The organism is Metabacillus sp. YM-086, assembly GCF_048059995.1.
In the GTDB taxonomy this organism is placed as follows: Bacteria; Bacillota; Bacilli; order Bacillales; family Bacillaceae; genus Metabacillus; species Metabacillus litoralis_B.
This window is the reverse complement of sequence record NZ_JBLUOI010000002.1, coordinates 1-173,954: the sequence shown is the minus strand read 5'-3', so window position 1 is coordinate 173,954 and position 173,954 is coordinate 1. Positions and strand designations below refer to the sequence as shown.

Sequence of the window (173,954 nt, the reverse complement as noted above, 5' to 3'; positions counted from 1 at the left end):
AGAATGACATTGCAATTAAAACAAATGTTAACGGAAATGCACTAACAATAATCGCTGTTTGCATTGCATTTAAACCACCAGATAGCATTAGAACAATCGCTGATGCGGATAGGAAAAATCCCCAAACAATCTTTACAATATTCGGTGGATTAAGGCTTCCATGTGCAGTCTGCATACCTAATACAAATGTTGCCGAGTCTGCAGATGTAATAAAAAACGTGGTAATCAACATTAATGTTACAACAATTAACAAACCTGTTAATGGTAACTGCTGATACACAAAGAAAATCACTGTTTCCAAGCTTTGACCACTCACATTTAATCCTTTAAAGAATTCAAAATAAATACCAGTTCCACCGAATACCGCAAACCAAAACGCACAAACAAGTGTTGGAATCACTAATACAGCAACCATAAATTCACGAACGGTTCTCCCTTTAGAAACACGTGCAATAAACGTTCCTACAAAAGGAGCCCATGCAATCCACCATGCCCAATAAAAAATTGTCCAGCCCTGGATCCAAGAAGCACTTTCTTCATTAAACGGTGCAAGTCTTAAACCCATGCTAGGTAAGTTTTGAATATAGCTCCCAAGTGTTGTAGTAAAAAGATCTAACACAAATCTTGTTGGGGCAAGAATCAAAAATACAATTAAAAGGATAACAGCTAGTGCCATATTTGCATTACTTAAATATTTAATCCCCTTTTGTATTCCCGTACTTGCAGATAAGATAAACAATACTGTAACAATTGATATGATGATTAACTGAACCGTAAAATTATTTGGAATTCCAGCAATATAACTCAATCCGCTGTTAATTTGTGCAGCCCCTAATCCTAAAGAAGCAGCTACCCCAAATATTGTAGCAAAAACAGCTACTACATCTATAATGATTCCTATTACACCGGTTGCTCTCCTGCCAAGTAAAGGAGTTAATGTTACACTCATCAACCCCGGCTCTTTTTTTCTAAATTTATAATAAGCTAACACTAATGCAATAACTGCATAGATTGCCCAAGCATGAAATCCCCAATGTAAATACGTGTATCGCAGCGCTACTTTTGCTGCCTCACCAGTTCCCCCTTCACCAATTGGAGGATTAGCAAAGTGAGATACAGGCTCAGACACTCCAAAAAACAAAAGTCCAATTCCCATACCAGCACTGAATAGCATAGCAAACCAAGTTGATCGTTTAAATTCCGGTTTATCATCATCAGCGCCTAGTTTAATTTTCCCATACTTGCTAAAAATCAGGAATATGGCAAAGATTAAAAAGAAGGTTGCCGATAACTGATAAAACCAACCAAAGCTACTAAGAAAAAAAGCTTTAGTTGTATCCATTACAGCTCCAAGATGGGCAGGAGCAATCACTCCCCATCCAACGAATATTGAAGCGATGACGATTGAAATCCAAAAAACTTTTGACACCTTTTCCATAAATCGTTCTCCTTTTCGGTTAAAATCATGCTAATTGTGTAAGTTAACATGCTGACTTTTTAGCAGGATGAAATATTCACGATAAAGACATGTTTTACCGTAACATGAATGCACCTATTCAGTAGCATTCTCTAAAGAATGAGAATTACCATAAAAACAGTTACTTTTTCAGAAATGCTCATTGCCACATTTTTAACAATCTAATTTTTTTTAACTACCTGCACTTCTACAAATTTACTCTTTAACACTATAGAACTTATGTTCAGCGTGAATCTCATGTGTAATTGTTAACATTCCATATGAATAGGAACTTTGTCTCCTTTTGTCAGTAGCAGAACCCGGATTAAATAAGAGAATACCATTTACTACCTTATTAAGAGGAATATGAGAGTGACCAAATAAAATACAATCAACGTTGTGATCTTTAAAAGCTGCTATAGCACGTTTCTCTGTTGTTTGAGACTTCCCATGCCCATGTACTATTCCTATTTTCTTACCATTGAGTGTCACTATTTTATTCTCAGGCAAAACTTCCATTAAGTCTTGGCTATCGACATTTCCGAAAACACCGTCAAGTGTTCCAAGCTTTGAAAGTTCTTCATACACCTCAATTGTTTGCCAATCTCCCACATGTATAATACGATCCACTTCCTTACACACTGTTTTAATAATAGATGGAAGTTTTTTTGCACGTTTAGGTATATGTGTGTCTCCAAGGACCAAGATTTTCAAAGGACCACTCCTAATTTGGATTATCATCAAGAAAAGGCTATAATATTAATGCTCTAAAAGTTTGACTAGGTACATATTTTCACACCATTAAATGAGATTATTCAAGAATAGGAAGAGGTAAGAGATAAATGAAAATCATTGAATCAACAATTGAACAATTAGATGACCCATTCGGCATTCTTTCTGGAGATCGTTACGAGATTTTCCTTACATTAGATGTAGATGAGGAGGATGAGTTGTTTAGTGAACACGGAATTAAATTAAAATTAATTTTTGCTGTTGACCAAGATCAATACAATATTGCACAATATGATTTCATTGAGATGACAACAGAAAAATTTTTGGATTTCGGTCTTGAAGAAGAGGAAGAAAAAGAAATTGCCGCACATTGTATAGAGCTTGTTTCAACCCTATAAAAAAAGGACGACTGCATTAAGTCGTCCTTTTCCTCTATACCGCTTCTTTGTCTCGAAAAATCTTCTTCTTTATAAAAGAAAATTTGTGTATAGGCTCTTTCTGTACAATTAAAATGAGTTGTAAAAGCAGTAAAAATAATACGGACTTTTTATAAACTAAATAACGAGGAGACCAATCCGTGGCAAATTTAGCTTTATACCTACGCAAGCCCTTAAAATTATAAAATTTGCATCCATTCAAAAAGGCAAATCGGGCTATTTTCTCTTGAAAAGGTGAGTTATTGTCTAAAAAGAGAAGATGCGAAAGGGTGGTCCCACCATATTTTTTCATAACAGATAAAATGAAAGAACTATTAAAAACATTTTCACTTATTCGTTGTTGGTTAGAATATAAATAAATGACTGCAATACTAATGAAGAAAAATAGTAAAAATAGAATAGCGCTCATCAATTACTCTAATCCCCCTTTTCTCTCTATACAAGATAACACATCTCACACCGTGAGAAAATATATTTAAAATATCAGTTTATTCTAGCATAGTTTTCTTATATTCGGAGAACGTAAAAATATACTTATTGTGAAAGTTCTATCATCATAAGATGACTGTTAATACAGCGTCTTCAATCAATTCAAAATGGTTTTCTTGGATTTAAGTAAAACTTTCATGAAGAGGATTTTATTAAATAAAGTGGAGTTGATAATATGAATGTTAATCGCGCAAAAGAAATCTCAAGTATGGGTGAAATGGTGAATGTTGAATTTGAAGGAGAATCCATTTACATACAATCTGTGAACGAAGAGCAAGAAACAGCACGCATTTTTCCGATAAACAACCCTCAAGCAGAAAAAAACGTACCAGTTGATCGTTTAACTGAACGATAAGTTATGACTGCAAAAAAGTCTAGGAAATAAAAACAAGGCGAGAACCTTTATAAAAAGACTTTACTCTTTGTATAAGTTTCCCCTAACAAAATGGACTAACAAGTGATTGTTAGTCCGTTAATAACTCAAAACCTTCTCAATTATTAGTATTGAAGTAAACAAATACATCGTTACCTTCTACAACTTCTATAAATCCGAAACCTTTTTCTGATTTAAGCAATTTTACACTACAAATTGTTTTCAAAAGTAGTACCTCCAAAGATTTTTTAATACAGGGCTACTCGTACCGGAATAAATAAAATTCACATATTATAGAGAATATCAATGGTTGATATATAGATATTCTTTATAATATGTGAATAAAGCAGCTCTATATTTCGTTAGTTATATAAAAAATAGTCTATATTTATTTATAAAAATTGCTGAATTTTCAAAACAACGAAAGCCCTACCTCTCCTTCGTCCTTACGGCTCCTAGTCCGCGCCAGTGTGAATTGATTAACATCTACTCTTTATGATTTGATCACTCACACAACACTAAAATATTAAAGGTTTTTCAAGCACTAAATTCTATAATAACCTTTTTTCCTATAACTGTCAAATCATCAGTAATATTAATGTGCTTTCTTATTCATCCATTGAACAATTAATAACATAACCGAGGATATAAGGATCATCGACAAAACCCATAACCATGCAAGGTCCATTTTTCCACTATCTATCGCTACATAAATGGCAGTTGAAACTGTTTGTGTCTTCCCTGGTATATTTCCCGCAAACATCAGAGTTGCCCCAAATTCACCTAACGCTCTAGTGAAACTTAAAACGAAACCAGTAAAAATATATTTTATTGTTAACGGAAGGGAGACTAGAAAAAAAACTCCTCCTTCATCAGCTCCGTCTACACGTGCAGCATTTTCAATATCGGTGTCAACATGTTCAAATCCAGCTTTTGTGACTTGATACATAAGGGGAAAAGCCACAACCGCAGCAGCAACAACCCCCGCCCACCAAGTGAAAATAATGGTTTCATTAAAAATATTTTCAATCACTTGACCTATAGGGCTGTTCATCCCAAATATAATGATCAAGAAAAAGCCAATTACAGAAGGCGGCAAAACCAGTGGTAAAATCAATACTGTTTCAACTAACATTTTCCCTTTAAATGAAGATTTTGCCATAAACCTGCCTATTAATGTACCCATTAAAAGGACAAAAACACTGGCAATTAAAGCAATTCTCACTGATAGAAAAATTGGATCCCAAAATTCATATGTCATTATTTATTCCCCATTTAATCCACATCTTGTTATAGTGATTCTTGAACTGATGTTGTCATCCACCACTAACAGGTGGAATAAATGCAACAGTATCACCTGTCTGTACAAGATCTTCTTCAAGTGCATATTCTTCATTTACGGCAACCATAACATTTTCTAGTGAACCTACTTCATACGTTTGACTAACAAAATCTCTTAATTCTTTAACCGTTAGTGAGTTTTTTTCAATTACAAGATTGTCCTTTCCAATCTTTTCTTGTAAGTGAGCAAATAAAAGTACTTTAATCATGTTTTTCCTCCAATGGCTTTCCACTTGGATATGGTGTTTTTTCTAATTGATCACCAATCCAAGCTTCTCCGTTTTCCCATATTTCTTTTTTCCAGATAGGGACAATTTGTTTAATTCGCTCTATTGCATATTCATTTGCTTCATACGCATCTTTTCGATGAGGTGTTGAAACCGCAATAACAACAGCAATATCAGAAATCTCTAATTTTCCAATCCTGTGTGTAATCGCTACTTTTGAATTCTCCCATTTTTCATTTATTTCTTTACCTATTTGAGCAAGCATTTTCACTGCCATTTTTTCATAAGCTTGATATTCTAATGACAATGTTCGTTTACCGTATGTAAATTCCCTCACCGTTCCAATAAACGTTGTTACAGCACCCGCTTCCCTGCGTATTACCTTTTTTGTCATTTCTTCTACTGAAATTGGATTTGTTACAATTTCAAACATTGGAATTGTCAATATATTCACCTGCTTTAGTATTTATTAACCAGTTTATACACTCTTTCATGTTAGAATAAACCCTGAATTTTTCGCTGTAAATTTTCGGTAAAGAAAAACTAGCTAGAATACAACAAACATTTTCAAGCTTGTCTAACAGCTCAATATCTTCTTCTCCTCGTAGTAGAACAACTTTCGGATATCGTTCAAATTTAAAACCTTCAACTAAAATCAAGTCTAGTTCAAACACATTATATAAAGTAATCATTTGTTTGAGAGTTAAAGTTAACTTGTCTGAAGACAAAATAAACGATCCATTGCCTTCAACAAGTGTAACATAAGCTCCTGCTTGACGATGCTTTCCTGTATCTTTTTGTTGATCATGATGAAGGGATGTTCCCCCATGTCCATGATGCTTAATTGTGCCTACTTTTAAATGCGCTTCTGCACAAGCTTTAATATATCCCGTTACAAATGTTGTTTTTCCACTATTTTGAAACCCGACTACTTGAAGGATTCTGCCCAAGGTTGTTCACTTCCTGTTTGATCTTCAATTAAAAGGACATCAATTGTATCTCCAGCTTTATATCCTCTTGTTCCTCCTGGTAATACAATAAAAGCATTTGCTTCAGCAAGTGATGTAACGACATTCGATTTATCTAATCCAACTGGTGTTGCTAGTACCTGCCCATTTTCCATCGAGATAAACCCTCTAACAAAGCGAGTGAAAGGATTTGGCTTTGGAAAATCCTTTCCTAAGGTTGCAGTAACCTTTTGAAGATGGGGATGTTTTGAATTTAAAAAGATTCTAACAATAGGACGTACAAATAACTCAAAACCAACGTAACAAGCAGACGGGTTGCCCGAAAGTCCAAACAATAATTTTCCATTTAACTCAGCTACTGTTGTTACACTTCCTGGTCTCATCGATACTTTATTGAAAAGAACATTTGCACCTAAACGTTTATAAATTTCCGGCAAATAATCATAGTCACCAACGGAAACTCCACCTGTTGTGATTAAGAAATCTACCTTTTCTAAAGCACTTGCGATCGCATCATAGCATTTTTCAAGATCATCAACAAGTTTCCCTAGATAAACAGGTGCAGCCCCGCTTCGTCTAGCTTGAGCTTCAATCATATATGAATTACTATTTCTTATTTTACCAGGAACAAGCGGCTCCCCAACATTTAATAACTCGCTACCAGTAGCAATGATTCCAATTTTGGGCTTTTTTACGACAGAAACCTTTTCATAACCGAATGTTGCTAGCAATGCTATAACACCAGGGGTTATATATGTACCTTTTTTTACTAATACGCTACCTTCTGGTGTATCTTCCCCTTTAAATGACACATTATCTCCCTTTTTAAAAGGTCGTTTAATCGACATAAATGACTTATTCTCTTGTTGGTACATTTTCGTTAATTCCAACATAACAACTGCATCACTACCTACCGGCATCTGTGCACCAGTCATAATACGAATTGCCTGCATTCTTCCGAGTGTATAATCACTAACACTTCCTGCACCAATCTCATCAATTACTTCAAATTCAATAGGATGATCACTTTGAGCATGTATAGTATCGATAGATCTTATTGCGAAACCATCATACGGAGAACGATCAAACGGTGGAACAGGATGATCTGCAATAAGATCCTCTGCCAAAAAACGTCCATAGCTTTCTTGCAGTGTTACCTTTTCACCATTACCAACTATAGAATAACTCATGACTTTATTAATTGCTTCTTTTACAGCCAAAGGCTTTCTTTTTTCTATCATCATTTCCACTCCGATAAATAAAATATTATAATTAATCAGATTCTGCTATTTTATCATTATTTAGTATTTCAACATAATCATTTGGTGAGTTTATGTTACTAAATATTTTAGAATCTACCTTCAATTGATGTTCTGATACATAATAAACAGGTACCTTTTCAAACAATGACATCATTTTTAACTCATTGTTCAATAGCTGGTTCTCCACAACAGATTGTATTGAATAGTGATAGATTCCTATTAAAGGATGAAGTTTACCATTCATTTTAGGAATAATTATTTTTGCACCTTCACTTCTATATGTAAGGAGTGTTGATACAACTTTATCTGTTATTAAAGGAATATCACATGAAAGAAACACAAACCATTCGGCTTTTTCATCTTTCATTGCCGTATAAATTCCAGCAAGCGGTCCTTTCCCTTGTACGATTGGATCATCGTTCAAAACTTTTATATTCGTTTGTTTTTTAAATTTTTCAATTAAACTAGGGTGACTAATAATTGTTTGGCTTTCTGTTGAGCTTTCGAGTGCTTGTATGGAATACTCCCAAAACTCCTTACCTTTGTATGTAGCAAATGCTTTTGGACTTCCGAATCTACGTGATTGACCTCCAGCGAGCAAAACACCATGTGTTTCATTCAACTTTTACCACCTCTTTATAAACATCTTTCCTAATGAACAAACCAAAAAAGTCAGCTACCTTAATGGTAACCGACTAGGTTAAAATAATCTAATATCTTACTCTGCGGATGATTCTAATTCACCTAAAACGCGATTCACCCGTTTTTCAAGCATTTTCATTCCGCTGCCACCGGCTTGAAAATGTCGAAGCTTTCCTTCCCTGTCGAAAACATAATAGGCAGGGACATATTGATTTTCTAAAGCATCTGTTAGTTTATGCTCACTATCAACAAAAATTGACTGTGTGATATCATGCTCTGCTGCAACTTTTATTATTTCATCAATATTTAAATCATCCTCAGAACGAGGCATATGAACAGCTAAAACATTTAATTTGTTAGAATATTGATCGCGGAATTCATTCACTGCAGGCATTGCTTCTTTACACAAGTGACAGCTAATTGACCAAAAGTGGATCAGAGTCGGCTTATCACCAACTAAATCCTCTCTTGATACTTGACCATTAAGCCACTCAGTTGCACCGTTTAACTCAGGCATCGGTTCACGTAATTTCATTTGGTAACCCCCAAACACATTGGTAATTGAAAGAAGAAATGATTATTATACCTGAGGTCATAGAGTTGATTGACCTGGTTTCCAGTTTGCCGGGCAAAGTCCACCTGTTTGAAGAGCTTGTAATACACGTAGTGTTTCATCAACATCACGGCCAATATTATTATGGTTAACAACAGCATATTGTATTTCACCTTCTGGATTAATAATAAACAACCCACGAAGTGCAATACCTTCTTCTTCAATTAACACACCATAATCGCGAGAAACAGAATGGTTCGTATCAGCTGCCAATGGATAGTTTAAATCTCCCAAACCATTGTCTTTACGATCAGTCTTAATCCATGCAAGATGGGTATGAATTGTATCTGTTGAGACACCAATTACTTCTGCATCTAAATCTTCAAACTCTTCATATCGATCAGAAAGGGACGTTATTTCTGTAGGACAGACAAAGGTAAAGTCCATTGGATAAAAGAAAAGCACAGTCCATTTGTCATTTTTCATATTTTCCTCTAAACTAACTTTTCCAAATTCTTTGTCATCCATTACTGCATCCATTTCAAATCGAGGTGCTTGTTTACCCACCATACGTTCAGCCATATCTCATACCTCCTAATAAAAGAATGTTTTCCATACTTTTTATAAAAAATTATAATGAGTTAATTCACACTGACAATTCGCTAATTTTTAGTTACAAGTTTTTTTACCATTATCATTATGGTCACCATTTAAGTATTTCATGCAAAAGCATTTTGATTGATCACTAAAAATCCATATCATTTTAGACACAATAAGCTAAATTCCTTCATTTTTTACACAGAATATGTTTAACATAGTAGAAGTAGGGTATAAATAACTTGTTCTTTCTTTCAAAAATTAGAGCGTAATAACAGGTTGCGTGCAGTATTGAAAGGACCTCTATTTCGAGAAAGGATGTTGTACAATGGATTGGTTTGAGGAAATTGATTGGTCATCACTAATGACTGAAGCAGGAATTATCATTTTAAAACTTATAGGAATTATTATTGCTTTTTTAATCATAAAAGCAATCGGAAACAAAATTATCCGAAGAATGTTTCAACGTTTACAAGAACGTGACAATATTTCATCAGGTCGAGCTTTAACTCTCCAAAGTCTTTCACTAAATGTGTTTTCATATGTGTTAGTTTTTATTTTTGTTGTCATGATTTTTGAGGTATTTAATTATAATGCTTCTGCACTAATTGCTGGTGCAGGTGTTGTTGGGCTAGCAATTGGTTTTGGAGCGCAAGGGTTAGTTAGTGATGTCGTAACCGGCTTCTTTCTGTTATTAGAAAAGCAAATTGATGTAGAAGATTATGTTACTGTAGCTGGGTTTGACGGTGTCGTTGAACAAGTAGGGTTACGCACAACTCAAATTAGAGGATTCGATGGGACTCTTCATTATGTTCCAAACCGTGAAATCACAAATGTAAGTAACCATTCTCGTGGAAATATGAGAGCATTAGTAGATATTGGAATCTCTTATGATGATAATATTGATAAAGCAATTACTGTTTTACAAGATGTATGTGACAAATTTGCGGCTGAGGATAACACTGTTGTAGAGGGACCAAACGTACTCGGTGTTCAAGCATTAGGTGCATCTGACGTTGTCATTCGTGTGCTTGCAAAGACTGAAAACATGCAGCAATGGGCTGTTGAACGTAAATTACGTAAAGCGATGAAAGAGGCTCTTGATGCAAATGGAATCGAAATTCCCTTTCCACATCAAGTATATGTTGAGAAAAAGAGTCAGTAATATTTAAAGTAAAGAAGGGTACCCAAATTTTTTAGGTACCCTTTTTATGTTCTTTCATTATTAACCAATCTTAAACCGGGCAAGTGATACAGATGAAAAACTAATCTAATCACTTGCCACATAGTTTTTACTAACGGTTGATTTTGCTTTCAACTTGCTGACAGATTTCATCAGCAGACATACCGCTTGCCTGAATAACAGATCCAGCTGTCACTACATTACTAATTCCCATTACGTTAGAATCCTGTCCTGTAATGACACAGCAGTCACAACCTTTTGCATCATTTTCATTTTTTAATTGGACAACGTCATAGCCTTTTTCTTGTAAAGCAGAAGTTACATCAGATAGTGATTGTTCTACACCGATTTTTGCCATAATTTATCCACCTCCTACATGTATTGTGTACATGGTTGGATAAAATATACTTTAATTCTTTCTCGTTTTTTAACTCAATTTAATTTTACATACTATATAAACAACCTTGTCTATTTTGTGATTTAAAAAACCCAATCATTATGATTGGGTTGCTTTGAACGAAATATATTTACTCATAACATTTACAGCAACCTCAATTGCTGCTTCATCTGGTTGAAGTTTTGCATGATGTAATCCGTATGATGAATTAACCCCTAGCCAAAACATGAATCCGGAAACTTGATCGACCATATAACCAAAATCTTCACCAGTCATTGCTTCTGAACACTCATTTACATGGTAAGACGTATTTTCAGATATATAATCCATAAATTCTGTTGTTAAAGCTTCATCATTAAAGACTTGATGATACATAGAGCCATAATCAATTTTGGCTTGACATGAATATCCAATTTCAATTCCTTTTACGATTTCTTCAATTCTTTCCTTTACCCTATCCATTGATTCAACTGAAAGCGTACGAATGGTTCCTTCTAATCTAGCGTTTTCAGCTATAATGTTCTGGACTGTTCCACCAGTTATCTTTCCAATTGTAATAACTGCGCTATCTAATGGATCAACATTGCGTGCAACGATTGATTGCAGCTGAGTAACAAGCGAGCAAGCCGCAACAACCATATCATTTGTTGTATGAGGATATGCTGCATGGCCACCTTTTCCTTTGAGATCTATGAACAATTCGGAGGTATTGGCAAAAAGCAAACCAGGTTTTGTCGCAATTGTACCTACTGGAAGCTCGGGAGAAATATGAAGTGCAGTAATAATGTCCGGTCTCCATTCTTGGGCTATTTCACTATTTAACATTGGTTCCGCTCCACCTGGACCTTCTTCTGCTGGCTGAAATAAAAACAAAACATGATCAGAAATAGGATTTTCAATAAAATGCATAAGAATTCCGATCGCAATTGTCATATGGAAATCATGTCCACATGCATGCATATAACCAGGATGTTCAGATTGGAAATCATAATCGGTTTCCTCAGTTATTGGCAAGCCATCAATATCCGCTCGGTAGCCAATTGTTTTCTTTGGGTTGGTTCCTTTTACTAACGCAAAAATTCCTGTTTTCCAAGTTCTTACTTCCAAACGGTCTTGTGGCAGCTTATTTAATAAATCTAGTAAATATTGCTGTGTTTTGAATTCCTGGAAACCAATCTCAGGGATACGATGAAGATCCCTACGAATTTGAATGAGATGTTCTTTCCCCAATACGACCATTCCTCTCTATACTTAAGGCGTGGATCATGATCCACGCCTTTTGTTCTTATAGCTGTCTTAATTCTTGCATTATTTCAGTTTTTGATTTTGTACTATCGTCAATATCCTTGATTTTACGAGCTGGAGCACCGTAAACAACTGTATAAGGCTCAACATCCTTCGTTACGATTGAACCTGCACCAACAACGGCACCTTTACCAACTGTTACACCTTCAAGTACAACAACATTAGCACCGATCATAACATCGTCTTCAATTACAACTGGTTTTGCAGAAGGTGGCTCAATAACACCAGCTAATACAGATCCAGCACCGATATGACAGTTTTTACCTACAGTCGCACGGCCACCAAGTGTAGCATTCATATCAATCATTGTACCTTCACCAATAACAGAACCAATATTGATTGAAGCCCCCATCATAATAACAGCATTATCACCAATTTCAACTTGATCACGGATGATTGCGCCAGGCTCAATACGTGCTTTAATACCTTTAAGGTCCAGTAAAGGAATTGCAGAATTACGTCGATCGTTTTCTACAACAAAATCCTCAATATTATTTTTGTTATTTTCTAACGCTTCTTGAATTTCTGCCCACTCTCCGAAAACGACACCAGTGTTTCCAGTAATAAATGTTTTTGCAGAATCACCAAAGCTTACACCTTCCAGATTTCCTTTTACGTAAACTTTTACAGGTGTTGATTTTGTACTGTTTTGTATAAATGAGATAATCTCATTTGCATCCATCATTTTCATATGTATATCCTCCTTGTACATTTCAGTCATTCTTTACTGTATCAAAGGATTCATCGGTTGACAAGCTATCTGCTAAATTTGTCATGCAGTCGGTTATGTTTTATGTTTTATGTTTTAAATTAAAGTTTAAGTATTTTTATACTCTTCCACTACTTCTAAAAACGCTTTAACTTGCTTTAATTCAAATGACGATTCAAAACCTAATAACCATGTATCTCTTTCAATAGGCTTACCATCTTCATCTAGAAGTGGAATTCTATAAACATCTTGCTGCTCTTCTTTAAGGGTAACAGATGGAAGAATCGCGTAACCGATTCCATTTAGAGCCATTTGTTTACAAGTTTCAATCTGATCAACAACAATTGTTCTTTTAGGTGAAGTATGAAATTGTCTGTGCCACCAATCTTGAATTTCTTGATAATAAGACGAATCACTTTTAAATTGTATAAAAGGTCTTTCTGTATGTAGAACATCTTCTATATTGTTAATTTCTGTGTCTACTAAATACAAAGTATCTGTTAATAAATGCCTCTTAATACCTTTCCAATCTGGATTTCCTCGAATAATACCTAAATGCACGTGATCTTCATACATACTTCTTAAAATCTCGCTGCTCCATCCAGTAATAAGAGATATTTTTGCATGTGGATATTTTCTTACATATGTTTTTAAAACACCTGGCAACCAATGCTGACCTATTATAGAGGCTACAGCAAGCTTCAAGGTGCCATGAACTTCTCCTTCCAATTCTAATATTTGTTCCTTTACTTTCTCCTCTTTCAAAACGACTTCACGTGCATATTGTATGACTTTCTCACCCGCTGGAGTTAGTGTTAACCCTTTTTGGGAACGAACAAAAATTTGTATTCCCCACGATTTTTCAATTGTTTGCAATCTCTGTGATAAAGCTGGCTGTGAAACAAATAGACGTTCAGCAGCTTTTCTCATATTCATTTCCTCTGATAAAACAACAAGCATCCGGAGCTCTGATGTTTGCATATAGCACCTACTTTATAAGTTTTTCTTATAATATGTATCAAAGAATATCTAATTTTATTATATTGATTTTAATTGTATGATAAGGATGAATAAAGGGTTTGTAAAGTAATAATTTCACCAGAAAAGGGGAATTGTTTTATGACATTGAGAATAACAGGACTTGATCATATTCAAATATGTGTTCCTACTGATCAAGAAGAAACCGCTCGTGGATTCTATCTTAACATATTAAACTTTGAGGAAATCGAAAAGCCAAAGAGTCTAAAGAATAACGGCGGTTTTTGGTGCTGTGCAGGGGTCGCTTTTCTTCATATAGGTGTAGAGGAGTTTGTTACAATAACAAGCAAGCGTCATCCAGCATTTATTGTTGAAGATATTAATGAAACAAGAAAGCACTTGGAACGCTATCAGGTCCCAATTAAAGAAGATACACCTATTCCCGGGATTGTTAGATTTTCATGCTTTGATCCGTTTAACAACAGAATTGAATTATTACAAAGAATAGATGACTAAAAGACTGATGCTCACACATCAGCCTTTTGCTTTTTAGGTAATAACAATATGAACAAAAAGCTTAAAACAGCAAACCCAAATACTACCCAATAAACATCATTTAAAGCAATTTCAAGTCCTTCCTGTAAAAGAGATCTTGCCTGTACTGTTAGTTCGTTTCTTTGCTGATCATCGAGCAACATAGTAGTCGAGTCAAGGTTCATTTCACCCTCGACACCTTTGCTTGAATAAAAAGCAAGTAGCTGACTATTCAAAATTCCTCCTAAAAGAGCAGCACCTACTGTACTACCGACATTTCTCATAAACATATTAGTAGCAGTTGCAACGCCTCTTGTATTCCAAGGAACGGTGCTTTGAATGGAGACTATAAAAGCCGTAGTAGTTAACCCCATCCCAATCCCTATCAGAAAAGATCCAAAAGCAGCTAATAATGGACTATCACTTCCTGAGAGTATCGTAAACACAATACTTCCTAAAATAAGAGAAACTCCTCCCAAGATGGAGGTAGTACGGAAGCCAATTGACAATATGGCCTTGCCTGAAATTGTCGCAGCTATTGGCCAGCCTATGGACATTGTTGTCAATGTTAACCCAGCAATGATTGGTTTTTCCTCCATAACACCTTGAACAAAAGTAGGCAAAAACGTCGACAATCCGATTAATATTATTCCAGTTGTTAAAGAAGTTAAGTTTGCTATTAAAATTGAACGCTCACGCCAAAGCTCAAATGGCATCATAGGATCATCTACTTTACGCTCATAAAAAACAAAAATCACCAAACTTAGGAGCGAGAGTAAAGCCAGGCTGACAATAGGCCCGGATAGCCAGTCCCAGCGCACCCCTCCTTCTACAAGAATAAACATAAATGTAGTTACAAATAACGTTAAAAGAAAGGCACCGACATAATCAATTTTTGGCTTACTCTTTTCAATTTCCTCATGTAGGAATAAATATAATCCAATGATCGCTAATATTCCTAATGGAACGTTAAGCCAGAAGACAAATCTCCAGCTTACAAATTCAACTAATAAACCACCAATTGCCGGCCCCATAATAGCCGAAATCCCCCACACACTTGATAAATAACCTTGTATTTTCGCCCGTTCTTCTTTTGTATAAATGTCTCCTATTATAGTTGATGCAATCGGCATTACTGCACCTGCCCCAAATCCTTGAACAAAACGGGCAAATATAAGCCATTCCATTGATGATGCTAATCCACAAAGGATAGAACCAATCAAGAAAATAACAATCCCAACTGTCAATACTGGTTTTCGCCCAAAAATATCGGATAATTTTCCATATAGTAAGACTGTAACAGCATTCATTAATAGATATGACGAAAACACCCAGCTATATAAAGAAAAGTCCTCAAGTTCTGCAACAATTGCCGGCATAGCTGTTGCAACAATTGTTGCTTCAATTGCCGCCATAAACATAGCTAACATAACAGTAGCCAATACATATGGTCTTTTGGTTATTTTAGAGTTTTGGCTATATGCTAAAAATTCTTTTCCTTCTCCCATTACTTGATCCGCCTTTTATGTAATATGAAAACGGTGTAAATTTTTACACCGCTTAAGAATTTCTATTTATTATGTTGATTATTATTTAATAAATGAATATGTTTCTTTAATTGCTTTAAGATTGCCCTTCTTGTAAAAATCCCTTCGAATATCTTCTCATCATTTTGCACACAAATAAAAGGATTGTTTACAACAAGATCCAGTCCTTTTTCTAAAGGGTCATTTAAAAAGAGTCTTGGTATTTCTGTATTCATTACTTCTTCTACTTTCATGTTTTCTAATTTTTCAAATTCTATCCTCTCTAGACCAAATATATTGTCCATTATTAAATTCATCCCGATAAGACCGTGAAGCTTAAAAGTTGGATCCAAAACAGGAATGGCTGTATATCCTGTCTTCGTTAAAACAAGTAAAGCATGTTCTAAATTATTCCCAATTTGAACATGTGCTACCTTATCTCCAGGAATCATTAAATCTCTAATGGTTAAACCCATTAACTCATTGGCATCAATACTAAACATAGCTGTTCTTCCTCTCTAAAAAACTTTTCTATATTAAAAAGGAGGTCATGAATAATCCTAATCTATCATATCATAAAAAGCTATTGTATATGTTTCATTTGATCTTTTCTAACACTCATGTTTATACATTACACTCTTTCAACATGTAATGTAGATCATGCTAAACCTTAGAAGAAATAAAAAAATGATACTCATTAATGAGTATCCACTTTTAATCTTACTTTTTTAAGTAGAGAATAACTATTTTATTCTTAATCTGTCATATAACAATTTAAGTTGATGATAATTTCCTTCATCCACCTGTTTTAAACCTGATTCAATATCATTTATTTCACTGCTAATTAATTCAATAGCGTAATCTTGTCTTAATAGTGTTTCTACTAAAAGCTTTTGCTCATCATACGATAATCTATCAATTGTTTCCATTCGAAGAATCCCCCCATGAAATTGATTCCTTTCCCTAAGCATAATCAATTCAAAAGTAGGGAGTCAAACGCAAGTTTCGACAACATCCTAAATTTATATTATTTAGTATATCGATTTGCATAGCTAAATGCTGTGTAAGAATCTGGTTTTATTTTCGCTTCAATTCCCATCGCTTCTATGCGACCTGTCATTTCCTGAATTAACTCCTTTGTTAATCCTTTTCTTCCTATATCAAGATGAATTTCAAAAACTAAATCTGCTCCTTCATCTGAAAAAGGAATTAATACATCTGTTAACTGTTCTAAATATTGAGAAGTAAAGTAGTAAGCAATTTCTTGACTAAGTGCAGTTTCCATCGAGATTTTTTCTCGAATACTCGAAATTGGCCTGTTCACACTATGATACTTTAAACATCCCCATGCACCTTTACCGACACGATGTACATGTATGGCTGTTATAAACTTAGTCTCTGTTTGATGAACATGTGAGTCTGAACCAATTGACAATACATAAAGTGAACGTGGATCCTTTAACATAAAGCCTTTTATACGCTCAATTACAGTTTGGAAGGACATATTCTTCTCAGAGACATTATAAAAGGTGAAAGATTCGTTCATGTCACATCTCCTTGTCAATGATTTCATTTTTCAAAAGAGTTTTTCCCTTCTACCTCACTATATGTATTAAACAAGGAATATTATGAGTATTTCTCATTAATTCTAACTAACTCATAGCAAACGTATAATTAACGCAGAAAAAAAAGTAGCCATACCTTAAGGCATGGCTACTTTCCTTTACTAGTCTCAATGTTTTTAATGGTTGCATGACAATGAGCGCACGTAAAGATAACATTTTGATTAGATTGAGCTGTTAATGATTCTGATAGTGGTCCTTGTCCATGACATGACGGACAAATAACAAAAGGCTCTTTTCTCATTTTGCCTCCTTACTCCATTAGTTACTGGAGGAGATCAAAAATTTCCATCGCAATCATATCAATATTGTCGAACTGGTAAGATTGAGGTTTTTCACCCTTTTGATAAACCTCAAGTTCAAACGTGCTGTTTTTATCAAAATATTTTACACTACAGCGTTTTTCACCTTCTACTTCGAAAAAACGTTGAACTGGTTCTCCAGCCCCCGCATTTTCTTGTAAATTTTGAAGTCTTGTAATAATACCTAAAAGTTGTGACACTAGAATATCCCCCTTCCGGAAGAGTTAACGTATAACTAATTCCTCATATTTTATTGTTTTACTCTACCATACATTCTATCCACTAAACAACGATTCAATAATCAGTATCTTTACTTTGTGCCATATCAATTTTACACTATGTATATAAGGATTTCCAAGGAAATTGTCATAGTATTGACAAACGTTGATTTATTAATATCAACAACACAACTGAAGCAACAAAAACTGCCTTGATATTAATTGCTAGGAAATCACTTTCACCCTCGTCAGTCAAAAAATTCGTGTTTAAAACAAGGGGGAAATTAATTTTGGCACTCACAAAAAAGATTAATGATCGAATAACAATCATCGACACAATGGATTTAGGAATGCAAGGTAGAACAAGTTGCTATGTTCTACAGGATGAAAAACAGGTAGTCCTTTTTGAACCGTCAGCAAGCCCTTCAGTACCTCATATCCTAGAAGGACTAAACGAGCTAAACATTCCGTTTGAATCAATAGCCTATATTATTGTAACACATATTCACCTAGACCATGCCGGTGGAGCAGGATTACTTTTAGAAAAGTGTCCCAATGCAAAGCTTATTGTCCATCCAAAAGGTGCTAGGCATATGATTGATCCCTCAAGATTAATTGCTGGTGCAAAAGCAGTCTACGGTGAAAGCTTTGATCGTTTGTTCCATCCAGTACTTCCCATTGCTGAAGATCGAATCATAATTAAGAAACATCTTGATACTCTTGAATTAAGTAATCACTGCACTCTAACCTTTTATGATTCTCCAGGTCATGCAAATCATCATTTTAGTATTCATGATTCGGTAAGCAATGGAATATTTACTGGGGATACGATAGGGGTTTTTTATGGAGTTCTACCTGAAAACAATAAGGAATTTTATCTACCTTCTACATCGCCTAATCAATTTGACCCAGAAGCAATGCTTCGTTCTGCAAAAATGATTGAAAATTTAAATGTGAGTTCAATTTATTTTAGTCATTATGGAGTCAGTAAAAATCCAAACAGGGTAATTAATGAATTGAGGAAGTGGTTACCTCGATTTTTACAAACAGCTCAACAAACTCTTACTAACAATAGCTTTGAAACCATTCAACAAGCAAGTAAACAGGTAAATATTGAATTAGGTAACCTTGTTTCACAAGTGTTAGCTGAACAAAAAGCTACACTTTCTAATGATGTTCATGATATGGTATTACTTGATTTATCAGTTTGTGCTCAAGGCCTTGTTGATTACTTTTATAAACTTGAACAAAAAAGAAAAAATGTCAGGGGGATATGAGTGAAAAAAGTTACAGTTTATACTCAACCAAGTTGTCCACCATGTCAGGTGGTAAAGAAGTTTTTAGATCATCATCAGATTTCCTATATTGAAAAAGATGTTTCAATAGACTTAGATGCAAGAACCACACTTATCAATGAATTACAATCTACTTCCACACCAACTGTAACAGTTGATGATGCAGTAGTAACAGGTTTTGATTTGCAAAAGCTTGAAAAGTTATTGGAGATTGAAAACTGAAGAATCAAGAAAGAAAAAAAGCTTGGTGACCAGCCAAGCTTTTTCCGTCTATTAAAAGGGGTTTGGGGAAAATCGAGAGTTTAATGACTAATCAAGTTCCTACAAGCACATTCTAAGGTGATGAAACAGGGTTTCACCTCCGTAAAAAATGTTTTATGTAGTTCTAGATTGTTTTATTCTCTTTCTTAATTACAATGATAATGATTATCAGTTTCATTGTCAACGTTTTTTTTTACTCATTTTCTATAAAAAAACAGCGGAAACTCTGTCCGCTGTTTTTACCATGATATTGTAAATGCCAAATAAAAAATATATGCAAGTGAGAGAACAGCTGCAATCAAATAAGTTAAAAACACTGGGTTGCGAGTATAAGGATGATCTTGAACTCTTTCATTAATTTGTGTGTCATATTTCGCTTTTCTTTCACTTACAAGCTTTCCTACCTTAAATGTATAAATTAAGCTTGTAGCCAATATAAGCAATGCTATCACACCGAGTACCATTGTTAAGTAGGTCATCTTGCTGTCACCCCTTCTATAAATAGGATGACTCATTAACTGCAAATTATTCTTTCAGTACTTCAATGAATACAAACCAGTTAAAAGCGAAAATTTATAATAAACCATCCGCCTCATATAAATACTCGTAGGATAAATCAATAAAAAGATACAGATTTTGATCTAATGGATAAGAAAAAGTTCTAATCAGCTCACCAGTCTCTATGTCACTATAAACATCACTTAAAAATCCCTTTTGATCAAATCTCATTCTTATAATATTTGCTAAAAAGTATGGTCTCCAACTCCAATTTTTTAAATAATACTGAGGTTGGATTTCCCAATTAGCTTTTTTAAATATATTAACGGATTGCTGAAATCCATCTTCATCACAAATGTATATACGAAAACAACAATCGTCTAACTCCTTTGAAAGTTGTTCAAGTAATTGCTTATAATCAGTATATTGCTTACCAATTTTATTAAGCATTTGCTGGACTCTTAAGTTAAACTTCTCAGTAAAATTATATAATCCTTCAAGTTTTTTCTTCTCAGAGCTTATATAACGCTGAAATTCTAATCTTAGTCTTTCTTTACAATCGTCCCTTTCAATAAAATTACGAGTTGGATTGCTTAAAAAGTATCCCTGATAATATCTCCCACCATTTTTCCATGCATATTGAAGTTGAAAATTAACTTCAATATCCTCGTATAAAAGAGTTGCCCCAATTTTCCTTGCTAACAAAGAAATTGAATAAAGAACATCATAATAAGATTGAAGTGGTGAAGTTAATCGAAGTGGCTGTAAATCTATTTTCAATATATCAGGTGTTAAAAGGCCTATTCGATCTAAATTGCTACCTGCCTTCCCAATATTATCAATAGCAACTTTAATACCATAAGTTCTGTAATATAGTAAAAGATGATACAGTTGTTCAATATCTCCTAGAAAATTATGCTCTGTAATTTCCAGTACAATTTGATCTAAATGTAATCCTTTTTCTTGTTTTTCTATTAAAGTTTGCAAAAAATTTTCACCATGATCAAGCATAAGCAAATTTGCATCACGATTAATGAAAAGCATCAATTCTTGATTATTAAGCTCTAAAAATTCATCTACAGCTATATGTAGTAAATGATCATCGACTTCAATTCGGTATTCATCAGGAATGCTTTCATCATGAAAAAATGAGCCTAGGCTATCTACTTGATCATTGATTTTTATTCTTCCTAAAACCTCATAGCCGATAACTGTTTGTTCATCTGCACTGAAAATTGCTTGATAATATGGAAAAACTTTATCCAAATTCGTTAAAACGTCTAACGGATCCATTGCAATCCCCTCACCTATATCTATCTAGAAAGTAATCATATTATAGCACATTCAAAGAAAAGATTAGACAAAATTGCACCTAAAGGAATTTTTTTACAAAATGATTAAGACTTTCAAATATATTATGAAGGAACAATAAAGCTGCCAAAACACCTACATTATTAAAAGGAATTGATAGCCATTTTTTATCAAATAATCAAACTTCAAATAAGGTTTGATTATCACATTTTAAAATGGTCGTTGATTTAACCACTGACCGCCATCCATTGTGATGCATTCACCGTTTATATAAGATGCTTCATTTGATAATAAGAATGCTGAGAGCGCTGCAATTTCTTCCGGAGTTCCTAATCGACCTAGAGGCACACTATTTAAAGTACGTTTAGCAGCTTCCTCTGATTCCCATAAACGATCGGCTCCACCTGTTCTTTCAATTGGACCAGGCGCGATAGCATTGACTCTAATCCCATATTTACTGCCCCATTCAACAGCAAGTGTTCGTGTCATTGAAAGCACTCCAGCCTTTGCAGCAGCAGAATGAATAACACCTGCCCCGGCTCCCCATGCATATGTAGCCACCATATTTAAAATTGATCCCTTTACTTTTTTCTCAATCCAATACTTTCCGATTGCGGAGGAACAATAAAATGTCCCGTTTAACACAATGTCTATTACGGCCTTCCAACCATTTATAGAAAGATTTTCAGCAGGGCAGATAAAATTTCCTGCAGCATTATTAACAAAACCATCAATTTTTCCAAATTTAGAATCAACGTGCTGAATCATCTCTGATATTTTTTCAGGATCTCTTATATCAAGCTGTATGGGAAGGACCTGTCCATCATATGTTTGAATCTCATTTTTTGCTTCATTCAGCTTTTCTAGCGTTCGCCCAATTATAACAACCTTAGCACCATCTCCAGCAAATCGTTTTGCCATAGCCTTTCCCATCCCACTTGAGCCACCTGTAATAATGATAACATTATCCTTCATAATCATTTTCCCCCTTGTATAATGAATGACTATTCATTCATATCTTAACATAATTACATTTCTGTTTCTATTCAAATAGTATGAAATGGTTCTTTAAATTGAAGCATGATATACTTGTATGGAAGAATTTTTTCAGGTACGGACGAAAAAAAATAAAATCACTTAATATATATGAATAAACACGGAGAAATGGTTGGTAGAAACATGACAAAATTATATTCAAGAAGATCTTTTTTAAAAGGTCTTCTTTCCTTTTCTTTTGCAAGCTTATTAACAGCAGCGGGTGGCTATACATATGCCAGGTATATTGAACCTACTTTTTTAGATAAAAACATTCTTTCCCTGTCACACCCAAACATCCCAAGAGCGTTTGATGGTTTTAAAATTGTACAATTTAGCGATACACACTTAAGTGAATTTTTCACATTAGAACGATTAGAAACAATTGTAAAGGAAATAAATTCTCTTTCTCCTGATCTATTGCTTTTCACTGGTGACTTAATGGACGAACCAAATCAATATGAGAAAATAAATAAGATTGTTCCTGTTCTTGAAAAGTTAGAGGCACCATTTGGAAAATACGCTGTTTACGGGAATCATGACCATGGTGGTTACGGTACTGATATTTATCGAAATGTTATAACGATGTCTGGGTTTACATTATTACAAAATGAGGTTGCAAATGTAAAAATGGTTGATGGAAGTAAAATAGCCATTGCAGGAATTGATGACCTTATGCTTGGGAATCCCAGCTACGAAGGGACATTAGGAAATTTAAATAAAGATATGTTTAATATTCTATTAGCTCATGAACCAGATGCTGCACTTGAATCAAAAAAGTATCCTGTTCACCTACAGCTTTCAGGTCATAGTCACGGCGGACAAATTCAACTGCCCTTTATCGGACCGCTAATTACACCACCTTATGCTACTGAATATATTGAGGGTTTATATGATGTGGAAAAGATGAAGCTATATGTTAATAGGGGATTAGGTACAACCAGACTTCCGTTTAGGTTTTTATCTGTGCCAGAATTAACTCAGTTTACACTCCACTCATTAAAATAGGCTAAAGGATCTAATCCTTTAGCCTATTGGTGATTTCATCGGGTGGGATCGGTTTGCTAAAGTAAAAACCTTGTCCCTTTTGACAGTTTAACGTCTTTAAAAATTTCAGCTGCTCCAACGTTTCAATTCCTTCTGCCACAACAAAGAGTCCCAAATTTTCGGCGATAGAAAGGATTGTTTTGACAATTGCCTCATCTTTTTGATCGGTTAACACTTCTCGAATAAATGATTGGTCAATTTTTAAGGAGTCAATAGGAAATTGTTTTAAATACATTAAAGAAGAATATCCTGTGCCAAAATCATCAATTGAGATAGCCACTCCAATTTCTTTTAACTTTCTCATAATGTGCAATGCTTCATCTACATTTTGTAAGGCACCTTCTGTAATCTCAAATTCAATTTGATTAGGATTTATATCATACTCACTAAATAAGTTCTTTATTTTTTCTACTAAATAAGGTTGTTCAAATTGCTTAGCTGACAGATTTATAGCTAGTACAACTTCACCTAAACCTTCTTTTTTCCATTGCATAAGCTGTTTGCAGGCTTCCTCTATTACCCATTCGCCTATAGAAATAATCAGTCCTGAATCCTCTGCAATGGGCACAAATTTAGCAGGCGAAACATTTCCTAAATGTGAATTTTCCCATCTTAATAATGCTTCATAGCTCACGATCTCATCTGTATGCAAATCAACTTGTGGTTGATAGTGCAATTTTAATTCATTATTTCCAATAGCCCTTCTTAGAGCAGTTTCCATAGATAACAACTCATTGGTGTTTTTATCCATACCCTTATGATAAAGTTGGTATTGCGCCCTGCTTCTTTGCTTTACAACATATAGTGCTTTATCCGCATTCATGATTAATGAGTCTTCATCATGACAATCATCAGGATATATACTTATACCTATGCTAGCTGACACATAGTATAAGTTGTCACTGATAGAAAAAGGGTGTTTAAATATATCCATAATTTGCGAGGCAACCTTACTTGCCACTTCTACATTGGATGATGGCAAAACAATGATGAATTCATCTCCTCCATGACGGTATACGTTAAATTCAGGAGAGTTTATACTTAATAGCCTTTTCCCAACCTCTATTAAGATTTGATCACCATTATTATGTCCAAGAGTATCATTTAACATTTTAAAGCGGTCTAAATCCATAAACATTAAAGCCAAAGATGTTTGGTTTTGTTTAGACATCTTCATAACTTTAGGTAAGTCTTTTTTTAACGCACTTCGATTATACAATCCAGTAAGAGAATCATGATATGCTAGGTGCTCAATTAGCTCTGCATGCTTTGCCTTCTCTGTGATATCCCTTAATATAAAAAAGATCCCACTAACTGTTTCATTTATCATAATAGGCACTGTTTTATAATGAACATTTAATCTGTTTTGCTTTTGAATAAGGACCGCTTCCCCTTCAAAAGATTCTCCATTAATAGATCGTTGAAATGCATGCTGTATTTCTGGATGATAGCTGTATTCAAATAGCGAGAAAACGCTCACATTAATAAGTTCATCATCTACCTTAAGTATTCTTTTAGCCGAATGATTTAACGAACAGATTACTCCATCATTATCAACTGATAAAACTGAATCCATATTGAAGTCAACAAGTGATTTATACATTTGTTGACTTTCTATTAACAAGGTCTTTTCATGAACCCTTTCTGATATATCTCTAGTAACACCAATTATATAAATAACATCGCCATCATCATTTTTTATTGGTGTTAAAATTGTTTCACCATATGCAAAATGGTTTTCATCAATTTTTACTCTATCTTGAAATGTGGTTGCCATTTTATGATTTTTCACAAATGTATATTTCTCATTTAATTCATCCGCAATCTTTGCAGGCTGGAGGTCGTAAAAGGTCTTCCCCGCATAATTATTGTTAAGCTTTGCTCTTATTTTTCCCATCTCATTCACAAATAAGTAAGTAAATGCACCATCATTTTCAACCTTCATAATAAATATCAAATCATTGATATGCTTTAAAATTATTTGAAAAATAAACGACTCAATTACTGATAACTTTTTGTCATTATTGAAGTCTTTTTTTAAGTTTAAAAAATCGGTCATTCCCATCATCCTGTACATGTCTATTTATAGTGTTTAACAATTAACTATGGTTACTATTTAATTTTGTTTGATGCTTAGGATCTTAAATTTAATAGTACCATAATGTCATCATTTAACAACTGCTGCCTAATGAGTTGATAAAAAATTACCTATTAGTATTCCAAGAATACTTCCAACAATGGTTATAAGAAGATACAAAATAAAATGCAAATATTTTTTCTCTTGAACTAACTGTATAGCTTCTATACTAAAAGTAGAATAAGTCGTAAATCCTCCGCAAAAACCTGTGGCTAGAAATAATAGTATGTTTCCGGGTGTGATATTGATAAACAAACCTAATAAGAAAGCTCCCAAAAGGTTTATTAACATGATTGAAATAGGCATTGAAGATTTGAAAGCAGTATATATGTATTCACCTATTAAATATCGTGCTGCCGCGCCAAAAGCACCGCCAATTGCTACAGCTATCATGACTGCGTCTCCTTTTTCACTATAGTACTTGCAATTTTCATTCCTATTAGTACTAGTAAGAAACTTATGATTAGAGTACTTGTAAGGTAGAAAATAGCATGATGTATCGGCATAGTCGTTAATTCCCAACTAAAAGTTGACATCGTTGTTAATCCTCCACAAAATCCTGTACCAAGAAGTAACTTCGATTTCTTATTTTCTCCCCTATTTATAAAGAAGACCGTGAAAAAACCTAATATAAAGCTACCTGTTATGTTAACTGTAAATGTGGAGAATGGTCCATAAGAGTGAACGAAAGAAAACATATATCTGAATATAGAACCTATTGCTCCTCCGATTCCAACAACTAAGCTATTATGAAATTTTTCTTTCATTATAAGTATCCTTTCCATCTAATCTTTCTAAAAAGAGCAACTTTCTCTTATTATCTCAAAAGAAAGGTCTTTCTTTTTGAATGTTATTTATTCTTCATCTTCTAGCACACGATAAGCCTGACCAAAAAGTAATAATTGGCTATCAATCATTGGCTCATCATCCACCTCACGAGTAACATAATGATATACTCCATCTTTGTCCTGCTCTCTTGCCTTTACATTATCAGCTAAATTCGACATTAGGACTTGATTTAAGCGTTTCTTAATTCGGCCATCAAAGATAGGAAATAAAATTTCAACTCGCTTTTCCATATTTCTTGTCATCATATCAGCGGATGATAGGAATGTTTTTTCTTCTCCATTATGGTGAAAGAAATAGATTCTGCTATGCTCTAAAAATCTACCAACAATGCTACGTACCCTTATATTTTCACTTACTCCTTTTATTCCCGGACGTAAACAGCATGTTCCTCTAATAATTAAGTCAATTTTCACTCCAGCGTTTGAAGCTTCATAGAGCTTTGTAATGATGACTTTATCTGTTAAAGAGTTCATTTTTGCAATAATCCGTCCATTTGAAAATCTCTTATGGAAATTAATTTCATCATCTATAAGTTGAATAAAGTCCTTTCGAATGTCAAAAGGTGCTACAGATAAATGGTGAAACTCAGGCTTTTCTGTATAACCACTTAAATAGTTAAAGAAATTAGTAGCATCAATTCCAAATTTCCTTTTCGATGTAAGCAAGCCCATATCTGTATATATTTTTGCTGTTTGATCATTGTAATTACCTGTTCCAAGATGGACAAATCGCTCAATTCGGTTATTTTTTCTTCTAACAACGAGAGTTATTTTACTATGAGTTTTTAAGTAAGTCATCCCATAAATAACGTGACATCCAGCTTTTTCAAGCTCCTTCGCCCATTGGACATTATTTTCCTCATCAAATCGAGCTTTTAACTCAACGAGAACTGTTACTTGCTTCCCATTCTCAGCAGCACGCATAAGCGCCTCAATAATAGGGGAATCACCACTAACCCGATATAAAGTTTGTTTAATAGCAAGCACATCTGGATCATCTGCTGCATCAGAAATAAATTCTACAACAGGCTCAAACGATTCATAAGGATGATGCAAGAAAACATCCTGTTCTGAAACTTTTTCAAAAATATCTTCATCTGAGCCGATATCACGTGGTGGCTGGGGAATAAGTGTTTCAAACAAAAGATCCTCCCTAACTTTAGAGATTTCTTTTGCAAAACCAAATAAGTATGTTAGATCTAGAGGACCATCGATTTCATATACATCTTTTTCATGAATTTCGAGTTCTTCTGTAAGATAACGTAAAATATTACGATCAAATCCTTGTTTTTGGATTTCTAGCCTAACAGCTGCACCCCATTTTCGTTTTTTTAGCTCTTTTTCAATTTCTTTTAATAAATCACGAGCACCTTCTTCATGAATAGTCATATCTGCATTTCTTGTGATCCGGAAAACAGATACAGATACCACCTTATATCCTTTAAAAAGTTTATGGATAAACCTGCTAATAATATCTTCAAGCAGCACAAATTGAGTTGTTCCTGAAGAAGAAAGTTTAACAAAGCGATCTAAAACAGAAGGAACTTGAACAATAGCTGTTTTATATCGATTTTCTTCATATTCATCGTTATCTTCGATGACAATAGCAAGATTTAAGCTTTTATTTAAAAGCATTGGAAACGGCCGATATGCATCAACGGCCATTGGAGTAAGGACAGGGAAAATTTGTTCGTCAAAATATTCCTCAAGAATTTGTAGCTGCTCAGAAGCTACTTCTTCCATCTTTAATAACTGAATCGCTTCTATATCAAGATTTGGGATCAGAAGGTGATTATAAGCTTCATATTGCATTTCAACAAGGCGGTGAGTTCTAATCCCAATTTGGTTAAGTTGTTGTTTTGGGGTCATCCCGGCCTTATTTTCCGGCTTATTAAAACCTGCTTTTACTTGGTCTTTTAATCCCGCTACACGAACCATGAAAAACTCATCTAAATTTGAACTAAATATTGCTAAAAATTTTAACCTTTCTAGTAAAGGGTTACGCTCATCTAGTGCTTCTTCCAAAACTCGTTCGTTAAAAGCAAGCCAGCTTAGTTCTCTGTTGTTATAATATAGCGGACTCTGTAGATCTATAGCGTTTTTATTTAATGTATTCATTTTAAGCCACCCTTTTTCGACAAATATCTATTGTTTACATGATAGCACTATGGTACTAGTCTAATTGTAAAATTTTTGTAAATTTTCATTAATTTTATGTAAATAATAGCTAGCTTATGAATAAATTTAGACAATACCCTTTTTAGATTATCAAGACTTTCCTAACAAGTAGTTCTTACCAACTTAACAGTACAAAAAACAATCATTCGACATTTACTATCAACAGTGATTTATCTTTTTATTCTTCAATAAAATTAATAGATATTGACCTTTTCAATACTTTTTCCAAATGTTTCTTTTGCTTTTCAACTTGATATTGCTCTGGCTTCCAATCTCTGTTACATATAACATTGAAAACCAACTTCCCCTGCTCAAGTTTCAAATCAAGGGTTCTAATAATATTTCTTTTCGTCGCATTTAAGCTATATGCAAATTTTAATATAGCTCCTAACATTCTATACTTTGCTAACTCATCTTTTGTGAACCAATCACTATATGAAGAAACATATCTTTTAAAATTTGTTTTACTTGTATAAGAGGCAATCAATGCGATAATAATACGATCTCGATGAAGCAACCCGTCAATTGTTCTATTAGCTAGGAGGTAGAAAGTATGTTGACTGCTTGATTCCGAGTCAATATATGAGCCAAGGTCATAAACAAATGCCCCTCTTTTAAGTAATAGCTCATCTTCTTTATTAAATGAAGCTAATTCAGCTTTATGAAGAAGAGTAGTTATCATTAATGCATTTGTTGTTACATGAAAAACATGGTTTAAGTTAATGCTGTAATCTGTTGCCAATTCATAGAAACTCTCTTCAATCACATTAGGGAAAATACTTATTCCAAATTCCTTTGTAAGTTCCTCAAAGAAAACACCATCTCGCAAACCTTTTTTACTTAATGCAAACTTATTTGTGTTTACGATCTCAACTAAACAATGAAACACCTCAACAGCAGGAATGATAATATCTGCTCGGTCCTTAGAAAGCCCTTCGACTCGTTGTAACTCTGAAAACGTTAATGACTGTAGATACTGATTGATTTCATTAATGTCCTCATTATTCATCAAATATTGATGAACACCTGCAATTGGGTATCCGATACGTTCTTGGTGTATTTGAACCATATTTCTCGCGCTTCCTCCAATACCGATAATTGGAAGCTTTCTATTTTTTACCCAATCAAGTGTTTGAAACTGTTTATATATATACGCTCTTAATTCTTTTAGTTCATCCGTATTCGGAACGTCACCTTTTATAAATTGTTTTTTCAAAGATAGCGCTCCAAACGGAAAACTGTGATAACTTATTAATTTTCGATTGGCAAAGTACGTAAGTTCTGTACTTCCCCCACCAATATCAATTGTAATACCATGATCAAAAGGTGTTGTATTAACTACAGCTAAATAACCAAAATAGGCTTCTTCATACTCTGATAAGATTCTAATCACAAAGTCAGTCTCAGCTTTTACTTTTTCAAGAACTGCTTGCTGATTTTTGGCTTGGCGAATTGTAGCGGTGGCCACACACTTTACCTCATCTAATTTATGATGATTTGTTACCTCCTTGAAACTAAGAAGCGTGTTAATCAAAATTGACATTCCTTCGTCCATTAACACTCCCTCATCAGATAAATAGTTTCTAAGACGTGCCACTACCTTTACATTTTCAATTTCTTTTAATCTTCCGCTTTTCTCCCGTAAGTAAATAACAAGTCGCATTGTATTTGATCCGATATCAACTATTGCATATTTTTCTTGATTCAATTTCAACACCCTTACATATATAAATTACATACAACTGTGCGAATAAGTTTTAAACATTTATTTTTGATATCTTACAGTAAACGTCATCTTATAGGAATAAATTAATGTACATTATACCATATCCATACATAAGTTATATTGATTTCTTTTTTCACAAAAATCTCTGTATAACAGTGTCTATTATAAATGGAGGTATGAACATGATTCATATTGTTAAACAAGGAGAAAGCCTTGCCCTGATAGCTGCTAATTACCGAACTACTATAAATAAGCTATTAGCAGCAAACTCAATTCAAAATCCTAATATTATCTATATTGGACAAAAAATAACAATTCCAGGATTACCTAATCCTGATACCATTCCTTATTCGATACAAATATCTATATCCAAAAAACGTTTAACCCTAAACAGAAACGGACAAGTTATGAAAGAATACCCTATTGCCGTAGGAAAAATGGTTAGTTCAACACCTGTAGGAGATTTTGTCATTGTAAATCGGGAACCAAACCCTGGTGGACCTTTTGGGGCAATGTGGCTTTCCTTGTCTAAAATCCACTATGGTATACATGGAACAAACAACCCATCTTCTATTGGTAAAGCCGTTTCACAAGGATGTATTAGAATGTATAACAGCGATGTTTTAGAACTGGCTTCACTAGTTCCTAATGGTACTAGTGTCATGATTAGACCTTAAGATTTTATTAAGATTTTGTAATTTACGTATCCAAACGTTATTTGTTACCTTATAATGACAATTGTAGATACGGACGAAGGATATAAGGAGCGAACAAATGAAAATTTTTCGTAATCGTAACTTTGTTAAATTATTCTATGCTGCCCTTTTTTCGCAAATGGGTACAACAATAGGAAATATGGCTTTTGCCTTTTATTTACTGGATCATTTTAGTCATCAGCCTTCTTATGCAACAATAGCAGAGCTGATGTACTCATTACCTACCATTCTCGTTTTTTTCATCGTTGGAGTTGTCGCAGACAGATTTGATCGTAAGAAAGTAGCTGAAAATTGTGACTGGATACGGGCAGCTTTAACCGTTATCTTATTTGGTTCACTGTTTACTAACTCTATCCCTCTTATCTTTCTGGTACTTTTCTTAAGAAGTGCTGTAACAAAATTCTTTTTCCCTGCTGAAAATAGTCTTGTTCAAGGGATTTTAAACAAAGATCAATATGCACAAGCAGCTGGACTAAATCAAATGCTTTTTAGTATTTTTATGGTATTTGGAGTCGGCATAGGTGCTGCAATGTATAAAACAATCGGGATACACGGTGCAGTTGCTGTTGACTTTGTAAGCTTTATTATCTCTGGCTTACTTATTAGGTCATGTCAGATACCATCTTCTGCAAGACTCCCTAACGGAAGGTTAAAATGGAAAGATGTTAGTATTAAATCTTCATTTGTCGACTTTAAAGATGGAATACTCTATATTATTAAAAATCGACTGTTAGCTTCTTTAATCTTTGGTTTTTTTGTTTTTGGCTTTTTTAATGGAGCATTTGCTATTTTACCTATGTTTACAATGAAATATGAACTCTCACCTACAAACTATGAATGGTATGCATCCCTTTTCGCCATTTCTTTAGGTTTAGGGTTATTAACAGGAAGTGGTCTTGGAACATTAATTGCCTCGAAGTTTAAGCCACATCAATTAATGATCTTTCCAATCTTTCTAACAAGTTTGCTCGTTTTCTTTTTAGGTTTTACAGATAAAATATCGACCTTTCTTATAATCGTGTTTATTATTGGGACATGCTTAGGACCAATTAATATAGCAATTGGCGGCTGGATGCCTAAAATTGTTCATCCTAAACTTATGGGCCGTGTTAGTGGCTGGATTGACCCACTAATGATGTTTGCACAATCTATGACATTAGGTCTTATCGCTCTTTTATTTCCGAAAATCATTGAGGAAATTGATTTTCTTTATTACGGAATTGCAGCTATAATTTTACTAGTTTCCCTCTTCTATGCCTTCACATTACCAAAATTAAGTGAGGCATTTGAGAGAAAACAAAGAAAATTAAATCATAATGCTCGTAAAGCTACCAACATCTCCTCAATATAGAAGGATGACTTCACGATGAGTCATCCTTGTCTTTTATTCCCCTTAATATTTTTTATTTTTATCCGATATATATGGAGACACTTTTTCTTTACCATTTATGTTAGGTTGTGAGCAAAATGCGACAGACAATTTTTAAACACTTTTTACTGATACTCCTTAGAAACTATCTATTTGGGTCCTTACTTGCAGTTTTTGGAGTTGGGGCACTTTTCATGTTTACAACAATAGATGTTCAACTAAATGAAACCATTTTATTGGGTAAAATAATGTGCCTTTCACTTTTATGTATGCTTTCACTTGAAAGTATTGTATTTTCACTTATGATCAAGCCAATAAAAAGAACATTCTTGAATGATCAGCCATCACATGAAGACTTAAGATTATCTTATAAACAAGCACATCGATTACCTATTCTTAGTGTTTATAGAATTTTCGGTCCACATTTATTTGGATTTTCTATACCTGCCATGGCAATGAGCTACATTTATATTAACAATGAAATGCTTCCTTTTCCTCTGTATTATGTTGGAATTGCTTTCGGTGCCTCTGTTCTTATAGCAGGGATGCATGCTATTATTGAATTCTTCTTAGCCACGAAGGCCATACAGCCAATACTCGTTTACATTAGAGATCAAAGTCAAAATTTATATAACATGGACTTTTCACATCAATCACATATATACATTTCAATTCAAAAGAAAGTATTGTACAGTGCCATTTTTATAGGTGTTTTTCCTTTGTTATTGTTTAGCTTAGCCACTCATTTTCGATTTACCGAAGCCTCTATCCCATTATTGACAGAATACTGGAGTTGGGCTGTTATCGTTTTAGTTGTTTCGATATTATTTGCTTTTTATGGTGCTTATTTATTATTTCATAATATAGCAGAACCTATCCAAACGCTTGAAAATGCGATGCAACAAATTCAGCAAGGCAACCTTGTTTATCAAAAAGATGTGTATTCTGATGAATTTTCCAAATTAATATCCGGCTATAATCAAATGGTTAGCGGTCTTAAACGAAGAGATCAAATTAACAAACAATTATTAGACAGTCTTTTTACAACACTAGCTTTGGCACTAGATGCACGTGATCCATATACTGCTGGTCATTCAGTACGGGTAGCAAAATATTCAGTATTAATTGGTGAGCAAGCTCAGCTAAATAAGGAAACACTAGATTTATTAAGAAAATCTGCTTTATTACATGATATTGGAAAAATAGGAATTAGAGATGATATCTTATTGAAAGATGGTCGTTTAACGGATGAAGAATTTAATGAGATAAAAACCCATCCTGTTATCGGAGCAACCATTCTCTCCCAAGTTCAGCCTAAAGAGGAGATGGATGCACTTATACCAGGTGTAAAATATCACCATGAACGATATGACGGATTAGGTTATCCGGAAGGTCTTCTAGGGAAAGAGATTCCTCTCTTCGGTAGAATTATGGCCGTTGCCGATGCTTTTGATGCTATGACATCTGATCGTCCATATCGTAAAGGGATGCCTATTCAAAAAGCCCTAGCAATTATAGAAGAAGGAAAAGGGTCTCAATGGGATCCAAAATATGCTCAACTTTTCATAAACTATATGAGACAAAATGAACACTTAGTTAGCGATCAGCTTAAGAAAAGCGTATAACTTTTTTAGAAAATGTATCATAGAAGCATTCGTTTTGACTTATGCTGACTTATGCTTCTATTTACAGACTTTAATGAATTTTTGCAATTAAATACCCTTTTCTAGTTGCATTTTACTACTGACCAAGTATAATTTATATAAGATAGATACAAACTGAAAGTGTAACAAGAAAAGGAGAGAACCAATGGACGATCATAAGCGGCTCGATCCAAGATTAAACCCAACAATTGAAAACCTCGCACGTGCTATTTACGTAGTTAACCGTCATGCAAAAACTGCACCAAACCCAAAATATCTTTATGCTTTAAAAAAGAAAGCATTACTTAAGCTTGTTCAAGAAGGAAAAGCAACTAAAAAAGGACTTCACTTTTCAAATAATCCAAAATTCAGCCAACAGCAATCTGATGTTTTAGTTTTAGCTGGGGAGTATTACTTTCATATGCCTCCTACAAAAGACGACTTCGATCAACTTCCACATTTAGGTTCATTAAATTCAACTTATCGTAACCCAAAAACACACATGTCCTTAACAAAGGCCAAGATTCTCTTACAAAATTATGTTGGAATGAAGGAAGAGAAAAAACCTAACACACACAATTATCGTACGAACAAAGCACGTACATATGAAAAGCCGGTTTTCAAAAGATTAGGCGAGAGCTACAGATAAATACAAAAAAGCCACATAAATGTAAGTGGCTTTTTCTTTTGCCTTTCAGTATGTATTCATCACTGACTAATGCAAATCAGGTAAATTACATTTCTTCTTGAGTAAATAGCCTTTCAACATTACTTCTAAGAATATGAAAAAAATAAGGAACTTCCGTTTCATTTACATTTTTAAATAATGCTTCTGTTAAGCCCTTATAATACCAAGCTTGTTTTTCATACCCTCTATTAAAAAAATCCCAGACTTTGTCTCCATATTGTTGGTAGTAGTTCAGTAAATCCTGACTATTATCTAGTTTATCCGCTGCTATTAATGCTTTAATTTCAAACGATGATTCTTTTGCTTTTAGAATCGTAGCTTGTTTTCTTTGCTCCCATTCCAAATCTTTGTTTTCTGTATTATGTAAAACAAGCTGTAAGATCTCCTCACCAAATATCTCTCTAATATCTTCTTGGGATACGTCTGTATCCTCAATAACATCATGCAAATATCCTGCTGCAACGACGCTATCAGGAAAACCGGATTGTTTAAGTATAGCTGCCACATTTTCTACATGTGTAAAATATGGTTTTCCACTTATTTTTCTTTTTTGTCCATTATGTTCCTTCTTAGCAAGATCTCTTGCTTTTAGGATAATCTCCATTTCTTCACCTTACCCAAAAATAACTAAATGATTGCTTTATTATAAACCAGAGTGATCTCGATCAATTCGTCCCCAATGCACATTTTTTCTTCTAACGAGCAAAAAGACTGCATGTTATGCAGTCTTTCGTATATTAAAGTACATACTGATCGATATTTTGTACAAGAGTGCTAATTTCAGGTTTACTAATTTGCTCACTTGCCCCTACCATCTGTCCCTTATGGCGAAGGTCATTTGTAATTAAGGAAGAAAAAATAATGACTGGTAAAATACTTAATGATGGATCATCCTTTATTCTTCTTGTTAAATGGTGTCCATCCATTTGGGGCATTTCAATATCAGTAATAATTAATTGCACCTCGTCTTCGATTGCTTTGCCTGCCTCTACAATCGACTTTAAATAGGAGAGTGCATCTTTTCCATTTTCAAAAAATTCGATATATTGAAATCCAGCTTCATTAAGTGTTTCCTGTAGTAATTTACGTAATAACGGTGAATCTTCTGCAATAACTAATTTTTTTTCAGATCTTTCTCTTGTCCCGAGCTTTTTTACACTTTCAACATTAATCCCTGACTCTGGATTGATATCAACAACAATTTTTTCAAAGTCTAACAGAAGAATCATCTCTCCGTTAATTTTTACTACTCCTGTAATTTGACTTTCCAAGCCTTGATACATTCCAGATGGCTTTTCAATTTTATCCCATGAAATTCGGTGAATTTGTGTAACTGCATGTACATGAAAAACAACTTTTGTTTGATTAAATTCTGTCACTATAAATTTTTCATCTTTTACTGCTTCATCTTGTCCAAAACCTAACGCTCTAGAAACGCTTACGACAGGCAAAATTTCGCCTCTGATATCTATTATTCCTTCCACATTTGGATGTGAATGTGGTATTTGCGTTACTTGTACTGGCTGAATAATCTCTTTTACTTTAATAACATTAATACCAAATTTATTTTTACCTACACTAAACTCTACAATTTCAAGTTCATTTGTTCCACTCTCAAGTAAAATCCCTTTTTGTTGATCCATTTTCTTCTTCCTTCCATCTAAATACATTTGTACTTATTATATCGGCAAATATTTTAAAAACTTAAAGGATTTTATTGGAGTTTATAAGAAATACCAAGTCTTAGCAGTTGTTTTAGTATTTAAATTGAACATCTTAATTCAGTCTATAAGCAAAAGCTTGGATTTCATTCCAAGCTTTTATATTAATATAAATAATTTAATACTCTTTCATCTGCCAGATTAGTGTCTATCTGGCATTTCGTTGCACCCCTACCATATTGCCATACCCAAACATTTGCCTTACAATTTGGAGTTGCCGGATTAAATCTAGGGGCTTTTCTTTCTGATGTTACTCCAGGTTCAGGTTCCGTACTCCATAAAATCGCTTCTAGGGCAATCTCTTTATTTTGCTGAACAGCCTGACAATAAGCTTGAGTAAAATCTCCTTCTACCGGATCATGATAAAATCCCGATCGATATCCGGTCGGTAATAGTGTTTCGACCCATCCTCTTATCCAAGCTGAATCAACATTAAAGAAATTCTCAACATTTGCAAACAGAACGGTTCCTTTAGGTAAATCTAGCCTTCTAGCATGATAAACAGCATTTCTTACAGCAATTTGTGCTTCATCATAGCCGACGGCTTCTCTAATAACATTATAAATAGGTAATACTTTTATTCCCTTGCTTCTGATTAATGTAATTTCCTGTTTAGTTAAACCGTTTGAAACGTTAGGAATATCTGTTAAGTATCTCCCCCAAAACTTAGGTGAACCAAAACGTTTTTTTACACAATCTAATAACTCTTGATTAACTGTATTTGCTGAATCAACACCCCAAACTTTTCGTGCCAGAGACACCACACCCTTTCTCTACGCTCTACACATGTATATGAAAGATCAGGGTTGTCTCAAACATATAATTAATAAATCCCCCTCTTTTCACTCCATTTCCATTCATTCAACCTCACTTCTAAACTTGTTTTATTTAAAAATTATGAAACGAAATAGCCTTATTGAGTTCATAATTGGTCTATTTTCTAAGTTGTTTACATGTTTATATAAAATCTATGACATGATAGTAATGTACTTTGTAAATATAAAGAAATAAAAATGAAATGCAATTTTGTGACACTCTTGTTATAATCCTGTTGTGAATCGTTTTATCGGTTTCAACGGGTTGGGTTGAGGGGCACAATTAAGGAAGGTCTACATTGGATAAGTTTTTTCGATTAACTGAAAATAAAACGTCTATAAAACAGGAAATACTTGCTGGATCCGTTTCTTTTTTCACTATAGTCTATATTGTCGTTGTTAATGCTTCTATCTTAGCAGATGCCGGGATACCTTTAGAAGCAGGGATAATAGCAACAGTTCTAACATCTGTCGCGGGTTGTTTCATTATGGGGTTATTCGGAAATACGCCTATAATTCTTGTGCCAGGCATGGGAGTAAACGCACTTTTTACTTACACTATTGTGTTGGGGATGGGGCTAACTTGGCAAGAAGGTTTGGCCGTTGTCTTTGTTTCCGGTATTCTTTTTACTATTATTGCCTTTACAAAGCTTTCAACAATAATCTCGGAGTCAATTCCACTTTCTTTAAAAGAAGCCATAACAGTTGGAATTGGGTTTTTCTTAACGTTTATAGGTCTACAAAAAGGCGGCATTGTTGTTTTAAGTAAAGAAACATACGTAGCTTTAGGTGATTTTAGTGAACCCACTGTCTTTTTGACTCTCATCACTTTAATCGCAACTGTTATATTATTTTCCAAACAAATACCTGGTAACTTTCTAATTAGTATTTTATTTGGGACAATTCTTTCAGCATGCTTTGGTCAGCTCAACTATGATTTTACTTTTAAATCAGTTGATGCATTTGTTATGTATAAAGAGGTTTTTTTTGCTATGTCTTTTGCAAATATGATTGATATAGCTTTCTGGACAGCAACATTTTCTTTAACAATGGTTATCGTATTTGAAAACATTGGCTTAGTATTTGGTCAGGTACATATGATTGATCGTCCACAGCGATATAATCGATCTTTACAAGCTAACGCATTATCAACAATTACCTCTGGGATTTTTGGCTCAAGCCCAACGGTAAGTACTGTTGAGACAGCAGCTGGAATTACCGCTGGTGGAAGAACTGGTTTAACATCACTTACAACAGGAGTTTTGTTTTTAACTTCACTTTTATTTTTACCATTTGTAAGAATAATTCCCGATAGCGCGATAGCTCCTATACTAATATTAATTGGAAGTTTAATGATACAAAATATCCAGCATATTGATTTAAATGACTTTAGTGAGAGCTTCCCAGCATTCCTGATTATTGCATTAATACCATTTACCTATAGTATTGTAGATGGTATGGCATTCGGCTTTATTATGTATCCGATCTTAAAGATTGTACTTAAAAGACAAACAGATGTTAAACCACCTCTTTATATTATTGCATTGTTATTTTTGTTAAACTTTATCTTTCATTCACTTCATTAGGACAGACGGATATGTCTGTCTTTTTTATTTTTTGATCCGTACTCATTTCGAATAAATTGCACGCTGATTTAACAAAATAAGCATGAGTTATGATAAAAGTCGCGAGGTGGATTATGAAATATCTTGTTATATTTATGACTGTTCTACTTTGTACAGCTTGTAATACGAATAACCAAGATGAAGCAATGAATGGATCAGAAGTAGAGCAGGAACAAGGCTTACTTCAAACAGGAAACGATGAAATAAAGAGAAATGATGACCTACTAGTTGAATCAAGAGAAGAAGTAAATTTAGATGAAAACGATGATCCGCTACATCCTACTGAAGCTGAGAAATTAGTTAAGAAGAAGATAGGTTCGGAACATAATGAAAACACAATTGTTCAATATGATCACTTAGAGAATGGCCATTATATAATCCATGTATATTCACTTGATGGTGAAAAAGAAAATAGTGAAGCATGGTACATGGTAGACTTAACAACCCAAAAGGTCGAAAAATTACAACGATAATAAAAAGAAGCTGACATAGAGTTGTCAGCTTCAGGTTGTAGACGAAAGGGGGTTTGGAATGGTCATATTTCAAACCCCTTTTGTCTTTGGGTATAGACTGTTTTTATGCTTTTTATGCTTTAACTGTACCCTCCAATGTCCATCCTTCTTTGTTGGTCGTGGAATACTTCAGGACCACTCCAACCCCATGCGCTATATAAGTCCATTTTATATTATGTTTTATTACTGCTGCACATAAAATTTAAAGTTTCTGTTGATTGAAGTGTGGAAGGCGCGCAGACTCCTGCGGGAGCAGCTGGACAGGTGAGACCCCGCAGGAGCTAGCGACGAGGAGGCTCACCGCCAGCCCCGCGGAAAGCGAAGCGCCTGGAACGGAAATCAACAGCCAGCTTTCCACCTCAAACCAAAATAAAAAGACTCTAGGCAAGCCCGATTTTTATCGAGTTTGTCTACAGTCTGAAGATGACAAAGAGTTGTTAGCTTTTTATTTATGAAAAGTAACAGCTAGACTAATTGAAAAGTAACTGTAACAGCAGTTCCTTTTCCTAATTCACTACTATATTCTATCGTTCCTCCAATTTGTCGAATTAGCCGATTTGTGATCATACTTCCTAAACCTGTACCTTTTGTTTTGGTTGTGTAAAAAGGTAAACCAATATGCTTTAATTCTTCTTTTGTCATCCCTTTTCCATTATCTTCAATGGTAATAACAGCCCTTCCTTCATTTCGATCTATATCAGTTCGAATAACGATCACTCCATATTCTTCAATGGACTCAATCGCATTTTTTATAATATTTAGTAAAGATTGTTTTATATGCTGTATATCCCCATTTACAAAGCAACTTTCTTTAAAAGGAGTAAACTCAATGGATACGTTTGAGAAGGTGCCTAAAGGACGTAATAATTCTATAGAATCACTTAGGATTGCATTTAGTTCTACCTTCGTTAATTCAAAAGACTCTGGTTTCGCTAACTTCAAATAATTAGTAATGATATTATTTGTGCGATCCAATTCCTCCAGTATAAGAGGAGCAAACTTTTTTAATTTTTGGTCAAAAGTATCTTGTTGAATTAACTGGATAAAACCTCTTACAGTAGTGATAGGATTACGTATTTCATGAGCAATTGATGCTGCCATTTGACCTGTTGTTGTAAGCTTATCCATATAAACCATTTCATCAAATTGTTTATTGGACTTCATTAAGGTTTCAATGATAAAGATCGTAGCCATATATGTACCATAAAAGGCTAAAAAATAAATATAGTAAAACTTCGCATCTAAGAAATCGATATTAATATAAATCACGATTATATAAAATAAAAAATAAATTATTGAAATATATGAAGCACTTACAAAACGATTTGTTGCATTCAAATACTGTTTTCTAAACAATAAAGAAATAACAAAAGCACCTATAGAAACAATAATTCCAATATGTAAAAAAGATCCTCCGATAATAAATCGGGCAATTGATACAATCGTAACAATAATACTCCCAGGAATCCACCCAGCATATAAGGTTACAACCATAATAGCAATCATACGCAAATCAAAATTTGTTTCTCCTAACGTCTCTATAGGATAAGCCATACATAACAATGCACCAAATGCACCTAAAAAACCATATATTGATTTATATTTTAAGGTTAGTTTAACGTTTTTTTGAAATGGTAAGAACAAATTAGCATTAAATGTTAATGAAAATAAAATGGTAATATTCACAATAAGTGGTTTTATAAGTGATAACAAAATGATCCTCCAATGATGATATTCAATAATTCTTATAATAAGTATAGGATATCAATGTTTTAGGAAAAAAAGCAATATAGATATTTATACCTATTTACTTCACTTGAATAAGAGAAATCATTTATATTATTTTTCAAAATTGAAAAATTTACATTTATTTAACAAAAATTTTCTGTTTTTATAGTAAAATAGTAGGTAATACATCAGCCTGTTCATCAAATAGGAGTCGTGAATAAATGGTAACCATAGGAGATATTATCGAAAACGTACCAGTTGTTTCAATTAAAACCAAGAGTTCTGAGGTAAATCAGATTTTTGAAGATTTACCCGATCTTGAAGGAATCGTCGTTGCCAGTGAAAATCAACCAGTTGGACTTGTCATGAAAGCACAATTTTACCAGAAAATTTCTACCAAATACGGTTTTGATCTTTTTATGGGGAGATCAATTGACCTAGTCATGGACACAGCTCCACTTATGGTCGAACATACTGAATCGATTGCTGTCGTTAGTTCAAAAGCAATGGGACGAAGCCAAAAAAACCTGTATGATTATGTAGTTGTAACGAAAGATCAAATGCTAAAGGGGATAGTCAGCATTAAAAACCTGCTCATTAAACTAGCAGAAGTACAAGTAAATCAAGCAATGTATACTAACCCCTTATCAGGATTACCTGGAAATGTTCTTATTGAAGAAAAGATGAATGAATTTCTGAAAAATAAACAAAAAGAATTTTCATTTCTTTATGTTGACCTTGATCATTTCAAGGAATACAACGACACATATGGATTTAAAAAGGGTGATTTGTTAATAAAAGAAGTAGCCAACCTATTAAGCAAAAACATTCTATTAATTGATGATAGAGATGCCTTTGTTGGACACATTGGTGGAGATGATTTTGTAGCAATTCTTCCTCATTACCATTATGAAGAGATTTGCCAGCTTATTATCCAAGAATATGAAATTCGCATTAAACAATATTATGACCCTCATGACTGGAACAATAAGTATGTTTACACAAAAGACCGTAACGGTAAGTTCAACAAAATACCATTAGTAGCTCTCTCTATAGCTACTATTACAAATCAAAATCATATTTACCATTCAATTGATGAGATTAGTAAAATTGCTGCAGAAGTAAAGAAACTCTGTAAGTTACAAGAAGATAGCTGTTATGTTAGCTATGATTTAAATGCTAAAAGAGATTGTTGTACACCGCAACAATAATAAGTAAAGATAATGGAGAAGAAATTTCTTTTTCATTATCTTTTTTTATTCCACCGTGCTTTATCAGAAAAAATAACCTGCCTCACTTATCAATAAAAAAACAAATCCGGGACACTCACCTATCTAGTTTTATTGCATATTGTAATACGAAGGTTCATGAAAGGAGAGAAAAATATGTATCCATATCGTCAGTTTTCAATTCAAGTGCCCGGATTCCCGCCTTATGGGCCACCGGTTGGTAATGGTTTTGATCAATATCCTTTTGGTCCACAAAATGATTTTGATCAACAAGCTCCATTTGGACCACCTGGCTACGGTCAAGGTGGGTTTGGAGGTGGGTTTGATCAAGCAGGTCCTCCCCCTGGTCCACCACCAAGTGAAATTCCACCACTTCAATCACAAGGTCAAGCAAGTGTATTTGCTGTAGATCCAGGTGGAATTCGTGGTTGTTTATATCGATACACATTTATTCGTTTAAACAATGGACGTGGCTTCTGGTTTTATCCAACATTTGTAGGGCGCAACTCTATCGCGGGATATCGTTGGCGCAGACGTCAATATCGTTGGGTTTATTTTGGTATTGATTTAGATCGTATTCAATCATTTAGTTGTCGTTAACACTTAAAGGAACCGTTGTTACGGTTCCTTTTGTGCTACCTTTCTATGTCCGCTCTCTCTCTAAGAAAATAAATATAATCTGTAGATATTGTTTTATTTCCTAATTGTCTTAACATAGCTGAAATATTTCCTCTATGATAGGTACCATGGTTTACTACATGTTGAATAATCTCATAACATATATTTTCATATTCTATTCCATCTGAGCTTTTATATGTAACTAATCGATCCAAAACATCATGGCCTAGTTGTTCATATTCATTTAATAACGCTACATAATTTGCAAATAGTTGTTCAATTGTATTATTTTCATTTACACTAATTGCTCTATTTTTTATTCTTGTTAGCCATAGTTCATCTACCTCTAACATGTGTAATAATGTATCAAATAATGAGGGGAACACACTTTTTATTTCTTGTTTATGTATCTCTTTGGGTAAGGTTCGGATATGCCCTACCACCTTTAGAGTTGCCCACTTGTGATAAGCAATACTTAAACTGTGATTATTCATTAATTAAACCTCCTCTTTTCAGAAACACCTTTCTTCTATCATACCTCCATTAAGGTAGAAATTGCTAAAATAAAATGATATGATTCGTTAAAAATAAAAGAGTATTGTTAGATTATTTTAGGAGGCACATACATGACAAAGAGAAATGTACGTACAAAATCAGGTCTTCAAACAGCAAAACCTTTAACAGACCCTGAGTTCTCAAAAGAACTTACTTCTACAAATAAAAAGGCAGAAAAAACACGCCCTCGTAATCAATAAGAACTAATTAAAAAGACCTATCATATTCCTTATGAAGAATTACTTAGGATGATAGTCATTATCACTCAAATAAAAATGAGGTTCCCTTTTAGACTTTTTCTCAAGTCATGAAGGAACCTCATTTTTATACTAAAGCTTCTTTTTCGAGCTTCTCAAGAAAGGAATTTCTACGTTTTGCCTGTGAAATGATTGCTTGGATTTCATTTTTATAAAAAGTCATATGTGCGACAGTAAGGGCAAAAAGCATTTCTGATTCTAATTTCGTAATGATTTTTTGTTCTTCTTCGGTTAATAATGAGTTCATATCATTCATCATTTACCACCTCTTCTAGTAAATAAGTACTAATTGTATCTTACTATATAGTTCGTAGAGTACAAGAGATATTTGTCCGTTGTTACAATTTTGTTCCTTTATGGAATCGAAACCATCCCATTTTATAGAAAAACCATACCATCCCAAGACCAATTAAGCCCATAAGTCCAAGAACAATAAAATAGCTATATTTCCCCGTCAATTCAGGCATATATTGAAAATTCATACCGTAAACTCCTGCAATAAACGTTAAAGGCAGAAAAATTGAAGACATAACGGTTAACGTCATCATCACTCGGTTCATGCGGTCAGAACTTATTGATAAATAGCTATCACGTATATCAGAAGATAATTCTCTGTTTGCATCAATCATTTCAACTAGCTTTAACAAGTGATCATAAATGTCTTGAAAATAAATATGCTTTTCCTTTAATGAATTCAACCGTGATGAGGAGATGATTCGATAGAGTAGGTCTCTCATCGGGACTATGGTTCTTCTTAATTTATTTAACTCTGACCTAATATCAAATACTTGTTCCATGAGTTCACTTATTGTTTGGTCACTAGTATTATCTTCTACCTGATTGATTGAATCTTCTAATTTGTAAACAGGAGGAAAATATTCATCAACAATCTTGTCCACGATTTGATACAAGATTTGCATTGGGCTTTTTTGAAGGCTCATTTCTTTTTTTACACGTTGCCATATGTTTGTTATATCCCTAACAGGGTTTTTATGAAAAGTAACGATAAAGCGATTCGAAACAAAAAGATCAATCTCATCCGCTTCTAATGTACGTTGATTAATGGAATGAATGACAACAAAAAAATAATGGTCATAAAAATCCATCTTAGGTCTTTGAACAAACTCTAAGCAGTCTTCAATAGCTAGTGGGTGGAAATGAAAAAAAGATGATAGCTTTTTCACTTCATCATCGGTTGGCTCCTGAAAGTCAACCCAATACCACTCTATGTTTCCTTTTTTTAGTTCACTTAGAGGTAGGTCATAGATAATCTCTTCCTCTGTTGTTATTGCTAAAGTTCTAATCAATTTCTTCACTACCCTCTTTTTACATTCTCTATTACTATTCCCGTTCTGTAGATTGACTAAACGAGTTAGAAAAGGATGACTTGTATAAGAAAAATGGTAAAATAACTGTTATGAAACTTTTTAGTTCATTTATTCTTGCATTCATTAATTTACTAACCTTCTACACAATTTAATATGATTAGTAATTTTGATGCTTAAAAAAGATTTATAGGAGGTTTTTTAGTATGGAGCATTTGGTTAACTCAAAAGTTAAGGAAATTGAATTATCAGGCATTAGAAAGTTCTTTAACATGGTTGCTGACTATGAGAATGTTATCTCTTTAACAATTGGTCAACCCGACTTTACCACACCTAGCCATGTAAAAGATGCAGGTGTAACTGCTATTCAGCATGACTTTACAACGTATACGCACAATGCTGGTTTTTTTGAGCTTCGTGAAGCAGCATGCCAATTTGTTTCAAAAAAATACGGCCTTACCTACTCCCCTGACAATGAAGTGATTGTTACAGTTGGGGCTAGTCAAGCAATTGATTGTACTTTCCGGACTTTATTAGAAGAAGGTAGCGAAGTCATATTGCCAAGTCCTGTATATCCTGGATATGAACCACTAATTAAATTGGCTGGTGGTGTACCAGTATATGTTGATACAACTGAAAATGATTTTAAATTAACAGCTGAATTGCTCGCTTCTTACATAACAGAAAAAACAAGATGTATTGTTCTTCCATATCCATCAAACCCTACAGGTGCAACACTTAGTAGTGATGAACTTGAGAAAATTGCAAACCTATTAAGAGGGAAAAATATTTTTGTTTTATCGGATGAAATCTATAGTGAGTTAGTTTACAACGGGACACACAACTCAATTGCTTCTTATCTTAGAGAGCAGACAATTGTTATTAATGGCCTGTCAAAATCTCACAGCATGACAGGCTGGAGAATTGGTTTGTTATTTGCACCACATTCTGTAGCAAAACACTTATTAAAAGTTCACCAATATAATGTATCGTGTGCAACATCGATTTCTCAAAAAGCAGCATATGAAGCATTAACAGCTGGATTAAATGATGCAGAGGAAATGAAAACAGCCTATAAAGAGCGATTAGATTACGTTTATGGCCGCTTGGTTAAAATGGGATTTGATGTAATAAAACCTAATGGTGCTTTTTATCTTTTTCCAAGTATTAAGAAGTTTGAACAAACTTCCTTTGACTTTGCTCTCTCTCTTGTTGAAAAAGCCGGAGTTGCCCTTGTACCAGGTAGTGCTTTTTCTACATATGGTGAAGGATATGTAAGACTATCTTATGCCTATTCAATGGAACAATTAATTGAAGCTATGGATCGAATCGAGGAATATTTAAAAAGCCTGTAGCTCATTTATCAAGAAAAGCGCAAGCGCCTCGTTCAGCCTCGGGCAATAAGACGATTTAGAATAGAAGGCGCTCTTTGCCTTATATACTAAATTGGCTTATGACCTCGAAGGGCTAGGCATCTGACTTTTTTGCCAAAAAGTCAGACTGCTGGAGCTAGACACTAATACTACGTACAAAAATTTGTTACCTCTCCAAAAAGAACCAAAGGATATTATCTGTTGGTTCTTTTTTGCTTACTGTATATAAGGTAAAGTAATGGTAAAGGTACTTCCCTTTCCTTGTTTACTGTCGACCGACATACTACCATTGTGATTTTCAACAATTTTATAACTTATCATTAAACCTAATCCGTTACCTTTTTCTTTTGTTGTAAGAAACGGCTCACCTATTCTTTTTAAAACGCTTGGAGGAATTCCCTCACCATCATCTTTAACAATAATTTGAACATTATGATTTGATTTTTTTGTTAATACCGATACTTTTCCACCTTTAGGCATCGCATCAATAGCATTTTTAAATAAATTTATAAATAATTGCTTTAATTGATTTTCATCACAATTAATTGATAAAGATTGATTGTCATGATTTTGAATAATAGCAACATTTTTCATATTACCTTGTGTTTCAAGTAGCATTGCAACATCGTTTAATAAGGTAATTAAATTTGTTTTTTTAAATTTTGTTTCCTGTGGTTTAGCGAGAACAAGAAGTTCACTTAATATCATCTCAATTCGATTCAACTCAGAAAAGATAATATTCAAATATTGACGATGATGTTCTAAATCAGGATGCATAATTTGTAAAAAACCCTTAATTGCAGTTAGTGGATTTCGTATTTCATGGGCAATTCCTGCAGCTAATTGACCTGCTATAGATAGTTTTTCAGAACGCAACATGAGCTCCTCTGTTTTTTTCCTATACGAAATATCACGAAGGATAACTTGAACAGCTTGCTCACCAAAATATGTAGTTGGAATACAAACCATTTCTGTAAAAACCTTTTTTTCATTGGAAATTAACCAAGATTGGTTTGTTACTTGAACATCAGCAACCCCATCTTGTATGTTTTTAAGTGTATTTTTCATTGTTTGATGATCACTAGGATGCAGGTAATCATATATATTCCGCCCTAACAAGTCAGGGTAACACTCTGCATCAAAAAGCTTAATACCAGACTCGTTCATGAAAACAAATTGATCCTTATGAATAACTGCAATGGTATCAATTGAATTATCAATTAAACGCTGATACCGTTCCCTACTCTTTTGAAGAATCTTTTGGAAGTTCCTTCGGGATGAGATATCATTTAATATGACAATTTCTGCTTGTCCCCCATTAACATTTGTTAAAGATGCCATGATCTCTACATTTATTTCACGCCCATCAATCCTTCGCCATGTTTCCTCAATAATACCTACTCTTTCCCCTTTATGTAACCGCGACTCTCTATTTTTAATAACAGAATGAAAAGTTTCATCGATAAAATCAAACGTGTGCTTTCCTATTAGTTGATCAGTAGATCTAGCACCTAACAATTCCTGAAAAGCCTTGTTTACAAAGAGCAACTTACCTTTCCTTGAAATAAAGACCGGCGTAGGTAAATCCTGTAATATAGCCCATTCATCATGTTCATTTATTACCTCATTCGATTGATCTTCAACGGTAGACGCATTATTAATCGAATGAGGTGTTAATGCTTTCATCTTGAGGATAATATCATGTCCTTCTTTTTGGATGTTACTTCTGATAAAATCAACATTTGTTTCTAGCCATATATATCTTCCATTCCGCATCAAAAATCGAATGGAACATGGATATAAATGATGTTCGTTATAAAAATAGCTCTCTATTAAGAATAAATCTTCATTATGAATAAAGTCTTTTATATATCTTCCAATTAGATCAGTACTTGCGTAGCCTATTAATTCAAAAGAATTAGAAGAAATGTATTGAAATCTCCCATTTGAGGATACAACGGCATAAAGTTCCAGTGTTTGTATAGCTTCCTCTTGATTTGTTATTTCACTATTCATTGCTTCCCTTCCCCTTTTTCATGACCTCTATACTAGTACATTAGTTTTATATAACGAACAATTACCTATTGAATTTACATTTATAAATGTTTATTCCTTTAAAATAAGTGTACATAGTAATAAAAGTTTGTCAATATATGAAAAATAATCTCGACAAAATTAATATATGATATAGGGTGTGAATTATGACTAATTACGTTAAAAAAGCCGGAATTTCCGACTTTTTTGTAGATCGTTTTTAAATTTATTGTTAATGCCTGTAGCTGAAAATTTGAATATTCCAAAAATCTCCTTTAGATTATGGAACTAATACCAACTTCCCTTGAGTTTTCCTGCTTTGAAGTAGACGATGTACATCTGCTGCTTTTTCTAAGGGGAAAACTCCACCTATTTTAAGTATGAGTGTTCCATCGTTAACATATGTTAAAAGTTCTTTTAAGCTACTACTATACAATTCTTGTTTCTTCATGATTCCTGGTAAAAAGAAGCCAATGACCGATTTATTTTCTGCCATTAAGGAAGAAGGATATAGTCTAGCTTGTTCTCCACTGGCAACTCCATAAATCACTAATCGACCAAAAGGTGCTAAACAATCCAATGTTTTTCGAAAAACATCTCCACCGGCCATCTCTAAAGCAACATCCGCCCCAATTCCATTTGTTTCTTTTAATACCTCTTTTCCCCATCCTTCTTTTGTATAATTTATTAGAACATCAGCTCCAAGATCTTTTGCTAAGGCTAGTTTTTCATCCGTACTTGCCGTAGCAATAACCTTCCCTGCTCCAAACAATTTAGCAAGTTGAACAGCTAATGTTCCAACTCCACCTGCTGCTGCATGAATTAAAACCGTTTCTCCTTTCTCAAGTCTTCCCATTGTTTTTAATATATGAAAAGCACTCAACCCTTGTAACGGTAAGGCTACAGCTGTACTAAACTCTACATTGTCTGGAACTGGAATAAGTGCTCTACCATCGGCAACTGTGTATTCAGCATATCCCGTAGCTTTTCGCGAGCTTAGTAATGTCACAACTCGGCTACCAACCGAAACCCCTTTAACATCCTTGCCCACCTCGATTACTGTACCTGCTACTTCTGAGCCTGGTACATAGGGTAGAGGTGTATCTACTACATACTGTCCCTCTCTTCTTGCTGTGTCTGCATAATTTACACCTATTGCTTCAATTTTTATAACAACTTCAAAATCTCTTGGTTTTGGATCATCTAAATCTATATATTTCAATACCTCAGGGCCGCCATATTGTTCAAATTGAATAGCCTTCATCTTAACATCCTCCTATTTCCCTTTGAATTGTGGTTTCCGTTTTTCTTTAAACGCTTTAACACCTTCTTTATGATCTTCCGTTTGGATCATATATGTTTGAGTAATTCTTTCTATTTCTAACACATTTTCTAATGAACCTGGAGAATTAATAATTTTCTTCATGAGTCCGTATGCTCTTACTGCCCCATGTGAAAGTTCATTAGCAATTGTAGCTACTCGGTTTGATAATTCATCTAATGGGATAAGCTCGTTCACAATTCCGTATTCGTAAGCTTTCTGAGCTGTTATTGGTTTTGCTGAAAAGAAGAGCTCTTTTGCCCGATAAGGCCCAATTATCTTTGGAAGAAAGTGTAATCCACCACCATCTGAAATTAATCCTACTTGTGAAAAACTCATCACAAATTTACTATCATCTGATGCATAAATCATGTCACAAGCTAACGCCAAATTAAAAGCAGCTCCTGCTGCAAAACCGTGTACAGCTGCAATAATTGGCTTTTCAAGTTCTGTCATTGCTTTAATGCATTCATTTAATTGACCAATATGTTCATAAACCTGTGTACCAGTTGTTGTTCCCATTGTTTTTACATCTCCACCGGCAGAAAACGAACGTCCTGATCCCTTTAAAACAATCACTCGTACTTCCTCATCAAGTTGAGCCTCTTGAAATGTTTTTGTTAATTTTCTAATCATTTCTGCACTAAATGCATTCAGATTTTCTGGTCTATTAAGACAAAGAGTTAACACTGCCCCTTCTTTTTCTATCAATAAATCACTCATTTGATCGACTCCTCTTCATAAGTTAGTAACTATTTTTTAATTGGTTTACCTTTATTTAATAAGCCAACCTCCATCGACTAACACATCTGATCCTGTCATATAAGAAGCCTCATCAGATGCAACAAAAGCAATTACATTTGCTATTTCATCAGGTCGCCCAACGCGTTCAAGTGCAGTGCTACGTTTGATCGCTTTTACAAATGCCTCATTTTCCAGCCCCTTCTCTGTTAGCGGTGTTTCAACAAATCCAGGTGAAACAGAATTCACACGAATTTTATTAGGAGCAAGCTCTAATGCTAAAGCTCTTGAAAAATTAATAACACCAGCTTTTGCCGAGCTATAGTGTGGAATTTGTGCACCAGCCTTATACCCTGATAATGACGCAACATTTACGATTGAACGGTAATCATTTGAGCTCTGTTCTTTCATTAGCTTCCCGAGATGTTTCGAAACTAGAAAAATACTTTTCAAATTAACTGCTTGAACTGTGTCCCATTGCTCTTCAGTAGTTTCCAGAATTGTAGATTTTGATGAGCCTCCAGCATTGTTTACAACAATATCAAGTGATGAAAATTCATTTTCTAAAAAAATAGCAAGCTTCTTTATATGATTCTCGGAAGTCACATCGGCCACGTATGGAATGGCTTTGTGATCAGATAAGGATTCATTAATAATTCTAGCAACTCGTTCAAGCTTTTCTTTTGTTCTTCCCACTAAAACAACTGTTGCTCCTTCCTTAGCTAAGCGTATCGCTGTTGCTTCTCCAATTCCACTCCCAGCTCCGGTAATAACAGCAAGTTTATTTAAAAACCTCATCATCAGCACCTCATTTCGTAACAAATCGTTCAGCTTCAAATTGAGCACCTGCAATTTCACGCTTTTCTTCTACCGTTGACGTAACTTCAACTGATTGAAGGTGACTCGTTATTAATTGAATTAGTGAACTTCTTTTTTTACCGTTTAACACACCATTCACAAGTTGTCTTGACATGACTTCAACGGATAACAATGACTGTTCCAAGACAGTTCTTGCTAGTAACCTTTTTAATCTATCGTCCCACTTTATTGACCTAGCAAGAGTCGATTCAGCTGCATAAAGCTCAATTGCTATATTTGATAATTTCATTAGTGTTTCTTGTTCATCAAATACTTTTTCGCCGAATTGCTCAAAAACAGCTCCAATACACGCTAAAAAAACGTTTCTCATTCCGCTTATTGCTGCCTTTTCCTGTGAAAATTCTCTATTATCTAGACTTGGTTTCACTGACAAATTTTGAACTGCTTTATGAACCAACTCTTCTAAAGGAATTTCTCCTTTAAAAGCTTTTCTAAATAAATGAGTTGGTAATAACAAACGATTAATCTCATTTGTCCCTTCAAAAATACGATTTATACGAGAGTCACGATACACTTGCTCAATCCTATATTCCTTTATAAAGCCTGCCCCACCGTGCAACTGAAGGGCCTCATCACTAACTTGGTCAAGTGTTTCCGAACCATAAACTTTACAGATAGCACACTCTGTGGCGTATTCCATTAATTTCTTACCGATCCTTGAGATGTTTTCATCTTCTGTTATGTTACCTAAAACTTCTTCGAGCAACCCTGCAGTTCGATATTGAATAGATTCACTAGCGAATATACGCGCAGACATCAGGGCAATTTTTTCCTTCGTAGCAGGGAAATCTGCAATAGATTGACCAAATTGAATCCTCTGTTTTGTATAAGAAAGTGCAAGTTCTAATGCATACTTTGCACCCCCTACACACGCAGACCCTAAGTTAAACCGCCCTAAATTTAGAACATTTAGAGCAATAACATGACCTTTCCCGATTTCTCCTAATAGATTTTCTTTAGGAACTAGACAATCCTCTAAAATAACAGCTCTTGTAGAGGAGCCTTTAATACCCATTTTTTGTTCCTCAGGTCCTAAAGAAATTCCCGGAAAATTCTTTTCAACAATAAATGCCGAAAATTTATCACCATCTACTTTCGCATATACAATGAATGTATCTGAAAATATAGCATTTGTAATATAAAGTTTTGTACCGTTTAAAAGATAATGAGTTCCTTGGGCATTTAGTTTTGCAGTTGTTTGTGATGCCAGAGCATCAGAACCGGCATTCGGTTCTGTTAAGCAGTATGCTCCAAGATATTCTCCTGAAGCCAATTTAGGTAAGTAACGTTCTTTTTGTTGCTTTGTACCAAAATAAGTGATCGGTAGAGTAGCGATGCATGTATGATTTGAATGGGCAACACCATATCCACCAGATCTTCCGACCACTTCTCCAACAATACCTTTACTAACCTTATCAAGACCAAGTCCACCATACTGCTCCGGTACACTGTGTGCAAGGAGTCCAAGCTCACCGGCTTTTTTTAACAACTCTACTACTTTATCAAAATCTTGATTTTCAATTCTCTCTCTAACAGGTATTACATCTTTCTCGACAAACTGTCTTGCCGTTTTTTCAATCATTTTATGTTCATCTGTTACATCTTCAGGAGTAAATAGGTTTGAAGGTAAATCATAGTCATATAAAAAGCTACCGCCTTTATTAGCTAGTAAAGTCATACACACTCTCCCCCTGCTATAATTTTTTCTCCGTCAAAAAATGGAACAATTTCAAAGCAATCTTTTTGACTTACAAATTTCACCTCATTAATGAATCCATATTTCACAAGCATTTCACCTACCCTTGATGAAAGAAGAATCGTTTCAGCAACAGATTTATTGCTTTCATAAAAAAGTCGAGCTGCCTTAGCCGAATCTGTTAGCTGTAAATGCATCTTTTCTTGTAAATGATAGATAAGATGCCCAGCTCCATAAAAATCTTCTAAACAAAACTGATCTGAAGATCCAGAGCACACAATAATAATGGAATCATCTTTATGAAAATGTGTAATGGTATTTGCAACTGCTTTTCCATTTAAAAGAGAACAAATATAAATTTTATTTGCTTTTTTTGATTGATTAATTGCTACTGTTCCATTTGTTGTTGATAAAATCATATACTTGCCTTGAATGCTATCTTTTAAAATGGTTGGCATTGGATCATAAAAACCCTCAATTGTTTTCCCCTCATATTCTCCAGCAAGTATGTGATTCTCTGCTTTGATAAGATTTGAGGCTACATGTGCTTCTTCTGCATTAGGAACAGGAATAACCGCTTTTGCCCCATCCACAAGTGCACAGGTGATTGTTGAGGTTGCCAGTAATATATCGAAAACAACTGCAATTTTCCCTTTCATTTTCTCCTCAACAATTTCTTCTTTTTTCATAATCACATGTACCTTTGTCACCCTTTACACCCCTTTCCTGAAGGAGATCTCATAACGCCCATATCTGGATTCATTTTGCCTTTTCACGACTTATAGATAAAGCATGCTCAATGAGTGTTTTCACATATAGGTGAAAGTCTTTAAAGCGTTTATCATTTGTTTGCCCATTATGATAACGATAATAAATCTGCTGGCAAATGACCGCTAGCTTAAAGTAAGCAAATGTCATATAGTAATGGATTTGCAACAAATCACGACCACTTTTTGCAGCATATCGTTCGATAAATTGATTTCTAGTATAAAATCCTTCTTTAACTGTTATTGGGGGCTTACCAAGTCCATATTTCAATAGGTCCGGATCATCGTTCTGACACCAATAGCTTAACGCTGCACCAACATCTGCCAATGGATCACCAACAGTTGTCATTTCCCAATCAAACAATCCAGTTATTTCACTAAAATCATTAGAGAATAATGCATTGTTAAATTTAAAGTCATAATGTATAACCGTAGGTTCTTGTGAAGATGGGATATTTTTTACAAGCCATTTTGTTAATTCATCAATTTCTTTAATATCATCTGTTTTTGCACGATGATATCGCTTTATCCAACCATATACCTGACGTTCTAAAAAACCATCAGGGTTACTTAGTTCTTCTAAAACTGTTCCCTTATACTCAACTTGGTGAAGCTGAACAAGAGTATCAATCATCATTTCACTTAACTTTTCCCCAAGCTCTTTAGAAGGCGGAGTATCGGAAGGGAAATCGGTATTTAACAATACTCCATGCCTTCTTTCCATAATAAAGAATGGACTTCCGACCACCTCTTCGTCTTCTGAAAATAGATATGGTTTAGGTGCAGGCGAAAACAAAGGGTGAAGGGTACTCAAGATTTTATATTCTCGTTTCATATCATGAGCTTTAGGTGCAACAGGACCAAGTGGTGGTCTTCTTAACACTCCTTCCCAATTTCCTAATTTAAGCTCATACGTTAAATTTGAAGCACCTGTTCCAAATTGATTGATGATCAGGGAATCTTTATCAGAAAGCTGTGGAAAATGATGCAGTAAAAATTCTTTAACTGTTTTATCATTAAGCTCCTCCCCACTTCTGACTGGAATTATATCACTCATGATTTTCACTCCTTTTAATAGGATACAAACTAGGGTAGTTACTAATCTAAATAAGGGTATGATGACTTTGTAATGCTTCTTTTAACTCATTCGGAATTGGCATACTTTTTTGCAGTTCAAAATTAAAATAAACAATGATTGCCTCGCCTCTAGCAACCAATTCACCTGTTATATCATCAATAATGGAATGAGCTAAATGAAAGCTTTTATTGCCAATTTTACTAACTTCTGTTTCAATCTTTAGCTTTTGATTAAAAAAAGCTTGCCCGATGAAATCACATTTTGTAGAAGCAAGAATAAATTCCCAGCCATCCATTTTCATCGAATATCCTATACTTTCAAAAAATAAAACCCGTGCTTCTTCCAAATAAATAAAAAAACTGGTGTTGTTTACATGTCCTAGGGCATCTGTTTCACAAAAACGAACTTTTACTACTGTTTCATGCTTCATCTTTTCTTCAGCTCCTTATCTATGAATAAACACCGGTTTGCGTTTTTCAATAAAAGCTCCTACCCCTTCTTTTATGTCATCTGTTTGAAATACCTCTTCAAACAGTTCCGCTTCACGATTTATTCCTTTAGAAAGTTCAGTACTAAGGCCTTCATCTACTGCTTTTTTTATCCTAGACAATGCCTGAAGAGAATGCTGGCTAATTTGTCTTGCCATCTCAAGAGCCTTATTCAACCCCTCCCCTTTAGGAACAACCTCATTTACAAGACCAATTCTTTCAGCCTTCTTAGCATCAATTGGAGTACCTGTAAACATCATCTCCTTTGCTCTTGCTTCTCCGACGGCACGAGGTAACCTTTGAGTACCACCTCCACCTGGGAACAAACCTAATTTGATTTCAGGCAATCCAATAGAAACATGTTCTTCTGCTATCCTTATGTCACACGTTAAAGCAAGCTCACAGCCGCCTCCAAGTGTTAGACCATTCAATACTGCAATTGTTGGCTTTGAGCAATTGTCGATCCTATCAAGAATTTGATGGGTTAACATAAAATTTTCTTTTATACCCTTTTTACCAATTAAAGAAGGAAATTCTTTAATATCAGCTCCAGCCATAAAAGTCCGCTCTCCTGCCCCAGTTAAAATAATTGCTATGACATCTTGATCATTCTCTATCTCTATAAATAAAGATTTTAGCTCTTGAAGAACTTGATGGTTCATGACATTTAATGGTGGATTATCAATTGTAAGAACTGCAATAGAATGGTCTTTTTCTACTTTTATGATTGACGTCATCAGCCTCTCACCTCTTCCTTCTTATACTCATACCATCCCTTTCCGGTTTTTCTTCCTAAATGACCTTGCTTTACTTTTTCCTCAATACATTCAGCAGGCCTATCCGCCGGATCACCAGTTTCTGCGAATCTTTGTTGCATAACAAAATAGCCAACATCGATTCCTGATAAATCCATTAATTCAAATGGTCCAATTGGATGGCTTAAAGCCTTTTTACAAATTCGATCAATATCTTTATAATCTGCATATCCATTTTCATAAAGATAAACAGCTTCACGCTGTAATGCTCCTAAAATTCGATTAGCAATAAATCCTGAGATCTCCTTTTGTAAAAGAACTGCAGTTCGATTCATTTTTTCACATACAAGCATCGTCATTTGAGCTGTAAGCTCTGATGTTTTTTCACTTTTCACAACCTCTACACAATCCATCACAAGAGGTGGAAAAAAGAAATGCATATTCACAACCTTATCAGGACGATTCGTTACTTCGGCTAGGAGAGAGTTAACAATTGTTGAACTGTTTGAAGCTAAGATCGCTTCAGGCTTTGCAAATTCATCAAGCTTACGGAATAATTCCTGCTTTGCATCTAATTTTTCAACGATTGCTTCTATAATAAAATCTGCATCTTGCACCGAATGAAGTAAATTGGTGGAAAATGTTAATCTTTGAAAAGACTCCATCTTGGTTTCACTACTGATTTTCCCTTTCGTTACCCATTTATCCATTATTGTATGTAGAGTTGATTCTGCCTTTTGAAGGGCATTTTCATTTACATCTTGAATGATTGTTTCAAATCCAGCTAATGCACTTAACATGGCAATTTGATGACCCATTTGCCCTGCTCCAACAACACAAATTGATTGAACTTGATTTTTCATGATAAATCCTCCTTTTACTTACTAACCAGTCGGTATGTTTTGTTCAAAAATTTTTCTGATGATGCAAGTTAATCTTGCATCATCAGGCAATTACACAGCCAATCCTTCTAATAACACTTTAATAAACACCTCTGAAACGTCCTTGTCTGATGCCCTTCCTTGAGGATCAAACCAAAAATAGCTCCAGTTAGTCATTCCTAATATACTGAGTGTTACAATATCTGTCGGTAAATCAGAGCGAATTTCGTTTTGTTCAATACCTTCATCTAATAATTTTTGGATATTGATTCTAAATTGATCTCGTTTCGGGACTATTAATGTAAGATGATCTTCATTAAGGTTACGCATTTCACGAAAGAACACCTTTGCACTTAATCCTTCTTTTTCAATATCATGAATGAGCATATAAACGATGTTATACAACTTATCCTTACAATTCATGGATTCGTTTTTTATAATGCTTTCCTGTTTTTCTAACAAATCATCAATATACTGCAGATGTATATCCATTAACAGCTGTTCCTTAGAAGTGAAATAATAATAAAATGTTCCTTTAGTGACATTGAGAGCATCTACAATATCTTGGATGGATGTTTCTTTAAAGCCTTTTGTTGCAAATAGTTGAATACTTTGCTCTCTTATTTTCTCTTTCATTTTCATATCCTCTCAATCTATTCTACTTTTTTCAGATTATACCATAGGCTAAGATGTCTTTGTTTAGAGCTATTAACAGTTTTAACTATGGTTAATTTCAAGTATTTATCCTTTTAGTTATCAGTAAAATAGATTGAATTCTTTATTGTTTTAATACTTCTTCCCTCAAAGCACGTCTTAAAATCTTTCCGACATTTGTTTTAGGCAATTCCTTCCGAAATTCAATAAACCTTGGAACTTTATAGGTAGCCAAATGTTTACGGCTGTATTCTATCATTTCCTCTTCTGTTGCTGTTTTCCCTGATTTTAAGACAATAAATGCTTTTACCGTTTCCCCTCGATACTCATCAGGTATACCAATGACAACTGCTTCTTGAACACTAGGATGTTCATATAGAATTTCTTCAATATCTCTCGGATAGATGTTGTAACCGCTTGCAATAATGAGATCTTTTTTACGATCCACAATTGAAACATAGCCTTCCTCATCCATTCTTGCAATATCACCAGTAAACAACCAGCCATCTCTAAGTGTAACAGCTGTTTCCTCAGGCATATTCCAGTAGCCTTTCATCACCTGTGGCCCACTTATAATTAGTTCTCCCAGCTCTCCAATTGGTGCTTCCTGTTTTCCTGTTGCTACATCCACTATTTTATAAGCAGTGTTAGGCAACCCTAACCCAACAGTACCAGCCTTCCTTTCTGCAAATGGCGGGTTACAATGAGTAGTGGGTGAAGCCTCAGAAAGTCCATAACCCTCCAAAATCTTAGCCCCTGTTTTTCTTTCAAATTCATTCAACAATTCAACAGGCATTGGAGCACTTCCACTGTTGCACGTTTTAATTGAATCAATTCCATATTCCTCAGCTTTAGGATGGTTAGTAATTGCTACATACATCGTTGGCACGCCTGGAAACACTGTAGGCTGTTCCTTCTTAATTGTTTGTAGCACCTCCTCTAAATCAAATCTCGGGAGCATGATTAAACAGTTTCCACACAAGATGGTAAGGTTCATGCAGCTAGACATTCCGAAAACATGGAATAACGGAATGACTGTCAAACATTTTTCTTGTCCCATAATAATTTCTTCTTTAAAAAATTCATAAGATTGTACAGCATTTGCAACGACATTTCGGTGAGTTAGCATAGCTCCTTTTGAACGTCCAGTCGTTCCTCCCGTATATTGTAATACCGCGATATCATGTTCCGGCTCAATATTAACTGGTAAAACCTGACCGTTCTGCTTAGCTAGAAAACTCTCAAATGTGTCATCCTCTTCCTGATCTTTTCCAGAAGGTTGAAGACTAACAGTTATGATATTTTTCAACTGTGTTTTTGACTGTATAGACTTTACTCTAGGGTAAATACTGTCAAAAACAACAATTGTTTCAGCACCAGCATCATTTAAAATATACTCTAGCTCTCTTTCAACAAGCATAGGATTTAGCTGAGTAACAATCCCACCAGCACCTAAGGCACCGTAATAGGAGACAACATACTGTGGACAGTTAGGTAGCATAATCGCAACTCTATCACCTTTTTGTACACCTGACTGTTGGAGGGCTGATGTAAACGCAAAAACCATTTTTGCCACTTCATGATACGTAAATCTCTTACCATAGAAAGAAATTGCCTCATGATTCCCGTATTTTTTAATAGTATTTTGTAGCATTTCAGGTAGAGAAATATGAGGAATATCAACATTATTAGACATTGAATTAGGATATTTAGCCAACCACTTTTGATTGCTTTCCATTTACATACCTCCTAAAGAAAAATGATAGAAAACGATAAAGCTAGTTTTATAACACATGTGTGCCACCATCGACAACAAGTACATCACCTGTTATAAAATCTGATGCTCTTGAGGCTAAAAATACAGCAACCCCTTTTAAATCTTGATCTGATCCAAATCGCTTCAGAGGTGTTCCTGAAAGAAAATGGTCTTTACCATTCTCAATGATAACCTTTGACATTTTTGTTGGAAAAAATCCTGGAGCAATAGCATTTACATTAATATTGTACTGTCCCCATTTAGCGGCTAAATCTTTTGTAAGAGTAATAACAGCTCCTTTACTTGTGTTATACCCGATGGTGTCCATTAAATTGGGATCTGTTCCCCCTAGGCCTGCAACAGATGAAATATTTATGATTTTTCCACTTTTTTGTTTAATCATCTCTTTACCAACCGCTTGGCTCATTAAAAATGTTCCGGTCACATTTACATCAATTACCTTCTGCCATGCCTCAAGTGGCATTTCTACGGCAGGGGCTCCCCATGTTGCTCCACTATTATTAACAAGAATATCTATTTGTCCGAATCGTTTCATTGTTTCATTAACAACATAGGTAATATCCTCTTTTTTAGTAATATCACACTTAAGACCAAGTGCTTGAACACCATTTTTGGCTAAACGATTTGCGACTTCAACACATGCCTCTTCTTTTCGTGAGCACAAAACAATATTAGCTCCAGCTTCTGCAAATCCTTCTGCAATTTGTTCTCCGAGTCCTCTTCCACCACCTGTAATAACAGCTGTTTTACCTGATAAATCAAATAAATCCTTAATATGCATAGTCATTCCCTCCTTACTGTCTACTGATATTTTTTTAATTCCAGCCTACCTATTTGGGCGCGATGAACTTCATCTGGACCATCTGCTATTCTTAGTGTTCTTGCATTTGCCCATTGAGCTGCTAATGGAAAATCTTCACTCACACCAGCTCCTCCAAACGCTTGAATGGCACGATCTAACACCTTTAGTGCCATAGAAGGGGCCACAACCTTAATCATGGCAATTTCTGCTTTAGCTTGTTTATTCCCAACTGTATCCATCATATATGCTGCTTTGAGGGTTAGTAACCTTGCTTGTTCAATTTCAATTCTAGAGTCAGCAATCCACTCTCTAATAACTCCTTGTTGGGAAAGGCTTCTTCCAAATGCTTCTCTACTTTGTACACGCTTACATAAAAGTTCAAGCGCTCTTTCTGCTGCTCCAATTAGACGCATACAGTGATGTATTCTCCCTGGACCTAATCTTCCCTGTGCAATAGCAAAGCCTTTTCCTTCTCCTAGAATCATATTTGCTGCTGGAACACGAACTGACTGAAAAGAAATTTCTGCATGACCATGTGGTGCATGATCGTATCCAAAAACAGGTAGAACACGTTCAATTTTTACACCTGGAGTATCTAGTGGTACTAAGATCATAGATTGCTGTTCATGCTTTGGAGCTTCAGGATCATTTTTCCCCATAACAATGGCTATTTTACATCTTGGATCTCCCGCACCTGAGGACCACCACTTACGGCCATTGATCACATACTCATCTCCGTCTTTTTCAATCGTTGCACAAATATTTGTCGCATCAGCTGAAGCCACTTCTGGCTCAGTCATTGAAAAGCAAGAACGAATCTTTCCATCTAATAATGGCATAAGCCACTGTTGCTTTTGCTCTTCTGTTCCATACCGAACTAGCACTTCCATATTGCCAGTGTCAGGTGCATTACAGTTGAAAACCTCCGGAGCAATAAGTGACCTTCCCATAATTTCACATAACGGAGCATATTCAATATTCGACAGACCTGCCCCATGCTCACTATCTGGTAGAAATAAATTCCACAAACCTTGTGCCTTTGCTTTGTCCTTGAGCTCTTCCATAATAGGAGGTATTGTTGTCCATCGTGATTGTTGTTCACCTAACTGTTGTTCATACAATTGTTCATTAGGATAAACATATTCTTCCATAAAAGTATGTAGTTTCTCTTGAAGTGATATTACCTTCTCTGAATAAGAAAAATTCAATCGTTCTCACTCCTTCTCCCACACCAACTAACCGGTCGGTATGTTTCTATATCTATCATATAATGAAACTAATAAAATATTCAACATTTAATCTATAAAAATTCACTTTGCTAAGATTGTTTAAACAAAAAAACTTGGCTGAGCACCAAGTTTTTATCCTTTATATTCACCATTGTTTTTAGAAGCTTTTTCTTTCTTCGCTTTGTCTTTGTGAATTTTATTTGTGTCTGTACTTCCTACTTCATGACTGAATTCAGAATCGATAACACTTGAATCAAAACCTTTTTTATTTTTTTGCTGTGGGTCATTTTTCTTCGTTCTTTTTGCCAAGTTGATCACTCCCTTTCGTTTTCATTGTTATTTTGTGAAAAGAGAAGGGATTTATGTGTGATTCCTTACTTATTGTTTTTTAAAATAAAAAACAGCCTGCCATGTTCAATGACAGACTGTTTTTAGATTATTCAGTTTCTGTATCTTCTTGTGTTTCAATCTCTGTTGTTGTTAAATACTTCTTTTGTAGATCCATATACGCTTTTACGATTCGATTTGCAATGTGTTTGTTAACTGCATCTTTATCGTTACTAGCCCACGGAACAACAACACTGAAAGCCACTTCAGGGTTCTCAGAAGGATAATATCCTATAAAGTTTAAGTTATTTGTTTTTCTACCCCAATACTCTCGCTTTGGACCATAGTAATTGGTTTGAGATGTTCCAGTTTTACCAGCAACATCATAATCAATATAAGCAGAAGCTGTTCCAGAGGTAACAACTAACCTGAAACCTTGTTGAACTCTTTCAATTTCCTCCGGTGTGTTATTAACTTTATTTAACACATTTGGAGACTTATCAACAGCTATAGGTCCTAATGTTGAGTCTTCAACAGGTGTATGAATACTTGTGACAATACGTGGTTGAACCCTTGAGCCACCATTTGCAATAACAGAAACATATTGTGCCAGCTGAAGCGGTGTATATGTGTCAAACTGACCAATAGCAATATCTAAAATCTTACCCGCTGTATCTGGTGTACTTAATAATCCAGAGGATTCCTGTGGTAAGTCAATACCTGTAGGTACACCTAATCCAAATTGTGCAAAATAATTTCGCAGTCTTTGGAAATCCTCACTTGAAACATTTAATGGTCCGTTTTTCTGGTATTCAATATCAGCTATCTCTAATGCAACATAAAACATATACACGTTAGAAGATAGCTTTAACGCACTTAAATCGGTCATATATCCAAGATTTCGATAAGAACCTTTTGGTGGGGTTCCTTTAAAATAAAGCTTTGTATCGTAATATCCTTGTCCGATTGGAATTCCCTTCTGATATCCAGCTAAGACAGTTGCACCTTTAACCGTAGAGCCAGCCTCATATTGAGTAGTGAATGTACCATAAGGATAATCTATAATTTTGCTACGGTTTTTAGAATCTAATTGTTTCCCTACCATTGCTAATACATCACCTTGGTAGGGGTCCATCATAACAACAAATGCCCGGTCCATTAAAAAGTGACTCTTACTTGCCCGAAGTAATTCTTCTTCTACAATTTTTTCCACTTCCATTTGAAGTTCCATATCAAAAGAAAGCTTCAAATCATACCCTCTTTGTCCTTCATCTACAACTTCTTCAGAAATGATGTTACCATCTTTATCTGAAATATATTCTACTTTTGCTTTACGAGGATTTAAATAATCCTCGTATTGATATTCTAAATAACTTCTCCCGACTCTTTCATTTCTAGCATAGCCTCTTGCTTTGTAATAATCTTCACGAGATTGAAGTATCCCTTCCTCAGGAGAGGTTACAGAACCAAATATAGAGCTAAGTGATTCATATGGATAAGATCTTCCCCAGTCAGTAATCACATCTACCCCAGGAAGCTGCTCCAAATGCTCAGCAACAAGTGATACTTCCTCATCGGTTAGGTTTAGTGACTTCACAACTTGTGGTTCATACTGATATCCTGAAGAAAAGCGTGTATAGATATACGCTAACTCCATCTGTTCAGGATCAGACTTAATTGTATTAAACTCATCCTCTGGCACACGCTCTACTTGTAATTTGTATGTTTCTGACGGCTTCAGCTCTAGTTCTTTTTTAGAAAGAAGTTCTTTTGCCTCAGTTGGGTGAGAAGCTAACCAATAATCTTTAATATCACGATCTTTAAGCTCATCTGTTAAGAAGTCGTTCTCATAATTAATATATTCTGCAAGCTTTTTCGCCGTTTCAATTTTATCCTCAGCTGATGTTGTTTTATCAACTGTATATGTGATGGCTGGTACTCTTGTATTGTCTACTACAACACGATTGTAACGATCATACATTTTGCCACGTGGTGCTGGTAAGCTTGCATAATCTGATTCTGTTCTAGAGACTTCCTTTGAAAACTCTTCTCCTTGAACAATTTGTACAACTCCTAAGCGAACGATAAGAGCGACAAACAACAGAAAGACAAGAAAAAAGAACACATTGATTCTGACATATCTGGACTTTCGTAGTTTCCGCTCTTCTGATTTATTTGTGTTTTGTTCTGTCAAAGTCGCTTTCCTCCTATCAATTTAGATCTATTTCAAAATAACTTATTTTTTAGGCTACCCTTTATTTTACCATTATCATCAATGAAGAGGTAGCTTTGCTTTATGACATTCATGTGAAAATAAATGAAGTAATGGGAGGAATACCATAGCGTCAAAAAGAAAAGACAACATGAATCGTTTCACATTGTCTTTCCATCTCTATAATTGACGTATATTGAACGAAAAAGTTTCAAATTACTACAATATTTTAGTTATTAACTTCAGCTTTATCCCACAATTTAACTAAAGCCTGCGTCCCTTTATTTTCATTCCCCTCTTCAGCGAGTTTCTCATAAAGCTCATGTGCAAGCTTTAATCCTGGAGTGAAAAGGTCCATTTCGTTTGATTCATCCAACGCAATTCCCATATCTTTAATAAAATGTTTTACAAAAAAGCCTGGTTCATAATCTTCCTCTAACATACGTGGAGCAAGATTACTTAACGACCAACTTCCTGCTGCACCAGTTGTAATGCTTTTTAGTACATTAGCTGGGTCTAACCCTGATTTTTTTGCATAAGAAACGGCTTCACAAACACCGATCATACCCGATGCGATCGCAATTTGATTGCACATTTTCGTATGTTGTCCAGAGCCAGCTTCACCTTGGTACACAATATTTTGTCCCATTATTTCAAATAACGGGTAACAATGATCAAACGCCTCTCTATGTCCACCAACCATAATCGCTAATCGAGCTTCACGTGCACCAATATCTCCTCCAGACACTGGGGCATCGAGTGCATAAATATTTTTTTGCTTCGCTTTTTCATAAATTTTCTTTGCCAAGGAGGGCTGAGAAGTAGTCATATCAATCACGTATGTACCTGGTCTTGCAGATGAAATAATACCTGCTTCGTCTAAATAAACATGCTCAACATCTTGCGGATAGCCAATCATTGTAATAATAATATCAGACTCATTTGAAAGCTCCGCAACCGTACTTTTCCATTCAGCTCCTAAAGATAGCAGTTCCTCAGCCTTTTCCTTTGTTCTAGTATAAATGTTCAAAGGATATCCAGCTTTTAATATGTGTTTTGCCATACTTTTCCCCATAACGCCAAGACCAATAAAACCAATTGTTTGATTCATCTTACTTCCTCCTTAATGTACTTGAACGAATCCATTATTAAATGAACACCTGTGAAACTCTTCCTTCTCCATTTTGAACCAGCACTTCAGCATATGCTCCATTTACCAATGTTAGTTGTGGTGGTACATGACCACAGTCTATATCATATATGATCGGGATTTGAAGTTCGTTATACAAATCTTTATAAACATCTACTACGTGATAATTGTCTATAGATTGATTCGCAGCACTTCTTCCAAATAATATTCCTGAACAAGAATCAAACCAACCTGCAAGTTTCATTTGAACAAGAGACCTACGTAAATCCGTTGTATTTAGCTCACAGTTTTCAAAATACCAAATTACTTTATCATCGCGCTCTAAATAAGAATCTAGAAATTTGCTAACTTGTCCATATGGCGTACCTACTAGATGTCGGATCACATCGATACATCCCCCGAGTAGACGCCCTTTACATTCTTCCTTATCTTTAGAAATAGTCTTCCACTCAGTTTTTTCAGTTAAATGAAAAACATACGGTGAAGGATTGTTATGATCCCATTGCTTTTGATATTTCTCTGAGGAATTCTGCAAAATTAGCTCTCCTCTTTTTGTCCCTAAAACACTTTCCCATTTTTCAGTGGTCGAGTCAGAATATACACCTCGTAGATCTACAAGATTTGTTCCATGAGCTGTTGCCACTCCTGTTTTCAAAGTAATAGCAAGGAGCAATGCACTTGTATCAGAGTAACCCATTACCCATTTATTCTGTATGCTATCAAAATCAATATGTTCAAGAACTTCAATTAAGAGCTCACCGCCCCACGGGGGAACAATAAGTGAAATTTCATCATCTTTCATCATGGACATAAATTCATATGCTCGTTTTTTTGCTGATGAAGATTTAGCTTTATCCTGTGTCCATACTGTTTCACCACAATAAGTTTTGTATCCTTTGTTTTCCATGCTTACTAAGGCCTGTCTAAACATTGAGTGAAGTTCATCGGGAATCCCAGATGAAGGTGCTGTTACTCCAACTGTCGCACCTTTTTGCAAAATTGGATATGTAATCAAATTGCCCCTCTCCTTCCTTACAAGTAAAAATAAGGAGAAGCTAACCTCTCCTTATTTTCATTAAATTGATTTCACCATTCCACCATCAACCAAAAATGTTTGACCCGTCATATAGGAGTTTAAGTCTGAAAGGAGGAATGTAGCATAATTGGCAAATTCTTCTGGTAAACCATAACGGCCTAGAGGAATTTTATCTTTTACACTCTCCTCAACATCTTGTTTTGATACTCCTTGTTTCTTTGCTGCGATCTCATCTAAAGAGGCAACGCGATCTGTTGAGATACGACCTGGAGCAACTGTATTAATTAAAATTCCATATGATGCAAATTCTGAAGCCAGAGTTTTGGTTAAACCTACAATACCCGTTCGAAAAGTATTAGATAAAATTAAACCAGGGATTGGTTCCTTTACAGAAGAAGAAGCAATATTTACGATTTTTCCACCGCTTTTTTTCATATAGGGGAGCACTTCTCTTATAATGCGGATATAACTAAGTAAGTTTAATTCAAATGCATGCTGCCAATCTTCATCAGTCATTTCTTCAAATGTACCCGCTGGTGGACCTCCTGCATTATTAACAAGTAGATCGATAGCACCGAATTGAGTTTGTGTAAAAGTAACAAGTTGTTCTATTTCTTCTTTGTTTTTTATATCACATACTTTGTATTCAATACGTCCACGACTATTTTGGCTAAGCTCATGTTTTATTTTTTTAAGCTTTTCTTCATCCCGACTAGATAACATAACATTTGCCCCTTGTTCTGCAAGCTTCCAGCCAATGGCTTTACCAAGTCCTTGGCTGGAAGCAATAACTAGTGCACTTTTACCATTTAATGACATATCCATAGATACACCCCTTATGTATGATTAAACTAATTTTACCATATATATGAAGTTTAATTGGAAGTTAAAGTTTCGAAATAACAAAAAAATACTCTCATCAACGTTACGATGAGAGTATTTTTATCAGGTGAAATATTCAACCTTGGCAGTTGGAAAATAATGATCAACATAATCCTCTAATGTATCACGTAATTCCTGTTCTTGATCTTTTTGATAAATATATTTACCTATCCCATATCTGCCCCATTTATAACGTCTTTCTTCCTCATTTAATTCAAGCTTCGTTTTCGGATAATTTTTCTGAATCACTCGCTTTGCTGGCTTTGTAAAACGGTGTTGAATCATTTCAAACGTTATATCATCTCGTACATCAGCAGGGAGAGATGCATCCAGCTTTTCAAAGAGAGTTTTGTACCCTTCTTGCCAGCCTTCATGAATATAAATTGGAGCTACAATAAATCCTAACGGATACCCTGCCTTTGCTACTTTAACTGCAGCTTCAATTCTTTTATCGAGAGGAGATGTCCCTGGCTCAAAGTTTTTTATTACATAATCAGCATTTATGCTAAATCGAAAACGAGTCTTTCCATTATGCTTTGCATCCAATAAATGGTCGACGTGATGAAATTTTGTTACAAAACGTAACCTTCCCATATCTGTTTGCCCAAAAAATTCAATTGCTGACTTTAAAGAATGAGTAAGATGGTCAATCCCTACTATGTCAGACGTACAAGAGGCCTCAAACCGTGTAATTTCTGGAGCACGCTCCTCCATATAATCCTTAGCTTGCTCAAGTATTTCATCTACATTAACATATGTCCTAATATACGGTTTACTACCCATTGTAGTTTGTAAGTAACAGTAATGACAATGCCCCATACATCCAGTTGCTAGAGGGATTGCATACTCAGCAGATGGTTTGGAGCTATCAAATTCGAGCGTTTTTCTTACACCGACAACTAAAGTAGATTTGGCTGTTCGATATTGCTGAAGGTGGTTCTTACCTGGAATATTTCGGACTTGGTTATGAGAGGTTGTTTCTCTAATCTCAAGACCCATCTTTTCAAATTTTTCTTTTAGTTCAACGCCACGTGGGTATTCTAGAGCTCTCGGTTCTATATAAACTAATTGTGGAACAAAAGGTTTAATCATGATAGTACCATCCTTTAAGAGATTCTATACATATTTACCTTTTGCTTAATCGTTATCTAATAATCGATTCAAATATTTCCTATTAACTTAATCGAATTGTTGGTAATCAAATAACTGGTTGTAAAGTTCTTCGGCTTCCTCAAAACTAGAAAATACAGCATCATCTTCTGCTAGTGGATGGTATGCATCGTGTAGGAAAATCGCCAATTCCTTTTGATTAGTAGGGTGCTCAACAATTTCTGCTTTTTCAATATTTGCCACATTTACAGCATGAGGATTTCTATAGATCACATATACTTCTTCACCAATTTTGAAATTGTCCATTATAGAAAACTCCTTCCTTTTATACTAAGGTTAGCTTTCCCTTAATGGTGTATGTATTATCTATAAAGAACGTCAAAAAGACAGGCATATTCTGCCTGTCTTTTTGCTCATTAGTCGATTTGGAAAGTTTCTTTCACAAATGCAACGACTTCTTCAGTTGTACTCATAGATAAAACCGTTTCTTTTATACTTTGTGCCTTTTCTTTAGATAAACCTTTAATTTGAGTACGTGCTGGAAGGATTGATGTAGCACTCATAGAGAACTCATCAAGACCTAAACCTAATAATAATGGAATAGCGATTGTATCGCCAGCCATTTCACCACACATACCTGCCCATTTACCTTCTTTATGGGCTGCATCGATTACCATAGAAATTAGACGCAAGATAGCTGGATTATACGGCTGATATAAGTAAGACACACGCTCATTCATACGATCTGCAGCCATTGTGTATTGAATTAAATCATTTGTTCCAATACTGAAGAAATCTACTTCTTTTGCAAATTGATCAGCCATGACAGCTGTAGACGGAATCTCTACCATCATACCAATCTCAATTGAATCAGATACTTGTACACCATTTGCAACTAATTTTTCTTTTTCTTCTAAAAGAATCGCCTTTGCTTCTCTGAATTCAGAAATTGTTGCGATCATTGGGAACATAATCTTTAGATTTCCATAACTACTTGCACGTAATAATGCACGTAATTGTGTTCTGAAAATTTCTTGTTCTTCCAAGCATAAACGAATCGCTCTAAAACCAAGGAATGGATTCATTTCTTTTGGAAGATGTAAGTATGGTAATTCTTTGTCTCCACCGATGTCTAAAGTACGAACAACAACCGGCTTATCACCCATTCTTTCCAGAACAGTTTTATAAGCATCATATTGTTCATCTTCAGTTGGAAGCTGATCTCTTCCCATGTATAAGAATTCCGTACGATAAAGTCCAACAGCTTCACCGCCGTTTTCTAATACACCTTTAACATCATCAGGTGTTCCAATATTCGCTGCGAGCTCAACATGCTGACCGTCACTTGTAACGGTAGGTTCATTTACAAGCTTTGCCCATTCTGCTTTTTGAGCTTCATACTTTGCCTTTTTCTCTTCGTATTGAGCAATAACATCTGAAGATGGATCAATAATAACATCACCATCTAATCCATCAACAATAACCATTACACCATTTTCAATCGTTGATGTAGCTTGCTTTGTTCCAACAACAGCTGGAATTTCCATAGAACGGGCCATAATTGCAGAGTGAGAAGTACGTCCACCAATGTCTGTTGTAAATCCTTTAACATATTGACGATTTAATTGAGCAGTATCAGATGGTGTTAAATCTTCAGCAATAATGACTACTTCTTCTGAAATTAGACTAGGGTTTGGAATTTGCACCCCTAATAAGTGAGCAATAACACGCTTAGTTACGTCACGAATGTCAGCTGCACGTTCTTTCATATATTCATTATCCATTGATTCGAACATAGAAACAAACATATCAGCTGTTTCCTTCATTGCAAACTCAGCATTAACACCTTCAGCGTTAATTTTATCTACTACTGGATTTAACAACTCAGGGTCACTTAAAACGAGTAAGTGTGCTGCAAAAATTTCAGCTTTATCTGCACCTAGTTCACGATTAGCATGGTCTTTGATTTTTTCAAGCTCTGATTTTGACTTGTTTATTGCATCATCAAAACGTTGCTTTTCTGCTTCTTTATCTGCTATTGTTTTTTGTTCAATATTTAGTGCTGGTTCTTCAAGACGGTAGGCTTTAGCTATAGCAATACCTGCCGAAGCTCCAATCCCTTTAAGGTTACTCATTATTCGCCTAACCCTTCATTTTTTAAAGTTTCACCAAGACCTGCAACTGCTTCGTCTGCATCAGAACCTGAAGCAATAATTTTGATTTGAGATCCTTTTGGAATCCCTAGAGACATAACACCCATGATCGATTTTAAGTTAACAGTTTTACCATTGTACTCAAGGTTTACATCTGCATCATATTTGCTTGCTGCTTGTACCAACACAGTTGCTGGACGAGCATGAATTCCTGTATCTGCTGTTACTGTAAATGTTTTTTCTGCCATTTTCATCAATCTCCTTTAGAATCATTCATATTATTCAAAAATTAATTTTATCAGCCACACATGTAAAAATACAAGTGTGGCTTTTTAATAGTAAAATTACTTACCTTCGATCTCAATGATATCAGTATCATTTGCTGCAACATTACCTTTTGTTTGCAGTTTGATTGATTGACCCTCTTTTAAGTTCGTGAATACGATTGGAGTCATGATTGAAGGTGCATTAGATTTTACAAATTCTAGATCAACTTCTAGAAGTTTTTGACCTTGTTCAACAATGTCACCTTCTTGGACAAATGCTTCAAAACCTTCACCTTTTAGGTTAACTGTATCAATACCAAAGTGAATAAGAATTTCTTTTCCACCATCAGATTGAATACCAATAGCATGTTTTGTAGGGAAAACATTTAAGATTTTACCATTAACAGGTGAAACGACTGTTCCGTTAGAAGGAAGAATGGCAAAACCATCACCCATCATTTTTCCAGAGAATACTTGGTCTGGAACTTCTGTAATATTTTTCATCTCACCTGTAAGTGGCGAAACAAATGTTTCATCTATTACATCATTTTTCAAGCCGTCAGCTACAACATCCTCAACTTGCTCTTGTACTTCTTTTTCTTGAGAATGAGTTTGCGTTGCTTTAGGGCGTTTTCCAGACATAACATCCTGAATTTGAGTCTTTAAATTATCAGATTTAGGTCCAAAGATTGCTTGAATGTTGTTTCCAATTTCCAACACACCGGATGCTCCAAGCTTTTTCAAGCGATCTTTGTCAACACCCTTACTATCATTGACTGTAACACGTAAACGTGTAATACAAGCGTCTAAGTGCTTAATGTTTCCAGAGCCACCTAAGGATTCTAACACTTGGAATGGTAAATCTCCCGCATTAGCTTTTGCTTGTCCTTCATCAGATGTTTCAACATCTGTTTCCTCACGACCAGGAGTGGCAAGATTCCACTTTCTAATTGCAAAACGGAAACCGAAGTAATAAACAACTGCAAAAACTAAACCTACAGGAATAACTAGCCACCAGTTTGTTTGTGGGTTTAATACTCCGAATAATAGGAAGTCAATTAAACCTCCAGAGAATGTCATCCCAATTTTAACATCAAGAATGTGCATAATCATAAACGATAAACCAGCAAAGATTGCATGGATACCAAATAATACTGGTGCTACGAATAAGAAAGAGAATTCAAGTGGTTCTGTAATACCTGTTAAGAAAGAAGTTAAAGCAGCTGAACCCATTAAACCTGCAACAACTTTTTTATGTTCTGGTCTTGCTTCATGATAAATCGCTAGTGCTGCAGCAGGTAAACCAAACATCATGAATGGGAATTTACCAGTCATAAATGTACCAGCTGTTAAATCTTGAACACCATCTCTTATTTGAGAAAAGAAGATTGTTTGATCTCCACGTACAGTTTCTCCAGCAGCATTTACATAGCTTCCGAATTCAAACCAGAATGGTGAATAGAAGATATGATGAAGACCAAACGGAATTAACGAACGTTCAATAACACCAAATATGAAGGCTGCTACCGTTCTGTTTGCATCTAATAAGTTAGTGGAAAAAGCGTTCAGGCCTGTTTGAATTGGAGGCCAAACAAAATACATAACAATACCAAGTAATACTGTTGCTCCAGCCGTTACAATCGGTACGAAACGCTTACCAGCAAAAAATCCTAAATAAGATGGTAAGTCGATAGTGAAAAAGCGATTATACATGGCAGCAGCGATAATACCTACGATAATACCACCAAATACCCCAGTCTGAAGGGTTGGGATACCTAGTACATTTCCATACGCAGCACCGTTGTTCGCTAAAAAGTCAGCAAGCTCCTGTCCACCTGATGGAAGTGTACCGACTCCCTTAAGGATACTACTCATTGTAATATTCATTATTAAATAACCAATTAAAGCCGCAATACCAGCAACTCCATCACCGTTAGCTAAACCAATCGCAACCCCAACTGCGAATAAAACAGGTAAATTCGAGAATACGACGTTACCTGCATTTTCCATAACACTTGCGATTAACACGATCCAATCAGCTGTTAAGAATGGTGCTAAATCAGTAAGCGTTGGATTTTGAAGTGCATTACCTAATGCAAGCAATAAACCAGCAGCTGGTAATAATGCAACTGGCAACATTAGTGCACGTCCGACTTTTTGCAAGACGCCGAATGCATTTTTAAACATAATCATTTCCTCCTATTTTGTTCATTACTGTAGTCAATAAAAGTACAAAGCCTAGAAAACAATCTACTATTAACCGTTTACATTAAGCTCAGAAATTGTCTTAATGCATACAAAAAAGGCATGGTGAACATGTATTTTAGCTGCTATTAGGTATAGTTCCCCAAAATAGCAATTAAAAACACCTTGTTCACTCATGCCTGATCGAATCAGTAACACGTGAATAATATCGGTTACAATTATTTATTTGTTAGTCGATATAAATGCATTGTTAAGTAAACTGCTTCAGCTTCATAAACAGATTTCTTTAAAACCTGTTGCATGACTTTTATCATTTTCCAAGAAGTATTGTAGCATAACGGATATTCCTTTTTCAACAAAAAAGCTAATTTTTCTGGTTCTGAAACAGATTCTCCCGAATTCACTCTTTCAATTGTGTATCGAAGATGGCGAATTAACCGTAAATAGTTAACACTCTCTCGATCAACTTTAATTTTTAAAGACTCTTCTATCACTTCTGTTAACCGGCTAATAAGCTGAGAATATTGGTTCACTTCTGAAAGTGGCTTATTAGATATTGAGCTATGAATATGAAGCGCAATAAAACCAATTTCACCATGGGGCAGCTGTACGTTTAATTTTTCATTCAGCATATTAATAACTTCTGTTGCCAGCTCATATTCAAAAGGATATAAAGACTTTGTTTCGAGAAGAAACGGATTCTTTATATCCATACCTTGTTGCAAACGCTTTAAAGCAAATGCTATATGGTCAGTAAGTGCTATATGAATATGTTCATTTAAAGGCTTGTCAACACGTTCAAAAATATATTGAATTACTTCCTGCATAATTTCGAGCATTTCTTCATCAATATCTGTTAGCAGTAACTTATATTGCTCCTGCTCCTTTTGATTTGTTAAAACAAACATTTTTTCATAGCTATCCTCGTGAATAGTGTCTCCTTCTTTTTTACCAAAACTAATACCTTTTCCAATTAAAACAACTTCTCCGTATGAATCATGTGATGCGATCAAAACGTTGTTATTTAAAGTTTTTTTTATTTTAAAGGACTCCATCGCGAAATCCACAGCTCCTTTTCATTCAATCCTTCATATCGTACAAAAGTTATGTATGGACGTCAATGAATTTGTCGCTTATTGTAGAAAAATTTCTTTTTACTCATGACTTGTTTGTTTTAGAAGAAAAAGAAAAGCTGCATATTGCAGCCGTTAATTTACTTCGTATTCATTAGGCACATATTCATCCTTATGAAACTGATCTGATGACCCTATAAAAAAATATTCAACCGTTTTGCCAGCTAATTCTCTCCCACTTGATGGTCCATGAACCATCTTACCTGGTACTAGTGGGGTTCGTTCTCCTTTATCGTTTACATAATAATATTTATTAGTTGCCCAACCCTCGTGGATATGTTCTTCATCTGTGTATGTCATTCCGTTTTGACTAACTCTATATACCTGATTTTTTTCATTATTCATTACTTTTTTAGGTAATTGTTGATCATATTTTACTTGAACCCAACCTACATATCCTTCTGGTATTAAGAATGTTCGAGCAGACACCTGATCATCTTGTTTACAACCAACAACAAAAAGGAAACATCCTATAATAAGGAGTAGTTTTTGTATCATCTTATCACCTCCTTTAGTTAGGATGGCGACTTTCGGCAAGTTCTATTAGGTAATAATTCCATGTTGATTATTTTTCTTGTTGGAAAGACTAATAACTGAGGTGAAAAAAATGAAGAAAAAATACCTTTTGGTTCACGTTATTTTTTTTCTCATTGTTAGTGTTAGTCATGTTGCAATTGCAGAAAATCAACAAATTAAAGTAATGGATATCGAAACAAATGCAATTGTTAAACAAGCGGAACAATCTTCTAAAATGGATCAATATGCAATTAGCGCAATTAAGGGCATTCAGAAGGTTACAGTTCAAGCAAATCCTATACCAAATAAAGGATATCTCATCAGAATACCATTAACAAAATCATATAATGTTAAAAACAAATGGTTTGATTCACTTATCACAGAAATTATATTAATATATGATCCGTCAACAGAGAATCAAGGAAGATTAATTTTATATGACGATGAAAATACACCTATGTTTTTTGATATAGACTATAATTTTACCGATTTTTTGAAAACTTTGGACATTGGACATTAAAGAAAAAGTACTTATCTGTAGAAAATAGGGAAGGAAAAAGTTGTGGAGGTTAAACACCTGAAAACCATCAATGATACAAAAACTTCAAAAACAACAAACGAAGCAATGGAATCAATGACAACTAAAAAAATAATTAATAATCAATAGGTTTGTACTAACTAATCATACTTCCTATTATGGTATAATAGGATTATAGTTGACCGTGGATGTTGCAGCATCCACAGTCTGCAGTCGACAGATCTAAAAAAAGATAAAAATGATTAGACCTCTAGAAGGTCTATTTTTTTTGTGAAAAAGCCAGAATGGCTATAACTAAAGAAGCAAACGTAAACATAGATATTAGACTCTCATAAATCGTCAACAAGCATCACCTCCTTTTCGAAGGGGCTTGTTCGATCGCTTGACTGCAAACTTATTGTATCATAAAGTAAATCCAAATTGGAACATATGTTCTCCTTTTAATTCAATTCTCCTATATTAATCACCTCCTCTTTATATAAGTGTAATTTATACTCTTTTAATAACTATATTTGGTTTCTTAACTCGTTCCATAGTATTGCAGGCAATTTTCACTTTTGCTAATATTCCTTTTAAAACTTCATCCTCGTTTTGTTGCTTTAAATACAGATCAGAAAAATCATGTAAGGCTCTTGCAAGTAGTTCAACTGCTTTTTCCTGATCACTAGTATGTGTTCCTTTTCGATCCTTCACTGAATGTTTCATCATTTCTTTTGAAATTTCTTGGATTAATCGTATTTTTTCTCGTTCTGTCATCCTTATCTCCCCTCTCAAGGATCTAAACTAAAAATGTTATCCTTACATCTTACGCCTGAAATAGAAAAAATATGGCTAAAAAATATAGAATGTATGTTCGTTTTTAGTGGATAAAAGAATGTATGTTCGTATATAATAGAGATGAAGAAAGATGGAGGTGTCCTTATGAAATACTTTTTAAAATTAAGCTTAGAAAACAAAGTGCCGATTACAATTATTTACTTATCTGCATCAGGCAGCTTTTCAAAAAGAAAAATACTTGTGCGAAAAATAACAGCTGAGAAAATAATAGCTTATTGTTATTTACGAAAAGAAATTCGTACCTTTACACTTAAAAATGTACTTTCTGCAGGAATGGACCCTTCTTTAAAAGCAATCTAAGAATATCAAAGTATTCACTTTAACTCACAAACAGTCCTCCCGCAGCAAATATTTATCTTGGATAACTTTAGTCAGCTTTAAAGAAGCCTTGTTTATTTAAGATAAAAGGATTTGCAAATCAATTGTTGATAATTCCTCTTCTCAATAACATTTTTCCATAAACAGCATAGGATGATTGTAGTTCTGTTAATTTAACTTCTCAAAAATAGCTTGTCTTTATGTTTTGTAATGTTCAATATGGGTATTACATAATTAAGCGCGCAATGAAGCAACATCACGATACAACTAACTTCAAGACGCTTAATCAGTGGCGCGGCCAAGGAGCCGCAACGATATAAGAGAGGCAGGGCTTATATCTTAAGGCGTCAATAAATAGACTTTAACAAAAAATCATTTTTAAAGCTAAATAAGCTTACATAAACAACAAGAAAAGAAGGTCGTGAAAGTATATTGAATATGGTTTCTCGACTTTCAACAAAAGGAGGCTGACTGTTTACTTGAAACAGTCAGCCTCTGTCAATGTACGCTTTATTTTTCAAAACTATATCTTATATTGATAATTCCTGTGATAGTGTGTATACTCCCTCTGGTAATGGATCTTTTTGTTTTAAAATCTCAATAATATCATGGTCAACAATTTCTTGCTTTTGCATGCCAATTGCTCTGCCTGATTTTCCTTGTAGTAAAAGTTCAACAGCTCTGGCCCCTAATCTTGATGCTAAAACACGATCAAAACCTGTAGGAGATCCTCCTCTTTGAATATGCCCTAAAACGGAAATTCTAGTTTCTAGATGGTATTTTTCCTTTAATTGTTCTGCAAGTTCATTTGCAGAACAAACTCCCTCCGCTAAGACAATAATAGAGTGCTTTTTGCCGCGTTTAATACCTTTATTTAATTTTTCAACAACATCTTTTAGATCAAACGTTCTTTCAGGGATTAATATCGTTTCAGCCCCGACAGCAACCCCAGAGAAAAGCGCAATATCTCCTGCATGACGCCCCATTACTTCAATAATAAATATTCGATCATGAGAAGTTGCTGTGTCCCTTATTTTATCAATATTTTCGACAACAGTGTTTAAAGCCGTATCATATCCAATGGTGTAATCTGTTCCCGGGATATCATTATCAATTGTTCCTGGTAAACCAACACATGGAAAACCTTTTTCAGTTAATTTTGCGGCCCCACGATATGAGCCATCTCCTCCTATAACTACCAATCCATCGATACCTAAATCTTTTAATTGTCTTATTGCCTTGTGCTGTGATTCATCTTTTTTAAATTCTTCTGATCGTGCTGTATAAAGAATCGTGCCACCGCGATGGATAATATCCCCAACTGAACCTAGCTCCAGTTTGTTTATTTTCCCTTCCATCAAACCAGCATAGCCATGATACACACCATAAACGTCCAATCCCTCATGAATCCCTTTCCGAACAACAGCACGAATAGCTGCATTCATACCTGGTGAATCTCCACCGCTCGTTAACACTGCTATTTTTTTCATAAATATAACCTCCTGATGAATTTCTAAATCATTCCTTTTAAGTTATTGTACTCATTGTCAGGAAAAGTCCCTTCAACTTCATCATATAAAGATAAATTCACATATTCATTTATCAAGATTTCCTCAATTTCGGAATTATAAGGGAGAGTTAAACTCTACAAGAATGTGCTAATGACTCTTTTGTAATCGAAAAAAATTCTCATAATTACACATAAGCTACCTCAAAAAAGAGTACTCTAATGTTTTCTTCTCCAAAGTTCACTAAGTTCATGTCCTTTTCAGGGTAAAGGGAGGTACATTTTTCAACAACAGAATGAACATTAAACAATATCCCATACACATCAAAAACAATGGCTTTTATCAATCATTACCACTCCTTTAGACTTTCCCATTTTTTTCTTTTTAACCAAAGCACTTTGGTTAGACACCCTGTGTTTAAATAAACAATGTCAAAAGAACTCATTTAAAACTCCTTTTATTTTTATGCTATACCCAAACATTGGACAAGATAATCAATTCATTAAAATCAATTAATAATTCCATTCGTGAATTATTTTTGTTTAACTTTTGTATAATCTTTGATAAAATAAAATCAATCTAAATTTGATATTGAATCGAGGGATAAAGATGGTCAATTATTGTAGATCCTGCTTTCAACCTCTTAAAATATATAATCAGGGTTTTCTTTCAATATTTCCTAGCAATCATGATAAATTAACAAAAACCTTGACGAAACTTTATTTTAAACAGGTTAATACAAATCATTTTATTCATGCTTTTGAGTCAAAAAGTGCATTAAAGGAGTTTCTTTCTTTTATCCATTATGAATTGGGTAATACTCTTGAAGAATTTAAAGGAGCTATACACAAGGAAGAAGTACCGGGACTTTTTGAAAGGTATTCATTACAAACAATATATGAACACACTTTTCATGAAAATACAGTTAACATTATAAAAAATGGAGAGTTTATTAGTTATCTCCAGCCCATCATTAATATGGACAGTGGTGATATTTATGGATATGAATCACTTCTTAGGGTGAAGGATCAATCTATTTTTCCAAGTCAACTCTTTGAAGTTGCCAGAAAAACAGAAATGCACTCCATTTTAGATAAAAAAGCTCGTGAGATAGCCATAGAATCTCGAACTAATCGTATACCACAAGGAATTAAAAGCTTCATCAACTTCTTACCATCAACAATATATAACCCTGCACATTGCTTAAAACACACATTTCAAATTGTTGAAAAATACAATGTGGATCCATATGACCTTGTGTTTGAAGTAGTAGAGACAGAGAAGATACATGATGTACAACATCTAAAATCAATCCTAGAAACATATAGAGAACATGGTATGAAAGTTGCATTGGACGATGTTGGCGCTGGATATTCTACACTAGATATGCTTTCTAAGCTTCGTCCTGATTATATTAAAATTGATAGAAAGTATATTCAAGATTGTCATATGAACAAAGACAATCAAACTTTTTTACTTGGGGTAATGAATTTAGCAAAAGACCTAGGTATTACAGTGTTAGGTGAAGGTATTGAAACAAAAGAAGAGTTTCAATATTTAAAGGAAATTGGTATTGATTTAGCACAAGGATATTTTATCGGTAAGCCAAGCCCAAATCCTTCATTACTCTTATTTGATAAAGAAAATCGTCAGCTAGCAGGTCTGTAGTCAAACCTAGGTGTAACAGGTAATTCTACATAACACAAAAGGGATTCAAAAATTGAATCCCTTTTGTGTTATCTTTTAACCGCTCGATATCCTGCTGCTCTTGCTTCATCTTCTGTACAAAACATTGCTTCTGGCTTTGTCAATTCATATGAAGGGGATTGTTCTGTATGGAAGATTCTTTCCCCCTTTGAATTAATGTTCCCTTTAATTGTACACTCTTCATTCACTTGTAAATTTGGATTTATTTCGTTTTGTTCTTCATTTAGTGTTGTCTGGAAACCTTCATCTGTTGCATAGTTTTCAATACTCCAAATTCCAACTTCATTTTGTTGAGCTTGCTTTTGAATCGAATTGAATTCATCAATATATTTTGTATTAGGTTCAAACACATAAGCCACTCTCGCTAAACCTTTTTGCAAAAGCAGCTTATTTACCATTTGTTTATCAATATACACATATCCCAACAGCCTGCCATATTTATCACGTTCGCCTATTCCTACTTCAACCTGGACACCTTTACCATTTAATAGCTCTTTTAAATAGTTACTTGCCTCTAGTCCAAACGGTTGAACAGGTTTAGTAGGGTGAACCGTCTCCGGAGTATCTACTAATAGTAATCGTATTGTTTCTTCTTTACCGCTAATCATAACGTTTAATGTATCTCCGTCTACGACATTTACCACTTTAGCAGAAACAAGATTTTTGCTATCTTGATTTGTAGAGCATGCTATTGTCACTAAAAACATAAGCATCGGGAAAAATAGGATAATTAATTTTTTTCTCATCTTTATTTTGTCAATTCCTTATATGCACTTCTGTTATTTTATTACAGTAAAATTCTTAGGAGATGTTGTTAAAGTTTTATTCCCACTTTCTGTTATTAACACATCATCCTCAATACGTACCCCTCCAATTGAAGGTATGTATATTCCAGGTTCGATTGTATAAACCATCCCTTCTGTTAACAAGTTGTCATTAATATGACTCATAGAAGGATATTCATGAACATTAATTCCTAATCCATGCCCAAGACGATGTGGGAAATATTCGCCATAGCCTGCATCTGTTATAAGTTTTCTAGCTATTTCATCTAAATCGCCAATTCGGGTACCAGGTTTACTTGCTTCCAATGCAGCTAACTGTGACTGTAATACAGTATGATAGATTTCTTCTTGCTTTTCATTAGCCTGTTTATACACAAAGGTTCTTGTAATATCGGAGCAATAACCGTCTAACACAACACCAAGATCAAATAAGACAAAATCTCCATCAGTAAGCTGTCTCAACCCGGGATTTCCATGAGGATCTCCTGACTTTTCTCCAAATAAAACCATTGTCGAAAATGACATTTCTCTTATACCTTTTTTCTTGAGCTCGTATTCAATGGTCGCCAATACTTCCATTTCAGTAACACCATTTTTAAGCGATTCTACTCCAATTTGGACTCCATAGTCTGCAAGTTTAGCAGCCTCAGTTAAGATTTTTATTTCATTTTTGTCCTTTTTTAGTCTAAGTTGATTTAACTTATCCTCAGCTGAAACAATTTGAACATCTTCATTAGAAAGTTGTTTTAACTTTTCAACCCTACTGTATGAAGTAGTATCTATTTCCACCGCAACTTTATTTATAGAATGTTTATATCTAATTTTCACTCTTTCCTTAATTAACACCCATGGATCTTCGTGATCACTATAACCAATAATTTCATTTTCCCACCCAGCTGCCTTTGCCTGATTAACCTCCATATTTGGACAAACCATAATAGGTTCAGCTTCTTTAAATATAAAAACCCCCAATAGTCTTTCATGTGGGTCAGTATAAAAATGAGATAGATAAAAGACATTTTCTTTAGATTGAATAAAACACATATCAATGTTTTCTTCTTGAAGCCATTTCATTACTTTTTCTATACGATTTTTCATCATTTCACTACCCTTCTAATCTTCTCTTTACATGATAGCAATGAACATCAGAAAGTACAATTTAACACAACCCATAGAAACTGCTCTGTTAAAAAATATCTATTAAGAAAGAAATATACTGTCTCGAATAGGAAAATGATGGATAAAATGAGGTTTTATAGAGGTGAATTTTCACATACTTTTCATTCTAAAACATTTTGGAGGAAAAAATGAATAAAAAAGTTGTTATTATCGGTGGAGGTTTAGGTGGGATGTCAGCAGGTATACGTCTTGCTGTCGATAACTATGATGTTACGATTATTGAAAAAGGCGAGCGACTTGGAGGAAAGTTGAACAGGAGAGGTGGAAATGGTTTTTCCTTTGACACGGGACCCTCTATTCTAACCATGCCATGGGTACTTGAACAGTTATTTCAAAATGCTAATCGAAACCTTACTGACTATATTAAATTAAAAAGAATCGAGCCACAATGGAAGACATTTTTTGAAGATGGCACAACCATCGAACTTACAAGTGATTTACCTGAGTTAATTAGACAACTAAGATCAGTATCTAAAGAAGACGCAGGTGAGCTTTTCAATTATTTGAATTATTGTAGCAAAATGTATGAGTATAGCTTAAAAAGTGTGTACAAAAAAAGTTTAAGAGGATTACAGGATTTAAGATCCATGCATACGGTTAAAGAATTATTATCAATGGATCCGATGAAAACAATGCACCAAGGGACGCGTAAATTTTTTAAGGATAAAAAAATTCAGCAATTGTTTAACTTTTTAATCATGTATATTGGGTCTTCCCCCTATCATGCTCCTGCCGTTTTGTCACAGTTAGCACATGTTCAATTAGGACTTGGAATATATTATGTTGATGGTGGCATGTATGAAATTGCAAATGCTATGTCGAAGGTCTTACATGAATTACAAGTGAATGTACATCTAAACACAAAAGTAAAAAAGATCATATCAAATGGAAAAAAAGCAACAGGTGTAGAGCTTGAAAATGGACAAATAGTAGAAGCTGACATTATAGTCTCCAATTTAGAGGTTGTACCTACCTACCAAACTTTGTTAGAGAATCACCCTTTACATCATGATTTTATTCAGGAACAGGAAAAGTTTCCTCCAACAGTATCTGGCCTAGTGCTTTTATTAGGGGTTAATAGAAAATATAAACATCTTACACATCATAATTTTTTCTTTTCAGCATCACCAGAAAAAGAGTTTAATCAACTTTACAATGAGGAAACAGCACCAGAAGACCCAACAATTTATGTCGGAATATCCTCTAAATCTGATCCGACACAAGCACCTGAGGGCAAGGAAAACTTATTTGTTTTAACTCATGTACCCCCGTTAAAAGAAGGAGAAACATGGGATAATAAAGCACTGGAATACCGGAAATTAATTATTGCTAAGCTTGAAAAAATGGGTGTTACAGATTTATCAAATTCCATTGAATTTGAATACATGTTTACACCTAATGACCTTCAGCAATTATACGGAGCAAACGGTGGATCGATTTATGGCGTTGCCACAGACCGGAAGAAGAACGGTGGTTTTAAGTTTCCTAGTAAAAGCTCATACATACAAAATCTTTACTTTGTAGGAGGATCAACACATCCTGGCGGAGGAGTACCTATGGTAACATTATCAGGTCAACTTACCGCAGATCTTATTTTGGAACACGATTTGAAATATGATCATAAAAGAGAAATAGGCTAGCATGTGTACCCATGTAGATAACATAACAATCTACGTGGGTTTTTTCATCAAAACACCTTAAGAAATGTAAAACCTCTCCCTAGTCAGTACAATATATTTGATAAACGGAAATCGGGGGATCATTATGCTTACCTATATCATCATTCTAAGTTTATTTTTAATTTGGACTATTTTTAACTCTTTCTTTATGCCTGAAATAAAAAAACAAAGAATTCACCACAATAAACTTGTCTCCATTCTAATACCCTTACGCAACGAAGAAGACAATGTAATGGAGCTTATTACATCTCTAAAAAAATTAACGTATCAAAACCTAGAATTTTATTTACTTGACGATCAATCATCAGATCGAACATCATTAATTATTAAGTCTTTAATATCGAACGATAAGCGTTTTACTTTACTCTATGGAACTGAATTACCCCAAGGCTGGACAGGAAAAGTCCATGCATGTAACCAATTAAGTAAGAAAGCAAAAGGTGATTATTTTTTATTTTTAGATGCAGACATTCGATTAAATCCAGATGTTATTCAATCCGTTATTCATATGCTTGATAAACAAAAAGGTCATCTAATCACTGGCTTTCCACGTTTTCCAGTACAACATCTTTTAGAAAAATGGCTTGTGCCTATGCAACATTTTTTAATTTATTTCCATTTACCGCTTCTTTTAGCAAACTATACGCAAATGTCTTCCGCTGCTGCCGCACATGGGTCGTTTATGTTATTTGAACGACAAGCATATTTTACTATTGGCGGTCACGAAACCATTAAAAATTCCTTGCTTGATGATGTTCATTTAGCGAGGATTATGAAAAAGCAAGGCTACAAAGTTATTCTTTTAAATATAACTTCTTTTGTTACATGCTACATGTATAAGAGTAATAAAGAAGTATGGGAAGGATTTAAAAAAAATACTTTTATCGGAATTGGTCGTTCTCGTTTTTTAGCTATTATTCTTATTTCCTTTTATTTTTGTTTCTATATCTTTCCCGGTTTACTTGTCGTCTATGAAGTATACAATTTACTTGTTAAAGATTATATTACTATATTTAATATTTTGCCTTACATTCTTATTGTTTCACAAAAAGGGTTTGTTGATCGAAAAACCAAACAAAATGCATCAATCAGTTTTGCAATGCCTATAATTGCAACATTCTTTATCTCATTACTAATCTCTTCAATGGAATCTTCAATTATGAAAAAGGGATATATGTGGAAAGGCCGTAAATATCATTAATATTTGTAACATGTTCTTAATATTTCATTGATACTCCAAAAGTTCTTTTTCTTGTATAATAACATTATATGTCTATCTTTCTTCCTACTAAGGAGTTGTTCGTATTGCTTCATTGGGTAAAACGTCATTTAGTTTCTATACTTTGTATCATAGGGGTTATGGCTCCTTTTATAGGAATGTCATTAATTGACACCTTTTACTATAGTACGATTTTCGGATGGATTATTGGCTTTTGCTGTTTTGTTATTTCATATATCATTGTTAGTAAACGTCCAGATGAAGAAGAAGGAGCAGTTAATGCACCTAAAGAAACAATATAATATGTAGGAAACAAAAAAGAGGGAGACTTATACCCTTTTAAGTGTATGAAATCACCCTCTTTGCTCTTTCTATATCCCTCTTAATAATCGTAATCCATTCAAAATAACCAAAATGGTACTTCCTTCGTGTCCAATAACACCTAGTGGTAAATCAAGCACTTGGAGGAAGTTGGAACAAATTAATAGCGCAATAACAGACATTGAAAATACAATATTTTGTTTGACAATTTTATTCATCTTTTTGGACAATTCCAACGCATTTGTAAGCTTTGAAAGTTCATTTTTCATCAAAACAATATCTGCTGTTTCCAGTGCAACATCAGTACCTTCTCCCATTGCAATTCCAACATCAGAAATGGCAAGTGCTGGAGCATCATTAATGCCGTCCCCAATCATTGTTACTGTTCCGTATTTCTCTTTTAACGCTTTAATTTCTTTCACCTTGTCTTCAGGCAAACATTCAGCCTTAAATAAATCCACGCTTAATTCGTTTGCGATTGCTTCTGCGGTTGAAAGGCTATCACCAGTTAACATAACTGTCTTAATTCCATTTCGCTGTAATGTTTCAATTGCAGCCTTTGCCTCTTGTCTTACAACATCCTTTAATGCAATTAGCCCAACCATTTCATCATTACGAAGAACATATACAATCGTTTTTCCCTCTTTAGCAAGTTGCTCACTTATTCCACCATGATATGCCTCAGCTATACTTCGTCCAACAAATTCCGACTTACCGATTTTCCAATTCACTCCATTGATAACTGCACTTACACCAAATCCAGACTTTTCATCCACTGAAATCATTTTTGCCGAGTGATTTGGGTAATCTTTGTGAAGTTTGGAAACAATAGCTTTTGCAAGTGGATGTGTTGATTGATTTTCAATCGAGTGAACTGCTTCGTAGAATTCTTCAAGATTCACATTTTCAGACGTAATCAGATTTGTAACAGCTGGCTCGCCTTTTGTTAAGGTTCCTGTTTTATCAAATACAACAACATTTGTTCTACTTAAACTCTCTAAATGCATACCGCCTTTAAATAAAAGACCATTTCTTGCCCCGTTTGAAATAGCTGATAATGTTGCCGGCATAATCGATGCAACTAAAGCACAAGGTGATGCCACCACCATCAAGACAAGTGCTCGATATATTGTTTCGTTCCATGTCCACCCTAATAAAAAGTGTGGTAATACCATCATCGCAGCAACTAATAGTAAAACTCCTTTTACATATGTGCCTTCAAAACGTTCAATAAATTGTTGTGAAGGTGATTTTTCCGATTGTGCAGATTGAACTAGATCTAATATTTTTTGAAACATTGTTTCTGTACTTTTTTTCGAAACAGATACAGTAATGGACCCATTTCCATTAACTGTACCAGCATATACTTCATCATTTATACCTTTTTCAACAGGCATAGACTCTCCTGTAATAGCTGATTGATCTATATTTGTTTTACCAGACAAAATAAAACCATCTGTTGCAATTCTTTCCCCAGGTTTAACTAAAATCGTATCACCAATATCTAAAGAAGATACATGGACTCGACTTTCCCTTCCGTCAACTAACAGCACTGCCTCTTCAGGCTGCAAACTCATCAATGCGGAAATTTCCCGTTGGCTTTTATTCATCGTATAGGTCTCCAATGCACCACTTAAAGCAAAAATAAAAATAAGGATGGCACCTTCTGTCCAATAACCTATAATAGCAGAACCAACTGCTGCAAAGATCATTAGCAGCTCAACATTCAAGTTTTTCTCTGCTATTGTTTCCTCTATCCCTTCCTTTGCTTTTGCAAATCCACCTATAATAAAAGCCAAAATAAAAAGTGGAATAGCGATTGTTTCATTTCCCTGATTGTTATAAAACCATCCAAAACCTATTAAAATACCAGAAATGATTGCATTAATAAGCTCTATATGTTCCATCCATTTTTTGAGAAACTGATTTTCATTTTTCGTGTTTGCTTGATGTTTTATTCCAGTTACCGTGTTTGTCTCCATCATCATCCGCCTCTCTAATTGAGAATAACATTCATAATCAAAGTCTTTATTTTTATAAATTTCCCTAGGTCTATTCAAACAAAACGTGATTAATTAAGTATAATATGATTATAACAAACAATATTTTATTTTCAAGTGATAATTATTATAATTATTAAATGATAATTATTATTAATAATAAGTATTCTCAATAAGTTAATTCATAACAATACCCTCTAAATAAGGTGCTACCCACGAAAAAAAGAAAGTACAGATCATGCAAGTATCCTTGTCACTAACTGTACTCCCGTAACTAAATCATATTAAATTTTCATTATTCTGTGAGAAAAACAACTATAAGCAAAACATTTAAAAGTTGTAAATTTATCAAGTTAATTTAAAGTAGTTTAAAGATCTAATAATGCCTGATGTAACATTTCGGCAGTTATTGGTCCTAATACTTTTTCTCTAATCATTCCATTTTCATCTATAATATAACTCGTAGGAATGCCAATGACTTGATAACGTTTTGAAACCTCTCCATTTACATCCAAAACTACTGGAAAAGGTAATTTTGATTGCTGAACAAATTGGATCACTTCTTTTTGACTGTTTTCTGCAGATGTAATATTAACCCCAATTATCTCAATGCCCTCCAATTTTTTTTCTTTGTAAAACTTCTTTAATTCTGCCATTTCTTCCTGACAATAAGAACACCATGTAGTCCAAAAAGTAAGAACCAAAACATTTCCTTTCAAATTTCCCAAATTTAATTTCTCATCTTCTGTTGTTTTTAATGTAAAATCAATTGCTTTTTCTCCTTTTTCAAGAGCGAGCGAGCTATCGGAATAAACAGGAAAAATAATAAAAATGATGAGTAGTATCTTGAGAAACAGGCTATATTTATTCATTAAATCACCCTCATGAAGATATTATCCTCTGCTTACTTTTACCATAAAACAAAAAAATATGAATAAAGGATTTTATTTTTTGATCCTTTACTCATATTTCACCTCCAATTAATACGTATATCTTTTTTTCATAAAATACACACTTACTTCAAGCTTATTGCAGATTGTTACGTAATGCATGAGCATAAGTAGCACAGCTCCCATGTTCATCCCCAAAATAATTCCTTTCATTTGCAGGACTTCCATAGAACCTAATACATACATCATCCCAAACGATATGATATGGGACCATACAGTATGAAAAAGGGCATCCTTGACGAGCCCCAAACCAATCAGATAGGCTTGCATAGGAATGATGAAAAAATGGAAAAGAAAGTACGGCCATAATAGTTTTAAATAAAAAGCTGCAGTTGAAGAATCAAAAAATAAGCGGGAAAGTGGTTCTGCAAACATATACATGACAAAAACGGAAATAGATCCATAAAGTAATGTAATGACCATTGACTGCTGCAATAATCGTACTAACTTGTTATTATCGTTATTTGCATAGGCTTCTGATACATTCGGGATCAGCATGACCATTAAAGAATGTCCAATAAAAGCTGGAAAAAATCCAATTGACATAGCCACACCAGCTAACATTCCATAATGTTCATTGGCCATGACACTTGAAAAGCCAGCAGCTACTAAAGCACCCTTTACTAAGAATGGTTGAATAGCATGTGTAAAAGAATGAAAAAGCCTCAAACCTGTAGTTGGAAAAGAAACGGAAAAAAGAGCCTTCCTCACTTTATCTCCGCGTATGAATTTATGATTTTCCTTGCTAAGTACTTGGTATTCCATAAAATAGACAGCGATTAAATATGCACTCACAAGTAGTTCACTTCCAATTAATGTAGCTAAAGCAATCAACAGTGCTAGCTCAATTTGAAACTGAAAGGATTGATAGACCCAATAAAGAATACCAAGTTGGACTAGTTTTTTCAGAAAATTTGAAAATGCAATCTTCCCCATGTGTTGTACTCCCATAAAATAACCTCTTGCAATCGATGTAAATGAAACAACAGGTATGAGAATGACGAACAACCACTTAACATATGGATGGTAGGTATTTAAAAATGGTAAGTGCGGAAAGGTTAGTACAGCAGCTGCAACAAATAAACATGTAAAAATAATCGTCAGCAAAAGAGTATGTTTTAACATATAGTAATGTGTTTCGCGTTGCTTTTCAGCAACAAATTTTGAAATAGAAATCGGTAGCTCTAAACTGGCAATAATAACAATAAAAAAGATAATCGGTAAAATGGACATATATAAGCCCATACCCTCTTCCCCTAACTCACGAGCCAAAATCATATTAATAAAAAACTCTAAACATTCACCAAAAAAGGCTGCTATAACAAGCATTAATGTTCCTTTTACAAAAGTGTTCATGATGTCTTGTCCCCTTATCTTTAGACTAGTCCATTAGTAAACGATATGAGACAAGACCTTTAAATAAAACAAGCATCTTTTATTTTCCGTTTAAATTCACAAAATTTATAAGCCTAATCAATAACACCTGACTCGGTGATCACAACATCCGCCTGTAAGTCCACCTCTAACTCTGGTATTCTGTCTCGCCACTCATCAATCAGAAATGTACGAGACTGTGAGCGTAGGTCATCACCTATTCCAATTGGATCTATTTTTAGCTCTTTGAATTTTTCAATTAGAGCTAACGATTCTTTTTCTACGATTTCTTTAAAGGCTTTCTCAACTTCTCCTGTTACCTCAGGTGTAATTTTCTTTCCAGTATACTCATTTATAAATCCTTCGATATGAACCTTAATTTTCAACTTAATAGGATTTGTTGAAACCACCTTTAGCTCACGTGATGAGGCAATGCTTTTAACGCCAACTGATTCACCTGTAGCTGGCATTTCAACTGTATAAGTTCCTTTTGTGTACTGATCTGCTAGTACCTTAAAAAATAACAACTTTTCATTCGAAATTTCTCCAACCATTTTCCTTTCATCCATAAGGGCTAACCCATCAATTTCAACACTACCTGACTCCTCATTTTTTTTTATAATTGGAAGAAAAGGATCTTGTCCCTTTGAATAATGTTGATAAAGAAACAAATGTAAATTCGTTCGTGGTAGATCTCTATTCAGTTTATTTTGTAAGACCAAGTTTGTTAAATACTTTGCGGCACCTAGAGTTGCAAAATCAGATTCTAAAATGGCGTTGGCTTCACCTCTGGTAATCACTAGCAATAATCGCTCACCAATAGAAGCATCGCGCTGAAGGGTATCAACCATCTCGGTAAGCCCTTGTTTTGCTAAACTCTCACCAAATAACACAATTTGTAACTTACCTAAAACAAGGGGATCTGGTGATTGTTTTTGCATATTTGATACTAGCTCACGAGCTAATTTAGATTCTTCGACAATAACACGATCTGTAACTGGCTGATCTTTAATGTATGTATCAATATTTGCCGATCCTTTTATTTTTTGATCATCAACAAGATCAACTCCAAGTGCTGTAATCAGGTTTACATCATCAATGATCTCCTTTTCCACACATCCTGTTACAATCATAATCATCAGTAAAAATATGAGTAAGTCTCTACACTTCACGCTTTTCTCCCCTTTATTTTTTTTATCAATATAGTGAGAAAGAAAAGAACCGGAATATACCCAAACATCATATAAAAACCTGTCTGTGCAACAAAGTCATTTAAAAAGTTAATTTGATCCCTTGTTTCCATCATAGAAACAATAAAATATGACAGAAGTAAAACAAGCACAAGCAATTTTCTTTGGTTAAATTTATATGTATCCTTTAAGCACCTGCTTGCACACCAAAATGTTAAGCAAACATTAGGGAGTATGATTAAACACCAATTGGCAATTCCTATGTATTCAAACCGCTCTACAAAAGGCATTTCAACAATCTTCCAGATCGTTAACGTTGCCCACACGTTTTTTTGTAATTGTTCTTCACTAAAATAAGCCAGTGAAACCATCATCATTAGCGTAAAGAGTAGTGTACTATATGCAACTCCGAGATGTGCCCATTTTTTTGACTTTTCAGGCCGTTTAATAAACGGATAATAGACTAATAACGCCTCAAAGCCTAAGATGGTTAATGACATACTTTTTGTAGAAGCGGCCATGTCTTTAAAAGAATGATTAAGTGGTGGGGCAAGATTAGATAAATCAGAGAACTCCACAGGAAATAAAAAGGTGAATAATAAATAACTAGGCAATACGACCCCAAAAAAACAGATCCCCGTCACAATTCTGAAACCACCACTAATGACATAGTAGACTAATAATAAGAAGATAAGTGAAAATATCCAAATATTTAAATCGGGGAACATCCAAACTTCAATTATTTCTATATAAGTCCTTAAAACAGTAATAGCAAGCAAGCAAAAATACAAACCGAAAATAGTACTGAAAAGTCCACCGATCCATTTCCCAAAAAGCTCTTTATGTACATCAATAATGTTGCCTTCAAAATCTTTCAAAATACGAAAAATCATCCATACTGAAATATGTACAAGAATACCCGATATAATAACTGCAATCCAAGCATCTCTTCCCGATTTTTCAGCTACAATTCTTTGAAATCCTAATACACCTACACCAAATTGAAGTGAGTGGATCAAATAGAACACCAAAAAATGTGATACTTGAAAACGATCTGCTACTTTCATTTTGTCCACTCACCTCACTCATTCATCTATGTCTTTATTCATTTTTGCCTTTTTAGAAGGAAATCTAATTGGGTTATTCGTTCGCAATTGTGACGGTCTCTTAGACAATAAGGAAAATGGAAGTCTAATTAAAGCATCTTTCATATCTTTTGTTCTAGGAGGATAGATTGGCTCTAAAAAAGGTCTCCCTAAGGAGGTTAATCTTAATAAATGTGTCATAAGAAAACAAAAACAAAGCATTAACCCCAGCAGCCCTAACCATTCTGCTAATAATAAAAATGGAAAGCGGAGCATTCGGATCGTGTTACCCATTGCATAAATAGGTGTTGTAAAAGATGCAAGTGCAGATAATGCAACAATAATCAGTAATATGTTACTTGTTAGACCTGCTTCTACAGAAGCAGTTCCAATAACAATCCCTCCAACAATACCTATTGTTTGTCCAACTTTTGTAGGAAGGCGTGCCCCTGCTTCACGTAAAAGCTCAATCGTTAACTCTAAAAACAATGCCTCTAGTATAGGTGGCAATGGTACTACCCTTCTCGATGAAATGAGAGTATTTAATAAATCACCTGGTATTAATTCATAATGGTAAGTTAAAGTAGCAACATAAATAGGTGTTACTAAAATAGAAAATGCTACAGCAAACAACCGAATCAGTCTAAAAAAAGATGCGTTTAACCAATTATAAAAATAGTCATCAAATGCTGAAAAAAACTCCACTAACGTTGTGGGTCCAATTAATACATGTGGAGAACCATCAACAATAACCCCAACCTTTCCTTCCGCTAAAATGGATGATACCCTGTCAGGGCGTTCCGTATCCAATAGCTGTGGAAAAGGAGAATTTTGATTATCAGAAATCATTTGTGTAATAAAGGAGCTGTCACTAATTTGATCGAATTTAATGTCTTTAATTCTTTGTTTAACCGTGTTAACATTCTCTTCATTCGCAATTCCCTCTATATATAATATTGCTACCTTTGTTTTTGAAAGCTTACCGACCTTTATTTCAAAAATACGTAGTTTTTCATCAGGAATTCGTTTTCGGATTAAATTAATATTAGATTCAATTGATTCTACAAACGCTTCTTTAGGACCTACTACACTAAACTCAACTTCTGGTAGAGAAACATCACGCGCTTTATTTATTGTTGCTTTAATTAATAAGCCAGGCAATCCATATTCTGTTAAGCAAATAAGAATGTATCCGTCTAATAGCTTTTCCTTAATCACATCTGTATCGATCGTGATAATAATATTTTCGATTGGTATTCCATTTTGTAAATCATCCAGTGTTTTCCAATCCCCACTCTTTAAAAAAGGCATAATGCTTTTTTGAAGAGTCTGCATATCAACCATTGTTCTTAAGTAAGATACCCAGTACTTAACATGAGAAGTCTCGGCTTCATATTGAATAAAATCAGAGGAAGTTCTGAACCTTGCTAATACCTGTACTAACGATAGCTTTTCTCTGCCACCTTCATACGTCATTTTATTCATCGTTCCACACGCTTTCATAGACATTCTTTTTTCTTATGTTGCCAAATTTTAGAGATAATATTCTTACTATATATAGGTGTGATATCAAAAAAAATTAGAATATTCATTTTAATCAAGGAAATACATCTTATAATGCAAAAAAAGCACATCACAATTGTGATGTACTAAGGATTTCATTATTTTGCAAATCGGTGATTACCAATATTCACTGTTACTTGACGTGATGTAATCCAAGTGCTTTTTGCTGTTTTAGGGTTATAGAAATATAATGAGCCTTTTCCCATTCCTCGGAAAGCTAAAGCTTCTTTTACTGCTGCCTTTGCTGATGCATCAGCAGGTGAATTAATTGCTCCATTTTGAACAGGAGTAAAAGCATAATAACCTTGATCTTTCTGATAAATAACACTTGAAATCGAATTTGGGAATAACGAACTATCAACACGGTTTAGTACAACCGATGCAACAGCAACCTTACCAGCATAAGGTTCACCTTTTGCTTCCGCATTTACAAGACGTGCTAATAAATCCATTTCTGCTGCTGTGATTGTTTGAGGTATAACAAGTTTTTCACCGATAAATAATAAATGAGAAGATTTTTTATTTGTTGACATTAAAGTTTTAACAGGAACTCCATACTTTTTACCAATGATCCAGAACGTATCTCCTGATTGCACTTGATGTGTTGTTGCAGCACTAGCTTTAGATTGTGGAGCAGTCATCGCGATAAGCGAAAAAGCTAATGTTGAAACAGCAACAAGTTTTAAAATTGCCTTTTTCATAGATTCGTAACCTCCTGAAGGTTCGTCATGTATTAACCAAGCTTGCCTGGCCACATACACAAGACTAACAGGATCCTCCCTCTAATACACCCCTCAATATCTGGTAGCAATGGGAAATGTTTTGTGCAGCGGTACGGACATAAAATCGTTCAACTACCAAACTTCTTAGTAGAAAGTAAGCAAAAAGAATCGTTTATTTATAGTATCGTATGTACCTTTAGGATAGAGTTCTGTTAACACTCTTTAATCAATGTATTTTTTATTATAAAAATAGTGTAATTTACTTATTTTTATTAAACAAAAATAAAAAGAGCCGAGAAATTAGATCGTCTAACTTCTTGGCTCTTTTAAGTAGCGATATATTACACTTCCACCTTGTTTAGCAATTCCTCGAAAATGTTTAAAATCTTCACGGTTCACAAGAACCTCACGAAATATAAGGAATTGTTCTTTTGTGACATGGTATTCGTTTAATTCTCCGTCTCTTAATTGATCTAGTATTTCAGTAACAGTTTGTCCATCCATCGCTTTTTCCTCAATTCATATTTTTTAGTTGCATTTAATGTCAATTTCAACATTCATTTTAAATCAATTGACTTTAAAGATCTATTGAAAATTAAGCAATAGCTTCTTTTAACTCTCCATCCATTTTTGCAATTTATCATAGTTTCTTCTTGCATCATCAAAGCCAAGTGTATATAAATCCTCAAGTTTTGTTTGATTTCTTTCAATTCTTCCAACTTTCACTTTTGAACTTGGTTGAATGACAAAAATATTCCCTTTCTTCTCTTCTTCTTTTATGTGATCTATTGTCTGATTATACATGTTATATCTTGATAAAACAGACTCTACCAACTCTGGATAATGTCCATAAACTTTCGATAATAACCACTTAATGTTGGATTTTTTCTTCTTAGTATAAGTATGATCCCTTGTAAGAATGACTACGTTCTTTTTTAAACCATCTTTTTCAGCTTGTTTGATTGGAACTGAATCCACAATTCCTCCATCTAACAAATGTTTACCTTTATATTCTACAACTGGAGCAATAAAAGGTAATGAGCTTGAAGCACGTATAACTTTCAATAAATCTTTACCATATTCTTCTTTACTAAAATAAACAGGCTGACCTGTATGACAATCTGTTGTCGTAACGACAAATTCTTCTGGGCTGTTATAAAAGGTCTCAAAATCAAAAGGAACAAGCTTATTTGGAATTTCATCAAACAGAAAATCCATTCCAAATAATTGTCGCTGCTTCACTAAATTTCTGAAAGAAAGATATTTTGGGTGTGAAACCAAATCAATGTTAACTTGTCGATTTCTTCCTTTTTGCCTAGAAAGATAAGAGGCACCAAAACACGCTCCAGCAGATACACCAATAACATATGGAAAATATAAATTTTTTTCCATAAAATACTCTAATACTCCCGCAGTATAAATTCCGCGCATACCGCCACCTTCTAATACAAGACCTGTATCTACCATAAAAACCTCCCTATTACAAAAATTATTTTACTAATATACCATGAATCTTCCTTTTCCATCATTAACTTAGCATTTTATTTTGCATTTCACCAAAAAACACTTCCATGTTCTGTAAATTATTTAACGAATTTAGTAGAAAGGCTTTACTTACTAACAAAAATAGTGTTAAATAATTCTAATAGAGAATATTTTTAAATTTAAATTGCGCCTAAGCTCAAGGCGTAAGCGTATACGAGAAAGATTAGTAAATAAACTAATCATAGAAGAATATGTAAAGGAGCGAGGCAATGAAGATCGCTAAAGTAGGTAGTATCATAGAATTCAGAGATGGTTTAACAGGTGTTGTTGAAAAGGTAAATGAAAATTCCGTCATTGTTGATTTAACATATATGGAAAATTTTAAAGACTTAGATCTTGATAGACGTACAGTTGTAAATCATAAAAACTATAAAATCATTAAAGACTCTTTTTCTTAATTAAAAGGTAAAGCGCGAAGAAACCGATTTCTTCGCGCTTTACCTTTTATTTTTTATCTTCACTACTTTGAACTTTAAGCGGCGGTGATATAAATGTTTCACCACAAACGGTACATGCATAATCACCTGCATACTGTCCTAGGTACCGTTGCTCAAGTTCAGGATGTAGACAAGCTGGTTCACCTTTATCCATCCATTCTTTTCGGAGCTTCGCCGCTTCATCAAATTTCATAACCGAAAACCTCCTTCCATTCACCTTAGTTCTATTTTATTTCACTATTATGGAAATTATTTAGATTAAATACACATTCTAAACACATCATAAGAAATAGGAGGTGTTAATATGGCGAGAATTTCTAATCCAATTGATTCAGAAAAGAAAAAGAATGAGCTTGGAGCCGATGGTCAGCTTCACGGTGGAATGATGGAAACAGTTGATCAAGTGTCTAATGCCATAACTGAAGCTGTTAAGAACATAGGCAAAGATGAAAATAAGAAATAGCGCTCTATGCGCTGTTTCTTATAATGAAAACATTGTCAGATTCTCTTACATATCTCTAGCACTGTAAGATTTTCTAACATATCATAATGAAAAAAAGTTAAAGGGGACCATAAAATGAAGAAATTTGTATTCGCCATCGACTCAAAAGAACTAATCATTAATGCAAACCATATTTTAGAAGCAATGGCAGAACTTAAATTACTTACAGAAGTCCTTGGAAAAGAGTTAACTATTGAATTTATCGGTATGTATAACATAATCTAAATAATGAAACAAACCCTCTGTATTATAGCCATTTCCTCCTCATGACCATTACACTTCTCCTCTTTTATTCAAGTCAGTGCTTTATTACATAAATAATGAAAAAAGGCATGTCCACAGGACACACCTATTCAAACAAAATTCTATCGATTATCAACTGTTTCTGGATATAAATCATGATTCATCATGCGGTACTCAGCCATTTTCTCATACTTTGTGCCAGGCTTACCATAATTCGTATAAGGATCAATTGAAATCCCACCACGTGGTGTAAACTTACCCCATACTTCGATATATCGTGGATCCATTAACTCAATTAAATCATTCATAATAATATTCATACAATCTTCGTGAAAGTCACCATGGTTTCTAAAGCTAAATAAATATAATTTTAAAGATTTGCTTTCCACCATTTTAATATCAGGAATATAGCTAATATATATTGTGGCAAAATCAGGTTGATTTGTAATCGGACATAATGAAGTAAACTCCGGACAATTAAACTTTACAAAGTAATCACGATTCGGATGTTTATTATCAAAAGTTTCTAAAATTTGTGGTGAATATTCAAACAAATAGTTTACTCCTTGATTCCCTAGTAACGTAACATCATTTAATTCATCGCTTTTTCTTCCAGCCATAATAATTCCCTCTCTTTCAACATTAAACACCTCGTTTATTTCCCCAGACCAGTGTATGAAGTTGTGGCAACACTCGCACAGAATTTAGCTCTTTATCCTCTATCACTTGGTCAATTAGCCACTCATATTTTCCTAAAAGGTTCTGCACAAGCTTTTCCGTGTTTCCTCCTAGCACATCATCATTTCCTACTTGAAGATAAAATGGAAGGTCTGGGTAGCGAAGATGAACATTTTTAGCATACTGAATGTCTTCCTTATTAAAAATAACAACTTTTAAACTAATAAATTGAGATCTTTTTAATCTATCTAATTCAGTAATAATAAAGTCTAGTTTTTCAAAGTCTGTTTTCATTCCTGAGCTAGGTGGCTTTGGAGATATGGTTAAATCATCAATATCCTTCAGCCACTCTTGGTATTTGCTACCTTGAGTTTCAATAGCTATTTTTATCCCTTTTTCCTTCAATAAAGAGATAAGCTCTTGAAGATTTCCAAGCAATGCTGGATTTCCTCCTGATATCGTCACATGTGAAAACCGGTCTTGGCCTAATTCAACTAGTTCCGTCCAAATATCAGCAGCTGTCATTTGTCTAATATCATCTTTAGCTGATCCATCCCATGAAAAAGCTGAATCACACCAACTACATGAATAATCACACCCAGCTGTTCGAACAAACATTGTTTTTTGACCTATGACCATCCCCTCACCTTGTATGGTAGGGCCAAAAATTTCTAATACAGGAATTTTCTTCATTCTTATCCCTCCTTGCGCTTGGGACGGAACACAACATAACTTGTAGGTGTTTCTCTTACAAAAACTTGAACACATTGTGGTTGATTCGCTTTTGTATCAAGCTCATTTTGAATTACTTGATAAATGGCTCTGGCTACTCCTTCTGTTGTTGGGAAGTAGTTAGGATCTTCCTCTGAAAAAAGATCAGTATGATCGTTTAAGAGCGAATGATCAAAGCGGTTATGAATCAGTTTCTTTAATGAGGCAAAATTTACAAGGAAACCTGATTCATCAAGTTCATCACCAGCAATTGTAATATTGACAAAATAGGTGTGTCCATGTACCTTCTGACATTTCCCAGCATCTTCATGAGGGATATAATGTGCTGCTGCTATATGCATATCTTTGTTTAACTCAAATTGATAAGAATGCTGAACCTGCGGATAGATCTGCTGAATCATTTAACACTCACTCCTTTTTCAACTAGATATTCCTCAAGTCCCTTTCTTCTTAACTCACAAGCTGGACACTCACCACAGCCTTCTGCTATCACACCGTTATAGCATGTTAATGTTTTTTCTCGCACAAAATCTAATGCGCCAAGCTCGTCAGCCAACTTCCAAGTTTCCGCTTTATTAATCCACATTAGCGGTGTATGGATAACAAATGGCTTATCCATGGCTAAGTTTAATGTTACATTACATGATTTAACAAATGCATCTCGACAATCTGGGTAACCGCTAAAATCAGTTTCACACACGCCTGTTACAATATGTTTTGCTCCTATTTGATTTGCCAAAATCGTTGCAAACGATAAAAATAGTAGATTACGACCTGGTACAAAAGTAGATGGAAGCTCACCATCTTTTTGTTCAATTTCAATATCCGCTCTTGTTAACGCATTAGGTGCAAGCTGATTTAATAAATCCATATCTAAAATATGATGCTTAACATTAAGTTCCTCAGCAATAGATTTTGCAACGTCAATTTCTAAGCTGTGGCGTTGATTATAATTAAACGTTACAGCCACGACTTCCTTAAATTGCTTTAGCGCCCAAAATAAGCATGTTGTACTATCTTGTCCACCACTGAAAACAACAACTGCTTTTTCATTTTTCATTAAGACCGTTCCTTTCCCATGAATAACAATTGGTAAATAACACAAACTTTAAAAATCTATATGTTCGTTAGTTGTAAGATGATAAACAAAAAACACCTTCGAATATAAATTCGAGGTGTCCAGCATTGTTCTATATAAAACTTTATATCAAAGATATCATAGTTTTTTATAGAGGGTTGTGCTAGAACCTCTCCCGATTTTATCTTTACATGTAAAATCGGATTGCTCTTAAATTTTCAACTAAGAAAATATATCATGAATAAATTGAATTTGCAATGGAATTATTGATTGGAGGCTTTCCTTTGTCGCTAAAACAACTCATCATTCGAATTCGATCAAGCTTTTGGTATTTGCCAACAGTATATGGAGTTTTTGCTTTTATCTTGGCCGTCTTGAGCATGTTTTTAGACCGCTACCTGATGAATCAACCCTTTCACACAAAAATTCCAGAGCTATTTCTATCCGATATGAACCTTGCTCAAACAATCTTAAGTTCTTTAGCAACTTCTTTACTAACAATGACAACGATTACGTTTTCATCAATTCTTGTTGTTTTAACAACCTATTTATCACAATTTTCTCCCAGAACATTACAAAATTTTATTACTGATCATCATACCCAGCGTGTACTCGGAATTTTTATTGGAGGTTTTATCTATACGATTATTTTATTATTGTTAGTACGAAAAAATGATAACAGCACACTTTTTATTGTTCCAACTCTAGCTATATTCGTGTCAATCATTTGCTTGGGAATGTTTGTCTTTTTTATTCATCATGTTACAACATGGATAAAAGTAAGTAACTTAATTTTTAATATCACGAAAAAAACAATTACGTCAATTCATAAGCATTTTATTGATGAGCAGGATTTCAGGGAAGACCCTCCATGGGAGAATTGGGAGTATGATGAAATTCAAACAGTCAAGCCTTACTCCCTTTACAGCAACCGTTCGGGATATATTGAGTATATTGAACTTGAAAAAATTATTTCTCAAGCATCAAAAGATGATTTGATCATAAAACTTGAACAAGATCTTGGTAAGTATGTTGATGAAGATACCGTTCTTTTTTCAATCTGGGGACTTAAAGATACCTCAAAATCAAAAATGTTTTTAACTTTTATTACGATTTCATCCGATCAAGAGCCTGTTCAGGATGTTCATTTTGGTTTACAAAAATTAGTTGAAATTGCACTAAGAGCTGTTTCTCCAGGAATCAACGATCCTTATACAGCGATAAATAGTATCAATCACTTAGCAAAAATATTGTCCTTATTAGGTAAAAAACATTTAGCTACACCTTTTCATTATGATGAACATCACCAATTACGATTGATTTTTGAAAAGCCATCTTTTGATGATTATTTATATGAATGCTTTTATCAAATTCGTTATTATGCTAGAGAGGATGTTTCAGTTATGGCTTCAGTTTTAAAAGCCCTGGCATTTATTGCACAAGGAAATTCACAATTTATTAGAAACTCTGTTTGGGATTTTTCCTTTTATATATTGGAAGGATTAAACGAAGTAAAATGGTTGTCGAAAGATCGGGATTTTTTAAATAAGCTATTAAAATCAATAGCAAAAGAATGTAATAAACAAAAAAAAATACAAGAGTTACTTCTCAAAGAAAGGTGAGGTGAATATTCACCCACCTTTCTTTTTCTATTCTTTTTTACCTGCTTCTTCTAAAAGCTGATCAAATGATTTTACTTTACCGTGAGGATTTTGAGATTGTTTTCGAACCGTCCATTGACGTTCTTTTTGTGATTTTGATTGTGTCATACCAAAAACCCCTTTTTTAGCATATTAGCCTCAACTAGAAGCTTTTAATATTTTTACCTTAAAGAGAGCTTTCATTCTTATATCTGAAGTCATTTCTTGGTATAAGAGACGAATGATCTTCAATAATAAAAAGAACCTACATTTTTTGTAGGTCCTTTTTGTTATGAAGTGGCTACTTCCTTATCAAGCAGCGCTGGATTAGGTAAAACCTGTGGAATCTTTGTTATTTCTAAGGAACGAATGTGATGGTTTTCCATGTCGTGTACTTTAAACATATGTGATCCAAATTCGATAAAGTCGCCTTTTTTGATGTCATATTGTTCTGTTAGTACCCACCCGCCAATTGTATCAACATCAGAATCATCGATATCAAGACCTAATAACTCATTTATTTCGCTTACTAATACTTTGCCATCAATGATATATTTTGTATCATTTAATTTTTGAACAAGTGGAACTTCGTCAGCATCGAACTCATCACGTATTTCTCCAACAATTTCTTCTAGAATATCCTCAACTGTGACAAGCCCGGCTGTACCACCATATTCATCAATTAGTATGGCCATATGAATTCTTTCTCTTTGCATTTTAAGCAATAATTCATGTATAGGTATTGATTCGATCACCTGAATGATCGGTCTTACGTATTTATCAATTGTAAACGTTTTTTGATTTTCGAAGTGAATTAAGTCAGTAAATATTTCTTTAATATTTACAATTCCAACGATATGATCTTTATCACCATCTACAATTGGATATCGTGTATATTTTTCGTCCTTGATAATTTCTAATTGCTCTTGAATTTGTGCATCAATCGATAACGAAACAATCTCCGTTCTGGGCACCATAATTTCCTTCGCAATTCGGTTATCAAATTCAAATATTTTATTCACATACTTAAATTCAGATTGATTAATTTCACCACTTTTATAACTTTCAGAAAGAATGATTCTAAGCTCTTCTTCACTATGAGCCATTTCATGTTCTGATACAGGCTTGAAACCAAATAATCCTGTAATAAATCGAGCAGATCCGTTTAAAGCCCAAATAAATGGGTACATTATAATATAGAATGCCATTAATGGCTTAGCAAACCATAAACTAACAGCTTCAGCCTTTTGTATGGCTACTGTTTTTGGAGCTAATTCACCTACAACAACATGCAAAAATGTAATCGTCACAAACGCAATTGAAAATGATAACACTGTTGACACGGATGAAGGGAGATCATACTGCTGAAACACTGGTTTTAACATGTGTTCTATGGTTGGTTCGCCTAACCAACCTAAACCAAGCGCAGTAATAGTTATTCCTAATTGACAAGCCGAGAGATATTCATCAAGGTTATTAATGACTTTCTTCGCGGCACTTGCCTTTTTGTTTCCTTCTGCAATTAATTGGTCAATACGAGAGCTCCTAATTCTAATGATCGCAAATTCAGAAGCAACGAAAAAACCCGTAAGAGCGATTAAAATTGCAACAAGCAACAAATTTACTATGTCCAAATAAGCTTCCTTTCTCCGTAAAAAAACGGAAAAGGAGTCACCTCCTGAGAGTTAAGTCTAACAAAAAACTTATATACATTTATTCTTATTATCGGCGTCCGCTTGGAGTACAATAAGGGATGCGATAACAATACTATTTATTTTTAACACTGCCCCATATTATCACCCCACAGTTTTAGTTAAATTTATCATAATACGAAAGAAACAATACAGTCAAACGTAACACTTTGGTGATTTTCTTAATAAATATGTGATAATTCGTTTAATAATACCTTTTTCAATGAAAAACAACATTATTTGACCGTAAATGAGCATATTTATAAATTTACCAAGTTTTACAATTTTTTTTGGACCCTCTTTCAATCAAATCTCCAAGACACGTATAATTTTCAATAGCACTTACATAAATAAAAAAGCAATCAAGATTATTTAAACGGGTTCGGTTTCCGAATACAAAAACTAAATTAGCAAACTAATAAGCAGTCCTATTCGCTACTGAATAAGACTGCTTATTTTTATTGATATATATGGGGTTTAATTAAATGGAAGGTAAATAGGCCCAGAATTCCGAACCACTTTTAACATGGCGACATAAGTATTTGTCAGCATAAAAATTCGCAAGCTCATTGCTATTCCAAATGGTGTGCTAAAAATGATTTTAACTACTAGGGGGGTGGATGAAGGTCTGAGAGGCGGATAAATAAAGCAGATTATCCTTAATTGAGTAACCAATAGTATATAAACATAAGCGGAGTTTTTCCGGTTAGAATGAAGAATGGAAATCAATTTGGAGATATAAGCGGAATTTCTCCGGTTAAGCAATGTAAAATGGTCCATTTTCGTCTTTTTCGATTAAATAGGCGGAATCTTTCCGTCTATTTAATCTATTTTTCATGTTATTTCCTCAATAAGGGGAATTTCTCCGCTTATTAGTAGCTTATTTCCTTGCGATTCTCGAAGAGTTGGAAACGGGTACTTATCTTGGTATAAAAAATGCTTGGAGCATATTCCAAGCATTTTTCTTTGCTGATTTACTTGTCAAAATGCTTTTTAATCATAGTGCGAATGACTATACGAAAAGCAATGTTAATTTGTATTTTGTACTTCAAAACAGAACCTGTTAAGATTATTTTGATTGCTTTTTAAAAGTACTCTAGCTAATTTTTTAAACCTCTGTACTTTGCTGTTGTTAACTCTTGTATGTATGGCTCTAGGTCGGGCATTTCTGCGTCTTTAGCTAATTGGATAGCTCTTTCAATATTATATGGTACACGTACAAAGGTAATATTAAAACCTGCTTCCCTTTTAGACTCATATTCCCCCTCGACGATCGTATATGAAGCTTGAGTAAGGTCTAAAGGATTGCCTACACTTCCAGTATTAAATAGTGTTTTCCCATCTATATGTTGAATAAAGGCATGATGAACATCACCATAACCAACAACATCCGGTTGACAAGTGCTTATTCCGGTGTATTCCGTATTAGTAAACATACCTAATCGTGTCTCAATTGAATCCCAAGGCTGGACTCTTGTATAGACGCTATGTGGTGAAGCATGAAATAATCGGATCAGTTTTCCGCTCATATAAAAATCAAATGAAAAAGGCAATGACTCCAAATAAAGATTTTGATCCACTGTTAATTGATGTTGATGCCACTTCAATGATTCAAATTCTGTTTCCTTTGTAATGAAATCATCCCAATTTCCTTTTATAACTTTTTCACAGCTTTGACTTATTTTCTGAATCACTTCATAAGAATCAGGTCCTTTCCCAACTAAATCTCCTAAACAAAAAATACGCTGAATCTTTTTTTGTTTTATGTCATCTAAAACTGCATCTAATGCAGGAATGTTTCCATGAATATCCGAAATAATTGCAATTCGTTCCATATTCGCCCTCCACTTTGCACTACTTGTCCTATTAGTATAAAGCATTAACGACCGTGTTGAAATAGCTTGACAATACAAGCATCTAACACGGTCGTTAAATTTGCACAGTTACTCAGGAACTCTTTTAATCATTAATAACAGAAGTACTCCTAAACAAACATAACCAAAGATCGGATATAATGTAGAAATTAATGAACTATACCCAAATTTACTTATAAAAGCGGCCACACATAGTATAGAGCAAACAATAATCATACTAGGTATATTGAGAAACGATGCTACTTGTCTTTCTAAACCATATAAATTGCCTATAACTGAGGTAAAAACTTCACCATATATAACAGCTATGTAAATAAAATAAATGGCATAAAAAGTTGTTTTCATTACCTCAGCCATCGGTATGTCATAATCCATAACGTTAGGAAGAGTCGAAAGAGCAATATGACTGCTAATTAGAATTGCGGTTAAAAAGACTCCCCCAAGGATTCCTCCCCGCTTCAAGACTTTCTCATCTTGAATTTCATTTGCTAAAGGCACTAAAACAGCTGCAGCCATTGTTAAATTAAAGGCTGCATAAGAAACAGCAGAAAGAATCCATTTAAACGTTGCTGATGTTTTATCGGGAATTACAGTTAAAGGTTCAATAGAGAAAGACTGAACAGCTAGAATTGTACTAAATAGAACCAACATCGGTACTACAATGATATTTACACTAAATAACCCCTTTATTCCAAAAGACATAACAGCTATTGTTAATAAAATCGTAATGACAACACCTAACCTTACAGAAAGACCAAGCTGTTCTTTAAATATCGCTCCTGCACCTGACAACATGATAGAGGTTAATCCTAATAATATGATGAGCATAAAAATATTTATAAATCTTCCTATTTTCTTACCAAATAAAAAGATCATTAAATCTTGATAAGAAGCTGCGTTAATTCGCTTTGATAGGATGAGCATTTTCGTCCCAGTATAAACAAAAATTAAACCCACTAATAAAATACCTGCAAGTCCAAAAACACCGTATTTTGTAAAAAACTCAACTATTTCTCGTCCAGTCGCAAATCCAGCTCCTACTACTGTTCCTACGTACACAGCAGCGACTTGAAACGAGGCAATCCAAGATCTTCTCATCCTTTACACCTCACTATAGATAAACAGCTTGTATCATTATATGAGCGTAAACAGAGATGATTCACTTCATTTACATAACTTCTTTTCAAACTACTGTAAATAAATCCCATTACAACATTTTAGGCAAAACACTTGAAAGTCAAAAAAGGTCAAAGTATACTATGATCAAAGAAGGTCAAACTTAAGACCTCTTTCTTTTTATCCTATTGGTCAATAAAGATCAAACTCTTTCACTGAAATTCTTTCTATATAAATTAGTAATGAAAAGGAGTTTTAAAGATGATGTGTGAAAATTGTCAATCAAAACAAGCTACAGTTCATTTAAACTTTCAAATAAATAATCAACATAAGCAACTAACATTATGTAAAGACTGCTATTCAACGTATAAACAAGCTATCCCTTCAGGATTTGCAGGGGGATTCTCTTCGTTTCCATTTGAACAATTTATGAAGGAACTTCAACAACAAGGATCATCAGCGGGAAACGTTCAACCAAAAACTCAATCCAGCGGTGGTGGAATTCTTGACCAACTTGGTCGTAATTTAACTCATGCTGCACGAGCAGGCTTAATCGATCCTGTGATTGGCCGTGAAGAAGAAGTTGATCGAATGATTGAAATCTTAAACCGCCGAAACAAAAATAATCCCGTGTTAATTGGAGAACCTGGTGTAGGAAAAACAGCTGTCGTGGAAGGTCTTGCTTTAAAGATTGCAAACAGCTCTGTTCCAGCAAAGCTTACAAATAAAGAGGTTTATCTCTTAGATGTAGCATCACTTGTTGCAAATACAGGGATTAGAGGTCAATTTGAAGAACGAATGAAGAAGATTATTGAAGAGCTACAAAATCGTAAAAACATTATATTATTCATAGATGAAATTCACCAGCTTGTTGGGGCTGGTTCAGCAGAGGGTTCAATGGATGCAGGTAATATCCTAAAACCAGCTCTGGCAAGAGGAGAGCTACAAGTTGTAGGTGCTACAACATTAAAAGAATATAGAAAAATTGAAAAAGATGCTGCACTTGAGCGACGCTTTCAGCCAGTAATGGTTCATGAACCAACAATTGATAAAGCGATTGAAATCTTAAAAGGTATTCAAGATAAGTACGAGCAATATCATCATGTATCTTATTCAGATGAAGCTATTGAATCCTGCGTTTCCCTTTCACATCGTTATATACAAGACCGATATCTTCCTGATAAAGCGATCGACTTGTTGGATGAAGCTGGTTCTAAAAAGAACTTAATGTTAAAAAATGAAAGTGATGAAGAGATAAAAGAACGTCTAAAAAACATTTCACTAAAAAAACAAGAAGCTACTAAAAACGAGGACTACGAATTAGCTGCTAAATTAAGAGATGAAGAAGCTCAACTTGAATCACAGTTAAATATCGAAAAATCAACCAATGAAAAGCTTGTTGTTTCTATAGAGGACATTCAAGCCATTATAGCAAGGAAAACCGGAATTCCAGTTGGAAAGCTTCAAAGTCATGAGCAATCAAAAATGAAACATTTAGAGAAAAATCTCACAGAAAAAGTCATTGGACAAGAAGATGCTGTTCGTAAGGTATCTAAAGCAATCCGAAGAAGTCGTGCTGGTCTTAAATCCAAGGCTCGACCAATTGGTTCCTTCTTATTCGTTGGACCAACTGGTGTTGGTAAAACAGAATTAACAAAGTCATTAGCAGAAGAGCTTTTTGGCTCAAAAGACTCAATGATACGTCTAGATATGAGTGAGTATATGGAGAAACATGCTGTTTCAAAAATTATTGGCTCCCCGCCGGGTTATGTAGGACATGATGAAGCGGGTCAACTAACTGAAAAAGTTCGCCGCAATCCTTATAGCATCATTCTATTGGATGAGATTGAGAAAGCCCATCCAGATGTTCAACACATGTTCCTACAGATTTTAGAGGATGGCAGATTAACAGATAGTCAAGGTCGTACCGTCAGCTTTAAGGATACTGTTATTATTATGACAAGTAATGCAGGCGTAGGTGAAAAACGTATAACCGTTGGATTTGAAACATCATCAAATACAGCTGTAGAAGAAAGTCAACTATTACAATCACTTGGTTCATTCTTTAAACCAGAATTCCTTAATAGATTTGATAATATCATTGAGTTTTCTTCACTTGAAAAAGAAGATCTCTTAAAAATTGTTACATTAATGATAGAAGAACTAGCTGAAACATTAGCAGAACAAAATATCTCGATTACTGTTACTAATGAAGCAAAGGAAAAACTTACTGCACTAGGCTATCATCCCGCCTTTGGTGCCCGCCCACTTCGTCGTGTAATTCAAGAGCATGTAGAAGATCAAATAACGGACCTTCTTTTAGATCATGAAAATCTTACACAAATCGAAATAGATGTTGTGGACAATAAGATTGCAGTTAAATAAAAAGATAAGGGACAGTCCATACAAGGACTGTCCCCTATCTTTTTTCCAGTAGATAACCAATTTCATATTTTAAATATACATAAATATGTTAAGATTTTCTTATGACTGATAGTTCTAGACTAAGCGAAAGGAGTGTTCCCTATGTTTTTAATTCGATTCTTTATGAAAGTCATACATATTAACAACTGGATACTTATTTTTGCAACATTATCGTTAATATTAGCTAGCAGCTATATGGTTTATTATATTGAACCAGAAACTTTCACAAGTCCTTTCGAGGGATTATGGTGGACAATGACGACCGTTGCAACGGTAGGTTATGGTGATGTTTCACCTACAACTGTAAACGGAAAAATTTTCGCTATGTTTCTGTACATTGTAGGAATTGGCTTAATGAGTATCTTCATTGGTAAAGTAATCGACTTCTTTAGTATCAGAAAACGCTTAAAGGAGGAAGGAAAATTGAAAATCACAACGAAGAACCACATTTTATTAATTAACTGGACAAAAAAAGCAGCCATTACTTTAGAAGAGCTTTTAAAGACTTTTGAGCATGTTCGAGTTGTCATTGTTGATGAAAACATTTCAAAAATCCCAATTCAACATGAACGGGTTGAATTTGTGAATGGAAACCCTGCAAGCATTGATGTTCTTGATCAAGCTAATATATTAAGTTCTAAATCCATTATGGTTTTTTCACCAGATGATGTTCTAACAGCTTCACAGGCAGATGGACATACATTATTAATCGCTTCTATGATAAAAGGAATTGAAAAAGAACATAATCAACATATTTATACGATTTGTGAAGTGTCCAATTCAAATCATATTCATGCATTCAACCATGTAAATGTGAACGAATATATTACAGCAAACGACACCGCTGCACATTTAGCCGCAAGGTCTATTTTGTTTAATGGTTCTAGTGAAATTATTCGTCAACTAACAAGTCATGAGGGATATGACCTTTATTCTATTTCAAAAAAATCAGAGTGGAAAACGTATCAAGATGCAAGCATTGCGTTGTCAGCAAAAGGGGCAATTCTTCTTTCCAACGGAAATGATATGTCCATCATAAGTAAGCTTCATCAACCTATTCCAAGCGATGCAAAATTGTTTATTATTTGTGACGATGAAACATATTTTGATATTGTTTCATAATTAAGAGTCACTTTCTCCAAAGAGAAAGTGACTCTTTTTCATGTGACCTCACTTCTCTGTCATTGCTGTTGTTTCTCATACATATACATGCTATGAGAGGTGTTGTACATGCTAAAAAGTTCAAATTTTTTTCTATTAATCTCCTTTATCCTTTTATTAGTTAATGGGTCGGCTCTTGGCTTTATTCTTTTTCAAGCACGACTTGGTGAAGGGTTTGGATTAAGCCTGTTTTGTTGTACAAGTTTACTAGGGGCATTATTAGCATCGATTGCCTTTGAAACAAAATCGACCTACTATTCCCGTTTATTTTTCTATAGCCATCTTGTCATTACAATTCTTCCCCTATATTATGTTGGTATTTCTAAGATGTTAAGTTAATTCTATCGGTCAGAAGGCTGATTTTTTCTCACCCACATTTATGATTCTTTTTCCATCTTGTAACGGAAGTTTTTGGAACAATCTTCCTTTATGATGAAGACAACAAGAGAATTTGTGGGAGATGAGAACGATGTTTATGAATGAATATACACAAAAGCAATTATTTGAGGTACAAAATTCACTACTTGAAACACAATCGATTGAAAGAGCATCTCAATTAGAACAAAATAAAAATGCCAGAGCAGCCTTCGGATATGATTGCCTATCAAATCCAAAAAGATATGTTAAATTTAAAAACTGGCTACTAAGAAAAGCTATCGATGAAAATTGATAGCTTTTTATTATTTGGAATTGTAGACAAATAACATTATTTTAGACCAAAGTCCCGGTATCTCCCCTCTTTTTCAGTTGTTACGAAATTTCTTTCACAACTTCTTTAAACAAAACCTAAAATTTTAATAAATCTTACCGATATAAGAGATAAGAAATTTATGAGGAAATATGGTGATTTACAATGGATAAAACGTCATTAATAGGAATATTACTTGCAATTATCGCAGTAGGCGTTGGGATGTTTATGAAAGGTGTTAGTCCCACAGTATTAATTAACCCAGCAGCAATATTAATTATTCTTTTGGGTACAGCAGCGGCTGTAGTTATCGCTTTCCCAACTAGTGAAATTAAAAAGGTGCCTAAGCTTTTTGGCATTATCTTTAAAGAGCAAAAAACTCCTACAATTCAGGAATTAATCCCTTTATTCTCTGATTGGGCACAGGTTGCTCGTAAAGAGGGGTTACTTGCACTTGAAGCAAAACTTGCTGATGTTGAGGATCCTTTCTTAAAAAGTGGATTACTTATGGCAGTAGATGGTCAGAATGCCGAGTTTATTCGAGATGTGATGTCAGAAGAAATTGAAGCAATGGAAGAGCGACACCAAGGTTCAGCATCTATTTTCACTCAAGCTGGAACGTATGCACCAACACTTGGAGTACTTGGAGCAGTTGTAGGTTTAATTGCTGCCCTTTCCGACATGAGTGATACAGATGCATTAGGTCATGCAATTAGTGCCGCATTCGTTGCCACATTAATGGGTATTTTTACAGGATACGTATTATGGCATCCATTTGCTAATAAATTAAAGCGGAAATCAAAGCATGAAGCTCTAGTAAAACAGGTTATGATTGAAGGGGTACTTTCTGTTTTAGAGGGACAAGCACCAAAAGCAATCGAGCAAAAGCTAGCAACATATTTGCCAGTTACTGAAAGGAACAAATTAGACGCTGCTGTTACTGGAGGAGAGAGTGTAAATGGCTAAAAAGAAAAAGCATAAGCATCATGATGAACATATGGATGAATCATGGCTTGTCCCTTACGCCGATTTACTTACACTCGTTCTGGCACTTTTCATCGTGTTATTTGCGATGAGTTCAGTTGATGCGCAAAAATTTCAGCAAGTGGCGAAATCATTAAATGCAGCTTTCGATGGTGGAACAAGTGTATTGGAATACCCAAGCCCTACTCCTGAAAGCGAGTTAGAAGATCTTAATGTTCAAAAAGATGAAGCATCGAAAGAACAGCTAGAAGCTGCTCAGCAAAAAATGGAACAAGAAAACTTACAAAAAATTCAAGAGAAAATCAACACGTACATTAAAGAAAATAACCTTCAAGCAAAGTTAGGTACAACTCTAACTGATGAAGGCTTACTTGTTACATTGCTTAATGATATCTTCTTTGACTCTGGAAGCGCAGATATTCGTGTGAAAGATGAAAAGCTCGCTAAAGAACTATCTGATCTTCTTATCATGAACCCACCTCGTAATATTATCGTGAGTGGTCATACAGATGATATACCAATTAATAACTCTGAATTTGATTCAAACTGGCATTTAAGTGTTATGCGTGCAGTTAATTTTATGAAAATATTGATTGAAAATGATAAATTGGATCCCAAAGCCTTCAGTGCTAAAGGATTTGGTGAGTATAAACCAGTTGCTACAAATGACACAAATGAAGGTCGTCAAAAAAACCGTCGTGTAGAAATTCTAATTCTGCCATACGAACAAAAATGATTTTTCAAAAAATAAACGGGTCAATCCACTATAGGATTGACCCGTTTTAATGTTTTAAACGTAAACAATTACTTAATGCTTTTCATTTTTCAATAAATCATTAGCATGATAACCAACTTTTTTAAGAAGCTCTGTCACTAACGCCTTTTCTTCATGAGATAAGACGTTTACAATTTCATCAATTTTTTCTTGGTGAGGGGGAAAAATCTCTTCAATCAGTTCTTTTCCCTTATCTGTTATTTGAGCATGTGTCACTCTTCGGTCGTTAGGACATGCCTTTCTCATAAGCAGTCCCTTTTGCTCTAACTTATCTACTACATATGTGATACTCCCACTCGCCAAAAGAATTTTCCCACCGATTTGCTGCAAAGGCTGATCTCCCTTGTGGTATAAAAGCTCTAAAACAGCAAATTCAGTTGGGTTTAATTTAAATGTTGATATATGTTTATTAACGACATCGTTAAATGCTCTATGGGCACGCGAAAGCACAATAAAAAACTTTAAAGACTCTTCAATTCCCTTTGATTTTTCCAATTCATCTCAATCCTTTTTCAAATATCTTGAATTCAAAATAAATAATTAGCATTATAATAGAACATGTTGTATAGAAAGTCAAACTTTTAAAGAAACTTCGTATTAATTATGGCAATAAATAATTTCTGTATACCTAGAATGATCTTACACAAGTTTTCATTTTGAAGCAATGTTTAACTTAAATAGAGAGACAGCTACTCCTTCATTTATTGTTATTTTTCAATTTAGGGGAGCCAAAGATGTTGGAACAAATAGCCCACCTATTCATATACTTTATTGAACCCTGCAACAGCAAGTGACTTTTTCATTCTTTGCTAATCGTAGAATTAGGTAATAATAACCTTCTATTTTAACTGAATTCTTCCTTAGGTTAACTAATTCAGTTATAATAGTCCTAATTACGATTTAAAAGCAAAGTGTATCCATTTTAAAAGGAGCAATCACATATGTCAGATGTTTTATTGGGAAGTGTATTATCTGCATTATCTACAGGATTAGGTGCAGTACCTATCTTATTTCTTCAAAGAACGATTACGCATCGCTGGAGAGATATTTTATTAGCCTTTACAGCCGGTATTATGATGACTGCTGCCATGTTAGGTTTAATTCCGGAGTCATTAAATTATGGGGGAATATTGGAGGTATCCATTGGTTTATTCCTTGGGGTACTTATTTTAACTTCACTCGAAAGAGCCATTCCTCATATAGATTTGGAACATACCAAGAGTGGAATTAAATTTGATGAAAAAGCTATGCTTATTATTGCAGCAATAACCTTGCATAATATTCCAGAAGGCTTATCAGTAGGTGTTAGCTATGCTTCATCTGTTAGTGAGACTGGAAATTTAATTGCCTTTGCGATCGGTCTCCAAAATGCACCTGAAGGCTTTTTAGTTGCTCTTTTCTTAATAAATCAAAATATAAATCGTGGAAAAGCATTCTTAATTGCTACAGCAACTGGTGCGGTGGAAATAGTAGCATCACTACTTGGCTTTTATTTAACAAGCTTTGTTGCCTTTCTTGTACCGTATGGCTTAGCTTTTGCAGCAGGTGCAATGCTTTTTATCATCTACAAAGAGCTAATTCCAGAATCTCATGGAGATGGCAATGAACAATTTGCGACTTACTCCTTTATTGTTGGGATTCTTTGCATGGTTATCCTTATTAATAGTTTTTAATATAATAACATGAAGAAAATACAGTGCTTGTCCACTGTATTTTTTTCATTCAATAAGAATATCTGTCTGTATACGTAAATAACTTCATTGAATGAACTAAATCTTGAAAAGGGGCAACTTTAGGTTTTTTCTCTTCTATTAACATCTGTTGATATTCATTTAAAAGCAAGTCCAAATCTTGACTACATTGAACAGCCAATTCACTTGTATATCCTTCTTTAGTAGCCGTTTCAATCATTTCTTTCCTTTTTATATTAATTGTTTCAAGAAGCTTTGTTTTTAAAGAATCATTATTCATCTCAGAGCCCCTCCTAGTTATTCAATTTTGCGATAATCTTACGTTTCACTGTTTCTTGATATTATCTTACCCAAGTAATCTTGTTAGAAATTATTACAAAACTTTTCACTTGTGTAAAGACTATCGCAAATTTAGACATTTTTTTTACCACAAATTATGACAAAATTGAAAACTTTCTCTTCTTATTTTTATTCCCACAACCACTTAATTTTAAACTACCTTTTTCCTCCCCTTTAAAAACACATCTTTTTATTAAGCGTGGTTAACCTATACATATATACTAGTAAAGGAGAACACTTCCATGAAAAAATGTATGATCAGTTTGATTCTTCTTCTTTCTATACCGATTGCAACATTCGCTCAAACTAGCACCATTGAAAGACAGGTAGCCATAGTTATTGATGACCTAGGGAATGGAATGAGAGGTACTGAACAAATCCTATCTTTACCTATTCAATTAACAGTAGCGGTTATGCCATTTTTACCTACAACAAAAAAAGACGCAAATCTGGCCAATGAAAAAGGTCATGAGGTTATTGTTCATCTTCCAATGGAGCCTTTACATGGAAAAAAGAGCTGGCTTGGTCCCGGAGCTATTACAACAGATTTATCAAATAAAGAAATTAGAAAAAGAGTAAATGATGCAATTGATGATGTCCCCCATGCAGTTGGAATGAACAATCATATGGGCTCTAAAGTTACAGCAGATGCTAGGGTAATGAAAATTATATTAGAGGTATGTAAGGAAAGAGGACTTTATTATCTAGATAGCAAGACCACTGGGAAAAGTGTCGTTGAATCAATAGCGAAACAATTAAAGGTTCCTTATTTGGAGAATGAGCTATTTTTTGATGAACAATATACAACAAGCCACATTACAAAGCAAGCTAATTTACTAATGAATCGGCTTGAAAAAGATCATGAAATAATTGCAATAGGACATGTAGGAATAGCTGGGGAGAAAACAGCATCTGTTTTAAAGCAATATGTACCCCTAGTGAAAGAAAAAGCAGAAACGGTTACACTATCAAAATTATTCTTCGACCCTGAAGACATAACAAACTTAGAGTGATGTAGCTCGCTCAAGGAACGTTTCCGTATTAACTGCCTCTTCTCCATTACTTTAAAACAACCTGCTTATAAAAAGGGCTAACAATTGTAGCCCTTTCTGTCATTCCCTATTTATGATCAATACGATCAACAGAGGTAACTCTGAATTCTTTATCTTCTAGTTTTTTAATAACCTTCTGTAACTTTTTCTCTGATAAATCACCAGACAAATTTAGAATAATTCTTCTAATATATTTATCACCATTATCCATTGTTAACAGGCCTTCTATATTAATATCCTTAACAGCAGTTACTAAATCCTTTATAGCCCCTTTATGCTCCTTAGTTCCAACTGTAAGAAGGACACCACCCGTTTTCATCCCAAATGAATCTTCCAAGACATCCATTATATTTGAGTGAGTAATAATTCCTGAGAATTCCTTCTCTTCATTTAATACTGCTAAAAATGGAAGTCGTCGAATCGTTAAGAAAGTCTTAAAAAATGAGTCCTCTTCGTATATGTAGGCATCTTGATTCTGCACTAACGGTTCAATCGGATCACTTTCTTTACCATTATGCTCTACATAATGCTCAAGCAAATGTACTTTATAAATAAAACCAACAAAGATTTTACCTTCATTTTTTAAAACCGGAATAGAACGGTAACCTGTTTCCTTTAGATAATCATATGCTTCTTTTACTGTACAGCTAATATCACAGAATCTCACATCAGCTTTCTGTACATAGTGATAACGAACCTTCATTAAAACAACCCCCTTTTAACAAGAAATTTATCACAGCATTCTTTGTTAGTAAAGAAAATTCAAAGTTTTCTCAAAAAAGTTTCATGTTCGTTTTACGTTATAATATATTTATGATTTCTAACATTTAGTATGGGAAGGAACTTAAAGAATATGTATATTGTAAAATCAAAACGATTAGGTTTAAAACCTATGAATGCAGAATCATAGAACAACTTATCTTCACTCGAAAAAGTTATAAATCCCATATATTAGAAAAATATTGCAATATTACCGTATCCTACATATAATAAATATATCTTAAACTGAAAGGGTGTATGTTGAAACAATGAAGTTCTAATTCTTTTTTCTGGCTATTATTAATTCATTTTTATTTGAATTTTAAATATTACCTAGAGAATTGGATTAGTCTGCATGTTAACATATACATTCCTTTAGTCGTTAAAATAGGTATGCTTTCTTTAATAGTATACCTTTGTTTCGTAATACAGGTTTTGTATATCTTTTTGACTGATCTCTCTAGGAATAGGGAGGTTTTTTTATTTTTACATTACAAGCAAGAAATATTTCAAAAAGCTATTGAGAAAAACAACTATTTACGGATCTTACTTTTGATATCTACCACAATGACCGAATTGGTCTTGTTGGTCATAATGGTGCAGGAAAAACAACACTTGCCAATATTATTTACGGAAGCTTAGAAGCTGACAGCGGAACGGTTCATTGTAAACAACATATAAAAATCGGATACCTTAAACAATCGATTGAATATATGTTTAATGAAACTGGTTCCATCTCTAGTGAATTCTTGGAGAAAGCGAGTGAGCTAGGATTAAAGAAAGTTCATTCATGGGAAAAGGAACGAATGGATCATTTAAGTGGTGGAGAAAAATTAAAAATTTCCTTAGCCGAAGTATGGTCAACCAATCCAGATATTTTAATCTTAGATGAACCAACAAATCACCTTGATCTACATGGAATAAATTGGCTTGTTGAAAAGGTAAGATTGTTTCAGGGAGCTGTGATGATTATTTCTCATGACCGTTATTTTTTGGATAAAACAGTAACAAAAATATTTGACCTAGAAAATAGTAAATTAACGATTTATGATGGAAATTACACAACTTTTTATGAAAAAAAGGAAAAAAATCGAGAAGACCAGCTCCACCATTATGACATTCAACAAAATGAAAAGAAAAGAATTGAAAGGCAATTGTCCCTATTACAGCAATGGTCCGGCAAGGCTCATCGAACAATGAGAGACCAAGAGGGCTTTAAGGAGTTTCATGGTGTAAAGGCTAAGAAAGTAGATAAAGCCATAAAATCTAAAATGAAAAGACTTAATAAAGAACTTGAGAAAAATAAAATAGATAAACCATTAGAAGAATTGAGTGTAAGGTTTCAATTTGAAGGAAATAAAAAACATGGAAAAAGATTGATAGAGGCAAAAGATCTCTCAAAAAGCTTTCATTCGGTATCCCTGTTTAAGAGCAGCTATTTCTATATAAATCATGGAGAAAGATTAGGTCTTGTTGGACCTAATGGCTGTGGCAAAACAACCTTTTTGCGCATGCTCATAGGTGTTGAACCTCTAACTAATGGTAGCTTGTCAAAGAGTTCATCTCTTAAGATCGCTTATCTTAGTCAAGATGTAGCAGATATGTCATTATCTCAAACTGTCTATGAGGCATTAAATCTCACTGATAAAAATAACTTATTAAAAGCAAGAACTACATTTGCAAATATGGGGATAAAAGCAAGTAAGCTAAATCAACCTATTTCCAGTCTTAGTTTAGGAGAGCGGACAAAAGTAAAGCTTACCAACCTTTTATTGCATGAATATGATTTACTTATTCTTGACGAGCCTACAAATCATTTAGATCTAGCAAGCCGTAATCAATTAGAGCAAACATTATCCGAATTTCCTGGTACAATCATAGTAGTATCACATGATTATTACTTCTTAAATTCTGTATGTGAAAAATTACTTGTTTTTGAAGAAAAAAAGATAAAACGAATGGAAATGACAGTTGAAGAATATGAGCTTAAGAAAAGAACAAATAAAAGCAATTCAAAGCAATCAATTGAAGAAGAATTACTTCTTCTCAATACTGAAATTTCAGCTGTACTTGGTGAATTAAGTTTATTAAAACCAGAATCAGAGAAATATCATGAGTTAGAAGATTCCTTCCAGTTACTTACAAAAAGAAAACATGAGCTAATGAATATGTAAATGCAAAAAGCGTAGAATCTTTAGTTCTACGCTTTTTCACTATTATTTATTTAATTCTTGTTCTTCTTGGTATGGATGAGCTACCCATCCCTCTGTTTCAATAAACAAGCGAACTGCTACAACTTGACGGTCTTCCATTAATGTAAAGAAATGAGGGTTACCCTCTGGTACCGAAATAACATCCCCAGCTTCTAATTCTACATCGAAGTAACCAACTTGCTCATCGCCTTTAATAATGAAAATACCGTGACCTGCAGTAATAGCACGTACTTCATCTTCAGTGTGTGTATGAACATTTTCGAATTTTTTTAATAAATCTTCAAGATTTGGTGTAGCATCTGATAACGCTACGATGTCCCAAGTCTTATATCCTCTTCTTTCAGCTAAATCTTCAATTTCAGATTTGTATGCTGCTAAAATTTCAGATTTTTCTTCATCGCTAAGAACAAATTTTTCAATTAAGTGTGAAGGAAGTTTGCTCATATCCCAATGCTCATAAAGAACACCTTGTTTCTCTAAAAAATTTGAAACCTGTTCTTGACCTTCAATTACTTCATTTGTATTTCTAACTTTAATTACTGCCATGATCTTTCTCCTCCGTTATATAGTATGTTTTATATAATTTTTTCCTTCCTATTGTCATTAAGTCAAAACTGATTTTAATGATAATAGCTTCAGATGATAGGAAAATAAAAATTCACTTGCTTCTAAATATTTCTTCGCTTCTAATGCATCTCTTCCCCATGCGGTTATTCCATGATTTCTAATAAGAACAGCCCCCGCATCTTCTTTTACAAACTCACTAAAGTTTTCCGCTAAAGTTGGAATATGTGCATAGTTATAGATGATTGGGATTGTAAATTCAGCATCCTCTTCCCATAAGCCATATGCTTTAATAATTTCCTGTCCTCTAAATGTAATCTTTCCTTTATCACCGTAGAGCTCTGATATAACATTATTGTCAACTGTATGAACGTGAAGGCTGCACCCAGCTTTTGTTTTATTAAAAATCTCTACATGTAATAATGTTTCTGCAGAAGGCTTTAAGTGAGTATCCTCAACCGGCTTTCCTTCTCCATTAACTAGTAAAAAGTCCTCATCTGTTTCCTTCGTCTTATCTTTACCACTTGCTGTTACAAGGAACTCGATAGGTTCATCGCTCACTTTTATCGCAAGATTCCCACTTGTACCTGGAAACCAATCTCGTTTTGCTAACACCCTCTTTATGTCAGCTAATTCTTCCCACCTTTGGTTGAAAACGGTCATGCCTTCACCTCCTCTAGCTTTTCTAAAATATTAATCACATCATAAAAAGTTGTAAAGGGCTGATGTGGCAAATGAAGGTCCTGACATTTTTCTAATAGCAAATCTCTTGCTATTACATAATCTGCTAGTTTTGCAGCTTGAAGATCCGTTATTGAATCTCCTATTACAATTTTTTCTTGAGTAGACTTTGTTAGCTTGCGGATAAGTGACGGCTTACAGCAACCGCAATCATTCGAACAAGAATCATCACAACTAAAAGGCCATTCTATTTGAATGTTTTCATTACTAAAATTCGCCCTATTACAATATATTTGTTCTTCTTCAATTAACCCTTGAAGTAATGGATAAACAAAAAAATCAATTCCTCCACTAACAATAAAAAGAGGGATATTGTTCTTTTTTGTATATTGAACAAATTCCTTAAATCCAGAACGTATTTGCGCATGATTTAAAATGTAGTTCACAATTTCGTCCTTAGAAGAAGATGGTAGTAATTGAAACATTTTCCCAACACCCTCTTGAATAGAGATTCTTTGTGATAATACATCATTTTTTAAAGCATCCCATTCTGGTGGAGCAAATCTTTTCATAATTGCAATAATATTATCAGTCTCTGTAATCGTCCCATCAAAATCACATATAATTACTCGATCACTCATTTACTCACCTCTTTGACACCCCAAAGATCTATGGCAAGTTTGAGATCTTCATGTACGTTCGCTGCTTCTTTTAAAGAAGTGCCTGCTAGAGTTGCGTCAATTGCTGATCGGAATGCTTGTCCACCGCCAATTGCTCCATTTGGATGACCATGAACACCACCACCAGCATTTATTATTGAATCTATACCGAAATCATTCATAAGCAACGGAACTAAACCTGGATGAATTCCTGCAGAAGGAACTGGAAACGATTGCTTAAAGGATTCTTTCTTCAGACAATTTTCTGCAATACCTAAGGCTTCTTTTCGATCTAATGCTACACTTCCATACGGAGAAGGGAATAAAGAGAAATCAGCACCAGATATTCGTAATAGCTTACCTAGTAAAAGTGAACTTGAAAATCCATATAAGCTGGATGCAGTAGAAGCTCCGCTCACAGCAGGGTGAGCCATAATAGGCACCGTTACATCCGGATCCTCTGCTAAGCTTTGTAGTACATCTAACCCGTATGCAAATACGTTAAACAACAAAACATTTGCACCAAGCTCTGAAGCTTTTTTAGCTTTATCTTTAAGATCAAATGTTTTACCAGACAAATTCACAGCATATAAAGCTTTATGTCCAGTTTCTTGAAACACCTGGTTTAATACCGCTTTACCAGCAAGAATTCGCTCCTCGAATGGAGTTAATGGATTATCAAACAGAATTTCATCGTCTTTTACTAAATCAACCCCACCCAATACTTGCTGTCTTAACTGATCTTTTAAATATTGTAAGTCACGACCAATTACACCCTTAAAAATACTCATTAATAAAGGGCGATTATAAACACCGACTAATTCCCGAATTCCTTGTACACCAAATTTCGGCCCCGGAAACGCTGCTTTCACAACTTCCGAGAACTCTAAATCAAGTAATTTTACTTCACCGTCTAGAGATAGCTTTCCGAAAACAGTTGTTAATATGGCGGGGAGATCATGAAAATAATTTATACTCGGATAAGCAATTTTAATTATTCCTTTAGTTACGATTTTTCCTAAAAATTGATTTGTTTTGTCACAAGATTCTAGCTGACTGACCTCTAGAACACGACCTTTATGAGCTTTAAGTTGCTCCTGTTCAAGTAATGGAAGATCTGTCCAGGAACCAACCGTTAATCCTAAAGCAATTCCTTCTGCTTTTTTATGTAAATCTCCTTTAGCATCGTGTACAAGATATGTAGCAATGACTTCACTCACTTAAAACCCTACTTTCTATATATCACGTTTTCTGAATCTTTCTATTTATCGTACTAATTCTATCATCTTTATTTAGTTTATGCATAACATTCCTTTTCTATTTTTTCTGTTTTTTTAAATAAAAAAAACCTCTTTGATAGATCAAAGAGGTTACTAAATGCATAAGTAATAAGCAATCTCCTTATCTATCAGCGAATGCTGCAAGAATTAGCACCGTGCTTAACCTAAGTTAAGTCGGTTGCCGGGCTTCATTGGGCTAGTCCCTCCACCTGCTCTTGATAAGAACGAAACGTTCATTTTTGAAATTAATATGGATTATGCCAGATCTCACTTCTACTGTCAAGAGGAAAAAATTAAGGCGTAATGTCTTAAAAAAGATTAAGGGCCTTAATTCTATCGGCAGCTTCTCTAAGCCGGTCCTCGGATGTTAATAAACCAACTCTAACGTATCCCTCACCATATTCACCAAAGCCTACTCCTGGTGCTACAACGACGTGTGCATGCTGAAGTAGAAAATCAGAAAACTCCTCAGAAGAATCAAATTGTTTTGGAACTGGCAACCAAGCAAAAAACGATCCTGACGGTGCCGTAACATCCCAACCGATCTCACGAACAGCTGTAATGAGAGCATTTCTACGTGATTCGTAACGTGCATTTAGTTCTTCAACACATGTTTGCGGACTAAGTAACGCATGTGCAGCTGCTTCTTGAATAGCACTAAATACACTTACATACATATGATCTTGCAATAAATTTATAGCTTTAATCACTGAAGGATTTCCAACAGCAAAACCAATTCTCCAACCAGCCATATTAAAGGTTTTGGAAAAGGTATAAATTTCGATACCGATATCTTTAGCACCAGTTGTTTGTAAAAAGCTAATTGGCTTTTTTCCATCAAAGCCAATTGCTCCATATGCAAAATCATGAACCACACAGATGTTATTTTCTTTTGCGAATGAAACTGTTTCCTCAAAGAAACTTTCGTTTGCCGTAGCACCAGTAGGATTATTAGGATAATTCAAAAACATTAGCTTCGCCTTTTCTACAGCGTCTTTAGATAAGCTCTTGTAATCCGGTAGGAACTGATTTTCGCTTAATAAAGGCATCACTTCCATTTTGGCACGTGCCAATTCTACTCCTGACCAATAATCCGGGTATCCAGGATCAGGTACAAGCACAACATCATCCGGATTTAACAAGCATTGAGGAACCTCAACTAACCCAGCCTTTCCTCCGAATAGAATCGCTACTTCACTAGCAGGATCTACCTCCACTCCGTACTCTCTTCTGTAAAAGGTTGCGACAGCTTCCTTTAAAAACATTTGCCCACGAAATGGCGAATATTTGTGATTTTGAGGATTTCTAACGGCTTTCTCCATTGCCTGAACGATATGTTCCGGTGTTGGTTGATCAGGGTTACCCTGACCTAAATTAATAACATCATGTCCCTGCTCTACAATTGTATTTACTTTTGCAACAAGACTGGCAAAAAATTGCTTGGGTAATGTATTTAATAAATGGGATTGCTCAAAAACTTTCATTTTCTACACCTACTCAAAAAATTCTTGAAATTCTAGTCACAAATCATATATTGTTAGAAGCAACTTGTAAAGTAAAAATTTATAAATGAAGGTGTGACTGAAAAAATGAAACCTATCATTGCATGTATTCAACTTGATATTAAATTTGGTGATCCTGATTTTAATTATGAGCAAGTAGAAGAAAAAGTGGCATTAGCAGTCGAACAAGAGAAACCGAACATCATTGTCCTTCCTGAGCTTTGGACAACTGGCTATGATTTAACTCGCCTTGATGAAATAGCTGATCATGATGGCGAGAGAACAAAAACATTCCTAAGTAACTTAGCAAAAAAGTATAATGTTCACTTTGTTGGTGGCTCTATTGCAAAAAAAAGCAAAGATAGCGTGACAAATACGATGTATATTGTGGACAATAACGGAGAGTTTATCCATGAATATAGCAAGCTTCACTTATTTAAACTCATGGATGAACATCATTTTTTAGTTTCGGGAACTGAAAAAGGGTTATTTGAAATAGGTGGACTGAAAAGTGCAGGAGTCATTTGCTACGATATCCGTTTCCCGGAATGGATACGCGCTCATACAACAAAAGGTGCAGAAGTATTATTTGTTGTTGCTGAGTGGCCTATGCCAAGACTTCATCATTGGAAAACACTACTGCTAAGCAGAGCCATTGAAAATCAATGTTATGTTGTTGCATGTAACCGTGCTGGGTCTGATCCAAATAATGAATTTGCAGGACATTCTCTCATCATTGATCCATGGGGAGAGATAGTAGCTGAAGCTAACGAAAAAGCCGGAATGATCTCAGCCGAAATAGACGCTGAAGTTGTCAAAAAGGTACGCAGTCAAATCCCAATCTTTGATGACCGCCTACCACAATTTTATCAATAAGAAACTTCACAAATATTTAGGCAATTCCCAATAATATATTGACAAAGATAAAGTAACATTGGTAATATCCTAATCAAGCGATATATTTTTCTAGAAAAGCATTAATTTTTCGAATACTTAATATGCTAAACATATACTTATGTTTTAAATAAAAAATCTCTTATCAAGAGTTGGCAGAGGGACTTGGCCCAATGACGCCGCAGCAACCGACCATATTTCATCTTAAAATGAAATAATACCTGGGACTTCCAGTTGGGCACGGTGCTAATTCCATCAGAAAGAAAATCTTTCTGAAAGATGAGAGGTGCGAAGCAATGACTTCAAGCCTCTTTCAATCTGGAAAGAGGCTTTTCTTTTTAGAAAAGCCTCCAAAAACAAAAAATTGGAGGATAAATAAATGTGTGCACATAAAAAATCACCTATTTACGAACCACTAACTGAAAATGGAGCAATTGCCTTAGCAAAGAAATTACAGCTGCTTTCTGAAAATAGTCAACTAACATGCAATGAAATTGGCGATGGAAATTTAAACTTAGTTTTCAGGGTGAAAGATCCAGAAAATGGAGAAAGCATCATTATTAAACAAGCATTACCATATGCGAAGGTAGTTGGTGAAAGCTGGCCGCTAACTCTTGATCGTTCCAGAATCGAAACAAATGCACTTCTTAAGCAAGCGGAATTTGTTCCACAATATGTACCAAAAGTTTTTTATTCAGACGAATCATTAGCAATAACAATCATGGAAGATCTATCACATCTTGAAATTGCTAGAGCAGCCTTTATTAGTGGAAAAGATTTACCACTATTATCTCAACATGTTGGAGAATTCCTTGCTAAAACATTGTTTTATACATCTGATTATGGAATGGATCAACATTATAAAAAATCATTGGTTCAACAATTCATCAACCCTGATCTTTGTAAAATAACTGAAGACCTTATTTTTACTGATCCCTTCTTCGATCATGAAACAAACGATTACGAGCCAGAACTTCAAGATGATGTAGAACAAATTTGGCAGGACAATGAATTAAAGGTTGAGGTTGCTAAACTTAAACAGATCTTTCTAACAAAAGCTGAAGCACTATTACACGGTGACCTGCATACTGGAAGTATTTTTGCAGATGAACAAGAAACAAAAATCATTGATCCTGAATTTGCTTACTTCGGTCCTATCGGCTTTGATGTTGGTCAAGTATTTGCGAATTTACTTTTTAATGCATTATCTCGAGAAACGAATAAACAACAAATTCTTTTCCATCATTTAGAGACAACTTGGGATGTGTTTGTAAGAGAATTTTCAAGATCATGGGATAATGATGGTTTAGAAATATATACGAAGTTAGACGGCTACTTAGATTATGTTTTAGAACAGATCTTTGAAGAAGCTACTGGATATGCAGGATGCGAATTAATCCGACGAGCAATCGGTCTAGCCCATGTAGCTGACCTTGACACAATTGAACCATATGAAAAGAAAATTTCTACAAAGCAAATTGTCCTAAAAATCGGCAGAGAGCTTATTGTAAATAGAAAAACAATTAAAAACACGCAACAAATTAGAGACCTTGTTAACCAAACAGCTTTATCAGTAATCTAAAACACATTGATCTATTCTACTAGTGGTTCAACACATTTTTTTAAAGGAGTTTTTTTCATAAAATGTTAAACGAAAATTTTGCCATTCCTCGTTCCGTCATATGGAAGGAAGATTATGTCTCTTTATTAAACCAACAAAAGATTCCACAGGTAACGGAATACCTTGAATTAAGAAACATTGAAGATGTGTGGGAAGCTATTCAATCTTTAAAAGTTCGAGGTGCCCCAGCTATCGGAATAACTGCTGCATATGGTTTAGCTCTAGCAGCTTTGCAGGATCAATCAAAATCATTTGAGGAGTTTCATCTAAATTTACAGAAAAGTCATGATTATCTCGCAAGCTCAAGACCAACTGCTGTAAACTTATTTTGGGCACTAGATCGACTTATGAAAAGTGTGTCAAATGTTCAAACAATAGATGAAGCAAAATCAACAATCCTTAAAGAAGCCATCTTAATTGAAAAAGAAGATGAACAGGTTTGTCAATTAATTGGTGAACATGCATTGAGCGTTTTCAAAGATGGAGACAGAATTATGACGATTTGTAATGCAGGATCCATAGCAACTGCAAAGTATGGTACAGCACTTGCTCCTTTTTACTTAGCCAAAGAGAAAAATATTAACTTAAGTGTTTACGCATGTGAAACAAGGCCTGTCTTACAAGGAGCACGTCTAACTACTTGGGAGCTTATGCAAGCAGGTGTTGATGTTACACTTATAACTGATAATATGGCAGCACATACGATAAAGTCCAAGGACATTACTGCAATTATTGTTGGAGCAGACCGTATTGCTGCAAACGGTGATACAGCAAATAAAATTGGAACATTTAATTTAGCACTTTTAGCAAAATCATTTAACATTCCTTTTTATGTTGCTGCACCTCTATCTACATTTGATCCCTCTATTACTGACGGAGATCAAATACCGATTGAGGAACGCAATCCAGAAGAGGTTACTCAGATTAACGGCATTCAAGTTGCACCAAAAGATGTGAAAGTGTTTAACCCTGCTTTTGATGTTACTCCTAATAATTTGATCGCAGGTATCATAACGGAAAAAGGAATAATAACTGGAGAATATACGGAAGAGATCAAAAAATTATTCTCCAATTAATATTTCTAATTAAATCCATCTATATACAATAAGGACCAAAGCCTAGTTTAACACTAGAGCTTTGGTCCTTTTTGTTTTTCAATTAAGATATTTTTTTCCTTTTCTGAAATAATATGAAGTTTTGATAGTATAGAAGTGTAAAAGAGAACTTTTTTTGGACGTTTGCTTTGATTCCACATATAACTTGCCCCTTTCTTTACCTTACGCAACTTTTTTCTCTTACTCAAATAATATGTTGCAAAGGAAAAAATGTGACAAGTAGTTAGTTGTTCCCTTGATAACCATGTTAGTGTTTAAATGCAATATTCTCATGAGTTAAAAGCTTAGCCTTTAACTCATTTTTATCTCCAGCATAACCGGTCAGCCTTTGATTCTTCCCTATAACACGATGACATGGGATAAATATTGGCAATTTATTTGCTTTATTTGCTTGCCCAATAGCACGTACAGCGTTCTTGTTACCAATTTTGACGGCAATGTCTTGGTAACTACAAACCTGTCCAATCGGAATTTGACGTAACTCAGTCCAAATCTTTTTTTGAAAGTCAGTGCCTTTTATCTCAAATGGTAGGTCAAAGTTTGATCTTCCTCCATAAAAATATTCATGAAGCTGTTTTACTGCTTCACGAAGGATATGATGTTGCCCATCTTCCACAAGCTTGTTTGCACCTTGAAATTCATTAAATTGTTCTATAGTTAAAAATAAATGAGTAATTTCTCCAAGTGTCGATACAATTGTAAGTCTCCCGATTGGGGAGTCATAATAAGTATAAAACATTTGTGTATATCCTCTTTACTATTTTTTTATTGTGTAATTGGAAGGGTAATATGAAATGTTGTCCCTTTCCCTTCTTCACTTTCAACCTCAACTTGACCTTGATGTTCCTCAATTATTTTATAGCTTACCATTAAACCAAGCCCTGTTCCACGTTCCTTCGTTGTGTAAAATGGTTGACCGAGTCTTTTTATTTTATCCTGCGAAATACCTGAGCCCCTATCTCTTATGGAAATTAAAAGCTGATCTTCATTTTTCCGTTTTACTGTAACATCAATTTGTCCTCCATCAGGCATTACTTCAATCGCATTCTTTAACACATTTATAAACACTTGCTTTAGTTGATTTGGTTCACAGAATAATAATGGCAAGTTTTCTTCAATATTTAGTTGCATCTGGACATTTACTAAAATGGCCTGTGCATTTAGTAATTCCATTGTTTCTTTTACAATTGTTCCAATATCTTTATTAGAATACTGAATAGCTTGAGGTCTTGCTAAAATTAAAAATTCAGTAATGATGGATTCTATCCTACTTAGCTCAGATGTAATAACATTAAAGTACATAGAAAAGTCCTCTTTAACACTTCCCTCTAGCAGCTGAATAAATCCTTTTAATGCAGTCATTGGGTTGCGAATTTCATGGGCAATACCTGCTGCTAGTTCTCCAACTACATTTAATGTATCTGATTTTCTAAGTTGTTCTTCTAACTCTCTTTTCTCTGTTACATCCCGAAAAACAGCTAGATTCATATTTTCATTAATATGATTCTTAAGAGCAATTTCTAAAATCATTTCTTCTCCATTTTCATTCGTATACATGATTTCTTGTATGTTCTCTTCATATGACTCTAGTGTTTTGTACACAGGGTCTGCATGAGCGTGTGAAAATAAAATATCACATATTCTTGATGATTTGATATCTTCCGATTTTAAATTCAAGATTTTTTTAGCTGTTTCATTGGCTTCAATGATTTCAAAAGAATGGTTAAATAAAATAATTCCATCCATTGCACCATCAAAAATACTACGAAATTTATGTTCACTTTCCCTTAATATTTTTTCCATCCGTTTTCGTTCACTAACGTTCCGAAAAATTGTTAAATGATGACCATCCAGTATGTCCATTTTAGAGGTAAACTCAAGCTCTTTGTTTTGTCCATTGGGCATATGGAAAAGTAATTCTTCCCTTATTGCCCCTGTATTAAAGTATTCGTTTTTCACTTTAAGAAAACTTGGAGAGGTTTGATCAACAAAATCCAATATGTTACGACGAACAAGCTCTGTTTCATTTAGCTCAAATGTACGACTTGCAGCCTGATTCACCTTCATAATTTGACCATGTTTATCCCAAATCATAATGGCATCTATCGCATTTTCAAAAACCTCTCGAAAACGTTCTTCACTTTTATATAGCTGTATTTCCATTGACCTTTTTTCTGTAATATCCCTCATAATGGCCATGTAAAAGCCATCAATAATGTTTGAAGTTGTTGTAAACTCGAATATTTTCTTACTACCATTTTTCAAGATAACAGGAAGCTCTCCTTTTGCGCTTCCATTTTCTTTTAACATCTTCCACAGGTTATCAAGTCTATATTTCTCATGTTCATCAATAAAATCCTCTAGTCCAAAAGAGTTCAACTGCATTTTCGTTATTTCAAAGCTTGCGCAAAAAGAACCATTCGCATCTATAAAATCACCGTTTTGATCAAAAATAACTATTCCATCCACTGCACGATGAAATAGATCTTTAAAAAGCTGTTCATTAATTGTACGCTCACGTTCAAGCATTTTTTTAAATGAAACATCTTTTATCATAGCAAGGTCATAACCGTTTATTGCTTTTTTCCGTAAGGAGATTTCTAAAAATTTAACCTGCCCATTATCTAATTTTACAATTAATTCCTTCCTAACTGGATCATCATGATAAATATCATCAATGACTTGCCTTATTTGATTGCTTGGAATAAGAGATAAAAAGTCATAGAGATTTCGTTTACATAACTCTTTTTTCTGCAATTGAAACATATGACATGCGGCGGAGTTTACATCTATAAATCTCATATTTTCATCAAAAATTGCAACAGCATCTAGTGCACCCTCTAATATATTTTCATGCTGCAGCAATTTAAATTTAAGCATTTCATTCTCTTTTTCTACTTGAGCCAATTGTGCTTTTAAGGCAACGATTTCGCGATCCTCCATCGTTTGCTTCAATCTTTTCACCCCTAATCACGAACTTTCTACTATCATGTATTCTACAAGTTATGGCATTGTCCTTCACCTATCTACAAAATGATAGAAAATGTTTCTTTTTTACTGTGAAGGTTGTAATATAGTAAAGTATTTCGACAACACTATTCGGTTTAAAGGAAAAGGCTGTCATCTATCTTACAAAAAGATGACAGCTTTATTACGTCCCCTAAAAAAGGAGCAGCTTTTTCGAAACATACTTTAGTAAGGTTTTTTCATCTACAAAGCTTTTCAAACAAGTATGTAAGAAACTATGTATATTTGTCTAAAATGAGTCTATCTGCAATCTTACAGTAGGGACTTTTTTGAAAAATGATACAAAGGTACCGTTTAAGCGTACCTCAAATTTGGGAAGAGAAGGATAGTTTAACGATTTAAAACTTCTGAAGGAAAGGTGAGCGCATGAAAAATCGTGTTAGCTATTTTGATAATGCAAAATTTTTATTAATTTTTTTAGTTGTTTTTGGTCATGTTATCCGGCCATTTATAGATGAAAGTCCAATCATGATGACTATATATAAATTTGTCTATACCTTCCATATGCCGGCCTTTATCCTTATCTCAGGATATTTCGCAAAAGGGTTCAAGAAAAAAGGATATGTAAGCAAAATCGCTAAAAAACTAATACTTCCTTATCTTATTTTCCAAGGAATCTATTCGGTATATTATTTTTTTGTTGAGAAACAAAATGCAAATGTTCTTGATCCACTAGATCCTCACTGGTCTTTATGGTTTTTAGTTAGTTTGTTTTTCTGGAATCTTTTTTTATTTGGTGCAACAAGGCTTTCCGCTAAATGGTCGCTTGCGATTGCCTTTATTATCGGGCTTTCAGTTGGGTATTTAGAAGATATAAGTAATTACTTAAGTCTATCTAGAACATTCGTGTTCTTTCCCTTATTCTTATTAGGCTTTTACCTAAGAAAAGAGCATTTTGACTATATAACAAGGGTGCATGTTAGAGGAGTCGCATTCTTCCTATTATCTATGACCTTTATTACGTATTTCTTTGCTGATTTTGATTATGAATGGTTATTTGGTTCAAAGTCATATGCACAATTCGGTGATCTAACCGTAGGTAGTGCATTTATTCGGTTAGGATTTTACAGTTTAACGCTTGTAACTTCTCTTAGCTTTTTAGCATTGATTCCTACAAAACAGACCTTTTTCACGGAATGGGGCACTAGAACATTTTATGTTTATCTGTTACATGGCTTTATCATTCAATATATGAGAAACACACATGTAGTAGATTGGATGGGAGATTTTCAAAGTATAGTGCTTCTAACAACATTATCTATACTTTTAACAGCAATTTTATCAACTAAGGTTGTAAAAGAATTAACAAGTCCCTTTATAGAGATAAAACCTTCAGGAATTCATTATTACTTAAAGAGCTTTTCACTTAATAAATAGACACTTCCTAAAGAACAAGTATTATGCTTGTTCTTTTTTAGGTTTGTTTTCAAAAAAACTTTTCCATACTATGGATACATGCCCACATGACACATATACGTTTTTAAAAAAATTTATGATACAATATGTAATTGTGGAACGAACCATTCTGTGGTTTTACTGTTTAAAAGCACAACAAGCTTATATAAATAAAATAATTGAAGTGGTGTATAAATAAAATGAAAACTGTTTTATCGACGCTTAATGCTAAGTATATTCATACAAGCTTATCAATCCGTTACTTAAAAGCTTATGCACAACCTGAATACGAAGTTGAACTGGCAGAATACACAATAAAAGATCCTGCCATGAATATCGTAACAGATTTACACGCTAAGAAGCCTGAAGTTATTGGTTTTAGCTGTTATATATGGAATATTGAAGAAACAATAAAAGTGATTAAAATGCTGAAGAAAATCAACCCTTCTTTGATTATTGTTTTAGGTGGCCCTGAAGTTACTTACGATACTAGAGAGTGGATGGATAAAATTCCAGAGGTTGATTTCATTATCATAGGTGAAGGAGAGCAATCGTTCAAACAGCTGCTGGATGAATTAAATGGGGAACAAAACTTTGATAATGTTAGTGGGATAGCTTACCGCGAGGAAAACAAGGTGCAGATTAAACCGCAACGAAACAAAGTTGACCTAAAGGTACTACCCTCACCATTTCGCTTTGAAGAAGATCTGAAACACCTTTCAAAACGCGTAACATATATTGAAACAAGTCGTGGTTGTCCATTTAGCTGTCAGTTCTGCCTGTCCTCCATTGAAGTAGGGGTTCGTTATTTTGATCGTGAAAAAGTGAAAGAAGATATTCGTTTTCTTATGGAGAATGGTGCAAAAACGATAAAATTTGTCGATCGTACCTTTAACATCAGTCGTAGTTATGCAATGGAAATGTTTCAATTTCTTATTGATGAGCATAAACCAGGTACTGTTTTTCAGTTTGAGATTACAGCAGACATTATGAGACCAGAAGTTATTCAATTTTTAAATGATCATGCCCCAAAAGGTTTATTCCGCTTTGAAATTGGTGTTCAGTCGACAAATGATGCTACAAACGAACTTGTCATGAGAAAACAAAACTTTAATAAGCTAACAAGAACTGTGACAATGGTAAAAGAAGGCGGAAAGATCGATCAGCATCTTGATTTAATTGCAGGTCTGCCTGAGGAAAATTATGATTCATTTAAGAAAACATTTAATGATGTATTTGAACTTCGTCCTGAAGAGCTTCAACTAGGTTTCTTAAAGATGCTTAGAGGCACAGGTTTACGCCTTCGTGCTGAACATCATGGCTATGTTTATATGGATCATTCTCCATATGAAATTCTTAAAAATAATGTTCTTTCCTTTGAAGATATTACGAAAATTAAACAAGTTGAAGATGTTTTGGAGAAATATTGGAATGACCATCGAATGGATGAAACAATTGAATATTTAGTAACACACCTTTTCCCATCCCCATTTGATTTCTTTCAGGATTTTGGGACATATTGGGATGAAAAAGGATGGACTAGAATTGGTCATCAACTCGAAGATTTGTATAAACACTTATATGATTTCCTTGGAAGCATTAAGAGAAACGAGTTAACAATTGCCAGCGGTTTTATGAAGTATGATTATTTACGAAACCAAAATTATAAACCTCGTAAGCCTTGGTGGAGTGAAACATTATCAAAGCAAGAAAGAAGTAAGATCTATCACTCAGTTCTAGAAAACCCTCTCCTACTAGGAGAAGAATTTGCTCAAAAACAGTTCTCTGAAAAGGATTTATTTAAACATACTGTTTTAGAAACTTTACCATTTAATTTAGATCATTACTTGAAGACAGGTAGGATTATAAATGAAAACTCTTTTGTACTTGTTCATTATGATGCTATTCATTCAAAGACAACCGTTTATACAGTACTTTCAAGTGAGCTTGATACAAAGGTTAGCTGAAGTGAGAGATTTTTCATCTCTCACTTTTATTTATTTGTTTTGTTTACCGTCTTTTTTCTCCGTTTTTTCATTTCCTGCTATTGCCTCATAAAGCTTCGATGCGTTAACGTCACCAGTTTCCTGACCAAATTCTTCTTGTAATATGTCAGTATCCATTGGTTTTTTATGATTTTGCATATCTTTACTTTTCATATTTTTCTTTTTTGTCATCTTTACTTCCCTTGCTTTCCTTGTTTAGAGTTACGGTTGGCACCCTTCATCGGATCCTGATCATCGTTAATTTCTGCAAATTCAGTATCAGGTAGGCTTTCTGTAGGGGTAAAATTATGTTTTGTAGCTTGATTTCTAAACGCTTTTCTTTTCACAACAAATCACCTCATATTTTAAACTTTTAACTAAGCCTTGTTAGGATGTTACTTGTTTACTTTTACCTGAACTTCTCATTTCTATCATAGGTAGAAAACGGAAAATGCGCTTAAAGACAATTCCTTCTATCTTTTCGGGCAACATATTACAAAAACAATGATAAGGGGTGACGATATTTGAAAAAGCAAAAAGATGAAAACTTCACAATAAACGAAACACTACCACATCAGATAAATGCTCCTTCTTGGAAAGGAACTGGGATAAAAATGAAAAAACCTTTTATTAACGAGTATGGCGTTACAATTGGAGATAGCTTTTATAACTCAACACAATCACCTTTAAACCATTGGAGTGACGATATTGATCCAGCGATTATGTCTGGTGATCAATGGGTTCATCCGACAAACGACATTGGTTGGAACACTTCTGAGAATAGAGATTTAATTGAAGCTAAAAAAGACCTCAAGGAGTTCCTTTTACACATCCTGATAAAGATGTAAGCTATAACAATGATTAGCAATAAAGGGAACTCAAAAAGGATTGATGCCCAATGCATCAATCCTTCGCAATTTATCCGATGATTACTCGCTCTTTTGGATAATGATAATTTGCTTTTCTTTCCTTTGTTCCTAAAAGATACAAAAACGTAAGTATACCTATTCTTCCGATAAACATTAAGATCATAATAACAATTTTACCAATTGAGCTTAATTCAGGTGTAATTCCCATCGATAGCCCTGTTGTTCCAAATGCTGAACAAACTTCAAATAATATTTCTATAAATTCAAACTGCTCTGTAATCGCTAATATAACGAGGGCAAAAAAACATATTAGAAATGCCATCATTGTCACTACGACTGACTTCATTAAATCTTCCTCATAAAGCTCCCTTTTAAAAATCTTAATTGACTTATTTCCTCTAGCAAAATGAAAAAGAAATAAAAGATTTAAAGCAAATGTTGTCGTTCGAATTCCGCCTCCAACTGAGCTTGGAGATGCACCAATAAACATTAACGCACACATAACTAAAATGGTTGTATCTGTAAACATACTAACGTCCATTGTTGCTAAACCACCACTTCTGGTTGCTGTTGATTGAAATAGAGAGTAAAAAAACGTTTCATGCCATTCTTTTCCTTTAAAAAAATAAGAATACTCAAGAGCAGCAATTGTAATTGTTCCCACTAAAATTAAGGCAAAAAAGGTTATGGAAGTTATTTTGGTAAACAACGTAAAACGGAATCGTTGACTTTTATTAAAAAGGAAATCTTTCACTTCAATTAATACCGGAAAACCAATAGCACCTAAAATAATTAAAATCATCACAATAAACTGAATAAAATAATCATCAGCATAAGGAATTAAAGATTGACCAGTAATGTCAAAGCCACCATTGGTTGTTGCACTAATTGAAGTAAAAAATCCATGCAGATATGCTTCCTGCCATGTTGGATAGTATTTTAAGAAATAAGTTCCTAAAATTAATGCTCCAATTAACTCAATAATAAGAATGAGTACAATAATTTGACGAATTAAATTTACGATACCAGATAAGTTGCTTTGATTTTGGTCAGTCATGATTAGCTGGCGTTCTTTTAACCCTATTTTCTTACCCACAATAAGCCATACAAATGTACCTAGTGTCATAATGCCTATCCCGCCAAATTGTAAAACAAAGGCTAATATAAAAATACCAGGTACACTAAATGTATCTGCTGTAGACATTACAGTTAATCCTGTTACACTAACTGCACTAACAGCAGTAAAAAGCCGGTCGATAAAAGCAAACTCCACACCAGGCTTATGCGCCACAGGCAAACTTAATAAAAGTACAGAAACTGTAACAGCTAAAAAGTAATATGAAACAATTAATTGTACCGGGGTTAAAGACTGTATTCGAAATTTTAATTTATTCATTCATTATTCATTCCTATCCTGCAAAAACAATTTCCTATATAAAAAACTAAGTCCTATAATCATAAAGAAAAAAAGATAAAATGAAAAGTGCTTTATTAGAAAATCTCGGCTTATCTTGAAGCACTAATGACAAAGCATTTGTTTTTCATATATTTATCCATAAAAACAACTACATTCAGATAGTAAAAAAAGAATGACAATGGTGCTTTCCATTGTCATTCTTTTTTTCATTTATTTAGCTTCTAATCGACTTATACGATCATCAAGATCAGGATGTGTAGAGAATAAGGACATCCCTTTTTTACTATTTATTTTTAAAGTTGATAAAGATGCTTGGTCGTCTCTAACTCGTTGAGTATAATGTTTTAAAGATCTTAACGCGTGTATCATTTTATCCTTGCCCGCTAAGTCTGCTCCACCACGGTCAGCATGATATTCACGATATCTTGAGAATGCGAACACAACCAGGCTTCCCAAAATGGAGAAGACAATCTGGAAAATGATCACTGCAATAAAATGAACAATCGGTGCCAAGTCTTCTCGGACAAAACGAGAGGCTACCCATGCAGCAATACGTGCAAAGAATACAACGAACGTATTGACAATTCCTTGTAGTAACGTCATTGTAACCATATCACCGTTGGCGATGTGTGCCACCTCATGTGCTAATACACCTTCAATTGCATCATCATCCATTTCCTGGAGAAGTCCAGTTGATACAGCTACCAAAGAACGTCGCTTTGAAGGTCCAGTCGCAAAAGCATTTACTTCAGGTGATTGGTAAATACCAACTTGAGGCATCTTTGTTAAACCAGCAGCTCGAGACAATCGATACACTCTTTCAACAAGATCTCTTTCATAAGGTGATAGTTGGCCATCAGGATTAATTACTTTGACACCCATCATCATTTTAGCCATCCATCTAGAAATTGCAAGAGAAACGAATGAACCTGTAAAACCTACCACAGCACTAAAAATTAAAAGGCTAACCAAATCCAAATTGCCATTTACATTTTGATAGGGAGAAACGTTAAAGAGTGATAAAACAATTCCAATCGTTGTAATGACTAGAATATTTGATAAAAGAAATAGAAAAATTCTTTTAGCCATAAATACCTCCAAATAATTTCAAGTTCACATGAACTTATACTATAATAAAATTATAGAAACTTTTATGTGTAAAAGCAAGAAACTATTTACACTTTACAAATTGTTCACTAATTTGTTACATACTTAACATCGAGGTATGTCCAAAGGTTTCCTTAATGAAATCAAATTATACTTTCCGATGAGACCACTAAAAAGAGGTGTCAAAATGACTATACAATTAACACGAAAAGAAATGACAGCATTATTATATTCACTTAAAGGCGAGTCCAAACAACCTCCTTTACTTATTATAGAAAAAGCAATAAACTTTACTTCACTTAGTGACATAAATATTCCCGCTTTTTTAATAAAAGCTAGTAAACGACGAAATTTACAGGAGTTTGGCTTGTCTACAAATGAAATTGTGTCCCTAGCAAACTTATGTGAATTAACATCTTTAAAATCAACTTCCATTCAAAACTGGATTAAAAGAGATGTAAAAGAATTAATCGGGCCTCCTGAACTTGGTAAAAAATATTCAATTGACCAAGCAGCTATGCTATTGATTGTAAAAGATTTAAAATATGTATTTGATTTCGAAAAAATTCGTAAGGTCCTTACAGAAGTTTTTAACACCCTTTCAGATCGAAGCGATGATTTAATCAGTCCGATTATGTTTTATGAAATGTACGGAACAATTCTTGAGAAACTAGAAAAACTCCCATTTAGAGGTCAAACACTGGAGCAACAAATAGTAGAAGAAGTAAATGCAATACCAAAGAAATTTAGTGAACTTACTGAAAGTCAGTGGAAAACGATCGAACGAATTCTTGTCACAACTGTTTTAGCAGTAATAGCTTCTCATTTGCAAACAAGAGCACAAGTATATTTGAATGAAAGCTATATACCTATAAAGTAGTTATCGAGTTAGTCTAAACTTTTCCAGTATAGAAACTAACAATGAATGATACCTTATGAGTAAGGCTGAAAAATCGATTACTTTATCAGCTAAAGAACAATCATCTAAAGGAGTGTTCCAAATGGCTAGAAGCAGCAATAAGTTACTTGTACCAGGGATTGAGCAAGCTCTGGATCAAATTAAATATGAAATTGCAAATGAATTTGGTGTAAACCTAGGTTCAGATACAGTTTCCCGTGCAAACGGATCTGTTGGTGGCGAAATTACTAAACGTTTAGTTGCACAAGCACAATCACAACTAAACGGACAAAGAACTGAATAATATGGCAAAGAGGCTGGTCCATTTGGATCAGCCTCTCTAATCATCATCGCGGTTGTTGTTTCTTTTTCTTTCTTCACGATCATCTCGATCTCTATCTTTATTCGAACTCCATCTTTTATTCCGATCATCATCATCATCATTATCATGATTTCTATTTTTTCTGTCTTTTCGATTATCACGATCATCGTCATCTTGGTTATGTCGATTGTTGTTTTTCTGTTTTTGTTTATCACGATTATTGTTATTTACTTGATTGCCTTTATTTTGCTTTTGTTCGTTTTCCTGCCCTCTTAGCTCATTTTTCACTTCATTTAACTCTTCTTTTGCTTTTGAATTTAGCTCATTTTTTGTTTGTTGATTTTCTTCAACTGTTGTTGAAGTTTCCTGTTTTACTGGATCAGTAGTTGTTGTATCTTCTTTTTCTTGAATTGAAGGAGTATTGTTTTGTTCTACTGGTGTTGTCTCTTTCTCCTTAACTGGTTTTACCTCTTTTTCAGTTAATTCAATATATTTACCAGTCGAAACCCCTTGTTTTTGAGCTTTTTCTCTAGTTTCCTGATCAGCTTCAATTGTTTTAACAATCATCTGGTCTTCTTCATAAGAAGAACGAATTTTACTAATATCCTCTTGAAGCTCATTTTGCGCCTTTTTATCTTCTTCATTTACCACTGTGGTTATAACAATTTCCTTACCAGGATAAACGTACCCTTCTAATTTACATTCACCAACGATCCGATCAACAATCTCATTAAAAGGTTTATTCTCCCAATCCGAAACCTTTTCCATTAGCTTGTTAGCCTCATCATTTAGTGGTTCTAAAGAAATCACATTTAGTTGATCATCAACACCAACTTCAAAACTAGGGTTTATATCAATAGACATATAGGCATATACCTGATCATTTTGAAAAAATGGAAGAAAACTGATCATAAAAAATATGATAGCAATTGCTGATATAGCCCCTGCCTTAGCCATACGAGTACTAAAATAGCTGAAGATGTGATTTCTTTTTCTCTTTCTGATAACTTCTTCACGTTTATCCGCTACAGGAAAAAAAGATATTTCTTCACCTAATTCATAGACACCTTCATTATTCTTAGCTTTTAAAAATTGCCCATCCGGGGTGAGCAACGTAACAAAGTCATCACTATATTCTACGACGACTCCCTTTTTCATGAATCTAGCACCCCTTTAATATAATCTTTTAAATAGACGAAATTCCCTGAAAGGATGATGGCCATTGCAATGATGTATTTTCTGTTTCTCTCAATTGTTTTTCGGCTTACTGCTACTTTGGCTTCTAGTTGCTTAACCGGAAGCTGTTTTTTAGTAAAAAGGTGATGTCGTAGGTCATCATCCTTTACGACTTCCTTTGCAACCATGATGGCATTTTGACGTGCATCAAAATGCTTTGGTGATTGATCTAAAATTTCAGCAAAGGTTAAATTAAAATCGTTTAAACAGTGTTGGAAAAATATGATCTCTTCTTTACGATGCTCTTGCTCAATTGCCTTCGTGTACTCATCAATTGATAAATCTGATTCTATTTTACTTTGAGAATATTCTCCTTCTTCATGCTCCTGCAAATCTAAGTTAACTGTGTAAGGATTACGCGCTTCCTTCCGAATGTAATCAATCACTTTTCTTTTAATAACTAATTCTGCAAATGCTAACAGAGAGCTTCCTTTATCTGTAGAATATTTTTCAATAGCATCATTAAACGCAATCAAACCTATACTAAATTCATCATCATTTTCACTAATATATCTTTTACAAACGGATGATACTGTTTTAGCAACAAATGGCTTATATTGTTCAATTAATTCATTTTGTAATTGAAGGTCTCCCTTTTGAATTAGGAGAACCGTTTCTTCTAATGTTCGCTTCTTCTTACCTAGTCTAAACAAAAGGCTAAGCATGGCGGTTCACCTCTGTTTCCCCTATATTACTTTGTCTATAATAGCTAAATTACAGAGGGACCGCAAAGGAAGATATATGAAACTATCTTTCTAAATTTCTACAAAAGAAAGTCAATTGTTACAAAATAAATTACTTTAGACCTATTGATATTAAATTATAGTATAAAATACATTTTAGCAGATCATATACACTTTTTTGAGAGAAATCGCTAATTTCCAATAAATTACACACATGTTTCATTTGATGCAATGCGGTTTCACCTAATCCTCCTTAGCTTTTTTTCGTTTCAATACATAGTTTCGAACCCTTATTTCATCTTAAGGGTGTAGAAATTAAATTTTATCGTTTTTTTTCATTTTAGGGATTTTAGACCTATAATTTGTTACACATTTGACATATTGAACAATTTTTTTTGACGTACCCACAACAGGCTTTTATTCAATTACCTAATATTATTTACCCTTGTTAATAAAAAAGACCCTTGCCAATGGCGGCAAAGGTCTTTCTGAGACGAATTCCAATCATGCAAAAAAAGCAGTTGGATTTTAAAGTCAACCTATTTTAATTTTTTTTTGATGTTGTTTTATGTTCTGCACTATAAGTTTTCTTTCTTTTACGAGTAATTAGTTTATAAGCAACAAATATAACGAGAACTGCTATACCGGCAGGAAGGATATATTGGTTTGCAAGCTCACCTACGTTCTTCCAATTTTCGCCTAGCTTTAATCCAAGATAAACATAAATAAAAGTAATCGGCAGCATTGCAACAAACGTATAGATAGAGAAAATCCAAACATTCATCTTTGCCATACCACATGGAATGGAGATCAACGTTCTTACTCCAGGTAGAAATCTTGCTGTAAAAGCAACCATTGCACCATTTCTCTCAAAAAATTCATCTGCTTTAGCAAGCTTTTCTTCATTAATGAAAAAGTATTTTCCAAACTTAAGGATAAATGGTCTTCCACCATATCTTCCAACTGCATAAAGAGTCAATGGACCGAACGTTCCACCTATTGTACCTGCAAGAACAGTCCCCCATAATGTCATATCACCTTCATAAACCCAATAACCAGCAAGAGGTAGTACTAACTCCGCTGGTACAAATTCAAATGTTAATGCCAGCATAATTCCAAAATAAGAAAGTTCTTTAAACTGTTCAAGCATAGAAAGAATTAATTCTTCCACTATATCACCTATTTTCCAATAAGTTGTTCTACAAGCTTATATATTACACATATTCATGTATACAGACAAGCATTGTTTTAATGGGGGGGTATGAAAATGGATTGGCTTCAGGCAATCATCTTAGGAATTATCCAAGGTTTAACTGAATTTATTCCAATTAGTAGTACGGGGCATTTATATTTAGGTCGCAATTTCTTTGGACTAGAAGAAGCGGGGTTGTATTTAGACACCATGCTCCATCTTGGTACACTTATCGCGTTAGTTGTTTTTTATAAAGATATTTTACTAAAACTAATTAAAAACCCTTTTAGCCGTATTACTGCTCTTCTAGTTATTGGAACAATCCCTGCTGTTATTGCTGGTGTCTTGTTCAGTGACTATTTTGATAGCATTTCAAAATCAGGCGTTACAATCGGATGGGAATTTCTGGTAACGGGTGCTTTCTTATGGTTTGCCGATTCCATTAAAAATGGAGCAAAAAAAGTAGAAGACATTTCTCTTTTTGATTCTTTTTTTATTGGAAGCTTTCAAGCATTTGCGATTTTTCCAGCCATATCTCGGTCTGGAATGACCATAGTTGGAGCGCTAATGCGAAAAATGGACAAAGAAGCAGCGGCTTACTTTTCCTTCCTACTGTCTATTCCAGCCATTTGTGGAGGAGTTATTTTCCAATTAAAGGATATGGTATCTGGAAATGTCCCACAAATAAGCTTAACATCCATGTTTATCGCAACACTTGCTTCTGCTATCTTTGGCTATATTGCGGTAAAGTTTATGATTTCATTTGTAAAGAACAAGTCGTTAAAATTATTTGCTGTTTATGTTTGGATTCTCGGAGTAGTTATTATTGCGCTTCAGCAAATGGGGACATTTTAACTTTGAGCAGGACTTTTCTGCTCTTTTTTTAATTGGTAGCTATTTCTACTTATGAAAACACTGTATAAAACTGAAGCTAAGTACTAAATAAACATTTTGACGAAGGCAGGGATCATAGATGCACACAATGTGGAAAGGTTCAATAAGCTTCGGGCTCGTTAATATTCCTATAAAGCTTTATGCAGCTACTGAAGACAAGGATATTAAACTTAGAACTCTTCATAAAAAATGTCACTCTCCAATTCAATATGAAAAAACATGTCCAAATTGTGATGAAGAAGTTACTCCAGATGAGATTGTAAAGGGATATGAATATGTTAAGGGAAAATATGTTGTTCTAACTGAGGAAGAATTAAAAGAATTGAAAGATGAGCATGAAGATAAAACAGTTGAGATTATTGATTTTGTTAGTATCAATGACATAGATCCTATTTATTTTAATCGCTCTTACTTTATTGGTCCTGGAGAAAACGGTGGAAAAGCATACGGTCTCCTTCGTGAAGCATTAACAAAGTCCGGAAAAATTGGAATTGCTGAAATTACAATTCGTTCAAAACAGCAATTAGCAATGGTTCGAGTTTATGAAAATTGCATTGTTATGGAAACTGTTCACTATCCTGATGAAGTAAGAAATGTTAAAGAAGTACCGAGTGTTCCCGAGCAAGTTGAAGTTGGCGAAAAAGAACTTGAAACTGCCATCATGCTGATTGATCAACTAACAACAACATTTGAACCAGAAAAATACAAAGATGATTACCGTTTAGCACTTCAAGAACTAATTGAACGTAAGGTAAATCAAAACGAAGGAAAAACTCCTGCAGAAGCAGCTCCTAGACAAAATGTAGTTGACTTAATGAGCGCCCTTCAGGCTAGTATTGAAAAAACAAAGAAACCACAACCAAAACCAAAACCCGCGAAGCAAGCAAAAGCTGCTGGAGAGAATCTTACTACTACACCTACTGCACCAACCAATGCTGCTACAGCTGAAAAGAAAACAAAAACAGTACGTAAAAAAGCTTAAATATTCTAAAAAAGGGAGTCTTTATAAGATTCTTTTTTCTCTATATTCAGCTAGAAAATACCTTCCAAGTGTAGGATCTCTTCTTTATTGAAAAAAAGTCTGATGAAATTTCATCAGACTTTTCCTTTAGTATCAATATACATTTTACTATTCTTAGCTTTTACATTTAAACAATTTAGTTATTCTTCTTATGATCTTTTTGTTTTTTATTTGATTTACCTGGAGTAAATTCTGCCAAAATAGCTGTTCCACCTTGATCTTTTGAAGGCAATTCTATCGTTATTTCTTGGTTTTTAGTAACTTTGTATTTTTTACCACTGTAAAGATCTGTTAACTTTGTTTTTGGAGCAAAGTCCACTTTAAAAGTCGCTTGTTTCTTTTCTGATGTTGTATTAAGGCCAACTAATAATTGTTCATCAGCATATTCTCTTGAGAAAACAATGTATTTATCAGAGTCTCCACCTGCAACTTTTTCTCTCGTACCCTTTGAGAAGACTTTTGAAAAATCTTTACGAATATTTAGAAGTTTTGAGTAATGTTCATGTAGAGCCATTGCTTCTGGGTCTTTATCTTCATAGAGATCCCATGGCATATCACCTCTATTTTGACCAAATGCCACTACATTTCCTTCCGTATCTTTTTCCCAATCCGATTTCCCAGATCGCCCCAGTTCTTCGCCATAGTAAATAACAGGTTGACCTTTCGATGTAATTTGTAGAGCAGATGCAACCTTCAGCTTCCCAACATCTCCATTCACGTACTCCGTTAAGAAACCATTCTGGTCATGACTGCTTAGAAATTGCCCAAGTGTTGCTGTGTTTGAAAGTTGACTATTTCTGTCTTGTAAATATGTTTCAACACCATCAATGGAACCATCTACAAAAGATTTTGCTTTTTCTTTAAAATCAAAATCTAATAGTGAATCCATTTGACCAGTTCCTAAGTATCCGCCATCATTAGTGATGCTTGCTCCCCAATATTCTCCAATCATTTTAAATTCAGGATCAAGAGAAGTTAGATCATTTTTCAATGCTTGCCATGTTGCATCCTCTACATGTTTTACTGTATCAATGCGGAAGAAGTCAATTGTATCTCCTCGTTTCGTTTTCGCTTTTTCAAGCCAAGCTGTTTGCCAGTCTATGATTTGTTGGCGCACTGCAGGATCTTCTGTTTTAAAATCTGGTAAATGATCTAGTTCACCACGTACTGTTGGGTCCTCATCAACTGTTCGAAGCATACCGCCAAATTCAGCCAACTCTTCTTCAGTTGGCAGATTCTCAGAATCTGCTTTCCAAGTTTCCCATACTTCCCCATCCATACCATATCCTGCATGGTTTACAACCACATCTAGCATAATTTTTATTCCACGATCATGTGCTTTTTCGATGAGTTTTTGGAAAGTTTTCATATCACCTAAATGCTCATCTAACGTTGTAAAATCCTTTGCCCAGTATCCGTGGTAACCATACTGTTTTGCTTCAAGCCCTTCTGTTGTGTTGAAATCTAAGCCTTTATTGAAGTCAATATTATCAACAATTGGTGTAATCCAGATTGTATTAATACCAAGGTCTTCAATATAGTCTAGCTTGTCAATGATCCCTTGGAAGTCACCACCATGATATGCCTCTGAGTGTGTTGGATCATACTCTACTCCGCCGTTATTAGATGAATCACCATCTTTAAAACGGTCTGTTAACATAAAATAAATTCGTGCCTCATCCCAATCAAAGTCTAGCTTATCGCCTACAACTTGTTCTGGCTTGATCGTTACTATCACTGATTTTTTGTGTGTATTTCCGAACTCATCAACAACACTGATAACAATTTCCTTATCTCCAGCTGTCACCGATTCGTTAGCACCTATTGAAACAGCACCTACTGTTGGATCAATTTCAACCTTGCTCTTTCCACCTAATGCTGACAAATCAGCCGTAATTTCTTTTATGCTAACTTGATCCTCAGATGTAACATTTACTTTTAAAACAGTATTTTCATCATATGTGATTTCAGAAGGTGAAACCTTCGTTTCAATGTTTAAGTTTGGAAGAGTATAAGTAATGGTTGATTTGCCATTTTTCGTGTTCTTTGGATCAGTTACTTCTTTGGTTTCACCGTCTTTAGTCACTAAAAAGGAATATTCATGTGAACCTTCCTCTAAATTCTCTAATTTATAAGTAAAAAACTCATTTTGTCCACTATATTCCATTCGATATTCTTGACCATTAACTTTTACCTTCACATCATCAATCGTATGCATTTCATCATTTTGGAAAAGTTCTTCATCTCTATAATAGAACGTAACATTTCCATCTTGTAAATCAGGACCTTTCACAGTTGGTACAACTGTTTGACCCGCAACACCTGTCACAACGGTTACCTTTGTTATTATATCATCACGATTAATCGTCACGTTGTGGTCATCACTATCAGGTGAAACCTTAGCTGTGTTCCAATCCGTTCCTTTTCTTACTAAGAATCCAATCGACTCTGTTTCAGGGGCAATTTCAACATTTGCTATAGCTGTATCACCTTCAATTGTTTCAAAGTCAATTTGGTCGTTTTTCACACCTGTATTCCAAACCCACAAGTTCCAAGCACCAAAGTCACCAGTGAAGTCTCCGTCAGGTCTCACATACTTAATACGCACATAGCGTTTAACATTCTCCTGCACCTTTATATCAAAAGTTGCTTGTGCAGCTCCAGAAGTAACTGTAATAACAACATTACCGGGTTTGATTCCTGTCACCTTTCCGCTATTGTCAACCGTTGCAATCGTTTTGTCAGAGGATGACCATGTTACTTTTGAATCTAATAAATCTTGATTAAATTGATCCTTCACCTGAGCTGATAGTTGTGTTGAATATGTTGCAAACACTGAGTCATTCCCAACAATTGAAATTGTATCTGGTACAAGTGTTTCAACCGTAACTTCAATTGTTGCTTGAATTTCTCCCGCTTTTACGGTAATAATAGCAGCTCCTTCTGCTACACCATCAACTCGACCATTACTGACTGTTGCAACTGCTTCATTTGAAGAAGTCCATGTTAAGTCTTCCCCTAACATAACACGACCGTTTTGATCCTTCACATAAGCACTAACACCTTTTGTTTCACCGGGATTAATAGCAAATGCATCAGGCTTTATTTCAATACTTGTCGGCACAGGTGTGTATTCTGCTTCTTTTTGATCATAAAGAACCATCATAGAAAGACCTTCAACAGTTACTGTGTCTGAATGAACTGTACGAATTGTTTCAGTACCAGCTGATGTATGGTCAACCACAATATTCCAATTCCCGTTTACAGGTAAAGCTACCTCCTTTGCCGTTTTATTTGCATTATAAATAACAACGATATTTTTCCATGTATCATTATTTGCGTGATCTTTTAGTTGATATGCCACAACATTTTCATTCTGCTTTAATACTTGTAAATGTGATTTTACATCTTCCTTCGAATCCATTTTAAAAGCAGCATGTTTTTTTCGTAGGTCAATTAGTCCCTTGTAGTAATTAAAAACAGATTGATAGTCGTTCTTTAATTCCCAACGAATCTTATTGATACTGTCAGGGCTTTTATAGCTGTTATGAACACCATATTTACTTCTAAGCATTTCTTCTCCAGCATGAAGAAATGGGATGCCTTGTGATGTTAATACAATTCCATTTGCTAAAAGACTACGTTTTACCCATTCATTCGTTAAAGCATCTTCCTCTGTAATAACTGCATGAGGATCATATTGACCTGACTCATGGTCTGTATCAGTACCAGCCACTCTCATTAATTTATCCCATAGGTTCAAGTTATCATGTGCAGTTACATATGTGATGCTCTCTTGAGGTTTGCTTGTAAACTGGTCAATTGCCGCTTTTACACCTTCAACAATGTCCCCCTCTTTTCCAGAAGCACCTGTTGCAAAGCCAGTTCCAGCTCCATCACTATCACCTTTAATAGCTCCACGAATATTATCATTGAAAACAGCATAGCCTTGATCTTTTTGAGAGCCTTTAACGTGCTGCATAGAAGAAGGAAGACTAGTTGACCCACCTGTCCATGGCTCTCCATAAATTAACACATTAGGATCCACTTTGCTTTGTAGTTCTTTCGTTAATTCCTGCATTGTTTTTTGATCGATGAGGCCCATTAAATCAAATCGGAACCCATCAATTCCAAATTCAGTCGCCCAATATTGCACAGAATCCTTAATATACTTACGGACCATTGGTCGTTCAGAGGCTACTTCATTACCTGTACCAGATCCATTTGTAATATTCCCAGCATCATCGGTACGATAATAATAACCGGGAACAATAAGATCAAAAGGTGAGCTTCCTTCAAGCTGTGTTGATTCATTCATATAGGTGTGATTGTAGACAACATCTGCTATAACACGTATCCCATTATCATGTAAGGATTGAACCATTCTCTTGTATTCTTTAATTCTACTAGTCGGGTCCATAGGATCACTAGAATACGAGCCTTCAGGTACATTAAAGTGAATTGGATCATAACCCCAGTTAAACTTAACATCCGAAGAATTTGGGTCGTTGACCGTTAATTCATTCACTGAACCAAAGTCATAAGTTGGTAATAAGTGAACATAGTTAACACCTAATTCTCTTAGAGAATCCACTCCTGTTTTGACACCGTTAGTACCTGTTGTACCTGTCTCGGTAAAAGCTAAGTATTTCCCTTTATTCTCCATACCTGATTGCTCATCGATTGAAAAATCTCTTACATGGAGTTCATAGATAATGGCATCAGCAGGAGAAACTACTGCAGGTTTATCTGCAGGGTCAAAACCTGTAGGATTAGTACTGTCTAAGTCTACAATCGCAGCTCTTTGTCCATTAGCAGAAGTAGAACGTGCATATGGATCAACAGCATAATGAGAAGTTCCATCAGCGAATTCGAGTTTGTACATATAGTATTTATTCTTCAAGTCTTCATCAACTGTTATTGACCAAACACCATTGTCCGCTCTCGTCATGAGCTTTTCTGAACCGCCTGTATGGTCAGTAACAAAAGGACCTTCATACGTACCTGCTTCTTCATAGATTGCTAGACTGACTTTTGATGCAGTTGGTGCCCAAAGTTTAAAAGTTGTACTACTAGAAGAATACGTATAGCCTAAATCATTTCCGGCATAAAAAAAGCTGTCATCATTTAATACGTTACGCATTACTACCTTTTCACCCTCAGAATCACCTAATGATACTTTATAGACTTTTCTTACATCTACACTTAATTCATCAGTGAGAGTCAATTTGACTTTCTTATCATCCACTTTTGTTACAGTTGTTTCTATCACCTTATTTTCAGCAACATCCGTTAAAACAAATTTCTGCTCACCAAAGTTCTTGTTTGTTGTAACAAGAATCTCACTAAGTGAGTCCATTAAAGCTGATTGAACCTTTACAGGCTCTAATGACTCAATTGTAAAGGCTGAATTGCCGTTCGCTGTATTTGGATTAAGTGGATCAGTACTGTTTTCATCCCAGTTGCGATTATTAAAAAGAAACTTATACTCATAATCTCCTGGCTCCAGGTCTGAAATAACGGTCGAAAAGACCCCATTTTCTAACGTCATTTCAACAGCAGTTGTTACATCCCATCCATTAAAACTGCCAATAACAAATACCGATGATTCGTCTGTCTGATTGTAATGAAATGTTACACTGCCATCTTCTCCAATGACAGGACTAATTACCTGTGCGCTAGCGTTTGCATAAGGAAAAAGACCTGAAAACAGCTGTAAAAACAAAATAAACACAACTAAATACGTTAATGACCTTCTTTTCATTACGTTCAAATTTCTTTACCTCCCCTAATTTTCGTCACTATTTGCGGAAACGTTTGCACAAAAAGTAAAAATAATAAAGATTTCATAATTTCAGAAATCCTTTAAATGCAAGCGTTTTCACGTTAATAGAATATCATGTTGTGAATAAGGTTGCAATAATATTCTGGTTATTAAAAAGCAACCGGAACACATCCGATCGCTTTTTAGTGAGATATAATCCATTCAGCTGCTTCATATAAAGAAGAAAAATGTTTATCCGCTAACCCCTCTTCATCTCCAATTAAAATTGTCTTTGCTCCTGCTTGCTTCCCAGCCATAATATCAACATCTCGGTCACCAATCATATAACTTTCTTTTAAAGAAACTTGATGCTTGTTCGCAAGTGTATGGAGCATCTCAGGTTCTGGCTTGCGACAAGCACAGCCGGCATGAGGCTTATGAGGACAATAAATAATATCATCAATTTTTCCACCGTACTCATTAATATCTTTCTTCATTTTTTCATGTACCCTTTTTAACATCGCTTCCTTCATATACCCCAATCCAACTCCACCCTGATTGGTTACAACAAAGACTAAGAAGTTTGCATCGTTTAACATTTTTATCCCTTCACCAACACCCTCAAGCAAATACATTTGCTCTGGTTTATTAACAAACTTTACACGTTTGGTTAGCACCTCATTGATTACACCATCTCGATCTAAAAATACAGCTTTGTTCAAAAATAACTCTCTCCTTTCATGTTTCATGATATATCTGTCCATATTAAGAATTAGATACTTACGATTATCAATTTAGGGGGAAAATCATGAAACCAATGCTTCCTACATTACACGCAGATATTCCAACTGGTTCAGATTGGATTTACGAAACGAAATATGATGGATTTCGCTCGATATTAACCATTACAAACACATCCATTGAGTTAATGAGTAGAAATGAAAAATCACTAAATGACAACTTTCCAGAAATTATAAATGAAGTTAAAAAACTACATAAAGCCTTCGAGCCATTTTTACCAATTACATTAGATGGAGAGCTCGTTTATCTTGAAACGCCCCATTTTTCAAACTTTGAATTACTTCAAATTAGAGGCAGGTTAAAAAACAAGGAAAAAATACTTCATGAGGCAGAGAAACATCCTTGTCGATTTCTAGCCTTTGATCTACTTGAATTAAAAGGTAATTCATTACAATCAAATACATTGAAGGAAAGAAAGTCTGAGTTGAAAAATCTTTTTAAGGCGTTAAACCTCGGTACTACTGTTGATACTAAAACTTCTAATCTTTTTCAGTATGTTCCCTGTACAACCGATTATTCAACCTTATGGCAAGAGATGAAGTTAGAAGATGGTGAAGGCATTATTGCGAAGCAGCATAAAGGTAAGTGGGAGGCAGGCGTTCGGACGAAGCAATGGCTAAAAATTAAGAATTATAAAAGAGCCTGCTTTTTTATTACTGGTTATGATAAAGAGAATGGTTACTTCCATGTTGGAGTTTATGCAAAAAATAACATTATTCAAGCAGGAGTGTTTTCTCATGGAATTTCCAGTCAAGAACGTGATGCACTTCTGCAAATTATCCGAGAAAACAAACAATCGGAAACTGCCAATTTTATTGAGATAAAACCAGCAATTGTGGTTGAATTACAGTTTTTATCTCTATATAAAAATCAGCTAAGAGAACCATCTTTTTTTACATTTCGATTTGATTATCATGTGGAAGATTGTACATGGGATATGCTTTTACTTAAAACTGCACCTATTCATCAAGAAATTTCCATCACACATCCAGACAAACCTTTATGGGAAACGGTTGACTTAAAAAAGGAGACATTTTTAAGTTATTTAGTTCAAATTTCTCCCTATATGCTACCATTTTTACAAAATCGATTGTTAACTGTAATCCGTTTTCCACATGGAATGTTTGGCGAAGCCTTTTATCAAAAAAATTGCCCTGACTATGCACCTGACTTTATACAAACAAAAAAACATGAGGATATTGATTATATTATTTGTAATAATTTATCGACATTAATTTGGTTGGGGAATCAATTAGCATTTGAATATCATATACCATTTCAAACAATCGACACTAGTAACCCAACTGAAATCGTATTTGATCTAGATCCTCCTTCTAAAGAATACTTCCACTTAGCTATTAAAGCTGCATTAGAAATGAAAAAGATTTTTGACCAATTTCAGTTAACTACCTTTCCAAAATTATCAGGTAATAAAGGATTACAAATCCATATACCGATTTCCAAAAATTCTCTTACTTATGAAGAAACAAGAATATTCACAGGTTTTATTGCTGAATTTTTGGTAACAAGTTTTCCTGATGATTTTACGATTGAACGAATGAAGAAAAATCGTGGGAACCGGTTGTATGTGGATTACATTCAACACGCCGAAGGTAAAACAATTATTGCTCCATATTCTCTTCGCGGTAAAAAAGAAGGTGCCTATATCGCTGCACCTCTATATTGGGAGGAAATTACTCCACAACTTTCTGTTGAGCAATTTACAATAGAACATGTATTAAACAGAGTAAAGAACTCAGGTTGTCCGTTTAAAAAATATGGAGAATCTCCACAAGACGATATGCTACGTTCATTAATCGATCAAATATTGAGCTAAGCGCTTCTGATCTTATAAAAAAGGACGAATGGGATTTTCACCCCATTTGTCCTCTATTTTTTATCTTTCACAATATCAATGATTTGTTCGAGCATAATCACCATATCCTCTTTTTCAAATTTAGAAGGGTTTGGTGGCGCCGGAAGTTGCTCTTTATTATCTTGTGAGCTTTCGATTTCTTCCTGTCTATCTTCCTGAATGAGTTTATCTTCAAGTAAATAAGCTGGAATTAACTGACCGTCTGGAGTTACATATTTTTTATTCATTCTTCTAGTTTCCCTATCAAATAAACTATACACAATAGGAATAATAAACAATGTTAGGAAAGTACTTGAGATAAGCCCACCTATTACCGTTATTCCCATTGGCCTATTAATTTCAGTTCCTTCACCTAAGCCAAGAGCTAGTGGAATAAGTCCGAGAATAGTTGTAAGAGCAGTCATTAAAATAGGACGTATTCTTACTTTTACAGATTCCACAAGTGCATCATATGTTTTAAATCCTTCCGCTTTTTTCTGATTAATGTAATCAACAATAACAATTGCATTGTTAACAACAATACCAGCTAAAACGATAAGACCAATAACAACTGTTAAACTAATTGGAGAGTTTGAAGCTACTAACGAAACAGCAACTCCAATCAACATTAAAGGAACGGTAAACATGATAACAAACGGATATTTAAAAGATTCAAATTGTGCAGCCATGACAATGTAGATAAAGACGATCGCAAGAACAAACGCTAATATCATGTCATCCATTGAAGATTCTAAGAGTTCTCGATCACCACCAAATTCAATTTCCGTTTCTTCCGGCAAATCAAGCTTCTCTATTTCTTCATCAACTACAGCAGAAATATCACCTAAATTTGTTGTATTTTCGTACCGTAACGTATATTGTACTGCTAGTTGCTTATCGATTCTCTGAATAGAAACTGGGCCTTCTCCCACTTCAATTGTTGTCACATCACCTAGATTAACAAAACTATTATTCGGTTTTTTAATAAGCAATTGTTTTAATGCATCAATATTCTCACGAACAGAATCTTCATAACGCACATTTACAGTATAAATCTCATTGTTTTCTTGATTCGTCATTTGAATTGCATCTGTTCCTCTTGTTACATCATTAACAACCATACCTATCTGAGCAGGTGTTAATCCATTTTCAAGTGCCTTTTCACGATTTACCTTAATCTGAATTTCTTCTACAGTTTCAGTCAAATCATTACTTAATTCAGCTACTTCTTCAATATCAAGTAACGCCTCATCTATCTTGGCAATTGATTCTTTTAAGCGAGCTTCATTTGTATCTTTAACATGAAAGCTTAGCGTATTAGGTGTTGAACCTGTTGAAGATTGAGTGTTAAAAGAAAGCTCAGCTGTGTTATTTACCTGACTAGCAGCTTGCTCTAACGACTTCTTTACATCATCAATAAAATCAAATGTAGATATTTCCCTATTCTGTAGTTCTTTTAATTTTACATAGATTTCAGCTATATTGGTACTACCAGATCCTCTAAAAGATTCTTCCTGTGTTGAGCCAACTAAGCTTACATATAAATCAACAGCTTCCTCTTCTTCTAGTTCTTTTTCTATTGAATCAACTACTTCGCTTGTTGCCGACAAAGCAGTTCCGTTTTCAAGCTCAACATCAATGGTGAAAAAACCTTCATCAGTATTTGGCAGAAAAACAGCTCCTACCCTTGTGAATCCATATAAACTTCCAGCAAAGACCATTAACGTTAAAACCAAAACTAAGGCACGATTTCGGAGTGCCCACCTAATAGCTCCGTCTAAAGAATGCATAAATGAAGACTCTCTTCGAACCTTTTCCATATTTTCGCGAGGCTTTTTTAATAATTGACTGGCGAGCATTGGAACAATTGTTAATGCAACAAATAATGATGCAAATAAGCTAAATGCAATGGTTAACGCAAATTCTGTAAAAAGATCCCCAATGATTCCTGTAATAAAGACTACGGGTAAAAACACAGCAACCGTTGTTAGCGTTGATGCAATAATGGCAGGTCCCATCTCTTTTGCCCCTTGATAAGCCGCTTCTTTTGGATTCTTTCCCATTGATAGGTGTCGATAGATATTTTCTATTACAACAATTGCATTATCAACAAGCATACCAATACCTAATGCTAGACCACCTAAGGTCATGATATTTAGGGTAAAATTTGAAAAATACATTAACACAAACGTTACGATAACGGAATATGGAATGGCTACCCCTATAATTAAGGGACTTTTTACGCTTTTAAGGAAAATAAATAAAATCAGCATGGCAAGAAGTCCACCAATTAGTAGAGTATTCACCATGTTTCCGATAGCCTGATCAACATAATCTCCTTGGTCAAAAATGATATTTGCCTCAATAGATTCATACTCTTCCTCTGATAGCATTTCATCTAATTTTTCTTGAAACGCATCTGAAACAGCAGCCGTGTTAGCATCTGATTGTTGCAGGACACTTACTAATAAAGACGGTTCTTGATTTGCACGGGTAATTGTGTTTGATTTTTGTGGTGTAATAGCAACAGCTGCCACATCATTTATCGTAATATTATCTCCATTTGCTTGGTCCTTTTTTACAACTAGACCTTTTAATACATCAACAGAATCAATACTACTAATAACCCTAGTTGTTAGCTGTTTGCCTTCTGTGACAACAGGATCTCCAGGTGTTGTTACTGAGTTTGCTCTAATCACATCCACAATTTCAGATTGACTAAGTGCATATTTTTCTAACTTTTCTTGATTAATTACAACACTAACCTCATCTGTCGTTATACCTGAGAGGTTTACACTTGCTACACCTTCTGTTTTGGTTAATTCCTGCTCTAATTGTTGAGCAAGCTCTTGTAGCTGATCAGCATTTTCACTTGATGTTAACGAAAGTTGAATAATTGGAAACTGCGATGGATCGAACTTTAAGAAGCGTGGATCACCAGCATCATCAGGAAGCGGTGCATCCTCCATTTTCGTCCTAATTTCATCCTGAACATCATCAATATGTGTTGTCCAAGAAAATTGCATAATGACTAAACTTGCATTCTCCTGTGAGGTGGAGGTGATTGTGTCCACTCCTTGTACTGTTGAAAGTGCTTCTTCTAATGGCTTTGATACCTTTTCAACCACCTCATTTGGGCCAGCACCTTGATAATTGGTCACGACTACTCCAATGGGAGGATTGATTTCAGGTATCAACTTCAATGGAATATTTATAACAGAAACAGCACCAAGTATTAAAACAAGAATCATTGTCACAATAGTGAACACAGGTCTTCTTATTGAAAAAGAACTTATTTTCATTCTTTACCCCTCTCTATAAAAGTCAGTATTATGTAATATCTAACTCAATATAAATTCTTACATTTGCTATTTCAAGTTTTAACATGTTTTGAGACAAGCATTCTTATCGTAACATTTAATTATTAGGATACGTGACTACTTTTACCAGAGCAAATATGCAGCTTAGTCAATTATAATTAAGCAATAAAAAGGAGTGACCTGTATAAGTCACCCCTCAGAAAACGTTTACAAAACTGATTAACATTTTGTCTATCTAAATAGCAAGTGTTGGCTATGAACTCCAGCCTTTTTTAATAACGCTTTCAATTGTTCCTGTTCTTCATCCGTAAGACCTGAAAATGCACGCGCAATCCGTATAGCATGTATAGGATAGATTTCTTCTAAATAGTTTTGCCCTTTGTCAGTTAGTTTCGCGTAAATAGAACGTTTATCCTTAGGATCCTGTTCTCGATAAATAAACTCGTTTTTTTCAAGCTTATCTATAACATACGTAACATTTCCACTAACAAGTAACAATCTTGAACCAATTTGCTGTAATTTTTGCGGCCCCTTTGTAAACAATAATTCCAAAACAGCAAATTCTGTTGGATTAAACCCGTGCTCTTTACTATCTCGGATAGAATGCTCGGAAATACTTTTAAAAGCTCTTGCAAATACACGAAATAAATCTAATGCATTCTGTAATTCTTCTTCAGTAAATGATCTCATTCCATCGCCCTCTTGTTCAAAATTAACCATAGATAAACTATTCAATTTTAAATACTTTTTTATTTTACTATTAATCATTGAATATTTGAAGGTATTAAAGGAGAAAAAGAAGAAAAGATGTATCTTGAGGTGACTTATGAATAAAAAAATACTAGAAACATTAAAGAAAATAGAAAAAGAGCAAAATATTACAATTTTATATGCCTGCGAATCTGGAAGCAGAGCATGGAATATGAATACATCTTTTAGTGATTTTGATGTTCGATTTATTTATAAACGAGAAATGAACTGGTACTTACAGCTGATAGAAGGAAAGAATACCTTTGAGTATTCTACAAAAGATAACGAGGAATATGTTGGGTGGGATATAAAAAAAGCTCTGCAACTACTTTTGAAATCTAATCCAACATTGCTAGAGTGGATTTATTCTCCGATCATCTATCATAATCACCCTTCTTTTAGAAAAGAAATAAGAAAACTATCCAAACTTTCTTTTTCCCCAGTTTCCGTTCTACATCACTATTTAAGCATGGCTAAAAGAAATCATCATTCTTTATTTGAAACGAATAAATCAAAAACAAAACTATATTTAAATGTAATAAAACCGATTGCATGCTGTATGTGGATTGTTAATCATCATGAGTTTCCGGAAATAGGGAAGGAATGGATCTTCGAGGAATGTTCAAAGGATCGTAGTGTACGGACTGAAATCAACAGATTAATCGATTGTAAAAAAAATGATCAACATGATTTTCATTCGGAAATTCTTGATGACTATATTCATTCCTCCCTAGAGAGTCTTGATCAAGTAAAAAAAGAATTCCAAACACTTAAGACCATATTACACGACCCATTTAATGAATTTTTTGTAACGCTCATACAAGAAAAATAAGCATTTATATGTATAGAGAGCTCTTGATCTATTAAGTGGAGCTCTCATCCCCTATCATCCCGCAGAATTCCCTTTTTTCTTTACATTCGGAACATTATGATAGAAATAATTATATTCATTTTTAAGTTCGGTTAGCGTCATCTTATTCATAACCTGACCATTATAAACACCAATTGCAAGTAGTTTTTGAGAGTAATAATTTCTTTGTTCCTCAAGTGCAGTTTGTAACATTTTGCTCATAGCACTCATCTCCATATTTAATAATTTTACATTTCTTACTTTACCTCAAAAATATTATGTGACGATTAATATAATGTTAAGATTTTCTTTCGAGTTATTAAGATTGTATTAATTTGATTAAATTCTTAAAAATTTGTCGAGAATAGTTTCAACACTTTAAGGAGTTGAAACTTGTGAAAATAAAGGTTATAGCAAAAAAGGCAGATCATTTGAGAACAACAGTTTTCTACCTTAACCAAGATGAACCGAAGGCTCAGCAATTATACATGGCAATCTTAAAAAACGAGAAAATTGATATTCTAACAATTTACAATTCTGAAACAAATCAGTATGAAGAGGTAACTTCAATATTTCCACTCACCTTTTTAAGCCTTCTTTCCCAACAAATCCTTATGCAGCTCAATAATGTGTTTCCTCACGGTTCCTATAAAGAATTCATAGGTTGAATATTTAATTTCTAATGAAACAGACAATACTCAGTATATTCTAACGATTTATAAATCCCTTGCGTTTATCCTATTTTATCCTCATCTAAAAGAAGATTCAGTTTCACTGTAAGTATTCCTAACACCTTTTTTATAACTCTATATTTTTATGTCAGATTTTCTAACAAAACAAAAGCCATTCCTTACATAACAGGATATACTTGTAAAAAGAATGTTTTAAGGGGTGGAGCAATGAATCACCAAGACCGCTCATACAAGGATAAAAAGGTAATCTCAATTGGGACTGTCAGTGAGTTGACTGGATTAACGTTGAGACAAATTAGATATTATGAAGAAAGAAAACTAATTGCTCCATATCGGAATGAACGAGGAACTAGAAAATATTCATTCTCTGATATTGAGACACTAATGGACATTGCAGATAAACGAGAGGACGGTGTACAAACAACTGAAATTTTAAAAGAAATGAGATTAAAAGAAAGACAACGTGAAAGTGAAGCTGATGTTAGAAAAAAAATGCTACAAGGTCAGTTGAATGCACAATTTAGGTTTGGGCGTGGCAGGAATTAATCATTATCGCTGCAGTGAGCACATCATCTATTGCTGCAGCGATAAATTTTAGCGCCCCTGAATAAACAAGCCAGCTGATATTTCCCCTATTCTCCTATTCCACTTTGGTTAACCCCACTTTTTCCGTTATTTTCAAAAAATTATACATAAAATAGCGTATTTCCCTATTTACAATTGGAAGAAATAACCGATAATAGATTTAATAGGACTTTTCACCACCTATATATGTAAATTGCGAGGTGTTCAGTGTGAAATCACTAGATGCAGTAATAGAAGAATACCGAAAAAGAATGTTTTCAATCGCCAAAGAAGATGGAATTAGTGCACAACGAACATTGGTTGCCAGTCAAAACTTAGATGAAATATTAAATATTGAAATGAATAAAAATAATCCTTTACCTGTTAATAAGAAAAAATAAATTTAGCTTTCTGTAAAATACACCATTTCATAAGGTTTTGGTGTATTTTTTTCTATTATTGACACAATGATAAATACATGAGGAAGTGATACTATGGATCAGAAAATTATTTGGCTTAGTAAAGGTAAACCATCTACACTTGAACATAAAGGAAAAGAATTTCGTTCAGGGATATGTAAAAGTCAAGTTGAAACACTAGAGGTTAAATCAAGCCATATTGTAGACGATGATGTAGCTAACCACGAGTACCACGGAGGGGCTGAACGTGTCATTTGTGTTTATCCCTTCGAACATTATGAAATTTGGGAGAACCTTTACAAACAACCATTACCAAAGGCCGCTTTTGGAGAAAACCTAACCGTTTCAGGAATGAAAGAAACAGATGTATGTATAGGTGATATTTATCAAATTGGTGAAGCTGTAGTTCAAGTTTCACAAGGACGATTTCCTTGTTCAACGATTAACAAGTATACAAATATCAACACATTATTAAATAAGATCGTTGAACATGGTTACACGGGCTATTTCTTTCGTGTTTTAGAGGAAGGACAAATCTCGTCAAATTCAAGCATTAAACGGTTAAAAAAACATCCTAAAGAGATTTCAGTTGCAGCCATTCATAATACATTTTTCCATCATAAAGATGATCTACCTCAAGTTGAAAAGATCTTATCTCTTAGTGAACTGTCTGAAGAATGGCATGTCCGTATGAAGAAGCTCCGTCGACAATTGATGAAAAAATAAAGGTACTTCAACTCCTCTTATTATTCAAAAAATTCTGTTGACTACATGGATAATTATGTTATGATTATAACTGATTTTAATTAAATTACCAATTTCTACTAGGGGAGTCCATTAGCTTGGACTGAGAGAGGAACGCGTTTGAAGTTCTTTGACCCTTCGAACCTGATCTGGATGATACCAGCGTAGGGAAGTAGCGACATTTGTAAAGGGATAAGCGCGCATCTTTTTACATTTTACCTACACCTATTGAACGGGTTCTGAACTTCAGAACCCGTTTTTATTTTTGCCTTCCGCTGATGTTTCAATCGATCACTTTCATTTTCAAGGAGGAGAAAGTATGAAGATTACAATTAAACAGCCATTTCCCGGAAGTAAAAAAGTTTATGTTCAAGGCAGTAATTCTGACATTCAAGTTCCTGTAAGAGAAATTACTCAGAGTGTAACGAAGAATACATATGGCGAAGAAGTGAATCCACCTGTTCGAGTTTATGATACGAGTGGACCATACACTGATATAAGTGCTGAAATTGATATTCGAAAGGGATTACCAAGAGCGAGAGAAAAATGGATCCTTGATCGTAATGATGTTAAGCGATACGAAGGACGAGAAATTAAGCCCGAAGATAATGGATATAAAGCTTCTAGTAAACATTCAAACTTAGAGATTTTTCCCTCTAATCAAATTCATCCATTGGTGGCAAAAGACGGTAAACGCGTAACACAGCTTTATTATGCTAGAAATGGGATTATAACACCCGAAATGGAGTATATTGCTATTCGAGAGCAGATGGACCCCGAATATGTACGTGAAGAAGTTGCATCAGGCCGGGCTATTATTCCAGCTAATATTAATCATCCCGAAACAGAACCAATGATTATAGGGAAAAACTTTCACGTTAAGATTAATGCTAATATCGGAAATTCTGCTGTTTCCTCTTCTATCGAAGAAGAAGTTGAAAAAATGACATGGGCAACTAGATGGGGAGCAGACACGATCATGGACCTTTCAACAGGGAAAAATATTCATACAACCCGTGAATGGATTATCCGAAATTCTCCTGTTCCTGTTGGTACTGTCCCTATTTATCAAGCACTGGAAAAAGTGAATGGAATTGCTGAAGATTTAACATGGGAAGTTTATCGTGACACGCTTATTGAACAGGCAGAACAGGGGGTAGATTATTTTACTATACATGCTGGAGTTCTTCTTAGATATATCCCGTTAACAGCTAAGCGGACCACTGGAATTGTATCTAGAGGTGGCTCCATTTTAGCGCAATGGTGTTTAGCTCATCACAAAGAAAATTTCTTATATACTCACTTCCATGATATCTGTGAAATTCTATCAAAATATGATATTTCCATTTCTTTAGGTGATGGATTAAGACCAGGCTCTATCGCCGATGCAAATGATGAAGCTCAATTTGCTGAGCTGGAGACTCTTGGTGAATTAACAGAGATCGCATGGAATTACGATGTTCAAGTGATGATTGAAGGCCCTGGTCATGTTCCAATGCATCTTATAAAAGAGAATGTTGAAAAGCAGCAGGAGATTTGTAAAGAAGCTCCATTTTACACGTTAGGTCCTTTAACTACTGATATTGCTCCAGGCTATGATCACATAACTTCTGCTATAGGTGCTGCGATGATTGGTTGGTTCGGAACAGCCATGCTTTGCTATGTAACACCAAAGGAGCATTTAGGTTTACCAAATAAAGAAGATGTTCGAGAAGGTGTAATTGCCTACAAAATTGCAGCACATGCTGCAGATTTAGCAAAAGGTCATCCTGGTGCTCAAAACAGAGATGATGCTCTTTCAAAGGCACGCTTCGAATTTAGGTGGCATGATCAGTTTAATCTTTCCTTAGATCCGGAAAGAGCAAGAGAATACCATGATGAAACTTTACCTGCTGAAGGGGCAAAAACAGCTCACTTTTGTTCAATGTGCGGACCAAAATTTTGCTCTATGAGAATATCACATGACATTAGAGAATTGGGTAATGACTCAAGTAAACCTATGCATGAGTTGTTAACTGAAGGAATGAAAGAAAAGTCAAAAGAATTTATTGACGGTGGTTCAAAGATTTATAGATAAGCAAATAAAGAGGTGGGCAATCCCGCCTCTTTATTCTCTTATGCCATTATAGTCAATTAATTTAGTTGCCATGTCCGTATATGACATTCTCGCTAGCGGATCTTCTCCTACAATCCCATATGTTCTTCCTTCGAATCGGTGATCGTGTTTTGGACGTTCTCCCTCTCCATACAGCACACCACCATATTCTATATCGATCGGCTCGTCATAATTATAATAAGTTCGATCTTCAAATAAGTGATAATGACCTCCACCCGGTAATGGTATAGCAGGGCCTGTTTCACCATAAAATCGATGATAATGTTTATTTTTAAAAGACGTAATTCCTCTATATAAATGGCGGTGGCGATCAAAACTATTTCCATTTACTCCTCTTGTAAATCCGTCTATTATGTGAAAATGTTCCCGATATATTGTTGTGAAAGCTGAAAATCGATGAGCATGGTGTGGCTTATCCGCTCCAATTAATATCATAAAATCCCTCCGTCAAGCTACTTACTTTTTCATATGAAAGTTAACAGCTGATGGAAAGTTGTCTTTATCTTTATTCAGGATGACCTTCCTGATCATGTATAATGCCTACATTCTTCATATCCACTGATACCTTTACTTTAAATTGAACATTAGGATATATTTCATCCCATTTCTCTACTTTATTAGATTCCTTTCCTGTTTTGGTTGCACGGTACCTTAGTCCAAAACCAAGTGGATCCACTTCTTCCTTTTGAAGCTTTTTTAGCAGGCTGTTAATTTGTTCTTCAACCTCAATTTTAACTGCTTTTTCATACTCATTAGCCTTAGCTTCATCTAAAGTTTCAAAAGCTTCTTCAACAATACCACTTAGTTGTACGTCATAAGAAATAACCGGTCGATTACTTTTTTCACTTTTTAGATCAAAGCTTGCCTTAATTTTATCTGTTGAAAAAAGAAAATAGGGTTTCCCCTCTTTTTCTACTTTAATATCGAACTTCGAAGACCTATTTCTTAACATGCTAAAATATTTTGTTTCTTCTGCAGACAAAATTAAGACCTGTTTCATATCTGAAATAAGGCTTGTATTGTTAATTGAGAAAGCTTCTTCTTCTGTTTTGATAATTGGTAAAAAAGGATCAATCCCTCTTTCTGTTTGTCTTCTCCTAAAATCAAATATATAGACAGACGTAACATATGGTGTTTCTGTTCCAACATTTCCAAAACTTAAAAATAATGCATTCGATGGAACTCGCTCACCAGAAGGTTTTGCTTCAAGAACTGATAGAGCAGTTGGACTTCCAACTGCTGTCCAGGCAATTGCTTGGATATCACGTCTACGATAAAACCAATCTAATATATTAGTTAAGTCATCTTCAACAACCTTTTCACCCAATACAATCATTTTTGTATGACTAAAATCTAACTCTTTTTCTACTTTTGACTTAATAATTCTTACCGCCTCTGAAATCGTTTCAGCAGACTCGGTCATCATTCGTGATTCATTACTTCCTGTTTTTGTTTCACTAGTTGGAACCGCTACCTTTAATGTAATATCATACATATTCTCTTTATCATCAGATTTGTCCACTCCTATTGAAACAACAAAAAAGCGACGGTCAATATCTTTATATCCACATCCTCCTAAGAATAGGAACGCAGCAGCAACTATTAAGATTTTGGTTTTCATTTTGAGAGCTTTTCCTTTCTTTTGGATAAAAGTTTCAAAAGGACCAAGCCCGCAATCTGAGCAGGCAACAAGAGCATCATCCATACTTTTGCAATTTCTCCAACTGTTTTTTCCTCAAAAAAAAGCTGAACAACCAAAGCTAACACAGTAAAAACTCCAATAAGCACAAAAGGCTTCATATCAATTTTTTTAAACTTAAAAGATGGAAAAGCAGCCTTTAACAGCTCTAATCCTACATGCCAATGGAGTATTACACTAGCTAATGAAACATTGATATATAAACCAAGGAAAAGAAAACTAATTCGTTCAATAAAGCCTAATTCTATTCTTATCGCTTCAGTGGTTGCAATCCAAGGAAAAGTAAAGGATTCTGCTCCATCAAATCCATTCAGACCAATAGGAATTATAAAAGTGGTAATTAAAGTAAAAAAACCTAATATAGCAATAGCCCATAAATATTTCACTCTAACATCTTTATATAATCGATTAAAGATAACTAGATTTGTATAACCTGTGTAAACAAATGTAGCGGTTGAAATGGATTCAAAACTCGGGATTTTTTGGAAGTGCGTTACAGCAATTCGTACTGAATCCCACATTAAATCATGATTGAAATATGACTTGAATATGATAAAAGCAATAAATGGCAGATTAAGTAATAAAATAATTTCAGTTGCATATAAAACTTTTTTTGATGGTAATGTTGCTCCAAATACAATGACGATTAAAAAAGCAAGCATAATCAGGAGCTCATCCATGTCGGGATTAATATATTGCTTTGAAATATTTGTAAAAGCAACTAACGTAACTAATCCTGCTACGTACCATAATACACCTTGTATAACCAGAAAAAATAAGCGAAACCATTTAGGTGCAAATTTATCAAGTATTTCTGGTAATCCCATATATGGAAATTTGCTCATATATTTTGTGAAAAGAAAGATGATAAAAATCCCAATTGGTAAAGATAGAACCATTGCTAATACTGAACCATTACTTCGATTTTCAATTAATACCATTGGAACATAGGCTACAATATTTGTTAACATGTTAAGAATTAACATGACATAGATAAACCGCTTTGACATAATCATCTTCCTAGCTTTGTAGTGGAATTTGCATAAAAAATATTCTGTTTTTTATTTTTTCATGTTTTCTTTTAAAAAAACTCCTAAGTAAGGCTGACCAAAGCTATTCAAACTAACTAAATAATAAATTAGTCCTATTAAAGCCACGATCATCCCAATTAGTCCAGTAAATGTTGCCATCGCCAAGAAAAAATATTTGGCCACCCTCATCGCAAAACCCATTTCATTTATAGGGATCACGAAATTAGAAATAGCAACTGCTGACACAATAATAATCATTATATTGCTTACAAGCCCCGCCTCTGTAGCTGCTTGTCCCAGAATAAGACCCCCTACTGTTGTGGCTGTTGGTCCAATCGCTTTAGGCAACCTGATACTCGCTTCAGTCAATAACTCCATCATTATTAACATAAATAACACTTCAATATAAGCAGGATATGGAACAGCTGCTCTACTGCCTGCAATTGATAAAGCGAGCTGAACCCTAAACAACTCTGGATTAAATGCTGTAATTCCCACATATATTGCAGGAAGTAAAAGAGCAACTGCAAGTCCAAAATATCTTAAAAAAAGGAGAAATCTTGAAATCCCCTTTGCTTGATACAAATCATCCATTGAACTCATAAAATCATAAAAAACTGATGGCAAAATGAGTGCAAATCTAGTTCCTTCCATTAAAACGATTACCTTACCTTTTGATAAATTATATGCGATTCGATCAGGTCGTTCAGATATAACAACGGTCGGGAATAATATTGATTTCTTCCCGCTTATTAATCTGGAAAGTTGACCAGCTGACTGGACAACATCCTTATCGATGTTTTTCAGTTTTTCTTTAAACTCCTTTAATACATCCCAATTAACCTCTTTATTATCGTAGATAATATTTATAATTAGTTGTGTTTTTTTACCAACCTTATCATCTTCTATTACTAATGTTGGTTGATGGTAGCGATGACGAAGGATATTTAAATTTGTTTCCAAATCTTCACTAAACCCTGTTTGAGGCCCTTGAATAGTTGTTTCAATCGTTGTTTCAGGAATGTTTTTGTTTACAAACTCTTTTATTTCCATCGTTAACAACATCTCTTCAATCGAGATAATCATCGAACCACGTATTAATAAATCAACAGGATTATCATCTTGTTTGAACTCTCTCATCCCTGATAATGATAATAAGTAATCTTTGTAACTTCTCATATCTTCTACTTCAAAAAAAGGCGTTAAAATATCATCATGGATCTTTTTTTTATTACAAATGCTGCTAATATAATAAAATTCGCATTTTTTCTCTTTTGCATCCAATTGCTGAACCACCAAGTCTGAAGAGCCATTAAGCTCGTTCTTGATAGTAGATACTACCTGATCCTTTTGACTATTCATAACAAAGTTCCCCTCATTGATGCTTCGTGTTTTCTATAGCTTTTGCCCTTAGATGGAAAATCATACATATAGAGTGAATACCTGTAGTTTTTTTCTCTTTTATGTATAGTTATGGAAATTGTTCTAATACTACCATCATCTACTATTTTTGGAGGGAATTTTCATGAAAAAGGTAATGGTTTTATTTATTGCATGGTTTTGTTTAACACAGCAAACCGCACTTGCTGCACCACCTCAGGAAGATATTGATCAGATATTAACTGAATTAGGCTGGACGCAACAGGATTTAGTAGATTATCTTGACTATTATGAATTAAGTTTAGATGACTTTGAAACAGCAGAAGATCTTCGCTCTATGTTAGGTACTCCGATTACGGATGAAAATCTGGCTGAATTATTAGCTTCTTATGAAATAACCAGACAAGAAATGGATGTTGTTTTAGCAGAGTTTGGTGAAACTCTTGATGATTATTATTTCATTGAAGATCTGGATGTTGCCTTAAGTTTTTATTTAGATCATGATGGAGAAATGGCAGAAATTGAAGAATTTTTGGCTTTAATCGGTTTGACTGATGAAGAGGTAGATTCGTTATTTAATCATTTCATGGGGCTTGATGAAGAACAGTTAGAGCAAAAAATGGAAGGCATAATAACAAGGCTTGATCCGTATTTAATGATGGATGATATGACAGTTTTAACTGATGCACAACAGAATGAATTAGTTTCAATTCTTCAAGATATGATGAATGTTTTACAATTAGATGCACGTTTTTATTTAGATGATAACAATGGAGTTCGAACAGAGGTTACATTTAAAGAACTAATGAATATGGAAGAGCTATATGGAAATACATTAGCAATAGAGTTATATAACACAAATGGAGACATGCTTTTAGATATGAGTTTATCTGAAGATATGTTAAGCTCTGAATTCTTTATTGAATCTGGAATTGAACTTGCTGAAGTGGGAGATATGGCCGGAGAGCTAACTAACCTTCTACACAATCGATTACCGGATACAGCTTCTTCATTATGGATGAATATGCTTCTAGGATTATTAGCTATTGGTGTAGGAATAACAGGATTTTTCTTAACAAAAAGATTTCAACAGGTTAAGTAATGGTTACTAGGATTGTCTCTTATCTTTCTATAGGGCTCATCTTAGTTGGAATCACCGTTTTTATCTATCAGACCTATTGGATTACAATTGGATTTCAATCGATAAACGAACAAGAGGTAGAAGCATCCTATTCTCCACCTCAACAAGGTAAAACAATAAAAACTGTAAATCCTGCCCCTCCTGAAGAAGGTACAAAAATAGGACTATTAACTATTCCTAAGCTCGATAGAACACTGCCTATTTTTCAGGGAACAAGTGAAGAAATTTTAAAAAAGGGTGTTGGTCATATCTCATCAACACCCTTACCTGGCGAGGATAGTAACTCAGTCTTATCAGCACATCGCGATACCTTTTTTCGTCAACTTGATTCTTTAGTCGTTGGGGATAAACTAATCGTGAATCGTTCAGATTTGTCTTTTATGTACAAAATTAAAAAGATTAGAATTGTCAATAAAAACGATAAAACGGTCATTGTTCCGAAACCAAAAAGTACGTTAACACTTACAACCTGCTATCCTTTCACCTATATCGGACCAGCACCACAACGATACATTATTGAAGCCGAATTAATTACCAAGCCAAAAATCGAACAATAAAATAGTAAAAAAGCTGACGGAAGAAATACTAACGGGTTCTGTTTTGAAGTACAAAATACGCATTAGATTGCTTTTCGTATAGTTATTCGCACTAGGATTTTAAAAGCAATTTGGCAAGTAAATCAGCAAAGAAAAATGCTTGGAGATGCTCCAAGCATTTTTTATACAAGATTAGTACCCGATTAAGCAATTTATAAAACTTCAAGAATCGCCAGGAAATAAGCTACTAAAATAAGCGGAGAAATTCCTCTTAATGAGGAAATAGCAACAAAAATATGTTAAATAGACGGAAAGATTCCGCCTATTTAATCGAAAAAGATGAAAATAGAACATTTTACTTTGCTTAACCGGAAAAATTCCTCTTATATCCCCTAAACGGAGTTCCATTCTACAGTCTAACCGGAAAAACTCCGCTTATTTCAACTATCTGCTACTCAATTCAAGAAGGTCTGCTTTATTTATACCGTCAGCTTTTTATTGTCATATACCGTTGTGGTGAATGTTATTAACCACCTATAGAGTTTCTTATTTTCCAAACGATGAAAGAAATTTTACTCGATCACCCATTGGTGGAATATTTTGATCAACAAGTTGAATTTCCAATACAGAAGGGCCCTTTTCAGACTGTAGCTGTAGAATGAGTTCTGGTGTTAAATCTTCCATTCGTTGAACACATGCACTGGATATACCCATTGATTCTGCTACTGTAGCAATACTCACTGCTTTTTGTTCGAAGCGTGAATGCGAACGTTGATATTGTAAATTATGTCCATGATAAACCATCCCAAGACGTGCATTATTCATCACAATAAAAAGGATAGGTAGCTCATATTCCTTTGCTGTTAATATTTCCATGCCATGCATAAAGAAACAACCGTCACCTGTTATGCAGACAACATCTCTTTCGGGTTCAGCTAATTTACTTCCTATTGCTGTTCCTATTCCAGTACCCATGGCACCGAAATGGACATTAATATCAAATGTATCAGGCTCTTTTACCTTCATGTAATGAATAACATATGACATGAATTCACCAATGTCAATTGTATATCGAGTAGACTCTGGTAAACTTCTTTGTAGAGCTACTAACACATTTTGAGAGTTAAACTCATTTAAATGATGTTCAAGTTCGAAAAACTCTTCTTTCTTGAAATAAACATGTTGATCATTAACATGCTTTTTCACCTCTTCAATGATTGCACGTAATGTTAACTTACAATCCCCTACTATAGGTATATTAACTTGGTATTTGCGATCAAAAACAGTTGAATCAAAATCAATTTGGATAACTTCTCTATTTTTTGTTAAATTAACATTCCAATTATTTGTGGCAGTTTCACCTAAGCTTGAACCAGCAATGAGAAGAGTATTCCCTTTGCTTTCGTTAACAATTTCAGAAGCCTTCTCATGACCAGCAAAACCAAATACTCCTTTAAACAGCGGATGACTGTCTTCCATTAAACCTTTTGCTTGCGGAGAACAAATAATAGACATATTTAGTAGCTCTGCTAATTCAATTACTTCATCAACAGCTTGTCTTGCTCCTTGTCCGACAAAAATAATTCCATCTTGATGGTGTAGTAACCTTTCGGCAGTTTTTTCTACAATCTCTTGTTGAGGAACAACCTTTTTCATGACTGGGAATCCAGGAATTTCAATATTTTCATCAACCATTTCAAGCTGAATATCTATTGGGATCGCAACATGAACTGGCCCCGGAACACCTGACATGGCAATATTCACCGCTTCTTCAACAATGTCCATAAGTTCATCAGAACGGTTTACAGTGGCACTAAACTTCGTAACCGGTTCAAATACTGGTTGTGCATTTAGCTCTTGCGAAGCATTAAGTCCAAAAGTATTTACAGGAACAGCACCTGTTATAAACAAAACGGGTAAATGCTCTCGCATTGCATTCGCTGCACCTGTAACTAAGTTTGTACCACCTGGTCCACTACATCCTATACAAACACTTAAACTCTGAGAATATTTTGCATAAGAAGCAGCCATATATGAAGCAGCACCTTCATGCTTTGTAACAATAGGAGTTATCTCTGGGAGATCATACAGCTCATCAAAAAACGCATTCACAGAACCTGCTGGAATTCCAAATATATATTTCACTCCGCCATTTTGTAAATAATTAAGCACAGCTCGAATTGCCTTCATTTTATCCTCCTGACTATTAAATAGTAAAAACTAATTTAAGTACTTTTCAAAAAAATCATCTGCTTTTATAGGTGGTGAAAAATAGAAACCTTGCACAAGGTGACAATTACTTGATGAGAGAAAATCAATTTGATCTTTGGTTTCCACACCTTCAGCAATAACATGTAAGTTTAAATTGTGCGCTAATGTAATAATTGTATTGGTTATTGCTGCATTTTTTGAATCGTGACAAACATCATTAATAAAAGATCGATCAATTTTTAACGTATTGATTGGAAAGTTCCTTAAATATCCTAATGATGAGTATCCTGTTCCAAAATCATCAATTGAAATCTTAATTCCTAATTTTTTAAGTTCAGACATCTTAGATAGAGTTTCCTCAGTATTTTGGATAATCAAGTTTTCGGTTAATTCGAGCTCTAGATAGCTAGGATCAAGTTGTGTTTCTGCTAAGATATTTTTAACCATAGTGACAAAGTCTTTTTTATTAAATTGCTGAGCCGATACATTAACAGATATTGTGAAATGTTTAAATCCTTTATCTTGCCATTCCTTAAGTTGTTTACATGATTGTTTAAGTACCCATTCACCTATTTGCACGATAAGCCCTGTTTCTTCGGCAAGTGGAATAAACTGTCCTGGTGGAATCATTCCTTTTGAACTGTGGTTCCATCTAAGAAGTGCTTCCACTCCAATAATTTTCTTATGCTTATAATCAAATTGTGGTTGATATACGACAAGAAATTCATTAAGATCCAACGCTCGGTATAAAGACGTTTCCAGTTTCACATTATCCATTGTCCGCTTGTCCATTGCCGAAGTGTAAAATTGATAATCATTTCCTGAAAGTTCCTTCACTTTGTACATGGCTGTATCAGCTTTTTTAATTAAGTCATCAGCTTTCTCACCGTCTTGAGGAAACAAGCTAATGCCGATACTCGCCTTAACAAAAATCTCATTTCCATTAAGATCAAAAGGTTCCTCAAAAGCAGAGATAATATTTTCCGCGAATTCCCTTATCGCGAATTCATTTCGTGCTACAGGTAAAATAATAGTAAATTCATCTCCACCTTGACGTGAAACCGTGCAGCCATTGTAAGCACATTCTTTTAATCTTTTTGCTACCATTCTTAATAATAAATCACCATAGCTATGGCCAAGCATATCATTAACGGTTTTAAATCGGTCTAAATCCAAAAACAGCACCGCTAGTTTTTCTTTGTGCAACTGTGCATATACTAATCCTTGATCAAGTCGATCTTTTAATAACAGTCGATTAGGAAGATTTGTTAAACTGTCATAATAAGCATGATAGTTTATTTTCTCTTCCATTTGTTTTCGATACGTAATGTCTTTAAATGTTACAACGTAACCAACTAGCTGTTTTTCTTCTTTAATTGGCGTTGAGGAATATTCAACCGGACAATTTGATCCATCTTTACGAATAAATATTGCATCTGTATAGGTTGTTACACCGTTACCTTTATTTCCCGGCTTTTGTAGATTTTGATCACTATTATTAAAAAAGATTTTATACGGCTTACCGATTAATTCCTTTTCACGATAACCTAATATTGATTCGGAAGCTGGATTACAAAAAGAGATGTTACCTTCAATGTTAACACCAACAATTCCATCTCCTGCCGAATTTAGAATTAATTCCTTTTCGCGACTTAAACGTTGTAATTCTCCAACAACAGCCTCAAGCTCCGTATTTTTTTCTGTTAACTCATAGGTTCTCTTCTTTATGATAAGTTCCTGTTTCTCCATATAAATGATATGTGATAAAACAGACGCAGTCGCTTCTACAATAGACTGTGCTAACTGAATTTCAGCTTGTGTGTAAACACGTTCTTTTTGTCCTAGATTTACAATAGCTAGTAAACCCAATATTTCACCCATTGTTACAATTGGCAGCATAAGAATACCTTTAATACCAAATGAACGGCACGCATCATGATTAGGACGTGGGTCGCGATAAACATCAGGGATTAACACAGCCTTTTTCGTTTTTATAACCTCTTGAAAAAGTTTATCTGTTGAATGATCGATGTTTATAACATTATGAGTTTTCATCCAAGCTTCTTCTGTCCAATCACTTTCTTTACTAAGACTCGCTGGCTTAATTTGTTTTTCTGCAACAGGATCTAATAAATGAGCCCCAATATTTTTATTTTTCAACACTTTTCCTACATATGAAAAACATTTATCCAATACTTCATTTAAAGTAGAACAAAGAGACAGTTCCTTTGTAACATCAATAAGAAGTTGTTTTTCTGAAATAAGATTTTCCTTTTTAGATAGATTGTTCGCATTTCTTATGGCAACTGCAGCCATATTTACATAAGCTTCTACTGCCTGAATCTCAGTATCTTTAAGGTTCATATAAACTCCATAGTTAAATAGAAACACAAGACCGTATACTTCATCTTCATAATTAATAGGCAGTGCTAATAGAGAAGTTATTTTAAATGCTTCGACCGCTCTACGGTCAGGCCTAGAATCCTTTGACGTATCAGGAATATAAATACTTTCCTTTGTTTCAAGGACCTCATTTGCAAGGAGGTCTTTCTTAGGATCAATTACATGCATATCCAATGTGGCACCATTAATATACTCAGGCTTACCAACATAACCCCGATATGTTCCATCTTCTTGAGGGAGGTATATTCCAACTGAATCACACCGGAAGATTTCCTCAGATATAGCTGTTACAACATGCCCTAACACTTCATGCAATTCTAGTTTTGTATTAATTAATTTTGTAATATGTGCGAGACGTGAGTATCTCGTGTGTTCTTCAATCATCAATATCCCCCCAATGACAAACAACCTATGTATTTTGACAGCATTCTAGTTTATATAAAAAGATCTTCTAAAAATCGGCAAACTTCAGTTCTAATATTAAGCATATTATATTAGAACCAATAATAAAAAGGTCATAAGCACCAAATTTCCACAACTAAATAGTTCAATAGTCATAGTATAAAAGGAATAAATATCCATAATGATTAGTCTATTATGTTAATTGAAAAAGCAATCTCCTTTTTTCTTTTCACAAGAAAGAACAAATTCCAAAGAATTAGCTTTGCAAAAAAATAAACCACGTTAAATAACGTGGTTTAACCATAACAAAGCATCCGTGTGTATCCTATGAAAAAGCTTGGTCAATTGCATTATCCAAATTGGGCTGTGTATTTCCAACATATCTTTTTGTCACATTAACGTCTTTATGACCTGCTAATTTTGCAACAATATGAAGATTAATTCCTTTATTAATTAGCTTCTGACAAAATGTATGACGAAGCTTATGGGGATTAACATCATATTTTTGTAACATATATTGCACAGCTCTAGTAGAGAGCCGCTTATTCACACTTGATACAAAAATGGCATCTTTTTTAATTGTTAAAGAATCAATATAATTCTCCAGATGATAGCTTACATCTGTTGTTAATGGAATAAAACGATCAATCTCACCATCATGATCTTTAATTAATAATTTCTTTTTTCCATCAACCTCTTGGATATCATCAAAATTTAAAGCACATAGTTCAGATATACGAATGCCCGTATATAATAATGTATAAACAATCGCTATATTGCGAAGATTACCATCTGCTTTCACTTCAAGTAATAGTTTTTTCTCTTCACTTTCTTCCAGAGATTCAGGAATGCTTGTATCCTTAATCTTCTCTTTACGCTTGATATCCAAAACAATTTCAGACTTGTCTATAAAACGAACAAAAACACTAATAGCTGCTAAATATTTTTCAATTGTTCCTGCCGTTTTTTGCTGATTTTCAAGTTCATCCATATATAACTGAACATCATTCTTAGAGACCGAATTTAGTGATTTACCTTTTGATGATAACCAAGCCTCGAATTTTTCTAGTACACCAATATAGGTTTTGATTGTACCATCAGCTTTTCCTAGTTGTTTTTGCCAAACACTAAATTCCTCAATAATATTCTTCTCAGTGTTCATATTGAATCACCGTCCTAATTTTTAGAATATTTGATTCTTATCTATTATATAACAGAAATTCAGTTACCTCAACTTCTCTGCAACATTTTTTCCTTTAATTAAGAAAACAGCCTAGTTTTTTTACAATTAACAAATAAACAACCAAATTATTGGCATAATATGAATACTATTTACATAGGAGGACATAAGATGGCCACGGATCAATTATCCCTATTCGCACTTGGTGGTGTGAATGAAATCGGGAAAAACATGTATGTGATTCAATATGCCGATGAAATCATTGTAGTCGATTGCGGAGGCAAATTTCCAGATGAAAATTTATTAGGAATTGATCTAATCATTCCTGACCTAACCTACTTAGAGGAAAACAAGGAAAAAATAAAGGCGCTAGTTGTAACACACGGCCATGAAGACCATATTGGTGGTATTCCCTACTTTCTCAAGAAATTGAATGTCCCTATATATGGAACACGTTTTACACTTGGTCTCATTGAATTAAAGCTAATGGAACATAATCTAGTAAGAGATACTGAATTGATTCAAATAGATTCTGAATCTACTGTAGAATTTAATAAAATTACCTTAAGCTTCTTTAAAACTAATCACAGTATTCCAGATTGTTTGGGAATTGTTTTTCACACACCTGAAGGAGTTGTGGTACATACTGGAGACTTTAAATTCGATTTAACTCCTGTAAATGATCAACATTCAGATATCCACAAAATGGCTGAAATTGGTAGAAAGGGTGTTCTAGCTCTTTTATCAGAAAGTACTAATGCAGAACGCTCTGGTTTAACTCCATCAGAACAAATGGTTGGCGAGCATATGGAGGAAGCTTTTATTAAGGCCACAAGAAAAGTCATTGTCTCCACCTTCGCTTCAAATGTTAATCGTGTTCAACAAGTCGTTGATGCTGCAATCAAAACCAATAGAAAGCTTGCACTTCTAGGTAGAAGTATGGTGAATGTAGTTGATGTAGCTATTGAACGAGGCTATTTAACCATCCCTGATGGTATGTTAATTGAACCTAGTCAAATTAATGAGCTTGCACCGGAAAAGGTTGCTATTTTATGTACTGGTAGTCAAGGAGAACCACTGGCTGCACTTGCTCGGCTATCCACTTCAAATTACCGTGATGCAGAAATACTTGCAGGTGATACTGTCATATTAGCTGCTTCTCCAATACCTGGTAATGAACGGAATGTGTCGAAGATTATTGACAACTTGTTTACTCTAGGGGCTAAAGTTATTTACGGTTCAGGAAGTTCAACAGGCATGCATGTTTCAGGTCATGGATATCAGGAAGACCTAAAGCTTATGCTTACATTAATGATGCCAAAATATTTTATACCAATACATGGTGAATATAGAATGTTACATCAACACCGTTTATTAGCTGAATCTGTTGGAGTAGAAAAAGATCATACCTTTATCGTAAACCTAGGTGATGTAGTAGACATTGTAAACCAAGAAGCCCGTCAAACTAGAAAAGTACCTGCTGGTAACACATTTGTAGACGGAATTGGCGTGGGAGACATAGGTGATATTGTTTTAAGAGATCGAAAACAATTATCTGAGGACGGGATGCTTGTTATTGTGATTACCCTAAGTAAAGCTGATAAAAAAATCATTTCTGGTCCAGACACGATTTCAAGAGGGTTTGTTTATGCACGTAATTCAGAAGATCTCTTAAAAGATGTAAACCGCCAAGTAGAACGAATCATAAAAGACCTTCAAAAAGCAAAAGTTCACCAATGGAACGTCATGAAACAAAACATAAAAAAAACAATTGGTCAGCACTTATATAAGCAAACAAAAAGAAAGCCGATGATACTTCCTATCATTATAGAAGTATAAAGGTCGAAAAGTGGTGGTGCCTGTGGTCAAACCCCCAATAAATAGACAAAAAACAAAACGACAAAATTGGAAAATAAACGAAATGTAATTGTCCTTTGAATTTTAAACTGAGATTTATCTAATACTTGACATGGAGCCTCTGTGGGCATGATTCTGCCACCAAAAAGCCAGCCATTTAGTTAATGGTTGGCATACCAAACAAGGCTATAATGCCCACCACTCCATATCAAGTTGCTGCTTTGAAGTTTGATAGGCAAAGCCTTTGCTTCTTAGTTTGGATATAATCCTTATAATATTCACTTGGGGAAACAAAACCAGTTCTTGTATGAATTCGTTCCTCGTTGTAATACTGTACATATTTTTTAAAGTTTGTATCACTTGTTTTTATGTTATTTGTTGGATAAAAACATGGAAACTCAGATTTTAGTTGGGAAAAAAAGCTCTCTATTACCGCATTGTCCCAACAATTTGCTTTACGTGACATACTCGGGGTAAAGTGTAGATTCTTGCTTAATTCATTGTAGCTAATGGATCTATAGACACTTCCTTGATCACTATGAATGACTACACCTTTTAAATCTTTCAGATTTCTATTTTTCATCGCCGTTTTTACAGTAGCTTCAATTAATTCAGTGTTTGGACTTGTGCTAATCTCAAAAGCAATAATTTCACTGTTAAATAAGTCTAGAATAGCTGAGATACATCTTTTGTGTGGTCCAATCCATACCTCAGTCATATCTGTTACCCATTTTTGATTAGGGTGATCTGCTTTGAAATTTCTTTTTAAAATATTTTCATATACAAAACCAGCCGCTTGAACTTTAGACTCTTTGGTTGTTTTTGGC

General features: G+C 34.4%; 169 protein-coding genes, 2 pseudogenes and 3 riboswitches. Of the genes and pseudogenes, 56 read left to right on the top strand and 115 right to left on the bottom strand.

Going from position 1 to position 173,954, the window contains the following annotated elements:
• Together ACEWK1_RS01795 and ACEWK1_RS01790 are read right to left on the bottom strand one after the other, a co-directional pair.
• Positions 1–1,438 (bottom strand): glycine betaine uptake BCCT transporter (locus ACEWK1_RS01795; RefSeq protein ID WP_416635424.1); only part of this gene is annotated, 1,438 nt, incomplete at its 3' end.
• Positions 1,439–1,672: 234 nt separating this feature from the next.
• Positions 1,673–2,170, bottom strand: coding sequence for a metallophosphoesterase family protein (locus ACEWK1_RS01790; protein ID WP_212134352.1), 498 nt, complete (start codon positions 2,168–2,170; stop codon positions 1,673–1,675).
• A gap of 128 nt (positions 2,171–2,298) precedes the next feature.
• Here ACEWK1_RS01790 and ACEWK1_RS01785 point away from each other — a divergent pair, with 128 nt between their 5' ends.
• On the top strand, positions 2,299–2,586 hold the full coding sequence (locus ACEWK1_RS01785) for a DUF6509 family protein (protein ID WP_212134350.1): 288 nt from the start codon (positions 2,299–2,301) through the stop codon (positions 2,584–2,586).
• A gap of 34 nt (positions 2,587–2,620) precedes the next feature.
• Here the strand turns inward: ACEWK1_RS01785 and ACEWK1_RS01780 are convergent, their stop codons facing one another.
• A complete protein-coding gene (locus ACEWK1_RS01780; RefSeq protein WP_416635421.1) occupies positions 2,621–3,034 on the bottom strand; it encodes a phosphatidylglycerol lysyltransferase domain-containing protein in 414 nt (137 codons plus the stop codon).
• A gap of 255 nt (positions 3,035–3,289) precedes the next feature.
• On the opposite strand from ACEWK1_RS01780, the gene ACEWK1_RS01775 reads away from it, so the two are divergent.
• Positions 3,290–3,469 (top strand): H-type small acid-soluble spore protein, encoded by a 180-nt coding sequence (locus tag ACEWK1_RS01775; RefSeq protein ID WP_212134346.1) that lies wholly within the window; start codon positions 3,290–3,292, stop codon positions 3,467–3,469.
• 613 nt (positions 3,470–4,082) lie between these two features.
• Here the strand turns inward: ACEWK1_RS01775 and modB are convergent.
• The 8 genes from modB to ACEWK1_RS01735 form a co-directional block, all read right to left on the bottom strand.
• Positions 4,083–4,748: a molybdate ABC transporter permease subunit gene (gene modB, locus ACEWK1_RS01770; RefSeq protein WP_121661211.1), complete on the bottom strand. Its 666-nt coding sequence runs from the start codon at positions 4,746–4,748 to the stop codon at positions 4,083–4,085.
• 55 nt (positions 4,749–4,803) lie between these two features.
• A complete protein-coding gene (gene moaD, locus ACEWK1_RS01765; RefSeq protein WP_121661210.1) occupies positions 4,804–5,037 on the bottom strand; it encodes a molybdopterin converting factor subunit 1 in 234 nt (77 codons plus the stop codon).
• Complete coding sequence (locus tag ACEWK1_RS01760; RefSeq protein WP_373995111.1) at positions 5,030–5,488, bottom strand: molybdenum cofactor biosynthesis protein MoaE; 459 nt, start codon at positions 5,486–5,488, stop codon at positions 5,030–5,032. Before ACEWK1_RS01760 ends, moaD begins: the two co-directional genes overlap by 8 nt.
• Complete coding sequence (gene mobB / locus ACEWK1_RS01755; protein ID WP_121661208.1) at positions 5,481–6,005, bottom strand: molybdopterin-guanine dinucleotide biosynthesis protein B; 525 nt, start codon at positions 6,003–6,005, stop codon at positions 5,481–5,483. The genes ACEWK1_RS01760 and mobB overlap by 8 nt, the downstream gene beginning before the upstream one ends.
• Positions 5,984–7,264, bottom strand: a complete 1,281-nt coding sequence (gene glp, locus ACEWK1_RS01750) for a gephyrin-like molybdotransferase Glp (protein WP_212134341.1) — start codon at positions 7,262–7,264, stop codon at positions 5,984–5,986. The genes mobB and glp overlap by 22 nt, the downstream gene beginning before the upstream one ends.
• 31 nt (positions 7,265–7,295) lie before the next feature.
• On the bottom strand, positions 7,296–7,907 hold the full coding sequence (locus tag ACEWK1_RS01745; RefSeq protein WP_416635417.1) for a molybdenum cofactor guanylyltransferase: 612 nt from the start codon (positions 7,905–7,907) through the stop codon (positions 7,296–7,298).
• A 96-nt stretch (positions 7,908–8,003) separates the two neighbouring features.
• Positions 8,004–8,462: a TlpA disulfide reductase family protein gene (locus ACEWK1_RS01740; protein ID WP_212134336.1), complete on the bottom strand. Its 459-nt coding sequence runs from the start codon at positions 8,460–8,462 to the stop codon at positions 8,004–8,006.
• 57 nt (positions 8,463–8,519) lie between these two features.
• The gene (locus ACEWK1_RS01735) at positions 8,520–9,062 is read right to left on the bottom strand and encodes a peroxiredoxin (RefSeq protein ID WP_251393801.1); all 543 of its coding nucleotides are present in this window, start codon (positions 9,060–9,062) and stop codon (positions 8,520–8,522) included.
• A gap of 343 nt (positions 9,063–9,405) precedes the next feature.
• On the opposite strand from ACEWK1_RS01735, the gene ACEWK1_RS01730 reads away from it, so the two are divergent.
• The gene (locus tag ACEWK1_RS01730; protein WP_121661203.1) at positions 9,406–10,242 is read left to right on the top strand and encodes a mechanosensitive ion channel family protein; all 837 of its coding nucleotides are present in this window, start codon (positions 9,406–9,408) and stop codon (positions 10,240–10,242) included.
• A gap of 130 nt (positions 10,243–10,372) precedes the next feature.
• Here the strand turns inward: ACEWK1_RS01730 and ACEWK1_RS01725 are convergent, their stop codons facing one another.
• From ACEWK1_RS01725 to ACEWK1_RS01710, 4 genes are all read right to left on the bottom strand, one after another.
• Complete coding sequence (locus tag ACEWK1_RS01725; RefSeq protein ID WP_098798024.1) at positions 10,373–10,618, bottom strand: YkuS family protein; 246 nt, start codon at positions 10,616–10,618, stop codon at positions 10,373–10,375.
• 138 nt (positions 10,619–10,756) lie between these two features.
• On the bottom strand, positions 10,757–11,887 hold the full coding sequence (locus ACEWK1_RS01720; RefSeq protein ID WP_416635413.1) for an N-acetyldiaminopimelate deacetylase: 1,131 nt from the start codon (positions 11,885–11,887) through the stop codon (positions 10,757–10,759).
• Between the two features lie 55 nt (positions 11,888–11,942).
• Positions 11,943–12,653 carry a 2,3,4,5-tetrahydropyridine-2,6-dicarboxylate N-acetyltransferase gene (gene dapD / locus ACEWK1_RS01715; RefSeq protein ID WP_121661201.1) on the bottom strand — a complete coding sequence of 237 codons (711 nt, stop codon included), beginning with the start codon at positions 12,651–12,653 and terminating at the stop codon, positions 11,943–11,945.
• 126 nt (positions 12,654–12,779) lie between these two features.
• Complete coding sequence (locus tag ACEWK1_RS01710; RefSeq protein WP_251393797.1) at positions 12,780–13,652, bottom strand: LysR family transcriptional regulator; 873 nt, start codon at positions 13,650–13,652, stop codon at positions 12,780–12,782.
• A gap of 138 nt (positions 13,653–13,790) precedes the next feature.
• Here ACEWK1_RS01710 and ACEWK1_RS01705 point away from each other — a divergent pair, with 138 nt between their 5' ends.
• A complete protein-coding gene (locus tag ACEWK1_RS01705; RefSeq protein ID WP_416635411.1) occupies positions 13,791–14,165 on the top strand; it encodes a glyoxalase in 375 nt (124 codons plus the stop codon).
• Positions 14,166–14,176: 11 nt separating this feature from the next.
• On the opposite strand, the gene ACEWK1_RS01700 is transcribed toward ACEWK1_RS01705, so the two are convergent.
• The 6 genes from ACEWK1_RS01700 to ACEWK1_RS01675 all read right to left on the bottom strand — a co-directional run bounded on the left by ACEWK1_RS01700 (position 14,177) and on the right by ACEWK1_RS01675 (position 17,833).
• Positions 14,177–15,691, bottom strand: a complete 1,515-nt coding sequence (locus ACEWK1_RS01700) for an MDR family MFS transporter (RefSeq protein ID WP_251393795.1) — start codon at positions 15,689–15,691, stop codon at positions 14,177–14,179.
• A gap of 62 nt (positions 15,692–15,753) precedes the next feature.
• The gene (gene cbpB, locus ACEWK1_RS01695) at positions 15,754–16,212 is read right to left on the bottom strand and encodes a cyclic-di-AMP-binding protein CbpB (RefSeq protein WP_121661197.1); all 459 of its coding nucleotides are present in this window, start codon (positions 16,210–16,212) and stop codon (positions 15,754–15,756) included.
• 240 nt (positions 16,213–16,452) lie between these two features.
• Complete coding sequence (gene abbA, locus ACEWK1_RS01690; RefSeq protein WP_121661196.1) at positions 16,453–16,638, bottom strand: antirepressor AbbA; 186 nt, start codon at positions 16,636–16,638, stop codon at positions 16,453–16,455.
• A 98-nt stretch (positions 16,639–16,736) separates the two neighbouring features.
• The gene (locus ACEWK1_RS01685) at positions 16,737–17,255 is read right to left on the bottom strand and encodes a ribonuclease H-like YkuK family protein (protein WP_121661195.1); all 519 of its coding nucleotides are present in this window, start codon (positions 17,253–17,255) and stop codon (positions 16,737–16,739) included.
• A 167-nt stretch (positions 17,256–17,422) separates the two neighbouring features.
• Positions 17,423–17,575 carry a hypothetical protein gene (locus tag ACEWK1_RS01680; RefSeq protein ID WP_098798015.1) on the bottom strand — a complete coding sequence of 51 codons (153 nt, stop codon included), beginning with the start codon at positions 17,573–17,575 and terminating at the stop codon, positions 17,423–17,425.
• A gap of 21 nt (positions 17,576–17,596) precedes the next feature.
• Complete coding sequence (locus ACEWK1_RS01675; RefSeq protein WP_121661194.1) at positions 17,597–17,833, bottom strand: YkuJ family protein; 237 nt, start codon at positions 17,831–17,833, stop codon at positions 17,597–17,599.
• A gap of 308 nt (positions 17,834–18,141) precedes the next feature.
• Here ACEWK1_RS01675 and ACEWK1_RS01670 point away from each other — a divergent pair, with 308 nt between their 5' ends.
• Together ACEWK1_RS01670 and ACEWK1_RS01665 are read left to right on the top strand one after the other, a co-directional pair.
• Positions 18,142–19,128 (top strand): MBL fold metallo-hydrolase, encoded by a 987-nt coding sequence (locus tag ACEWK1_RS01670; RefSeq protein ID WP_251393794.1) that lies wholly within the window; start codon positions 18,142–18,144, stop codon positions 19,126–19,128.
• Positions 19,129–19,368: a glutaredoxin family protein gene (locus ACEWK1_RS01665; RefSeq protein WP_162987281.1), complete on the top strand. Its 240-nt coding sequence runs from the start codon at positions 19,129–19,131 to the stop codon at positions 19,366–19,368.
• 278 nt (positions 19,369–19,646) lie between these two features.
• On the opposite strand, the gene ACEWK1_RS01660 is transcribed toward ACEWK1_RS01665, so the two are convergent.
• The 3 genes from ACEWK1_RS01660 to fadH form a co-directional block, all read right to left on the bottom strand.
• A complete protein-coding gene (locus tag ACEWK1_RS01660) occupies positions 19,647–19,886 on the bottom strand; it encodes a hypothetical protein (RefSeq protein ID WP_121661193.1) in 240 nt (79 codons plus the stop codon).
• Between the two features lie 94 nt (positions 19,887–19,980).
• Positions 19,981–21,198 carry an EAL-associated domain-containing protein gene (locus ACEWK1_RS01655; protein ID WP_251393793.1) on the bottom strand — a complete coding sequence of 406 codons (1,218 nt, stop codon included), beginning with the start codon at positions 21,196–21,198 and terminating at the stop codon, positions 19,981–19,983.
• 228 nt (positions 21,199–21,426) lie between these two features.
• Entirely contained in the window at positions 21,427–22,191 is a 765-nt protein-coding gene (gene fadH, locus ACEWK1_RS01650) for a 2,4-dienoyl-CoA reductase (protein ID WP_212134316.1), read from the bottom strand.
• A gap of 204 nt (positions 22,192–22,395) precedes the next feature.
• Here fadH and ACEWK1_RS01645 point away from each other — a divergent pair, with 204 nt between their 5' ends.
• Positions 22,396–23,259 carry a metallophosphoesterase gene (locus ACEWK1_RS01645; RefSeq protein ID WP_416635404.1) on the top strand — a complete coding sequence of 288 codons (864 nt, stop codon included), beginning with the start codon at positions 22,396–22,398 and terminating at the stop codon, positions 23,257–23,259.
• Between the two features lie 10 nt (positions 23,260–23,269).
• Here the strand turns inward: ACEWK1_RS01645 and ACEWK1_RS01640 are convergent, their stop codons facing one another.
• From ACEWK1_RS01640 to ppx, 5 genes are all read right to left on the bottom strand, one after another.
• A complete protein-coding gene (locus ACEWK1_RS01640) occupies positions 23,270–25,357 on the bottom strand; it encodes a bifunctional diguanylate cyclase/phosphodiesterase (protein WP_162987280.1) in 2,088 nt (695 codons plus the stop codon).
• Positions 25,358–25,483: 126 nt separating this feature from the next.
• Entirely contained in the window at positions 25,484–25,828 is a 345-nt protein-coding gene (crcB, locus tag ACEWK1_RS01635; protein WP_121661188.1) for a fluoride efflux transporter CrcB, read from the bottom strand.
• Entirely contained in the window at positions 25,825–26,202 is a 378-nt protein-coding gene (locus tag ACEWK1_RS01630) for a fluoride efflux transporter FluC (RefSeq protein WP_162987279.1), read from the bottom strand. The genes crcB and ACEWK1_RS01630 overlap by 4 nt, the downstream gene beginning before the upstream one ends.
• Positions 26,203–26,289: 87 nt before the next feature.
• The gene (locus ACEWK1_RS01625; protein ID WP_416635401.1) at positions 26,290–28,401 is read right to left on the bottom strand and encodes an RNA degradosome polyphosphate kinase; all 2,112 of its coding nucleotides are present in this window, start codon (positions 28,399–28,401) and stop codon (positions 26,290–26,292) included.
• 238 nt (positions 28,402–28,639) lie between these two features.
• Entirely contained in the window at positions 28,640–30,169 is a 1,530-nt protein-coding gene (ppx, locus tag ACEWK1_RS01620) for an exopolyphosphatase (RefSeq protein ID WP_121661185.1), read from the bottom strand.
• Positions 30,170–30,369: 200 nt separating this feature from the next.
• Between ppx and ACEWK1_RS01615 the strand changes: the two genes are divergently transcribed.
• The 4 genes from ACEWK1_RS01615 to ACEWK1_RS01600 all read left to right on the top strand — a co-directional run bounded on the left by ACEWK1_RS01615 (position 30,370) and on the right by ACEWK1_RS01600 (position 34,564).
• Entirely contained in the window at positions 30,370–30,864 is a 495-nt protein-coding gene (locus ACEWK1_RS01615; protein WP_121661184.1) for a L,D-transpeptidase family protein, read from the top strand.
• Between the two features lie 97 nt (positions 30,865–30,961).
• Complete coding sequence (locus ACEWK1_RS01610; RefSeq protein ID WP_121661183.1) at positions 30,962–32,254, top strand: MFS transporter; 1,293 nt, start codon at positions 30,962–30,964, stop codon at positions 32,252–32,254.
• A 212-nt stretch (positions 32,255–32,466) separates the two neighbouring features.
• Positions 32,467–33,897 (top strand): HD domain-containing phosphohydrolase, encoded by a 1,431-nt coding sequence (locus ACEWK1_RS01605; protein WP_257535973.1) that lies wholly within the window; start codon positions 32,467–32,469, stop codon positions 33,895–33,897.
• A gap of 184 nt (positions 33,898–34,081) precedes the next feature.
• The gene (locus tag ACEWK1_RS01600; RefSeq protein ID WP_121661181.1) at positions 34,082–34,564 is read left to right on the top strand and encodes a YkyB family protein; all 483 of its coding nucleotides are present in this window, start codon (positions 34,082–34,084) and stop codon (positions 34,562–34,564) included.
• An 85-nt stretch (positions 34,565–34,649) separates the two neighbouring features.
• On the opposite strand, the gene ACEWK1_RS01595 is transcribed toward ACEWK1_RS01600, so the two are convergent.
• The 3 genes from ACEWK1_RS01595 to ACEWK1_RS01585 all read right to left on the bottom strand — a co-directional run bounded on the left by ACEWK1_RS01595 (position 34,650) and on the right by ACEWK1_RS01585 (position 37,079).
• On the bottom strand, positions 34,650–35,207 hold the full coding sequence (locus ACEWK1_RS01595) for an HD domain-containing protein (RefSeq protein WP_257535972.1): 558 nt from the start codon (positions 35,205–35,207) through the stop codon (positions 34,650–34,652).
• 133 nt (positions 35,208–35,340) lie between these two features.
• Positions 35,341–36,246 carry a chemotaxis protein gene (locus ACEWK1_RS01590; RefSeq protein ID WP_121661180.1) on the bottom strand — a complete coding sequence of 302 codons (906 nt, stop codon included), beginning with the start codon at positions 36,244–36,246 and terminating at the stop codon, positions 35,341–35,343.
• A gap of 182 nt (positions 36,247–36,428) precedes the next feature.
• On the bottom strand, positions 36,429–37,079 hold the full coding sequence (locus ACEWK1_RS01585; protein WP_121664921.1) for a glycoside hydrolase domain-containing protein: 651 nt from the start codon (positions 37,077–37,079) through the stop codon (positions 36,429–36,431).
• Between the two features lie 359 nt (positions 37,080–37,438).
• On the opposite strand from ACEWK1_RS01585, the gene ACEWK1_RS01580 reads away from it, so the two are divergent.
• A complete protein-coding gene (locus ACEWK1_RS01580) occupies positions 37,439–38,725 on the top strand; it encodes an NCS2 family permease (protein WP_121661179.1) in 1,287 nt (428 codons plus the stop codon).
• 113 nt (positions 38,726–38,838) lie between these two features.
• Entirely contained in the window at positions 38,839–39,237 is a 399-nt protein-coding gene (locus tag ACEWK1_RS01575; RefSeq protein ID WP_121661178.1) for a hypothetical protein, read from the top strand.
• Positions 39,238–39,741: 504 nt separating this feature from the next.
• On the opposite strand, the gene ACEWK1_RS01570 is transcribed toward ACEWK1_RS01575, so the two are convergent.
• Positions 39,742–40,989, bottom strand: coding sequence for an ATP-binding protein (locus ACEWK1_RS01570; protein WP_416635395.1), 1,248 nt, complete (start codon positions 40,987–40,989; stop codon positions 39,742–39,744).
• Positions 40,990–41,225: 236 nt separating this feature from the next.
• Here ACEWK1_RS01570 and ACEWK1_RS01565 point away from each other — a divergent pair, with 236 nt between their 5' ends.
• Together ACEWK1_RS01565 and ACEWK1_RS01560 are read left to right on the top strand one after the other, a co-directional pair.
• Positions 41,226–42,215 carry a GGDEF domain-containing protein gene (locus ACEWK1_RS01565; RefSeq protein ID WP_121661176.1) on the top strand — a complete coding sequence of 330 codons (990 nt, stop codon included), beginning with the start codon at positions 41,226–41,228 and terminating at the stop codon, positions 42,213–42,215.
• Positions 42,216–42,389: 174 nt separating this feature from the next.
• A complete protein-coding gene (locus ACEWK1_RS01560; protein ID WP_232273519.1) occupies positions 42,390–42,833 on the top strand; it encodes a hypothetical protein in 444 nt (147 codons plus the stop codon).
• Positions 42,834–42,868: 35 nt separating this feature from the next.
• Here the strand turns inward: ACEWK1_RS01560 and ACEWK1_RS01555 are convergent, their stop codons facing one another.
• Positions 42,869–43,345: a DinB family protein gene (locus ACEWK1_RS01555; RefSeq protein ID WP_251401448.1), complete on the bottom strand. Its 477-nt coding sequence runs from the start codon at positions 43,343–43,345 to the stop codon at positions 42,869–42,871.
• A gap of 132 nt (positions 43,346–43,477) precedes the next feature.
• Here ACEWK1_RS01555 and ACEWK1_RS01550 point away from each other — a divergent pair, with 132 nt between their 5' ends.
• Positions 43,478–43,606: a hypothetical protein gene (locus ACEWK1_RS01550; RefSeq protein WP_257535971.1), complete on the top strand. Its 129-nt coding sequence runs from the start codon at positions 43,478–43,480 to the stop codon at positions 43,604–43,606.
• Positions 43,607–43,730: 124 nt separating this feature from the next.
• Here the strand turns inward: ACEWK1_RS01550 and ACEWK1_RS01545 are convergent, their stop codons facing one another.
• Entirely contained in the window at positions 43,731–43,919 is a 189-nt protein-coding gene (locus ACEWK1_RS01545) for a hypothetical protein (RefSeq protein ID WP_121661174.1), read from the bottom strand.
• An 82-nt stretch (positions 43,920–44,001) separates the two neighbouring features.
• On the bottom strand, positions 44,002–44,979 hold the full coding sequence (gene corA, locus ACEWK1_RS01540) for a magnesium/cobalt transporter CorA (protein WP_121661173.1): 978 nt from the start codon (positions 44,977–44,979) through the stop codon (positions 44,002–44,004).
• 215 nt (positions 44,980–45,194) lie between these two features.
• On the opposite strand from corA, the gene ACEWK1_RS01535 reads away from it, so the two are divergent.
• Positions 45,195–46,343, top strand: coding sequence for an aminotransferase A (locus tag ACEWK1_RS01535; protein ID WP_121661172.1), 1,149 nt, complete (start codon positions 45,195–45,197; stop codon positions 46,341–46,343).
• 234 nt (positions 46,344–46,577) lie between these two features.
• Here the strand turns inward: ACEWK1_RS01535 and ACEWK1_RS01530 are convergent, their stop codons facing one another.
• The 26 genes from ACEWK1_RS01530 to ACEWK1_RS01405 form a co-directional block, all read right to left on the bottom strand.
• Entirely contained in the window at positions 46,578–48,377 is a 1,800-nt protein-coding gene (locus ACEWK1_RS01530) for a PAS domain S-box protein (protein WP_121661171.1), read from the bottom strand.
• 298 nt (positions 48,378–48,675) lie between these two features.
• Positions 48,676–49,659 carry a quinone oxidoreductase family protein gene (locus ACEWK1_RS01525; protein ID WP_416635390.1) on the bottom strand — a complete coding sequence of 328 codons (984 nt, stop codon included), beginning with the start codon at positions 49,657–49,659 and terminating at the stop codon, positions 48,676–48,678.
• A gap of 12 nt (positions 49,660–49,671) precedes the next feature.
• On the bottom strand, positions 49,672–50,439 hold the full coding sequence (locus ACEWK1_RS01520; protein WP_251401444.1) for an enoyl-CoA hydratase/isomerase family protein: 768 nt from the start codon (positions 50,437–50,439) through the stop codon (positions 49,672–49,674).
• 51 nt (positions 50,440–50,490) lie between these two features.
• On the bottom strand, positions 50,491–51,255 hold the full coding sequence (locus tag ACEWK1_RS01515; RefSeq protein ID WP_121661168.1) for an SDR family NAD(P)-dependent oxidoreductase: 765 nt from the start codon (positions 51,253–51,255) through the stop codon (positions 50,491–50,493).
• A gap of 10 nt (positions 51,256–51,265) precedes the next feature.
• Positions 51,266–53,014: an acyl-CoA dehydrogenase family protein gene (locus ACEWK1_RS01510; RefSeq protein WP_121661167.1), complete on the bottom strand. Its 1,749-nt coding sequence runs from the start codon at positions 53,012–53,014 to the stop codon at positions 51,266–51,268.
• A complete protein-coding gene (locus ACEWK1_RS01505) occupies positions 53,011–53,742 on the bottom strand; it encodes a 2-phosphosulfolactate phosphatase (protein ID WP_251401441.1) in 732 nt (243 codons plus the stop codon). The genes ACEWK1_RS01510 and ACEWK1_RS01505 overlap by 4 nt, the downstream gene beginning before the upstream one ends.
• 49 nt (positions 53,743–53,791) lie before the next feature.
• Positions 53,792–54,856: a phosphotransferase family protein gene (locus ACEWK1_RS01500; protein WP_416635386.1), complete on the bottom strand. Its 1,065-nt coding sequence runs from the start codon at positions 54,854–54,856 to the stop codon at positions 53,792–53,794.
• A 46-nt stretch (positions 54,857–54,902) separates the two neighbouring features.
• Positions 54,903–55,307: an acyl-CoA thioesterase gene (locus tag ACEWK1_RS01495; protein WP_121661165.1), complete on the bottom strand. Its 405-nt coding sequence runs from the start codon at positions 55,305–55,307 to the stop codon at positions 54,903–54,905.
• A gap of 15 nt (positions 55,308–55,322) precedes the next feature.
• Complete coding sequence (locus ACEWK1_RS01490) at positions 55,323–56,102, bottom strand: enoyl-CoA hydratase (RefSeq protein WP_180320410.1); 780 nt, start codon at positions 56,100–56,102, stop codon at positions 55,323–55,325.
• A complete protein-coding gene (locus ACEWK1_RS01485; RefSeq protein WP_180320409.1) occupies positions 56,102–56,983 on the bottom strand; it encodes a 3-hydroxyacyl-CoA dehydrogenase family protein in 882 nt (293 codons plus the stop codon). The genes ACEWK1_RS01490 and ACEWK1_RS01485 overlap by 1 nt, the downstream gene beginning before the upstream one ends.
• A gap of 90 nt (positions 56,984–57,073) precedes the next feature.
• On the bottom strand, positions 57,074–57,637 hold the full coding sequence (locus tag ACEWK1_RS01480; protein ID WP_121661162.1) for a TetR/AcrR family transcriptional regulator: 564 nt from the start codon (positions 57,635–57,637) through the stop codon (positions 57,074–57,076).
• Positions 57,638–57,779: 142 nt separating this feature from the next.
• Positions 57,780–59,393, bottom strand: a complete 1,614-nt coding sequence (locus ACEWK1_RS01475; protein ID WP_121661161.1) for a long-chain-fatty-acid--CoA ligase — start codon at positions 59,391–59,393, stop codon at positions 57,780–57,782.
• A 46-nt stretch (positions 59,394–59,439) separates the two neighbouring features.
• On the bottom strand, positions 59,440–60,213 hold the full coding sequence (locus ACEWK1_RS01470; protein WP_416635382.1) for an SDR family oxidoreductase: 774 nt from the start codon (positions 60,211–60,213) through the stop codon (positions 59,440–59,442).
• 20 nt (positions 60,214–60,233) lie between these two features.
• On the bottom strand, positions 60,234–61,442 hold the full coding sequence (locus ACEWK1_RS01465) for an acyl-CoA dehydrogenase (protein ID WP_121661159.1): 1,209 nt from the start codon (positions 61,440–61,442) through the stop codon (positions 60,234–60,236).
• A 153-nt stretch (positions 61,443–61,595) separates the two neighbouring features.
• Positions 61,596–61,772: a hypothetical protein gene (locus tag ACEWK1_RS01460; RefSeq protein WP_162987278.1), complete on the bottom strand. Its 177-nt coding sequence runs from the start codon at positions 61,770–61,772 to the stop codon at positions 61,596–61,598.
• A gap of 127 nt (positions 61,773–61,899) precedes the next feature.
• Positions 61,900–63,984 (bottom strand): peptidoglycan D,D-transpeptidase FtsI family protein, encoded by a 2,085-nt coding sequence (locus ACEWK1_RS01455; RefSeq protein WP_121661158.1) that lies wholly within the window; start codon positions 63,982–63,984, stop codon positions 61,900–61,902.
• A gap of 247 nt (positions 63,985–64,231) precedes the next feature.
• Entirely contained in the window at positions 64,232–65,113 is an 882-nt protein-coding gene (locus ACEWK1_RS01450) for an NAD(P)-dependent oxidoreductase (protein WP_212134268.1), read from the bottom strand.
• Between the two features lie 37 nt (positions 65,114–65,150).
• The gene (locus ACEWK1_RS01445; protein ID WP_121661156.1) at positions 65,151–66,167 is read right to left on the bottom strand and encodes a S66 family peptidase; all 1,017 of its coding nucleotides are present in this window, start codon (positions 66,165–66,167) and stop codon (positions 65,151–65,153) included.
• Between the two features lie 60 nt (positions 66,168–66,227).
• Positions 66,228–67,013, bottom strand: coding sequence for an SDR family oxidoreductase (locus ACEWK1_RS01440; RefSeq protein WP_121661155.1), 786 nt, complete (start codon positions 67,011–67,013; stop codon positions 66,228–66,230).
• Between the two features lie 120 nt (positions 67,014–67,133).
• Complete coding sequence (gene splB, locus ACEWK1_RS01435) at positions 67,134–68,162, bottom strand: spore photoproduct lyase (RefSeq protein ID WP_121661154.1); 1,029 nt, start codon at positions 68,160–68,162, stop codon at positions 67,134–67,136.
• 87 nt (positions 68,163–68,249) lie between these two features.
• On the bottom strand, positions 68,250–68,486 hold the full coding sequence (locus tag ACEWK1_RS01430) for a transcriptional regulator SplA domain-containing protein (protein WP_098797972.1): 237 nt from the start codon (positions 68,484–68,486) through the stop codon (positions 68,250–68,252).
• A gap of 110 nt (positions 68,487–68,596) precedes the next feature.
• The gene (ptsP, locus tag ACEWK1_RS01425) at positions 68,597–70,315 is read right to left on the bottom strand and encodes a phosphoenolpyruvate--protein phosphotransferase (protein WP_121661153.1); all 1,719 of its coding nucleotides are present in this window, start codon (positions 70,313–70,315) and stop codon (positions 68,597–68,599) included.
• Entirely contained in the window at positions 70,315–70,581 is a 267-nt protein-coding gene (locus ACEWK1_RS01420) for a phosphocarrier protein HPr (protein ID WP_121661152.1), read from the bottom strand. The genes ptsP and ACEWK1_RS01420 overlap by 1 nt, the downstream gene beginning before the upstream one ends.
• 96 nt (positions 70,582–70,677) lie before the next feature.
• A complete protein-coding gene (gene ptsG, locus ACEWK1_RS01415; protein WP_121661151.1) occupies positions 70,678–72,786 on the bottom strand; it encodes a glucose-specific PTS transporter subunit IIBC in 2,109 nt (702 codons plus the stop codon).
• A 236-nt stretch (positions 72,787–73,022) separates the two neighbouring features.
• Positions 73,023–73,859, bottom strand: coding sequence for a glucose PTS transporter transcription antiterminator GlcT (glcT, locus tag ACEWK1_RS01410; protein WP_121661150.1), 837 nt, complete (start codon positions 73,857–73,859; stop codon positions 73,023–73,025).
• Positions 73,860–74,012: 153 nt separating this feature from the next.
• Positions 74,013–74,435, bottom strand: a complete 423-nt coding sequence (locus tag ACEWK1_RS01405) for a DUF6843 domain-containing protein (RefSeq protein ID WP_121661149.1) — start codon at positions 74,433–74,435, stop codon at positions 74,013–74,015.
• A 109-nt stretch (positions 74,436–74,544) separates the two neighbouring features.
• Here ACEWK1_RS01405 and ACEWK1_RS01400 point away from each other — a divergent pair, with 109 nt between their 5' ends.
• The gene (locus ACEWK1_RS01400) at positions 74,545–74,973 is read left to right on the top strand and encodes a hypothetical protein (RefSeq protein WP_121661148.1); all 429 of its coding nucleotides are present in this window, start codon (positions 74,545–74,547) and stop codon (positions 74,971–74,973) included.
• Between the two features lie 507 nt (positions 74,974–75,480).
• On the opposite strand, the gene ACEWK1_RS01395 is transcribed toward ACEWK1_RS01400, so the two are convergent.
• Complete coding sequence (locus ACEWK1_RS01395) at positions 75,481–75,747, bottom strand: hypothetical protein (RefSeq protein WP_121661147.1); 267 nt, start codon at positions 75,745–75,747, stop codon at positions 75,481–75,483.
• 165 nt (positions 75,748–75,912) lie between these two features.
• On the opposite strand from ACEWK1_RS01395, the gene ACEWK1_RS01390 reads away from it, so the two are divergent.
• Positions 75,913–76,128, top strand: coding sequence for a hypothetical protein (locus tag ACEWK1_RS01390; RefSeq protein WP_121661146.1), 216 nt, complete (start codon positions 75,913–75,915; stop codon positions 76,126–76,128).
• Positions 76,129–76,676: 548 nt separating this feature from the next.
• Here the strand turns inward: ACEWK1_RS01390 and pfkA are convergent.
• Both pfkA and ACEWK1_RS01380 read right to left on the bottom strand, forming a co-directional pair.
• On the bottom strand, positions 76,677–77,636 hold the full coding sequence (gene pfkA / locus ACEWK1_RS01385; RefSeq protein WP_212134261.1) for a 6-phosphofructokinase: 960 nt from the start codon (positions 77,634–77,636) through the stop codon (positions 76,677–76,679).
• A 205-nt stretch (positions 77,637–77,841) separates the two neighbouring features.
• On the bottom strand, positions 77,842–78,000 hold the full coding sequence (locus tag ACEWK1_RS01380; protein ID WP_212134260.1) for a hypothetical protein: 159 nt from the start codon (positions 77,998–78,000) through the stop codon (positions 77,842–77,844).
• A gap of 263 nt (positions 78,001–78,263) precedes the next feature.
• On the opposite strand from ACEWK1_RS01380, the gene ACEWK1_RS01375 reads away from it, so the two are divergent.
• Positions 78,264–79,322: an EAL domain-containing protein gene (locus ACEWK1_RS01375; protein WP_212134259.1), complete on the top strand. Its 1,059-nt coding sequence runs from the start codon at positions 78,264–78,266 to the stop codon at positions 79,320–79,322.
• Between the two features lie 68 nt (positions 79,323–79,390).
• On the opposite strand, the gene ACEWK1_RS01370 is transcribed toward ACEWK1_RS01375, so the two are convergent.
• Both ACEWK1_RS01370 and ACEWK1_RS01365 read right to left on the bottom strand, forming a co-directional pair.
• Positions 79,391–80,107, bottom strand: a complete 717-nt coding sequence (locus ACEWK1_RS01370) for a thermonuclease family protein (RefSeq protein ID WP_212134258.1) — start codon at positions 80,105–80,107, stop codon at positions 79,391–79,393.
• Positions 80,108–80,140: 33 nt separating this feature from the next.
• Positions 80,141–81,244, bottom strand: a complete 1,104-nt coding sequence (locus ACEWK1_RS01365; RefSeq protein WP_212135121.1) for a M24 family metallopeptidase — start codon at positions 81,242–81,244, stop codon at positions 80,141–80,143.
• A gap of 209 nt (positions 81,245–81,453) precedes the next feature.
• Here ACEWK1_RS01365 and ACEWK1_RS01360 point away from each other — a divergent pair, with 209 nt between their 5' ends.
• The 3 genes from ACEWK1_RS01360 to ACEWK1_RS01350 all read left to right on the top strand — a co-directional run bounded on the left by ACEWK1_RS01360 (position 81,454) and on the right by ACEWK1_RS01350 (position 84,525).
• Positions 81,454–82,965: a phytoene desaturase family protein gene (locus ACEWK1_RS01360; RefSeq protein WP_212134257.1), complete on the top strand. Its 1,512-nt coding sequence runs from the start codon at positions 81,454–81,456 to the stop codon at positions 82,963–82,965.
• A gap of 124 nt (positions 82,966–83,089) precedes the next feature.
• Complete coding sequence (locus tag ACEWK1_RS01355; protein WP_212134256.1) at positions 83,090–84,205, top strand: glycosyltransferase; 1,116 nt, start codon at positions 83,090–83,092, stop codon at positions 84,203–84,205.
• Between the two features lie 104 nt (positions 84,206–84,309).
• Positions 84,310–84,525 carry a hypothetical protein gene (locus tag ACEWK1_RS01350; RefSeq protein ID WP_212134255.1) on the top strand — a complete coding sequence of 72 codons (216 nt, stop codon included), beginning with the start codon at positions 84,310–84,312 and terminating at the stop codon, positions 84,523–84,525.
• 69 nt (positions 84,526–84,594) lie between these two features.
• Here the strand turns inward: ACEWK1_RS01350 and ACEWK1_RS01345 are convergent, their stop codons facing one another.
• The 9 genes from ACEWK1_RS01345 to ACEWK1_RS01305 all read right to left on the bottom strand — a co-directional run bounded on the left by ACEWK1_RS01345 (position 84,595) and on the right by ACEWK1_RS01305 (position 94,895).
• Entirely contained in the window at positions 84,595–86,526 is a 1,932-nt protein-coding gene (locus ACEWK1_RS01345) for a heavy metal translocating P-type ATPase (protein ID WP_232273527.1), read from the bottom strand.
• A 386-nt stretch (positions 86,527–86,912) separates the two neighbouring features.
• Positions 86,913–87,416: a TlpA disulfide reductase family protein gene (locus tag ACEWK1_RS01340; RefSeq protein WP_212134253.1), complete on the bottom strand. Its 504-nt coding sequence runs from the start codon at positions 87,414–87,416 to the stop codon at positions 86,913–86,915.
• A 108-nt stretch (positions 87,417–87,524) separates the two neighbouring features.
• Positions 87,525–88,850, bottom strand: coding sequence for a polysaccharide biosynthesis protein (locus ACEWK1_RS01335; RefSeq protein WP_121661137.1), 1,326 nt, complete (start codon positions 88,848–88,850; stop codon positions 87,525–87,527).
• A gap of 113 nt (positions 88,851–88,963) precedes the next feature.
• Entirely contained in the window at positions 88,964–90,040 is a 1,077-nt protein-coding gene (locus tag ACEWK1_RS01330) for a Ger(x)C family spore germination protein (protein ID WP_212134252.1), read from the bottom strand.
• Positions 90,037–91,125, bottom strand: a complete 1,089-nt coding sequence (locus ACEWK1_RS01325) for a GerAB/ArcD/ProY family transporter (protein WP_212134251.1) — start codon at positions 91,123–91,125, stop codon at positions 90,037–90,039. The genes ACEWK1_RS01330 and ACEWK1_RS01325 overlap by 4 nt, the downstream gene beginning before the upstream one ends.
• A gap of 18 nt (positions 91,126–91,143) precedes the next feature.
• Positions 91,144–92,652, bottom strand: a complete 1,509-nt coding sequence (locus tag ACEWK1_RS01320) for a spore germination protein (RefSeq protein ID WP_232273528.1) — start codon at positions 92,650–92,652, stop codon at positions 91,144–91,146.
• Between the two features lie 152 nt (positions 92,653–92,804).
• Positions 92,805–93,347 carry a cell wall hydrolase gene (locus ACEWK1_RS01315; RefSeq protein ID WP_232273952.1) on the bottom strand — a complete coding sequence of 181 codons (543 nt, stop codon included), beginning with the start codon at positions 93,345–93,347 and terminating at the stop codon, positions 92,805–92,807.
• A gap of 390 nt (positions 93,348–93,737) precedes the next feature.
• The gene (locus ACEWK1_RS01310; protein WP_121661133.1) at positions 93,738–93,932 is read right to left on the bottom strand and encodes a hypothetical protein; all 195 of its coding nucleotides are present in this window, start codon (positions 93,930–93,932) and stop codon (positions 93,738–93,740) included.
• 108 nt (positions 93,933–94,040) lie between these two features.
• Positions 94,041–94,895 carry a patatin-like phospholipase family protein gene (locus ACEWK1_RS01305; RefSeq protein WP_212134249.1) on the bottom strand — a complete coding sequence of 285 codons (855 nt, stop codon included), beginning with the start codon at positions 94,893–94,895 and terminating at the stop codon, positions 94,041–94,043.
• 287 nt (positions 94,896–95,182) lie between these two features.
• Here ACEWK1_RS01305 and ACEWK1_RS01300 point away from each other — a divergent pair, with 287 nt between their 5' ends.
• Positions 95,183–95,371, top strand: coding sequence for a YkvS family protein (locus tag ACEWK1_RS01300; protein ID WP_098795940.1), 189 nt, complete (start codon positions 95,183–95,185; stop codon positions 95,369–95,371).
• A 46-nt stretch (positions 95,372–95,417) separates the two neighbouring features.
• On the opposite strand, the gene ACEWK1_RS01295 is transcribed toward ACEWK1_RS01300, so the two are convergent.
• Positions 95,418–95,603: a hypothetical protein gene (locus tag ACEWK1_RS01295; RefSeq protein WP_121661131.1), complete on the bottom strand. Its 186-nt coding sequence runs from the start codon at positions 95,601–95,603 to the stop codon at positions 95,418–95,420.
• A 111-nt stretch (positions 95,604–95,714) separates the two neighbouring features.
• Here ACEWK1_RS01295 and ACEWK1_RS01290 point away from each other — a divergent pair, with 111 nt between their 5' ends.
• Together ACEWK1_RS01290 and ACEWK1_RS01285 are read left to right on the top strand one after the other, a co-directional pair.
• A complete protein-coding gene (locus ACEWK1_RS01290) occupies positions 95,715–95,873 on the top strand; it encodes a hypothetical protein (protein WP_162987277.1) in 159 nt (52 codons plus the stop codon).
• Positions 95,874–95,987: 114 nt separating this feature from the next.
• Positions 95,988–96,137 carry a hypothetical protein gene (locus ACEWK1_RS01285; RefSeq protein WP_162987276.1) on the top strand — a complete coding sequence of 50 codons (150 nt, stop codon included), beginning with the start codon at positions 95,988–95,990 and terminating at the stop codon, positions 96,135–96,137.
• Between the two features lie 140 nt (positions 96,138–96,277).
• On the opposite strand, the gene queF is transcribed toward ACEWK1_RS01285, so the two are convergent.
• Genes queF through queC form a run of 4 tightly spaced genes read right to left on the bottom strand, consistent with a single transcriptional unit; the run spans position 96,278 to position 98,625 of the window.
• Positions 96,278–96,775 (bottom strand): preQ(1) synthase, encoded by a 498-nt coding sequence (queF, locus tag ACEWK1_RS01280; protein ID WP_121664916.1) that lies wholly within the window; start codon positions 96,773–96,775, stop codon positions 96,278–96,280.
• Between the two features lie 22 nt (positions 96,776–96,797).
• Entirely contained in the window at positions 96,798–97,526 is a 729-nt protein-coding gene (queE, locus tag ACEWK1_RS01275) for a 7-carboxy-7-deazaguanine synthase QueE (RefSeq protein WP_212134247.1), read from the bottom strand.
• 2 nt (positions 97,527–97,528) lie between these two features.
• Positions 97,529–97,966: a 6-carboxytetrahydropterin synthase QueD gene (gene queD / locus ACEWK1_RS01270; RefSeq protein ID WP_121661129.1), complete on the bottom strand. Its 438-nt coding sequence runs from the start codon at positions 97,964–97,966 to the stop codon at positions 97,529–97,531.
• Positions 97,963–98,625 (bottom strand): 7-cyano-7-deazaguanine synthase QueC, encoded by a 663-nt coding sequence (gene queC, locus ACEWK1_RS01265; protein WP_212134245.1) that lies wholly within the window; start codon positions 98,623–98,625, stop codon positions 97,963–97,965. The genes queD and queC overlap by 4 nt, the downstream gene beginning before the upstream one ends.
• Positions 98,626–98,927: 302 nt before the next feature.
• Here queC and ACEWK1_RS01260 point away from each other — a divergent pair, with 302 nt between their 5' ends.
• The gene (locus tag ACEWK1_RS01260; protein ID WP_251393761.1) at positions 98,928–100,265 is read left to right on the top strand and encodes a DUF2254 domain-containing protein; all 1,338 of its coding nucleotides are present in this window, start codon (positions 98,928–98,930) and stop codon (positions 100,263–100,265) included.
• A 27-nt stretch (positions 100,266–100,292) separates the two neighbouring features.
• Here the strand turns inward: ACEWK1_RS01260 and ACEWK1_RS01255 are convergent, their stop codons facing one another.
• From ACEWK1_RS01255 to ACEWK1_RS01240, 4 genes are all read right to left on the bottom strand, one after another.
• A complete protein-coding gene (locus tag ACEWK1_RS01255; protein ID WP_232273531.1) occupies positions 100,293–100,412 on the bottom strand; it encodes a DUF6254 family protein in 120 nt (39 codons plus the stop codon).
• Between the two features lie 161 nt (positions 100,413–100,573).
• Positions 100,574–101,917, bottom strand: coding sequence for a hemolysin family protein (locus ACEWK1_RS01250; protein ID WP_121661126.1), 1,344 nt, complete (start codon positions 101,915–101,917; stop codon positions 100,574–100,576).
• A 1,157-nt stretch (positions 101,918–103,074) separates the two neighbouring features.
• Complete coding sequence (locus ACEWK1_RS01245) at positions 103,075–103,809, bottom strand: metallophosphoesterase family protein (RefSeq protein WP_121661124.1); 735 nt, start codon at positions 103,807–103,809, stop codon at positions 103,075–103,077.
• Positions 103,810–103,917: 108 nt separating this feature from the next.
• Positions 103,918–104,946 (bottom strand): hypothetical protein, encoded by a 1,029-nt coding sequence (locus tag ACEWK1_RS01240; protein ID WP_121661123.1) that lies wholly within the window; start codon positions 104,944–104,946, stop codon positions 103,918–103,920.
• Between the two features lie 279 nt (positions 104,947–105,225).
• Here ACEWK1_RS01240 and ACEWK1_RS01235 point away from each other — a divergent pair, with 279 nt between their 5' ends.
• The 6 genes from ACEWK1_RS01235 (at position 105,226) to motB (ending at position 110,957) form a co-directional block, all read left to right on the top strand.
• Positions 105,226–107,349 carry an ATP-dependent Clp protease ATP-binding subunit gene (locus ACEWK1_RS01235; RefSeq protein ID WP_212137449.1) on the top strand — a complete coding sequence of 708 codons (2,124 nt, stop codon included), beginning with the start codon at positions 105,226–105,228 and terminating at the stop codon, positions 107,347–107,349.
• 141 nt (positions 107,350–107,490) lie between these two features.
• Complete coding sequence (locus tag ACEWK1_RS01230; RefSeq protein ID WP_212137447.1) at positions 107,491–108,510, top strand: potassium channel family protein; 1,020 nt, start codon at positions 107,491–107,493, stop codon at positions 108,508–108,510.
• Positions 108,511–108,618: 108 nt separating this feature from the next.
• Positions 108,619–108,888, top strand: a complete 270-nt coding sequence (locus ACEWK1_RS01225) for a hypothetical protein (RefSeq protein ID WP_121661120.1) — start codon at positions 108,619–108,621, stop codon at positions 108,886–108,888.
• Between the two features lie 130 nt (positions 108,889–109,018).
• The gene (locus tag ACEWK1_RS01220) at positions 109,019–109,219 is read left to right on the top strand and encodes a hypothetical protein (protein WP_121661119.1); all 201 of its coding nucleotides are present in this window, start codon (positions 109,019–109,021) and stop codon (positions 109,217–109,219) included.
• Positions 109,220–109,402: 183 nt separating this feature from the next.
• Positions 109,403–110,203 (top strand): flagellar motor stator protein MotA, encoded by an 801-nt coding sequence (gene motA / locus ACEWK1_RS01215; protein WP_121661118.1) that lies wholly within the window; start codon positions 109,403–109,405, stop codon positions 110,201–110,203.
• Entirely contained in the window at positions 110,196–110,957 is a 762-nt protein-coding gene (motB, locus tag ACEWK1_RS01210) for a flagellar motor protein MotB (RefSeq protein WP_212137445.1), read from the top strand. Before motA ends, motB begins: the two co-directional genes overlap by 8 nt.
• A gap of 72 nt (positions 110,958–111,029) precedes the next feature.
• On the opposite strand, the gene ACEWK1_RS01205 is transcribed toward motB, so the two are convergent.
• Positions 111,030–111,491 carry a MarR family winged helix-turn-helix transcriptional regulator gene (locus tag ACEWK1_RS01205; RefSeq protein ID WP_121661116.1) on the bottom strand — a complete coding sequence of 154 codons (462 nt, stop codon included), beginning with the start codon at positions 111,489–111,491 and terminating at the stop codon, positions 111,030–111,032.
• Between the two features lie 446 nt (positions 111,492–111,937).
• Between ACEWK1_RS01205 and ACEWK1_RS01200 the strand changes: the two genes are divergently transcribed.
• The gene (locus ACEWK1_RS01200; RefSeq protein ID WP_121661115.1) at positions 111,938–112,669 is read left to right on the top strand and encodes a ZIP family metal transporter; all 732 of its coding nucleotides are present in this window, start codon (positions 111,938–111,940) and stop codon (positions 112,667–112,669) included.
• Positions 112,670–112,718: 49 nt separating this feature from the next.
• Here the strand turns inward: ACEWK1_RS01200 and ACEWK1_RS01195 are convergent, their stop codons facing one another.
• Positions 112,719–112,967 carry an aspartyl-phosphate phosphatase Spo0E family protein gene (locus tag ACEWK1_RS01195; protein ID WP_269671091.1) on the bottom strand — a complete coding sequence of 83 codons (249 nt, stop codon included), beginning with the start codon at positions 112,965–112,967 and terminating at the stop codon, positions 112,719–112,721.
• Between the two features lie 301 nt (positions 112,968–113,268).
• On the opposite strand from ACEWK1_RS01195, the gene ACEWK1_RS01190 reads away from it, so the two are divergent.
• Positions 113,269–114,039 (top strand): divergent polysaccharide deacetylase family protein, encoded by a 771-nt coding sequence (locus ACEWK1_RS01190; protein ID WP_212137443.1) that lies wholly within the window; start codon positions 113,269–113,271, stop codon positions 114,037–114,039.
• A gap of 106 nt (positions 114,040–114,145) precedes the next feature.
• Here ACEWK1_RS01190 and cbpA read toward each other — a convergent pair whose 3' ends face one another.
• Complete coding sequence (gene cbpA / locus ACEWK1_RS01185) at positions 114,146–114,781, bottom strand: cyclic di-AMP binding protein CbpA (protein WP_212137441.1); 636 nt, start codon at positions 114,779–114,781, stop codon at positions 114,146–114,148.
• A gap of 595 nt (positions 114,782–115,376) precedes the next feature.
• Between cbpA and abc-f the strand changes: the two are divergent.
• Positions 115,377–117,011, top strand: a pseudogene (abc-f, locus tag ACEWK1_RS01180) (ribosomal protection-like ABC-F family protein); the annotation flags it as partial.
• Between the two features lie 42 nt (positions 117,012–117,053).
• On the opposite strand, the gene ACEWK1_RS01175 reads toward abc-f, so the two are convergent.
• The 5 genes from ACEWK1_RS01175 to ACEWK1_RS01155 all read right to left on the bottom strand — a co-directional run bounded on the left by ACEWK1_RS01175 (position 117,054) and on the right by ACEWK1_RS01155 (position 121,718).
• Positions 117,054–117,596 (bottom strand): 1,2-dihydroxy-3-keto-5-methylthiopentene dioxygenase, encoded by a 543-nt coding sequence (locus ACEWK1_RS01175; RefSeq protein ID WP_212137439.1) that lies wholly within the window; start codon positions 117,594–117,596, stop codon positions 117,054–117,056.
• 57 nt (positions 117,597–117,653) lie between these two features.
• Positions 117,654–118,277, bottom strand: a complete 624-nt coding sequence (locus tag ACEWK1_RS01170) for a methylthioribulose 1-phosphate dehydratase (RefSeq protein WP_212137437.1) — start codon at positions 118,275–118,277, stop codon at positions 117,654–117,656.
• Complete coding sequence (locus ACEWK1_RS01165; RefSeq protein ID WP_212137435.1) at positions 118,274–118,936, bottom strand: 2-hydroxy-3-keto-5-methylthiopentenyl-1-phosphate phosphatase; 663 nt, start codon at positions 118,934–118,936, stop codon at positions 118,274–118,276. The genes ACEWK1_RS01170 and ACEWK1_RS01165 overlap by 4 nt, the downstream gene beginning before the upstream one ends.
• Positions 118,933–120,174: a 2,3-diketo-5-methylthiopentyl-1-phosphate enolase gene (gene mtnW / locus ACEWK1_RS01160; protein ID WP_212137433.1), complete on the bottom strand. Its 1,242-nt coding sequence runs from the start codon at positions 120,172–120,174 to the stop codon at positions 118,933–118,935. The genes ACEWK1_RS01165 and mtnW overlap by 4 nt, the downstream gene beginning before the upstream one ends.
• Before the next feature lie 178 nt (positions 120,175–120,352).
• A riboswitch (SAM riboswitch) is annotated at positions 120,353–120,459 on the bottom strand.
• 83 nt (positions 120,460–120,542) lie between these two features.
• On the bottom strand, positions 120,543–121,718 hold the full coding sequence (locus tag ACEWK1_RS01155) for a pyridoxal phosphate-dependent aminotransferase (RefSeq protein ID WP_212137431.1): 1,176 nt from the start codon (positions 121,716–121,718) through the stop codon (positions 120,543–120,545).
• Positions 121,719–121,823: 105 nt separating this feature from the next.
• On the opposite strand from ACEWK1_RS01155, the gene ACEWK1_RS01150 reads away from it, so the two are divergent.
• The 3 genes from ACEWK1_RS01150 to mtnA all read left to right on the top strand — a co-directional run bounded on the left by ACEWK1_RS01150 (position 121,824) and on the right by mtnA (position 125,327).
• Positions 121,824–122,612 carry a carbon-nitrogen family hydrolase gene (locus tag ACEWK1_RS01150; RefSeq protein WP_121661105.1) on the top strand — a complete coding sequence of 263 codons (789 nt, stop codon included), beginning with the start codon at positions 121,824–121,826 and terminating at the stop codon, positions 122,610–122,612.
• Between the two features lie 157 nt (positions 122,613–122,769).
• Positions 122,770–122,916, top strand: a riboswitch (SAM riboswitch).
• A 93-nt stretch (positions 122,917–123,009) separates the two neighbouring features.
• Positions 123,010–124,212 (top strand): S-methyl-5-thioribose kinase, encoded by a 1,203-nt coding sequence (gene mtnK, locus ACEWK1_RS01145; RefSeq protein WP_121661104.1) that lies wholly within the window; start codon positions 123,010–123,012, stop codon positions 124,210–124,212.
• Between the two features lie 62 nt (positions 124,213–124,274).
• On the top strand, positions 124,275–125,327 hold the full coding sequence (gene mtnA, locus ACEWK1_RS01140) for an S-methyl-5-thioribose-1-phosphate isomerase (protein WP_212137429.1): 1,053 nt from the start codon (positions 124,275–124,277) through the stop codon (positions 125,325–125,327).
• 286 nt (positions 125,328–125,613) lie between these two features.
• Here the strand turns inward: mtnA and ACEWK1_RS01135 are convergent, their stop codons facing one another.
• Together ACEWK1_RS01135 and ACEWK1_RS01130 are read right to left on the bottom strand one after the other, a co-directional pair.
• Positions 125,614–126,105, bottom strand: a complete 492-nt coding sequence (locus tag ACEWK1_RS01135; protein WP_212137427.1) for a methylated-DNA--[protein]-cysteine S-methyltransferase — start codon at positions 126,103–126,105, stop codon at positions 125,614–125,616.
• A 26-nt stretch (positions 126,106–126,131) separates the two neighbouring features.
• Positions 126,132–128,321 (bottom strand): PAS domain-containing sensor histidine kinase, encoded by a 2,190-nt coding sequence (locus ACEWK1_RS01130; protein WP_269671092.1) that lies wholly within the window; start codon positions 128,319–128,321, stop codon positions 126,132–126,134.
• 438 nt (positions 128,322–128,759) lie between these two features.
• Here ACEWK1_RS01130 and ACEWK1_RS01125 point away from each other — a divergent pair, with 438 nt between their 5' ends.
• Both ACEWK1_RS01125 and ACEWK1_RS01120 read left to right on the top strand, forming a co-directional pair.
• A complete protein-coding gene (locus ACEWK1_RS01125; protein ID WP_212137425.1) occupies positions 128,760–129,770 on the top strand; it encodes an acyltransferase family protein in 1,011 nt (336 codons plus the stop codon).
• 218 nt (positions 129,771–129,988) lie between these two features.
• Positions 129,989–131,755, top strand: coding sequence for a B12-binding domain-containing radical SAM protein (locus ACEWK1_RS01120; RefSeq protein ID WP_121661100.1), 1,767 nt, complete (start codon positions 129,989–129,991; stop codon positions 131,753–131,755).
• 30 nt (positions 131,756–131,785) lie between these two features.
• On the opposite strand, the gene ACEWK1_RS01115 is transcribed toward ACEWK1_RS01120, so the two are convergent.
• Both ACEWK1_RS01115 and ACEWK1_RS01110 read right to left on the bottom strand, forming a co-directional pair.
• Positions 131,786–131,965: a hypothetical protein gene (locus ACEWK1_RS01115; protein ID WP_121661099.1), complete on the bottom strand. Its 180-nt coding sequence runs from the start codon at positions 131,963–131,965 to the stop codon at positions 131,786–131,788.
• A 2-nt stretch (positions 131,966–131,967) separates the two neighbouring features.
• Positions 131,968–132,120, bottom strand: a complete 153-nt coding sequence (locus ACEWK1_RS01110) for a hypothetical protein (RefSeq protein WP_162987275.1) — start codon at positions 132,118–132,120, stop codon at positions 131,968–131,970.
• 177 nt (positions 132,121–132,297) lie between these two features.
• Here ACEWK1_RS01110 and ACEWK1_RS01105 point away from each other — a divergent pair.
• Positions 132,298–132,638, top strand: a pseudogene (locus ACEWK1_RS01105) (DUF3905 domain-containing protein).
• Positions 132,639–132,691: 53 nt separating this feature from the next.
• Here the strand turns inward: ACEWK1_RS01105 and ACEWK1_RS01100 are convergent.
• Together ACEWK1_RS01100 and htpX are read right to left on the bottom strand one after the other, a co-directional pair.
• Positions 132,692–134,038, bottom strand: coding sequence for a TrkH family potassium uptake protein (locus ACEWK1_RS01100; RefSeq protein ID WP_121661097.1), 1,347 nt, complete (start codon positions 134,036–134,038; stop codon positions 132,692–132,694).
• 231 nt (positions 134,039–134,269) lie between these two features.
• Entirely contained in the window at positions 134,270–135,148 is an 879-nt protein-coding gene (gene htpX / locus ACEWK1_RS01095) for a protease HtpX (protein WP_121661096.1), read from the bottom strand.
• A gap of 205 nt (positions 135,149–135,353) precedes the next feature.
• Between htpX and ACEWK1_RS01090 the strand changes: the two genes are divergently transcribed.
• Together ACEWK1_RS01090 and ACEWK1_RS01085 are read left to right on the top strand one after the other, a co-directional pair.
• Positions 135,354–136,046 carry a DUF1836 domain-containing protein gene (locus tag ACEWK1_RS01090; protein ID WP_212137423.1) on the top strand — a complete coding sequence of 231 codons (693 nt, stop codon included), beginning with the start codon at positions 135,354–135,356 and terminating at the stop codon, positions 136,044–136,046.
• A gap of 121 nt (positions 136,047–136,167) precedes the next feature.
• Positions 136,168–136,368, top strand: a complete 201-nt coding sequence (locus tag ACEWK1_RS01085; protein WP_098797753.1) for an alpha/beta-type small acid-soluble spore protein — start codon at positions 136,168–136,170, stop codon at positions 136,366–136,368.
• 36 nt (positions 136,369–136,404) lie between these two features.
• Here ACEWK1_RS01085 and ACEWK1_RS01080 read toward each other — a convergent pair whose 3' ends face one another.
• From ACEWK1_RS01080 to ACEWK1_RS01070, 3 genes are all read right to left on the bottom strand, one after another.
• Entirely contained in the window at positions 136,405–137,544 is a 1,140-nt protein-coding gene (locus tag ACEWK1_RS01080; protein ID WP_121661094.1) for an anti-sigma factor domain-containing protein, read from the bottom strand.
• The gene (sigI, locus tag ACEWK1_RS01075; RefSeq protein WP_098797751.1) at positions 137,541–138,287 is read right to left on the bottom strand and encodes an RNA polymerase sigma factor SigI; all 747 of its coding nucleotides are present in this window, start codon (positions 138,285–138,287) and stop codon (positions 137,541–137,543) included. Before sigI ends, ACEWK1_RS01080 begins: the two co-directional genes overlap by 4 nt.
• 562 nt (positions 138,288–138,849) lie before the next feature.
• A complete protein-coding gene (locus ACEWK1_RS01070) occupies positions 138,850–139,455 on the bottom strand; it encodes a DedA family protein (RefSeq protein ID WP_121664914.1) in 606 nt (201 codons plus the stop codon).
• Between the two features lie 117 nt (positions 139,456–139,572).
• Between ACEWK1_RS01070 and ACEWK1_RS01065 the strand changes: the two genes are divergently transcribed.
• Complete coding sequence (locus ACEWK1_RS01065) at positions 139,573–140,352, top strand: undecaprenyl-diphosphate phosphatase (RefSeq protein WP_212137421.1); 780 nt, start codon at positions 139,573–139,575, stop codon at positions 140,350–140,352.
• 118 nt (positions 140,353–140,470) lie between these two features.
• Complete coding sequence (locus ACEWK1_RS01060) at positions 140,471–141,373, top strand: Ku protein (RefSeq protein WP_121661092.1); 903 nt, start codon at positions 140,471–140,473, stop codon at positions 141,371–141,373.
• A 175-nt stretch (positions 141,374–141,548) separates the two neighbouring features.
• Here the strand turns inward: ACEWK1_RS01060 and pulA are convergent, their stop codons facing one another.
• Both pulA and ACEWK1_RS01050 read right to left on the bottom strand, forming a co-directional pair.
• Positions 141,549–147,176, bottom strand: a complete 5,628-nt coding sequence (gene pulA, locus ACEWK1_RS01055) for a type I pullulanase (protein WP_232273954.1) — start codon at positions 147,174–147,176, stop codon at positions 141,549–141,551.
• A 203-nt stretch (positions 147,177–147,379) separates the two neighbouring features.
• Positions 147,380–147,898, bottom strand: a complete 519-nt coding sequence (locus tag ACEWK1_RS01050) for a D-glycero-alpha-D-manno-heptose-1,7-bisphosphate 7-phosphatase (RefSeq protein ID WP_232273534.1) — start codon at positions 147,896–147,898, stop codon at positions 147,380–147,382.
• A gap of 86 nt (positions 147,899–147,984) precedes the next feature.
• Here ACEWK1_RS01050 and ACEWK1_RS01045 point away from each other — a divergent pair, with 86 nt between their 5' ends.
• Positions 147,985–149,814: a DNA ligase D gene (locus ACEWK1_RS01045; RefSeq protein ID WP_212137415.1), complete on the top strand. Its 1,830-nt coding sequence runs from the start codon at positions 147,985–147,987 to the stop codon at positions 149,812–149,814.
• A gap of 53 nt (positions 149,815–149,867) precedes the next feature.
• Here ACEWK1_RS01045 and ACEWK1_RS01040 read toward each other — a convergent pair whose 3' ends face one another.
• Both ACEWK1_RS01040 and ACEWK1_RS01035 read right to left on the bottom strand, forming a co-directional pair.
• A complete protein-coding gene (locus ACEWK1_RS01040) occupies positions 149,868–153,134 on the bottom strand; it encodes an efflux RND transporter permease subunit (protein WP_212137413.1) in 3,267 nt (1,088 codons plus the stop codon).
• A gap of 249 nt (positions 153,135–153,383) precedes the next feature.
• The gene (locus tag ACEWK1_RS01035; RefSeq protein ID WP_121661087.1) at positions 153,384–153,842 is read right to left on the bottom strand and encodes a MarR family winged helix-turn-helix transcriptional regulator; all 459 of its coding nucleotides are present in this window, start codon (positions 153,840–153,842) and stop codon (positions 153,384–153,386) included.
• Positions 153,843–153,978: 136 nt separating this feature from the next.
• Here ACEWK1_RS01035 and ACEWK1_RS01030 point away from each other — a divergent pair, with 136 nt between their 5' ends.
• Positions 153,979–154,734 (top strand): DNA polymerase beta superfamily protein, encoded by a 756-nt coding sequence (locus ACEWK1_RS01030; RefSeq protein ID WP_212137411.1) that lies wholly within the window; start codon positions 153,979–153,981, stop codon positions 154,732–154,734.
• Between the two features lie 54 nt (positions 154,735–154,788).
• Here ACEWK1_RS01030 and ACEWK1_RS01025 read toward each other — a convergent pair whose 3' ends face one another.
• Positions 154,789–154,974 (bottom strand): Fur-regulated basic protein FbpA, encoded by a 186-nt coding sequence (locus ACEWK1_RS01025; RefSeq protein WP_098797743.1) that lies wholly within the window; start codon positions 154,972–154,974, stop codon positions 154,789–154,791.
• A gap of 173 nt (positions 154,975–155,147) precedes the next feature.
• Between ACEWK1_RS01025 and ACEWK1_RS01020 the strand changes: the two genes are divergently transcribed.
• From ACEWK1_RS01020 to thiC, 5 genes are all read left to right on the top strand, one after another.
• Entirely contained in the window at positions 155,148–155,420 is a 273-nt protein-coding gene (locus ACEWK1_RS01020) for a hypothetical protein (protein WP_121661085.1), read from the top strand.
• Positions 155,421–155,651: 231 nt separating this feature from the next.
• Complete coding sequence (locus ACEWK1_RS01015) at positions 155,652–155,990, top strand: MerR family transcriptional regulator (protein ID WP_098797741.1); 339 nt, start codon at positions 155,652–155,654, stop codon at positions 155,988–155,990.
• Positions 155,991–156,238: 248 nt separating this feature from the next.
• Positions 156,239–156,409: an aspartyl-phosphate phosphatase Spo0E family protein gene (locus ACEWK1_RS01010; protein ID WP_121661084.1), complete on the top strand. Its 171-nt coding sequence runs from the start codon at positions 156,239–156,241 to the stop codon at positions 156,407–156,409.
• Positions 156,410–156,502: 93 nt separating this feature from the next.
• Positions 156,503–157,153 (top strand): MOSC domain-containing protein, encoded by a 651-nt coding sequence (locus ACEWK1_RS01005; RefSeq protein WP_212137409.1) that lies wholly within the window; start codon positions 156,503–156,505, stop codon positions 157,151–157,153.
• A gap of 90 nt (positions 157,154–157,243) precedes the next feature.
• A riboswitch (TPP riboswitch) is annotated at positions 157,244–157,359 on the top strand.
• A 131-nt stretch (positions 157,360–157,490) separates the two neighbouring features.
• Positions 157,491–159,248, top strand: a complete 1,758-nt coding sequence (gene thiC, locus ACEWK1_RS01000) for a phosphomethylpyrimidine synthase ThiC (RefSeq protein WP_212137407.1) — start codon at positions 157,491–157,493, stop codon at positions 159,246–159,248.
• A 30-nt stretch (positions 159,249–159,278) separates the two neighbouring features.
• Here thiC and ACEWK1_RS00995 read toward each other — a convergent pair whose 3' ends face one another.
• From ACEWK1_RS00995 to ACEWK1_RS00980, 4 genes are all read right to left on the bottom strand, one after another.
• The gene (locus ACEWK1_RS00995) at positions 159,279–159,722 is read right to left on the bottom strand and encodes a YmaF family protein (protein ID WP_232273535.1); all 444 of its coding nucleotides are present in this window, start codon (positions 159,720–159,722) and stop codon (positions 159,279–159,281) included.
• Between the two features lie 70 nt (positions 159,723–159,792).
• Entirely contained in the window at positions 159,793–160,908 is a 1,116-nt protein-coding gene (locus ACEWK1_RS00990) for a Ger(x)C family spore germination protein (protein WP_212137404.1), read from the bottom strand.
• Positions 160,905–161,996 carry a GerAB/ArcD/ProY family transporter gene (locus ACEWK1_RS00985; RefSeq protein WP_212137402.1) on the bottom strand — a complete coding sequence of 364 codons (1,092 nt, stop codon included), beginning with the start codon at positions 161,994–161,996 and terminating at the stop codon, positions 160,905–160,907. The genes ACEWK1_RS00990 and ACEWK1_RS00985 overlap by 4 nt, the downstream gene beginning before the upstream one ends.
• 51 nt (positions 161,997–162,047) lie before the next feature.
• Entirely contained in the window at positions 162,048–163,379 is a 1,332-nt protein-coding gene (locus tag ACEWK1_RS00980; protein WP_212137401.1) for a spore germination protein, read from the bottom strand.
• Between the two features lie 163 nt (positions 163,380–163,542).
• On the opposite strand from ACEWK1_RS00980, the gene ACEWK1_RS00975 reads away from it, so the two are divergent.
• Positions 163,543–164,499 (top strand): processed acidic surface protein, encoded by a 957-nt coding sequence (locus ACEWK1_RS00975; protein WP_212137398.1) that lies wholly within the window; start codon positions 163,543–163,545, stop codon positions 164,497–164,499.
• Entirely contained in the window at positions 164,499–165,095 is a 597-nt protein-coding gene (locus ACEWK1_RS00970) for a class D sortase (protein WP_121661077.1), read from the top strand. Before ACEWK1_RS00975 ends, ACEWK1_RS00970 begins: the two co-directional genes overlap by 1 nt.
• Positions 165,096–165,620: 525 nt before the next feature.
• On the opposite strand, the gene ACEWK1_RS00965 is transcribed toward ACEWK1_RS00970, so the two are convergent.
• The 3 genes from ACEWK1_RS00965 to ACEWK1_RS00955 all read right to left on the bottom strand — a co-directional run bounded on the left by ACEWK1_RS00965 (position 165,621) and on the right by ACEWK1_RS00955 (position 171,252).
• Complete coding sequence (locus ACEWK1_RS00965; protein WP_247341211.1) at positions 165,621–167,264, bottom strand: thiamine pyrophosphate-binding protein; 1,644 nt, start codon at positions 167,262–167,264, stop codon at positions 165,621–165,623.
• Positions 167,265–167,294: 30 nt separating this feature from the next.
• Positions 167,295–170,072, bottom strand: a complete 2,778-nt coding sequence (locus ACEWK1_RS00960; protein WP_416635344.1) for an EAL domain-containing protein — start codon at positions 170,070–170,072, stop codon at positions 167,295–167,297.
• Between the two features lie 343 nt (positions 170,073–170,415).
• Positions 170,416–171,252 (bottom strand): tyrosine-type recombinase/integrase, encoded by an 837-nt coding sequence (locus ACEWK1_RS00955; protein WP_121661074.1) that lies wholly within the window; start codon positions 171,250–171,252, stop codon positions 170,416–170,418.
• A gap of 189 nt (positions 171,253–171,441) precedes the next feature.
• On the opposite strand from ACEWK1_RS00955, the gene ACEWK1_RS00950 reads away from it, so the two are divergent.
• On the top strand, positions 171,442–173,109 hold the full coding sequence (locus ACEWK1_RS00950) for a ribonuclease J (RefSeq protein ID WP_212137396.1): 1,668 nt from the start codon (positions 171,442–171,444) through the stop codon (positions 173,107–173,109).
• A 226-nt stretch (positions 173,110–173,335) separates the two neighbouring features.
• Here the strand turns inward: ACEWK1_RS00950 and ACEWK1_RS00945 are convergent.
• Positions 173,336–173,954, bottom strand: a 619-nt coding sequence (locus ACEWK1_RS00945) for an IS3 family transposase (RefSeq protein WP_416635341.1), incomplete at its 5' end; no start/stop codon positions are given.

What these genes read in the sequence shown, in the direction of transcription:
- ACEWK1_RS01245 (WP_121661124.1), bottom strand. Translation starts at nt 103,809, where the DNA reads ATGGAACGAATTGCAATTATTTCGGATATTCATGGAAACATTCCTGCA.
- ACEWK1_RS01120 (WP_121661100.1), top strand. Translation starts at nt 129,989, where the DNA reads ATGAAAACTGTTTTATCGACGCTTAATGCTAAGTATATTCATACAAGC.
- ACEWK1_RS01165 (WP_212137435.1), bottom strand. Translation starts at nt 118,936, where the DNA reads ATGAGTGATCGAGTAATTATATGTGATTTTGATGGGACGATTACAGAG.
- ACEWK1_RS01485 (WP_180320409.1), bottom strand. Translation starts at nt 56,983, where the DNA reads ATGAAAAATCAAGTTCAATCAATTTGTGTTGTTGGAGCAGGGCAAATG.
- ACEWK1_RS01555 (WP_251401448.1), bottom strand. Translation starts at nt 43,345, where the DNA reads ATGAATAATCACAGTTTAAGTATTGCTTATCACAAGTGGGCAACTCTA.
- ACEWK1_RS01305 (WP_212134249.1), bottom strand. Translation starts at nt 94,895, where the DNA reads ATGGTAGATACAGGTCTTGTATTAGAAGGTGGCGGTATGCGCGGAATT.
- queE (WP_212134247.1), bottom strand. Translation starts at nt 97,526, where the DNA reads ATGAAGAAAATTCCTGTATTAGAAATTTTTGGCCCTACCATACAAGGT.
- ACEWK1_RS01135 (WP_212137427.1), bottom strand. Translation starts at nt 126,105, where the DNA reads ATGTTTTATACTTATTATGACTCCCCAATCGGGAGACTTACAATTGTA.
- ACEWK1_RS01390 (WP_121661146.1), top strand. Translation starts at nt 75,913, where the DNA reads ATGAAATACTTTTTAAAATTAAGCTTAGAAAACAAAGTGCCGATTACA.
- ACEWK1_RS01355 (WP_212134256.1), top strand. Translation starts at nt 83,090, where the DNA reads ATGCTTACCTATATCATCATTCTAAGTTTATTTTTAATTTGGACTATT.
- ACEWK1_RS00990 (WP_212137404.1), bottom strand. Translation starts at nt 160,908, where the DNA reads ATGAAAACCAAAATCTTAATAGTTGCTGCTGCGTTCCTATTCTTAGGA.
- ACEWK1_RS00985 (WP_212137402.1), bottom strand. Translation starts at nt 161,996, where the DNA reads ATGTCAAAGCGGTTTATCTATGTCATGTTAATTCTTAACATGTTAACA.
- ACEWK1_RS01440 (WP_121661155.1), bottom strand. Translation starts at nt 67,013, where the DNA reads ATGGATATGTCATTAAATGGTAAAAGTGCACTAGTTATTGCTTCCAGC.
- queC (WP_212134245.1), bottom strand. Translation starts at nt 98,625, where the DNA reads ATGAAAAATGAAAAAGCAGTTGTTGTTTTCAGTGGTGGACAAGATAGT.
- ACEWK1_RS01195 (WP_269671091.1), bottom strand. Translation starts at nt 112,967, where the DNA reads ATGAATAATGATTCTTTAAAAACAAAGCTTCTTGAAACAATTAATATA.
- ACEWK1_RS01080 (WP_121661094.1), bottom strand. Translation starts at nt 137,544, where the DNA reads ATGAAAAAGGGAGTCGTCGTAGAATATAGTGATGACTTTGTTACGTTG.
- ACEWK1_RS01735 (WP_251393801.1), bottom strand. Translation starts at nt 9,062, where the DNA reads ATGGCTGAACGTATGGTGGGTAAACAAGCACCTCGATTTGAAATGGAT.
- ACEWK1_RS01400 (WP_121661148.1), top strand. Translation starts at nt 74,545, where the DNA reads ATGAAGAAAAAATACCTTTTGGTTCACGTTATTTTTTTTCTCATTGTT.
- ACEWK1_RS01220 (WP_121661119.1), top strand. Translation starts at nt 109,019, where the DNA reads ATGTTTATGAATGAATATACACAAAAGCAATTATTTGAGGTACAAAAT.
- ACEWK1_RS01395 (WP_121661147.1), bottom strand. Translation starts at nt 75,747, where the DNA reads ATGACAGAACGAGAAAAAATACGATTAATCCAAGAAATTTCAAAAGAA.
- ACEWK1_RS01360 (WP_212134257.1), top strand. Translation starts at nt 81,454, where the DNA reads ATGAATAAAAAAGTTGTTATTATCGGTGGAGGTTTAGGTGGGATGTCA.
- ACEWK1_RS01475 (WP_121661161.1), bottom strand. Translation starts at nt 59,393, where the DNA reads ATGGAAAGCAATCAAAAGTGGTTGGCTAAATATCCTAATTCAATGTCT.
- ACEWK1_RS01090 (WP_212137423.1), top strand. Translation starts at nt 135,354, where the DNA reads ATGACTATACAATTAACACGAAAAGAAATGACAGCATTATTATATTCA.
- ACEWK1_RS01190 (WP_212137443.1), top strand. Translation starts at nt 113,269, where the DNA reads ATGAAAAAATGTATGATCAGTTTGATTCTTCTTCTTTCTATACCGATT.
- ACEWK1_RS00955 (WP_121661074.1), bottom strand. Translation starts at nt 171,252, where the DNA reads ATGAACACTGAGAAGAATATTATTGAGGAATTTAGTGTTTGGCAAAAA.
- ACEWK1_RS01780 (WP_416635421.1), bottom strand. Translation starts at nt 3,034, where the DNA reads ATGAGCGCTATTCTATTTTTACTATTTTTCTTCATTAGTATTGCAGTC.
- ACEWK1_RS01560 (WP_232273519.1), top strand. Translation starts at nt 42,390, where the DNA reads ATGTATCCATATCGTCAGTTTTCAATTCAAGTGCCCGGATTCCCGCCT.
- ACEWK1_RS01175 (WP_212137439.1), bottom strand. Translation starts at nt 117,596, where the DNA reads ATGGCAGTAATTAAAGTTAGAAATACAAATGAAGTAATTGAAGGTCAA.
- ACEWK1_RS01345 (WP_232273527.1), bottom strand. Translation starts at nt 86,526, where the DNA reads ATGGAGACAAACACGGTAACTGGAATAAAACATCAAGCAAACACGAAA.
- ACEWK1_RS01680 (WP_098798015.1), bottom strand. Translation starts at nt 17,575, where the DNA reads ATGAGAAAAGAGCCTTTTGTTATTTGTCCGTCATGTCATGGACAAGGA.
- ACEWK1_RS01015 (WP_098797741.1), top strand. Translation starts at nt 155,652, where the DNA reads ATGAATCACCAAGACCGCTCATACAAGGATAAAAAGGTAATCTCAATT.
- ACEWK1_RS01450 (WP_212134268.1), bottom strand. Translation starts at nt 65,113, where the DNA reads ATGAATCAAACAATTGGTTTTATTGGTCTTGGCGTTATGGGGAAAAGT.
- ACEWK1_RS00980 (WP_212137401.1), bottom strand. Translation starts at nt 163,379, where the DNA reads ATGAATAGTCAAAAGGATCAGGTAGTATCTACTATCAAGAACGAGCTT.
- mtnA (WP_212137429.1), top strand. Translation starts at nt 124,275, where the DNA reads ATGTTAAACGAAAATTTTGCCATTCCTCGTTCCGTCATATGGAAGGAA.
- ACEWK1_RS01595 (WP_257535972.1), bottom strand. Translation starts at nt 35,207, where the DNA reads ATGGAGATTATCCTAAAAGCAAGAGATCTTGCTAAGAAGGAACATAAT.
- ACEWK1_RS01040 (WP_212137413.1), bottom strand. Translation starts at nt 153,134, where the DNA reads ATGAAAATAAGTTCTTTTTCAATAAGAAGACCTGTGTTCACTATTGTG.
- ACEWK1_RS01405 (WP_121661149.1), bottom strand. Translation starts at nt 74,435, where the DNA reads ATGATACAAAAACTACTCCTTATTATAGGATGTTTCCTTTTTGTTGTT.
- ACEWK1_RS01100 (WP_121661097.1), bottom strand. Translation starts at nt 134,038, where the DNA reads ATGAATAAATTAAAATTTCGAATACAGTCTTTAACCCCGGTACAATTA.
- fadH (WP_212134316.1), bottom strand. Translation starts at nt 22,191, where the DNA reads ATGAAGGATAATGTTATCATTATTACAGGTGGCTCAAGTGGGATGGGA.
- ACEWK1_RS01430 (WP_098797972.1), bottom strand. Translation starts at nt 68,486, where the DNA reads ATGGACAATTTCAAAATTGGTGAAGAAGTATATGTGATCTATAGAAAT.
- ACEWK1_RS01025 (WP_098797743.1), bottom strand. Translation starts at nt 154,974, where the DNA reads ATGAGCAAAATGTTACAAACTGCACTTGAGGAACAAAGAAATTATTAC.
- ACEWK1_RS00970 (WP_121661077.1), top strand. Translation starts at nt 164,499, where the DNA reads ATGGTTACTAGGATTGTCTCTTATCTTTCTATAGGGCTCATCTTAGTT.
- ACEWK1_RS01725 (WP_098798024.1), bottom strand. Translation starts at nt 10,618, where the DNA reads ATGGCAAAAATCGGTGTAGAACAATCACTATCTGATGTAACTTCTGCT.
- ACEWK1_RS01070 (WP_121664914.1), bottom strand. Translation starts at nt 139,455, where the DNA reads ATGCTTGAACAGTTTAAAGAACTTTCTTATTTTGGAATTATGCTGGCA.
- ACEWK1_RS00960 (WP_416635344.1), bottom strand. Translation starts at nt 170,072, where the DNA reads ATGATTGAAGAACACACGAGATACTCACGTCTCGCACATATTACAAAA.
- ACEWK1_RS01660 (WP_121661193.1), bottom strand. Translation starts at nt 19,886, where the DNA reads ATGACCTACTTAACAATGGTACTCGGTGTGATAGCATTGCTTATATTG.
- ACEWK1_RS01255 (WP_232273531.1), bottom strand. Translation starts at nt 100,412, where the DNA reads ATGACACAATCAAAATCACAAAAAGAACGTCAATGGACGGTTCGAAAA.
- ACEWK1_RS01730 (WP_121661203.1), top strand. Translation starts at nt 9,406, where the DNA reads ATGGATTGGTTTGAGGAAATTGATTGGTCATCACTAATGACTGAAGCA.
- mtnK (WP_121661104.1), top strand. Translation starts at nt 123,010, where the DNA reads ATGTGTGCACATAAAAAATCACCTATTTACGAACCACTAACTGAAAAT.
- pfkA (WP_212134261.1), bottom strand. Translation starts at nt 77,636, where the DNA reads ATGAAAAAAATAGCAGTGTTAACGAGCGGTGGAGATTCACCAGGTATG.
- ACEWK1_RS01420 (WP_121661152.1), bottom strand. Translation starts at nt 70,581, where the DNA reads ATGGCAGAAAAAACATTTACAGTAACAGCAGATACAGGAATTCATGCT.
- ACEWK1_RS00950 (WP_212137396.1), top strand. Translation starts at nt 171,442, where the DNA reads ATGGCCACGGATCAATTATCCCTATTCGCACTTGGTGGTGTGAATGAA.
- ptsG (WP_121661151.1), bottom strand. Translation starts at nt 72,786, where the DNA reads ATGTTTAAAAATGCATTCGGCGTCTTGCAAAAAGTCGGACGTGCACTA.
- ACEWK1_RS01575 (WP_121661178.1), top strand. Translation starts at nt 38,839, where the DNA reads ATGAAATATCTTGTTATATTTATGACTGTTCTACTTTGTACAGCTTGT.
- motB (WP_212137445.1), top strand. Translation starts at nt 110,196, where the DNA reads ATGGCTAAAAAGAAAAAGCATAAGCATCATGATGAACATATGGATGAA.
- ACEWK1_RS01230 (WP_212137447.1), top strand. Translation starts at nt 107,491, where the DNA reads ATGTTTTTAATTCGATTCTTTATGAAAGTCATACATATTAACAACTGG.
- ACEWK1_RS01115 (WP_121661099.1), bottom strand. Translation starts at nt 131,965, where the DNA reads ATGACAAAAAAGAAAAATATGAAAAGTAAAGATATGCAAAATCATAAA.
- ACEWK1_RS00975 (WP_212137398.1), top strand. Translation starts at nt 163,543, where the DNA reads ATGAAAAAGGTAATGGTTTTATTTATTGCATGGTTTTGTTTAACACAG.
- ACEWK1_RS01605 (WP_257535973.1), top strand. Translation starts at nt 32,467, where the DNA reads ATGTTTACAACAATAGATGTTCAACTAAATGAAACCATTTTATTGGGT.
- ACEWK1_RS01225 (WP_121661120.1), top strand. Translation starts at nt 108,619, where the DNA reads ATGCTAAAAAGTTCAAATTTTTTTCTATTAATCTCCTTTATCCTTTTA.
- ACEWK1_RS01565 (WP_121661176.1), top strand. Translation starts at nt 41,226, where the DNA reads ATGGTAACCATAGGAGATATTATCGAAAACGTACCAGTTGTTTCAATT.
- ACEWK1_RS01035 (WP_121661087.1), bottom strand. Translation starts at nt 153,842, where the DNA reads ATGAGATCATTTACTGAAGAAGAATTACAGAATGCATTAGATTTATTT.
- ACEWK1_RS01610 (WP_121661183.1), top strand. Translation starts at nt 30,962, where the DNA reads ATGAAAATTTTTCGTAATCGTAACTTTGTTAAATTATTCTATGCTGCC.
- ACEWK1_RS00995 (WP_232273535.1), bottom strand. Translation starts at nt 159,722, where the DNA reads ATGATATTAATTGGAGCGGATAAGCCACACCATGCTCATCGATTTTCA.
- abbA (WP_121661196.1), bottom strand. Translation starts at nt 16,638, where the DNA reads ATGGAAACAATTGATAGATTATCGTATGATGAGCAAAAGCTTTTAGTA.
- ACEWK1_RS01685 (WP_121661195.1), bottom strand. Translation starts at nt 17,255, where the DNA reads ATGAACGAATCTTTCACCTTTTATAATGTCTCTGAGAAGAATATGTCC.
- ACEWK1_RS01310 (WP_121661133.1), bottom strand. Translation starts at nt 93,932, where the DNA reads ATGGATGGACAAACTGTTACTGAAATACTAGATCAATTAAGAGACGGA.
- ACEWK1_RS01155 (WP_212137431.1), bottom strand. Translation starts at nt 121,718, where the DNA reads ATGAAAGTTTTTGAGCAATCCCATTTATTAAATACATTACCCAAGCAA.
- ACEWK1_RS01785 (WP_212134350.1), top strand. Translation starts at nt 2,299, where the DNA reads ATGAAAATCATTGAATCAACAATTGAACAATTAGATGACCCATTCGGC.
- splB (WP_121661154.1), bottom strand. Translation starts at nt 68,162, where the DNA reads ATGATTAAACCTTTTGTTCCACAATTAGTTTATATAGAACCGAGAGCT.
- dapD (WP_121661201.1), bottom strand. Translation starts at nt 12,653, where the DNA reads ATGAAAATGATGGATGCAAATGAGATTATCTCATTTATACAAAACAGT.
- ACEWK1_RS01005 (WP_212137409.1), top strand. Translation starts at nt 156,503, where the DNA reads ATGGATCAGAAAATTATTTGGCTTAGTAAAGGTAAACCATCTACACTT.
- ACEWK1_RS01370 (WP_212134258.1), bottom strand. Translation starts at nt 80,107, where the DNA reads ATGAGAAAAAAATTAATTATCCTATTTTTCCCGATGCTTATGTTTTTA.
- ACEWK1_RS01550 (WP_257535971.1), top strand. Translation starts at nt 43,478, where the DNA reads ATGACAAAGAGAAATGTACGTACAAAATCAGGTCTTCAAACAGCAAAA.
- ACEWK1_RS01295 (WP_121661131.1), bottom strand. Translation starts at nt 95,603, where the DNA reads ATGAAATTTGATGAAGCGGCGAAGCTCCGAAAAGAATGGATGGATAAA.
- ACEWK1_RS01240 (WP_121661123.1), bottom strand. Translation starts at nt 104,946, where the DNA reads ATGAGAAGATCTTGGATTGCCTCGTTTCAAGTCGCTGCTGTGTACGTA.
- ACEWK1_RS01615 (WP_121661184.1), top strand. Translation starts at nt 30,370, where the DNA reads ATGATTCATATTGTTAAACAAGGAGAAAGCCTTGCCCTGATAGCTGCT.
- ptsP (WP_121661153.1), bottom strand. Translation starts at nt 70,315, where the DNA reads ATGAGTAACCTTAAAGGGATTGGAGCTTCGGCAGGTATTGCTATAGCT.
- ACEWK1_RS01655 (WP_251393793.1), bottom strand. Translation starts at nt 21,198, where the DNA reads ATGGATCCGTTAGACGTTTTAACGAATTTGGATAAAGTTTTTCCATAT.
- ACEWK1_RS01285 (WP_162987276.1), top strand. Translation starts at nt 95,988, where the DNA reads ATGAAGAAATTTGTATTCGCCATCGACTCAAAAGAACTAATCATTAAT.
- ACEWK1_RS01290 (WP_162987277.1), top strand. Translation starts at nt 95,715, where the DNA reads ATGGCGAGAATTTCTAATCCAATTGATTCAGAAAAGAAAAAGAATGAG.
- ACEWK1_RS01515 (WP_121661168.1), bottom strand. Translation starts at nt 51,255, where the DNA reads ATGAGGTTTTTAAATAAACTTGCTGTTATTACCGGAGCTGGGAGTGGA.
- ACEWK1_RS01365 (WP_212135121.1), bottom strand. Translation starts at nt 81,244, where the DNA reads ATGAAAAATCGTATAGAAAAAGTAATGAAATGGCTTCAAGAAGAAAAC.
- ACEWK1_RS01760 (WP_373995111.1), bottom strand. Translation starts at nt 5,488, where the DNA reads ATGTTTGAAATTGTAACAAATCCAATTTCAGTAGAAGAAATGACAAAA.
- ACEWK1_RS00965 (WP_247341211.1), bottom strand. Translation starts at nt 167,264, where the DNA reads ATGAAGGCAATTCGAGCTGTGCTTAATTATTTACAAAATGGCGGAGTG.
- ACEWK1_RS01300 (WP_098795940.1), top strand. Translation starts at nt 95,183, where the DNA reads ATGAAGATCGCTAAAGTAGGTAGTATCATAGAATTCAGAGATGGTTTA.
- ACEWK1_RS01545 (WP_121661174.1), bottom strand. Translation starts at nt 43,919, where the DNA reads ATGAATGATATGAACTCATTATTAACCGAAGAAGAACAAAAAATCATT.
- ACEWK1_RS01625 (WP_416635401.1), bottom strand. Translation starts at nt 28,401, where the DNA reads ATGAATACATTAAATAAAAACGCTATAGATCTACAGAGTCCGCTATAT.
- ACEWK1_RS01340 (WP_212134253.1), bottom strand. Translation starts at nt 87,416, where the DNA reads ATGAATAAATATAGCCTGTTTCTCAAGATACTACTCATCATTTTTATT.
- cbpA (WP_212137441.1), bottom strand. Translation starts at nt 114,781, where the DNA reads ATGAAGGTTCGTTATCACTATGTACAGAAAGCTGATGTGAGATTCTGT.
- queD (WP_121661129.1), bottom strand. Translation starts at nt 97,966, where the DNA reads ATGATTCAGCAGATCTATCCGCAGGTTCAGCATTCTTATCAATTTGAG.
- ACEWK1_RS01480 (WP_121661162.1), bottom strand. Translation starts at nt 57,637, where the DNA reads ATGAAAGAGAAAATAAGAGAGCAAAGTATTCAACTATTTGCAACAAAA.
- ACEWK1_RS01125 (WP_212137425.1), top strand. Translation starts at nt 128,760, where the DNA reads ATGAAAAATCGTGTTAGCTATTTTGATAATGCAAAATTTTTATTAATT.
- moaD (WP_121661210.1), bottom strand. Translation starts at nt 5,037, where the DNA reads ATGATTAAAGTACTTTTATTTGCTCACTTACAAGAAAAGATTGGAAAG.
- ACEWK1_RS01520 (WP_251401444.1), bottom strand. Translation starts at nt 50,439, where the DNA reads ATGAGTGATTTATTGATAGAAAAAGAAGGGGCAGTGTTAACTCTTTGT.
- crcB (WP_121661188.1), bottom strand. Translation starts at nt 25,828, where the DNA reads ATGATAGCTGTAGCAATTGGCGGTGCTTTTGGCGCGGCAGCACGATAT.
- glp (WP_212134341.1), bottom strand. Translation starts at nt 7,264, where the DNA reads ATGATAGAAAAAAGAAAGCCTTTGGCTGTAAAAGAAGCAATTAATAAA.
- ACEWK1_RS01640 (WP_162987280.1), bottom strand. Translation starts at nt 25,357, where the DNA reads ATGACCGATTTTTTAAACTTAAAAAAAGACTTCAATAATGACAAAAAG.
- ACEWK1_RS01030 (WP_212137411.1), top strand. Translation starts at nt 153,979, where the DNA reads ATGAATAAAAAAATACTAGAAACATTAAAGAAAATAGAAAAAGAGCAA.
- ACEWK1_RS01535 (WP_121661172.1), top strand. Translation starts at nt 45,195, where the DNA reads ATGGAGCATTTGGTTAACTCAAAAGTTAAGGAAATTGAATTATCAGGC.
- ACEWK1_RS01500 (WP_416635386.1), bottom strand. Translation starts at nt 54,856, where the DNA reads ATGAGTGATATAATTCCAGTCAGAAGTGGGGAGGAGCTTAATGATAAA.
- ACEWK1_RS01065 (WP_212137421.1), top strand. Translation starts at nt 139,573, where the DNA reads ATGGATTGGCTTCAGGCAATCATCTTAGGAATTATCCAAGGTTTAACT.
- ACEWK1_RS01200 (WP_121661115.1), top strand. Translation starts at nt 111,938, where the DNA reads ATGTCAGATGTTTTATTGGGAAGTGTATTATCTGCATTATCTACAGGA.
- ACEWK1_RS01325 (WP_212134251.1), bottom strand. Translation starts at nt 91,125, where the DNA reads ATGAAAGTAGCAGATCGTTTTCAAGTATCACATTTTTTGGTGTTCTAT.
- ACEWK1_RS01600 (WP_121661181.1), top strand. Translation starts at nt 34,082, where the DNA reads ATGGACGATCATAAGCGGCTCGATCCAAGATTAAACCCAACAATTGAA.
- ACEWK1_RS01700 (WP_251393795.1), bottom strand. Translation starts at nt 15,691, where the DNA reads ATGGGAGAAGGAAAAGAATTTTTAGCATATAGCCAAAACTCTAAAATA.
- ACEWK1_RS01315 (WP_232273952.1), bottom strand. Translation starts at nt 93,347, where the DNA reads ATGACTGCTCCACAATCTAAAGCTAGTGCTGCAACAACACATCAAGTG.
- thiC (WP_212137407.1), top strand. Translation starts at nt 157,491, where the DNA reads ATGAAGATTACAATTAAACAGCCATTTCCCGGAAGTAAAAAAGTTTAT.
- ACEWK1_RS01705 (WP_416635411.1), top strand. Translation starts at nt 13,791, where the DNA reads ATGACATTGAGAATAACAGGACTTGATCATATTCAAATATGTGTTCCT.
- ACEWK1_RS01335 (WP_121661137.1), bottom strand. Translation starts at nt 88,850, where the DNA reads ATGAACACTTTTGTAAAAGGAACATTAATGCTTGTTATAGCAGCCTTT.
- ACEWK1_RS01710 (WP_251393797.1), bottom strand. Translation starts at nt 13,652, where the DNA reads ATGCAAACATCAGAGCTCCGGATGCTTGTTGTTTTATCAGAGGAAATG.
- ACEWK1_RS01630 (WP_162987279.1), bottom strand. Translation starts at nt 26,202, where the DNA reads ATGAAAGAAAAATTTCATAATAGCTTAGTTGTTGGAATCGGAGGAGCA.
- ACEWK1_RS01085 (WP_098797753.1), top strand. Translation starts at nt 136,168, where the DNA reads ATGGCTAGAAGCAGCAATAAGTTACTTGTACCAGGGATTGAGCAAGCT.
- motA (WP_121661118.1), top strand. Translation starts at nt 109,403, where the DNA reads ATGGATAAAACGTCATTAATAGGAATATTACTTGCAATTATCGCAGTA.
- ACEWK1_RS01375 (WP_212134259.1), top strand. Translation starts at nt 78,264, where the DNA reads ATGGTCAATTATTGTAGATCCTGCTTTCAACCTCTTAAAATATATAAT.
- queF (WP_121664916.1), bottom strand. Translation starts at nt 96,775, where the DNA reads ATGGCTGGAAGAAAAAGCGATGAATTAAATGATGTTACGTTACTAGGG.
- ACEWK1_RS01775 (WP_212134346.1), top strand. Translation starts at nt 3,290, where the DNA reads ATGAATGTTAATCGCGCAAAAGAAATCTCAAGTATGGGTGAAATGGTG.
- ACEWK1_RS01510 (WP_121661167.1), bottom strand. Translation starts at nt 53,014, where the DNA reads ATGACTTTACTAGCTAATAAAGGCGGTAGCTTTTTATATGACTATGAT.
- cbpB (WP_121661197.1), bottom strand. Translation starts at nt 16,212, where the DNA reads ATGTTTAGTATTGATGCCAATGAGTTAATGGGTTTAACCATTAGAGAT.
- ACEWK1_RS01525 (WP_416635390.1), bottom strand. Translation starts at nt 49,659, where the DNA reads ATGAAGGCTATTCAATTTGAACAATATGGCGGCCCTGAGGTATTGAAA.
- ACEWK1_RS01645 (WP_416635404.1), top strand. Translation starts at nt 22,396, where the DNA reads ATGACAAAATTATATTCAAGAAGATCTTTTTTAAAAGGTCTTCTTTCC.
- ACEWK1_RS01320 (WP_232273528.1), bottom strand. Translation starts at nt 92,652, where the DNA reads ATGTCTATGAAAGCGTGTGGAACGATGAATAAAATGACGTATGAAGGT.
- ACEWK1_RS01530 (WP_121661171.1), bottom strand. Translation starts at nt 48,377, where the DNA reads ATGAATAGTGAAATAACAAATCAAGAGGAAGCTATACAAACACTGGAA.
- htpX (WP_121661096.1), bottom strand. Translation starts at nt 135,148, where the DNA reads ATGGCTAAAAGAATTTTTCTATTTCTTTTATCAAATATTCTAGTCATT.
- pulA (WP_232273954.1), bottom strand. Translation starts at nt 147,176, where the DNA reads ATGAAAAGAAGGTCATTAACGTATTTAGTTGTGTTTATTTTGTTTTTA.
- ACEWK1_RS01045 (WP_212137415.1), top strand. Translation starts at nt 147,985, where the DNA reads ATGAAACCAATGCTTCCTACATTACACGCAGATATTCCAACTGGTTCA.
- ACEWK1_RS01590 (WP_121661180.1), bottom strand. Translation starts at nt 36,246, where the DNA reads ATGGATCAACAAAAAGGGATTTTACTTGAGAGTGGAACAAATGAACTT.
- ACEWK1_RS01235 (WP_212137449.1), top strand. Translation starts at nt 105,226, where the DNA reads ATGATGTGTGAAAATTGTCAATCAAAACAAGCTACAGTTCATTTAAAC.
- ACEWK1_RS01495 (WP_121661165.1), bottom strand. Translation starts at nt 55,307, where the DNA reads ATGAAGCATGAAACAGTAGTAAAAGTTCGTTTTTGTGAAACAGATGCC.
- sigI (WP_098797751.1), bottom strand. Translation starts at nt 138,287, where the DNA reads ATGCTTAGCCTTTTGTTTAGACTAGGTAAGAAGAAGCGAACATTAGAA.
- modB (WP_121661211.1), bottom strand. Translation starts at nt 4,748, where the DNA reads ATGACATATGAATTTTGGGATCCAATTTTTCTATCAGTGAGAATTGCT.
- ACEWK1_RS01060 (WP_121661092.1), top strand. Translation starts at nt 140,471, where the DNA reads ATGCACACAATGTGGAAAGGTTCAATAAGCTTCGGGCTCGTTAATATT.
- ACEWK1_RS01740 (WP_212134336.1), bottom strand. Translation starts at nt 8,462, where the DNA reads ATGAAATTACGTGAACCGATGCCTGAGTTAAACGGTGCAACTGAGTGG.
- ACEWK1_RS01470 (WP_416635382.1), bottom strand. Translation starts at nt 60,213, where the DNA reads ATGCATATTAAGGATTTATTTGATTTATCAGGTAAAACAGCTGTTATT.
- ACEWK1_RS01150 (WP_121661105.1), top strand. Translation starts at nt 121,824, where the DNA reads ATGAAACCTATCATTGCATGTATTCAACTTGATATTAAATTTGGTGAT.
- ACEWK1_RS01490 (WP_180320410.1), bottom strand. Translation starts at nt 56,102, where the DNA reads ATGACGTCAATCATAAAAGTAGAAAAAGACCATTCTATTGCAGTTCTT.
- ACEWK1_RS01170 (WP_212137437.1), bottom strand. Translation starts at nt 118,277, where the DNA reads ATGACCGTTTTCAACCAAAGGTGGGAAGAATTAGCTGACATAAAGAGG.
- glcT (WP_121661150.1), bottom strand. Translation starts at nt 73,859, where the DNA reads ATGGAGTCCTTTAAAATAAAAAAAACTTTAAATAACAACGTTTTGATC.